General features: G+C 39.4%; 196 protein-coding genes, 8 pseudogenes, 1 riboswitch and 2 other annotated features. Of the genes and pseudogenes, 163 read left to right on the top strand and 41 right to left on the bottom strand.

Features of this window, described 5'->3' with window-relative positions; translation table 11 throughout:
• Nucleotides 1-185 precede the first annotated feature (185 nt).
• Nucleotides 186-638: a universal stress protein gene (locus tag BAA9072_RS11250; protein ID WP_201714765.1), complete on the bottom strand. Its 453-nt coding sequence runs from the start codon at nucleotides 636-638 to the stop codon at nucleotides 186-188.
• A gap of 108 nt (nucleotides 639-746) precedes the next feature.
• Between BAA9072_RS11250 and BAA9072_RS11245 the strand changes: the two genes are divergently transcribed.
• On the top strand, nucleotides 747-899 hold the full coding sequence (locus tag BAA9072_RS11245) for a hypothetical protein (protein ID WP_201714764.1): 153 nt from the start codon (nucleotides 747-749) through the stop codon (nucleotides 897-899).
• 200 nt (nucleotides 900-1,099) lie between these two features.
• Nucleotides 1,100-2,068 (top strand): quinone oxidoreductase family protein, encoded by a 969-nt coding sequence (locus tag BAA9072_RS11240; RefSeq protein ID WP_330999285.1) that lies wholly within the window; start codon nucleotides 1,100-1,102, stop codon nucleotides 2,066-2,068.
• A 106-nt stretch (nucleotides 2,069-2,174) separates the two neighbouring features.
• On the opposite strand, the gene BAA9072_RS24680 is transcribed toward BAA9072_RS11240, so the two are convergent.
• Nucleotides 2,175-2,534, bottom strand: a complete 360-nt coding sequence (locus BAA9072_RS24680) for a CBO0543 family protein (protein WP_408015231.1) — start codon at nucleotides 2,532-2,534, stop codon at nucleotides 2,175-2,177.
• Nucleotides 2,452-2,724 (bottom strand): hypothetical protein, encoded by a 273-nt coding sequence (locus tag BAA9072_RS11235; RefSeq protein WP_201714763.1) that lies wholly within the window; start codon nucleotides 2,722-2,724, stop codon nucleotides 2,452-2,454. Before BAA9072_RS11235 ends, BAA9072_RS24680 begins: the two co-directional genes overlap by 83 nt.
• A 236-nt stretch (nucleotides 2,725-2,960) precedes the next feature.
• Here BAA9072_RS11235 and BAA9072_RS11230 point away from each other — a divergent pair, with 236 nt between their 5' ends.
• The 4 genes from BAA9072_RS11230 (at nucleotide 2,961) to pdxA (ending at nucleotide 8,121) form a co-directional block, all read left to right on the top strand.
• Entirely contained in the window at nucleotides 2,961-4,661 is a 1,701-nt protein-coding gene (locus BAA9072_RS11230; protein WP_201714762.1) for a sigma-54-dependent transcriptional regulator, read from the top strand.
• Between the two features lie 157 nt (nucleotides 4,662-4,818).
• Nucleotides 4,819-5,811 (top strand): 2-keto-3-deoxygluconate permease, encoded by a 993-nt coding sequence (locus tag BAA9072_RS11225; protein WP_201714761.1) that lies wholly within the window; start codon nucleotides 4,819-4,821, stop codon nucleotides 5,809-5,811.
• Nucleotides 5,812-5,824: 13 nt separating this feature from the next.
• Nucleotides 5,825-7,126, top strand: coding sequence for a four-carbon acid sugar kinase family protein (locus tag BAA9072_RS11220; RefSeq protein WP_201714760.1), 1,302 nt, complete (start codon nucleotides 5,825-5,827; stop codon nucleotides 7,124-7,126).
• Entirely contained in the window at nucleotides 7,123-8,121 is a 999-nt protein-coding gene (pdxA, locus tag BAA9072_RS11215; protein ID WP_201714759.1) for a 4-hydroxythreonine-4-phosphate dehydrogenase PdxA, read from the top strand. The genes BAA9072_RS11220 and pdxA overlap by 4 nt, the downstream gene beginning before the upstream one ends.
• 190 nt (nucleotides 8,122-8,311) lie before the next feature.
• On the opposite strand, the gene BAA9072_RS11210 is transcribed toward pdxA, so the two are convergent.
• Together BAA9072_RS11210 and BAA9072_RS11205 are read right to left on the bottom strand one after the other, a co-directional pair.
• A complete protein-coding gene (locus tag BAA9072_RS11210) occupies nucleotides 8,312-8,764 on the bottom strand; it encodes a hypothetical protein (protein WP_201714758.1) in 453 nt (150 codons plus the stop codon).
• A 62-nt stretch (nucleotides 8,765-8,826) separates the two neighbouring features.
• Nucleotides 8,827-9,882, bottom strand: coding sequence for a DUF3231 family protein (locus tag BAA9072_RS11205; RefSeq protein WP_201714757.1), 1,056 nt, complete (start codon nucleotides 9,880-9,882; stop codon nucleotides 8,827-8,829).
• A 406-nt stretch (nucleotides 9,883-10,288) separates the two neighbouring features.
• On the opposite strand from BAA9072_RS11205, the gene BAA9072_RS11200 reads away from it, so the two are divergent.
• The 19 genes from BAA9072_RS11200 to BAA9072_RS11110 all read left to right on the top strand — a co-directional run bounded on the left by BAA9072_RS11200 (nucleotide 10,289) and on the right by BAA9072_RS11110 (nucleotide 25,534).
• A complete protein-coding gene (locus BAA9072_RS11200; protein ID WP_201714756.1) occupies nucleotides 10,289-11,263 on the top strand; it encodes an SIS domain-containing protein in 975 nt (324 codons plus the stop codon).
• A 60-nt stretch (nucleotides 11,264-11,323) separates the two neighbouring features.
• Nucleotides 11,324-12,601: an ABC transporter substrate-binding protein gene (locus BAA9072_RS11195; protein ID WP_201714755.1), complete on the top strand. Its 1,278-nt coding sequence runs from the start codon at nucleotides 11,324-11,326 to the stop codon at nucleotides 12,599-12,601.
• 63 nt (nucleotides 12,602-12,664) lie between these two features.
• Entirely contained in the window at nucleotides 12,665-13,549 is an 885-nt protein-coding gene (locus tag BAA9072_RS11190) for a carbohydrate ABC transporter permease (protein ID WP_201714754.1), read from the top strand.
• Nucleotides 13,550-13,551: 2 nt separating this feature from the next.
• Nucleotides 13,552-14,439 (top strand): carbohydrate ABC transporter permease, encoded by an 888-nt coding sequence (locus tag BAA9072_RS11185; RefSeq protein WP_201714753.1) that lies wholly within the window; start codon nucleotides 13,552-13,554, stop codon nucleotides 14,437-14,439.
• 6 nt (nucleotides 14,440-14,445) lie between these two features.
• Entirely contained in the window at nucleotides 14,446-15,261 is an 816-nt protein-coding gene (locus BAA9072_RS11180; protein ID WP_201714752.1) for a PfkB family carbohydrate kinase, read from the top strand.
• 65 nt (nucleotides 15,262-15,326) lie between these two features.
• Complete coding sequence (locus tag BAA9072_RS11175) at nucleotides 15,327-16,067, top strand: GntR family transcriptional regulator (RefSeq protein ID WP_201714751.1); 741 nt, start codon at nucleotides 15,327-15,329, stop codon at nucleotides 16,065-16,067.
• An 18-nt stretch (nucleotides 16,068-16,085) separates the two neighbouring features.
• The gene (locus BAA9072_RS11170) at nucleotides 16,086-16,766 is read left to right on the top strand and encodes an HAD family hydrolase (RefSeq protein WP_201714750.1); all 681 of its coding nucleotides are present in this window, start codon (nucleotides 16,086-16,088) and stop codon (nucleotides 16,764-16,766) included.
• Between the two features lie 392 nt (nucleotides 16,767-17,158).
• A complete protein-coding gene (locus BAA9072_RS11165) occupies nucleotides 17,159-17,428 on the top strand; it encodes a CD3324 family protein (RefSeq protein WP_201714749.1) in 270 nt (89 codons plus the stop codon).
• A gap of 407 nt (nucleotides 17,429-17,835) precedes the next feature.
• Nucleotides 17,836-18,306 carry a GNAT family N-acetyltransferase gene (locus BAA9072_RS11160; RefSeq protein WP_201714748.1) on the top strand — a complete coding sequence of 157 codons (471 nt, stop codon included), beginning with the start codon at nucleotides 17,836-17,838 and terminating at the stop codon, nucleotides 18,304-18,306.
• Between the two features lie 120 nt (nucleotides 18,307-18,426).
• Nucleotides 18,427-18,774, top strand: coding sequence for a VOC family protein (locus tag BAA9072_RS11155; RefSeq protein ID WP_201714747.1), 348 nt, complete (start codon nucleotides 18,427-18,429; stop codon nucleotides 18,772-18,774).
• Between the two features lie 43 nt (nucleotides 18,775-18,817).
• Nucleotides 18,818-19,894, top strand: coding sequence for a DUF3626 domain-containing protein (locus tag BAA9072_RS11150; RefSeq protein ID WP_201714746.1), 1,077 nt, complete (start codon nucleotides 18,818-18,820; stop codon nucleotides 19,892-19,894).
• A 311-nt stretch (nucleotides 19,895-20,205) separates the two neighbouring features.
• Nucleotides 20,206-20,577, top strand: a complete 372-nt coding sequence (locus BAA9072_RS11145; RefSeq protein ID WP_201714745.1) for a VOC family protein — start codon at nucleotides 20,206-20,208, stop codon at nucleotides 20,575-20,577.
• Between the two features lie 197 nt (nucleotides 20,578-20,774).
• Nucleotides 20,775-21,470 carry a Type 1 glutamine amidotransferase-like domain-containing protein gene (locus BAA9072_RS11140; RefSeq protein WP_201714781.1) on the top strand — a complete coding sequence of 232 codons (696 nt, stop codon included), beginning with the start codon at nucleotides 20,775-20,777 and terminating at the stop codon, nucleotides 21,468-21,470.
• Nucleotides 21,471-21,954: 484 nt separating this feature from the next.
• Nucleotides 21,955-22,377 (top strand): SMI1/KNR4 family protein, encoded by a 423-nt coding sequence (locus tag BAA9072_RS11135; protein WP_201714744.1) that lies wholly within the window; start codon nucleotides 21,955-21,957, stop codon nucleotides 22,375-22,377.
• A 141-nt stretch (nucleotides 22,378-22,518) separates the two neighbouring features.
• A complete protein-coding gene (locus BAA9072_RS11130) occupies nucleotides 22,519-22,857 on the top strand; it encodes a PadR family transcriptional regulator (RefSeq protein ID WP_201714743.1) in 339 nt (112 codons plus the stop codon).
• A 1-nt stretch (nucleotide 22,858) separates the two neighbouring features.
• Nucleotides 22,859-23,203, top strand: coding sequence for a DUF1048 domain-containing protein (locus BAA9072_RS11125; RefSeq protein ID WP_201714742.1), 345 nt, complete (start codon nucleotides 22,859-22,861; stop codon nucleotides 23,201-23,203).
• Between the two features lie 142 nt (nucleotides 23,204-23,345).
• Nucleotides 23,346-24,119 (top strand): ABC transporter ATP-binding protein, encoded by a 774-nt coding sequence (locus tag BAA9072_RS11120; protein ID WP_201714741.1) that lies wholly within the window; start codon nucleotides 23,346-23,348, stop codon nucleotides 24,117-24,119.
• Nucleotides 24,109-24,858: an ABC transporter permease gene (locus BAA9072_RS11115; protein WP_201714740.1), complete on the top strand. Its 750-nt coding sequence runs from the start codon at nucleotides 24,109-24,111 to the stop codon at nucleotides 24,856-24,858. Before BAA9072_RS11120 ends, BAA9072_RS11115 begins: the two co-directional genes overlap by 11 nt.
• A 139-nt stretch (nucleotides 24,859-24,997) precedes the next feature.
• Nucleotides 24,998-25,534 carry a DinB family protein gene (locus BAA9072_RS11110; protein WP_201714739.1) on the top strand — a complete coding sequence of 179 codons (537 nt, stop codon included), beginning with the start codon at nucleotides 24,998-25,000 and terminating at the stop codon, nucleotides 25,532-25,534.
• A 356-nt stretch (nucleotides 25,535-25,890) separates the two neighbouring features.
• On the opposite strand, the gene BAA9072_RS11105 is transcribed toward BAA9072_RS11110, so the two are convergent.
• Complete coding sequence (locus BAA9072_RS11105) at nucleotides 25,891-26,043, bottom strand: hypothetical protein (RefSeq protein WP_201714738.1); 153 nt, start codon at nucleotides 26,041-26,043, stop codon at nucleotides 25,891-25,893.
• Between the two features lie 317 nt (nucleotides 26,044-26,360).
• Between BAA9072_RS11105 and BAA9072_RS24225 the strand changes: the two genes are divergently transcribed.
• The 4 genes from BAA9072_RS24225 (at nucleotide 26,361) to BAA9072_RS11090 (ending at nucleotide 31,376) form a co-directional block, all read left to right on the top strand.
• Nucleotides 26,361-26,450 carry a putative holin-like toxin gene (locus BAA9072_RS24225; RefSeq protein WP_230980830.1) on the top strand — a complete coding sequence of 30 codons (90 nt, stop codon included), beginning with the start codon at nucleotides 26,361-26,363 and terminating at the stop codon, nucleotides 26,448-26,450.
• A 281-nt stretch (nucleotides 26,451-26,731) separates the two neighbouring features.
• Nucleotides 26,732-26,985: a binding site (T-box leader), on the top strand.
• Nucleotides 26,986-27,034: 49 nt separating this feature from the next.
• Nucleotides 27,035-30,127, top strand: coding sequence for an isoleucine--tRNA ligase (ileS, locus tag BAA9072_RS11100; protein ID WP_201714737.1), 3,093 nt, complete (start codon nucleotides 27,035-27,037; stop codon nucleotides 30,125-30,127).
• A 109-nt stretch (nucleotides 30,128-30,236) separates the two neighbouring features.
• Nucleotides 30,237-30,920, top strand: coding sequence for an HAD family hydrolase (locus BAA9072_RS11095; protein ID WP_230980829.1), 684 nt, complete (start codon nucleotides 30,237-30,239; stop codon nucleotides 30,918-30,920).
• 15 nt (nucleotides 30,921-30,935) lie between these two features.
• Nucleotides 30,936-31,376: a GNAT family N-acetyltransferase gene (locus tag BAA9072_RS11090; RefSeq protein WP_230980828.1), complete on the top strand. Its 441-nt coding sequence runs from the start codon at nucleotides 30,936-30,938 to the stop codon at nucleotides 31,374-31,376.
• Nucleotides 31,377-31,589: 213 nt separating this feature from the next.
• Here the strand turns inward: BAA9072_RS11090 and BAA9072_RS11085 are convergent, their stop codons facing one another.
• Both BAA9072_RS11085 and BAA9072_RS11080 read right to left on the bottom strand, forming a co-directional pair.
• Complete coding sequence (locus BAA9072_RS11085) at nucleotides 31,590-31,949, bottom strand: GIY-YIG nuclease family protein (protein WP_201714736.1); 360 nt, start codon at nucleotides 31,947-31,949, stop codon at nucleotides 31,590-31,592.
• Between the two features lie 310 nt (nucleotides 31,950-32,259).
• Nucleotides 32,260-33,006 (bottom strand): DUF2087 domain-containing protein, encoded by a 747-nt coding sequence (locus BAA9072_RS11080; RefSeq protein ID WP_201714735.1) that lies wholly within the window; start codon nucleotides 33,004-33,006, stop codon nucleotides 32,260-32,262.
• Nucleotides 33,007-33,245: 239 nt separating this feature from the next.
• Between BAA9072_RS11080 and BAA9072_RS11075 the strand changes: the two genes are divergently transcribed.
• From BAA9072_RS11075 to BAA9072_RS11020, 13 genes and pseudogenes are all read left to right on the top strand, one after another.
• Nucleotides 33,246-34,256: an ATP-binding cassette domain-containing protein gene (locus BAA9072_RS11075; protein WP_201714734.1), complete on the top strand. Its 1,011-nt coding sequence runs from the start codon at nucleotides 33,246-33,248 to the stop codon at nucleotides 34,254-34,256.
• Complete coding sequence (locus tag BAA9072_RS11070; RefSeq protein WP_201714733.1) at nucleotides 34,253-35,068, top strand: ABC transporter permease; 816 nt, start codon at nucleotides 34,253-34,255, stop codon at nucleotides 35,066-35,068. The genes BAA9072_RS11075 and BAA9072_RS11070 overlap by 4 nt, the downstream gene beginning before the upstream one ends.
• 559 nt (nucleotides 35,069-35,627) lie before the next feature.
• The gene (locus BAA9072_RS11065; RefSeq protein WP_201714732.1) at nucleotides 35,628-36,308 is read left to right on the top strand and encodes a response regulator transcription factor; all 681 of its coding nucleotides are present in this window, start codon (nucleotides 35,628-35,630) and stop codon (nucleotides 36,306-36,308) included.
• On the top strand, nucleotides 36,305-37,378 hold the full coding sequence (locus BAA9072_RS11060) for a sensor histidine kinase (protein ID WP_201714731.1): 1,074 nt from the start codon (nucleotides 36,305-36,307) through the stop codon (nucleotides 37,376-37,378). Before BAA9072_RS11065 ends, BAA9072_RS11060 begins: the two co-directional genes overlap by 4 nt.
• A gap of 21 nt (nucleotides 37,379-37,399) precedes the next feature.
• Nucleotides 37,400-37,981, top strand: coding sequence for a GNAT family N-acetyltransferase (locus tag BAA9072_RS11055; protein WP_201714730.1), 582 nt, complete (start codon nucleotides 37,400-37,402; stop codon nucleotides 37,979-37,981).
• 116 nt (nucleotides 37,982-38,097) lie between these two features.
• Nucleotides 38,098-38,910 (top strand): nucleotidyltransferase domain-containing protein, encoded by an 813-nt coding sequence (locus BAA9072_RS11050; RefSeq protein ID WP_201714729.1) that lies wholly within the window; start codon nucleotides 38,098-38,100, stop codon nucleotides 38,908-38,910.
• Nucleotides 38,911-39,480: 570 nt separating this feature from the next.
• Nucleotides 39,481-40,701, top strand: coding sequence for a sensor histidine kinase (locus BAA9072_RS11045; RefSeq protein ID WP_201714728.1), 1,221 nt, complete (start codon nucleotides 39,481-39,483; stop codon nucleotides 40,699-40,701).
• Nucleotides 40,676-41,332 carry a response regulator gene (locus tag BAA9072_RS11040; RefSeq protein WP_201714727.1) on the top strand — a complete coding sequence of 219 codons (657 nt, stop codon included), beginning with the start codon at nucleotides 40,676-40,678 and terminating at the stop codon, nucleotides 41,330-41,332. Before BAA9072_RS11045 ends, BAA9072_RS11040 begins: the two co-directional genes overlap by 26 nt.
• A gap of 146 nt (nucleotides 41,333-41,478) precedes the next feature.
• Nucleotides 41,479-42,148: pseudogene (locus BAA9072_RS11035) on the top strand (ABC transporter ATP-binding protein); the annotation flags it as partial.
• A 278-nt stretch (nucleotides 42,149-42,426) separates the two neighbouring features.
• On the top strand, nucleotides 42,427-43,641 hold the full coding sequence (locus BAA9072_RS11030) for an ABC transporter permease (RefSeq protein WP_201714725.1): 1,215 nt from the start codon (nucleotides 42,427-42,429) through the stop codon (nucleotides 43,639-43,641).
• Nucleotides 43,642-43,654: 13 nt separating this feature from the next.
• Entirely contained in the window at nucleotides 43,655-44,812 is a 1,158-nt protein-coding gene (locus tag BAA9072_RS11025; RefSeq protein WP_408015230.1) for an ABC transporter permease, read from the top strand.
• Between the two features lie 3 nt (nucleotides 44,813-44,815).
• Nucleotides 44,816-45,269: pseudogene (locus BAA9072_RS24675) on the top strand (alpha/beta hydrolase family protein); the annotation flags it as partial.
• Nucleotides 45,270-45,882: 613 nt separating this feature from the next.
• Entirely contained in the window at nucleotides 45,883-46,416 is a 534-nt protein-coding gene (locus tag BAA9072_RS11020) for a hypothetical protein (protein ID WP_201714724.1), read from the top strand.
• 100 nt (nucleotides 46,417-46,516) lie between these two features.
• On the opposite strand, the gene BAA9072_RS11015 is transcribed toward BAA9072_RS11020, so the two are convergent.
• Nucleotides 46,517-47,443, bottom strand: coding sequence for a DMT family transporter (locus BAA9072_RS11015; RefSeq protein WP_201714723.1), 927 nt, complete (start codon nucleotides 47,441-47,443; stop codon nucleotides 46,517-46,519).
• Nucleotides 47,444-47,654: 211 nt separating this feature from the next.
• On the opposite strand from BAA9072_RS11015, the gene BAA9072_RS11010 reads away from it, so the two are divergent.
• The 8 genes from BAA9072_RS11010 (at nucleotide 47,655) to BAA9072_RS10975 (ending at nucleotide 54,536) form a co-directional block, all read left to right on the top strand.
• Nucleotides 47,655-48,134 carry an Lrp/AsnC family transcriptional regulator gene (locus tag BAA9072_RS11010; RefSeq protein ID WP_201714722.1) on the top strand — a complete coding sequence of 160 codons (480 nt, stop codon included), beginning with the start codon at nucleotides 47,655-47,657 and terminating at the stop codon, nucleotides 48,132-48,134.
• Nucleotides 48,135-48,358: 224 nt separating this feature from the next.
• Nucleotides 48,359-48,670, top strand: a complete 312-nt coding sequence (locus tag BAA9072_RS11005; protein WP_201714721.1) for a putative quinol monooxygenase — start codon at nucleotides 48,359-48,361, stop codon at nucleotides 48,668-48,670.
• A 264-nt stretch (nucleotides 48,671-48,934) separates the two neighbouring features.
• Nucleotides 48,935-49,450, top strand: coding sequence for an MgtC/SapB family protein (locus BAA9072_RS11000; RefSeq protein ID WP_201714720.1), 516 nt, complete (start codon nucleotides 48,935-48,937; stop codon nucleotides 49,448-49,450).
• 260 nt (nucleotides 49,451-49,710) lie between these two features.
• Nucleotides 49,711-50,985, top strand: coding sequence for an ABC transporter substrate-binding protein (locus BAA9072_RS10995; RefSeq protein ID WP_201714719.1), 1,275 nt, complete (start codon nucleotides 49,711-49,713; stop codon nucleotides 50,983-50,985).
• An 88-nt stretch (nucleotides 50,986-51,073) separates the two neighbouring features.
• Entirely contained in the window at nucleotides 51,074-51,964 is an 891-nt protein-coding gene (locus BAA9072_RS10990) for a carbohydrate ABC transporter permease (protein WP_201714718.1), read from the top strand.
• 15 nt (nucleotides 51,965-51,979) lie between these two features.
• Nucleotides 51,980-52,789, top strand: coding sequence for a carbohydrate ABC transporter permease (locus BAA9072_RS10985; protein ID WP_201714717.1), 810 nt, complete (start codon nucleotides 51,980-51,982; stop codon nucleotides 52,787-52,789).
• Nucleotides 52,790-52,800: 11 nt separating this feature from the next.
• On the top strand, nucleotides 52,801-53,541 hold the full coding sequence (locus tag BAA9072_RS10980; protein ID WP_201714716.1) for an MBL fold metallo-hydrolase: 741 nt from the start codon (nucleotides 52,801-52,803) through the stop codon (nucleotides 53,539-53,541).
• 41 nt (nucleotides 53,542-53,582) lie between these two features.
• Entirely contained in the window at nucleotides 53,583-54,536 is a 954-nt protein-coding gene (locus tag BAA9072_RS10975) for an HAD-IIA family hydrolase (RefSeq protein ID WP_330999284.1), read from the top strand.
• 652 nt (nucleotides 54,537-55,188) lie between these two features.
• Here BAA9072_RS10975 and BAA9072_RS10970 read toward each other — a convergent pair.
• Entirely contained in the window at nucleotides 55,189-55,353 is a 165-nt protein-coding gene (locus BAA9072_RS10970; protein WP_201714715.1) for a hypothetical protein, read from the bottom strand.
• 230 nt (nucleotides 55,354-55,583) lie between these two features.
• Here BAA9072_RS10970 and BAA9072_RS10965 point away from each other — a divergent pair, with 230 nt between their 5' ends.
• From BAA9072_RS10965 to BAA9072_RS10955, 3 genes are all read left to right on the top strand, one after another.
• Complete coding sequence (locus BAA9072_RS10965) at nucleotides 55,584-56,501, top strand: proline dehydrogenase family protein (protein WP_201714714.1); 918 nt, start codon at nucleotides 55,584-55,586, stop codon at nucleotides 56,499-56,501.
• A 39-nt stretch (nucleotides 56,502-56,540) separates the two neighbouring features.
• Complete coding sequence (pruA, locus tag BAA9072_RS10960; RefSeq protein WP_201714713.1) at nucleotides 56,541-58,172, top strand: L-glutamate gamma-semialdehyde dehydrogenase; 1,632 nt, start codon at nucleotides 56,541-56,543, stop codon at nucleotides 58,170-58,172.
• Between the two features lie 106 nt (nucleotides 58,173-58,278).
• Complete coding sequence (locus BAA9072_RS10955; protein ID WP_201714712.1) at nucleotides 58,279-59,550, top strand: PucR family transcriptional regulator; 1,272 nt, start codon at nucleotides 58,279-58,281, stop codon at nucleotides 59,548-59,550.
• A gap of 455 nt (nucleotides 59,551-60,005) precedes the next feature.
• Here the strand turns inward: BAA9072_RS10955 and BAA9072_RS10950 are convergent, their stop codons facing one another.
• Nucleotides 60,006-60,494, bottom strand: a complete 489-nt coding sequence (locus BAA9072_RS10950; protein WP_201714711.1) for a DinB family protein — start codon at nucleotides 60,492-60,494, stop codon at nucleotides 60,006-60,008.
• 605 nt (nucleotides 60,495-61,099) lie between these two features.
• On the opposite strand from BAA9072_RS10950, the gene BAA9072_RS10945 reads away from it, so the two are divergent.
• The 3 genes from BAA9072_RS10945 to BAA9072_RS10940 all read left to right on the top strand — a co-directional run bounded on the left by BAA9072_RS10945 (nucleotide 61,100) and on the right by BAA9072_RS10940 (nucleotide 62,861).
• Entirely contained in the window at nucleotides 61,100-61,492 is a 393-nt protein-coding gene (locus BAA9072_RS10945) for a DUF3139 domain-containing protein (protein ID WP_201714710.1), read from the top strand.
• A 430-nt stretch (nucleotides 61,493-61,922) separates the two neighbouring features.
• The gene (locus BAA9072_RS24220; RefSeq protein WP_230980827.1) at nucleotides 61,923-62,147 is read left to right on the top strand and encodes a hypothetical protein; all 225 of its coding nucleotides are present in this window, start codon (nucleotides 61,923-61,925) and stop codon (nucleotides 62,145-62,147) included.
• Between the two features lie 42 nt (nucleotides 62,148-62,189).
• Nucleotides 62,190-62,861, top strand: a complete 672-nt coding sequence (locus BAA9072_RS10940) for a 5'-methylthioadenosine/S-adenosylhomocysteine nucleosidase family protein (protein WP_201714709.1) — start codon at nucleotides 62,190-62,192, stop codon at nucleotides 62,859-62,861.
• 133 nt (nucleotides 62,862-62,994) lie between these two features.
• Here the strand turns inward: BAA9072_RS10940 and BAA9072_RS10935 are convergent, their stop codons facing one another.
• A complete protein-coding gene (locus BAA9072_RS10935) occupies nucleotides 62,995-66,105 on the bottom strand; it encodes a lamin tail domain-containing protein (protein ID WP_201714708.1) in 3,111 nt (1,036 codons plus the stop codon).
• 278 nt (nucleotides 66,106-66,383) lie between these two features.
• Between BAA9072_RS10935 and BAA9072_RS10930 the strand changes: the two genes are divergently transcribed.
• A complete protein-coding gene (locus tag BAA9072_RS10930) occupies nucleotides 66,384-66,908 on the top strand; it encodes an MgtC/SapB family protein (RefSeq protein WP_201714777.1) in 525 nt (174 codons plus the stop codon).
• Between the two features lie 94 nt (nucleotides 66,909-67,002).
• Here the strand turns inward: BAA9072_RS10930 and BAA9072_RS10925 are convergent, their stop codons facing one another.
• Nucleotides 67,003-67,470, bottom strand: coding sequence for a GNAT family N-acetyltransferase (locus tag BAA9072_RS10925; protein WP_201714707.1), 468 nt, complete (start codon nucleotides 67,468-67,470; stop codon nucleotides 67,003-67,005).
• A 34-nt stretch (nucleotides 67,471-67,504) separates the two neighbouring features.
• A complete protein-coding gene (locus tag BAA9072_RS10920) occupies nucleotides 67,505-68,074 on the bottom strand; it encodes a glycerol-3-phosphate responsive antiterminator (protein WP_201714706.1) in 570 nt (189 codons plus the stop codon).
• A 665-nt stretch (nucleotides 68,075-68,739) separates the two neighbouring features.
• On the opposite strand from BAA9072_RS10920, the gene BAA9072_RS10915 reads away from it, so the two are divergent.
• From BAA9072_RS10915 to BAA9072_RS10870, 10 genes are all read left to right on the top strand, one after another.
• Nucleotides 68,740-69,723 (top strand): substrate-binding domain-containing protein, encoded by a 984-nt coding sequence (locus tag BAA9072_RS10915; RefSeq protein ID WP_201714705.1) that lies wholly within the window; start codon nucleotides 68,740-68,742, stop codon nucleotides 69,721-69,723.
• Nucleotides 69,724-69,747: 24 nt separating this feature from the next.
• Nucleotides 69,748-71,565: a cache domain-containing sensor histidine kinase gene (locus BAA9072_RS10910; RefSeq protein ID WP_201714704.1), complete on the top strand. Its 1,818-nt coding sequence runs from the start codon at nucleotides 69,748-69,750 to the stop codon at nucleotides 71,563-71,565.
• Complete coding sequence (locus BAA9072_RS10905; RefSeq protein WP_201714703.1) at nucleotides 71,562-72,752, top strand: response regulator transcription factor; 1,191 nt, start codon at nucleotides 71,562-71,564, stop codon at nucleotides 72,750-72,752. The genes BAA9072_RS10910 and BAA9072_RS10905 overlap by 4 nt, the downstream gene beginning before the upstream one ends.
• 222 nt (nucleotides 72,753-72,974) lie before the next feature.
• Entirely contained in the window at nucleotides 72,975-74,060 is a 1,086-nt protein-coding gene (chvE, locus tag BAA9072_RS10900) for a multiple monosaccharide ABC transporter substrate-binding protein (protein ID WP_201714702.1), read from the top strand.
• A gap of 75 nt (nucleotides 74,061-74,135) precedes the next feature.
• A complete protein-coding gene (gene mmsA, locus BAA9072_RS10895) occupies nucleotides 74,136-75,695 on the top strand; it encodes a multiple monosaccharide ABC transporter ATP-binding protein (protein ID WP_201714701.1) in 1,560 nt (519 codons plus the stop codon).
• Nucleotides 75,670-76,833 (top strand): multiple monosaccharide ABC transporter permease, encoded by a 1,164-nt coding sequence (gene mmsB / locus BAA9072_RS10890; RefSeq protein ID WP_330999283.1) that lies wholly within the window; start codon nucleotides 75,670-75,672, stop codon nucleotides 76,831-76,833. Before mmsA ends, mmsB begins: the two co-directional genes overlap by 26 nt.
• A 60-nt stretch (nucleotides 76,834-76,893) precedes the next feature.
• Nucleotides 76,894-77,592, top strand: coding sequence for an L-ribulose-5-phosphate 4-epimerase (gene araD / locus BAA9072_RS10885; RefSeq protein WP_330999282.1), 699 nt, complete (start codon nucleotides 76,894-76,896; stop codon nucleotides 77,590-77,592).
• A gap of 50 nt (nucleotides 77,593-77,642) precedes the next feature.
• Nucleotides 77,643-79,136, top strand: a complete 1,494-nt coding sequence (gene araA / locus BAA9072_RS10880) for an L-arabinose isomerase (RefSeq protein WP_201714700.1) — start codon at nucleotides 77,643-77,645, stop codon at nucleotides 79,134-79,136.
• A gap of 154 nt (nucleotides 79,137-79,290) precedes the next feature.
• Nucleotides 79,291-80,889: a xylulokinase gene (locus BAA9072_RS10875; protein WP_201714699.1), complete on the top strand. Its 1,599-nt coding sequence runs from the start codon at nucleotides 79,291-79,293 to the stop codon at nucleotides 80,887-80,889.
• Between the two features lie 171 nt (nucleotides 80,890-81,060).
• On the top strand, nucleotides 81,061-82,242 hold the full coding sequence (locus BAA9072_RS10870; RefSeq protein ID WP_201714698.1) for an ROK family transcriptional regulator: 1,182 nt from the start codon (nucleotides 81,061-81,063) through the stop codon (nucleotides 82,240-82,242).
• Between the two features lie 116 nt (nucleotides 82,243-82,358).
• Here the strand turns inward: BAA9072_RS10870 and galT are convergent, their stop codons facing one another.
• The 3 genes from galT to BAA9072_RS10855 are packed head-to-tail and all read right to left on the bottom strand — an operon-like array spanning nucleotide 82,359 to nucleotide 86,022.
• On the bottom strand, nucleotides 82,359-83,840 hold the full coding sequence (gene galT / locus BAA9072_RS10865) for a UDP-glucose--hexose-1-phosphate uridylyltransferase (protein ID WP_201714697.1): 1,482 nt from the start codon (nucleotides 83,838-83,840) through the stop codon (nucleotides 82,359-82,361).
• A complete protein-coding gene (gene galE / locus BAA9072_RS10860; protein WP_201714696.1) occupies nucleotides 83,837-84,838 on the bottom strand; it encodes a UDP-glucose 4-epimerase GalE in 1,002 nt (333 codons plus the stop codon). Before galE ends, galT begins: the two co-directional genes overlap by 4 nt.
• Nucleotides 84,835-86,022, bottom strand: a complete 1,188-nt coding sequence (locus BAA9072_RS10855; protein ID WP_201714695.1) for a galactokinase — start codon at nucleotides 86,020-86,022, stop codon at nucleotides 84,835-84,837. Before BAA9072_RS10855 ends, galE begins: the two co-directional genes overlap by 4 nt.
• Nucleotides 86,023-86,340: 318 nt before the next feature.
• On the opposite strand from BAA9072_RS10855, the gene BAA9072_RS10850 reads away from it, so the two are divergent.
• From BAA9072_RS10850 to BAA9072_RS10795, 12 genes are all read left to right on the top strand, one after another.
• Entirely contained in the window at nucleotides 86,341-87,315 is a 975-nt protein-coding gene (locus BAA9072_RS10850; RefSeq protein ID WP_201714694.1) for an aldose 1-epimerase, read from the top strand.
• A gap of 236 nt (nucleotides 87,316-87,551) precedes the next feature.
• The gene (locus BAA9072_RS10845) at nucleotides 87,552-88,901 is read left to right on the top strand and encodes an acyclic terpene utilization AtuA family protein (protein ID WP_201714693.1); all 1,350 of its coding nucleotides are present in this window, start codon (nucleotides 87,552-87,554) and stop codon (nucleotides 88,899-88,901) included.
• An 8-nt stretch (nucleotides 88,902-88,909) separates the two neighbouring features.
• Nucleotides 88,910-89,221 (top strand): DUF4387 domain-containing protein, encoded by a 312-nt coding sequence (locus BAA9072_RS10840; protein WP_201714692.1) that lies wholly within the window; start codon nucleotides 88,910-88,912, stop codon nucleotides 89,219-89,221.
• A 13-nt stretch (nucleotides 89,222-89,234) separates the two neighbouring features.
• On the top strand, nucleotides 89,235-90,164 hold the full coding sequence (rbsK, locus tag BAA9072_RS10835) for a ribokinase (protein WP_201714691.1): 930 nt from the start codon (nucleotides 89,235-89,237) through the stop codon (nucleotides 90,162-90,164).
• The gene (locus BAA9072_RS10830) at nucleotides 90,133-91,035 is read left to right on the top strand and encodes an ABC transporter permease (RefSeq protein WP_201714690.1); all 903 of its coding nucleotides are present in this window, start codon (nucleotides 90,133-90,135) and stop codon (nucleotides 91,033-91,035) included. Before rbsK ends, BAA9072_RS10830 begins: the two co-directional genes overlap by 32 nt.
• Before the next feature lie 14 nt (nucleotides 91,036-91,049).
• Entirely contained in the window at nucleotides 91,050-91,928 is an 879-nt protein-coding gene (locus BAA9072_RS10825) for a carbohydrate ABC transporter permease (RefSeq protein ID WP_098439467.1), read from the top strand.
• Between the two features lie 59 nt (nucleotides 91,929-91,987).
• Nucleotides 91,988-93,448, top strand: a complete 1,461-nt coding sequence (locus BAA9072_RS10820) for an extracellular solute-binding protein (protein WP_201714689.1) — start codon at nucleotides 91,988-91,990, stop codon at nucleotides 93,446-93,448.
• Between the two features lie 12 nt (nucleotides 93,449-93,460).
• Nucleotides 93,461-94,621 carry an ADP-ribosylglycohydrolase family protein gene (locus BAA9072_RS10815; RefSeq protein WP_201714688.1) on the top strand — a complete coding sequence of 387 codons (1,161 nt, stop codon included), beginning with the start codon at nucleotides 93,461-93,463 and terminating at the stop codon, nucleotides 94,619-94,621.
• A 6-nt stretch (nucleotides 94,622-94,627) separates the two neighbouring features.
• On the top strand, nucleotides 94,628-96,739 hold the full coding sequence (locus tag BAA9072_RS10810; protein ID WP_408015227.1) for an ADP-ribosylglycohydrolase family protein: 2,112 nt from the start codon (nucleotides 94,628-94,630) through the stop codon (nucleotides 96,737-96,739).
• Nucleotides 96,740-96,854: 115 nt separating this feature from the next.
• Nucleotides 96,855-97,877, top strand: coding sequence for a LacI family DNA-binding transcriptional regulator (locus BAA9072_RS10805; RefSeq protein WP_201714686.1), 1,023 nt, complete (start codon nucleotides 96,855-96,857; stop codon nucleotides 97,875-97,877).
• 392 nt (nucleotides 97,878-98,269) lie between these two features.
• Nucleotides 98,270-99,124 (top strand): malate synthase, encoded by an 855-nt coding sequence (locus tag BAA9072_RS10800; RefSeq protein WP_201714685.1) that lies wholly within the window; start codon nucleotides 98,270-98,272, stop codon nucleotides 99,122-99,124.
• Between the two features lie 213 nt (nucleotides 99,125-99,337).
• A complete protein-coding gene (locus BAA9072_RS10795; protein WP_330999281.1) occupies nucleotides 99,338-99,676 on the top strand; it encodes a histidine phosphatase family protein in 339 nt (112 codons plus the stop codon).
• Between the two features lie 301 nt (nucleotides 99,677-99,977).
• Here BAA9072_RS10795 and BAA9072_RS10790 read toward each other — a convergent pair whose 3' ends face one another.
• Nucleotides 99,978-100,625: a DUF6338 family protein gene (locus BAA9072_RS10790; RefSeq protein WP_201714683.1), complete on the bottom strand. Its 648-nt coding sequence runs from the start codon at nucleotides 100,623-100,625 to the stop codon at nucleotides 99,978-99,980.
• 223 nt (nucleotides 100,626-100,848) lie between these two features.
• Between BAA9072_RS10790 and BAA9072_RS10785 the strand changes: the two genes are divergently transcribed.
• Both BAA9072_RS10785 and BAA9072_RS10780 read left to right on the top strand, forming a co-directional pair.
• Complete coding sequence (locus BAA9072_RS10785; protein ID WP_201714682.1) at nucleotides 100,849-101,235, top strand: TIR domain-containing protein; 387 nt, start codon at nucleotides 100,849-100,851, stop codon at nucleotides 101,233-101,235.
• A 15-nt stretch (nucleotides 101,236-101,250) separates the two neighbouring features.
• Nucleotides 101,251-102,219: a caspase family protein gene (locus BAA9072_RS10780; protein ID WP_201714681.1), complete on the top strand. Its 969-nt coding sequence runs from the start codon at nucleotides 101,251-101,253 to the stop codon at nucleotides 102,217-102,219.
• 196 nt (nucleotides 102,220-102,415) lie between these two features.
• On the opposite strand, the gene BAA9072_RS10775 is transcribed toward BAA9072_RS10780, so the two are convergent.
• Complete coding sequence (locus BAA9072_RS10775; protein WP_201714680.1) at nucleotides 102,416-104,248, bottom strand: DUF262 domain-containing protein; 1,833 nt, start codon at nucleotides 104,246-104,248, stop codon at nucleotides 102,416-102,418.
• Nucleotides 104,249-104,702: 454 nt separating this feature from the next.
• Here BAA9072_RS10775 and BAA9072_RS10770 point away from each other — a divergent pair, with 454 nt between their 5' ends.
• The 3 genes from BAA9072_RS10770 to BAA9072_RS10760 are packed head-to-tail and all read left to right on the top strand — an operon-like array spanning nucleotide 104,703 to nucleotide 106,773.
• Entirely contained in the window at nucleotides 104,703-105,527 is an 825-nt protein-coding gene (locus BAA9072_RS10770; protein ID WP_201714679.1) for a ParA family protein, read from the top strand.
• A gap of 20 nt (nucleotides 105,528-105,547) precedes the next feature.
• Nucleotides 105,548-105,973, top strand: coding sequence for a hypothetical protein (locus BAA9072_RS10765; RefSeq protein WP_201714678.1), 426 nt, complete (start codon nucleotides 105,548-105,550; stop codon nucleotides 105,971-105,973).
• Nucleotides 105,974-105,987: 14 nt separating this feature from the next.
• Nucleotides 105,988-106,773: a hypothetical protein gene (locus tag BAA9072_RS10760; RefSeq protein ID WP_201714677.1), complete on the top strand. Its 786-nt coding sequence runs from the start codon at nucleotides 105,988-105,990 to the stop codon at nucleotides 106,771-106,773.
• 152 nt (nucleotides 106,774-106,925) lie between these two features.
• On the opposite strand, the gene BAA9072_RS10755 is transcribed toward BAA9072_RS10760, so the two are convergent.
• Complete coding sequence (locus BAA9072_RS10755; protein ID WP_201714676.1) at nucleotides 106,926-108,254, bottom strand: purine-cytosine permease family protein; 1,329 nt, start codon at nucleotides 108,252-108,254, stop codon at nucleotides 106,926-106,928.
• Nucleotides 108,255-108,495: 241 nt separating this feature from the next.
• On the opposite strand from BAA9072_RS10755, the gene ald reads away from it, so the two are divergent.
• On the top strand, nucleotides 108,496-109,614 hold the full coding sequence (gene ald, locus BAA9072_RS10750) for an alanine dehydrogenase (protein ID WP_201714675.1): 1,119 nt from the start codon (nucleotides 108,496-108,498) through the stop codon (nucleotides 109,612-109,614).
• Nucleotides 109,615-109,921: 307 nt separating this feature from the next.
• Complete coding sequence (locus BAA9072_RS10745; protein WP_201714674.1) at nucleotides 109,922-110,602, top strand: metal-dependent hydrolase; 681 nt, start codon at nucleotides 109,922-109,924, stop codon at nucleotides 110,600-110,602.
• 797 nt (nucleotides 110,603-111,399) lie between these two features.
• On the opposite strand, the gene BAA9072_RS10740 is transcribed toward BAA9072_RS10745, so the two are convergent.
• The 3 genes from BAA9072_RS10740 to BAA9072_RS10730 all read right to left on the bottom strand — a co-directional run bounded on the left by BAA9072_RS10740 (nucleotide 111,400) and on the right by BAA9072_RS10730 (nucleotide 112,914).
• Nucleotides 111,400-111,840 (bottom strand): hypothetical protein, encoded by a 441-nt coding sequence (locus BAA9072_RS10740; RefSeq protein WP_201714673.1) that lies wholly within the window; start codon nucleotides 111,838-111,840, stop codon nucleotides 111,400-111,402.
• A gap of 107 nt (nucleotides 111,841-111,947) precedes the next feature.
• Nucleotides 111,948-112,511: a YcxB family protein gene (locus BAA9072_RS10735; protein WP_201714672.1), complete on the bottom strand. Its 564-nt coding sequence runs from the start codon at nucleotides 112,509-112,511 to the stop codon at nucleotides 111,948-111,950.
• A 157-nt stretch (nucleotides 112,512-112,668) separates the two neighbouring features.
• Complete coding sequence (locus BAA9072_RS10730; RefSeq protein WP_201714671.1) at nucleotides 112,669-112,914, bottom strand: hypothetical protein; 246 nt, start codon at nucleotides 112,912-112,914, stop codon at nucleotides 112,669-112,671.
• A 744-nt stretch (nucleotides 112,915-113,658) separates the two neighbouring features.
• On the opposite strand from BAA9072_RS10730, the gene BAA9072_RS10725 reads away from it, so the two are divergent.
• On the top strand, nucleotides 113,659-113,907 hold the full coding sequence (locus BAA9072_RS10725) for a hypothetical protein (RefSeq protein ID WP_201714670.1): 249 nt from the start codon (nucleotides 113,659-113,661) through the stop codon (nucleotides 113,905-113,907).
• Nucleotides 113,908-114,226: 319 nt separating this feature from the next.
• Nucleotides 114,227-115,546: a DRTGG domain-containing protein gene (locus BAA9072_RS10720; protein WP_201714669.1), complete on the top strand. Its 1,320-nt coding sequence runs from the start codon at nucleotides 114,227-114,229 to the stop codon at nucleotides 115,544-115,546.
• A 294-nt stretch (nucleotides 115,547-115,840) separates the two neighbouring features.
• Here BAA9072_RS10720 and BAA9072_RS10715 read toward each other — a convergent pair whose 3' ends face one another.
• The gene (locus BAA9072_RS10715; protein ID WP_201714668.1) at nucleotides 115,841-116,146 is read right to left on the bottom strand and encodes a YtpI family protein; all 306 of its coding nucleotides are present in this window, start codon (nucleotides 116,144-116,146) and stop codon (nucleotides 115,841-115,843) included.
• Nucleotides 116,147-116,239: 93 nt separating this feature from the next.
• Here BAA9072_RS10715 and BAA9072_RS10710 point away from each other — a divergent pair, with 93 nt between their 5' ends.
• The 18 genes from BAA9072_RS10710 to BAA9072_RS10625 all read left to right on the top strand — a co-directional run bounded on the left by BAA9072_RS10710 (nucleotide 116,240) and on the right by BAA9072_RS10625 (nucleotide 141,297).
• Nucleotides 116,240-117,181 carry a DHH family phosphoesterase gene (locus tag BAA9072_RS10710; protein ID WP_201714667.1) on the top strand — a complete coding sequence of 314 codons (942 nt, stop codon included), beginning with the start codon at nucleotides 116,240-116,242 and terminating at the stop codon, nucleotides 117,179-117,181.
• A gap of 330 nt (nucleotides 117,182-117,511) precedes the next feature.
• A complete protein-coding gene (locus tag BAA9072_RS10705) occupies nucleotides 117,512-117,781 on the top strand; it encodes a heterocycloanthracin/sonorensin family bacteriocin (RefSeq protein ID WP_408015226.1) in 270 nt (89 codons plus the stop codon).
• Nucleotides 117,782-117,917: 136 nt separating this feature from the next.
• The gene (locus BAA9072_RS10700; RefSeq protein ID WP_201714666.1) at nucleotides 117,918-119,828 is read left to right on the top strand and encodes a putative thiazole-containing bacteriocin maturation protein; all 1,911 of its coding nucleotides are present in this window, start codon (nucleotides 117,918-117,920) and stop codon (nucleotides 119,826-119,828) included.
• Nucleotides 119,825-121,768, top strand: a complete 1,944-nt coding sequence (locus tag BAA9072_RS10695) for a TOMM precursor leader peptide-binding protein (RefSeq protein ID WP_201714665.1) — start codon at nucleotides 119,825-119,827, stop codon at nucleotides 121,766-121,768. The genes BAA9072_RS10700 and BAA9072_RS10695 overlap by 4 nt, the downstream gene beginning before the upstream one ends.
• Nucleotides 121,769-121,788: 20 nt before the next feature.
• A complete protein-coding gene (locus BAA9072_RS10690; RefSeq protein ID WP_201714664.1) occupies nucleotides 121,789-123,363 on the top strand; it encodes a SagB family peptide dehydrogenase in 1,575 nt (524 codons plus the stop codon).
• 451 nt (nucleotides 123,364-123,814) lie between these two features.
• Nucleotides 123,815-124,714 (top strand): hypothetical protein, encoded by a 900-nt coding sequence (locus tag BAA9072_RS10685; protein WP_201714663.1) that lies wholly within the window; start codon nucleotides 123,815-123,817, stop codon nucleotides 124,712-124,714.
• Nucleotides 124,715-125,029: 315 nt separating this feature from the next.
• A complete protein-coding gene (locus BAA9072_RS10680) occupies nucleotides 125,030-125,380 on the top strand; it encodes a hypothetical protein (protein WP_201714662.1) in 351 nt (116 codons plus the stop codon).
• A gap of 340 nt (nucleotides 125,381-125,720) precedes the next feature.
• Nucleotides 125,721-126,209, top strand: a complete 489-nt coding sequence (locus BAA9072_RS10675) for an RNA polymerase sigma factor (protein WP_201714661.1) — start codon at nucleotides 125,721-125,723, stop codon at nucleotides 126,207-126,209.
• Entirely contained in the window at nucleotides 126,199-127,074 is an 876-nt protein-coding gene (locus tag BAA9072_RS10670; protein ID WP_201714660.1) for a zf-HC2 domain-containing protein, read from the top strand. The genes BAA9072_RS10675 and BAA9072_RS10670 overlap by 11 nt, the downstream gene beginning before the upstream one ends.
• A gap of 245 nt (nucleotides 127,075-127,319) precedes the next feature.
• A complete protein-coding gene (locus tag BAA9072_RS10665; RefSeq protein WP_201714659.1) occupies nucleotides 127,320-127,727 on the top strand; it encodes an NUDIX hydrolase in 408 nt (135 codons plus the stop codon).
• Between the two features lie 140 nt (nucleotides 127,728-127,867).
• The gene (locus tag BAA9072_RS10660; protein ID WP_201714658.1) at nucleotides 127,868-128,083 is read left to right on the top strand and encodes a hypothetical protein; all 216 of its coding nucleotides are present in this window, start codon (nucleotides 127,868-127,870) and stop codon (nucleotides 128,081-128,083) included.
• A gap of 130 nt (nucleotides 128,084-128,213) precedes the next feature.
• Nucleotides 128,214-128,834 carry a class I SAM-dependent methyltransferase gene (locus BAA9072_RS10655; protein WP_201714773.1) on the top strand — a complete coding sequence of 207 codons (621 nt, stop codon included), beginning with the start codon at nucleotides 128,214-128,216 and terminating at the stop codon, nucleotides 128,832-128,834.
• Between the two features lie 293 nt (nucleotides 128,835-129,127).
• Nucleotides 129,128-129,727, top strand: a complete 600-nt coding sequence (locus BAA9072_RS10650; protein ID WP_201714657.1) for a lysophospholipid acyltransferase family protein — start codon at nucleotides 129,128-129,130, stop codon at nucleotides 129,725-129,727.
• Nucleotides 129,728-130,164: 437 nt separating this feature from the next.
• Entirely contained in the window at nucleotides 130,165-130,413 is a 249-nt protein-coding gene (locus BAA9072_RS10645) for a tyrosine-type recombinase/integrase (protein ID WP_201714656.1), read from the top strand.
• Between the two features lie 351 nt (nucleotides 130,414-130,764).
• On the top strand, nucleotides 130,765-138,756 hold the full coding sequence (locus BAA9072_RS10640; protein WP_201714655.1) for a DNRLRE domain-containing protein: 7,992 nt from the start codon (nucleotides 130,765-130,767) through the stop codon (nucleotides 138,754-138,756).
• A gap of 290 nt (nucleotides 138,757-139,046) precedes the next feature.
• Nucleotides 139,047-139,295, top strand: coding sequence for a DUF2247 family protein (locus BAA9072_RS10635; protein WP_201714654.1), 249 nt, complete (start codon nucleotides 139,047-139,049; stop codon nucleotides 139,293-139,295).
• A gap of 796 nt (nucleotides 139,296-140,091) precedes the next feature.
• Entirely contained in the window at nucleotides 140,092-140,829 is a 738-nt protein-coding gene (locus BAA9072_RS24215) for a polymorphic toxin-type HINT domain-containing protein (RefSeq protein ID WP_230980824.1), read from the top strand.
• Nucleotides 140,830-140,841: 12 nt separating this feature from the next.
• Nucleotides 140,842-141,297: an SMI1/KNR4 family protein gene (locus BAA9072_RS10625; RefSeq protein WP_201714653.1), complete on the top strand. Its 456-nt coding sequence runs from the start codon at nucleotides 140,842-140,844 to the stop codon at nucleotides 141,295-141,297.
• Between the two features lie 347 nt (nucleotides 141,298-141,644).
• On the opposite strand, the pseudogene BAA9072_RS10620 reads toward BAA9072_RS10625, so the two are convergent.
• A pseudogene (locus tag BAA9072_RS10620) lies at nucleotides 141,645-142,288 on the bottom strand (IS110 family RNA-guided transposase); the annotation flags it as partial.
• A gap of 147 nt (nucleotides 142,289-142,435) precedes the next feature.
• On the opposite strand from BAA9072_RS10620, the gene BAA9072_RS10615 reads away from it, so the two are divergent.
• Nucleotides 142,436-143,020: a hypothetical protein gene (locus tag BAA9072_RS10615; RefSeq protein WP_201714652.1), complete on the top strand. Its 585-nt coding sequence runs from the start codon at nucleotides 142,436-142,438 to the stop codon at nucleotides 143,018-143,020.
• Between the two features lie 922 nt (nucleotides 143,021-143,942).
• Here BAA9072_RS10615 and BAA9072_RS10610 read toward each other — a convergent pair.
• Nucleotides 143,943-144,320, bottom strand: coding sequence for a hypothetical protein (locus tag BAA9072_RS10610; RefSeq protein ID WP_201714651.1), 378 nt, complete (start codon nucleotides 144,318-144,320; stop codon nucleotides 143,943-143,945).
• Between the two features lie 200 nt (nucleotides 144,321-144,520).
• Complete coding sequence (locus tag BAA9072_RS10605) at nucleotides 144,521-145,417, bottom strand: hypothetical protein (protein ID WP_201714650.1); 897 nt, start codon at nucleotides 145,415-145,417, stop codon at nucleotides 144,521-144,523.
• A 1,034-nt stretch (nucleotides 145,418-146,451) separates the two neighbouring features.
• On the opposite strand from BAA9072_RS10605, the gene BAA9072_RS10600 reads away from it, so the two are divergent.
• The 7 genes from BAA9072_RS10600 to BAA9072_RS10570 all read left to right on the top strand — a co-directional run bounded on the left by BAA9072_RS10600 (nucleotide 146,452) and on the right by BAA9072_RS10570 (nucleotide 153,661).
• A complete protein-coding gene (locus BAA9072_RS10600) occupies nucleotides 146,452-147,144 on the top strand; it encodes an ABC transporter ATP-binding protein (RefSeq protein WP_201714649.1) in 693 nt (230 codons plus the stop codon).
• 47 nt (nucleotides 147,145-147,191) lie between these two features.
• A complete protein-coding gene (locus tag BAA9072_RS10595) occupies nucleotides 147,192-150,353 on the top strand; it encodes an ABC transporter permease (RefSeq protein ID WP_230980823.1) in 3,162 nt (1,053 codons plus the stop codon).
• Nucleotides 150,354-150,747: 394 nt separating this feature from the next.
• The gene (locus tag BAA9072_RS10590; protein WP_201714647.1) at nucleotides 150,748-151,155 is read left to right on the top strand and encodes a hypothetical protein; all 408 of its coding nucleotides are present in this window, start codon (nucleotides 150,748-150,750) and stop codon (nucleotides 151,153-151,155) included.
• Nucleotides 151,156-151,270: 115 nt separating this feature from the next.
• Entirely contained in the window at nucleotides 151,271-151,444 is a 174-nt protein-coding gene (locus tag BAA9072_RS10585) for a hypothetical protein (RefSeq protein WP_201714646.1), read from the top strand.
• A gap of 151 nt (nucleotides 151,445-151,595) precedes the next feature.
• Nucleotides 151,596-152,384 carry a hypothetical protein gene (locus BAA9072_RS10580; RefSeq protein ID WP_201714772.1) on the top strand — a complete coding sequence of 263 codons (789 nt, stop codon included), beginning with the start codon at nucleotides 151,596-151,598 and terminating at the stop codon, nucleotides 152,382-152,384.
• A 2-nt stretch (nucleotides 152,385-152,386) separates the two neighbouring features.
• Nucleotides 152,387-152,851: a hypothetical protein gene (locus BAA9072_RS10575; RefSeq protein ID WP_201714771.1), complete on the top strand. Its 465-nt coding sequence runs from the start codon at nucleotides 152,387-152,389 to the stop codon at nucleotides 152,849-152,851.
• Nucleotides 152,852-153,151: 300 nt separating this feature from the next.
• Nucleotides 153,152-153,661: a GNAT family N-acetyltransferase gene (locus BAA9072_RS10570; protein ID WP_201714645.1), complete on the top strand. Its 510-nt coding sequence runs from the start codon at nucleotides 153,152-153,154 to the stop codon at nucleotides 153,659-153,661.
• 175 nt (nucleotides 153,662-153,836) lie between these two features.
• Here the strand turns inward: BAA9072_RS10570 and BAA9072_RS10565 are convergent, their stop codons facing one another.
• Nucleotides 153,837-154,631, bottom strand: a complete 795-nt coding sequence (locus tag BAA9072_RS10565; protein ID WP_201714644.1) for an SDR family NAD(P)-dependent oxidoreductase — start codon at nucleotides 154,629-154,631, stop codon at nucleotides 153,837-153,839.
• Nucleotides 154,632-154,709: 78 nt separating this feature from the next.
• Entirely contained in the window at nucleotides 154,710-155,732 is a 1,023-nt protein-coding gene (locus BAA9072_RS10560) for an AraC family transcriptional regulator (protein WP_201714643.1), read from the bottom strand.
• Between the two features lie 447 nt (nucleotides 155,733-156,179).
• On the opposite strand from BAA9072_RS10560, the gene BAA9072_RS10555 reads away from it, so the two are divergent.
• The 7 genes from BAA9072_RS10555 (at nucleotide 156,180) to BAA9072_RS10525 (ending at nucleotide 163,277) form a co-directional block, all read left to right on the top strand.
• Nucleotides 156,180-156,503: an ArsR/SmtB family transcription factor gene (locus tag BAA9072_RS10555; protein WP_201714642.1), complete on the top strand. Its 324-nt coding sequence runs from the start codon at nucleotides 156,180-156,182 to the stop codon at nucleotides 156,501-156,503.
• Nucleotides 156,504-156,506: 3 nt separating this feature from the next.
• Nucleotides 156,507-156,986 carry an SRPBCC family protein gene (locus BAA9072_RS10550; RefSeq protein ID WP_201714641.1) on the top strand — a complete coding sequence of 160 codons (480 nt, stop codon included), beginning with the start codon at nucleotides 156,507-156,509 and terminating at the stop codon, nucleotides 156,984-156,986.
• A 571-nt stretch (nucleotides 156,987-157,557) separates the two neighbouring features.
• Nucleotides 157,558-158,730 carry a cytochrome P450 gene (locus BAA9072_RS10545; RefSeq protein ID WP_201714640.1) on the top strand — a complete coding sequence of 391 codons (1,173 nt, stop codon included), beginning with the start codon at nucleotides 157,558-157,560 and terminating at the stop codon, nucleotides 158,728-158,730.
• 249 nt (nucleotides 158,731-158,979) lie between these two features.
• Nucleotides 158,980-159,330, top strand: a complete 351-nt coding sequence (locus BAA9072_RS10540; protein WP_201714639.1) for a VOC family protein — start codon at nucleotides 158,980-158,982, stop codon at nucleotides 159,328-159,330.
• 137 nt (nucleotides 159,331-159,467) lie between these two features.
• On the top strand, nucleotides 159,468-160,046 hold the full coding sequence (locus tag BAA9072_RS10535) for a histidine phosphatase family protein (RefSeq protein WP_201714638.1): 579 nt from the start codon (nucleotides 159,468-159,470) through the stop codon (nucleotides 160,044-160,046).
• An 875-nt stretch (nucleotides 160,047-160,921) separates the two neighbouring features.
• On the top strand, nucleotides 160,922-162,043 hold the full coding sequence (locus BAA9072_RS10530; protein WP_201714637.1) for an SEC-C domain-containing protein: 1,122 nt from the start codon (nucleotides 160,922-160,924) through the stop codon (nucleotides 162,041-162,043).
• A 388-nt stretch (nucleotides 162,044-162,431) separates the two neighbouring features.
• Entirely contained in the window at nucleotides 162,432-163,277 is an 846-nt protein-coding gene (locus BAA9072_RS10525; RefSeq protein WP_201714636.1) for an MBL fold metallo-hydrolase, read from the top strand.
• On the opposite strand, the pseudogene BAA9072_RS10520 reads toward BAA9072_RS10525, so the two are convergent.
• Nucleotides 163,272-163,400, bottom strand: a pseudogene (locus BAA9072_RS10520) (IS110 family transposase); the annotation flags it as partial. The gene BAA9072_RS10525 and the pseudogene BAA9072_RS10520 overlap by 6 nt on opposite strands.
• A gap of 401 nt (nucleotides 163,401-163,801) precedes the next feature.
• Here BAA9072_RS10520 and BAA9072_RS10515 point away from each other — a divergent pair.
• From BAA9072_RS10515 to BAA9072_RS10415, 22 genes and pseudogenes are all read left to right on the top strand, one after another.
• Nucleotides 163,802-164,257: a hypothetical protein gene (locus BAA9072_RS10515; protein ID WP_201714635.1), complete on the top strand. Its 456-nt coding sequence runs from the start codon at nucleotides 163,802-163,804 to the stop codon at nucleotides 164,255-164,257.
• 126 nt (nucleotides 164,258-164,383) lie between these two features.
• Nucleotides 164,384-164,602, top strand: a complete 219-nt coding sequence (locus BAA9072_RS10510; protein ID WP_201714634.1) for a hypothetical protein — start codon at nucleotides 164,384-164,386, stop codon at nucleotides 164,600-164,602.
• A 101-nt stretch (nucleotides 164,603-164,703) separates the two neighbouring features.
• Nucleotides 164,704-165,174, top strand: coding sequence for a DUF4367 domain-containing protein (locus BAA9072_RS10505; RefSeq protein WP_201714633.1), 471 nt, complete (start codon nucleotides 164,704-164,706; stop codon nucleotides 165,172-165,174).
• A gap of 139 nt (nucleotides 165,175-165,313) precedes the next feature.
• Nucleotides 165,314-165,658, top strand: coding sequence for a hypothetical protein (locus tag BAA9072_RS10500; RefSeq protein WP_201714632.1), 345 nt, complete (start codon nucleotides 165,314-165,316; stop codon nucleotides 165,656-165,658).
• Between the two features lie 181 nt (nucleotides 165,659-165,839).
• Nucleotides 165,840-166,390: pseudogene (locus tag BAA9072_RS10495) on the top strand (GNAT family N-acetyltransferase).
• A gap of 474 nt (nucleotides 166,391-166,864) precedes the next feature.
• On the top strand, nucleotides 166,865-168,541 hold the full coding sequence (locus BAA9072_RS10490; protein WP_201714631.1) for an amidohydrolase family protein: 1,677 nt from the start codon (nucleotides 166,865-166,867) through the stop codon (nucleotides 168,539-168,541).
• Nucleotides 168,542-168,555: 14 nt separating this feature from the next.
• Nucleotides 168,556-169,176, top strand: a complete 621-nt coding sequence (locus tag BAA9072_RS10485) for a TetR/AcrR family transcriptional regulator (protein ID WP_201714630.1) — start codon at nucleotides 168,556-168,558, stop codon at nucleotides 169,174-169,176.
• Between the two features lie 363 nt (nucleotides 169,177-169,539).
• Nucleotides 169,540-169,884 carry a VOC family protein gene (locus tag BAA9072_RS10480; RefSeq protein ID WP_201714629.1) on the top strand — a complete coding sequence of 115 codons (345 nt, stop codon included), beginning with the start codon at nucleotides 169,540-169,542 and terminating at the stop codon, nucleotides 169,882-169,884.
• Between the two features lie 140 nt (nucleotides 169,885-170,024).
• Nucleotides 170,025-170,552 (top strand): AAA family ATPase, encoded by a 528-nt coding sequence (locus BAA9072_RS10475; RefSeq protein ID WP_201714628.1) that lies wholly within the window; start codon nucleotides 170,025-170,027, stop codon nucleotides 170,550-170,552.
• A 218-nt stretch (nucleotides 170,553-170,770) separates the two neighbouring features.
• On the top strand, nucleotides 170,771-170,929 hold the full coding sequence (locus BAA9072_RS10470) for a DUF6366 family protein (RefSeq protein WP_201714627.1): 159 nt from the start codon (nucleotides 170,771-170,773) through the stop codon (nucleotides 170,927-170,929).
• Between the two features lie 52 nt (nucleotides 170,930-170,981).
• Entirely contained in the window at nucleotides 170,982-171,338 is a 357-nt protein-coding gene (locus BAA9072_RS10465; protein WP_201714626.1) for a hypothetical protein, read from the top strand.
• 608 nt (nucleotides 171,339-171,946) lie between these two features.
• Nucleotides 171,947-172,165, top strand: a binding site (T-box leader).
• Between the two features lie 115 nt (nucleotides 172,166-172,280).
• Nucleotides 172,281-172,670, top strand: coding sequence for an HIT family protein (locus BAA9072_RS10460; RefSeq protein WP_201714770.1), 390 nt, complete (start codon nucleotides 172,281-172,283; stop codon nucleotides 172,668-172,670).
• A 12-nt stretch (nucleotides 172,671-172,682) separates the two neighbouring features.
• Nucleotides 172,683-173,473, top strand: a pseudogene (locus tag BAA9072_RS10455) (protein phosphatase 2C domain-containing protein).
• A 690-nt stretch (nucleotides 173,474-174,163) separates the two neighbouring features.
• Nucleotides 174,164-174,700, top strand: a complete 537-nt coding sequence (locus BAA9072_RS10450) for a class I SAM-dependent methyltransferase (RefSeq protein WP_201714625.1) — start codon at nucleotides 174,164-174,166, stop codon at nucleotides 174,698-174,700.
• A 16-nt stretch (nucleotides 174,701-174,716) separates the two neighbouring features.
• A pseudogene (locus BAA9072_RS24210) lies at nucleotides 174,717-174,971 on the top strand (DUF2812 domain-containing protein); the annotation flags it as partial.
• Nucleotides 174,972-175,342: 371 nt separating this feature from the next.
• Nucleotides 175,343-175,639 (top strand): hypothetical protein, encoded by a 297-nt coding sequence (locus BAA9072_RS10445; protein ID WP_201714624.1) that lies wholly within the window; start codon nucleotides 175,343-175,345, stop codon nucleotides 175,637-175,639.
• 193 nt (nucleotides 175,640-175,832) lie between these two features.
• Complete coding sequence (locus BAA9072_RS10440) at nucleotides 175,833-176,339, top strand: hypothetical protein (RefSeq protein WP_201714623.1); 507 nt, start codon at nucleotides 175,833-175,835, stop codon at nucleotides 176,337-176,339.
• An 851-nt stretch (nucleotides 176,340-177,190) separates the two neighbouring features.
• Complete coding sequence (locus tag BAA9072_RS10435) at nucleotides 177,191-177,436, top strand: hypothetical protein (RefSeq protein ID WP_201714622.1); 246 nt, start codon at nucleotides 177,191-177,193, stop codon at nucleotides 177,434-177,436.
• A 223-nt stretch (nucleotides 177,437-177,659) separates the two neighbouring features.
• Nucleotides 177,660-177,860, top strand: coding sequence for a hypothetical protein (locus BAA9072_RS10430; protein ID WP_201714621.1), 201 nt, complete (start codon nucleotides 177,660-177,662; stop codon nucleotides 177,858-177,860).
• A 98-nt stretch (nucleotides 177,861-177,958) separates the two neighbouring features.
• A pseudogene (locus BAA9072_RS10425) lies at nucleotides 177,959-178,573 on the top strand (VanZ family protein).
• Nucleotides 178,574-178,750: 177 nt separating this feature from the next.
• Entirely contained in the window at nucleotides 178,751-179,302 is a 552-nt protein-coding gene (locus BAA9072_RS10420) for an RNA polymerase sigma factor (protein ID WP_201714620.1), read from the top strand.
• Complete coding sequence (locus tag BAA9072_RS10415) at nucleotides 179,295-179,984, top strand: DUF3600 domain-containing protein (RefSeq protein ID WP_230980822.1); 690 nt, start codon at nucleotides 179,295-179,297, stop codon at nucleotides 179,982-179,984. Before BAA9072_RS10420 ends, BAA9072_RS10415 begins: the two co-directional genes overlap by 8 nt.
• A 98-nt stretch (nucleotides 179,985-180,082) precedes the next feature.
• Here the strand turns inward: BAA9072_RS10415 and BAA9072_RS10410 are convergent, their stop codons facing one another.
• The gene (locus BAA9072_RS10410; RefSeq protein WP_201714619.1) at nucleotides 180,083-180,535 is read right to left on the bottom strand and encodes a hypothetical protein; all 453 of its coding nucleotides are present in this window, start codon (nucleotides 180,533-180,535) and stop codon (nucleotides 180,083-180,085) included.
• 605 nt (nucleotides 180,536-181,140) lie between these two features.
• On the opposite strand from BAA9072_RS10410, the gene BAA9072_RS10405 reads away from it, so the two are divergent.
• From BAA9072_RS10405 to BAA9072_RS10380, 6 genes are all read left to right on the top strand, one after another.
• Nucleotides 181,141-181,503: a YrdB family protein gene (locus BAA9072_RS10405; RefSeq protein ID WP_201714618.1), complete on the top strand. Its 363-nt coding sequence runs from the start codon at nucleotides 181,141-181,143 to the stop codon at nucleotides 181,501-181,503.
• A 434-nt stretch (nucleotides 181,504-181,937) separates the two neighbouring features.
• A complete protein-coding gene (locus BAA9072_RS10400; RefSeq protein ID WP_201714617.1) occupies nucleotides 181,938-182,534 on the top strand; it encodes a DUF1062 domain-containing protein in 597 nt (198 codons plus the stop codon).
• Nucleotides 182,535-182,768: 234 nt separating this feature from the next.
• The gene (locus BAA9072_RS10395; RefSeq protein WP_201714616.1) at nucleotides 182,769-183,461 is read left to right on the top strand and encodes a response regulator transcription factor; all 693 of its coding nucleotides are present in this window, start codon (nucleotides 182,769-182,771) and stop codon (nucleotides 183,459-183,461) included.
• A gap of 103 nt (nucleotides 183,462-183,564) precedes the next feature.
• On the top strand, nucleotides 183,565-184,488 hold the full coding sequence (locus BAA9072_RS10390) for an ATP-binding cassette domain-containing protein (protein ID WP_201714615.1): 924 nt from the start codon (nucleotides 183,565-183,567) through the stop codon (nucleotides 184,486-184,488).
• On the top strand, nucleotides 184,481-185,230 hold the full coding sequence (locus BAA9072_RS10385; RefSeq protein WP_201714614.1) for an ABC transporter permease: 750 nt from the start codon (nucleotides 184,481-184,483) through the stop codon (nucleotides 185,228-185,230). Before BAA9072_RS10390 ends, BAA9072_RS10385 begins: the two co-directional genes overlap by 8 nt.
• Before the next feature lie 20 nt (nucleotides 185,231-185,250).
• Entirely contained in the window at nucleotides 185,251-186,150 is a 900-nt protein-coding gene (locus BAA9072_RS10380; protein WP_230980821.1) for a sensor histidine kinase, read from the top strand.
• Nucleotides 186,151-186,753: 603 nt separating this feature from the next.
• Here BAA9072_RS10380 and BAA9072_RS10375 read toward each other — a convergent pair.
• A complete protein-coding gene (locus BAA9072_RS10375) occupies nucleotides 186,754-187,215 on the bottom strand; it encodes a carboxymuconolactone decarboxylase family protein (RefSeq protein WP_201714613.1) in 462 nt (153 codons plus the stop codon).
• A 106-nt stretch (nucleotides 187,216-187,321) separates the two neighbouring features.
• Nucleotides 187,322-188,194 (bottom strand): RNA polymerase sigma-70 factor, encoded by an 873-nt coding sequence (locus tag BAA9072_RS10370; RefSeq protein WP_201714612.1) that lies wholly within the window; start codon nucleotides 188,192-188,194, stop codon nucleotides 187,322-187,324.
• Between the two features lie 839 nt (nucleotides 188,195-189,033).
• Between BAA9072_RS10370 and BAA9072_RS10365 the strand changes: the two genes are divergently transcribed.
• Together BAA9072_RS10365 and BAA9072_RS10360 are read left to right on the top strand one after the other, a co-directional pair.
• Nucleotides 189,034-189,630, top strand: a complete 597-nt coding sequence (locus tag BAA9072_RS10365) for a class I SAM-dependent methyltransferase (protein WP_201714611.1) — start codon at nucleotides 189,034-189,036, stop codon at nucleotides 189,628-189,630.
• 220 nt (nucleotides 189,631-189,850) lie between these two features.
• The gene (locus BAA9072_RS10360; protein ID WP_201714610.1) at nucleotides 189,851-190,540 is read left to right on the top strand and encodes a DNA alkylation repair protein; all 690 of its coding nucleotides are present in this window, start codon (nucleotides 189,851-189,853) and stop codon (nucleotides 190,538-190,540) included.
• A gap of 631 nt (nucleotides 190,541-191,171) precedes the next feature.
• Here BAA9072_RS10360 and pbp4b read toward each other — a convergent pair.
• The 5 genes from pbp4b to BAA9072_RS10335 form a co-directional block, all read right to left on the bottom strand.
• Nucleotides 191,172-192,533 carry a penicillin binding protein PBP4B gene (gene pbp4b / locus BAA9072_RS10355; RefSeq protein ID WP_201714767.1) on the bottom strand — a complete coding sequence of 454 codons (1,362 nt, stop codon included), beginning with the start codon at nucleotides 192,531-192,533 and terminating at the stop codon, nucleotides 191,172-191,174.
• A gap of 359 nt (nucleotides 192,534-192,892) precedes the next feature.
• Entirely contained in the window at nucleotides 192,893-193,924 is a 1,032-nt protein-coding gene (locus BAA9072_RS10350; protein ID WP_201714609.1) for a C40 family peptidase, read from the bottom strand.
• Between the two features lie 30 nt (nucleotides 193,925-193,954).
• The gene (locus tag BAA9072_RS10345; protein WP_201714608.1) at nucleotides 193,955-195,040 is read right to left on the bottom strand and encodes a dipeptide epimerase; all 1,086 of its coding nucleotides are present in this window, start codon (nucleotides 195,038-195,040) and stop codon (nucleotides 193,955-193,957) included.
• A 15-nt stretch (nucleotides 195,041-195,055) separates the two neighbouring features.
• The gene (locus BAA9072_RS10340; RefSeq protein ID WP_201714607.1) at nucleotides 195,056-196,222 is read right to left on the bottom strand and encodes a DUF819 family protein; all 1,167 of its coding nucleotides are present in this window, start codon (nucleotides 196,220-196,222) and stop codon (nucleotides 195,056-195,058) included.
• 105 nt (nucleotides 196,223-196,327) lie between these two features.
• On the bottom strand, nucleotides 196,328-196,645 hold the full coding sequence (locus tag BAA9072_RS10335) for a DUF3870 domain-containing protein (RefSeq protein ID WP_201714606.1): 318 nt from the start codon (nucleotides 196,643-196,645) through the stop codon (nucleotides 196,328-196,330).
• 543 nt (nucleotides 196,646-197,188) lie between these two features.
• Nucleotides 197,189-197,293: riboswitch (SAM riboswitch) on the top strand.
• A gap of 120 nt (nucleotides 197,294-197,413) precedes the next feature.
• Here BAA9072_RS10335 and BAA9072_RS10330 point away from each other — a divergent pair.
• From BAA9072_RS10330 to BAA9072_RS10310, 5 genes are all read left to right on the top strand, one after another.
• The gene (locus BAA9072_RS10330; RefSeq protein ID WP_201714605.1) at nucleotides 197,414-198,439 is read left to right on the top strand and encodes a methionine ABC transporter ATP-binding protein; all 1,026 of its coding nucleotides are present in this window, start codon (nucleotides 197,414-197,416) and stop codon (nucleotides 198,437-198,439) included.
• Nucleotides 198,429-199,091 (top strand): methionine ABC transporter permease, encoded by a 663-nt coding sequence (locus BAA9072_RS10325; RefSeq protein WP_034756404.1) that lies wholly within the window; start codon nucleotides 198,429-198,431, stop codon nucleotides 199,089-199,091. The genes BAA9072_RS10330 and BAA9072_RS10325 overlap by 11 nt, the downstream gene beginning before the upstream one ends.
• Before the next feature lie 11 nt (nucleotides 199,092-199,102).
• The gene (locus tag BAA9072_RS10320; RefSeq protein ID WP_201714604.1) at nucleotides 199,103-199,939 is read left to right on the top strand and encodes a MetQ/NlpA family ABC transporter substrate-binding protein; all 837 of its coding nucleotides are present in this window, start codon (nucleotides 199,103-199,105) and stop codon (nucleotides 199,937-199,939) included.
• Between the two features lie 12 nt (nucleotides 199,940-199,951).
• Nucleotides 199,952-201,148 carry a M20 family metallopeptidase gene (locus tag BAA9072_RS10315; protein WP_201714603.1) on the top strand — a complete coding sequence of 399 codons (1,197 nt, stop codon included), beginning with the start codon at nucleotides 199,952-199,954 and terminating at the stop codon, nucleotides 201,146-201,148.
• Between the two features lie 150 nt (nucleotides 201,149-201,298).
• Complete coding sequence (locus BAA9072_RS10310; RefSeq protein WP_201714602.1) at nucleotides 201,299-201,745, top strand: hypothetical protein; 447 nt, start codon at nucleotides 201,299-201,301, stop codon at nucleotides 201,743-201,745.
• 281 nt (nucleotides 201,746-202,026) lie between these two features.
• Here the strand turns inward: BAA9072_RS10310 and BAA9072_RS10305 are convergent, their stop codons facing one another.
• Complete coding sequence (locus BAA9072_RS10305) at nucleotides 202,027-202,494, bottom strand: DUF3291 domain-containing protein (protein ID WP_201714601.1); 468 nt, start codon at nucleotides 202,492-202,494, stop codon at nucleotides 202,027-202,029.
• Nucleotides 202,495-202,812: 318 nt separating this feature from the next.
• Here BAA9072_RS10305 and BAA9072_RS10300 point away from each other — a divergent pair, with 318 nt between their 5' ends.
• Nucleotides 202,813-203,505 carry an aspartate/glutamate racemase family protein gene (locus tag BAA9072_RS10300; protein ID WP_201714600.1) on the top strand — a complete coding sequence of 231 codons (693 nt, stop codon included), beginning with the start codon at nucleotides 202,813-202,815 and terminating at the stop codon, nucleotides 203,503-203,505.
• Nucleotides 203,506-203,715: 210 nt separating this feature from the next.
• Nucleotides 203,716-204,372: a Type 1 glutamine amidotransferase-like domain-containing protein gene (locus BAA9072_RS10295; protein WP_201714599.1), complete on the top strand. Its 657-nt coding sequence runs from the start codon at nucleotides 203,716-203,718 to the stop codon at nucleotides 204,370-204,372.
• 843 nt (nucleotides 204,373-205,215) lie between these two features.
• Here BAA9072_RS10295 and BAA9072_RS10290 read toward each other — a convergent pair.
• A complete protein-coding gene (locus BAA9072_RS10290) occupies nucleotides 205,216-206,442 on the bottom strand; it encodes an MFS transporter (protein ID WP_201714598.1) in 1,227 nt (408 codons plus the stop codon).
• A 4-nt stretch (nucleotides 206,443-206,446) separates the two neighbouring features.
• Nucleotides 206,447-207,481, bottom strand: a complete 1,035-nt coding sequence (locus BAA9072_RS10285) for an ArsR/SmtB family transcription factor (protein WP_201714597.1) — start codon at nucleotides 207,479-207,481, stop codon at nucleotides 206,447-206,449.
• A gap of 262 nt (nucleotides 207,482-207,743) precedes the next feature.
• On the opposite strand from BAA9072_RS10285, the gene BAA9072_RS10280 reads away from it, so the two are divergent.
• The 5 genes from BAA9072_RS10280 to BAA9072_RS10260 all read left to right on the top strand — a co-directional run bounded on the left by BAA9072_RS10280 (nucleotide 207,744) and on the right by BAA9072_RS10260 (nucleotide 210,936).
• Nucleotides 207,744-208,784, top strand: coding sequence for a serine hydrolase domain-containing protein (locus BAA9072_RS10280; protein WP_201714596.1), 1,041 nt, complete (start codon nucleotides 207,744-207,746; stop codon nucleotides 208,782-208,784).
• A 57-nt stretch (nucleotides 208,785-208,841) separates the two neighbouring features.
• A complete protein-coding gene (locus BAA9072_RS10275) occupies nucleotides 208,842-209,303 on the top strand; it encodes an NUDIX hydrolase (protein WP_201714595.1) in 462 nt (153 codons plus the stop codon).
• A 126-nt stretch (nucleotides 209,304-209,429) separates the two neighbouring features.
• Nucleotides 209,430-209,783 (top strand): Na(+)/H(+) antiporter subunit C, encoded by a 354-nt coding sequence (locus tag BAA9072_RS10270; protein WP_201714594.1) that lies wholly within the window; start codon nucleotides 209,430-209,432, stop codon nucleotides 209,781-209,783.
• A 246-nt stretch (nucleotides 209,784-210,029) separates the two neighbouring features.
• The gene (locus BAA9072_RS10265; RefSeq protein ID WP_201714766.1) at nucleotides 210,030-210,470 is read left to right on the top strand and encodes an NUDIX hydrolase; all 441 of its coding nucleotides are present in this window, start codon (nucleotides 210,030-210,032) and stop codon (nucleotides 210,468-210,470) included.
• A 121-nt stretch (nucleotides 210,471-210,591) separates the two neighbouring features.
• Entirely contained in the window at nucleotides 210,592-210,936 is a 345-nt protein-coding gene (locus tag BAA9072_RS10260) for a DUF3221 domain-containing protein (protein ID WP_201714593.1), read from the top strand.
• Nucleotides 210,937-211,154 lie beyond the last annotated feature (218 nt).

The raw sequence follows: 211,154 nt of genomic DNA, 5'->3' as shown, positions 1-211,154 counted from the left end.
ACGGCCCATTTCGTCTCACTTGAATATACGTTTTTGCCCATGCAAAAACACCTCCGTTTTCAGTACTTGTAATAAGTGTACCATTTCGGAGGTGTTTTATATTGTCCCATTTAATTATGTTAGTCTAGTGAAGCACTTTCCCTCAACCGCTTCTTTCTTTTATTGAATGGATTAAAGATAATAAATCACTCTTCCACTTCTTCCGTTCTTACTACCAGTACGTCACAGTGGGCAGCTCTTGTGATGTGCTCGGATACGCTTCCGATGAGGAACCGTTCGACGGCGTTGAGTCCGGTAGCGCCGCATATGACAAGATCTGCTTTGACGTTCTTGGTTGCTTCTCTTGGGATGATCACTTTCGGGGAACCGTACTCCACATAGGTTTTGACTTTGGTTAACCCGGCGTTTGCAGCTTCTGCTTTGTACTCATTTAACAATTCTTCAGCATACTTGATGGCTCTTTCTCCTACTGTGCGGTCATAGGATTCGATAGCCGCGAAAGAGCGGGTATCGATGACGTGGATCAAGGAAAGAATGGCATCATTCCGTTTAGCAATGGCAATCGCCTTTTTGAAGGCCCATTCTGCTTCTTTTGATCCATCTACAGCTACTAATATGTTCTGATATTTTAAACTCATAGTGATCCCCTCCTTACATTTATCATACTATATTTTCCCACTTATATCTGTAGCCAATTTTCGAACAATAAAAGGGAATAGACTACTTATTTTTTAGGGGGAAACGACATGAAGAAGAAAGATCCGAAAGAGCAATTCACGTATGATGAAAATGCAAACCAGCAGGTGAGCCAACAGATCATGGATTCGTATACGAGCGGAGTCATCGATACAGAGAATGGTCAGTACGGAACGGTTGAAAACGAGCAGTATGAAGAGTAGGTAGAGAATAGAGCTTGCAGATGCTATCAATGTGTCTGCAAGCTTATTTAATTTAGGTCAATCTTGAATAAAAAGCGGCCCCGACCCTCTGATCTTCCTCAACATAACCATTTATTATAACCTTCCTTTCAGTTTTTCAATTATTCAAATCTCCATGCCTTACAGTAAAATGAAAAGGAGAGGTTGAAAAAAGGGGGGCAATGATGAAAGCAGTGATCCAAAATGGATTTGGGGATCCAGGTGTACTGGTATTAGGGGATGTGGAGTGTCCGGAAATAAATGAGAATGAAGTGCTGATCAAAACGGCGTTTACGAGTGTGAATTATGCCGATATCAAGTCTCGGAAAGGCACCAAAGCGAGTGGGGATTTTCCTTTCACACTTGGGCTGGATGCAGCGGGTACCATTGTAGAAGCAGGGGAGTCTTCAGGCTTTGTTGTCGGGGACCGTGTCATTGCCTTTCCGATTGGCGGTTCATACGCCGAATATGTAAAAGCCAACAAACAATTGGCATTCAAAATCCCGGACAGCCTTTCTTTTGAACAGGCGGCGGCCATGCCGACTGTATCAATCCTGTCTTCTTTCCTCCTCCACGAAATCGGACAGGTGAAAAAAAGCGATACAATCGTCATTCATAGTGGAGCGGGAGGAGTCGGCACCATGCTCGTTCAATTAGCAAAGCTCGCCGGAGTTGAAACGGTCATCGCAACTGTTGGGAACTTGAGGAAGGAACAGTATGTGAAGAGTGCAGGAGCAGATCTGGTTTGTACATACGACTCGTTTGCAGAAGAAGTTCTTCAGTATACACATAACCAGGGGGCACATGTCATTTTCGACTCAGTTGCAGGTGAAATCACATCGAGGAGCCTGGAATGTTTAAGACTGTATGGCACCCTTGTTCAATTCGGGAACAGCAGTGGTAGAGCTGGTCACTTTAAAACGAGTGATGTACACTCTTCATGCCGAAATGTAAAAGGGTTCAGTTTGGGGACGACAAGGAAACATCGACCGGAATTATTGGGTCCTGCAGCAAATAAGGTCATAGATTTATTTTCAGCAGGGAAAGTCAAGCTCCCCATTGCAAGGATCTTTGATTTACGTCATGCCGGCAAGGCACATGAGTTGATTGAAAGTCGAGATTATGAGGGGAAAGTATTAATTAAAGTATAAAATTGCGGCCTCCGGATAACTATACCGGCAGGCTTCTTTATTTACTTCTCCCGACAAAAAGACTCGTCAATTGACGAGTCTTTCAAGCTTCTATTACTAGAGGTCTTTATCTATTCCTTTTGCTCATAAGTAAAACCTTTTCAAGGAAATACTTTATGACTATGGCTTTCAGTATATAGATGGGTACGGAATAGGTATATTTCCAATTTGTTAATTCATAAATATTGATTTTCACAAAGATAGGCTCGGCTATGTAGGAATTGAAAAGGGAGATCAGAATATTCGCCAGGATGAAGGGCTTCCACTTTGAAAAATATTGATAAATAAGCATATGCATCACAGGGATGACACTAATATCAACCGGATTTAGTCGTGGAACGATGTTAATTAGTTTTATCGGGTAATTCCATAAATTCAACTCGCTGCCTATATCGTCTAAATAAATGACAAGGATAGATAAATACACCAAAAAGCCAAATTTGTTTTATTCTTGATTTGTCTACTAAAATCCACCAGACGATCCAGGGGATGATTAATAGGGCTAATAACAACCACCATTGGGGACTTAAAAGGTCATCGTGAATGAAATTTTCCAATCTCAGTTCTGTTAAATGATTATCAACTTTGTTAATCTCTTCTTTAGTTGGGTAGCTCATATTTACCCCCTTTTTAACTATATTTCTATCCTTTTCAAAAAGGAGTAATTATATTTGCAAGGAGGTAAATAATTTGAAGAGGTTGTAACTTGAGACGGTTAGTAGTTGGGATTTGGACTTGAACGGGATAAGGCTTAAATATATCGACTATCTCTAACTTGGTTAATCCAATCAGAACCGTTAAAATGAACGTACTAGTACTTTTCATGCTAAATAAACAAAACAGGTGTGATTCAATGAAAATTAAAACACTTATCATTGCTCCCTATCCGGCAATGACTCATTTATTAGAAGAATGCCGTCTTGATTATAAAGAACTTGATATACATATTGAGGTTGCAAACCTGCAGGAGGCCATTCCCGTTGCCAAAGATGCAGAGGAACGGGGCTTCGATGTAATCATCAGTCGCGGTGGAACATCAAAGTTAATTGAAGAAGCGGTCCATATCCCCGTCATTGATATACAAGTATCTGGTTATGATATGTTGAGGGTCTTGACGTTAGGGAATGATTTTCCAGGAAAAAAGGCGATTGTGGGTTTCTCGAACATTACGCTTGGTGGAAAGGCGATCACGGACTTGCTTGACATTGAAATTGACGTGTTCACAGTGGAAGAGGCCAAAGAGGTAGATTCACTTGTGGAGAAGCTTAAGTTTGAGAGATATGAGCTTATTATGGGTGATGTTATTACTATGGATGCTGCGATGAAGCATGGTCTTGAAGGGATTCTCATTCAGTCTGGACGGGAAGCGATATTTGAAGCATTTCAAAAAGCAAAGTCTGTTTATCGCTTCCATCAAAGGCAGGAGGAGGAAATCAGTTTCCTTCGTTCTCTTTTAGAAGAAGCTTCATCAAACATGATGGTATTATCGCAGGATGGCAATATCATGTATCAGTGTTGGACCGACTTTGAAGCGTGTCCGCTGCCCATTAGTAGGCTTCATCAACAGATAGAGGAAAATGAATGTAAGAATGAAGTGAACTTGATCGAAACGGATGGGAATCAACGGATTAAACTAAGTACGAAGCAGAAAGAAATAAATAACCACACGTACTACTTGTTTTGGTTCTCTGAAGCATTTACCCAACAGGTACATCAGCAAGGATTTCATATTGAGACGATTTCCCAACAGCCAATGCTCATTTCAAACAGCCAGTTAATGAAAAGATGTGTCATTTTGATTGAAAAAAGCTTGAAGATCAACCAATGGCTGCTTTTAGGAGAACAAGGGACAGGAAAGAAATTGATCTCTCAGTATATTCACTACCGGAAAAATAACGGAAAAGGGTTGTATGCAAGTATTTCCGCATCTGATTTGTTAGCTATACGGGACGGAATTGATCCTGATGTTTACACTCTTTACATAAATGAGGTAGAAACTTTATCACTGAAAGAAGTACAAAAGCTTTTATCCGTTGTCCAAAAGCTACAAAGAAAGAATTTAACCATTGTGTTATCCCTGACTAATGAAGAGGAAGCTTACCATTCACTCGTTTATCATGAAGATAGTTTAAAGGTTCATCTTCCTTCGTTGAGAGAGAGGAAGGAAGATATTAAACCGTTGGCAACCTATTTCATCGCGGTTTTTCACGGGCAAATTGGCACTTCTGTCATCAAGATGAAGGAAGGTGCCTTCGATCTATTAGAACAGTATTCATGGCCGGGGAATGTCGCGCAGTTAAAGTCACTTCTTCATGCTGCCGTTCTTGGGGAAAAAGGCTATGTCATTGGGGAAAAGCTGATTCAACAACATTTAGATGAACAAAAGGACGCAGAAGGAATGAAGGAAGGTAATGAATTTCTTTCTGGTACATTAGAGGAAATAGAACAACGAATCATTAAGCATATTATGGAAGAGGAAAATTATAATCAAACAAGAGCCGCAGATCGATTAGGTATCAACCGTTCCACGTTATGGAGAAAGCTGAAACAGTAAAATGTTTCAGCTTATTTTTATGTAGTTGCAAAATACAACGTTTTTAAATTATTGTGTTGCAAAATATTATGTAAGCCATTACAATAATCATTGTAAACGATTACTTACTATATTAAGTGTTTAATATTGAAACAATATAAAAAGGAGTGTTACAATAATGAAGATTAAAGCAACTTTAGATCGAATTCCCGGAGGTATGATGGTTGTACCGTTGCTAATTGCAGCATTAATTAATACATTTTTCCCTGATCTTTTACGTATTGGTAACTTTACTCAAGCATTGTTCGTGGATGGTGCCGGTACACTAATCTCTCTATTCCTATTATGTACAGGTGCACAAATTAATGTGAAATCGTTTGGTGTCTCAGTTGGTAAGGGTGCAACTCTATTAGGAACAAAATGGGCAGTAGGTGCAGTGTTTGGATTAATCGCTTACATGTTGGCTGGTGACAATGGCTTATGGTTAGGATTAGCTCCAATTGCAGTTATCGCAGCAATGACAAACAGTAATGGTGGTTTGTTCGTGGCATTAGTCGGTCAATACGGAAGTAAAGAAGACCGGGCTGCTTATTCACTACTGGCGCTGAATGATGGTCCTTTCTTAACGATGATGGCGTTAACTATTTTCGGAGCAATGGGCTTTGTTGATGGTATGTTCTCATTAACTTCATTTATTTCTGTATTACTTCCAATCATTGTAGGTATGGTATTAGGAAACCTTGACGAAGATATGCGTTCGTTCTTAGATAAAGGAAGCTCTATGTTAATTCCATTCTTCGCATTTGCTCTCGGTATGGGAATTGATTTTGGCGCCATTCTTGAAGGTGGATTAGCAGGTATTATTCTGGGGTTATTAACGGTATTTGTTACAGGTACAGCCGGTTATTTCGTATTTAAAGCTTTGAAATGGAATCCGATTGTCGGCGCTGCGGAAGGTTCAACAGCCGGAAATGCGGTAGCAACACCGGCGGCAATTGCAGCTGCGAATGCAAGCTTTGCATCGGTTGTGGATATAGCTACTGTACAAGTTGCAGCATCGACCGTTACTACAGCCATTTTATTACCTATTTATATTGGATTCCTCGTAAAACGATTAGAGAAAAAAGGCTATAAATTTGAACAAGAAGACGTCAAAGAAGCAAACGTCTAAGGGTGTGATTAGAGTGGAGAATAGAATAGGCATTATATCGGATGATTTAACAGGTGCGAATGATTCAGGAGTACAATTAGCAAAGAAGAATCTCTCTTCAACCGTTGTGTTTGATTATGAGAATGCATCTGTACCAATAAAACCGGATGTATTGATTGTTGATACAGATAGTCGGGCACTGACGGAAGAAGAAGCACATAAAGCAGCCAGTCAAGCTGCATTATTCCTTCAAAGAGAAGGCTATCCTCATCTTTATAAAAAGGTTGATTCAACGTTGAGAGGAAATATAGCGGCAGAACTAACGGCTGTTGAACAGGTGTATCAACCTGAAATCGTTGTGATTGCACCGGCATTTCCAAAAATGAAACGTCAAACCATACAGGGGAATCATTTTGTAGATGGTGTGTTAATTACGGATACAGAGTTTTCCAAGGATCCGAAGACCCCGGTTACAGAGGCGTTTATTCCAGAATTGCTAAAGCAATATCAAGACAGGGAAATCGCGTTGGTTGATGAAGGCATGTTACATCAATCGGAAGAAGAGATCAACCAAACCATTTATACTTTCCTGGATCAAGGGGTAACCTGGTTTGTATGTGACAGTGAAACAGAAGAGGATCTGCAAAGGATTTGCAGCATATTTTCAAGCCTGCACAAAAAAACAGTCTGGGTAGGTTCGGCAGGTTTGATTGAATATTTACCAGAAGCTCTTAAACTAACAAATTCAACTAAGGCTTATCAGGAAGAAGTCAACATTGAAAAGACGTTGATTGTATCTGGAAGTTTATCTGAAGTAACGAGACAACAGCTTTGTAAGGTAGAATCTTTACAGGATTCCTTCTTTTTAGAAGTAGATCCGGTTACTTTAGTGAAAAATACTTTCAAGCTTGATCATTATCTTGCACAACTAAAACAGAATTCTCAGTATGCACACTATGTTTTATATGTGAAATCTTCTGAGGAAAAGCGATTATCCGCTAAAAAAGCTGGAGAAGAGCTTGGATTAACCTTAACAGAAATAAGTGAAGTAATATCGAAAGGTCTCGGACAGATGGCAAAAGGTTTTTTAGAAAACTTCCCTTCTATCCAAGGCTTGGTCCTTACAGGTGGAGATACAGCAAAGGCTGTCTGCTCAGAATTAAACATTTCCGAAATGGAGCTATACTCTGAAGTAGAGCCGGGTCTCCCATACGGTCGATTACGGAGTACAGACCGCAGCTATTGGGCAGTGACAAAAGCTGGTGGATTTGGACATGAGCAATCATTAGTAAACGCATCGAAATATATGACCAAAAAGAGAAAGGTGAGATCATGAGTCAACTAAAACCGATCATTGGCATTACCCTGGGTGACGCAGCAGGCGTTGGTCCTGAAATTATATTAAAAAGTTTAGAAAAAGAAGAAATGTATGAGATGAGTCGTCCGCTTGTAATAGGGGATAGCAAAATTCTTGAAAGAGCAAAGAGCTTTATAAACAGTGAGCTGATCATAGAAACTGTATCTGCTGAACGTTTTCAAGATCTTCCTTACAACTTCGGAACCGTCTACTGCTTAGATTTGAATCTATTAGATGAAAATCTACCTGTTGGCCAAGTGTCACCGGAAGCCGGTCATGCGGCATTCGAATATTTAGCAACAGCAATCGAGTTAGCAAAGGAAAACAAAATCGATGCAATATGTACCGCTCCTTTAAATAAAGAAGCCTTACACAAAGGTGGCCACAAATATCCCGGTCATACAGAAATATTGGCTGATTTAACAAATACTGAAGACTTCTCCATGATGTTATCAGCCCCTAATTTAAAGGTCATTCATGTAACAACACATGTAGGAATTATTGATTCAGTAAAAATGATTAACCCTGAGCGCGTATATCATGTTATTAAGCTTGCTCATGATACGCTGAAAAAATCAGGCATTCATTCTCCCAAAATAGCCGTTTGTGGGATTAACCCACATGCTGGAGAAAACGGACTGTTCGGATATGGAGAAGAAGAAGAAAAAGTCATCCCAGGTGTAGAAAAAGCACAAGGAGAAGGAATCGATGTAGTTGGTCCCCTGCCAGCAGACACATTATTCTTCCGTACTGTCCGTGGAGACTTTGATATCGTTGTAGCCATGTACCACGATCAAGGACATGGACCAGTGAAAGTCCTTGGCCTTGATGCAGGAGTAAATATTACCGTTGGCTTACCAATCATTCGTACAAGCGTAGACCACGGAACAGCATTTGATATTGCTGGTAAAGGGATTGCGGATGAAAAGAGTTTGATGGAAGCGATTCGACAAGCAGTGGAGTTCGCAGGGTGAAAAGTCTCTGAAAAAAATTTTAAAAAAGCCAGTGTGCTCTATTTGCAGCACGCTGGCTTTCGTTTTTTATTCTTTTCCAAAACCGTAAAGTGAAAAACTACCTTTATTATCGTTTTTTAAGCAAGGCACAGCATGACGGTCTGGTTGCTAATTAAGACTGAAAAACAATTCAGCATTCTTCTCTTATGAATCATTTGACTAATTTTTTTACAATTAGTCCTGTAATGATACCTGGAATTACACATAACATCGGTAAAAAAACGGGGCCTAAAAAAACATGAAAAATTGTCACTTCACTCGAATAAATCAAACCAACAGTGACAAAATATGCTGAAAAAACAAAGGGGAGAAATAAAAAGGGAGAACTTTTTACTCCTTCATTTGCATCCTTAATCGCATCCCACATTGAAAAAAAATATAAACATGGGTAAAACATAAGCCATTGGAAATCGATTTCATTGATAGAAGTGTGAGTATTTCCATTAAAGCTTGAAAGAATTGCTTCATTAAAATTGGATTGGAGGTTAACAATGATCTCGAGAACAATCAACAAGATCCCTTTTATATATTTTCGATTTAATAATTGGCCAAAACCAGGTAAGGCAATAGACCATAGTAATTTTTCTAATGCGTTCTTATTCACATTTTTACCTACCTACTTTTTATTGAAGTAATATAGTTAAATGACTTTAAAATAAAAAATTTTTATGCCTGACTCCTGTTTGATGATTTTGAAAGTGCTTTTCTGTCTGCAGCAGTAAAGGGCTCTTCAAACCAGCCATGTTCTATCATCATATTTAATCCATCATTATTATACTTCCCAATGACAGGGATGAACTTCATTAACTCTCCTGTTATGTCATGTCTAGTCATTTGTGAGAGAGCAGTACCCATGTTAGAGAGGGCAATGTTTCCTGCTACCGATCCGTGGTACAACATAAGTTTATCTGAAAAAGGAGAAGAGGTTGAGTCTGTTACAAGTGCATCAGTCAACTTAGGAGAGGGTAAGTCCTGATTTGTTAAATGAGTAGCGAAACTCATAATTTGTTTACCTGAAAGTTCTGCTCCTTCTCGAAAGTATTTTCTTATCTTCTCTGAAGAGGCAACCTGACTGAAGCCTAACATTAAGGATTTACCTAAAATATTGGTATTAATATTATATTGCAATTGCTTAATCTCATTAGCTGTAAGTGGACGGTCCCTTCCTGTGATAATAGAAATAAATGATTTTTTTTCTGCGAAATCAACCTTATTTGCATAAGGAATCGTTGGAGAACTTATATCCATTCCTTTTGAGAGTAATAAATGCTTCCCTCTTTCATAAGTTTCTGCTGATTCGCTTATAGCGTTTCTAAAATAATTCATTATGTCTTGACGAGTGGCAGTTGAAAAAGCACTTCCATAAATCATTAGCGAGGAACTCGCCATTTGAGTAATATAAAACACCATGAACATATCACTAAATAGACGGGGAGCTCCTTTTCGAATATCCTGTTCTCCAAACCCAACAGGTACAGGTATTTTTTCCATTCTGAAAATAGTGCTAATTTCCTCGATGTGTCTTCTGGAGAGTCCTAATGCAAACTCCACATAATCTTTAACTTCGTCATCCTGCACCACCTGAAGATAATGCTCAAACACACAACTAAACAAAGAATCTCCCATAAAATTACTAAATAAATCAGCTAATTCCGCTGCGGTTAACTGTTTATTTTGCTGATGCTCCTCAATCTCTTTTTTATTAAAAGAACTTTTATCCATGATGTCCTCCATTATTGTTTAATAACTATATTATCTACACACTTCTTAAAAATATTAGAGACACTTTAGGGACGGAAGCTTATGTTTAAGAAAAACTAATAAAATCAATTGCTGCAGAGTTCGAAGATAAGCTTAAGAATATTTTAAGTACTTCTCAGAATCATTCTTCTTTATATGCTTCGGGATCGTTCATTTGCTGATGACGAAGGCGAATGTGAAATCTGTCGTATTTTGTATATTAAAAATAGTAAGAAAATTTTAAATATACTGTTGACCTATAACGTCATATGACGTATTATAATTTACAATATGATGTTATGAGACATCATAAAATCTCGGAGGTGCTTTTATGACACATTCATTATCCCAATCAGCAATTAAAAATCATGGAAAGGAGGGAGCATTAATGAAGGAAGAACATGTTAATCAAATTCAACATGTAATGAACGCAATTGAGAAGAAAAATATTCAAAATGTTTTTTTCGTAGCTTGCGGCGGATCAATGGCATCATTATCCTTTGGTGATTATTTCGTTACAAAAGATACTGGAAAACCAAGCTTTGTGTATACTTCTAATGAATTTGTTCACTTGAATCCTAAAGCGTTGAATGAAAACAGTTTAGTTATTTTACGTTCTCACTCCGGAACAACACCAGAAACAGTGAAAGCAGCTACATATGCCCGAAACATAGGTGCTCTCACTGTTGCCATCTCTATGGATGTAGAATCTCCCCTATGCAAAGAAGCAGAACATGTCCTTCATTACAATTATAAAGATGGATCCAATGCCATTGATGGTGAAATCGGAATTTATTACACATTCATTTTCAAGCTGTTGAAAACCTTCACAGGTGATGAAAAATATGAGAGAGGAATTGATCAGTTAAGCAATCTTGGAGAATTAATCGAAACGAATCAGGAGAAGCATAAAGAAGCAGCATTTGAATTTGGTAAACGGAATAAGAGAGAGAAAACCATTTATACGATGGCAAGCGGCGCTTATATCCATCATGCATACTCATTCACTAGCTGCCTTCTAATGGAAATGTTATGGATCAATTCAAATGCGATTCATTCAGGGGAATATTTCCACGGTCCTTTTGAAATCACAGACTATGATGTGCCTTTCCTTATGATTATTGGTGAAGGTCCAAGTAAGCCATTAGATCAACGTGCGCTGGATTTCGTCACTAAATACAGTGAGAAAGTAGAAGTAGTAGACGTGAGCAAATTTGATTACAGTGGTGTGGATGATGATTTGAAAGAGTATTTTGGTCCAGCCTTGGCCGGTCCTGTCATGAGACTATACGCGGATGGATTAGCAGAATATACAGGCCACCCGCTATCTGTAAGAAGATATATGTGGAAAATGGAGTATTAATTGTGAATGACTTGGTGTAAAATCTATTATTAAAAATAATGGTATGGATGAGGCGATAATATGAAAAAAATGTTCAGCTTTCTTCTAGTAGGCTTAACAGCGGCTAGTATTCTGGCAGGGTGTAACTCATCTGAATCAAGTTCCGCATCTAAAGAAGGTGAGGTCGTTATTGATTTCTTTCATCGTTGGCCGAATGAACCGAGAAAATCATTCTATGATGAGAAAATCAAAGAGTTTGAGAAATCTCATCCTGGAGTCACCATTAATGTCGATTCTGTTTTAAATGACTCTTATAAAGAAAAGGTAAGAGTTTTAGTATCAAATGATGGTCTGCCTGATATTTTCTCTTCATGGTCAGATTCTTTTGCTGAAAATCTAGTCAGCTCCGGTCGGATCAAAGAACTAGATGACATCATCAGTGAAGATAAAGAATGGAGTGGAAATATTCTTGAATCACAGTATCAAGGGTTTACGTTTGATGACGTAACATATGGTATTCCATTCACAGTAGATGGAAAAGCCTTCTTCTATAACAAACAAATCTTTGAGGAAAATAATATTAAAGTTCCAGAGACATACGATGAGATGATTGAAGCATTGGATCAATTAAAGTCGGCTGGATATGAAACCCCTCTTGTAGAAGGGTTAACAAATGCATGGGCTATTTCTCACTATATGGGTACGATCTTTGATCGTGTGGTGGATCCTGAAGTTCGCGAGGCAGACTATAAGTTGGAAAGTGCTTCTCCATATACAGATGAAGGATATATTAAAGGGTTGGAGATATTCCAGGATTTAACTGCATATATGGGAGATGTTTCTACCGCTATTGATCATGAAGCAGCCAGAAATATGTTTGCTGCAGGAGAAGTGCCAATACTGTATATGCAATTTGCTGAAGTAGGTTTGGTTCAGGACATTGGGGATGTCGAAATTGGTTTCTTCAACTTCCCTGAAGTAACGGACGGAGCAGGACGAGCTGATTCCCTGACCGGTGCTCCTGAAGGCTGGATGCTAAGCAAGGATGCGCCAAAAGAAGCGGTTGAATTTTTGAAATTCTTGACTTCTGAGGAAACTGCTCAGGAATTTACGAAAGCAGATGGTCAATTAAATGCTGTGAAAAATGGTGTCACAGAAGAGAATACCAGTCCTACCAGCTATGAAGCGTATCAAATTGTGTTAGATGCATCGAATACAGCACCATGGTTTGATAACGCCGTTGATATCACGATTGCCGATATCTTTATGCGAGGTGGCCAGGAACTGGCTACGAAACAAAAAACGCCAGAAGCGATTATGAAAGAAGTTCAAAAAGAAGCAGCCAAAATAAGTGAGTAAAAGGGAGGGCCCTGACATTCGGGTGTCGGGGCTTTCTCATTATAGTTGAAAGTGGGTGTTCGTATGAATTTGAAAAAAATGTCTTTGACGCCAATTTTATTCCTTTTACCAACCGTCCTATTTTTAGGCGTTTTCATTTACATACCACTGATTCAAAACTTCTATAACAGCTTCTTTGATTTCAGTGTATTTTCAGATTCAAAAAGCTTTGTTGGTCTAAGCAATATAAAAGAATTATTCCAGGATGAAGTGGTCGGAATCGCATTCTTAAACAATCTGAAATATGCAGCGATATCAGTGATCTTTCAGATATTTTTTGCCTTAATATTGGCAAGTATTCTCGAAGACAAGTTGTTTCGCAAAGTCGCTCCAGCACTCCGGGTCATTTATTTTATCCCGGTGATGATTTCCATCTCAGTCATCGCACTTTTGTTTGGCTTTGTTTATAATCCGCAAATCGGTTTGTTAAACAGCTTTATGGATTTAATCGGACTTGGTGATCTGGCAAAACCATGGCTTGGTCATTCAACGACTGCTATTTATAGTGTCATTGCCATGTCCCAATGGCAAAGTATTGGCTTAATAACGATGCTGTTCATTGTCGCTATCCAAAAGATTCCTCATGAATTATATGAAGCTTCCCACATAGATGGAGCAGGGAAGGTCCGTCAGTTCTTTCATATCACTCTCCCTCAAGTGAAGGAAACGATGTTTGTTAACCTGTTGATTACAGTCACTGGTTCCATTTTGGTCTTTAATGAACCATACATTTTAACCAATGGAGGACCTGGCAACAGTTCGATGACACTAGCCGTCCATATGTATCAAAATGGATTTTTTAAGGACAATATGGGGTATGCTTCTTCGATCGCTACACTCATGTTTTTGTTGTCGGCTGTCTTTGCACTAGTCCAAATCAAAGTGTCTAAAACAGGAAAGGAAGATTGAGGATGAAAATAGAAACGGTTAAAACTGAAAAATCAATTTTCCCTGCTGCTCAAAGACAGTACATGCCTCTTAAAACACGTATTTCCAGAAATGTAATTTTTCTTGGATTATTGATTTTCGCCTTGATGATCTTATACCCACTTTTTTGGATGTTTATCTCTTCTTTTAAAAGTTATCAAGAAATTTATTCAAATGTTTGGGCACTACCCAGTGAATGGCACTTTGAAAATTACAAACTGGCATGGGAAAAAGGGATCCAAAACTACTTTGTGAATAGTGCGTATGTGACAGGATTTTCTATCCTTCTTACGGTAATGACCGGTACGATGGCTGCCTTTGTTCTGGCCCGATATCGGAATCGATGGATTGATGCGGCTCTTCTATTTATCATTGGCGGTTTGATGATGAATCCGGAGGTTGCTCTTATTCCATTGTTTGAGATTTTAACATTCTTTAACTTAATAGATACGAGATGGGCGTTAATCTTAACGTATGTTGCTTATAGACTTCCTCTTACGATTATCCTCATTCGCGCTTTTTTCATCACTGTGCCAAAAGAGCTATCAGAATCTGCCTTAATTGATGGATGCAGTGAGTTTGGGATCTATTGGAGAATTTACTTGCCTTTATCTATTCCAATCGTCATTACTTCTGTCATTATTAACGCATTTTATGCATGGAACGAGTTCTTATTTGCAACTGTATTCATCAATTCCAGTGAATTGAAAACGATTCCATCTGGCTTAATGGTCTTCAGGGATGCGTTAAGAACCGATTGGGGTGTCTTATTATCAGGAATGGTTATTGCTTCTGTACCGATGGTTATCTTATTGATTTTTCTACAAAAATATTTAGTGCGGGGCCTATCAGAAGGCTCGGTGAAAGGATAGTGACCTATGAAACTACTTGCAATTGGTGACAATGTTGTAGACTGTTATTTGGATCGTAACGAATATTTTCCAGGCGGGAATTGTGTGAATGTCGCTGTGAATGCTAAACGCAATGGCGCGAGCACTGTTGGCTACATTGGTATCTTTGCAACAGATGAACCGGCTGCTCATATAAAGGCGGCAATGCAGGAAGAGGGAATAGACTTCCACTTCTCAAGGGAGGCTCTTGGCATTACCGGCCAGCCAAAAGTGGCGCTTACAGAAGATAACGACAGGGTGTTTGTTGGCGGTCCTAAAGACACAGTTCAACATCGATTTAAAATTCAACTTATTCAGGAGGAGCTGGAATACCTTAAGCAATTCGATATATGCCATGTGAGCTGCTATTCTTCAATGGAAAGTGAACTTGATAAGATTGCGAAAGAGATAAAGGTGTCGTATGACTTTTCAAATCGAAAAGATCTGGAATATATCTCAACCGTTGCTCCATATGTGTCATATGCTTTCTTCTCGGCCGCAGAACTATCAGAAGCAGAACTAAATGGATTTATTGAAAGCCTCGCCCATTTCAACTTTGATATTATTGGTTTAACAAGGGGAGGAGAACCTGCAGTATTTGTTCATAACCAAAACATTTACAAACAAACGTTACGAAGTATTGATGTGGTCGATACAATGGGGGCAGGTGACAGTTTGATTGCCGGCTTTCTCACCGAATATGTGAAGAGCGGCGACATGGAAAAGGCAATTGAAAAAGGCACTGTTTCTGCTGAAAAGACATGTCAAGAGTATGGAGGGTTTGGCTACCCTGCAAAGATGTAATTCATTTTATTTCAGCTGAGGTTCATGTATAATTATTGTAAAATTGAGATATTGAGGCGTTGACAATGGAAAAAGACAATCTTAATCGAGACCAGCTTTACCTATATGAAGAAATCATGACCGGTCTGACACAATATATTGATAGCCATGGATTAAAAGAAGGTGATCGGATCCCTACTGAAAAAGAGCTGGGAGATTTGTTTAAGGCCAGCCGTATATCCATTCGACGGGCAATCAAGGAATTAGTAGAGGAAGGCACACTAAAAATTGTTAGAGGCAAAGGAACATTTGTAAGTGCTCCACGAAAGGAAATTCATTTGTTGGATTTACAAGGTTTTTCAGAAGGATTAACAACGGATAATGATACCATTACGAAGGATATCATTTCAATCCAGAGAGTGGACAGTAATAAGGATTTAGACCGGATCTTTGACAATCAATACGATGAGTATATAGAACTGGTAAGAAAAGTTTACCGCAATGATCAGGCACTAAGCTTGGACTATGCCTATTTACCGACTGCCCTTTATCCAGGCATCGAAAAAAAAATCACTCCTGAAAGTTCAACGTTCACCATTATTCATGATCATTATGGAGTGGAGTTTAAAAAAGTAAATAAAAACCTGGAGTTTGTTCATCCTGATGAAGAATTACAAGGACACTTAAAGGTAAATAGCTTAAATATGCTCATATTGGTGGATAAAGTCATTTACGGTGAAGATAATGCACCTGTTCATTATTCAAAATATTATTTAATAGCAGAACGGGTGAAATTAAGTTTGGAACATATCATTGACCAAAATTAAATAAAAAGGATGAAAGGGATGTATAAAGCAGTTATTTTTGATTTTGATGGGCTGATATTAGACACGGAAACCCTTCATGTGGAAATATATCAAGAAATGTTTAATGACCATGAGATTGAATTTCCCTATTTAGAATGGATTAAAAACATCGGTTCAAAAAGCAAATTCTCTATATTTGATTTGTTAGAAAGAGAACTTGTCTCAGAGAAGGTAGACCGGGATCTCTGGATAGTCCAGAACCAGCAAAAGTTTTCAGAACGGGTAAGCACACTCAAAGCACGTCCAGGGGTCATTGAATACTTGAATGCCGCGAAAGCGAAAGGGCTGAGAATTGGACTGGCATCCAGTTCTACCAACAAGTGGGTAACAAATCATTTATCGAACCTGCATTTAATCGATTATTTTGAAACGATTAGAACAGCTGATGACGTGGAATTCGTAAAGCCGGATCCCACTTTATACAAATTGGCTATAGAAGACCTGGGTGTCTTACCTTCTGAGTGCCTTGCGTTTGAAGATTCTGCAAACGGCGCATTGGCTGCAGTGGAGGCTGGTTTGACATGTATCATCGTCCCCAATCATACGACCAGGCATCTGGAGTTTCCAAGTGTGAAACAAAGATTGAACTCCATGAATGATGTATCTTTCCACCAATTGTTGGAAGTGATGAATTTACATCGAGATGAGGAAACTATTTAACTGGTTTTACTTTTGGACAATAACCCCCGTAAACTTCAATAAATGTAATGATAGGATCCACCCAATAACGTTATGCAGTCTACATGTGATTTGACATACGTGTAGACATGTAACCCCCCCTTTTTTGAGAAAATTCTTCTTGAGTAAGCTACTCGGTTTTGAAATAATTGGTATGAAGTTAACATGGCAATACCTGAAGGCAAGCTTCAGGTGCTGCTGCTGTTTTGTTTCTTTTTAATAGATTAATAGGAGGTGTTTATATGGGTAAATATCCCAACCTGAAATTGTTCTCCTGCTAGTGGCAAAGGCTGCTATTAAGAATGTAACAATATAAAACAATGAGCGGTCTTTGCGATTTCTTATGACTACATGATAAGAAAGCAGGGATACGTATGAAATATAAAAAAGCCGGCGATGTGTTACCGAAAGACCTGATACAGCTAATCCAGGACTACGTGGATGGAGATTATCTATATATACCAAGAAAGCGAGAGAATAAGCTTTCCTGGGGTGAAAAAAACGGGACAAGAAAAGCCCTTAATGACAGAGATCGGTGCATTTATCATAACTACCTGAATGGGGCTGCTAAGAGTCAACTAGCTGCAGAAAATCACCTTTCGATCAAGAGTATTGAAAGAATCATCTATAAGCAAAAAGAATAAGCTCTTCCAATCCTGAGGCTGGGACAAAAGTGCTTTAGTCTAAGAAAAATCCGAACGATCATTCGAAATCGTTCGGATTTTTATTATTTTTAATAAAGCATACTTGGTGTATATAGCTGGTTCTAGCTGTTGATTGGAGTGCAAGACGAAGACTCCTGCGGGAAAAGCGGAATAGGCTCGCCTTCCGCCCGAGGAAAGCGAAGTCTTGCACGGAAATCATCAGCGGTGTAACAAGTGATTCTAAAGACTATTTTTTTATGAATTGTTCGTCTTTAGATAGGATCGATTTAGTTTTGTCTCAGCTTATTTTTTCTGTCTCAAGATTACCACATAACCGTACATTAGGAAGCGTGATGATTCCCCCGGGTATAAAATGAATGGTAACCATGAAAAGGGGATGAACATATATGAGCTACACCATTAGGAAGAGAACAAAAGAAGATGTCTATGAGTTTACGACTTGGACGTATGATGGAGTGTATTCTTTTTACGATAATCATATACAAGAGGAAAAGATAAACGGATTTCTTCAAAGTGTGGATAAGGATCATTTCTATTCCGTCGTGGATGATCAAGGTGGATTAGTGGGCAATTGTGAATTCTTTCATGTGGGGGAAGCCCCTGAAAAGATTTTAGCTGTTGGGGTTCAAATGCGACCTTCTCTGACAGGGAACGGGAAGGGGCTAAGGTTTATACAAGCCATCATAGAACAAGGAAGAGCGCTGATTGGGTATGACCACTTAGAGCTGGCCGTTGCTGATTTTAATAAGCGGGCGATGAAAGTGTATGAACAGGCAGGCTTTAAAAGAAAGGGAGGTTTTCAAAACACGATAAGAGGGCAAGAATATCATTTCATCATCATGGAAAAGGATTGGTGAAATGATTCCTAAGGTAAGAAAGGTGTACGAATTCTTTATTTGCCGGTTTGGGTTAAAGAAGGATTATGTCTTAATATCTTGAACTTATACATAAGGGCAAAAATGAAAGGAAGCGATTTTTTGATAAAAGGAATCGGTGGTATATTTTGGAGGACGAACAACCTGGATGCTATGAAAAAGTGGTATAAAGAAGTGCTGAAGCTTGAAATGGAAGACTGGAATGGAACCATGATTAAACCCCAGTCAGAAACAGAAACGATCTTTTCTTTCTTTACAGAAGAGGATGCGTACTTTCCGGTTGAGCAGCAGGTAATGGTAAATTTTCAAGTGCATAATCTTAACGAAACGATTGAGCATCTAAATCAAATCGGTGTACCTCTTGCAAAGGAAAAAGAGGTTAGTGAATTTGGCAAGTTTATTTGGATTAAAGATCCAGAAGGCAGGCTGATTGAGTTATGGGAGAAATAACGGATGATCGTTATTTGGAATCAGTAAGGAGAGTCGTTTCTCTATGAAATTAACATCGTCACAGCAAGAGGCGTTACTTTATTTTACTAGATATGCAAAAGAGCACAAAGAGGAAGCCAGGGCTGCCATCAACCATATATTGAACATGTCCAATATTTCAGTTGATTTGTTTGAAGAAGCTATTCATCATATAAAGTCTTATGCACATATTGGCTTGCACTTTCATCCGGATCGACCGACCTCTACTATGAATACCGTCGCTGACTCCCTGCTTACACATGGGGAATATAAGAGTCAATTTGAAACATTGATATCAAATGGGAAGGTGTCTCCAGATTCAGGTGGTGACCGGGATTTGTGGGAAAAGAGCATTTTTGGAGGGGCTTATCAAATGGAAGGGGCATTAATGTGTGACCGCCCTAAATATGGGGCATTGAACCTCATGTTACATCCGGATGGACCGTCTCCGCGTTTTGGCTCATGCTATTTTTTGTTGTCGCCTAAAGTATCATCCCGTTCTACCTTTACATACTTGGACTCTCATCAAAACCCTTTGGAGAAGGGTACGTATCAAGCATTTGATATGATCATGGCTGCTCTCCTGGAAGAAGTATTTTTAAGAGATTTTGCACTTGGAGAGAAGAATGTGACTCCGGGGAATCTCATTCATCATTTATTGAATCATCTTAAACATGGTTTGAAAGGTAGAGTACCCTCACGAAACCTGAATCACTATATAGAATCCCAGATTCACGGGCCAATCTCTCTTAAAGAAGATGTAGATGTACTTGTTGCTGACCCTTCCTTCAAGAATACAAGTGTCGGCAGAACCCTGGAGCAACTGTGTGTGAAGTATTCCATCGATCTTACATGGCATATGGGTTTTATCCTTCATGTGGATGACGTTCCCGCTGACTTCAGAGGACCATCCATGCCTTCATTGGCAAACCGGATCGCACTGAAAAATGAAATAGATGCTCACACAATCGGGCTGGCGGTCATGGACTTGAAACAGAATCCAGACGCTTGGAGTGAACGGGGAACGTATGAGGAAGTCCTGCAGGAATTAAAGCTATTATGGCATGTCCTCGTTAGGTATGGAAGACCGATTGAGAATTGAATAAAACATAGAGGTAATATGTACCTCACGGTGTCGGAATTGCTATTATTCTTACACAGACTATGATTTACAAATGCTCTGTCATTGAGTGTGTGACGGAGGGTGAAGGGAACTGCTCTGCTTTCCACGGACGTTCGGTCGAGGCTCCTCAGCATTTTGCCCAAGGAAAGCGAGCACTTCTCGCTGTAATCAACCACTTACTCGCTTCGTCAAAAGCAACATTGTTTACGAAAACTGCCTTATTAAATGATGTTGCTCTTGAAAATGCAAAAGACGCTTGTACTATACATTAAATAAAGGGAGAGAAGGATATGGGTAAATCATTTATTGAACAAGTACATTATATTAGAATTCCTGTAAAAGATTTAGAACTGTCTGCACAATGGTATAGAGATGTATTAGGGCTTCAGTTCGTAAACATTACTGAGGAACGTGCGATTATAAAAGTAAATGAAGGACCTTTCCTACTAATCTTAGTTCCTACGGAAGATGAAACATTTGCACATTTTACCATTGATAATGAACAAGAATTTAGCATCGGCTTTACAAGTCCAGAATTATCTAAATTTCATCAACACTTAATGGATAATCAAGTAAAGGTCGAAGAGATAAAAGAAGAGAATGGCCATGCCTTTTTCCACTTTTATGACCCAAATGGCAATAAACTTCAAGTACACTGGTAAGATTATAATGAATTTCCATATTTCATTTCATGATCGGGTTAATGACCTTTTTGGTTGAATTTCTTATTGAACCAACAGGGCAGGTAAATGGAAGAATGAGCACCCAAACCAAAGGACTTAGGGTTGGTAAGTGATATACGTTAATAGGTAAATTCAAAGGATTGATATCCTAATGATACTTACAAGGAGATGAAATGATGAAATTTCTGCTTACATCCGCAGGTGTCAATAACAAAAGCATACACGAGGCATTGGTTACCATGCTGAATAAACCGATCGCCGATTCCACCGCCCTGTGCATCCCCACTGCCATGTACGGACACCTCTGGGTCGGTCCCGGCGTCAGGACATGGGAGTTCATCAGCGGGAATTCTGAGAATCCTATGGTCGATCTGGGATGGAAGTCCGTCGGAGTGCTGGAACTTACAGCGTTGCCAAGCATCGGTGAAGACCGCTGGGTGCCGCTTGTCAGGGAGACGGATGTCCTTTTGGTATCAGGTGGAGACGCTCTCTACTTGGCTCACTGGATGCGACAATCCGGCCTTGCAGATCTCTTGCCGTCGCTTAACGCAGTTTATGTGGGCATGAGTGCAGGGAGTATGGTGATGTCGCCAAATATCGGGGAAGCCTTTGTTGGCTGGAATCCTCCAACAGGTGGGGATGAAACACTGGGGATGGTTGATTTTTCAATATTTCCCCATCTGGATCATGAGATGCTGCCGGAAAACACCATGGCAGATGCAGAGAGATGGGCAGCAGGGATACATGGACCGTCGTATGCGATTGATGATCAGACTGCCATCATAGTGATCGATGGAGAAGTAGAAGTGGTTTCCGAGGGGAATTGGAGACTGTTTTCCAATGGCTCTTATCGTAAAGATTGTTGCTTTTGAACAATTTGTTGCCTGAGTTCTGTTAACCGGTGTTGGATAGATGGTGAGAGGCGATCAAAAGAGCTGGGCGTTGATCACTCAACACTTAGAAAGAGGCTAGAGTTAGAACGTAAGGTATTTATATATGTCTATTTCAGACACACACGCTTTGAAAGTTGATTGGAACGGAAAGTGCTCGACTCCTGAGGGAATAGCGGGAAAGGCAGAAAAGCGGAGGCGGCTCGTTCAGTCTCGACAAGCATAAGCTAAATGGACTAAGAAGGCGTTCTTTGCCTTCTTAGTCCATTTAGCTTATGACCTCGAGGGGCTAGCCGCCGGAGCTGGACAAGTTGAGACCCTACAGGGCAAAAGCCCGAGGGAGGCTCAACTCACGCCCCGCGGAAAGTGATCACCTCTCGCTGTAATCAACCACTACTCGCTCCATCAAAAAGCAACAATGTTTAAGAAAACACCATTTAATAAAAATCTCAGGAGGTAAAGAATAATGAAATGGAGGGATTATTTCAGCAGTATATCGAAGGAGTGTCAGTTCAAAGCACCCGCAACTGAATCAGAGATGTCTGCAATGAAAGATACATTAAAGCTTGAACTGCCGGGGACGCTGGCTGAATTATACAACGAAACAAATGGGGTCTCTGGCAACTATGGGATATCATTCATTTGGTCAACCGAACAGCTGGTCAGGGAAAATGTATTTTGTAGGACGGTCCATCAACATGATAAGAATTCTTTGTTGTTTTTTTCTGACGCAGGCAATGGTGATTTATTTGGTTATCTGATCGTAAATTGCAGAATACAATCTGAAGATATTTACATATGGAATCACGAAGATGGGAGTCAAAGGGTAGTGGCATCTTCACTAGAAAAGTTTATTGAGGGATGGGTTACTGGAGAAATGACTGTTTAAATAAACACAGGCAAAGCTGAAGATCGAATCTTTCATCTTCAGCTTTTATTAATTGGGTTGACAAAACTCACTACTTTGTCATACTATATAGTGGTAGTTAGTAATACTGAGTACAAGAGGATAAATACAGGGGGTGAATGTTTGGAAAACTTCACAGAAATGCTGAAAGGGGTGCTTGAAGGTTGTGTGCTTGAGATCATCAGCCGTGGGGAAACGTATGGCTATGAGATCACGCAGCAGCTGAGAGAACTTGGTTTCACGGATGTGGTGGAAGGCACAGTATACACCATTACCATGCGCCTTGAGAAAAACAATCTGGTGAATATTGAGAAGAAGAAAAGCACTGTAGGGCCGCCAAGGAAATTTTACACCCTGAATGAAGCGGGTCAAGAGAAGCTCGAGATATTTTGGGGGAAATGGGAATTCATTTCAAGCAAAATGAACGAACTCAAAACAAAAGAAATCATAAGGAGAGGATAAGATGAAATTTATTGAAAAGATTACTGGAAGTATGGCCGACAAGCGTGAATGGAGAGCGATGGAAGCCCGTGCGAAGACACTGCCAAGTGAGTACCACAATGCCTACAAAGCGATTCAGAAATATATGTGGACAGCCGGAGGTCTTACAGACTGGAAAGACACGAGCCGAATCTTTAATGGCATTCTGGATCTGTTTGAAGTTGGGGCAGCGGAAGGCAGGGAAGTCACTGACCTCACTGGTGAAGACGTAGCCGCTTTCTGTGATGAACTGGTGAAAGACTCTGAAACATGGAGTGACAAGCACCGGACGAAGTTGAATGATACGATCGGTCGTGGAAAAAAGTGAATCCAATCGGGTATACCGACTGAATAGTCAGCTGGTGATAAAGGCTGAACCAAGACTATTCAGTTGTTTTTTTACCTTAGTAGTAAGTGATACTGATTACCAGTCGCACTTAGTAGTGTTGAATATAAAAGGAGGAAAATACATGAGTAATCCAGCGATTTCAGTAAAAGGATTAAAAAAATCCTTCAAAGACAAGGAAGTCTTAAGGGGTGTGGATTTTGAGGTGCAGCCTGGGGAGATATTCGCGCTTCTCGGTTCAAATGGAGCGGGTAAGACAACGATCGTCAATATCCTCTCGACGCTATTGAAGGCGGATAGCGGTAAAGGGAGTGTTTGCAGCTTTGATGTTCAGCATCAACAGGATCAGGTCCGCCAGAGCATCAGCCTGACAGGACAGTTTGCTGCCCTGGACGGTATCCAGACAGGAAGGGAAAATCTGGGTATGATTGCCAGGTTGCGGGGAGTATCCAATCCGTCCCGCATCGCAGATGACCTTTTAACAAGATTCAGTCTGACGGAAGCGGCCGACAGGCGTGCAGATACGTACTCTGGCGGAATGAAGCGTCGGCTTGACATCGCCATGAGCCTGATCGGGGCACCACCTGTGATCTTTCTCGATGAGCCGACGACAGGGTTGGACCCGGAAGCAAGGATGGAAGTCTGGGAAACCGTTAAGGAGCTTGCGGGGGGTGGAACGACTATCTTACTGACGACCCAGTACCTGGAGGAAGCTGAGCAGCTGGCAGACCGCATCGCCATTCTTCATGGGGGGGAAATTATTACGACAGGTACCCTTAATGAACTGAAGGAAATGTTCCCGCCTGCGAAAGTGGAGTACATCGAGAAGCAGCCGACGCTAGAGGAAATCTTCCTCTCGATCATTGGCAAAAAAGGAGGAAATAAAAATGAACAGTAACACAGGGGTATTGTTTGGCCGATTGATGCGCGGTATTTTACGGAGTCCTGATACGATTATCACAGTTGCCGTTACTCCGATTATGATGCTGTTGTTGTTCGTCTATGTATTTGGGGGTGCCATCGAGACAGGGACGGACAGCTACGTGAATTACTTGTTACCCGGAATTCTGTTGATTACGATTGCGTCAGGTGTCGCTTATACATCACACCGGCTCTTTACGGATACGAAGAGCGGACTGATGGCGCGTTTTATTACGATGCCGATCAAACGCTCCTCGATATTATGGGCACACGTCCTGACTTCACTTGTATCGAATCTGCTTGCCGTTATGGTGGTCATTCTCGTTGCGCTGTTGATGGGCTTTCGTTCTGGTGCTGATATCTTGGAGTGGCTAGGGGTAGCAGGAGTGCTAGTACTGTTTACATTGGCTCTGACATGGCTTGCTGTTATTCCGGGATTGACGGCAGACTCTATGGAAGGGGCGACGGCATATTCATATCCGTTGATCTTCCTGCCATTTATCAGCTCGGCTTTTGTTCCTACGGAAACGATGCCAACCATTGTACGGGTGTTCGCAGAGAACCAGCCCGTGACTGCCATCGTGAATGCCATTCGTGCCCTTTTGAATGGGGGAACGGTCGGAAACGATATCTGGACGTCGCTTGCCTGGTGCATCGGCATCATGGTCATCGCTTTCTTTATTTCCAGTAAGGTATTTAAACGCCAGTTAGGGTAGAAACACATGACAACCCTTTGCACTGGAGTTGATAAAATCCGGGGGTTCGTAGATAATGATGACAAAACTTTCATTATTCTGAAAACAGTCGTTGCGTTTTGGTAACACTGTTTAATCCGAACCCGAGGTGAGATAGCAGATGAAAATGGGACTGATAGATGCTTTTCGCATGGAATTTGATTTTTGCTGGGATACGGAAACCTGGTTTTTGCCACTGGAAAGGACTCTTGAGGGTGTAGGTTCCAGAGAAGCAAGCTGGGAACCACCTGGAGGAGGAAATACAATTTGGCAAACGGTAAAGCATCTTAATGTTTACAATGCCCTACTTATCAGGCAAATGAATGATGCAACGTCCGGCAAAGGATTATCTGTTGAAAATGCTTCATTTGGAGATATCGGTGGTCCGGTAGATCCTAAATGGAAGTCAACCTTTGAGATGGATACGTTTGGGGATAGCGGAGATCCGACAGATTCAGAAAAATGGAAAGAAGTAGTGACAGAGACGCATCTGATTTGTGAAAATGTGCGTAAATCTTTGGCAAAGGTTGATGAAAGTCATATGCAGGAGGAGCTTGCAGGGATTCTCGCTCGTCAGATTTTGCATAACGCATACCATATAGGACAAATAGTATTCATTCGCAAACAGCAGGGATCCTGGCCGAAAGAGAGAGAATAATGGATAAGAAGCAGATGGAAGGTTCTCTTACCCTCAATGCAAGAGAATCTTCATCAAGCTGGAAGTGCCACGGTATGTAAAAGGCCAATTATTTGGACAGTTTATTTGGATGCAAGCTAAAGAGAGATCCGGGAGAAATAAGGGGGATGCATGTAGGGAAAGGGTCGATAATTTTGGCCCCAATCTGAAAAATACATTCGTGTCTGGAATGAGGTTAAATTTAGTTATTTTTTGTTTCCTATTAAATGCTTCCTCTCTTTCCTTAAATGTTCTCAGTCCCGGCTGAACAAAGTGCACTGAGATGGATCGTCTCCGTAAGTATCACGTTCTTTCGGTCTATTCCTATACGTTCATTCTCATTTAGCTCGTACCAACCTGATTTCTTCCGCTTTGGCTAACACACATTTCTTCTCATCCGAACTCAATTCCACATATTCAGAATCATAGATCCAGAATATGGTGTACAATTCATCTTCATATTCTACGATATCGCCGAGATTATATTTCATTTTCTCTCCTTGATGAAGATCGATCCATTCTCAGTGAACGGTGTATATTTTACCACTACTTTAGAACTAAAATTGTTTCGTTTGTCTCAATGAGAGGCAGTGAAGAGGAGGTTTCTCCACGAAATCGCAGATGTACGCCAAAATTCACTTAAAATTATTCTTCTAAGAATGTATGGAGTTTACCGTACCAAATTTTCAGAGTGGTCCATTCTAAAGGGAGTATCTAACAGGTGCCTGTGATATAATGGAAATACACAACATAATACGGAAGATGGGGTAGCGGCTCACACTCCCGAAAGAAGGGAGGTGATACGCTAATGATTGCTGTAGGAGATGTATTACAAATTATGATCGGATTTGGAACATTGATTGTAGCAATTGTCGCGGTTACACAAAAAAAGAAGTAACCATCGTCCCCACCGCTCATGAGGATCATTGATGATTACTTCGTTTCGATTGACTCTGAGTGAGCCGCTGCACTTTCGATGCAGTTTATGTTGTGGAAGGGGTCCTGATTGCCGTCAGGACTCCTTTTTTTAGTGTGCTTTACTATATTTATTATATACATAACTTGAGTTGTTAGTAAAGAATAGTGAATGGATAGATGTAGCACTGTCTATAATAAAATAAATATATTGACAAATTCAACCCGTATCATTTACATTTGTTCTAACATATATTGGATCACTTACATTCCATGACGAGAACGAGTAGGTATGGAGTCTGTTCTACAGAGAGTTGACAGTTGGTGAAAGTCAACGTTCAGATCATATTGAATATCCTCTCCGAGAAGCAAAGCTGAAGGTATTTTAAGCTTTGACGGGTTTCCGCCGTTACAAGGAACGCGTATGATTGTACGTTGCATGAGCGCTGTCAACTAAACTGAGAAATAGTTTATGGACAGAATCAGGGTGGTATCGCGGGTTAAAACTCGTCCCTAACTTTTGTTAGGGGCGGGTTTTTTTATTTATATAAAAGAAGGTGTGATGACATGGAAAAGGTGAATGTAACCGAAAAGTCAGTGGAGAGGGAGCAGCGAATCCAGGAGCTCTGGAATTCGAATCATATTTTTGAAAAATCAGTAGCAAACCGGGAAGGCCAGAAGTCATTTGTGTTCTATGAAGGACCGCCGACTGCCAACGGGCTTCCCCATGCAGGGCATGTCCTCGGACGTGTGATAAAAGATTTTGTTGCAAGGTACCAAACCATGCGTGGATATCAAGTCAAACGGAAGGCAGGCTGGGACACGCACGGTTTGCCGGTGGAATTGGGCGTCGAAAAGAAAATCGGCGTGTCCGGTAAACAAGAAATCGAGGAGTACGGTGTTGAAAGATTTATTGAAGAATGTAAAAAAAGCGTATTCGATTATGAGAAGCAGTGGCGTACGTTTACCGAGGCCATCGGATATTGGGTCGATATGGATGATCCCTATGTAACCCTTCAAAATGATTACATCGAAAGTGTGTGGCACATTCTTTCCAAGATCCATGAGAAAGGTTTACTCTATCAAGGGCACCGGGTCACTCCTTATTGCCCGAGCTGCCAAACCTCCCTCAGCTCCCATGAGGTAGCCCAAGGATATAAGGATGTAAAAGATCTTTCCGCGACCGCTAAATTCAAGGTGGAAGGAAAAGAGCATGAATACTTTCTTGGCTGGACGACGACACCTTGGACGCTTCCGTCAAATGTGGCCCTCGCCGTCCATGAAGAAGTAGATTACGTGAAAGCTAAACGTGGAGAAGAGACGTATATTCTGGCAAAAAGCCTTGTGAACGATGTGCTTGATGACGATTTTGAAGTAGTCAGTGAGCATAAAGGCCGCGAATTGGTTGGGGTTTCGTATCAGCCTCCTTTCAACAACCTCACCCTTGACCACGGACATGAAGTGATCTCGGCGGAGTTTGTGACCGATGACAGCGGAACCGGGGTTGTTCATTTGGCACCTGCACATGGGGAAGACGATTACAATGCCATCAAAGAAAGCGGATTGGATTTCGTCAATATTGTGGATGAAAAAGGCTGTTATACCAATGATTTCGAGCCTCTTGCAGGGGAATTTACAAAGGACAGCGATGTGAAGATCATCAAGATGCTGGCGGACAAGAATCTTCTCTTTTCCAAGGAGAAGTACGAACACAGCTATCCGCACTGTTGGCGCTGTGACTCACCACTCATCTACTACGCAATGGAAGGCTGGTTCATCAAGACAACCGCTATAAAAGACACGATCATCAAGAACAACCAATCCGTCGAGTGGTATCCGGATCATATGAAAGAGGGCCGCTTCGGGAAATTCCTCGAAAATATGGTGGATTGGAACCTGGGCAGGAACCGTTACTGGGGAACACCGTTGAACGTCTGGGTTTGCGGGGACTGTGACCATCAGTTCGTCCCCGGAAGCGTTCAGGAGCTGAAAGAACATGTAAAAAGCGGTTGGAGTGACGATCTTGAGCTACACAAACCGTATGTTGATGAAGTGATCGTGGAATGTCCGTCCTGTTCTCATGAGATGAAACGGACGAAAGAAGTGATAGATGTCTGGTTTGACAGCGGTTCGATGCCGTTTGCGCAGTACCACTATCCATTTGAGAATGAAGAGTTATTTCATCAACAGTTCCCGGCAGATGTGATCGCAGAAGGCGTCGATCAGACGAGGGGATGGTTCTACAGCCTGTTGACGGTTTCATCACTTTTCACCGGGAAAGCGCCCTATAAACGAGTATTATCACTCGGGCACATACTCGATGAAGACGGTCGTAAAATGTCTAAAAGTAAAGGGAATGTCATCAATCCAATGGATCTCGTTGAAAAGTTCGGTGCCGATGCTCTCAGATGGGCATTACTCGCAGACAGTGCCCCTTGGAATAATAAACGCTTCTCAGAAAACGTCGTAAGCCAGGCAAAATCAAAGCTGGTCGACACACTGAATAACGTTCATTCCTTTTACACCCTGTATGCCGTGATCGATGGATTCGATCCAGAAAAATACGAAACCGGAACTCCTTCACTACTTGATCAGTGGGTGTTATCGCGATTAAATACGGTGATCACAAACGTAACGGATCATTTAGACCAATATGACTTTACCGCAGGGGCCAGAGAGTTAACCGTCCTGGTAGATCAGGTGAGCAACTGGTATATCCGGAGGTCACGGGAACGCTTCTGGAGCGAAGGGCTGAATGAAGATAAACTGGCGGCGTATCACACTTTACATCGAATACTAGTCAATGTAAGCCGGTTGCTGGCACCGTTCACGCCGTTCATCGCAGAAGATATCCATATGAACTTAACGGGTGAAAGCGTGCATCTGGCTGATTTTCCTAAAGCCAACCAAGATGAGATCAACAAAGCGCTTGAAATGGAAATGGATCATGTGCTACAAGTCGTGGAGCTTGCCCGGTCAGCGCGAAATATGACAAGCATAAAAACGAAACAGCCCCTATCAGAGCTTACGGTGGTTGGTTCAAAACAAGATACAGAACAACTTCAGAAGTATGAATACATCATAAAAGATGAAATCAATGTGAAGAAGGTTCAATTGCAGGACAATGCAGGGGATTCCGTGCAGTATGAACTGAAGCTGAACTTCCCGACTGCCGGTCCGAAACTCGGGAAGCTGGTAGGTGTAGCACAGAAGCACTTACAAACCTTATCACCTGAGGAAGCGAAGAAGGTTGTAGAGCAAGGGTATGTTGAATGTCAGTCTCCAACCGGTGAATTGGTTTCTGTGGAGAAAGATGATCTCATCGTTCATCAAAAGACTCATCAAGGGTTGGAAATGGCTTCAAATCAAACGTTCAGCGTCTTCCTCGATACAACGATCACAGAGGATCTCCGGAAAGAAGGGAAAGCCCGTGAGCTCGTTCGTGCCGTTCAGCAGTATCGAAAAGAATTGAACCTGCCGGTGGAACAGCGAGTGGACCTCGTGTTGGATGTGGATGATTCGATGAAAGAGGTAGTGGAGCAGTTTGAAGATTTACTGCAAGGCAGTCTCCTGATCAAAAGCATGACGTTTGAGAAACGAGAAAGCATGAAGGCCGTCGACATGGATGGAGATCGTTTAGGAATATATGTAGAAGTTTAATGAAAATAAGGGCTTACCCAAAAGTGGGTAAGTCCTTTTCTGAGAAGATTTATCTTGAGTAAGTGAATATAATTTGAAATAATTGGTAGTAAGAAGGGTGTGATTAGGTATGAGGAAGTACAAAGCCATGCTATTTGATTTAGACGATACCTTACTCGATCGAAATCAGGCAGTGGATAACATATTCCATATCATGTTGGAAAAATGTTATGGGAATGTAGATAATGCAATGAAAATGGAAATGCTGCGTGCGTTCAAGAAATATGACAAGAGAGGCTATGGCGTCAGTGATAAAACAGTTGTATTCGGATCGTTTTTTGATGAATTTCCACCGGTATATCAGTTGACACAGATTCAGGATTTCTGGAATCTTCATTTTCCTCAATGTTTTTCAATCAGTGAGCATACCGTCCATCTTATGAAGGCGATCAAGGAACATATGGATATAGCGATTATTACAAACGGTACTACACATAGACAAAAAGCGAAAATCATGAATACCCGTTTACATGAGTGTTTTGAAACCATCGTGATTTCCGAGGAAGCGGAATTGGTGAAACCCGATAAACGCATATTCCAATTGACGCTGAATAAGCTTCAAGTACAACCGGGAGACGCATTATTCGTCGGGGATGACCTGGAGAAGGATATTGGTGGGAGTCAAGATGCAGGTCTCAAGGGTATATGGTTCAATCCAAGTGGAATGGAAAACGATTCTGATATAAAGCCAGATGACGAGATTCAATCGTTGGATGAACTGTTACATTATCTTACTCCTAAACTATTAACTTGATGAGGAGGCAACGACTTGAGTATTCATTACAATCAGTTTCTCTCGTTACCCGAAGCCCATATCGTGAATGGAATGGTGACATTACATCAATCCGTATTTGAAAGTTCGGAGGACCTGATCACTAAAATGGCCAATAAGCCTGAAGTATTAATAGATATAGCGATGGACGATTCCAGAGTCATTGGATATAAAATAGGCTATGAACTGGCCAACAACACCTTTTACAGCTGGTTGGGCGGCGTGGATCCGGAATATCGAAAACAGGGAATTGCGGCAGAATTGATGAAACGGCAGCATCAAACCTTGAAAGAAATTGGTTATACGGTGGTGCAAACCAAAACAATGAATAAATGGCGCAGTATGCTGATTCTCAATATAAAGAATGGTTTTGATGTCATCAATACGTATACAAATGAAAAAGGCATACATAAGATCATTCTGGAAAAAAAGTTATAAAAGAGTGGAGGGAATACCCTTGCAAAATAGCTTGTCCACAAATGAACCGATTGCTGTGAAGGAAGAAGGATCGGCCATTAAATTAAAAACCCTATGTATCTATTTGCTTCTATTGGCGGTTCCAGGTTTTTAGCCATAAAAACACCCCCGAAAGTTAGATTTTTCACTCTAACTTTCGGGGGTCGGTACCTTATTCTGAGCGTTTTTGTGTGATCATCTTATCTGCTTCTGATTATATCCCAGTTCCCCATAAGGCTGCATTTTCTCCAGCCACTTTTCTTCCAACTCAGCCAATGCTTCTTTTTCAGTAATAAAAGGATCATCATTCTTTTTCAATTTTTCCAGAAGTTCAAAAGTAAAAGCGTCTTTCCCAAACTGGTTCCATTCGGTTTGTAATGCTTTGCTGGTGGTGAATCCGTTGTTTTCAAGCATGAACTTAATCCCGTTCAAGGTTTTCAGGTTTTTCGTGCTCCCGATGAAGATTTTATTGTTTTGTTGATTCATGATTTGAAAGATACCTGCTTCAACGGGTGTCTCTTTATACTGTTGTTTCAATTCTCTTTTTCGATCCATGGTATAGCCCTCCTGTATATCTTTATTTTTGGCTCTTTTCACAAAGATTGTGGTTATGATTACAAATACATTATTTGCACATGTTCTGATATGGAGTGTGTGCTGCAGGGTGAGGGGGACTGTTCCGCTTTCCAGGGACGTTCGGCCGAACCTCTCACTTTGCTCCCGGGGTCTCGGCACGCCCGTTTTTCCGTAGGAGTCTACGCAGTTCCCCTCCCCCTCTAAAGAAGCATTTGGTGGCAGAGTTAAATCGTCCTTATTTACTATTTGCTAAGAAATCCACCACTACATGCTTCTTCAAAAGCAAGCCTTATTTTTTTAACCAGTACTTGCTTCCATCGGGTTTGCGGTCTACAAAACCGTATTCGATGAGATATCTTCTAATGAGTACATAGTCGGTATAAATGCCTTTCAATAATTGATTTAATTCTTTTTCATCGTAGAAATCGTCTTCATTCAATTGTTTTGAAATTTCCCGAAGGATGATCAGCCTTTGCTTTTCCTTAGGAGGAAATGTAGTCAATGTCCCTTCAGAGAAGTATTTATTCAGTATGTGATCCTGTTCGTCCTGAGTGATGTTGTACCGCTCGTCTACCATAGTGGCTGTTTTATGAACGGGCACAAACGTCGGGGCGTTTTCATCTTTTTCTTTCAGTAATTCCATCATGGTCAGGAAGGTCTTGGCCTGACGCTCCTTTTCTTTTAAAGCAAACCGGTGATGACGGATGGTGGAGGCACTCCCAATATCCAATTCTTCCTGGACTTCTTTATCATTTTTCCCTTGATAAAATAGGGACAACAAACGTTTTTGATGATCCGTAAGCCCTGTAAGCTTTTTATCCATACTAATTAGATAATCGAATACCGATGTGTGCGAGTGCTCAATATGAACACGCATATATTTTTCAGGCAGATAAAATTTGTCTTTATAAGGGTAAACCATCCCTTTTTCAATGTTCTCTCCGCACATGAGACAGATAAATGAATCTTTTTCTTCAACAAACCCTCTTTTCAGTTCTTCCAAAGAGGCACTCCAAAATAGATTGGAAAGCTCCATTATTTTACACATCCTATTCTTATATTACATGTTATATAAACTTTAGTTAAATTTGTTTACCAATTTATAAACATAATATATTTTTGTTTGGTTTTTGTCAACGGAGTTTGAGGTTTTATCTATTCCTGCCAAGTTCATATTCAGTTCATATAAATCATTTATACTTCCGTTTAGGAACGAAACGCCCCTGCCGGAAATGAACAGTTCTTTTCGACGGGGTTCAAATAAGGAGGAAATCAATGATGAACGATTTTTCGATAGGAAACAGTGAATGGGCCTTGGAAGCGAAGGGGCTGGTTAAGTCCTTTGGCGATAACCGGGCTGTTGATGGAGTGGATCTATATGTGAAGCCGGGGACGATTTATGGAGTACTGGGTCCGAATGGAGCAGGAAAGACGACCACGATTCGAATGATTGCGACGCTTCTTAAGGCAGATGCCGGGACGGCACGCATATTCGGTCATGATGTCGTGAAGGAACCACAGATTGTAAGGCAATTGATTGGTGTGACGGGGCAATACGCATCGGTCGATGAATCCTTGAGTGCGACAGAAAATTTAATGATTTTTTCCCGGTTGTTAGGACTGAGCAGAAGCGAGGCAAAGCGTAAATCAGCAGATTTACTTGAAGAGTTCGGTTTGACAGATGCGGCGAAACGGCCATTGAAGAATTTCTCGGGTGGAATGCGCCGCCGTCTGGACCTTGCGGCGAGCTTGATTGCACGCCCGCCACTCCTCTTTCTCGATGAACCAACTACTGGACTTGATCCCCGCACACGAAATCAGATGTGGGACACGATCCGGAAGCTTGTGAAATCCGGTTCCACCGTCCTTTTGACCACGCAGTATCTCCAGGAAGCAGATGAATTGGCGGATCGGGTTGCTGTCATCGATCATGGTAAAGTGGTGGCAGAGGGGACTGTTGACGAATTAAAAGGGTCAATCGGCACTTCATCGTTACATGTCAGTATCCAGGATGCTCGACATCTCCAGCATGCCCGTCAATTAGTGGAACGAATCCTGGATGTCCGGTCGGCCGTATCGGCAGAAGGGGGCAAAATCACGGCGCCCCTGGGGAATATCAACCTTGTAACGGATCTTTTGATGGCATTGAGAGAGTCCGGTATCGGGCTTGCGGGGATGAGTGTCCAGAAGCCATCTCTTGACGAAGTCTTCCTGACCCTTACTGATTCCGGGAAGAAAGATGTAACGACCAACCAGTGGGAAACGAAAAAGGAGGCACTAGGATGAAACAATCTGCTATTACCCAGCCTTCCCGGGCAAGGTTGAGCAACCGGGCAAGCTTAAGACAAACAATAAAGAATTCATTAACCATGGCTTTTAGAGGATTATTAAAGATACGACGTACACCTGAGCAGTTATTTGATGTGACGCTGCAGCCGATTATCTTCACTCTGATGTTTACGTATATGTTTGGCGGCGCGATCTCTGGAAATGTGCAGAGCTATTTACCGGTCATCATTCCGGGTATACTTGTCCAAACGGTCATCACGACTTCCATTGTCACGGGCGTCCAGCTGAGGGAGGACATGGATAAAGGAGTCTTCGACCGGTTCAAGTCACTTCCGATTGCACGGATCGCTCCGTTGGCCGGAGCACTGCTGGCCGATACGATCCGGTATACCATCGCAACGCTTCTGACGTTCACGATGGGGTATATCATGGGCTATCGACCTGAGGCTGGGATTGGCTTTGTGATTCTTGCAGGACTTCTGGTCATTGTCTGTTCCTGGGCTGTCAGCTGGATCTTTGCCTTCTTTGGGGTCATCTCGAGAACCGCATCGAGTGTTCAGGGGATCTCCATGATTGTCTTATTTCCACTCACGTTTCTTTCCAATGCCTTTGTGCCTGCGGAAACACTGCCTAACTGGCTGCAGTGGTTTGTCAAATTCAATCCGATTTCCCATCTCGTCACAGCTGTCCGGGATCTAACAAACGCTGGAACAGTCGGATGGGATCTCACCATTTCCCTGCTTGGTGCAGTGGTGATTGTAGCCGTCTTTGCTCCTATTACGGTAAAAGCGTATATGAAACGGACGTAAAAATATAGTAAAATGTGAGTAACCAAAATCAGCATAAGATCGTAACAGGCCAACTCTATAATAGGAATTGTACAGGATCGTCATTCATATAGGCTCTTTTTGCAAGGATTGGGGTGAGGATTACAAATACACTATTTGCACATGCTCTGACATTGAGTGTGTGCTACAGGGTGAGGGGGAACTACTCCGCTTTTTCACGGACGTTCGGCCGATCCTCCTAAAGCTTTGCTTCCGGGATCTCGGCACGTCCTTTTTCCGTAGGAGTCTACCCAGTTCCCTCACCCTCTAAAGAAGCATTTGGAGTCAGAGCTAAATGGTCCATATTTACTGTTAGCCAAGAAAGCAATCCTGACAATTTTGTTACGGTGAAAAACGTAGCCTGGACAGTTGATTGGAGCGGAAGGTGCTCGACTCCTGCAAGAAGTGCTGGACAGTCCGAAAAGCGGAAGCGGCTTGCTCAGCCCCACGGAAAGCGAGCACCTGGAGCGGAAATCAACCACTACACGCTTCTTCAAAGCAACAAGGTTTACGGAAACAGCCTAATAAAGGAATGAGAAATATGGCGAAAATATTAATTGTAGATGATGACTCACATATCAGGGAATTAGTTCGTGTCCTCCTTTCGAAAGAGGGGATCGCCATTGAAGAGGCGTCAGATGGGGAAGAGGCGCTTGCTATCCTTGGCTCAACGAAAATGGATTTAATCATCCTGGATATTATGATGCCGAATATGGATGGCTGGACGTTCTGTAAAGAGGTCAGATCCTATTATTCGGATACACTGCCCATCTTGATGCTGACGGCAAAAGGGGAGACGGCCCAGAAAGTGAAGGGGTTTGACCTCGGGACAGATGATTATATGGTCAAGCCGTTCGCACCGGCTGAGCTGGCCGCCCGGGTAAAATCCCTCCTCAAGCGATCCCAGGTTTCAATCGCGAACCGGATAGAACTAGACGGAGTGGTGATTGACCGTGAATCCTATAAAGTGTTGATCAGGGAGCGGGATATCACCTTACCTTTAAAGGAGTTTGAACTGTTATTTAAACTGGCTCTCAATCAGGGAAAGACATTTTCAAGAGAGCAATTGATTGAAGATATTTGGGGATTCGATTATGAAGGGGATGAACGGACCGTTGACGTTCACATCAAACGACTTCGCAAGCGGTTTGCCGAGGTCCACTGCCCGTTCAAAATCACCACAATCCGCGGTCTCGGATACCGGTTGGAGGTTTCGGAATGAAGATGCCTGAATACATGAAGCGGATACTTGGGATGTTGGCCGTTTCGTCGGCTTTGATTGTCATGTGGTCCTTTTCCTATTGGATCACCGATAGTCTATATGCCACCATTCATACCCGTCCTCATGAATTGGCAAGACTTCTCATCAACTCCATTCTCGGGTTCTTCCTTTTTGGATGCAGTATGTACTTTATTACACAAATCAAGTGGGTGAAAAATCGCCAGGATAAATTCCTGCATCCGATGATTCAGGCGATGAAGATGATGGCGGAAGGAAACTTCAATATTGATCTTTCCTATTATCGAAATCAGTTTAATGATCGGGGGGATCATCCGTATTACAAAATCATCGACAGCATAACCCATATGGCAGAACGATTGGGAGAGATGGAAGAAATGCGCCAGGAATTCATTTCAAATGTTTCCCATGAAATTCAGTCCCCCCTTACATCAATCAGCGGCTTTGCCCATGCATTGAAGAACGACAGCCTCAAACCTGAGGAAAGAGAACGTTATCTTCATATTATCGAAATGGAAAGTCTACGATTGTCTAAATTGAGTGATAATCTCTTAAAACTGACTTCCCTGGAGGCAGACCATTTCATGCTGGACAAAGCAGATTACCGGTTGGATCATCAGCTCCGTCGGATCATTCTTGCCAATGAGCCACAATGGACCGAGAAAAAGATTAACATGGATATTGACCTTGAACATGTATCCATCCATGCCGATGAGGATCTGATGGATCAAGTATGGACGAATCTCATCCATAACAGCATCAAGTTCACACCGAATGAGGGGACCATCAGTATTTCTGCCACAAAACAATCCGGTGACATGCCGAGGGTGACCATTAAGGATACGGGAATTGGAATGGACCATAATAGCCGGATGCATATCTTTGAGAGGTTTTACAAAGCAGATCAGTCCAGAAATCGTCATTTAGGAGGAAGCGGCCTGGGCTTATCCATCGTGAAAAAGATCATCGATTTGCACGATGGAGAAATACAGGTTGAAAGTGAATGGGGAAAAGGCACGACCATGATCGTATCGTGGAATGCACATGCATAAAGATGTATGGAGGGGAAAAGGGTGAACAACGTTCAAAAGATCAAAAATGAAAACATAACAGAAGAGATCATTCAAGAATACCAAAAAAAGGGGTATGAGTTGGTCTTCCAGGAATATGTGATGGAACACTCCTTAACAGACATCCCTCAAATCGAAATATCCTTTCCTTTGGTTTTCAGGAGTTGGTCACCGTCGTTTAAAGAGCAATTTTACAAAGTGTATGATGCCTCTTTTAAGGACCGTCCGGGATTTCCAGGGTGGTCCATGGAGAAATGGGTGGAGTGGATATCGTCAGGTCCAGATTTTCTACCGGATCGGTCCTATATCGCCACTGTCAATGACATGGCCGTAGGGTGCATTGCCACCGATCAGGACACTGATTCAATCGGGTACATCATTCAGGTGGGGGTGATCCCGGAGTGGAGGGGGAAGGGCATCGCTGCCGTATTGACGTGCAAGTGCTTAGAAGACCTCAGACGTGATGGGATGAAATCCGTCACCCTCCACGTGAACCAAAACAATCCTGGAGCAATAGATCTATATGAACGATTAGGATTCGAGACTGTCCGGAAAAGAGGCACGTTTGAAATAATAGAGAAATAACAGCTTAGCGTATCCGGAATAGAGAAGGATACGCTTTTTTTGCAGGAGATTGAATAATAGGAATAGAATCTAAGTGTACAAGAATGTATCCTGATTCATCTATTGGGGGTCCGAACATGAAAGAACATATCACGGAAGTCATCAAACAAATCGAACTGGACAACGATATAAAAATATTATTTGCCTGCGAATCCGGCAGCAGGGCGTGGGGATTCCCTTCTAAGGACAGCGACTATGATGTCCGGTTTATTTATATCCACAAACCAAACTGGTATTTATCCATCGATCAGAAAAGGGATGTGATCGAAATACCTGCCAGGGATTCCATCTCGATTCCCATCGATCCCTTGTTAGATATGAGCGGGTGGGAGCTGACAAAAGCACTGAGATTATTCAGGAAATCAAATCCACCTCTTCTGGAATGGCTTAAATCTAGTATTGTCTATTACCAGTCGTATTCCACTATCGATCAGATGAGGGAACTCGATCAGAGGGTGTTTTCCCCCATTTCCTGTCTGTATCATTACTTGAACATGGCAAAGGGCAGCTTCCGTGATTATCTTCAAGGGGAGGAAGTCCGGATCAAAAAGTATTTCTATGTGCTCCGTCCTGTCCTGGCAGCCAAATGGATAGAAAAATATCAATCGATCCCTCCAATGGAATTTCAAGAACTGGTTGAAGACCTGCTGCCAGCAGGTGAATTAAAAGACTCGATAGCAACCTTGTTAAAAAGGAAAAAAGCAGGAGAAGAGTTAAACCTTGAACCGAGGCTCGATATCATACATGAGTACCTTCATAAAGAAATCGAGCATTTAGAAGCGTATGTAAAATCGATAAACATCCATATCCCTGATCCAACGGCAGAATTGGACATGCTGTTCAGGAATGCATTGAATGAAGTCTGGTGCGGAGAATCGCACGATTTCTGAAAACGGAGATGGTGAGAGAACCCTCTTGGAATATGGAATGCCCCATATCCGGATGGGGCTTTGATGGTTTTAACTGATAGTGATTCGATTAGGGACTGAGTGTTGTTTTCGTTAACGAAAAAGTTATAAAAAACTTAAAACATGATTGAAATGTCTCGGAATGACGTTCAGATCATAGAGTTTTCAACCTTCTCATGGGGTGGAGCTCTTTTTTATCGGCTTTGTATAGGAAGAGAGAATGGGTCGAAGATTAATTGCGTCATTTTCGAGCTTGATTGCGTCATTTTTAAATTAATTGCGTCATTTTTAAATTTATTGCGTCTTTTTCCAAATAATACCTCTAGGACTAATCAGACCCATGCCCTATTGGCTTCGCAAACTAATTTAGTCCCGCCCCCTTGTCATTGCCTATAGTTAGCTGATACATATTCTCCGATATCGTCTACAAATAATTTCACGTTCGGGTCTACGTTAAGCCAACATACTAACATTCTTTTCTTATCAAACTATCAAATTACGCTTATAATGGGAATATCTTCTACCTGAATATCCACAGCAAAGGGGGATCATATGAAACTGACATTCTTAAGCAGTCTTCGTCTGGTTATGTTCATCATGATCAGTTATATCTACTATTCTTCTGTAGAAGCACCTACCACCGCCCAAATCACCTATGTCATCATAGGGGTAACCGGGTTCATCCTGAATCATTTTTTACTTGTATCCGCTCGTGAACATACATATTATCCTCTTCCTCTTGCCCTGGATTTCATCCTGATTACCGGGTTTGTGGTTGTTTACCCGGCATCATCCCTGTATTTAATTCTGTTCGGTGTAAATGCAGTGACACTGTTCTTATTTACTGAAGACAGACGTGTCCTTTGGGGCTTCACCATTGCCTTTTTCATCATTTGGGCCGGCTCTATGTACTATATTTTTCAGACTACAGGCACGTTTTCCCTCATAGAGAATCTCATTAATTTCAGCTTAATTGTGTTTGAAGCCGTCGTCGGACGCCTCATTCATAAACTTCTCCATGCAAGGGCAAAAATTGAAACCCAGTACGGGGAATTGCAAGAGACCCATACGCAGTTAACCTCCGCTCATGAGCAATTGCATCATTACTCCAAGCAAGTGGAGGAGTTGACGCTGATCCGAGAACGGAACCGGATTTCAGGAGAAATCCATGATACAGTCGGTCATAAGATGACGGCCCTTCTCGTTCAGCTTCAGGTAGCGAAAGAATTGATGGATTCCCGACCTGAAACGAGCAAGCAGAAGATGGAGCTCTGTGAGGACTTGGCGAGGGAGACCCTTCAGGAAATACGCCTGTCTGTCAGGACCTTGAAGGATCACGATCAGCCGCAATCCTTCGTCACGACGGTACGAAAGCTCTTGGAAGATTATCAGGTAATGACAGGTCTTGCCTCAAGCTTCACGGTCAAAGGAGATGTGTCATCCATTCCGATTTCTGTCCAACTGGACCTGACCCGGGTCATACAGGAATCCATCACTAATGCTGTCCGGCACGGCGGGGCGATGGAATCGAGCGTCGTGCTCGAAGTCTCGGAATCTATGGTAGAAATCAGTATTAAGGATGACGGACAAGGAGCAGCGGAAATCAATCCCGGCTTCGGCCTGAAGCATATGAGGGACAGAATCCATGAACATGGAGGGACCACCGTATTCGAAAACACGAAAGAAGGATTTATTGTGAAAGCAACGGTACCGCTTATCGAAATGAAATGGCAAATGGGGGAACATAATGGTCAGAATATTAATCGTCGATGATCAGGAATTAATGAGGGACGGACTTGCCACGATTCTGGATCTCAGACAGGAAATTGATGTGGCAGGAGTCGCGTCCAATGGTCAGGAGGCGTACGTGAAGGCAGGGGAACTCCGTCCGGACATCGTATTGATGGATATCCGCATGCCTGTCGCAAGCGGGGTAGAAGGAACAAAACTCATCACGTCCACTTATCCCGACATCAAAGTGCTCATGCTCACGACCTTCAATGATAGTGAACTCATCTTTGAAGCCTTGGAGGAAGGGGCGAGTGGATACTTATTGAAGGATATGCCGACGGATGCCATCGTTCAGGCCATCATGACGGTTCAATCCGGCGGCATGGTCCTCCCGAAAGAGCTGACGGCAGATATCGTCAAGGAAATGAGACGGAATCAGCCCACAGAACAACTCAACACAGTACCTGAAATCGTGAAGGACCTGACAGAACGGGAGCTGGAGGTTTTGAATAAACTCGGTCTCGGATTGAACAATAAAGAGATAGCAGGAGAACTGTTTATTTCTGAAGGAACCGTAAAGAATCATGTCTCCAACCTCATCAGTAAACTCCAGTTAAGGGACCGTACCCAGGCGGCGATCTTTGCCGTCCGATATCATATCACGCATTATTGATACATGACTTTTAGCATAGTACCCCTATGAGATACAGCTATCAAAGCTGTATTTTTTTATGTTCAATTTCTATCGCTGGAGGGATTTGGAAAGAGAGAAACCCCGCTATACTTTAAGTACAGTCAAAGAAAAAAGGGTGTGGAGATATGTTAGAGGTGAAAGAGCTGAAGAAAAGCTATGGAAAAAAAGAGGTCGTGAAAAATGTATCTTTTACGATTGAAAAGGGTGAGTCGTTCGGATTGCTTGGGCCGAACGGAGCGGGAAAATCAACGACGATTTCCATGATTTGCGGACTTGTACCCTACGACCATGGGGAGGTGCTGGTGACCAGTAAATCGGTAAAACAATTTCCGGTGCTCATCAAAAAGAAAATCGGAGTGGTTCCTCAGGAAATCGCTCTATATCCAACGATGTCTGCAAGGGATAATCTGTTGTTCTGGGGGAAGATGTACGGTTTGAACGGATCTCAGGCAAAAAGACGAGTAGAAGAAGTACTCGAAATCGTCGGACTGAAGGAGCGGGGAAAAGACCGCATTGAAACCTTCTCAGGCGGCATGAAACGGAGAATCAACATCGGAGCCGCCTTGATGCACGAACCGGAACTGTTGATCATGGATGAACCGACAGTGGGAATCGATCCACAGTCAAGGAACCATATACTCGAAACGGTCAAAGGTCTGAATGAAAAAGGTATGACCATCATCTACACGAGTCATTACATGGAGGAAGTCGAGTTCCTTTGTAACCGTGTCGGCATCATCGATCACGGAGAAGTGATCGCCCTTGGGACGAAGGCGGAACTGTGTAGCCGCCTTACGGGAAGCAGTTTCATCCAGATGAAAGTTGAAAGTTTATCAGATGAGGCAAGACAAGTGTTGGAAAATACAAAGGAAACGACGCAAATCACTTTTCAACAAGAAGACGGCATCATCGAAGTGGTTGCACCGAACCCGCAGGAAACCGTCGCAACCATCATCACATCTGCCGTCCAGGCTGGATTGATAATCGAATCCGTTGAAATCAAAGAATCAAATCTTGAGACACTTTTCCTGCAGCTGACAGGACGAACGTTACGTGATTAGGAGGGGAAAGAAATGAGCATGTTCACCATTGCATGGAAAGATATCAAGATCCGCCTCAAGGATCGGAAATCCTTTATCACACTATTACTCATGCCAATCATCCTGACAGCCATTCTTGGATCGGCTTTGAGCGGTGTGTTCAGTGAAAACGGATCGCTTCCTGACTTGACTGCGGGTGTCGTTGCAACGTCACAAGATGAACTGACAGACCAATTTCTTCAAGGCACCCTGCAGGGAGAAGAATTGAAGGATAGCATCACCTTAAAGAATTTTAATACGGACGCAGAATTACGGAATGCCATCGAAGAGGGGAAGGTGGACGCCGGTCTCGTATTCCCAAAGGCTTGGGGAGAAGGATTGTTGAAAGGGGAAAGCCGGCCGGTCAAAATGCTCAAAGATCCTGCAAAAGATATTCAGTTTTCCATCCTTTCCGCCATCACCGAATCCTTCACCAATCGGGTGACGACCGTATCGGCGGCTTCTAGGACAGTAGGGGGAGGACTCACCTCGGCTTTGTTGGTTTCTAATCAGAATCTCGACCGTTCCGGTACCATGAAGGATCTTTCAGTAAAACTTACTGAGATTGCCGATTCCAAGGTAAGCGGAGTCGTCTCTGAAAAAGACGGTAAAGAACCTCTTTCTGGCATGCAGTACTACGCCGCTGCCATGGGGGCTATGTTCATCCTGTTCAACACGACCATGGGGGCCAAAACGATCATTCAGGAGAGGAATACCGATACATTGGCAAGACTCATGATTAGTCCCATCCGTCACTCATCCATTATAGGGGGGAAGTTCCTTGGCACCTTTTCGTTCACCATCCTTCAGTTCACGGTGTTCGTCCTCGTAACCCACTTTTTATTTGGAGTCAGCTGGGGCAGTAATATAATGCAGCTCGTTCTGTTGGGCATCGCTTACTCCATTTCGGTTTCGGGATTTGCGATGATGCTTGCCGGTTTTATAACCGAAGAAAAGGCGGTCGATTCCATCGGTGGAATCGGTGTTCAGGTTCTAGCACTACTGGGTGGTTCAATGATTCCACTGGCATCGTTTCCCGACGCTTTACAGCAATTCGCGGGCATCGCCCCAAATAAATGGGCCCTCGGCGGGTTACTCGACATTATGAACGGAAATTCCTGGGAGGCACTCACCCTGCCTGTCATCATACTCGTACTGAGCGGTCTTGCCTCATTGTGGATCGGTTCACTGAAATTAAAGCTTAGATAAGGAGAGAAATAGAATGAGGAAAATCATCAGCATCGCCCGCTTTGAAATCAAACGACTTTTTCAACACCGCCGGACACTCCTGCTTCTGTTCGGAATGCCCTTATTATTTACCTTCATCTTTGGTGGGGCAGTAACCGGAAATGGGGAATATAAACCGGAGATATTGGTGGTCGACGAAGACCGGACGGGATTATCACAGGAATTGATTAACGAATTGAAAGGAACCGATGCCTTCAGTTTTAAAAAGGGAAATGCAAAATCCGTTGCAGAAAAATTTGATAAACAGGAAATCACAGGATATATTCGAGTAGAAAATGGATTTGAAGATAAATGGAAAAACCAGGAAACACCTAAAGTCGTTTTCGTTTCCGCTCCTTCCTTCGAGGGGGCCGCCCTTGTCGAGCAACTCATCAATGACAGGCTTACGAAGCTAAAGATAAGTACGACAGCTGCACGATATTATCAAGATATCACAGGAGAGAATCCAACTGCCATCCAGGAGAAAATCTCAGACGATCTAAAATCAGTACCGGCACCAGTTGAAATCGTATCGGTCACCAAAAATGAAAACCTCAAAACGATGAACAATCTGACGGCACGCTCTGCTGGTTTCACGATCATGTTCGTCATGATTGCCATGCTATCCAGTACCGGGATCCTTCTAGAAGCGAGACAAAACGGCGTCTGGTACCGAATGATGTCCACACCTGCCACAAAGTTCGAACTACTGGGTGGATACATGCTGGCATTCTTCCTCATCGGCTGGATCCAGTTCGGGATCTTGATGACACTGTCACAAATGATCTTTCATATAGAATGGGGCAATACATTCGCTAACGTGATCCTCGTTTCAAGCCTGCTTCTCTGCATCATCGGACTCGGCCTTTTCATCGCCGGATTCGTCAAAACATCAGAACAGCAATCGGTCTTCGGGAACCTGATCATCATCTCCTCCTGCATGCTTGCAGGGGTCTACTGGCCGGTTGATATTATGCCAGACGTTATTCAAGAGATTGCAAGATTTCTTCCCCAGTACTGGGGAATGGAGGGATTTGCTGAATTGACGGTAAGAGGAGGAGGAGTTGCGGATATTCTTGCACCAGTTGGCATCCTGCTTGGGTTTGCGGTTGTGTTTCTGATGGTGGGGTTGAGGAGGGTTCGATTTGAATGAAAGGGAGGGTTTATATCAGCTTTCTGCTCTACCTAAAGTGATCGATTTAAGGTGGCCTCAGTCGGAGGTGGGATGACGAATTGGAGAAACCATTACGTGAATACGGATATACCTTACTTTATTAGGATGCATCTAGGAAATACGCCGTGGAGTGACCCAGAAGAATATGCTAAAACCTCACCCATGACATATATTCAATCAGCTTGTACTCCCACCTTAATCCAACATGGCGAATTGGGCTAGAGTACCTATTTCCAATGTATTTGAGCTCTATCAAGGGTTGATGGATATGAAAGTGGAGTCAGAATTCATTATCTTTAAAGGGATGGCCTATCGTTCTGATCAGCCGGGAATGTATGCAGCGATTATGAAACAGAATTTGATGTGGTTTTCCCACTATATTATTGGAGAAAATATGAAGGATTTTATGATCATTCCGCACCAGGATACATCATGATGATTTTAGGGGTGAGCACACCGGAGCGTTTGTACCGGGGGATTCAGCCCTATTTCTAGTTACTCTTCTCACTTTTTTAGCAAAACGATAAAAAGCCCAAATGTGGGCAGTCTAATACGAAAAGGGGTGAACCGGGAGATGCTATTGATCGTTACGGCTTTGTTCTCACTTATATTGCTCTTTTCTATAAAAGGATTATTAAAAAGATTCAAGGGAGTGGAGATATTAGTACTCGGTTTGTTTAATTCCTTTTTATGTCAACACATCAATTTCAAAATCTTTTCTGCATATGATCGGCTTTCTGTGAATGTAGAGGTCATTCCGAGAGTGATAAGCTACCTTCATTATGGCTTATTCCTCCCTCTTTTATTAATGTGGGTATTGTATTCCTTTCGATCAAAAATACCAGCGTTTTATCAATGGATGATGGCCTTGTTGTGGATTGGGATCGATGTTGTATCAAAATACATTTTATTACAAACAGAGGTATTAATATCTAAGACCCCTGGATGGTATCCGATAATAGATGTATGTATCACAGCGGGCATTCTTCTTTTATCTTTTGTTTTTATGCTTCGATTTTCCTTGATTATGAAAAAGGAGCTTGTTTTTATTGACTAAGTTAACAAAAATTCTAGAACCCCTCACACCTAAAACCTTCGATAAAAATGAACTATTTGTACTTGCCATAGTTGTAGTATGTGTGGGTGTTTTCATATTGATCCGTTCTCTGGAACCCCAATTATTGCAAACGGAAATCATTGCCTTAGTTGTTTTCAACTTAGTATTTGCCACAACGGGAGATCGAATGCTGGCAGAACCACCACTTGATTTTTATGACACACTGGATTATGGTCATGGGGAATTATTCGATGCCATACTGCAAATAGTCGTTTACCCCATCCCGATTGTCCTTTTCATTCACATTTATCGAAAATGTAAGCCCAACAAGATTTTCTATATTTTAGTGTACGCCTTCTTCCTTGCTGTGCTCGAATGGGTTTCAGCGGAATACTTTGACGTCTTTCATTATAAAGCCTGGAAGATATCCTACTCCTATGGTTTCTATTGCTTTGCTTTAACCGTAAATCTGATTTTTACTGAACAGTTGAAGAAATATTTAAGCAGGTCATATAGTAAAAAGTGATTCACCCCTGATCGACGACCCTATGTGCACTGCTTCATAAAGGGAGACTATTATTCGGTATGAAAAGAAGCAGTGCCCAATTAATTGGCACTGCTCCTTTTCATGACGTTTTTACAGATTCACTTGATAACATCTTTGAAGGGATTTTTTTGAAGATGAGGGACTTGGTCTTGAATAAAGAAAACAAGACACACCCTGCTAGTACAATCAAACTTCCGATAGCTTGAAGCCCATTCATTTTTTCTCCAAGGAAGGCGAAGGCCAATAAGGCAGTGAATACGGGATTGAAGTTCAAGAACAATCCTGACGCACTCGGTCCCAATTTATTCACTCCGACATTCCACAGTACCATGCAGACAACAGTGGAGATCACGCCTGTATATAAGATGGACTGCACGAAAGATGCATCCACATTGGACACCTTGAAATCATGAAGATTAAAAGGAAGCAGGATGAGAAGGCCGAAAATCCCTGAATATAAAATAGACATCATCGGTGTGACGGTTTTCATCGCCCACTTACTGCAAACGGAATAGAAACCCCACATCACAACCGCAGCCAGCATATACAGATCCCCTTTATTAAATTGCAGGGAATAGATCATCTCTACGTTTCCTTTTGATAGGACGAGCAACACGCCAAAAAGGGATAAAAACATAGAAAGAAGTTGAAATGCGTTCATCTTTTCCTTTAGAAAAATAAAAGAGATTCCGGCAATGGAAAACATATTTAACGTGGAAATCAGTCCAACATTAGTGGCAGAGGTTTCTTCCAATGCCATGAATTGGAGTGCCTGAAAGAGGGCCACCCCAGTCAGTCCCATTAAGCATAATGGGAGAACCGATCGTATGGGTGGAACGAGCTTTTTTTCTTTCCCCCAGACAATCGGGAACAGGCAGACGATGGCGATGGCCCACCTCAATATCGTCAACGTTCCCGGGGATGCATGTTCCACAAGGGTTTTCCCCACAATGAAATTGCCTCCCCAGAGAAGACTGGTCAGTAACAATAGATAATAATATTTCACGTCATTTAGCCCCTTTTCGAAGAGCCACTGTGCACAATGACATTTACTATAAGAATAATTTTAACATTTTCTAAGAATTTCAAAAGAACATATTGTATAATGAGGTTAATTCGAAATAATTAAAAGTATGATAGAATGTTAGGTTATAAAAATTCATTTATACATCGTTTTATTGCTGGATTTTGGAACAATTGAAAAGGGTGGATGAATCATGGAATCGATTGTAAGCAGGGTGCTGGACCAAATGGATCTCAAGCTATTGGATTTGCTGCAAAAGGACGGACAACTAAGCAATCTTGAACTATCAAAGCGGGTCAATTTATCGGCACCGGCCGTCCACGCACGAATTAAGCGGCTGGAAACCGAAGGCTACATCAAGAAGCAGGTAGCCATTCTAAATCATGAAAAACTGGGATTTGACCTGCTATGCTTTGTGTTCATGAGCACGAATGAACATCAGACAGAAAAGTTGAAAGCAGTGGAGGAGACACTGGAATCCATGGAAGAAGTCCTGGAATGTCATTGTTTGACCGGGGAATATGACTATCTCCTGAAAGTCGCCTGCAAGGATCGAAAGGGACTGGAACTCTTTATCAGAAGGCTGAATGAGATGGGGATTACGAAGATTCAGACGAGCTTGGCGTTGAGGGAGATTAAGGATTCTACAGTGTTGCCGATATTGGGGGATTGATTGAGTACAATGATGTAATCAGCTTGCTTATCGATTGGCTGGCTGGTTTGAGGAGAGAGGGGAGTGGACGGTTCCTTCGACCTTCATTTTTCGAACAAGGGATTAAATTGCGCACGGACACTTCTATCTATAAGAATAGGAAAGGATGTAGTTTTTCAAACTAATAGGAGAATAGTAAAGAGGTGTAGAAATCATTATCAGATGACAAAATTAAGGGGGACGATATGAGCAAATTCAGCTTGTTTGGGAAGTTTATTATACAAGAAGGCGAACGGGATACAATGGTGGATCTTTTGCTGGAAGCGGCAGATTCAATGAAGAATCTGGATGAATGTGAGATTTATTTAGTGAATATTTCCGAGAGCGAGCCAAATGCTGTTTATGTTTATGAAGTGTGGAGGAATGAAAATGCCCACCAGGCATCACTAACTCTTGAAACGACACAAACATTAATAAGACGTGCAAAACCAATCATTGCTGGAATGGAGAGAGTCAGTACCTTGGAAGCGATGGGTGGGAAAGGGATATCATCTTAAGCCAACTAGCACTCACTCATTAAAAAGCAACAAGGTTTGCGAAAACAGCCTTTTATTTTAAGTGGACCGCCATCTACATTTTAAATTGCCTTAACTATAACGTTGAAATCAAGAAATAGTTGGTGTACGATAAAATGAATATTTTCACGAACGAATCCGGGTAGAAGGTATAGAAGGGACACTTACAAAGCGAACGGCATGATTTTTCATAATAGGCAGATTCGTTTTGGTAGGGGTCCCTTTTTGTTTAAGGAGGATGGCAGCATGACGCATTACATAAATGGCTTAACGGACTTTTTCTGGCAGCATGATATTTATTTCCGGATTGTGGTGAGTGCGGTGCTGGGGTTCATCATTGGATGGGACCGGTCATCAAAAAATAAGCCGGCCGGATTAAAAACCTATACGTACGTATCGGTGGCGTGTACGTTGATCACCATCGTCTCGATCGAAGGTGCCGATATGCTCAGTCAACCGGATAGCGGGAAAATGATGGATCCCCTCCGTCTCGCTGCCCAGATCGTATCGGGGCTCGGGTTCTTGGGTGCAGGCGTGATCCTGAAAGACGGACTGCGGGTGAAAGGGCTCACTTCCGCTGCGATGATCTTCTATGTGGGGGGAATCGGAATCGGCATTGGAGCAGGGTTTTATTCTATTGTCATCTTCGCGACCATCGTCACTTTCATCATGACGAGGATCGGGAACTTCTTCGAAGAACGGGAGATCAAAGGCATGAGCCTGCCGAAGCTTCGGAAGAAAAATGAGGAGAAAGAGGATTAAATGAAGGGTGGTAAGTGATCTTGCTCAAGATCACTTACCCCTTTTTATTTTGTAAAAGATTCGTCCATACCAAGAATTTCATTGCCAACTTTCAGTTAATGTTGTATTATTGTGAATAATCAGACATATATATTAGACAGGTTATAGTCTAAGGGTAGAGATGCGGAGAATCCCTGTGACCAATAAAATGCATGCCACATTTTTGTGCTGCAGTTTATTGTTCATGGGTTTTTTTATGAAAAAAAAGGGGAGGAAATGACATGAAGATCAGGCTTTTATCATTCGTTTTAGTGTTGATGGTACTACTGTCCGCATGTGGCAGTAAAGCAGGAGTGGAAGAAAAGACTGAGATTGACTTCTGGTTTCCGGTTGCGGTTGGCGGGGATGTAGCGAAGATCGTGGATGGGTTTGTGGCAGATTTCGAGAAAGAGAATCCTGACATCAAGGTGAATGCGAAATACGGTGGCAGTTATGCTGAAACGATGACACAGGTAATGGCATCTGCACAGGGAGGAAATTCACCTGAACTTGCTGTCTTATTCTCCATCGACCTGTTTACATTACTTGAGAATGACCTGATTGAGGAATTGACGCCATTGTTTGATCAAACGTATTTGGATGATTTCTATGATGGATTCATGGCGAACTCTTCGATAGGCGATAAAGTGTACAGCTTGCCGTTCCAACGCAGTACCATCGTCCTTTACTACAACAAGGACGCGTTCAAAGAGGCTGGACTGGATCCGGAAGCTCCACCTGAAAACTGGGATCAGCTGGTGGAATACGGGAAGAAGCTGACGAAAAATGGCGGTAAGGATCAGTGGGGGCTTGAAATTCCGAGTACCGGCTACCAGTACTGGATGTTCCAGGCTTTAGCGCTTCAGACAGGAGAAAACATTATGTCTGAAGATGGAAAAGAAGTACATTTTAATGCACCATACTCAAAAGAAGCCATGGAATTTTGGCTATCCCTTGGAAAGGAACATAAAATCATGCCGGAAGGTGTCATCGAATGGGCGACGGTTCCTTCTGACTTCCTGAGTGGGAAAACGGCGATGATGTACCATACGACAGGGAACCTGACGAATGTGAAGAACAATGCGGACTTCGATTTCGGTGTATCGTTCCTTCCGGCGAATAATCAATATGGTTCTCCTACCGGAGGAGGTAATATCTACTTGTTCAAAGATCTGCCAAAAGCAAACAAGGAAGCGGCCATTAAGTTCATGAAGTTCCTTACAGAACCGGAACGTGTAGCTCAGTGGTCCATCGATACTGGATATGTAGCCACCAGTGAATCTGCTTATGAGACGGACTTATTGAAGAAGTATGTAGAGGAGTTCCCTCCTGCACTGGTTGCCCGGGAACAGTTGGAATATGCCGAAAGTGAACTTGCAACCTATCAAAACGGAGAGGTACAGAAAATCTTCAATGATCATATTCAATCAATTTTAACGGGGCAGAGCCAGGTTGATGAAGGGCTGGACAACGCACAGAAGAAAGCCGAAAAAGTGTTGGAACCGTTTCAGGAATAAGATGGTGGCGAAGGGTTGAATGGAGTGGAGCTCAAGTGGGCATTGTGCTGACCTTGGGCTCTTACTACAAGAAAGGTGGGACTGATAAATGACAACAAAGCAAAGAAAACTCAGTTCCGGGGCAAGGAATAATCTGTTCGCCTACGGGTTACTGTTACCTTCTTTCATCTTTTTAACATTGTTTACGTTTTATCCGACGCTCAAGTCGATTCAGTTAAGCTTCTACAGCGGTCCTATGACGAGGTTGCAATTTTCCGGGCTGGAACAGTACAAAGGAGTGTTGGAAGATGAAATATTCAGGAAGGTCATCCTGAATAACATCCTCTTCATGATTGGGACTGTGCCTACTAGTTTGTTTCTGGCGATGTATCTTGCCATCTGGTTGAATAAGAAAATGGCCGGAAGCTCTTTGCTCCGTACATCCTTTTTCTACCCGACGATCGTCCCTTTGATTGCAGTAGCAAATATTTGGCTATTCATCTACACCCCTCAGTATGGATTGCTCGATAATTTTCTCCATATGTTCGGCCGTGGCGATACGAACTGGCTGGGGGATCCAAGTACCGTCATGGTCGCGATGATCGTCATGATTATTTGGAAAGATGCGGGTTTCTTTATGATCTTTTATCTGGCAGGTTTGCAGAATTTACCGAGAGATGTTTACGAAGCGGCTGAAATGGAAGGGGCAAAGCCATTCCAGATGTTCCGTCATATCACGTTCCCCCTGCTGATGCCGACGACGTTGTTCGTCATGATCGTGGCGATTACGAACTCATTCAAAAACGTCGACCACCTGTACATAATGACCAAAGGTGGACCGGATAATGCGAGCAATCTATTACTCTATCACATCTATGAAGCCGCATTCACGAACTGGGACCTTGGTAAAGCCGCTGTGCTGACCGTGATCCTGATTGTCATCATGCTCGGTATCACCGCATTCAACTATCTGTACCTTGATCGGAAAATCCATTATTAAGGAGGGGAATCGTATATGAAAAAATTGAACTATGCCATCATCATAGTGTTAGGAATCATTTCATTTATCCCCCTGCTTTGGGTGATCATCACGTCCTTCTCTCCAGGGAATCAAGTGATTAATGGAGGTTTTCCGTTCTGGGTCTCGAATCCGACCTTCGAAAACTATGTCAAAGCATGGGAGACAGCACCTTTTCTACAATACTATTTCAATACGTTTGTCATTGTCTTTGGTGTATTGATCGTTCAGTTGGTCACCGTTACCCTCGCCGCCTATGCCTTTGCACGGGTGAACTTCAGAGGAAAGAATGTGCTGTTCATACTGTTCCTTCTGCAGCTCATGATTCAGCCTGAAATCCTGCTGTTCCCGAACTATCAGGTGATCAGTCAGCTTGGCCTCGTCAATACAAAGCTTGCTGTTATGATGCCATATTGGGCTTCGGCATTCGGGGTTTTCCTGATGCGCCAAACGTTCAAACAGGTCCCCTTCGATCTTGATGAGGCTTCAAGAATGGACGGATGTAAATGGTATCAAACCTTATGGCATGTCTACATTCCATCTGCGAAACCGACCTATATAGCATTTGCCCTTGTATCGGTGAGCCACCATTGGAGCAACTTCATGTGGCCGTTGATCATCACGGATTCCGTGGAGTCACGTCCGTTGACCGTCGGGCTTGCCTTATTTGCACAATCCTATGAAACAGGAGCACAGTGGGGAATGGTCGCCGCAGGAACGGTAATGGTCATCATGCCGTTAGTCATTGCCTTTTTCCTTTTTCAAAAACAGTTCGTATCAAGCTTCATGCACTCAGGAATTAAATAGGAGGGGATCTGATGGACATTCATTTTTTAGGAACGGGGAGTGCGTATCCCGGTTCAGAACGAGACAATACATCCATCTGCTTCTCGAATGATGGTTATCATGTGCTGGTGGATGTCAGTGGGAATCCATGCAGGAAGCTGAAGCAGTTTCAGGTGGAACTGGTGGAACTCGATGCAGTGGTGTTCACCCATTTTCATATTGATCACATTTATGGATTGCCGTCATTGCTATGGGGGATGTGGCTTGAGGACAGGAGAAAGCCTCTAAAGATTTATTGTGATCACCGCAATGAGAAGAAGCTTCAGGAATGGCTTTCGACGATGGAAGCCCATCAGTGGCCGATTGCCTTTTCAATCGACGTTGAGACATTTGATGGCGACCGGGATATGGAACTGCTGTCTGGAGGTGGAATGACGTTTTCCTGCTTTAAGGCCCTTCATTCTGTTCCTACTGCGGGGCTTGAAGTGAGGTGTGACGACCGTATCACCGTGTATTCGGGGGATACGGAAATCAACGCACGGATTGGTGAGTATGCCCATATAGATATGTTAATCCATGAAGCGACGTCTGCCCGAAGAGTGGCAGGGAACCACAGCAGTCTCGTGGAAATTATGGAAAAGTATGACGTGGAAAGAATCGGGAAAATCGTTCTCGTCCACTTATCCGACCAGGAACCATATGAAGAAGAGGTGGAGAAACTCGTGACTTCAAAGGTCATCATCGGCGAAGATTTGATGACACAAAAAGTATAAATGAAGAGGTACAAGGATAGAGATGAGGAGATTCCTTGGGTATGGCGACATCCAATTATTCAATTGGAGAAATCGTCATGCCCAAGGAATTTTTTATTGTAATAAGTAAGAATAACGTGAATTTGAGATCGAGACATATCGATAAGACAAAGAACGCTCTCGGGGCTGAACAAGGTGCTTACGTATTTCTTATTGAATGGAGGGTACAGATGAAGAATCTAAAGGGGTATATTTTTGACTTGGATGGGACCGTGTATCTTGGTAAGCAATTGATAGAGGGAGCAGACACCACGATCAATGCACTTCTAAATGAAGGAAAAAAGGTGCTGTTCCTGACCAATAAGACCATTGAGTCACGTCAGAGCTATGTGAAAAAGTTGCATGGATTCAATATTCAGGCTAACCTTGAGAACATTTTGAATCCCACGGTTACGCTGATTGACTATTTAAAGGAACATCATCCTCACGCGACGTTGTATGTGATTGGTGAGCAGCCCATCAAGGATGAGCTGACACTTGCGGGATTCAGGGAAGGAATGGCGCCTGCCGAGGTTGATATCGTTGTTCTGTCATGGGACCGCGATTTTCATTATGACCATTTGAATTTTGCCTATCAGTCGATCAAGCTCGGTGCAAAGATGATTGCGACCAATCCTGATAGAACCTGTCCAGTAGAGATGGGCGATGTGCCGGACTGTGCGGGGATGATCGGAGCGGTGGAAGCCGTGGTCGGGAGAAAGATTGATGTACAGATTGGAAAGCCATCTATCTTGACCATTAAAGCAGCACTGAAACTATTACAACTGAAGCCGGAAGAATGCGTCATGATCGGTGATCGAGTGGAGACGGACATCCGGATGGGGATTGAAGCGGGGATGAGAACGGCCCTTGTGCTGAGCGGGATCACAACGGAGGAGGATTTAAGGGGGACGGTTTGGACGCCGGATTATGTGTTGGACTCGGTTAAGGGATTGATGTCAGAAGAGAAGTTATAACCAGCGAATCGGGGATGGTTCTTACTTTACTTTTGGGGGAAATGGTAGAGTCGGAATCGTCCCCTATCTGTCCTTGGGGTCGGTGGGGGAGGTTGTCTTGGGTGAGTGAGAGACTTGATAAAGAAGGCTGATGAAAAGGAATGGACCGTTTGACGGCATTTTTATTTGGTAATAGAGTGCAGGATGTCATTGGGTTTGTTGGGGATTGCATTTCGGTTGATAAATTGGAAAAACGGTTTAAAAAATTCTAAAACGTAAGTACTGAGAATGTGACGGTTGAAGAAATAGTCAAAAACATGAGGGAAAGGTAAGCAGCTGAACATCAACTGCCATCCTTATCATAGATACTACCTATGTTTCTCCTATAATCATATTTGGTAGGATTTCATTGTACTTCATTGCGTCATTATCCAAATAATTGCGTCATTTTCTGGATAATTGCGTCGTTTTTTTATTTATTGCGTCATTTTCCAGCATAATTGCGTATTTTGGTAAATACTGGGTAATATTCCGGCTCTACTTTTCGACTACTCTCTGGGAGGAGTTCACAAGAAAAAGGTTGAGTGATCTTCCTCTTTAATTTTGAGATTATTAAATTGGCTTTGCGCATATGTAGGAGAAAGTAATTTTTCCTTTTTCCTACATTGAGCATCTAATTCTTATCTATATTGACTGGATACCCCTCGTCCGTGAATCCGTCTTTCATTCCCTCAAGAAAGGATTCTCCATTCAAAATAAAGAAGGTCAATGCCAGAATAGACAATAAAATAATAGAACCGAAGATGATGGAAGGAATCATGCCCTTTTTACTTTCCATTTTAACGCTCCTTTGCTTATGTTTATTAATTAGACGGAAACCGATAACAGAAAGTTTCAATTAATTCACTCCCCTTTTGTGCTTCCACCATAACTCAACCCACAAATATTTGTGTCCCGAGCACGTTGTTTCAAAGCCACTATTCCCGGTATAATTTTCTTAAGATTTACATTCTTCGTTTAATCACCCAATACTTGAGGTAACAGTCACTATAAGGAGGTGTTGTAATCTTGGAAGCAATAAGTAAGCGTTTTTTCTTGTTTCTTTCCCACAATAAGGCGTTGGATAAAATGGCCAAACGGTGGGGATCAATATTTGGCGCTAACAAGCTTGTGGGTGGAGAAACCTTTTCACAAGCGATTCCATTGATTACGCAATTGAACGAGGAGGGATTCCAGGTCACAGTCGATCATCTTGGTGAGTTCGTCGATTCCACAGAGGTGGCGGCCGAGCATGTCCAGCGGTGTATTCAGAGTATCAGTGCCATTGCCTATCATGGGCTGGACACTGAAGTTTCTGTTAAACTGACTTCCCTGGGATTGGATATCAGTCAAGATCTTGTCATGGAAAACATGGAGTTGATTCTGTCCAAGGCAAAAGAAAGCGGAATCACGGTGACACTCGATATGGAGGATTCCTCGAGGTGCCATGCTATCCTTGACATTTACAAAAAGCTCCGTCAGAAGTACGACAATGTGGGAACGGTGATTCAATCCTATCTCTATGAATCAGAGAAGGAGGTAGATGATCTCCATCCGTACTCCCCTTATTTGAGGCTTGTGAAGGGTGCATATAATGAATCGAGTAAAGTGGCGTTCCCGGATAAGAAAAGGGTGGATGAGAATCTCAAGCATCTCATTAAGAAGCAACTGTTGAACGGGCATTATACAGCAGTCGCAAGCCATGATGAAGCGATCATCGATTATACCATCGAATTAGTGAAAGAACACAATATCCCGAATGACCGCTTCGAGTTTCAAATGCTGTATGGCATGAGGAACCAATTGCAGTCCGACTTAGTGAAAAAAGGATATACCGTTCGCATTTATCTGCCATATGGCGAGGACTGGTATGGGTATTTCATGAGACGGCTGGCGGAAAGGCCGGCAAACATTGCATTTGCATTAAAGGGAATCTTCAGCAAGTAACATCCAGACAGAATGTAATCAGAAAGGAATGTGAAGAAAATGAGTAACGGAGTTTATAACATCCCAACACCTACAAATGAGCCTGGTAATACATATGTCCCAGGTACGAAAGAAAGAGAAACGTTAAAAGCTGAATTAAAACGCCAATCTGGTATCGAGGTTGAAATCCCGGTCATCATCAATGGCGAAAAGATTAAGACAGATACAGTGAAGCAAGTCGTGATGCCACATGATCACAAACACGTGCTGGCTAACTTCTCACAAGCTGGAGAAAAAGAGCTTCGCGATGCTGTAGAAGCGGCAATGGCTGCGAAGGAATCTTGGTCCAATATGCCATGGCAGCACAGAGCGTCCATCTTCTTGAAAGCGGCTGATTTAATCTCTGGACCATATCGTGACGTCATCAATGCAGCAACGATGTTAGGACAATCCAAAACAGCGTATCAAACGGAAATTGATGCTGCCCAAGAATTAGCCGATTTCTTACGCTTTGGCGTTGATTATGCGAATCAAATCTATCAAATGCAGCCCGACAGCATGAAGAACATCTGGAATCGCTTGGAATACCGTGCGTTGGATGGTTTCGTACTAGCAATCTCACCATTTAACTTCACAGCGATTGGTGGAAACCTTCCGTCAGCTCCTGCGATCATGGGGAACGTAGTTGTATGGAAACCGGCAACAACGGCTATCCTATCAAACTACTACTTCATGCGTATCCTGGAAGAAGCCGGACTGCCTAAGGGTGTTATCAACTTCGTTCCATCCCGTGGTTCACAAGTGTCAGAAGTTGTATTAACAGACCCACGCATGTCAGGATTCCACTTCACTGGATCAACAAGCGTGTTCCAGACGATTTGGAAGACAGTAGGGGAAAACATCACTAACTATAAATCATATCCTCGTCTAGTTGGGGAAACAGGCGGTAAAGACTTTGTCTTCGCTCACGAAACGGCACAAGCAGATAAAGTAGTCGCTGCACTTGTACGTGGTGCATTTGAATACCAAGGTCAAAAATGTTCAGCAGCTTCTCGTGCCTACATCCCTGCAAGCATGTGGGAAGAAGTGAAAAATGGTGTAGTGGAAGAAACGGCTAAGCTTAAAGTAGGGGATGTCCGTGACTTCAGGAACTTCATGGGTGCGGTCATTGATAAAGCTGCCTTTGATTCCATCACAAGCTACATCGACTATGCAGCTGATTCTGAAGAAGCTGAAATCATTGCCGGTGGTACGTATGATGATTCTGTTGGATACTTCGTTCAGCCGACCGTCATCGTGACAACGAATCCAAACTTCAAAACGATGACTGAAGAAATTTTTGGACCGGTATTAACGATTTATGTATATGAAAATGATACATTAGAAGATACCCTGACATCAGTGGATACAGCGTCTATGTATGCATTAACCGGTGCAATCTTTGCACAGGATCGTGAAGCCATCATGCACTTGGAACGACGTCTTTCCGGTGCAGCTGGAAACTTCTACATCAACGATAAACCAACTGGTGCCGTGATCAACCAACAACCATTCGGCGGTTCCCGCGGTTCTGGAACAAACGATAAAGCAGGCTCTATTTTCAACATGATTCGTTGGACCAGTCCTCGTATCATCAAAGAAAACTTTGCGCCAACAACAGACATTACCTATCCGTTTATGGATGAAGAATAAATCGAAGACGAAAGGCTCTCCCGACACGGGGGAGCTTTTCATTTTTTATTGGGGGATTTAACGCTATAATAGGAATCACAATCATTCGTGGAAAGGTAAGATTCCTATGGAAGCTATTGAGATCATCCTCCAAACAGAAGACATTCATAAAGCAACGGAATTGATCAGCTCAAAACTGGGCAATCCCGTTATCATCGAAAACAAAAATTTCGAACTGATTTCATACAGTTCCTCTTCTAATAAGTTCGATCAAACACAGCTAAAGACGATCCTCACGAAAAAATGTCCGGTCTTCATCATCGACCGACTGAAAAAAGAGGGCATCGTCCACCAGCTCGAAAAACATACGGATCCGATCCGGGTGCAGGCGATGGAAGAGCTCGGATTTCACCAGCGCGTCGTCATTGCCGCAAAATACCTGGGGAACACGATGGGATACATCTGGGTTCAGGAATCCAACCGCCTTCTCGAAAATGAAGAGCTCGCGTTCCTTGAAGAAATCTCCGCACATCTTGGAAACCTGATCAATGATATGTACGCAAAGGTCAATATCAAAAAGGACAGAAAAGAAGAAGTACTGTGGCATCTTCTGCAGCACGAGTACGGAAGTGAAAGCCAGCTCCGCCATGATGCATCCCTCGTCAAGCTGACCCTGCCGGAACGATTCACGGTAGCGGTGTACTCGATCGCATCGTCGGACTATAAGCCTATGCTCGACCAACTGGAGAAGCTCGTCCAGGAAACCAGCTTCAACACAAAGATTTATTCACTGCGAACAGAATACCAGGTCATCCTCGTTCTCTACGGCAAAGCAGACACACCGGCTTCTTCCCTGGAATTAGCAAGAAATCTCGTCGAAAAGGTGAAAGAACAAACAGGGGAAGAAGAATTCTACAACTTCCTCATCGGGATCGGGAAGGAATACACCACGTTATATCAAATGAGAAAAAGCTTCTTGGAAGCGTCAGAAGTTATTGAGACCGCTAACTTCATCAGTCCGCGTCCTGAATCCATGCCCCGGGAATTTGCTCAACTGGGTATTTACCGGTACTTGCCGACCCTATATGAGAAAAATACGTCAAAAGATTATTACAGTGATGATTTGTTGTCATTGATCCAAAATGATGTGAAGAAACAGACAGATCTCCTGAAGACACTTGAAGTGTATTTGGCGAATGATGGGAAGGGGAAACAGACTGCGAATGAACTGTTTATCCACCCGAATACGTTGAATTATCGGATTAAGAAGATACAGGAATTGACTGCGATTGATTTTAATGATTTTAATATGAAGGTGTATTTGTATACGGAGTTGTTGTTGTTGAATAATGTGGAGGCTTATTATCAGCGGTATAAGGATGCTTTGAAGGGGATTTAATCCAGGTGAAAGTTTGGTGCTTCAACAATAACTTCTTAAAAGAATAGGCTAAAGACGAACAATCAGGATAAAAGGTAGCATGTTAGAATTCCCTTTAACACCGCTGTTGATTTCCGTGCAAGACTTCGCTTTCCTCGGGCGGAAGGTAAGCCTCCTCGTCGCTGACGCTCCTGCGGGGTCTTACCTATTCCGCTTTTCCCGTAGGAGTCTTCGTCTTGCACTCCAATCAACAGCTAGAACCTGTAGAATACATTTTATGTGCTTTTAACAAACAATAATTAATCCGAACGAATTCGATTTTCATTAAAGAATTTTGAATCACCTTTCGGATTTTTCTTAGGCTAAAACCCTTTTGGGGTAGAGAGGGAACGGTTCTGTCTCTAACTTTTCCTTTCGACCATCTCTCCGAATTCACCACAAAAAGTAAAGTGAGAGCCGTCCCAGGGTTGCCAATTTTAAAAACTTCGTTGTGCTGCCCATACTCCTTGCATTTTACTGAGGAATACAATTTGTCCAATATGATAGGCGTCGTGCATGGCTAGACTCTTCAGTTCAATCATTAATGGATTGTCTTCAGGGATTTCTCTATATAAATCATCTAGTTCTGATGTTGCCAGGATTTTTTCTAGTTCACGATGAACAGTAAAGTATTCTTGTTTTGTTTTCTGCCAATTTTGAGATGTTTCAGTTGGTAATAGATAGGTAGCGTCATTATTTTCTGCCTGTGGTTCATTTACTGTTTCACCAAGAAATCGTAACAGAATTCGTTTTTCAAAGAAAAGCAAATGACACACTAATTCCCAAATGGAATGTGCCCCTTCAGCTGGTTTCCAAATGGCATGTTCTAAGGTGATATCCTCCAGAACTTTTTCAAGTGGGGGAAACCAGTCTTCTTGATCTAAGCAGCTTGCCCATTGCTGTAATAAAAACGTCCTTACATCCATTTTCTATTCCCTCCGATTTAATTCCTTTAATATACAATCCTTTGCGCAAACTTCATTTGGACGTGATGTATATCGCTCGTTAATGGAACAATGAGCGTTTGATTATTCTAAAAATTACAATAACATTTTATCATATGTTGTGTTAATGAAAAAGAACAACTGTTTTAAGATTGAGCTGCGGCGTAGAGTACCGTAAGAACCTTTTTTTGAAAATGATGGAATTAACTTATTGATAAAATCACCCCTATAAGTGTAAAATTACACTTATGGAGGAGAGGGATTATGGAGTTTTATCCACTTTTGATATTTCAAATTTTAATAATGCTGATATTGGTCATAGTTTTTGCGTTGATTTTCTACAAATTTTATAAGCGATTAAACATAACGTATCCGTTATTCGTTAGTGTATTAGCAGCAATAACATTTTGGCTCATATTTAATGTGGAAAATCTGTTGTCTGCAATTGCATTATCCTCTAATATTTTGTTTTCTATTATGGTGTATCTGGTTGCAATTAATCAGCGGAAAAATTTCAAGTGACTTTTCAACAATTGCTTAAGATCAATGATGGATTTAAGTGGCATTGGTGTTGAGGGGGTTGTATTTTGAAGAAATATATAAAGCCAATAATCATTGTGTTAATTTGTTTCGTAGTTGTTGGAGTCCCAATGATTATTTATGATGCATTACATGGAAACTTTATAAGAGATTATATAATGGAAAAACAAGTAAAAGAACACTTGCGGGGCAATGGGTATACAGAAGAAGATATTCTATCAATTGAAGCAGAATACAGTATGAAGTTAAATACCAATAGAATGAAAGGCACATTTGCTAATGTTGTTTTTAAAGATGAGCCTAACGAAAAATATGTGTATGTGCAATGGAGAGAGACAGGGAAAATTCAGCAAGAATGTAGTTATTACAGTGAAGATACAGGGGCGTATGAAGTGAAATATACCGAAGAAAGAAAACATATGATTAAAAGTTGTTATTAAGTCATAGTTATTTTACAACAAAAAGCGAGGTGCAAAATGACTTGACGATTCGCAACCTGTTCTTGGGGAGATAAGCCGCTTGTATAGAATTGTGTGATAAACTTGTAAATAATGGATATTAGGTTAACAGGCAGAATAATGGAATAAAAGTTCAATTTAATTTTTTATATTTTGGAGAAGAATACATTAGAACTAATTAAGGTCGGAAGTTTAGCGGTGATAGCAATTAGTTTGTCTATTATTGCTTGGCGAATGGGTGATGTAGTTAACTAGCTATACGATATAGCTCTGAAGTAAAAAGAAGTAAAACTCTTTTCTTGAAGGTGCGTATGCTGAACCACTAGCCGCCATTTGTTCAAGTAAAGGGAAGGATAATTGAACAAATAAGATTGTAAGAAAATTAATTCACAAACAAAATGAGGTATATCAAGTGCACTTATTACTCTGGATCACAATTGGTTTCATTATAAGCGGATTTATTGCCCTCACTTCTATGAAATCAAGTATGGAAAATAAGCTTGCTTATATAAAAGCAAATTCGGAAGCAGAGGAGAGTTCAACAAAAGCTAAGTCCATAATTTGGTGGGTAGTGAGTGCAACGGCTTGGGGAATTGCTAGTATGTTTCTTATTGTTTGGTGTTTTCATAGATTGTAATTGTACTTGAAAAAATTATATTTGTAGGATGATGATAAATCGATGATCGGAATAAGTATCGCAACGAAGTGGGAATATGAAGCGACATTGGAATATTTCGGCATAAAAGATAATGAACGTTTCGGTTATCCGTATGGCGAGTATTTCATGAGAACAATTAGTGATACTGAACTTGTTTTTTACAGTACCGGTGTCAGAAAGGTAAATGGTGTTGGTGGGAATCAGTATATGATTTCAATATTTAATTTAACGAAAGTAATCGTTGCTGGAACATGTGCAGGAATAGATGATCAGTACAGTAATTTGGATATTTTGGTACCCGATAAAGCCGTTCAATATGATTGCACAGTCAAAGAAATCGAGCCTCTTATTAAACCATCTTTTATAGTTGAGCTTGATCTATCAAGATATGGAGATGATTTTTACACCGGAACAATTGCCACTGCTGATAAAGCCGTAGTGATGTGGAAGGACTATTTAGAACTGAAAGAAAACAGAATAACAATAGCCGATACAGAAGCGGGTGCAATTGCGTATATCTGTAAGAAGAATGATGTTGAATGCATTATCATTAAAGGAATATCTGATTTTCCAACAGATGAAAGAAATGCTGATAAATTCGAATCGAACATCGAACAAATCAATGTGTATTTAGAAAATACACCCAAAGTGATGAACAAAATATTTGGCGAATATTTAAAAAGATTTATTTAAATAAATTTAATAAAGACAGGAAAGTTGGGGCGGAATACTTTTCTTGCAAAAAAAGTGGTGCGTTCGGGCCATAAGAAAATAGAAAAATGGCTTAGAGATGAAAATTCTCTAAGCCATTTTTGATGTGAAATTGCTATTCTATCCCCTTATCATCCTTCATCAACTTCTTCATATCAATCTTAAGCATCCGGTCCATCGGGTAGGTGGTAGTATACCGGTATTTATTGGCGCCGGATTCGAATACGACGTACAGCTCTTTTTGTATTTCCACTATTCCCTCAGGCATCGGGATGGCTTCGATGCTTTGGCGTGGTTTGGCCGTGTGACCATCGAGGAACCATAATGGAACTTGTTTTCCTTCTACAGTGGCATAGGCATGAGGATCTTCTTTTAAAGGGTATTCATATCGGTACAGTACACTGTCGTTTGCCCTGCCATAGGAAGTGCTGAGTGTGACGCCATTTCTTGCTGCTTTCTGCATGATGGCTCCCTGGACTTTTCCGGTTGTCGAGAGGACGTAATCCGGCACGGCGTTGACGTCAGGCGAGCCATTCCACTGCTCTTTACTTAGCATGTCGTTGTTTCGTTCTAGATCGTATCCGATCATCCAGGCGTAGTGCATGTCTCCGTCCCGGTTCTCGAAATGATGAGAGGGATCGGTCGGGTAGGAACTTGCCTCATAGAATTCCCCGACCCAGAGGATGCCTTCATCGTTAACGGTGTAAGCCGCTTCGACGGGGATAGGAATCTGTTTTGTGAATTGAATTTCCCCGTTGTTTTCTGCTTGTTCCAGGTCGCTTAAATCGAAGCTGAATAAGTGATTTTCGGAGGCGACCCAGCCGTGATCACGACTGACGGTCACGCCACCTGCATGACCGGTATATGGAGTGCCGTCCGTATTGTAGAGGACAATGGACTTCACTAGTTCTCCCGTTCTGCGGTCTGTAACGGTAATGGTACCCGGTCGGATCCCATCATCGACGTAGCCGATGGTAAGGAGCCAGTCTTTTTTCTTATAATAGGTCAATCCTTGAGGAACGAGCCCTTGTGATAGTCCGGCGATTACCGGGCCGTCGGTACTGATATCCCACAGGTCCTGGTAGGAGGGATCTTTCTCTTGCTGGGACCGTTCAACCTGGGTGATGAGCTGGTGATCCGGTGTGACGGTTACGGGATCTGATTTCTCCGATACATTTCCTGATGTATCCTCTGCGCTTACTTGTAATGTGTATGTTTGATGACCGACTAACGTATAAAGAGTAAAGTTGGTCTTGGATGGATCGACGGAATATTCAAGTTCTCCATCTTTGTAAATGTGATAACGGTACAGATCGGTTTCACTGGAATCGTCCCAGGTTAATACGGCTTCCCCGTTGCCGGCAGTGGCTTCCACGTTGGTCGGTGTTTGCGGTGCTTCCTCATCGGACGCCGGACGATCCGGTGCTTGATCTTCAATGACCCATCCAGGTGTCGGACTTTGACCCGCTGCCAATTTTTCCATCGTCCGGGTTTTATCCTTTGGATAGGAATAGGTGACGGTTTGTTTCAGGGAAACGTCCTCTCCTGAATAATCGGCCCTTACGACTTCGCGTCCATCAGGATCGTAAACGGTCAGGGTATTGCCGCCGTTGACGAGGCCGGCGATATCATCGAGTACAATCGGATCCTCTTCCTGAAGATACTTACTACTATACGAATAAAAATAGTTATAGTTGAATGCTTCAAGGGAGATAGGGTTGATACTTGCGTTCCGGGTCCAGATCACCACCGTATCCCAAGGTTTCACGATGTGAGTGCCCCCGATTTCTTCATCCCAGTTATAGGACGCAAACCGATATCCTTTCAAATCGATCGGGTCCGGGCTGTTGTTATAAAGCTCGAAGTATTCAAATGCATCATAGCCTGCGTAGTTATCTGTATTCGGAATCAATTCCGTGATCAGAAGATTGGGTGTCGGAACGTTTTCACTCGGTCCTGTGAGGAGTGGTTTTGTAGGTTCCGATTCGTTTCCGACTTGGTCGATTGCCGTTACTTTGAAAGAGTACTCCCTGTTCAATTCCAGAGGAGAGACGGTCATACTCTTTTGGTCAGGGGGGACGGTCCCGTAAAGCGTCCCGTTGATATAGACGCGGTATCCGGCAAGATCAATTTCTGTATTGGCACTCCAAAGCAACTTGACATGATCTTTACCTGGAGTTGCTTTCAATCCGGAAGGCGTGGCTGGGGCTTCATTGTCCACGACCTCCTGTGGGACAGCCCGGACTTCTTTTGTTGCCGGTGATTCATTTCCTTCTGCGTCAACGGATGTCACCCGGAATGTATATGCCTTCCCGTTCTCCAATCCGTTTATGGTTGATGTGGCCGCGTCCGTGGAAGTGGTCGATCCGTCGGATGGGTAGATTTGATAGGAAACGGCACCATCTGTCGCTTTCCAGTCAAGGGTAACCGACTGGTTGTCTGGAGTTGCGGTCAGGTTACCAGGTGTTGCCGGTCCTGCCACCTGTCCGCTCAGAACGACAGCGGGCGTCGGCTGTTCTCCGTTAGTAAGCTTTGTCATCGCAGCAGAGCTCGTTGCCTGGTATGTGATGCTTCGGTTTGTGATGCCGTCGACTTCCCCATCATTGATGAGGGCGGTACTGAGGATCGAGCCATCTGCGTCTGCAATCCCTACCTGACGCAGGCTGCTGTCATGCAAACCTTGACCCGTTGAGGTCAGCTTGATCTCGTATACATCATCGGGCGTGAGGTACATCTCATAGTTGGAGTTGAAGTCCCATAGGGGTACATCAGGATAGGCCAATTTCTTTAACCAGAGAACGAGGGATTCTTTCGGCTGGATGATTTTATCTTCGATGGGCCAGCGGTTGGCCGGGCTTGAGAAGTCGCTTGTGAAGTATTGAAGCTGATAGTCTTGCAAGTTGATGGCTTCTGAGGTGGTATTATAGATTTCGACGTACTCATAGGGCTGTCCGGACCCGGCGGATTTGGTGACGATCTCCGTAATAATGAGGGGCGGGTTGGTTTCTGTTGCCCTTGCGTTGTGAGCCTGAAGCAATAAAAGTCCAGTGATGGCTACAGCAAGAAGGATGGCTACCCTGCTGATTGATTGGTTTTTCAACATCATTTCCTCCTTTTTTCTCATGTTTATATGTAAAAACGAAAAGAACCCCATGGCAATGGAGTGCACGATGGTCGTACACACGATTGACACAGGGTTCTCCTCATCTCTACCCACAATATTCACTATGTAACTCCATCATACAATGTGCCCAGGCTTGAAGCAATGGTCATTTAGGTTTAATTTATTATATATTTAGAATTTTTAGATATATCGTTGAAATGAAGCAAAGATTGGTGTATGATGAAAGGAATATTATGAGAATGAAGCTTGGTAGGAAGAGTAGAAGAGATCACCTATGAAGCGAATGGCATGATTTTTTCCCAATGGGTGGAGGAATCAGGCATTCGTTTTGTGGCGCGGTCTCTTTTTCATTAGAGGAGGATGTTGGCATGACGCATTACATGAATGAAGTAACGAGATTCTTCTGGCAGCATGATATCTATTTCCGCATCGTAGTGAGTGCGATATTAGGATTCATCATCGGTTGGGACCGGACTTCAAAGAATAAACCTGCGGGATTAAAAACGTACACGTATGTATCGGTGGCTTGTACATTGATCACGATCGTATCAATTGAAGGGGCGGAGATGCTCAGTCAACCGGAAAGCGGAAAAATGATGGATCCCCTGCGTCTCGCAGCTCAGATTGTATCCGGCCTGGGGTTCCTTGGTGCAGGTGTAATCCTGAAAGACGGTCTGAGGGTGAAGGGCCTGACTTCAGCTGCGATGATTTTCTACGTGGGGGGAATCGGAATCGGTATTGGAGCCGGATTTTATTCCATCGTCATCTTCGCCACACTGGTCACCTTCATCATTACGAAAATAGGAAATATCTTTGAAGAACGGGATATCACGTCAGTACGCCTCCCATGGATTAGGAAAAAAAGGAAGACAGAAGACGATGTAGAAAAAAAGGTAGGAACGTGAAAGTGAGCCCGACACAGGTTCAGCTACAAAATTTGAATTCATAAAGGAAAAAGCACACGAATTCCCAAGTTCATTCGTGTGCCTTTTCTTATTGTTATATTTTTATGGAAAAAGTGGGTTCGTCACAGGTCAAAATAGGATTTTCTGAAAAACCAAACTTCAAATAAAATAATCTCCCTGCTTCATTTTCAGGATGTACCGTTAAATTCAGGCGATTACAAGAAGGATGAGTACTTTTTATATGTCTGATTAATGCATGTAATGTTTGTGAGCCCAATCCGTTTCGTTGAAATCTTTTATCTATGAAAAAATGAAACAACCAGTAGTCATCTTTACTGCCTGGTGTATAATGCAGATTGAAAAAGCCTGCCATCTTATTTTGATGGTAAATCCCGTATGGCTCTATCATTCTTCCATCTGGTCGAATATATGCTTTCGCAAGAGCAATAGCGGCAGGAGGATGAATAGACGCAACAAACTTCTGTTGTTCTTCATGGACGGAAAGTTCAAGTGCTTCCCGCCAATTGGCTGAAGTAATGAATTTTATACTAATATCTGACATACCACACCTCCGTATGTTCACTACTCTCTATTGGTTAAAAATCCAGATTCCAAAGCTTTGGATCTCCGGAAGAAATAGCGAGTGCACCGGCTCTCAGGCCATTCAAAATATCCTGCTTATTACTGATCAAGCCGCCAGCTATAATGGGCAGGGTAGTCATGGTTGTCAGCCTATCAATGACAGATGGCATCAGACCTGGGAGGATTTCAATCGCATCGGGCTTGCAGTTATGTGAGATTTCAATTCCCTTCTCAAGGGCATTGCGGTCGATAAGAAACAGGCGCTGAATCGTCATCAAGCCTTCTTCCTTCGCATACTTGATCAGATTGCTCCTCGTCGTAATGATGCCCGCCGGCTTCCAGATTTCTGCTATGTACTTGATGGCACTCTTCGTATTGGACAGTCCATCGATGAAATCAATATGTATAAACGTGGCTTTCCCGGCTTCCTTCAGTTTTTTCAGATAGCCATTCATTGTAATCAAATTGCCAGTAAGGATGAACACGATGTTGGCGTTTGACTGTATAGCCTTATCCAGGTCTTTTTCTTCCTTGATGGAAGCGATGACCTGGGATTGGACGATGTCGATAATGTTTGGTTTCATGTATTTGGCCCCTTTGAATAGTCTGAATATTGTTTTTCTTTTAGTATAGCATAGTTGTTTTGGGGGTTGAGAGATGTAACTTTACCTTTGTATTTTATTTCTTGAAAATTATTAATTTAGAGTATTATGATAATATATAACTAAAATATCTTAGGGTGTTTACCTTAAATTAGATCAAAAGTCATATGGTGTGTCCTCACTCAGAGTAATATTTGGTTCTCTCTCTTACTAGAAACAACAAGTGAACAATCGTTATACGAAGGAGTGAAATTAATACATTTAGGTAAACATGAGCAAGCAATTTATGATGTTGGTTATACAAAAATATGCTAGCACATACAAAAAACATGATCATTTGACGCGAATCAATTAATCAAATGGTTGAAAGTGATAGGGGAATTTTGTATCGTCACAACAATGTATTCATTAATTGATTGCAATTTTACATTAAAACAAACATTATTTAATTCAGGATGTTTTATAAAGACAATGGATAAAAATACGCTACGGACTTTTTAGATGATATATTTGGTTAGTTACATTCATTAACGTTGTGATTTATTATTAGAAATAAAGATAACTATTCTCCATTAGATGGTAAACATTATCCTAGCCACGTCAAGTGCGTTTCTAAGTTGTTCTGTATTTTGAAAGGGGTTTCAAGATTGAAAAAACTGCTTTTCATCTATTTATTGTTAACTAGTCTATTTGTCGTTTATGTATATCATTATCAAACAGACGATTCTTCAAAACGTGAATGGTCTGGAAATGCAATGAAAGGCAGTATTGATGAAACTTATGTAATGGTTACCTTCCAGATGGGAATTGACTATTGGAAAGGTGCCTTAAAAGGCTTTGAAGATGCGGCAAAAGCTTTGAATGTATCTGTGGAATATCGCGGTGCTACCCAATACGATGTAGGAGAGGAGATTACGGTACTAGAACAGGTTATTGCCAAGAATCCTGCTGGTATAGCTGTCTCAACGATTGATCCAGAAGCATTAAATACGGTGATTGATAAAGCCTTTGATGCTGGAATACCTGTCGTCATGTTTGATGCAGATGCGCCAGATAGTAAAGCATACTCTTTTATTGGAACAAATAGTTATAATGCTGGTGTAGAGGCTGCACATAAGATGGCAGAACTATTAAAGGAAAAAGGACAAGTCGGCATCATCACACAACCCCATCAATTAAATCAAATGGATCGTGCCCAAGGATTCCGGGATACAATTTTAAAGGAGTATCCCAACATGGAAGTAGTCTCTATTAAGGATGGCAGAGGAGACCAAATGCACTCTAAAGAAGCTGCGCAGGAAATGATGGAAGAATACCCGGATCTTACTGGAGTTTTCGTTACGGAAGCAGTTGGCGGGGTTGGGGTCGGAAGAGCAACCTTGTCTAATGATTCTGAAGATTCCATTAAAATAATTAGCTTCGACACCGATAAAGGGACTCTAGATATGATAAAAGATGGAACGATCTCAGCAACATTGGCACAGGAAACATGGCAGATGGGATATTGGGGACTGCAATTTTTATTTCATTTAAATCATGAACCCAATAAAAGGGCACCGCTTCCTCGCGTTGTTGATACTGGTGTTACGATAGTTACGAAAAAAAATGTGGATGCCTATTATCAACAATAAAACTAGGAATGGATGGGGAATAAATTGAAACACTGGATACAGATAAATAATTTACCCATTCGATATAAGTTAATTTCTCACTTTTTAATTATCAGTATCATTCCAATTATTTGTCTGGGTCTTTTGATTAATTGGACAGTTGAGCGTGTATTGGAGGAGCAAGTAAATGATAATACTTTGCAGCTTATCAGCAAAGTAAACAAGTCCCTTGAATTTTACATTAGCAATATGCAAAGTTTAACCTACTTTATCGGTTTTAATGAAAAAGTACAGCAGTTTTTAGCTGCAGAGGCAGCACCTAATCCAGCGAATGAATATGACATCCAGCGTTTTCTGCGTGATTTTACTACCCTTTCACCCGAAGTAGCAGGGATTTTGATCGTTAATAGTAACGGTGACTATATCAGTAATGAATTTTTTGCACCATCAACTAAAGATTTGACCGAAGAGAGTTGGTATAAAGAAGCGGTCGACAATAATGGTATATTTACAATTATTGGTCAGCCGAAAGATCGAGGTCTGTCTTCATTAGTTAATTACCAAAATGACGAAGTGGTTTCGGTTGTCCGGGCAGTAGTAGATCCATACGCTGATGAAGTTCTTGGGGTGATCCTGATTGATTTAAAACAACGGGTCATTAAGGAAACGTTAGTAGACGTTCGTTTGGGAAAAACGGGCTATCTTATGCTGGTGGATGATCAAGGACGAAACATTTATCAGCCCAATGACCCGTTAATTGAAACTATTCCAAATAAATGGATAACAGGACAGGATTCAGGAACTTTCTCAAAAGAAGTGAATTCACAACGACTCCAATTTATTCACCAAAAATCCCCGTTTACTAATTGGACGACGATAGGTGTGTTTCCAGCGGAAGAAACAATTTTTGAAATACGGGAGATCAGGTTTTATTTAGTCAGTTTTATTTTTCTGTTAATGATTTTTGGAATTCAAATATCTTATTTTTTATCTAATTCAATATCAAATCCGATTGCACAATTAATGCAATTTATGCGTAAAGCAGAGTCTGGAGAATTTGATGTTCGCTACAGGGAAAAACGAAATGATGAAATTGGGATGCTTGGACGCAGTTTTAATAAAATGCTAAGACAAATTAATCACTTGATGTCTTTAACGAAACTCCGAGAAAAGGAAAAAAGAGATGCGGAGTTTAGGAGCTTGCAAGCAAACATTAACCCGCATTTTTTATATAATACGCTGGATACTATCCAGTGGATGGCAAGAAAGCAAAAGGCAAGTGACATAGCCGAAGTTGTAGAGTCACTGGCGAAATTATTCCGTATCGGGCTAAGTAAAGGCAGAGACATCATTTCATTGGATGAAGAACTTGACCACATAAAGAATTATTTGCAAATACAGAAGACGAGGTATCGGGATAAGTTAAACTATCAAATTCATGTGGGAGAGAGTGTTCGTGATTTATATGTTATTAAGTTTATTCTACAGCCGATTATAGAAAATGCTATTTATCATGGGATTAAGGAACGAAGGGGTCCTGGCCATATCATTGTAACTGTGCAAGAAAAAGAAAGTAAGTTATCGATCACTATTGAAGATGACGGAGCTGGTATGACTGAATTACAGCTTCAAGAGATGCGGCAAGCACTAAATGAAGCTATTACTAGAACAGAGAACAAAGGGGAAACCAGGGATAAAAAAGGCTATGGCACTCTAAATGTGCAGGCCCGTATCCAGTTAGCGTTTGGAGAAGGCTATGGGATGCATATTCAGAGTGAGGAGAAATGGGGGACAACAGTCGAAATCATATTACCGATGTTGAAAGATGATACAGGGTTGTTAAAAGGGGATGCAACACAATGAATAAATGGAAAGTAATAATTGCAGATGATGAATATATTATTCGTGAGGGGATACGTTCTTCCGTCGACTGGGAAGAATTTGGTATGGAAGTTATCGGGGAAGCGGAAGACGGGGAGGAAGCAGTTGAATTAGCCTTAAAGCATCAGATTGATATATTATTGATCGATTTAAATATGCCAATAATGAATGGTCTCGATGCAATGAAGAACTTAAGGGACGAACTGCCCCATTGTAAGATGGTCGTTATCTCGGGTTATGATGAATTTCACTATGCTCAAGAGGCTATACGATTGCAAGTAGAAGACTACCTATTAAAACCTGTTAATCCGGACAAGCTAAAAAAGGTACTGATAGAGCTAAAACAGCAAATGGAAGTTGAAGTCCAACAGAAATCCTTTTTGAAACAAGCTGAAAACCAAATTAAGAAGAATCATGTACAACTGAAAGAGCGTTTTTTTCAAGAATGGATTGCAGGTCAATTAACAAGTAATGAAATTAAGGAGCAATTGCAATTTTTAGAATTATCAGTTGAGAGACCTGTGCAGTACCTTGTCATTAGACTGCCTGATTATCATACCAATCGAACATATCTGCAGGAAAATGATCGGCAAAATTACTTGTTCGCATTTGAAAATATAGTAACGAAATCTTTAGAGAAAATAAAAGCGGCAGTTTTTCGGGATAGATCGAATTTACTTAATGTTTGCCTGTGGGAATCTGTGACAACTGAGCAAATTGCAGAGGTTGAAGCGATGATTAAGAAAGACTTGAATGATAACGTCTATTGGCATCTGGAAGATGTAAACGAAGATTTGTCCGATTTATATCAGGTTTATGCCCGATGTAAAGAGGCAGTGGATAAGAAAACACGAATTTCACCAATTGTTAAACAGGCCCAGATCTTTGTTCAAAAACATTACCAGGACTCATCCCTTACATTAGAGAGAGTTGCTATGGAACTACATGTTACAACAGTCTATTTAAGCCGTATGATAAAACAGGAGTTAGGTATTTCTTATAGTGGTCTCTTGACGCAGATGCGTATAGACAAAGCGGTTAATTTATTGAAAACAACGGACATGTCAATTCGGGAGATAGCAGAAAAAGTTGGTTATGAATCGCAGCATTACTTTAGCACAATCTTTAAGAAACTGGTTGGTGTATCTCCGAAGCGATTTAAACAGTAAATAAAAGGAAAAACTCTCCATGCATTTGGAGGGTTTTTCTTTTTGGTTCCTTTTATAAACATTAAAGTACATATTATTGCAAGATTCATAACTATTTTTACATTCAGATTAATTTTTTATAAAAACAGTTTAAATTTATGTAAAGCCTTACATTGGAAATGTTGGTAATCTAAATTCAAGAAAGAGAAAAGCGATCACAAAAATTGAAAGGGGTTACAAAGGATGAAGAAGAAATCAGGATTATTTGCACTGCTCATTTGTTTTATGTTGCTTTTAGCTGCCTGTGGAGGAAACAAAACATCAGGAGGCTCTGAAGAAAAAGGCTTAATCGGTGTTGCGATGCCAACTAAATCGTCACAAAGATGGGTAGATGATGGTAATAACATGGTGAAACAATTAAAAGAACTCGGATATAAAACAGATTTACAATATGCAGAAGATGATGTTGATAAGCAAATCGAACAAATCGAGAACATGATTGTAAAAGGTGCAGAAATTTTAGTTGTGGCATCCATCGATGGTACAGCCTTAACAAATGTATTAGAAAAAGCGGCTGAGCAAGATATTCAAGTCATTGCATATGACCGTTTAATCATGGGAACTGAGAATGTTTCTTATTATGCAACCTTTGATAACTTCCAAGTAGGTGTGTTACAAGCAAATTATATTGAAGAGGCATTGAAACTATCAGAAGAAGCAGGACCATTTAACATCGAACTATTTGCAGGATCTCCTGATGATAATAACGCTAATTTCTTCTGGGACGGTGCGATATCTGTATTACAGCCACATATTGATAGCGGAAAATTAGTCATACAAAGTGGACAAACAAGTTTTGAGCAAGGTGCTACAATGCGCTGGGATGGAAACTTAGCAAAATCGCGTATGGAAAATATTTTAAGTAAATCGTATTCAAATGGCGAAACGGTTGATGCCGTATTGTCACCTTATGATGGAATAAGCCGTGGAGTTATTCAAGCATTAAAAGGGGTAGGTTATGGTTCTGGAGATCTGCCGCTTCCTATTATCACTGGTCAAGATGCAGAATCAGCTTCTGTTAAATCTATGATTGCAGGCGAACAGACACAAACAGTATTTAAAGATACTCGTGATTTAGCTGCCGTAGTAGTAGACATGATTCAATCAATTCAAAAGGGTGAAGAAGCGGAAGTGAATGATACAGAAACATATGACAATGGCAAGAAAGTTGTTCCTTCTTATCTTGTAGAACCCGTATCTGTAGATATCAACAATTACAAAGAGAAATTAATAGATAGTGAATATTATACTGAAGACGAATTAAAATAGCCAAACGGAATTCAGTGGTGACTGAGTCACCACTGAAACCATTATTACGTTATTTATAAAAAGGTGGTCAGGGCTATGTCAGATTATATTTTAGAGATGCGTAACATAACGAAAACGTTCCCTGGTGTTAAAGCGTTGGATAATGTGAATTTAAAAGTTGAAAAAGGCGAAATTCACTCTCTCGTGGGTGAGAATGGTGCCGGTAAGTCCACGTTGATGAAAGTATTAAGTGGTGTCTATCCAAGTGGTTCGTTTGATGGCGGTATTTATCTTGAAGGTCAAGAATGTCATTTTAAAGATATTAAGCAAAGTGAAGGTGTGGGTATTGTTATTATTCACCAGGAGCTTGCTTTAAGTCCATTTCTATCAATAGCTGAAAACATATTCTTAGGAAATGAAAGACAATCCCGTAACATAATTAAGTGGAAAGATACATTTAAGGAAGCTAAAACATTATTAGAACGAGTCGGTTTAAAAGAGTCACCTGAAACGGCTGTAATGGATATAGGCGTTGGAAAGCAACAGCTGGTTGAAATTGCGAAAGCGCTTTCGAAGAATGTAAAACTATTAATTCTGGATGAACCAACAGCAGCGTTAAATGAAACAGATAGTGAAAATCTATTAAAATTACTACTTGAACTTAAAAAACAAGGAATAACTTCTATTCTTATATCTCATAAATTAAATGAAGTATCTGCTATTTCTGATTCAATTACTATTTTACGAGATGGTCAAACAATTGAAACATTCTCGGCAAAAGAAGAAGAAGCATTAGAGGATCGAATCATCAAGGGGATGGTTGGACGTGAATTGACAAGTCGCTATCCTGACCGAGTTCCTTCTATTGGTGAAACTGTATTTGAAGTGAAAAATTGGAATGTGTATCACCCTCAACAGCGAGAACGAAAAGTAATTGATAATGTGAATTTTCATATTCGCCGAGGGGAAATTGTGGGGATAGCCGGTCTCATGGGTGCGGGCAGAACCGAACTGGCGATGAGTATTTTTGGTAAAACTTATGGAAAGAAAATAACGGGTTCCTTATACAAAAACGGAAAAGAAATTCATGCAAATACAGTAAGTGAGGCCATTAAGGATGGAATTGCTTATGTATCAGAAGACCGTAAAACATATGGATTAAATTTAATCGATGACATTAAACGGAATATCACGTTATCGAATCTTAAGCGGATTTCGAAGAACGCTGTCATCAATGAAAACAAAGAGATTGCCGAAGCGAAATTATTACGCGATAAATTAAATATTAAAACGCCATCGCTTGAACAACTTGCGGGTAACCTGAGTGGAGGAAACCAGCAAAAAATAGTGTTGAGTAAATGGATTTTTACCGAGCCTGACTTATTAATTTTGGATGAACCGACACGAGGTATAGATGTTGGTGCCAAATATGAAATATATTCTCAAATTAATGAATTGGCGGCTGAGGGATTGGCTGTATTAGTGATATCATCAGAGCTTCCAGAAGTACTTGGACTCTCAGACCGTTTATATGTAATGAATGAAGGACGTATAACAGGTGAACTAAATCGCTCAGAGGCGAATCAAGAAAATGTTATGCGTTACATGACCGGATCTGGAGGGGCTAATCGTGCAAACAGTAATGAACTTATTTAGAAACAATATACGTGAATATGGAATGATCATTGCACTTGTATTCATTACCGGACTGTTTTTGATATTAACAGATGGGATTACATTTAAACCGCTGAACCTAACCAACTTAATCCTGCAAAATGGATTTATTTTAGTATTAGCCGTTGGGATGGTTCTAGTCATTATTACCGGAAACATTGACCTTTCCGTTGGTTCTGTCGTTGCATTTGTCGGTGCTATCGCCGGGGTATTGATGATCAATAACAATGTACCGGTTTGGTTAGCAATTATTTTATCCATTCTTGTTGGTGCTTTGATTGGTGTCTGGCAGGGATTCTGGATTGCCTATGTAGGCATTCCATCCTTCATTGTAACATTAGCAGGGATGTTAATCTTCCGTGGATTGACTTTGTATTTATTGGATGGTAAGTCATTAGCTCCATTCCCTGATTCATTTGGAAAATTAAGCAGCGGCTTCCTGCCGAACATTGGGTCAGGAGACTTCCATATTCTATCGATCGTATTATCCGTGCTACTATCACTTGTTTTAATATATTTAGAGTATAGTAAGCGTAAAACACAATTGCAAAACAGCTTGGAAGTACTGCCACTCTGGATTACGGTAACAAAGTTAGCACTATTAGTCTTTGTTATTAATTGGTTTACTTATCAATTGGCACTAAACAAAGGTATTCCGATTGTACTGGTGATTGTATTCGCCCTTATCATTATTTACACGTTTATTATGAAAAATACAGTAATGGGCCGCTACGTATATGCAACCGGGGGTAACAAAAAAGCCGCTGATTTATCAGGTATAAAAACGAAACGCGTTGTATTCTGGGTATTTGTAAACAACGGTATCATTGCAGCCTTAGCTGGGTTGATGTTTGCGGCTCGCTTAAATTCAGCAACACCAGCGGCAGGTAACATGCTTGAGTTAGACGCAATTGCCGCTGTATTTATCGGTGGCGCTTCAATGGCCGGTGGTGTTGGGACGGTAATTGGTGCGATTGTCGGTGGTCTGGTAATGGGTGTGATGAACAATGGAATGTCATTAATCGGTATTGGTATTGATTGGCAGCAAGCCATTAAAGGTTTGGTACTCTTACTGGCAGTAGGTTTTGATGTGTTTAATAAAAATAGAGCTGGAAAATAGTGAAAAGCACCATGAGAGCTTCGATTCCCAAGGTGTTTTTAAAAAGGGGTGGCGCGGAACATGCTGGAGGATTTGAAGAAGCAAGTTTTAGAAGCAAATCAAGCTTTATCAAAGTATGACTTAGTGACATTTACTTGGGGAAATGTCAGTGCTATTGATCGTGAGACGAATTTAGTAGTAATTAAACCAAGTGGAGTCGACTATGAAGAATTGAAACTAGAAGATATCGTTGTTGTCGACTTAGAAGGTAATAGTGTGGAAGGTCATTTGAAGGCATCTTCTGATACACCAACACATGTCCATTTATATAAATCATTTCCAGAAATCGGAGGAATTGTCCATACTCATTCCCCGCAGGCAACAAGCTGGGCGCAAGCAGGAATAGGAATACCCGCACTTGGTACAACTCATGCTGATTACTTTCATGGTGAAATTCCATGTACCCGTCCCATGACCAAAGAAGAGATTCAAGGGGAATATGAGCATGAAACAGGGGTTGTCATTGTAGAAACATTTGAAAAAGAAAAACTGGATCCAGCACGAATACCAGGAGTTCTTGTTTACAACCATGCTCCTTTTACATGGGGAAAGGATGCGCATGAGGCAGTCCATAACGCAGTGGTTTTAGAGGAAGTGGCGAAAATGGCACTATGGACATATCAAGTAAATCCCGAAACGAAAACGATGGATCAAAACTTGCTGGATAAGCATTTCCTAAGAAAACATGGGGCAGCTGCCTATTATGGACAGGAAAAATAGTAAAAGAGAAATGTTCATATGACAAGCTTAATGAAAGGGAGGATAAAAGTATGTTGAAAATAAAGCCTGTTGAGTTCTGGTTTGTGACGGGAAGTCAGCATTTATATGGACCAGAGACGTTAGAGGAAGTAGCAAAACACTCTCAGGAAATGGCAAATGGTCTAAATCAAGGTGATGATGCACTTTCTAAAATAGTCTATAAGCCTGTTGTGAAAACGGCAGAAGAGATTCGAAAGATCATGATTGAGGCAAATGCGGATGATCATTGCGGGGGAATCATTACATGGATGCATACATTTTCACCTGCAAAAATGTGGATTGCTGGACTTTCTGAGTTAAAAAAGCCTTTACTGCATTTACATACACAATATAATCGTGACATTCCGTGGAATGAAATAAATATGGACTTCATGAACTTAAACCAAGCAGCACATGGTGATCGTGAGTATGGTTTTATTGGGGCTAGAATGGGAATTGCCCGGAAGGTTGTTGTTGGTCATTGGCGGGATAAGGAAACACTGTGCCGAATTGGAACTTGGATGAGAACAGCTGTTGCATTCAATGAGAGTAAACGTTTAAAAGTAGCTCGATTTGGTGACAACATGCGTCGGGTTGCAGTTACGGAAGGAGATAAGGTTGAAGCACAAATGAAATTTGGATGGACCGTTAATGGTTATGGAGTCGGTGATCTTGTTGCCAAGATGAATGAGTTCTCAGAAGGGGATGTTGATCGTTTAGTAGCAGAATATGAGGACAAGTATGATTTTGCGGCTGAGGGTAAAGAAGCTGGACCGGTTCGTGAATCAATTCGTTACCAAGCACGTATTGAGCTTGGGATGAGAGCATTCATGGAAGAAGGCGGCTATACTGCATTTACAACAACGTTTGAAGACTTACACGGCATGAAACAATTGCCGGGACTTGCAGTTCAGCGCCTGATGGAAGATGGTTATGGTTTTGCCGGCGAAGGGGACTGGAAGACAGCAGCTCTTTTACGTGTGATGAAAATTATGGCTAATAATCAAGGGACTTCGTTTATGGAGGATTACACTTATCATATGGAGCCTGGAAATGAAATGGTACTCGGCTCTCATATGTTAGAGATTTGCCCAACGATTGCAGAAACAAACCCAGTGATTGAAGTACACCCACTGGGAATCGGTGGTAAAGATGATCCGGCACGAATGGTATTTAACAGCCGTCCAGGAAAAGCTGTAAATTTCTCTGTTATCGACTTAGGTCATCGCTTTAGATTACTTGTAAATGAAGTAGAGGCTGTAAAAGTGGAAAAAGAGATGCCAAATCTACCTGTTGCAAGAGTATTGTGGAAGCCGCAACCATCACTAAGAGACTCTGCTGAAGCCTGGATTTTTGGCGGGGGGGCTCATCATACTGTTTTCTCATATGACATTACGTCCGAACAACTACAAGATTGGGCAGAGATGGCAGGTATTGAATGTGCGATTATTGAGGCAGATACAAAGCCGTATGTGTTCAGAAATGAGTTGCGTATTGCTGACCTGACTTGGAAGCTCTATCAATAGTTAAGAGTATAATAGGATGAAAATAGCAGGAAATAGATCTTCAAACTAACTCAGAAAAAATATGTTCCCCTTTAGGTAGACAGATTACTGGAAGGGGGATTTTTCTACTATTAGGAAATCAATTTAGAATAATAACACCTTGGGGGGGAAAAACATGAGTCTTGATGTGAAGGAAACTATTCATAGCGGCGAAACATCGCTTGGTATAGAACTTGGATCGACCCGTATTAAAGCAGTTCTGATTGGAAAAGACAATAGTCCGATCGCATCTGGCAGTCATGATTGGGAAAATAGCCATGGCAACACCATCTGGACTTATAGTGAGGAAGATATTTGGAAAGGTGTACAGGACAGCTATCGAAAAATGGCTGGTGATGTGAAACATAAATATGGAATAACATTACAAACAGTTGGATCAATCGGGATTAGTGCGATGATGCACGGTTATATGGCCTTCGACAAAGATGGAGAGCTGCTGGTCCCTTTTCGTACCTGGCGGAATAATATGACTGAACAGGCTTCTAAGGTATTGACAGAATTGTTTGACCATCAAATTCCGCAAAGATGGAGCATCGCCCATTTGTATCAAGCTATATTGAATCAGGAAGAACATATTTCTGACATCAACTTCCAGACAACTCTAGCTGGTTACATCCATTGGAAATTGACAGGGGAGAAGGTTTTAGGGGTTGGTGATGCCTCAGGCGTATTTCCGATTGATTTAAATACGAAACATTATAATCAATCAATGATCAAACAATTTAATGATTTAGTAGCACAGAACAACTTTCAATGGAGACTTGTTGATATTCTGCCTGAAGTCTTGGTAGCAGGTGAAAACGCGGGGGTCCTTACAGAGGAAGGAGCAAAGCTTCTGGATGTATCCGGGGACTTGAAGGCTGGTATTCCGCTATGTCCCCCGGAAGGTGATGCAGGAACCGGCATGGTTGCAACAAACAGTGTAGGGAAGCGTACGGGTAATGTTTCTGCCGGTACATCTGTATTTGCGATGGTGGTGCTGGAAAAGGAACTATCCAGAGTATATTCAGAGATCGATCTTGTGACCACACCTACTGGTAACCTGGTAGCAATGGCGCATTCTAACAACTGTTCTTCAGACATCAATGCCTGGGTTGGGTTGTTTGATGAATTTTCAAGAACAATGGGTATGGAAGTTGACGTGAATAAGTTGTACGGAACTCTTTATAACTTGGCACTTCAGGGAGATCCGGATGGCGGGGGTCTACTGGCTTACGGTTATCTTTCTGGTGAACACATTACTCATTTTGAGGAAGGCCGGCCATTGTTTGTTCGATCGTCGGATAGTAATTTCAATTTGGCTAATTTTATGCGTGTACATTTATTTTCAGCTTTAGGTGCCATGAGGCTTGGAATGGATATTCTCCTCAAAGAAGAAGAAGTGAAGCTGGATGAAATCTTAGGTCACGGCGGCTTTTTTAAGACAAAAGGAGTTGGTCAAAGCCTCATGGCAGCTGTCCTCGATACTCCTGTTTCTGTTATGGAAACTGCAGGTGAAGGCGGAGCATGGGGTATTGCTTTACTAGCATCATACATGATGAATAAAACAGATAATGAAACATTGGAAGAGTATTTAAGTCAGAAGGTATTTGTTGAAATAGCAGGTCAGAGAATGTCACCTGATCGTGCAGATGTAGAAGGCTTTGAGAAGTTTATGGAACGCTATAAAAATGGACTTGCGATTGAAAGAGCAGCAGTAGAAAATCTTATATAAGTAAACATCTATAAACGGCAGGAGCGTAGAGCACCCGCCGTTTTTTATTCTTATTAAGAAAATAGATTTACAGCTGGAAGGGTTTCGGGGTAGTTGCACACAACACTTAATAAAATGAACGAATGAATTATGGTACAATAATTCAATATAATGTCATTTGGGGGCTTTTCAATGCAGCGTGGTACGTTTCAATTAATGAAATCTGTAAATAAATCAATCATTCTGAATAAGATTCGGACTTCAGAATCTATATCCAGGGCACAGATTGCGAAAGAAACAAGTCTTACTCCTCCTACTGTCAGCAGTATTGTAAAAGAACTCATTGAGCAAGGATTAGTAAGAGAAAGTATGCTGGGCAGTTCTAGCGGGGGACGAAAACCCACAATGCTTCATATTAATAAAGATGCATATTATGTCATTGGTGTAGATGCAGGACCTGAAAGAGTGGAATGTATTCTGACAGATTTAGCGGGAGAGATTATTTACAGGACATCTGATTTGCTTCCACAACATTTAACAAATAAGAAATTCTTATTCATATTACAAGAATCTATATATAAGATTATAAGATCTTATCATGTGGAGCAAAGTAAAATTATTGGTATTGGGGTAGCCATGCACGGCGTCGTAGATGTTGAAGAGGGTACATCAATTGTGGCACCAATATTGAACTTAGGAAATATCCCGATCAAAGCAACACTGGAGAAAGAGTTTAACATGACGGTAAAAGTTGAAAATGATGCGCGAGCGATGGCGTTGGGTGAATCTTGGTTTGGCGGGCATGGCGATGTCGATAGCATGGTTGCCGTAAATATTGGACGGGGTGTCGGATCTGGTTTGGTGATTAATGGTAAATTGTATCATGGAGCAAAAGGGATTGCTGGCGAAATTGGACATATGACAATAGACATAAATGGTGAAATATGTGCATGTGGTAATCGGGGTTGTCTACAAACTTTAGTGAGTGGTGATGCCATTGCTGAAAAGGCAAGAAAAAAGTCCAATGAAGGCATAAGCTCTGACTCTTTATCAGGTAAGGATATATACGATATGGCTCAAAATGGGGATCAGTTCTGTATAAACCTGCTTAAAGAAACAGGGAACATCATTGGTATTGGTTTAACGAACGTAATACATTTAATCAATCCAAGCAAGATTGTTCTCGGTGGGGGAGTAATGAACAGTGAAAAATATATAATGCCAGGTCTGCTTGAAATGATTCAGCAGAAGGTACTGATAAAGGAGGCGGGACAAACGGAGATAGTGGTGACGCGATTAGGCCATGATGCGACATTATTAGGTGCTGTTTCCTTACTACTTGTTGAATTATTTGATCCAATTTTAATAGGTTAAGGGCCGATATCAAATAAAGGTAGGGCAAAGCAGAGTGAACATATAAAGCAAAAAAACCGAGGCTATAAAAACCTCGGATCACAGAAATTGCCGGGATCAGCGTTTCGTTGATACTCCTATTCTATTTTATTCAAAGAAGTTATGAACCTCTCAAAGTCGCCTCTATTTTTAAAAACGCCGGCATCTTGCAGACATTTCACAAATTTTTTCCCAAGCTCTTCTCGTAAAATGGTTTCTGCCTGCTCTTCATTAGATAATATACCGTATTCAAGTTTCAGTTGTTCTGCCCAGCCCTTATGATAGGAAGCTACTTGATCTGAGTTACCAAGTAAAAACTCTTTTATATCGACCAGCTCATCCTTTAACCGAGGTGGTAGTACAGCCAATCCCATCACTTCGATTAATCCGATGTTTTCTTTCTTAATATGGTGAACATCTTCATGTGGATGAAAAATACCCAGAGGATGCTCATCCGTAGTACGGTTATTTCTTAATACGAGATCGAGTTCTAAGACCCCATTTCGATTTCTTGCAATGGGGGTTATCGTGTTATGTGGTGTATCATCCGTGAAAGCTAATACATCTGCAAATACATCAGTATAATTTCTCCAAGCAAGCAAAATTTTATCTGCTGCATTGACGAGGGATACCGTACGTTTTGACCGTAAACGGATCACAGACATCGGCCAGTTCAGCACTGAAGCCTGTATTTCTGGATAGCCTTCTAAATTGAAGTGGAAAGCATCTTCAGCACGGGTCATGGCAAATTCATATCTTCCTCCCTGGTAGTGATCATGGCTTAATATGGAGCCGCCGACAATTGGTAAATCAGCATTTGAACCGATAAAGTAATGCGGAAACTTCTCTGCAAAGCTAAGTAATCGTTCAAATGATTCTCTATTTATTTTCATAGGCCGATGCTCTTCAGAAAGTAATATGCAGTGCTCGTTATAGTAAACATAAGGAGAGTATTGTAAATACCAATTTTCATTTAAAAGTGGTATTTTGATAATTCGATGATTGGCACGTGCGGGGTGACCTAATCTTCCTGCATATCCTTCGTTTTCTATGCACAACAGACATGTAGGGTAGCTAATCGTTTGTTTCATTTCCCGCTCCCGCTTAATCTGCTCCGGATCCTTTTCCGGCTTTGATAAATTGATGGTAATGTCAAACTGACCGTATGCTGTATCAGATTTATAAGAGATGTTTTTTTCGATCCGGTTTTTTTGGATATAATTATTGTTGATACTTAAATTATAAAAGTAATTCGTAGCTGCAGCTGGTGACTCTTGATAACTTTGGTTGAATAGGGCATTTACAATAGATGGTCTTGGAACAAAGCAATTCATTATATTAGCTGCTAAGACTTCTCTGTCATCAAAGAAATTATCGATCACTTTTTCTTCCACTGCATATGCAATGATTTTCTCTACAAGATTCGAAAGCGTATCATCACTTTCTTGCACGTCTTCAGGGTAGGCCTCCAGTCCGAGTAAGTTCATCACTTGATTTCGAATATAAATCTTATCTGCAGGTTCAATTAACTGCACATCCAACGCCTTCTGAATCAGCCCGGCAATATGTTGATAGATCATGTTAGCACATCCTTTTTATACCCTTCTGGATGGGAGGAGTGCCATTTCCAAGCATCCCCAATCATTTTTGAAACGGCGGTTCTACTAGGATTCCAACCTAGTACTTGTTTCGCTTTTTCCGAACTTGCTACTAAAACCCCTGGGTCTCCAGCACGGCGCGGACCAACTTCTGCTCGAATGGCCTTGCCTGTAACGTTTCTTGCTGCCTCAATCATTTCTTTCACAGAGAATCCTTGGCTGCTTCCCAAATTAAAAACATCACTTTTACCGTTAGATTGTAAATAGTTTAAGGCTAAAAGATGGGCAGTAATTAAATCTTCGATATGAACATAATCCCGAATACAAGATCCATCAGGTGTGTCATAATCATCTCCAAAGATTGTGATATGAGGTCGTTGTTCTAAAGCGGTCTGTAAGATGATAGGAATAAGATGGGTTTCGGGTTGATGATCCTCCCCGATTTCTGAAGTGACTCTTGCACCAGCTACATTAAAATAGCGTAGTGAAACATATCTTATCCCGTGTGCATGTTCCGTCCACTTCATCATTTTTTCCATGGTAAGTTTCGTCTCACCATATGTGTTCGTTGGGTTCGTTGGTGCCGATTCGGTAATAAGTGCCGTATCAGGCTCACCATATACTGCTGCAGTAGAAGAGAATACAATATGTTTTATTTTATATTCAAACATGACCTGGAGCAAAACCTGTGTCCCGTAAACATTATTATTATAATACTTGAGTGGATTTTTCATAGACTCGCCGACTAGCGAATTGGCTGCAAAATGCATGACAGCCGTAATCGGTTCTTCTTCAAATACTGAACGTAAGAACTCAATATTACGTATGTCGCCCTCATAGAATGCAGCCTTAGAATGTATGGCTTGTCTGTGTCCCGTTTCAAGGTTATCCACCACCACAACCTGTTCACCTTGATCAATTAATTGATAAACAGCATGTGAACCTATATACCCTGCACCGCCTAAAACTAATATACTCATAGTAAAGCCCCCTTAGAAATTTCTTTAGCACCGCTGCCGATCCCCGCTGTGTAGAATGTTGCATCATAACCGATTTTTTCTCTGTAGATAGTATGAATGTTTTTCTTGAAATCATTTACTTTATCCTTTGCCACAACTGCAATGGCACAACCGCCAAACCCAGCACCAGTCATACGTGCGCCAATTACTCCATCTTGTGCCCATGCAGCATGGACGAGGGTATCAAGCTCTTGACCAGTAACCTCATAATCGTCTCTCAGTGAGCGATGAGATTCATTCATTAATTGACCAAAACGTATAAGATTTCCCTGTTGCAGATTTTTTAGGGCTTCTAATGTGCGTGCATTTTCATATACAGCGTGTTTAGCTCGTTTTCGATTCACCTCATCTGTGATGAGTTCTTTATTCAGTTCAAATTCTTCTGGTGTTAATTCTCCTAAACTATGAATCGTTAGTTCACGTTGTAAGTCTTTAAGTGCTTGCTCACATTGCGTACGACGTTCGTTATATTTTGAACCGGCTAACGCACGTTGTTTATTTGTATTGATAATCATGATGACATATTGCCCCAATTCAAGAGGGGCATATTGATAGTCAAGAGTTTGACAATTTAAAAGGATGGCATGATCTTGTTTTCCCATTCCGATAGCAAATTGATCCATAATCCCGCTGTTGACACCGATATACTTATTTTCAACCATTTGACCAAATTGAATCATGGGCATTCGTTTCAATTTCAAATCGAAAAGTCCATTCAATAAAACGCCCGTTGCCATTTCTATGGACGCAGAAGAGGAAAGACCAGCCCCGTTGGGAATATTGCCATAAAATAAAATATCTGCCCCGTGGCGAACCTTATAACCAGCCTCCATTAAATAAAGAAACATCCCTTTAGGATAATTTGCCCATTGGTCAGATTCTTTAAAAGAAAGGTCAGATAAGTCACATTCTATGATTCCTGCTTCAGGAAAATTCATTGAGTAAAAACGTATCCTTTGGTCGTCCCGCTTTCTTCCCAATGCAGTGGTACCATAAGAAATAGACGCTGGAAAAACATGCCCACCATTATAGTCCGTATGCTCTCCGATTAGATTGATTCTTCCTGGAGCGAAGAAGATCCTAGGGGTATTGTGTGTATTAAAGATGGATTTAAACTCAGTTATTAAAGTAGTTGCCTTATTCATAAATACCTCCTATACTCTTGATGAGGCTGTTCATCAAAGTCAATCAGGTTCTGACTTCACTTCACTTAATTAATTAAATTAATTAAGTTAAAGTTAGCGTACTATAATTCAGTCGAAGATGCAATTGGAATCGAAGAGTTTATGGAGCTTTGGGCTATTGTTAGCAGAGAGGCAGCATCTTCAAAGATTGTGCCGTGGAGTTAGATATACCAAAAATATTTGAGAGTTATGAGGCACCTTTAATGATAAATAATAAATGCTGTTTATATTCTTCTAGAAACTTAGTAGCAACTTCACGAACGAAAGGGATTGTTCTGTATGAATGAATATGTAGAAAATATACGTTTTTTAGAAAAGGCAGCGATTAAAGCAGGTAATGATCATTTAGAATTTATTATAGTACCAGCTTGGGGATCTAACCTGATTTCACTTGTAGAGAAGAAGAAAAATAAGGAATTACTTCGTGTCCCCAGTTCAGCCAGTCAATTTTGGGAGACACCCGTTCTTTTTGGAACACCAATATTATTCCCCCCCAATCGCATTGAACAAGGAACCTATACTTTTAATGAACAAGTTTACCAGTTTGATAAAAATGAGATAGATAAGGACAATCACATACATGGTTTTGTCCATACTAGAGGATGGAATCTTACAAAAGCTGAGGTAATAGATAACAAAGTGATAATTAAAACAGAATTTAACTCTTCTAGGTATGAGGAAGTAATAAGGCAATTTCCACACCACTTTACTGTAATAATGACTTTTACATTAGATGGGGCTACGATACATAAGGATGCAACTATTATAAATAAAAGTGACCGGCTGTTCCCGTGGGGGCTGGGCTATCATACAACCTTTTTGTTTCCTGAAGATCATTCAATATTTTCAGTATCGGCTGAAAAGCGTTGGAAACTTAATGAACGTAACTTGCCGACTGGTGAGCTAGATGAAATTGAGTATAAGGAAAAATTGTGGAATGGAATGAGTTTGAAGAACCTTTCTCTTGATGATGTGTTTTTATCATCAGTCGAAAAGTCTGGCATCAATGAAGCAATTGTTGTAAATGAACCTACTGGAATTAAGGTTACATACAAAGCAGATAATAACTTTAAGTTTTGGGTTGTTTATAATCACGATGGAAATCAGCAGTTTGTATGTCCAGAACCATATACATGGGTGACGAATGCTCCTAATCTTGATTTAGATTACTCGGCTACTGGTCTTCAAATTATCGAACCAAACCAAGAAAAAACGGTTATGACAAAAATAATGGTATCTGTTAATGATCATTAAAGTAGAGGAATTGGGAAGTTGGGTCAGACCCTCGGTCGTGAATCGGGGGTCTGACCCCGATTCATATTTCTTAAAATTCAAATTAATTAAAAAGTGTATTGACTTATGGAAAAAATTCTATTATTCTTTAATCATAAATATGTAACCGGTTACATATATTTTTTTGTAACAATGTGTAACCGGTTACACAAATCGGTATAGCTAAGTGAAAAAATACAAATAAAAGAGGTTTTACAATGAATAAAGATATTCGAATACTGTCTCCTTGCGGCATGCTGGGATATGGGTTTCCGAAAGAATCTTTTCTGAATGGATTGAAAGAGGAAGTCCACGGGATCGTAGTGGATGCGGGATCTACAGATGCCGGCCCTCATAAGCTGGGTGCCGGAGTCTCCATTGTCAGCAGAAGGGCTGCGAAGAAGGATTTGGACATTATCATTCGAAACGGCATAAAACGGAAGATTCCCGTCATCATTGGTTCTGCCGGTGGTGCAGGGGCTGATGTCCATATCGAATGGACGATGAGTATAATCAATGAAATTTTGGATGAACATCAGTTGAACGCTAAGAAAGCGATCATTTGGGCAGACTTTACCCCTGAGGAAGTCATTGAGGCACTTCACACAGATAGAATCAAACCAATGGGAGCGAACATTCCCGAATTGACGGAAGAGACTATCAGGAAGAGTACATCGATTGTAGCTCAGATGGGGCATGAACCGATCGTAGAAGCATTGGAGGAGGGTGCTGACATTATTATTTGTGGAAGAGCGTACGATCCGTCTCCATTTGCAGCGATAGGCATATATCATGGCAAGGATCCCGGCCTTTCGTATCACCTGGGTAAGATTCTGGAGTGTGGTGCGTTATGCGCAGAACCGGGAACCACGAAGGATTCGATCCTCGGAACGATAAGTGATGAATCTTTTACCGTACAATCTTTAAACCCATTGAGACAGTGCAACCCCATAAGTGTGGCCGCCCATACATTCTATGAAAAAGAACATCCGTATCTTCTTCATGGTCCAGGGTTCAGTCTGGATTTAAGTGAATGCGAGTTTAAGGAAGAGGAACCTGGCATTGTGAGAGTTTCAGGCAGTAAATATATCCGCGATGAATCTCACTTTGTCAAATTGGAGGGTGCGAGTTTAGTAGCTTATAGAACGTTTGGAATAGCAGGTGTAAGAGATCCTCTCTTACTAAATAAATTGGAAGAGGTTCAGGAGAAAGTGAAGGAACAGGCGGGGTCCTATTATAACGAAATTTCCTCCGATGATTATCAGATTAACTTCTATAACTATGGCAAAAACGCTGTATTAGGAAGCAAAGAAACAGAACCGTTTCATCATCACGAAATCGGTGTGTTATATGAGGTTGTGGCAGAAACTCAGGAGATTGCAAGCAGCATCTGTTCGACTGTCAGGTCGACGTTATTGCATTACGGCTACGAGGGCCGGAAATCTACAGCAGGAAACCTTGCTTTTCCCTTTGCGCCAAGTGATGTCGAATTTGGACCTGTTTATGAGTTTTCCGTTTATCATCTTATGGAAATAGTAGAAAATCCTTTTCAGGTCGAGTTTGTATAGGAGGCAATATGGAACCTTTATTTGAATTAGCCAAGGTGTTACGCAGTAAGAATTCGGGCCCGTTCGAAATTACTCTCGATGTCCTGTTTGATTCAGTGGACAACTATAACAGAGTGAAAGATTCAGGTAAGATCACGAAGCAAACGATCAGCAAGCTTTACGGGATAGAGGAAGATAAGATTCATCACCTCGTATTTTTCGATCAGGCATTAGGGTTCAAGGTAACGATTGCGAGGGATATATCGTCAGGAACCGTCGGTGATCGGGATGTATACGGAGCGCAACAGCATGCTCCTTTAATGAAGATTATGATTGAATAGGAAGGTGAAAGAAGTGACGAGGATTGCTGTGATTGGAAGCATCAACATAGATTATGTAGTCGAAACCGATGTTCTCCCTAGTATGGGGGAAACCGTTTCCGGAAAAAATTACTTTCTTTCGCCAGGAGGTAAAGGAGCCAACCAGGCTGTGGCCGCATCGCGGTTAGGAGCGGAGGTAGCTCTTTATTGCTCGGTAGGGAAAGATGAAAATGGATCGATTCTCCTTAGAAAGATGGCGAAGGAGAATATCCAGTTAAACCATGTGAATCACGTTGAGGGTGTGGCAACAGGTGCTGCTTTCATAGAACTGTGTAAAGGTGAGAATCGGATTTTGATTGTGCCGGGGGCTAATGAGTTTACCAATTCAGCCTATATCCAGGATGTATTAACAGACCTGTATCAATGTGATGTATTTTTGTTTCAGTTAGAAACCCCGATGGAAATGCTGGAATTTATTATTCCGCTTCTTCATGAAAAAGGCAAGACGATTATTGTAAATCCGGCGCCAGCTTATAGACTCAGCGAAACGTTGGTAGAGAAGATCAGTTATCTGATTCCGAATGAACATGAATATAAAACCGTTCTCGGTACGAATCTACCGTATGAAGAAATCATTAAGAGCCATCCGAACAAACTGATTATAACAAGAGGAAAGGATGGGGTTACCTATTTCAATGGAAGGGAGCCTGTCCAAGTACAATCAGTAGCGGTTACCCCCGTCGATACGACTGGAGCGGGAGACACGTTCTCAGGTGCGTTTGCTGTCGCCATTGGTGAAGGGAAGAGCCTGAAGGAAAGTATCCGGTTTGGCAATATCGCTGCAGGACTTTCCATTTTGAAAAAAGGTGCCCAGAGCGGAATGCCGACAAAGGAAGAAATTGAAGAGTTCATGAATATAGGGGTGAGCAGCCATGAGAGTCAAGGCCTCTTTAAGTCGAATTAGAAAAGATTGGGTCATCTATGCCATGCTTTTCCCTGCGATTTTATACTTTAGTATCTTTCATGTCATTCCATTGATCGGGATGAAGCTTGCCTTCCAGGATTATCGGATCATTGGCGATAATGTATGGGTAGGATGGAAGCACTTTGAAGTGTTATTCAGCTCTCCTGCTTTTATGGATGTACTAAAGAATACCATTATCCTCAGTACGATGAAAATCATTTTCTTTTTCCCTGTACCGATCATCCTGTCATTATTGATCAATGAATTAAGAAATGGGAAGTTCCGAAAGTATATACAATCGATCGTATATTTACCTCACTTTTTATCCTGGGTAGTCATCGCAGGGATTTGGATCAGCATACTGGATCCTTCTGACGGTGGGGTCAATATCATCAGGAATTTCTTCCAGCTTCCATCCCTTGATTTTTTGACTAGTAAAGATCATATTCGATGGGTGCTCGTGTTCCAGGAAATCTGGAGGAGCTCTGGGTGGGATTCGATTATTTATCTTGCAGCTATTATGAAGATAAGCCCGTCCTTATATGAGGCAGCTAAGATAGACGGAGCGTCAAACCTCCAGCAGATGAGATATATTACATTGCCGGCCATGTTAAGTACAGTGGTAACCGTCTTTATTCTGAATCTCGGATTCTTTATGAACGCCGGGTTTGACCAGGTGTTCAATATGATGAACGATTCTGTTATAAGTGTGGTCGATATTTTAGATACGTATGTGTATAGAATCGGTATATTAAATGGTCAATATTCCTATGCTACCGCAGCCAGCTTATTCAAAGGAGTCATCGGGTTAATCCTGATCTTAAGTACTCATTTTATAGCGAAGCGGTTTTCAGGCAAGGGTGTTTGGTAAAGGAGGTTTTCTGAGTGAAAAAGTACAATCCGACAAGGATCATCATATCTATTACATTGTTTATCCTGACACTTACTGTGTTGATCCCGCTCTTGAATTTGCTGGCTATGTCTCTATCCGACCCATTGAAAGTGCATAAATTGGGAGGGTTGCAGATTTTTCCGGAGGGATTCTCGCTTATTAACTACAAAGTGTTACTCTCGAATCCTTTAGTGATGAAGAGTATATTTAATACTTTCTTCATTACGATTGTGGGTACATTTCTTAACCTGTTTCTAACGTCAATGGCAGCTTATGTGCTGGCCAAAACTCAGTTCGTCGGAAAAAGACTTGTTGTTCTTTTTCTTATCGTTATTATGGTGTTCGAACCGGGTTTGATACCGGAATACTTATTAGTTAAGGATTTAGGTCTATTAAACACTTATTCTTCCTTAATTCTGTATAAGACTATCAATATTTATTACCTCTTTATCCTGATGAGATTCTTTGAAGATGTACCGGATAGCATTCTGGAAGCGGCCCGGATCGATGGAGCAGGACATTTCCGGATTTATACGAAAATCATGCTTCCTTTATCCAAACCAGGATTAGCAACTATGGGATTATTCTATGGTGTGTACCATTGGAATGAATATTTCAGGGCGACCATTTACCTCACAGATCCGAATAAATGGCCACTTCAAGTCGTATTAAGACAGTTTGTCGTACAAAGGGACAATACAGCGATACTTGGTTCTCAAAATATCCTTTCATATGATCAAGTAGCAGCGCTTGACTTCGGTTCTTTACAAGCAGGAACCATCATCATTGCCATGGTGCCATTGCTGATTCTCTATCCTATGATTCTTAAGTATTATGCGAAAGGTGCTTTGGAAGGAGGGGTCAAGGACTGATTGAACTTTCAAAGTAGTGGCAAACTGATTATCCATTAAATTATTTAGGGGGAAATGGTATGAAAAAAGGGTTATTGCTGCTGGTAAGTATCATGTTAATGGCTGGATTGATTGCGTGCAGTTCAGAATCAAGTAAGGATTCAGAATCATCCGGTGATGGAAAGACCATTCGAGTGGTCTATAAAGATGAAACCAATTCAAATGAGGTGTCAGTTAAGTACTTCGATGAATTAGAAAAAGCCTTGAAGAAAGATAAAGATATAGACGTTAACTTTGAATTAGTAGATTTACCACAAGGAAACTATGCGGAAAAACTCAACTTGCTTTTATTTAGTGGGGAAATACCGGATTTGATTTATTTCCAAGGTGGGGATCAGCAGATTTCAGATCAGGACTTGCTGGAAGATTTACGTCCATATATCAAGAAGTCAGAGTATTTAAAGGACGCATTAGCTCCTTATAACAAGGAAAGATTAGAAAATTACCCTTACCTATTATGGATCAAACCGCTTTCTCCGAAAGTGCCTGTCATCAGAAAAGACTGGTTCGATAAGATGGAAACGTCAACTGCTCTCATGGAGGATCCCACAATCGATAACTATTATGCCTTTTTCAAAGAGCTGGTGGAATCGAAGCCGGGAGGCGATAAACCTTCTTATGCGATTACAACGGCTGGAGATATGGCTGAAATCAATTACACCTTTGATATGGCTTTCGGCTTAGACAAAACGTGGCTAAAGAAGAGCGACGGTTCATATGAATACGCGAAAGTATCCTCAAAAGAAAAAGAGAAACTGGCGTTCTACCATAAATTATATAAAGATGGATTACTGGATCCACAGTATATTACGAAACAATGGGATACAAAGGAAAAGGCTTTCTATGATGGGGAAGCAGCTATCATTCCCGGCACGGCTGGAAAGGTCATTGATATTTATAACGGAAAGATGATGCAGGTGAATGGGGAAGAGTCAGAACTAGTTGTTCTTCCACCTGCTAAAGGAGAAAGCCAAGGGTTTGGTGCGACTGATATCACGAAAGAATCACGCGGGCTTGGAATCTCATCTCAATCTGAAAACAAAGAACTGGTATTCGACATCCTTGATTACCTGGCAAGCCCTGAAGGTCAGAAGCTTGACCGTCTTGGATTTGAAGGGGAGCACTACAATGTGAAGGACGGAGAAATCGAACTGACAGATAAATACTATGGAGAATGGTATTCACGTTTCTGGGAGCCGACGGATATGGAACTGTATATGCCGGTTAAAACCCCGCTATTAAGTGAACCTGCGGCGAACTCTCAAGATTTAGCTACCAAGTATTATGCGGAAGACAATAATTTCATCTTACCTGAAGAGTATGTTTCCAGCTGGGATGCGATGGAGAACTTATACAAAGAGTTTTCGACAGACGTCATTACAGGGAAAAGACCAATCGATGATTTCGACAAGTTCGTAAAAGAATGGAACAATGCCGGTGGAGAGAAAATCACCGATTATGCGAACAAACAATTAAAATAAGGGGCTCGGAATATGACTTCATTTCAAGAACGAGTGAGAGGCGTCGTCCTATCGACCGCTTTAGGTGATGCATTAGGCGCGACGATTGAGAAATTAAGCTACGAACAAATTAAGGAACAATATAAACGGGTGGAATCATTAGAGACCAAATGGTATAAAGCGGATGCTCCGGTCGAAGTGAATCTGGGTAGACAACGGGGATATGGTACGGTAACGGATGATACTCTTATGACCATTGCCTTGATCAATGTCTACAATAAAGAAGGCAGACATTTAGATGCATATGACCTGGGTAATCAGTTCGTGAAGGAGATTGCTTACAATAAAACCTACATTCCTGAATTTGGTCGGGAAGCGATGATCATCGACCGCCTCTTCTATCCTGAGAAGTATATCTTTATGCGTCATGTGCTGGCGAACTGTGATCCGCGAGAAGGCGGAATTGGTAATATGGTCAATTGCGGAGCTGCCATGTATATTGCCCCAATCGGCATTGTGAATGCAGGAGATCCTAAAGCTGCCTATGATGAAGCGATTCTGTTCGCCATGGGGCATCAATGCAGCTACGGGCTAGAAGCTGCAGGTGTGTTGGCTGCCTGTGTGGCGAAAGCATTTGAACATGGAGTAAGTGTCGATGACATCATTGAAACCGCCATCAGTCTTGCGAAAGACGGAACGAAAATGGCGATTGAAGAGCTGACAACGGCAGCCCGGAGTCTCCGGGATGAGGGAGTAGAGATGGACCGGGTCATTGATACTTTCCAAACCATTATGAAGAAGTATTCCCCTATGGGTGACGACGTTCACAGAAAGGTGGAGAAAGTGGGGATCCCATCCAATCATTATACGCCAAGCCGTCTATTTTCCATTGAAGAACTTCCAATGGCCCTTGCCTTTATCGTGTTAAATGATGGAGATTTCTATCCATCCATTTATGATGGGATCAACTCTGGAAGGGACACAGATTCAATCGGTGTGATGATCGGGGTTATCCTTGGAGCGATGTATGGAGAAAAAGTAGTGAAAAAAGAAGATGTAGAACTTTTACAAGAAACGAATAAAATCAATTTAATCGAGGTTTCCGATCGATTCTGTGAAACCGCGAAGCACATAATGAAAAAGGACTTAACGATTCAAGAAAAGAGAATGTCGTACTTCAATGAATACTGCTAATGGGGAGTGGATGGTTTGATTCCAGAGAACTATTTAGAAAAAGTCTACGCAGGATTTTTAGGAATGAATGTCGGGATTCGACTGGGTGCCCCGGTTGAACCCCCTGTGTGGACGGATAAGCGTATAAAAGAGGTCTTTGGTGACATAAGGGGCTACACGAAAGAATACAAGACATTTGCGGCCGACGATGATGCCAACGGCCCTGTCTTCTTCATGAGGGCTTTATACGATGATGCCTCGAATAGAGAATTAACAGCGGAGGATGTAGGAAGAGCCTGGCTGAATTATTCCCGTGAAGGGATCGGGATGTTCTGGTGGGGAGGAGAAGGAATCAGTACGGAGCATACTGCGTATATGAATCTCTCCAGAGGGATCCCTGCCCCTCAATCGGGATCCATTGAAATGAACGGATTAATTGAGGCAGAACAAATTGGTGGTCAGATCTTCATTGATACCTGGGGACTGCTGTTTCCAGGAAGAATGGACAAGGCTGCGTCCTATGCAGAAAAAGCAGCAAGTGTATCTCATGATGGGAATGGCGTATATGGAGCGAAGTTTATGGCTGCATGTATTGCAAAAGCATTCGAAGCAACCTCGATGGAGGACATTCTGGATGCAGGACTCAGTGTCATCCCTGAGGATTCAACCTACTCAAGTGTAGTGAACGCTGTAAGGGCGTTTCATAAGGACCATCCAGATGACTTTAGGGCATGCCGTCAATACCTTGAAGATGAATGGGGTTACGATAAGTATACAGGTGTGTGTCATATCATTCCTAACGCCGGTGTTTGCATACTGTCATTGTTATACGGTGAAGGGGATTTTGCCAGAACGATTGAAATGGCTACCATGTGTGGATGGGATACGGATTGTAACGCTGGGAATGTAGGAACCATAGCTGGAGTCTTTCATGGCATTGAAGGAATTCCTTCTCATTATAGAAAGCCGATCAATGACTTTATATGTACTTCCAGCGTATCAGGTTACCTTAACGTACTGGATATCCCGACTTTTTCAAAAGAAGTGACATTATTAGGGTATAAACTGGCTGAACTTGAGGCACCTTCCAGGTTAGCAGAGAGCTTAAAGCCAGGGGACGTATATTTTGATTTCATGCTTCCTGGTTCGACGCACGGATTCAGAACGGATAACGGATTTAAATCCCTTCTTTACCCTAGCGATGAAATCGGTCTTGATGGAAGAGGCTCTTTGAAAGTCGTGATTGACCGGATGATTGAAAGCGATCAGAGTAAGATCTTCTACAAACCGTTTTACAGAAGAAATGAATTTAACGATGAAAAGTATAAACCGACCTTTGCTCCAACGGTTTATAGTGGACAAAAGGTCAGCATGAAAATCTTCCTTGATCAGTGGGAGGGAGAGGAGATCACCCTTACTCCTTATGTTAAGAATACGCATACGGGAGAAGAGCTTATCCAGGACGGTATTTCTTTACAGGATCAGGGCTGGAATGACCTTCAATTTATAGTGCCTGATACGGAAGGTGCATTAATCGATGAAGTAGGATTCATCATCCGGACGACTTCCCCACTAACAAACCGGGCTTTAGGCTGTTTATATATTGGGGAGTTCCATGTAAGTGGGAAGGCTTCCTATGGAATCGACTTCTCCAAACAGTATGTTGAATTCTTAAGCATTACTCCTTTCGCCCATCATCGAGGAGAGTGGAAGCTTGAAGAGAAGAAAATGAGATATATTTCACCTGATAACTGTTCTAGTTACACTGGAAATTACTATTCACGTGATTATGAAGTAGAAGTGAGTGTACAACCCGAATCAGGGGAAAGTCATTGCATGATTTTCCGTGCTAACGGAATAAAGCGTCATTATCTTGTTGGATTCGATGGAGTGGGAAAAGTGTCGCTCATTCGTCATGACTTTGGCTATACACGCTTAGAAACGGTTCCGTTTGATTGGAAACATGGAGAAACGTATCGATTTAATGTCCAATGTGAAGGTGAGAATCTAATGTTCTCAATTAATGGTGAAGCGATACTGAAAGTTCAGGATGACGCGTATTCACAAGGAATGTTCGGTTTTGGCTGCCTGGAAGAAGGGGAAGGGACCCTTACCGATTTCACCGTAAGTGAGAAGTAATTATTGAGTATAATAAGCATCAGAATCATGTTGGTTCTGATGCTTATTTCCCCTTTTTAATCCATCAATTGATATACTAGAAGGAAACGGCTGATAAAGAAAGAGGTACAATCTTGTGGAAAGAAAGTCAGTAACAATACGAGATGTGGCAAGAGAAGCAGGTGTGTCCGTAGCCACCGTCTCAAGGTACTTGAACAATAGTGGATACATAGGTAAAGCAAGTGAGGAAAAAATCAAGAAGGTCATGGAATTATTGGATTACAAACCCAATGAAATTGCAAGAGGGCTGGCGAAGAAGAAAACAAACTCGATTGCCCTCATTATTCCCGATATCAAAAACCCATTCTTCCCTGAATTGGTCGTCGCCATAGAAGATGTAGCCAAATCAAAAGGCTACAGTCTTATCCTCGTGAACGCCGAGCATGAAGAGCTTCAGAATAATACCTTTTGGAGAACATTCCAGAATCGGTATGTGGATGGCTTTATCATTGCTTCCTTTCAATTCAGCGATAAAATGAGGGATGAATTAAAAGGACTTAATATCCCATTCGTTAAGATCGACCGAGCGGCTGATGGGGACTCATATAACTCTATTGAAGTCGATAACTATATGGGGGCCAAGCTTGCCACGGAACATTTGATCGAAATCGGATGTAAAAAAATTGCCCATGTATCAGGCTTACCCATTTCCAAGCCGGTCATCGAACGGATGAATGGGTTTGTTGACACGATACGTGCCCATTCCCCTGATAAAGAAATCCTGACATACGAAGGAGACTTTTCTTTAGATAGCGGAATGAAAGTAACCAAACAAATCTTGGAGGAACATGAGGATGTAGATGGTATATTTCTAGGGAATGATCTGATGGCCCTCGGCTCCCTGAAACAACTCCAACTCTTAAAAAAGAAAGTACCGGAGGACATAGCCATCATAGGCTTTGACGGAATTCAATTGACCCAAATGGTCGAACCCGAAATAAGCACCATTCAGCAGCCTATTTATGAAATCGGTGTAAAGGCCACCACCAATCTGATTGATTTAATTGAAAATAAGTCGACGGAACTTATGAAAATGGTATTGGATGTTCAATTGGTGAAGCGGGGATCGACTGTCGGGTTCCGGGGGAATAGGGAATAATAGTGGATATATGCTCATTTATTTATATATTTAGGAAGCATTGGGATGAGGGTTCTCGTGCTTCTTTTTTTAATTGTAACCCTCCTCATTGGTGCACGTCCATCGTTACCGTACAGTCGGTCAATATGGGGATTTTGACGAGAAAAACCAAAAAAATCAGGGTTGTACCAATCATCAAGATTTAAACAAAACTACATTTTAACCCGCGATAAAATAGGTTGTCAACAATAAATTTGTATTTTCATCATAAAAATGCTATAATGACTACCTGGTAATTTTTTTATATTGAACGTTTAGTTAAAGATCTTATTTAACCGAAGGGAAATTCAAACAGTTTTTGTGAGCTTTTTAGGCAATAGTACCCGAGTTATTATACAAGGAGGACTAATATATTGAATTTAATCAATAAGAAAGTTACACATGAGCGGTTTGGTATGGGAAGTATCGTTCATCATAATGATACGGTAGTTGAAATACATTTCGCCTCGGAAAATAAAAAATTTGTTTACCCGGATGTATTTGGACAGCACTTGAAACTACATGATAAAAGTGCTGCCAATTCACTTGAAAAAATTTTACATGAGCAGGAAATAGAACTCAAAGAGAAAGAAATGCAGAAGGAAGAGGAAAAGGCAAGGCAAAGAAAAAACCAGGAGCTTCGAGTGGGTCATGAAAAACTTATGAAAAATCATAAACTTCATCCCGAATCGCAGATGGTTTACAGGTGTGATACAGAAGAACAGAGTAGCTCCTTTTCAGATTGGACGGTTTCCTCTGGTGAAATTAAAAGTGGTACTAATAAGGGCAAGCCAAACAAACCCAGTCGCTTACACCAAAACAGTGCGGTCCTGCTGACAGCGCTTGATCCCGGCATGCCTGAAAAAGACAGACGGATATTAGGTGTCTATATGGTAAAGGATCATTTCATCGGTAAACTTTGTGAAGATGGAAATATTCCTGCCCATTCCCATTACAGACTCCAACTTACAGACGAGGAATCGAAGCAGATGCCTTTCTGGAAGTACTATGCCAATGAAAAATCCCCTCAAAAAACGACTTGGAATACAGGCAAGTACCGTTATTTTGATAATTCGTGGATGGCTCAGATTTTGCGCGACATCGTTTCATTGAAAAGTGACACCGAGGAACAAGAACTGGCACAACAATTTCTGGACCACTTCTCTAAGATGAATCAAATAGTAGAGCAGGAGTTAAAAGAACCAAATGGAGCATTATTGCGTGCTTAAATAAGAAATGCGGGGGAACTGGCACATATATGGCGTGTTAGGTTCACTGCGAATAGTGTTAAAAAGGGACAAGGCGGCCGCCTTGTCCTTTTTAGTGGTTTTTGGAGACCTTACTGTTCCTTCGTCTCCCTTTTTACCTTAGTCCTCATTTTATGTTGGGTGAGTTTGAAACGACTATCCTAGTTTTAATGGTGAAATGTTACTTATACTCGATTGTTTAAGAAGCTGAATAGGTTGCTTAGACTTTTTGTTACAAGACACGGTGAAACTGTGTTGAATACCCAAAGGAAGTTACAGGGATGGAAAGACTCTGATTTAACTGAGAACGGAATGGAAAATGCGTTATCACTAGGGAACAGGTTAAAAGATGTGGAATTTCATTCTATTTATGCTAGTCCTAGCAACCGGACATTAATGACTGCTTCTCTAATCAAAGGCGATGATATTAGGGTCAGACCCTGGTACGGTGAAGTGTTAATGAGCTGGGGGTCTGACCCCGTTTTTCCCCGCCATATGTTCCATTTAGTATGCGGTATAAGCTTGGGGAAGTAATGTAAGGAAAATGATTTTTTTGATATACAAACCTAAGCTTATTTAGAAAGCTAGTATTTCGCATATTGGGGTCAGACCCGTTTTTTAAAGGGAGAAAACACTAAAATTATGGGGTCAGGCTCTTGGTATGGTGAAGCGTTAATGAGCCAGGGTCAGACCCGATTTTTTATTAATTATTTGTAGATGGAGGTTTTTGTGCTGGAGGAGCTGGTGGTCGAGGGGAAGATGGTTTGGGATTTAACCCCCCTTTTTTAATATAACCTTCGTTTAATTTTTTATTATCAGCCATTTAATGTACCTCCTATTCATTCTCAATGTGAGGGAATTCAATGATAATATTATTTAAGTCTCTTGTAATATAAAGTCCTTGCATAAAATATAGCTCTTCAGCAGTAGAGTTTCTATATACATTTACGTCCCTTAATAAAAGCTCATTAATCTCATGTGTATCTGAGAATGCCTCAATCCATCCCTGATACATAAGATCTTGGTCAAGATCTCTTACTATTATCCACCCTATGTCAGGAGAATCAAAAGTATAAGACCAGACATCTAACTGGCCAAACTTCTTGGTGATTTTTATTTTTTTTGCAATTCGGTGAAGAATCTTATAGTTTATCGCTGCGGAAATTAAAAGCCCTAGTAAAAATGATATCATTGTGGCAATCAAAACTTCTTTAATATCAATATTTGATTTTTTATCTATAAGTGAATTAAGAAATTTTACTTTCCAAGAAGGATCTAATCCTTTTAATTTAACAATCCAGTTATTTATTGATATTAAGATAAATAATATAAAATAAGAAGCAAGCCCTAGAATAAAAGCATTTAATAAAAACACTTTTAGCTCTCTTCCTCTATGTATTGTTAAATTATCAATAATAATTGCAGAGATAATACCTGGAAAAAAAATTAAGAGTAATCTAATAGTAAGCTCAGAAAATTGCATCAGGTCCCCCATTACAAAAAGTTTTTCGTCAATTTAGTATAATGTATTTGTTAAATTAAGTAAATATTTTAATGATTACATAAAATATTCAGTTCAGAAAATCCAGCTTAAAAATAGCAAATATGGAATTTTATTGTTATTTTTGATATATTTATACAAAACATACTATTATTCAACAAGAAATATCAAAAATATTTCAATAAAGAAAGAGAGTGAGAGATTCATGGCCAAAAAAAGAATTTTTATTAGTTTTGCTATGGAGGATAAAACATTAAGAGATTTTTTGGTAGGACAAGCTAAAAATCATAATTCTCCATTCGAATTTGTGGATATGTCAGTTAAAAAACCGTGGGATTCTTCTTGGAAAACTAATTGTCGTACGAGAATTAAAGGTTGTGATGGAGTAATTATCATAGTTACTAAGAATACTAAAAATGCTGATGGGCAGCTTTGGGAAATTAAATGTGCGAAGGAAGAAGGTATTCCATGTAGAGGCATTTGGGGTAGTCAAGAAAATCGTCCAGCTACTATTCCATCAGAACTAACTGGTATTAGAGTAGTTAAGTGGACATGGGATAACATAGCTAACTGGATAAATACTTTAAATTGAACAGGGGGATCTGAAATGAGGAAGGCATTAGTTGTAGGGATTAACAAATATCCAGCTTCCCCCCTTTCTGGATGTGAAAATGATGCTTCTGCATTAGCTAGTATTATAGAAAGTAATGGTGATGGTTCACCAAATTTCGACATTAAGCTAGTCACAAATGTTTCAACTAAATCTGAGCTGAAAGGGTTAATTGTAGATTTATTTAGTGGTGATAGTGATACATCATTATTCTACTTTTCTGGACATGGCTACGTAGACGATGTTGGTGGTTATATTTGTACACCAGACTATCAAGAACATGATCTAGGAGTCTCTATGGATGAAATTCTTACAATTGCGAATAGTTCAAATGCAAGAAATCGTATTATTATTCTTGATTGTTGTCATTCCGGTGCATTGGGTTCTCCTAAAGTTACTGGTGGAATAACTACACAAATTGTTGAAGGTGTTTCTATATTAACAGCTAGTAGGGATTTTGAACCTTCACTTGAATTTAATGGCCATGGCGTATTTACGAATTTATTACTAGATGCTTTACGGGGGGGAGCCGCTGATTTAAGGGGACATATAACTCCTGGTAGTGTTTATGCATACATTGACCAAGCTTTAGGACCATGGGATCAAAGGCCGGTTTTCAAAACAAACATTACCCGGTTTACAGCATTAAGGACAATTGAATCACAAGTTCCAACAAATATATTAAGAAAGCTTGTTGAATTTTTTCCTGCTCCACAGCATGAATTTAACTTGGATCCATCATACGAAGATACAAACACTGTCGATGTCGAACATAAAGTTATAGAACCGTTTGCAAATCAAGATAATGTAAATAAATTTAAGATTCTACAAAAACTCGAAGGAGTAGGGTTAATTGTACCGGTTAATGAGGATCATATGTATTTTGCAGCTATGAATTCAAAATCATGTAAACTAACTGCTTTAGGATATCATTATTGGAGGTTAGTTAAGGATAAAAGGATATAAATATAACAGTCCGTCAATTAAATGGACACAGATGAAGGCATCTGTGTTCTACTGGTTTGGAAAAGCTTATTAGTGAATAAACTCTAATTTTGGGGATTAATGGGGTCAGACACTCGGCACGGTGAAGCTTTAATGAGCCAGGAGTCTGATCCCGATATTAAATTTTTTGTGTTTAATTTTATCATTAAAATTTAGTTCAGTACATTTTTTCTACTAATTTTTCAATTATTGCATTACCTCTTTGGGTAATAAATGCGATAGTTGCTTCTGCTGTATTATGTTCAAGGCTAGATTCTATTGAATTTATTTCTTGTTCTGTAGGGTACAAAGCTATTTTTCTAAAATCTTCCTTAATATCCTCACCAGAGTTCAATAATTTATATAAGTGGAGATCTTTCTTACCTCTATTTATGCTACTATCCAAGAACATCATATTCCCTAAAGCGCCTCCTGGTATAATTAGCTCCTTATATCGATCTTTTAACTTCGCGCGAACAACTATATGTTCGTAATCATTGTTTCTTCCTTCTACTAATCCATTATCTTCAATTAAATTATAATACACAGTTAGAATAAGCTTCGATATATCATCAAACATTATGCTGTGATTCAATAGTCTATCTTTCCACCAGAATTTTAGCGTCTCTTCAAAATTTTCTTTTGATGGTTTTATTGAATAGGTCCTGCTTTTATCTAGGTAGTAACTATTGAGTCTGGAATCTCCCGCATTACCCCAGTTATTTAATGCTGCATCCTTTAAATAATAATATATTAAGTTATTTAAAGACTTAGAATATGTTCTGTCTTGCCCAGCAGAATTATCCCTTACCTCTCCATCTTTAGTAATTGTGAAATTATTGGACCATAGGTCAGCAAAATAAGATAAAAATTTGAAGTTACTGATCTTTTTATTTTCGTATGATTTTTCTTGTTTAAATTGTTTTAAATATTTTTCAAAGTGAGAATTGATATTTATATATATCTTTAATATTTTATTAATTAAAACTTCTAAAAGATCTGCATTTAATACTTCATCAATCTGCTTTTTTAGAGTGTGTAATTTTTTATTGTCAACACCAAATACTACTCCAATTGTTGAGTATCCTATTTCATCTGCAAGATCATCTAGTTGTTCAAGTTTCTTACTCGAATAAAAAGTTGGGGAAACCTCAAGTATAAGTTTTCCTATCCCGTAACATAGTTCCGATAAATTAATAGTATTTTGTTCTCGCATTTCTTCTGGTGAGAAATTTTCAATTTTAATATCTCTATTTTCATTAAGTTTAACATATCTATCTATTATAGCTTCTAAGAGCTTTTGATTATTTGTCTTATCATTTAAATTAATAATATCGTTATACCATTGTGCAGCGAAAACCTGATATTTGGTAAGCTTTATTCCACCTTTATTAAGGTTTTCAAAGACTTTTGCAAGTTCATCTTCGTCTCCTAAAAATTCAATCGTAGGAATCTCGATGTTGTCAACATCTAAGAAATTATGTTTTTTCTGTAATATCTCATGTTGTATTTGTATTATTTTTCTATCTATTGAACTATCTGTATATCTAGCTAAATCATCACTCGAGTTAATTTTATCTAAGAGGTAGAGGGGATCAGGACTATTAGCTCGCAATAAAGTTTTAAATAGTTCTTCAATTGTTCGAGATAACGCTTTTATTATATTTTCATTGCCCTTATCTTCTTCAGGTATCCAAAGTGTATCTATTAACTTTTGTGCCTCTAGGTTAAGTTCAATATATTGTTCAGGTGATTTTTCATAATCTTGAATAGTTGAAACACGCTGCAGTCCATCTATTAATGTAATCTCATTAGCTCCAGAATATTGGTAAACCAGAATTGAACCAAAAGGAAAACCTGAACTTAAAGTTTCAATAAATTCCTTTTTCTGCTTAATACTCCATACCAACCTTCTTTGAAAACTAGGTAATTTAAATTTACCTTTTAGATGTCCATATGTATATTGCTTGGATGAATATTTTCTGTTGTTATTATTAATTTCTGTGCTCATATTAACCCTCCTAAATAATTAAAAACATGTATAAGAACAATAGGGAATAGTTTGTCTTATTTGGGAATTTTTATATAAAAATTTTATCATAAAGGTAATTTTTTTAGAATAGGTAGTTATCGAAAAAATTATAATGAATTTCATGCAGTTTTATTAAAAGGAGGCTGGGACAAAAGGTTCAAATTTACTTGAATGGATTAAAGTTGTTCATTATTGTAATGATTATCATGGAGAATTGCATTCTAAGAATGTTCTAATTACAGAAGATTTAAGGTAGAAGTATATTTTCTGGAAGTAGAAAAATACTGAAGCAAGTTAATGAAGAGGAGCTTGATATAATATTAAAAACTCAAAATTCTAACATTTTTCTGTAGTAAATAAACGGTTACAATATTTTCTATTTGTTATAAAATAATAAATATAACTTTACTAGTTAATGGAGGCTATAATATTAATGGAGAACACAAAGATTATTTCATTTATTAATATGAAAGGTGGAGTCGGTAAGACTACTACTACTATTAATATTGCTGATACATTAGTAAGGCATTTTAATAAAAATGTTTTAGTAATTGATATGGATCCACAATTTAATGCAACCCAAGCTCTTTTTACAAAATTTAAAACCATAAGCGAATATGAAAAATTAAGAAAAGAAAGAAAAACTATAGCAAGTGTTGTTATGGAAAATCGGGGAAGCGGAGTAGCTATGGAAGCTCAATCTTATACACATGAAGACTTAGTTATTAAATTGCATAAGTCTGTTCATGAAAAACAACTATATTTAATTCCAGGTGATTTAGAACTTATTGATTATGAATCAAGTCGACGTGGGGCAGAAAAAATCCTTGCAAGTTTTATTGAGGAAAATGTTCTTGAGAATTATGATTTGGATTATATTTTAATAGATACCCCTGCGACATACTCAATATATTCACAAGCTGCTCTGTTAGCATCAAACTATTACTTAGTTCCAATTGCACCAGACGTTTTCTCGTCATTAGGATATTCATTATTACATAAAATAATGGGTAAAGACTATGCGTTGAGGGGGCATAATTTAAATAACATTGGAATAGTTTTCACCTTATGTAAGGAAGAGAGACACGGCAGAATAGCAATTCAAGAATCTTTTGAGGACGAACCGCACTTTGAAAGTAAACTATCAGAATATGAAAGAGTTAGAACGGGAAGATTATCCACGTTAATGTATGATATGGAATATTCTAGAGAAGAAATTATTCACTTATGTGATGAATTTATCAGAAAAGCACTTTGACATTAAAGAGAGGTGTCAATATGAATTATATTAAGGATTTTTTGGAAATAAATAGTGAAGAATTAAATGAGGAAATAATAGAAAGTTTACTTTTTTTAAGTGTTGCTGTATTAAGTGAGATTATACTGGAAAAGCTGCATTTTGAAAAAAATAAGGATTTAAAAGAGTTTACAACTGAGGTATTACTTGAAAGTTATAAGGACTATTTATTTGATTCCAGACCAACACTATATGCTCGAATTATTAAAGACCTTAGGTCCTATAAAAAGGAAAACAAAGCTCATTTTATGCAACTAGAAAGGAATATACAAAACTTCTTGTCAATAAAATATAAAAGAGATGTCAATCCACAAAATAAAAAAAGCATACGAAGCGATGAAGAAAAGAAGCTGAAGAGTGGTAATAAAGAAGTAATAGAGGGTTGGCGTTCAATAATTGAATCTTAAGTGAGTTGAAGACAATGTTTGAAGATATCAAACCAAATTGGCAGTTAGATTATGAACTTTATGAGAAACTCTTGAATGAAAGAGTATTTTTTACTAATACCGAGTTGAAAGATAGGCTCCTGATAATCTATAAGAAAATATATCTATATACAACCTTAACAAACTCTATCACTGAAGTAGATAGCCGTAGTAATATAGAAAATTTCTTTAATGAATGTAAGAATAATCTAATTATTAGCTACGATCTAACAAATATAAATTATATTAATGCTTCCAAACAAATATTGCGATCTGCTATAGAGTCATTCTTTAGGTTTTCGTTAGCAATTAGTAGATATATAGAATATAAAGAGAATAAGAAAAATAGGATATTCTCTGTAACAGAATCTTTGCGTGAATTAAAGAGTATGCAGGATACACATAAAGTGGGAAGACTTACAAGATTTGTACTTGATTATTATGAGTGTACCCCAGTGAAAAGTGTATACATGAATTTATACACTTTATACTCTGATTTTTCTAGTATTGTCCACGTCAATACAAAGGATAATTTTACACCACACAAGTATCTTTCTGATTACATATTATTAGATGAAGATATGATTCATGTACACTTATCTCATATAGAGGTGGTTATCAACAGTATCATTCAAGTTATTTTTTATTTTTCATTTTACTTGGACGACGAGAGAGTTGGAATTAAAAAACGTGATTTAATGGAATTTGAATCCACTTTAGGAGATGAACATTGCTTAGATTTGATTCAAAGTTATTTTGAAACCACAAGAGTACAAGGCTGAAAACCAGAAAATTCACAGTGATTTTTGTGTTGCTGCATCAACTCTAGTGCGGAATCAAATTTGCATTATATCTTTAAGTGATACTAGGTTAATTAGGAAGGAGAATATAATAAGTAAAGAGTGAACTTTGCTTACAGGTTCACTCTTTTACGTTAACCAAGCTTCTGAATAGCCTCTTGCTCTTCCATCCTCCTCCGCATTTTACTTAAAACATATATAATAGAAGTCATTATAAAACAACTAAACCCCGGCGAAAACGAATCCGGAATCACCAAATAAAACACCATCCCAACCCCTAACACAATCAACGCCTCACGATTAACATTCGACTCCCCACTCGCCAGCCTCACCAGCGCACTCTCAGAAATCCTCCCTCTCCGAATAACCAAATAATCAGCCACCACAATCGCCGATATCGGAATAACCAGGATCCCCAAATACGAAATATACTCCTGCGCATTATAAACCAGCTGGGGAAACGAACTTAAAATAATCCCGGCGACACTGAACAGCAGGGCACTTTGAATTCTCGATAGGGACGGCAGTGCATTCAACAAACTGTATCCCCCTGTATACGCATTACTAAGATTAATCGAAATCATCGATACCATCGCACAAGCCGTGATCACCAATAGAAGCAGGCTGGAGTCAGTGAGCTGACCCGCTGCCACGAATGGATTCAGATCCTGGAACAAGCTGGCACTCAATCCTCCAAGGAGCGCCGTCATCATGAATCCGACGACGTTTCCACCATACAGGCCCCAGAATCCGTGACGGTCGCTTTTGCTGTAGCGGGTGATGTCGGAGGATGCGCTGACGCCTGAGATGTATTGGACGAAGACGAGGCTTGAGTAGAATAGGAACGTTCCGCTGGAGAAGGGTTCCTGGCCTTGGTTCAGCGTTGTGAGGGAATCGGCTCCTTTTGTTAGGAACAGGTAGAGGATGATTCCCTGGCCGATCACGAGGATCGGGATGAATAGTTTGGTCGCTTTTTTGACGGCTTCGAAGCCGATGAGGGCCAGAAGGGTCATGATGATGGCGAGTCCGATGGCGACGGGTATGAATGGTATGGTGTACGGTGTTACTTTTTCCACCATGGAGATGATGACGAAGGTTCCTCCGATGGTTTGGACGCTGAACCAGTAGAGGGACGTCAGGGACCGGATGGGGGATGCGATGAGCATTGACAGCCGGGTTCCGATGATGGATCTCAGGACGTATTGTGCGGGCAGGCCGTAGCGGGAGCCCGGTAGTGACAAGAATGATACGAATAGGAAGGCGACGCTTGCTCCGAGTACGGTGGCAAGGAACGCTGCCTGGAAGGATAGTCCGCCTTCTAAAACGGCCAGTGCCGGGATGAGGAAGTTTCCTGCGTTCACGGAGAAGGCGAGCTGTATGATGAAGTATTCGATCCATGTGGTTGATTTTAATTGTGGTGGGACCTTTTCGAGTCCGAGCCGTTCGATCATGGGTTGTTTCATAAAAAAGTCTCCTTTGGGTATACTAAGATGCACCGTTTCTATTTTAAAGAATTTTTGCAAAAAAGCGAAGAAATAATCATTTTATTTTTTAAAGAAAAGTAGAGATATTTCCTTATTTATTTGTTAGAATGTAAGTGCTTACAGGGTGAGTAATTGCCCTTCGCTATTATATATGAATAGTGTTATATTTAGGAAGTAAATGCTCCAAGGAGCAATAGTGCATTTAGGAGGTAGGCTTAGTATGCGTATTGGTGTACCAATGGAAATTAAAAATAACGAAAATCGGGTTGCGATGACCCCGGCTGGTGTTGTGAATCTGGTTCTTTATGGACATGAGGTTTACATTGAATCAGGAGCTGGATTGGGCTCAGGATTCACAGACGAAGATTACAAAGCAGCAGGTGGACACATCGTCGATTCTGCAGCGGAAGCATGGTCCATGGATATGGTCATGAAGGTAAAAGAGCCGCTTCCAAGTGAGTACTCTTATTTCCGCGAGGGGCTTATCTTATTTACATATTTACATCTTGCTCCAGAACCGGAATTAACGAAAGCGTTAATTGATAATAAAGTGATCGGAATCGCGTACGAAACGGTTGAACTGAATCGTGCCCTTCCATTACTGACTCCGATGAGTGAAGTGGCTGGACGTATGGCGACTCAAATCGGTGCCCAGTTCTTAGAGAAGATCCACGGTGGGAAAGGTGTACTCCTTTCAGGTGTCCCTGGTGTTCGCCGCAGTAAAGTAACGATCATCGGTGGAGGAGTTGCCGGTACGAACGCAGCGAAAATGGCTGTCGGACTTGGTGCCAATGTCACGATCCTTGACCTTAACCCGGATCGCCTTCGTCAGCTTGATGATATCTTCGGTAGCGACGTAACAACGCTTATGTCCAACCCGTTAAATATCGAACAAGCTGTAAGAGAAGCAGACCTTGTCATCGGTGCTGTACTGATTCCAGGAGCGAAAGCACCTAAATTGGTAACAGAAGATATGATCAAAGCCATGACACCTGGTTCAGTTGTTGTCGATATCGCCATCGACCAAGGCGGAATCTTCGAAACGACAGACCGCATCACAACACATGACGATCCAACTTACGTCAAGCACGGCGTTGTGCACTATGCCGTTGCCAATATGCCTGGTGCCGTACCACGTACGTCTACCATCGCATTAACAAACGTAACCGTACCATACGCGGTTCAAATCGCAAACAAGGGCTACAAAAAAGCGTGCCTGGACAACGAAGCGCTACTTAAAGGTATCAACACATTAAACGGATATGTGACGTACCAGGCAGTTGCCGAAGCACATACTGTAGACTACTCAGATACTAGAACACAATTAGAGCAACAATAACACCACGAAGCCGACTGCATGGGAATGTTCAGTCGGCTTTTTTTGTGTAAATTAATTAGAGTTACTGAAGTGCACTGTGTTACGCTAGTCAGCTGAGTGAAGCGGAAGGTGCTCGAATCCACGGGAAAAGCGGGAAAGTTGAGACCCCGGAAGCGAAGCTGAGGAGGCTCAACTCACGCCCCGCGGAAAGCGAGCACCTGCAGCGGAAATCAGCCAGCACTCGCTTAATTTTATGAAATTCGGGTATAACATAAAATAGCATACGAGAGTAAGAAAAATAGATAAGTTTATTTGGAGGAGATGCATAATGAAGATTTCATTTCACGGACATTCAGTAGTCAAAATCGAAACAAACGGTAAAACGATCCTTATCGATCCATTCATCACCGGAAACGAACTGACGGATCTTAAATTGGAAGATGAAAAACCGGATGTCATCATTCTTACCCACGGTCACAACGACCATGTAGGTGACACAGTCGAACTCGCGAAGAAAAACGATTCACTCGTCATCGCCAATCACGAACTGGCAACTTACCTAAGCTGGCAACTAGTGAAAACCCATCCGATGCACGTAGGTGGAGCCTATGAATTCGACTTCGGTAAAGTGAAGCTGACTCAAGCCTTCCACGGATCGGGGCTCATCACAGACGGCAATGAAATCATCTACATGGGTATGCCAGCAGGCGTTCTTCTCATGATTGAAGGAAAAACCATCTTCCATGCAGGGGACACGGGATTATTCTCAGACATGAAACTGATTGGAGAACGTCATCCAATCGACCTTGCCTTCCTTCCAATCGGAGATAATTTCACAATGGGACCTGAAGATGCGGCAACAGGAGCAAGCTTCCTAAAAGCGAAGAAAGTCGTGCCGATACACTATGATACATTCCCGCCGATCAAACAGGATCCGCAGAAATTCATCGACATGCTCGAGGATTCTGAGGGGCAGGTTATGAAGGCTGGAGATGTGATTGAATATTAATAAGTGAGGGAGGTCCACATTAAGAAGTTTAATTAATGTGGAGAAAACTAAAATGCAGCCCAAATAGCATACGTTTTCGTTACCTAAATAAGAAGTGAGTTAACAATACAAATAACTCAACAAAAAGCTTGGGATATCCCAAGCTTTTTGTTATTGTTCTTATTCAATTAAAGCCCCCTATTATAGAATAACTTTTGTTTTGAATGACACATTATTTATCTTTGTTTCGTAATTCTTCAAGGATTTCAGAATTGGTTTTATTTAGCTTTCTTAATGAACCCTCAATTGATAGAAGAATAAGGAATAATATTATGATTCCAAAAATACCAACTAACTCCACTTGCTCTCCCTCCCATATAATAACCATCTATTTCTTATGGTTCGAAAATGAGCATTTTTCAAGCATCACCTATAGATGAAATTATCGCAATGCTCCACATTATCAGGGTAAATGATAGGGTTAGCAAGAAGGTATTCCTGACTGTAGGTTCTTCATTAAAAATCTTTTTTATTATGGAGACTAAATTTAAACAAAAAACTATACAAAGGATCGGCATAAAAAACCATCCAATATACGCAAAAAATATACTCATTATTACCACCTCTGTGTTTTTCTTATGTACATCCCCTTATTATCACAAAATATTCCAATACACTCAATCCCTTATGCAATTAAACTCCCTCTAACTTAATACCAATTATTTCAAACGAGCAGCTTACTCAAGAAAAATTTTAACCATAAAGGGGAGCTCATCCTTATTCCGGATAAGCTCCCGTTAGCATAATTAAGAGTTATTCTATTTTTGTACTTTTAAACCGCGAATCCCTCTTACTAGATCCCTGTAATAATCTGAACGAATTGAAAAACTTCCAAATTCTTCGTGTGTCGTACTGGAAAACCAGGCAAAATTATTTTTTATAAATGTTAAGTCTTCAGGTAAATTTGGAGCTACCCAATCATATAAATTATTCGCAAATTCTTGTAATAGTTTACACGTTTTTTTGTTTGGTTCAATTACATAAACCGTCGCTGCTGGACCTTTTGTTATTGTATTTGCCCACTTCTTTGTTTCATAACTTTCTATAATGTACGGTTTAAACTTTGCAATTACTTCTTGATTGTATTTCAGTTCTTTTCTTGTCACAAAATAGAACTTATCTGAGTTATCACATAGAACCTTTATTAGTCTCCTATAAACTCTTTCCGAAGGATTTTCAGCTAATTCCCAGTATTCCATACCATCAACCTCTCTCTAAAAAAGTAACGCTGTACGTTAATCCCATAAATTCAACAAAAAAGCATTAACCCCTTTTAAATAAACGCCCCCTTTAATGGAAGAAATCTCTAGGTAATGTTATTATTTTTTGATGGAACATTCTCGCTAATAATTTGTTTAAATAGCTTTAATTCTTCAATTGATTCAAAAAACCTTATCGGTATTACGATGGATTTATTTTTTGACACATATATAAGAAACATAGGAGGGTATTCTCGAACAAAAACAATTTCATTCCATTCAATATAATTTATCGATCTATCTCTATTTTGATTTATCCCTTCTTCACTAAATGTATAAATGAATTCTTTCTTTATCAATTGGTCACTCTTATATTCTCTTGTAGCTTTTATTCTAATAACTGCTTTGGCGTAAAGAAAAAATATTCCTGAAATAAAAACTGAAACCGTAGAACTCACAAATAAAATGGCTGCCATTTCTCCAAAAGAAAAAATGTCTCCAGGATTATAAAGAAAGTAAATACTTAAAGCAAAGAACAGTATAAATGTAGAAAGCGTAAACCATATAACCCATCTTCTACTATGAAAAGATGAGAACTTTTTATATTCTTTAAACGTTAATGTGCCACGCACAGTCAGAACTTCTTTAGAATCTATATCTGTGTTGCTCAATGGACACTCCTCCTTAAGTTCGAATTTTTCAACTCATAATTTAAAAACAATGTTACATAACCAATATATATTAACTTAAGCATCTTCCATTAAACTGACCTTTTCTTGAAGAAAGAATGGCTGTTTGTTCAACAGTCTCCCAAAGAATTGTATTAGGCTACTTCTTTTGTTTTATCTCTTCAAGTAGTTCAATAATTCTTTTATTCTGCTTAGATTGTTCTTTTAAAAAACCAACAATTGTCCCAACACCTATAACAATAAAAAGTAAAAAAATCCACATAAAATCCCCGCCTTCCAGAAAGGACCAAGCGAAATCCGGATTTCCCCTTGGTCCAACAAAACCTAATACAAAAAATATAAAACTCATTATGAACAAAATCACTATTCCTTTTCTTGTACTCATTGTAGTACCCCTGTTACTACATTAAATTCTTCCTCAATTTTACAAGAATGTTAATGATATTAAGTCTCGGCTAATACCATTAACCAGCACTATACTTGAACAAAGGACGGCTGGTGGTTCAGCAAACTCCCCTTAAACTAATTAATAGTTTCCTATTCCATTATCTGCCTATTTATTGAGCGCTCTTTTTTCTACATAACATTCCAAAATTGAGCTACAATCGCTATACATAAACTGATGAATAGAGTTATCAGCCAATCTACTTTATTTGTCATTTTCAAAAGAATGTTCAAGATTGAACCAATACAAATACATAGTATAAAGACAAATAAAAACATAATTAAAGATTCCAAAGCAAATCTCGCCTCCAAAAATATATTTAAAAACCTCTAATCATTTCTCCCTGTTTTAGGGACCAATATTAATCGACTTGAAAGTATACAGAAACCATAGTATGTAAGATTCCTAATATTCCGTTTGCCTGCTCGTTAATTGAAGAACAGGATTCTGATAATCATTAAGTTTATTTTACCACATAATGTTAAAAATCCTTGAGACATCAACAAAAACAATCATTTCATGTAATATGCTAAAAAGTATGCTCATTCACATGCCAATTAAAATGTTCCTCCATAAAAACTGAACTACTTTGATACACATGCATCACCCTTTTTCTCACGTTTACACAACTTCCTCCCCACACTCGCATATACATGATACAAGCCTAGAAAGGAGGAACCATACTTGAAACAACGATACATTCTCTGCTTACTCATCACCGGGGCCCTCATCTACTACGGAGCCCCCCGCATGTCCATATTCGCAGAAGGCCTACAAGGAACCTTCGCCATCACCTGGCTCATCCTCGCCACCTGCGTCCTAGCCGGCAACCTGGCAGCCGTGCTCTACACACCAAAAGGAACGGGTAAAGGGAAAGGAAAGAAATTCAAATCCAAGCCGGTGCGCAAAGTCAAATCACGGTCGTTTGGATGAGTTTTATGAAGAGAGTTGTGCTTTTTATAGGGAGAAGCTACAAACCCCATAAGTTGATTGAAGCGGAAGGGGCTCGACTCCTGCGGGATAGATGGACAGGTGAGACCCCGGAAGGCGAAGCCTGAGGAGGCTCACCGCCAGCCCCGCGGAAAGCGAGCCCCTGCAGCGAAAATCAACTAGCACTCTCTTCTCAAAACGAGTAATAGGAACTCACCCATTGGGGCTTTCACCACCGAAAGCCCCGATTAAATTGAAACACCAAGCTTTTCACATTATAATAAACATATAAAGTAGGACGTTACAAAGAAGGGTGAAAAGCTTGGCTACAAAACATGAACAAATACTAGAGTACATAGATACCTTGCCTGTCGGTGAAAAAATCTCAGTCCGCCAAATCGCAAAAGCACTGACCGTCAGCGAAGGAACGGCATACCGGGCGATCAAAGATGCCGAAACAAAAGGCTACGTCAGTACCATCGAACGCGTCGGAACGATCCGCATCGAACAAAAGAAGAAAGAAAACATCGAGAAGCTCACCTACGCAGAAGTGGTCAATATCATCGATGGACAAGTACTCGGTGGCCGGACCGGCCTGCATAAGATGCTCAACAAATTTGTCATTGGAGCCATGAAGCTTGAAGCCATGATGAGATACACGGAAGCCGGGAACCTGTTGATCATTGGAAACCGGACCCAGGCCCAGGAGCACGCATTACGGGCAGGGGCGGCTGTCCTGATCACCGGGGGCTTTGATGCAGATGAAGACGTCAAGAAACTGGCGGATGAACTTGAACTCCCGATTATCTCCACTTCCTATGACACCTTTACCGTGGCGACCATGATCAACCGGGCCATTTACGATCAGCTTATCAAGAAAGAAATCGTGTTAGTGGAAGACATTTTAACCAAAGTGGATGATACGATTTATCTGCACGTCGATGATACATTGGAAGAATGGTACGAAAAGAATCAATACACGTTCCACAGCCGTTTCCCTGTCGTAGACCACAATCTGAAAGTGCACGGCATGGTCACATCGAAAGACGTCATGGGCCAGGAAAAGTATGCGGGCATCGATAAGATCATGACGAAGCAGCCGATCACCGTCGGGCCGAATACAAGCGTGGCATCTGCTGCCCATATAATGATCTGGGAAGGGATTGAATTACTTCCCGTCGTCAATGAACAAAACAAGCTGCAGGGGATCATCAGCCGTCAGGACGTTCTCAAAGCTCTGCAAATGATTCAACGACAGCCCCAGGTCGGGGAAACGATTGATGACCTCATTTCAAACGGAGTGGAAGTAGTCGGTGAGAAGAAGGGTGACAAAGAAGTCTATCAGTTCGCCGTGACACCACAGATGACCACGGGAATCGGAACAATCTCGTATGGCGTATTCACGACCTTGATGACAGATGCGGCCAATCGTGCACTAAAGCCATACAAAAAAGGCGACCTTGTCATCGAAAACATGACCATCTACTTCATCAAACCGGTCCAGATGGAGAGCATGCTCGAAATCCATCCAAAAGTACTCGACGTTGGGAGAAAATTTGGTAAAGTGGATGTAGAAGTATATAGTGAAGGCGTGCTCATGGGGAAATCGTTAATGATTTGTCAGTTGATTGATCGTCATTAAGCGTTGGAGTTGTACTTGGGTATTCGTCAAATATCGACAAACGGCTCATATAACGGGGAAAGTGGCTCATATTCTTAAATTCCGGCTCATAAATTCCAAATCCGGCTCATAAGTACCGAGAACCTGCTCATAAACAAAATGGAGGGTGCAAATCCCACTTTTTGGGATGGGCTTGCACCCTCTTCAGACTATTATTAAGGCTTTTTTAATCCAAAACAACATTGTATACAATTAAAAAATAAACCAAAATCAAAAAAAAGACCGGATGAGCATCCAGTCCGCGGTTCTTGCTGATTATTGGTTATCCAGTTCCTTCGCTTCTCTCTGCGCAAAGGGGAGTACATGCTTGTACATTTTATATCCAGCCCAGCAGCTTCCCAGTCCAAGCAGGATGAAAAGCGCGCCGATGACATACGTCAGCGTACCAGGGAATAAAAACAGCTGATTGATCCCAAACAGGGCAACGAACAGCCCAAGGGCAATGCTGGCTTTAGCCGATAACCATTTCTTTTCCATCGGTCGTCGTGTTCTCACTTGTCTTATTTTGTAAAAGACATAGAACGTGAACGTGACGACAATCAGTAGTGCGAGAAAATACATAGTTTTGTCCTCCATCGTTGACATCTCTCGCTACTATTTTACAGATAACCGGGCAGAATGCCAAATAAAAATTCCACTACAAAGGAGATTCCCATGAAAGAACAAATCCTGAACCTCATCAAACAATATGAAACCATCATTGTACATAGACATGTCCGTCCCGATCCGGATGCATACGGATCCCAGGGTGGACTCGTGGAAATGCTGACAGCCTCCTTTCCGGAAAAGAACATCTACGCCGTCGGGCAAGAAGAGGAAACCCTTCATTACTTAAAACGTCTTGATGTCATCGAGGATTCTGTCTTTGAAGGAGCCTTGATCATCGTTTGTGATACGGCCAACGAAGAACGGATCTGTGACCGCCGCTATAAACTCGGGGATAAGCTTGTGAAAATCGATCATCACCCAAACGAGGATGCCTATGGGGATCACCTCTGGATCGATACAACGGCGAGCTCCGTCAGTGAAATGATCTATGAGTTTTACCAGTTCGGGAAAGATAAAGGATTGACCCTGCCTGATGCAGGAGCGAGACTTCTTTTTGCGGGGATTGTCGGCGATACAGGGAGGTTTCTGTATCCAAGTACGACCCAGAAGACCTTTGATATTGCGGGAGAGCTGATCCGCTATGATTTTGACCGGAATGAATTATTCAATAAAATGTATGAAGTCGATTCCAATGTCACGAAGCTTAACGGATATGTTCTTCAGAATTTCGAGATGGACCAGGATGGCTGCGGCATGATGGTGATGACGAAGGACATCCTCGAGGAGCACGCTGTCGTACCGTCAGAAGCGTCCCTTCTTGTCAGTACATTAGGGAACGTCAAAGGCATGAAAGCGTGGGTATTCTTTATCGAAGAACATGATCAGATCAGGGTCCGCCTCCGTTCAAAAGGCCCGGTCATTAACACCATCGCGAAAAAATACAACGGCGGCGGGCATCCCCTCGCAGCTGGCGCATCCATTTATTCATGGGAAGAGAAAGAAGAAGTGATGAAGGATTTACGAGAAGTGTGCAGAAATCACCAATAAGACTGAAGAAGAGCTGGCGGATGCCGGCTCTTTTCGTTGACCGTATCGTGCATATCGTTTGAAGGACTCTATACTCCGAATGTCCCCTGACCACTTCCGATCCATGAGCAATCAACTCCAGTCCATCGACAGGAGTATTTTTTTATGGTCTTCTTTACCTCATGTCTTTGGAAAATAGGCTTCTGTATCAGTAACAATACCCAGCAAGATAACATAAATTGTTGGGGATGATTCACATTTATAGTGTATTTGCCTAAATGACAGAATTTCTTCATAAGAAAGCTCCATTTATTTGTCCATAGAGCCATAGGGTACTTTTTTTGGGAGGTAATGAAGATGATGAATAATTTTCACCATGAACTTCAAAATTTGAATGTAGGTGATTTCCAGGCAACACAGCCTGTTTCTTGGGATCAAAACATGTATGATCCGAATGACGAACGACTTTTCCTTGGATTTGGAGGATGTTTTGGTTTTGGGTTCTCTTGCTTCTATAGCTGTTTCGGCTGCGGTGGATGCTTCCGTTGCGGAGGGTGCGGCAGATGCGGCGGATGTGGAAGGTGTGGCGGTGGCGGCAGGTGCGGACGCTGCGGTCGTTAACGAACGTTTAGGATATCGTTTTCAAATGGATCCCTGTATGAGAGTGCAGGGATCTTATTTTATTCCTTACCTATACATAAGGGACAAAGTAAGTTTCATACGATGGTAATGATAGTCACAAATCAGGAGGAGCGCTATGGACAAATTGGACCCTTCTATGTGTTTAAAAGTGAAGAGGGATACGTTTTACCTCCCTGAACCAGACAGGGGTGTGTATTTCAGGAATAACCTATGCTCTTTCCGTATGGAAGGAAACGGAATTGATCAGTGGGTTGAGAAGCTGCTGCCGATGTTCAATGGGGAGTACTCCCTTATGTATTTGACGAACGGACTGCCCGAGCCTTATAAAAACAGGGTCATGGAAATAGCAGAAGTGTTGCATGAAAATGGATTTGTTCGGGACGTAAGCAGGGACCTGCCACATCAGCTGCCTGAACATGCAGTGAAAAAATTCGCATCACAAATCGAATACATCGATAGTTTGGCAGATTCGGGAGCGTCAAGATTTGAAACCTTCCGCCGGGCCAATGTCCTGGCAGTGGGGTCCGGTCCTCTTCTGTCTTCATTGGTTTCATCTTTGATTGAATCCGGAATGGCCAAGGTACAGGTGCTCATGACCGATGAGATGCCCCCCAATAGAAGTCGACTGATGGAGCTTGTGGACCATGCCCGTAAAACGGATCCCGAGTTAGAGCTCCAGGAAGTGTCATTCCGTAAAGGCGGATGGCGGGAGACACTTGAGGCATTCGATTCGGTATTGTATGTGACTCAACAAGAAAACCTTGGGGAATTGGACGTTCTTCAATCTATTTGCAAGGCAGATAAGAAGCTGTTCATTCCCGCGATTTGTCTCAGGGAGAAAGGGATCGCAGGACCCATCATCCATCCGGATTCTGAGGCGGACTGGGCTTCTGCATGGAGGCGCATCCACACGACAGCCTTATTAAAAGAAGATCCGTTTCCTGTTGAATCGCCAATCCCTGGAGCGATGCTTGCGAACATGATCGTCTTTGAATTATTGAAAGAGATAACAGGCGTGACAAAACCCGAACAGCGAAATAGGATTTTTCTGTTGGATACAGAAACGCTTGAAGGAAGCTGGCATTCCTTCTTACCCCATCCCCTTGAAACCGGACGTTTAGCAGCTGAAGCTGTTCAGACTGTGGAAACCCGCCTTGAAAAGGGGTCAAAAAGGTCTGACCCTGAAAAAATGCTGTATTTCTTCAGTCGGCTGTCGTCTAAAGAAACGGGGATATTTCATGTATGGGAGGAAGGGAATACGAAGCAGCTTCCATTAGCCCAATGCCGTATACAGCCGGTCGACGGGCTGTCTGACGGGCCGGCAGAACGCCTGGATGAAGTGATCTGCAGCGGCTTGACCCATGAAGAAGCGCGACGGGAAGCGGGGTTAACCGGAATAGAGATATACGCTTCAAGATTGGGACGCTTGGTCGTTCCTCATCAGTCAGGTGACTATATGGCCCCGGGGGCTGGAGCGACGTTTGCAGAATGCGTTGGTCGCGGTCTGCAAAAGTGTTTGACGGATCAGTTGAGAAAAAGAGAAACGGTTCAAAGAAGCACGGTTACCCGCCTTGAATTGGAGGGGATCGAGGATGAAACATGCCGGTTTTATATAAAGGCTTTATCCACCATGCAGGAAGAACCGGAAATCGGGTTAGGGGAAGATTTGTCTGGATTTCCTGTCATCTATGTTCATGGAAAGAATGGCTGGTATGGAAATACCGGTTTCACGATCACCATGGCGCTGAGGAACTCTCTGCAGCAGGCACTTTTTCACGCTCAAAACGATAAGGATGCGTTCGATGCAAACCCTGTTGGCGTTACTTTAGAGGAACAGAATGTGCAAAGTATAATCATTCCGGCCAATGAAGACAGGCTCCAGCCTGAAAATCTGAAAGAAGCAATCGACACCTTAAAGGGGAACCAGAAGCAGGTGGTGGTGTATGAACTGGATATTGAACCCGTTTTTAAACAGGAGCTGGAAGGCGTATTTGGAGTGCTGCTGCGAGAGGAGGAAGGACAATGAGTTCTTTCGTAGTCATTGTGGGGGAGGGAATGCTTGCGGACCGTGTATGTGCGCAAATTTCAGCCCGGTATCCCGTATTCAGGCAAAAACATGTTGAAAGATTCCCAGCCAATACCGAGTTGGTCCTGACATTGGATGATACATGGAATCCGGCTGTTCACCAAATGGCAGAAGAAGTGATGAGGGGGACTCAGGTTCCATGGCTGAGAGGCTTCGTTTCATTTGGAGAAGGAATCATCGGACCACTGGTTCAGCCCAATTCACCAGGATGCTCACAATGTGCCGATGTGAGACGCCTCCTTGGAGGAAAGGAGCGAACTGAAATGCGGGAGGTGCAAAGACACCTCTCGGAAATCGGTGGAATGACGAAAGACCCGTGGGCGTCGGGAACCGGAGTCCTGCATTTGGCTCACATCATCACAGCAGAAGCAGTCAGGGTCCTTGAAGGCGCAAAGCCACATTCCCAAGGACGGGTATGTTTGACGGACTTGAAAACGTTGAACAGCTCCTGGCACTCCTTCGTTCCCGACTCGTTATGCCCAATGTGCAGCCAGATTCCTGACGATTCGCCCGAATTAGCCCGTGTTTCCCTCAAGCCCAGCCCGAAGGTCCATGCCGGCAGTTTCCGCTGCACCCCCCTGGATGAGATGAAAGAAGTGTTGAAAAATGACTATCTGGATAACCGGACGGGACTCTTTAACAGTAAAATGTATGACCTGGTGACACCATTTGCAGATGCGAGTGTCAATATGCCGATGTTCGAAGGGGATGAAGGGACGGCGGGAAGGACACAAGTATACTCAGACAGCGAGCTGACAGCCATTCTTGAAGGGTTGGAGCGTCATTGCGGTTTAGAGCCCCGGGGGAAACGGACCGTCACCCATGACAGCTACCGAAACGTAAAGGAACATGCTCTTGATCCCCTAAAGGTCGGCGTACACACTGATGATCAGTACACCATGCCGGGTTTCCCATTTGAAAAGTTCGACCCTGACCGGGCGATTGACTGGGTGTGGGGGTATTCACTCATGGAAGAGCGGCCGATTCTCGTCCCTGAGCTTCTTGCCTATTATAGTCTGGGCTGCGGCTCATCCGGTTTTGTTTATGAAACGTCCAATGGCTGTGCCCTTGGCGGCAGCAGGGAGGAAGCGATTTTCTACGGAATCATGGAGGTAGTCGAACGGGATTCATTCCTATTGACCTGGTATGCAGAACTCAACCTGTCACGTCTTGACCCTCTAACAGCAGAGGACGAGGAGCTTGAGTTAATGATTGAACGGATGCAGGCAGTTGCAGGGTATGATCTATACTTATATAACTCGACCATGGAGCACGGAATCCCAAGCGTCTTTGCAATGGCCAAAAACCGGAAGGATAAAGGACTGAATCTGATCCTTGCGGCAGGTGCCCACCTTGACCCGGTAAGAGCAGCAAAAAGCGCCATCCAGGAGCTCGCCGGGATGATGCTGAACCTGGATGACAAATTGGAGAAGAACAAGACGGCATATGAAAAAATGCTTGATGATGATTCCCTCGTCAAGCAGATGGATGATCATGGCATGCTCTATGGACTTCCCGAGGCAGAAGAACGTTTCAAATTTTTGCAGGATGAAAGCAGACCTATGCGAAGGTTCCAGGAGGAGTTCAATTGGAAGTCTGATCACACGGATCTGACGGATGACCTGAAAGATATTCTAGCAAGATTTCATAGCCGGAACCTAGATGTTATTGTCGTTGACCAAACCGCTCCAGAACTGAAAAAGAACGGATTATACTGCGTAAAAGTCTTGATTCCCGGCATGCTTCCCATGACATTCGGGCACCATCTTACCCGACTGAAAGGCCTGGAAAGAGTTCTTAACGTGCCCGCGGAACTTGGATATGCCGACGGGCCATTGACCTTTGAGCAGCTCAATCAAAAACCGCATCCGTTTCCTTAAGGACTAAGGAGGTAAGGAGGATGAGTCTGGAACAATTTCTGTACAATCTGCAATTTGATATCAACCGGGCCAATCAGCCAAACTGGGAAGTGGACTGGGAGGATGCGCCCCTTCCGTATAAGCTATACCGGGGACTGCCGACAGTCCCATTGTCTACAGATGTACCGGTGTCACTCACTGAGAGTCAGCCGCCGTTACCACCCACGTTAGAACGAATCGGTCATTTCCTCTGGTACGTCTATGGCATCACCGGGGTAAGCCAGTCGGTGGACCCTGATGATTCCGAGGAAGAATCTTACCCCGTCCACTCATGTCGGCGGTTTGCTCCATCGGGAGGGGCGCTGTACCCGAATGAACTCTATCTCTATTTAAAGTTGGATGATTTGCCGGATGGAATCTATCATTATGATGTCGCCCACCATTGCCTTGTCCTACTCCGGGAAGGGAATGTCGATTCATTCTTGGAACGGTCACTCGGCAATCGCAGTGACATCTCAACGTGTTTTGCCACGGTCTTGGTCACAACAAGATTCTGGAAAAACTTCTTTAAATACAACAACTTTTCCTATCGGCTGCAGGCACTGGATGCAGGTGTCCTCATGGGACAGCTGCTGGAAACGGCCAAACGATTTGGATTCGAGTCAGGGGTGTATGTTCAATTTCTCGATTCTGCGATTAACCGTTTGCTCGGACTTACCGAGGAAGAAGAAAGCGTCTATTCCGTCATCCCCCTTTCCGTTTCTGTAACGAGTTGGACTGGAACCGGGAGGGGAATGGAGCGGCCATTCACCACTGAAGAATTATGCCGGGAGCTGCCGGCTATATCTTCAGAACTTTACGAGCGGTCTAAAAGAATGAGAGAGTTTCCCCGGTTACTGGAGATGAATGAAGCTTCCAAAATGGAATCGACAGGCGATTTTCAGAAACCTGGAAAACCACCAATTTTTAGAACGGGAGAAAAAGAGATCCCTTTGCCGGGAATCGAATCCTTATCCTATGATTTCGCTGAAGCATGCCAAAAACGCTATTCACCGGAAATGGATTTTGTCATGGGGAAGGTCAGCCAGCAGAGACTTTCGGCATTATTGAAAAGAGCAACACATTCCTATTCTTATAGAAGTGACCTAGACAACGCATTTGACGGCCGAGTACCTGGCGTATCTATTTTCGCCTGTTTGTATAATGTAGAAGGAATACCTAATGGAGCATACGCATATGACAGCCTCCGCCATTCCTTGCGGGAAATCGATACAGGGGATTATCGTCTCCGACTCCAATCAGGTCTGTCACTTGATAACGTCAATTTACTTCAGGTACCGGTGTGCCTTCATATTATCGGAAACAAAAACTACTACAAAGACACCCTGGGGTACAGAGGCTACAGAATCATGCAAATGGAAGCCGGAATGCTCGTCCAGCGCCTGCTTTTATCCACGTCTGCCGCCGGCTTTGGCGGCCACCCCCTCCTTGGGTTTGATACAACGTTGACGGATAGGATCTACAAACTGGATTCTGAGAACCGAACGACCTTGATCCAACTACCAATCGGACCATTTCGGGAGCGGGCTTGGATGAGGGGGAGCTTGCTGAGTTGAAGATAAAGGACCTGTCCCCGTGGTGCTTTCAGTCCTCACAGATAAAGAAAATTCGACACTGCGGCATGATGATCCAATATCTCGCATGATTTCATCTGAAACCCGCACGATTCTTACGAAAGCCGCATGATCATTCCAATTCCCGCACGTTAATTGTAAATCTCGCATGAATCTGCTCTATACCCCTTTTCAATGGTATGAGATGAGAGGAAAAACGTCCCCGATGCTGACCACGGGACGTTTTTTTGATGAAAATGGAGACATTACCCCGTCAACCACGTATATCTCCAACATATTTGAATTGCTCTGGGGGGATGTTGACCCTGTGATTTTGGCTAATTATGTTAAAATATACATAAGATTATGAATCTTACATACATCAGCTAACCTAATATGAAAGCATGGGGTTAGTCCTTCAAGAAATTACTCCAGACTATAGAGGTGAGTGTAGTTGAAAAGAAAGATCCAACCAACATTTGATATTTTGAAAGAGTGGATAAAGACATTTGTCCCTGATAAAGACCTGTTTTTCCTTCCTGAGAATAAACTTGCCAGCTTTAAAGAATATTTACATAATGCTTTGGTCATTCCTCACGAGGAGTTCAATAATCATTCTTCTTACAAACAAATACAACTTGTGAACAGCTACGAGTACTGGAATATATCAAAGGACGTAAACTATGTTCTTGTGACACCTTCGGGCTGGGTTAATCAGCTTCCTGCTAAAAAGAAAATAGACATTTTTCAGATTCAAAAAGAAGTGGGCAGGGGATTGATTCATCCAATCTCTGACTTCTCTGTAGACATTTCATTCCTCAGTCAAAATATGATTGAAGTGAAGGGAGAGAAGTATGTAGTCTTTCATAAATCGATGTGGGAAGAACTCTCTTATACTAGTAAGAAAGATCTCATGAAAGATATCGCGCAACAATGGGAGGATTGGACTTGCTACGACTATCCGACCAACACACCTCCACACATAATGAAGTTTGCAAACACCTTTCCTTCCACCACAGGTAGTAATTGCTTATCGGCAACACTGTTCGCCATCACTCAACAAGAATGGATGATAGAGGAATGGGTACATCCGAAAACGTTTATTCAAAGTCTAGAAAATGAGCATTATCACGCCATCACTTCTCAAGATAGTAGAGCAGGTGACGTGGTTACTTGGGAAAACTCAGACGGAATCATTCAACACGCATCCTTTTGCATTGACGATCATTTATTCTTTAACAAACGCGGACAAACCTTCTTTAACGCTTGGAGTATTGTACATCTCACTGATCTAAAAGAAGATTGGGGCCGTTATAGTATGAAGATCTTTCGGAAGGCAGTTTCGAATAAGTAAGGTGAGGATTTTTATAAATATAGGGGGAGTGGTCCTTGAATACATTCAAAGAACTTACCTCAAGTTTTTTACTCATCATCAGCTGGTTTCTATTTGCCATAAGTACATATCTACTTTACTGGACCATTATTATGCCTGGACTTACAATCATACCATTCCTCATTTTTATAGCTATGGGTTTATTATGCTTACATTGTTCCAGGCAGCTTAATGTTAGAAAAGAAGACAATAAGTAAAATGGCAGGTCATTTAAAGAAAAAGGAGGGGAATAACAATTAAAAGCCAATCTTAAGTCTATCAATCCTTGTGTTTATAATGAGTGGTTGTTCCGATGGTGAACAAGTTATTGAAATAGAGAATAAAGAAAAAGCGGGATCATTATTTATTCAAAAAGTAGAAAACGATTCATCTTCTGAAGAATTGACAAAGGTAGTGAATGATAAGCAACAAATAGAACAGATATTGACTATGGCAGAAGGACTTGAAGTCAAAAAAATCCGCACGGAAGAAACAATGGAAAAGATGAAAGAAACTGACACGTATATGTTTGTATTTTCAGAAGGTAAGGAAATCCAATCAGGTAAAAAAGCACCGTTTGCTTTTTATGCCTTGGAAAATGGAACCTTCATTTTCCCGTACAGTGATTTTAACAAAAGGGATTATTAGATGAAATGAAGCAGTTGTTTGAGATTCCATTTTAGATTTTTATTAAAAAAACCAGGACTGTTCGTTGAATTTATAACAAACCCTTATTCCGTTAAAGGGCCATTTAATGGAATAAGGTTTCTGAAAAAATATTGGATATTTATGCTAAAATTAGACAAGGTTGCAAAAGGACGGACTCTCCAGGCAGAACTAGTTTAAAGTTAGGTTACTTTTTAAATTATATAATTTATATACTAATCGCCGCCATTTAATTCGGCGGTTTTCTAATGCCAATAAAAAATAGTTTTTTTTGTAACGAAATTGACTTGAATCGGATATATAGACGAAAGGAGGAAAAGGCTTGGGAGAACTTGATGAAATATATAGCAATTATGCTGAAGAAGTATTCAAATATTTAATGTGTCTTTGTCACGACGCAGATTTATCAGAAGAACTAACACAAGAAACCTTCTATCAAGCTGTAAAATCCATTGATAGATATAATGGCAAATGTAAAATGTCAGTCTGGCTTTGTCAAATAGCGAAGCACTCTTATTATAAGCACCTTGAACAAAATAAGAAACAGCAAAGACATAAGTTTCAAGATAACGTATTACATACTTCTCCTGAAGCTGAATTTATTTATTCGGAAGACAAAATTGCCCTTTACCGAATTATTCACTTCCTTGAAGAACCATATAAAGAGGTGTTGCTTTTGAGGATCTTAGGGGGTCTTAGTTTCAAAGAGATAGGAGAAATTCAATTGAAAAATGAAAACTGGGCGAGAGTTACTTTTTATAGGGCTAAAATGAAATTAAGGGAAAGGGGTAAGGATAACAATGGACAATAAATGCAATATAGTAAGAGATTTACTCCCTTCTTATATTGATCATTTGTGCAGCCAAGATAGTATTCATTTTATTGAAGAACATTTGAATTCGTGTAAAAATTGTAGAGAAGTATTAGAAAGTATGAAAAATAATGTTGATTTATCTAATAACATGGATGAAGTATATAAAGTGGAAGTTAAGAGACCATTTCAAAAAGTATCCAGGTTCTTCAATGCTCAAAAGAAGCTGACGAATTATTTACTTATAGCTACACTTTTCTCCTTGCTGATTGGATTCGTTTTTCTAATTCAATCAAATAAAAAATTTAGTGAATATAAAGAAGAAGTAACTAATCTAGAAGTTGTAGACCAAGAAAAAGAAGCTATTATGGATGATGTATTTCAAATTCTTGGAGCCTCAACAGAAGTGACTGAAAAAGAAGAAAAACAACTTCTTACCATTTTTAAAAAGTATAATGAAAAACTGAATTTGTTAGCTGTTTTTCCAGCAGCAAATTTAAAAGATCGGTTACAGGAAAATCCTTCTGTAAAACAGGAACCTACAACGATCTATCCTATTGAGTACAGTAAAGCCGCGATTGTCATTGGAGACGAGGGTGTTTTGGGGAAGAGAGAGACAATTATTCCTAGTGGTTATGACTTAGGAACCGTAATGATGGCGAATAAACAATGGGGTATTCAATACGAATATAAGAGTTCTTATGAAAAAACTATTGAGAGACATCACCAATTAACCTATTACGGACCAAGCACTTGGAGCTTTTTTCAGGCACCTATACTAATGTTTATTATTTTTAGTATTCTTTTTGTAGTTTGGTTGTTTTTAAAGAGACAAAATAACCATCTGAAAGATGTAATGGGATAATATTTTTTCAAGTTAGTATGAGCTAAAAGCATTAAGGGCTTAAATCTAGAAAAAGAACTAACATTCGAACATAAACTTAACTTTCGGGGCTTATCCAGCATCAGGTAAGCTCTTTTATTATGAATATTTTTCTTGAGTATGAAGTTAGAATTTGAAATAATTGGTATTAAGTTAAAGGAGCAGGTTTGTTGAATAAGGGGGAATAAAAGAGCAAACATTACATCTCAAATAAAGGTGGTTTTTGTATGACTATGCCAAGACACTCACTTTCGGCAGGTGCTGTGGTTCTTAATGATGAAGGAAAAATCTTGCTTATTAAAGGTCCACGAAGAGGCTGGGAGTTTCCTGGCGGTGTAATAGAATTAGGTGAAACCATTGAGGATGGGATCATAAGAGAAGTGAAAGAAGAATCAGGAATTGACATTGAAGTCATTAGATTTTGTGGTATTTATCAAAATATACAGGCTAATGTTTGCGCTACTTGTTGGCTTGCAAAAGCGACAGGTGGTAAACCGCAGACAAGTAGTGAAAGTTTAGATGTTGGATTTTTCACTTTGGAAGAAGTATTAAATATGGTTACTTGGTCAAATTTCAGAGAAAGAATTGTTAAGATATTAAATGAAGAAGAACAGCCCTTTTATGTTCCATTTTAATAATCTTATTCAAAAAGGGGGCATATGCTGAAATAGTAGCCGACCTTTGTTCAAGTATAGGGCAGTTATATTGAAGAATGTATAATGGATTTTTATGGTGAAAACGGGATGTGAGGTTTTCGAAAAAAGGGGGAGTGATTTTGATAAAGTTCTTATCATTAGTTGTCTTAGCGTTATCTACCCAAATCATTGGGATAATAATGTGGGGAGAGTATGTCTGGTTATATAGGTTTGCAAATGGTGGTGTCGGTGGAACTCCATTAGAAAAAATCCAACCTATTTTGTGGGTTATTATTGTTGTTGAGGTAACATTTTTCACCTTATTAGGATTATATTTTAAAAAGAAAGAAGAATAATCCGTTTGCATAACAGCAATCCTTTTGTTCAACTAAAGGGCAGAATAATTTAATAAGAACATAAGAAATTTATGATTAAAAAATAAGGTTTTTAATTAATATAATTACTATTGTATGGGAGTGTAGGGGTCTGAATAATTCTTGGAATAAATTCATATATAAAATCGGTTCTCCATTTTATGATAAATTTTTTAATTCAGGTGTCTTCTTAAATGCCCGAAAACAAATTATCCAATTAATACCCTTTAATAGAGAACAAAAAATCTTGTTTGTTGGCATAGGAACGGGAGCTGATTTAGAGTTAATCAATTACTCTGACTTAGATATCACAGCCATTGATTATTCACCTGATATGCTTGAAAAGGCACAAACAAAGTTCAAAGATTCCACGATTAAATTTTTAGAGATGGATGCTCAAAATATGGTTTTTGAAGATGAATCTTTTGACTATGTAGTAGCAAATCTAATACTTTCCGTTGTACCAGATACTAATAAATGTTTTCAAGAAATCACGAGAGTTTTAAAGAACGAAGGAAAAATAATTATTTTTGATAAATTCGCCCCTAAAAATAAAAAGCTTTCATTACCAAAAGTGCTTATAAGACCAATTATTAGCGTATTAGGAACTGATATTGGTCGAAGTTTTGAAGAAATAATTCCAAAAAATAATAATAGTTTAAAGGTAGAAGAAGATTCACCAGTTATGATGAATGGGATGTATAGGAAAATAATAATTTCCAAAATTTATTGATTATTGTTATTCAGCTAACGGGGGCAATAACTGAAGATCAGCCAGGTAATTGCATTCTTCCATTATCGAGCAGTTTAGTTGAAGAAGGAATCTGGATACTTCAAGGAAATACGTAAATAAAATAAAAGTTAAATTTGCATCGTTATGAGTGCCTTACTTCAATATGGAGTAGGGCTATTTCGATTTTATCACTAAAGTAAGTGACAAATTTAGTACCAACTATCAATAGTAAGTGTTAAAATGAATGAGCGTGGATTATATTACCAATTGCTAAATTGAAGGAAGGGATCGATTTGTATTATTTTATTGCTTATATACTAAAAATTTTCTTACGGGTATTTGGAAAAATAGATGTTTACAATATAAAAACCTTACCTACTAATGGCCCTTATGTTATAGCGTGTACACATACAGGCTGGGTTGATGTTATTTACCTGGGTACTATCTTATTACCCTCTAAAATACATTATATGGCGAAAAAACAACTTTTTTATAATGGGATATTATCTTGGTTATTAAAAAAGTTAAATGCTTTTCCCGTAGATAGAAATAATCCTGGGCCAAGTGTTCTAAAAATACCCAAACGGCTTCTATCAAAAGGAGAAATAATTGGAATCTTCCCAAGTGGAACAAGAACTAATGAACAAATAGCTTTGAAACAAGGTGCCATTACAATTGCACAGCATTCTAATGTCCCAATTATCCCTGTAGCTTATCAAGGTCCAGACAACTTAAAAGAACTGTTTTTAAGAAAAAAACCTTATCTTATATTTGGCGAACCTATCTATATAACTTCAAAAGATAAAGAAAGAAGAACACATTTTACAAATATCTTAGAACAGAATTTAAATGAATTGGAGAGGAAAATTTCAAAAAATAAAGAAGTAGGTTAGTTAATTCATTCTAATGGTTACTAATTTAAATAAATAATCTTAGCTAAAAACGAGTAAACAATTAATTAGGGAAATAGAAATATTAAATTCGGAAGAAGTAAATAAAAAATCCACTCCTGACAAATGGAGTATCATTAAATCATATATTTCAAAGGGGATGCGTACTCAATTTTGTTGGAATTTGAGAAGAGTTACATTTAAGTTAACTGGGGCGTTAATTGAAGATCAGGCAACTGACACAAAATTAACGTCTGGACTTTTGTGTCAGTTTAATCTGTATTTTTGTGTCACTCTTCAGAACAAAGGGGAGGTTATCTATAATAATAGATATCTACCAATCTATGCGTGAAATCGTAATTAACGCAACTAACTAAATAAATGAAAAACGCCAAGGAGCCCTTAAAGAAAGTGATCCTTGGCGTTTTTCGTTATTACACATGTTACCCAGTAAATTCCCATTAACGACATGCCGAATCAGAAGAAGTTTGAGGACTATGAAAAATATATTATGGCTTCGACTTACTCCACAGACTTTACGATATACATGCGCTGCACATTTAGCACGGAAAGGTATGCCGCTTGGATGTATTCAAGTTCTTTTAGGACATACTAGTCCCCATCAGACTCAACTATATGCTAGGCTCTATAGTCTTGCTTGGAAACTGTTGTACGATGAGTGGAGGTAAGAAACAACACCAAAAGTTTAATTAAATATTCTACTAAAACAGATATTTAAAACCTAAAGCTTTAGCTTTGGGCTTTTTTATGGAATGTTAATTTTCTAAAGGTTATAGAGTGAGTAAATAGAAAATCTTCAGTTTCTTAAAAATATGGAACTATTATTTCTGAAGAATTTTAATTGTGATAATCAGCTCATTGTACTTCAATAAATTTCCATGGTATTTAAATAAATTTTTGTTGTATTTTGTAAAAATATAGCTAAAATATTCTTGAAGAGAGGAGTGTAATTACTAGATTGAAAGATACGAATCTGGTTATTGAAATCATTTTATATAATAGACCGGAGGAAAAAGAATTTGGAACGTAAAAAGGGGTTTTTGGGTAAGTTTGTATTGTCGTTAGTAGCATTTGTGTTGTTATTTTCGTCTATCCCTTTAAGTAATGTATTTGCTCATGGTGGAAGTCACAATGAGGAAACACAGAAAGAAGAGAAAAAAGAAAAAAATAAAACAGCAAAGCCAAAAAAAGTTTCAACTGAAGAATCACTACTTGAAAATGTGGAAAAGGTTGAAGAAGTAAAGAATCGAAGAACGATAAATGGTAAAACCTATAAGAATAGTGATTTAAGTTATACAACGGATGTCCATACCGGTGCGGTTCACTACAAAGATAGTGAGGGTATGTTACAGCCGATTGAAAATGAAGTTAAAGAAATAAAGGGAAGTAAAGGACAAGAATTTAAATTAAAGTCTGAAAAAAATAAATTTTCAGTTGATTTTGCGGAGAAAGTAAAGAAAAATAAAGAACTGGTTTCAATCACTCTTGGGAAAGAACGAGTGGGGTTCATATTACAAAATGCTCAAAAAGAAGCCGGGGTATTACTAGAAGAGAATAAAGTTGAATATCACAATGTATTTAAAGATACGGATATCAAATACACTCTTTTACCAGAGGGGTTAAAAGAGGATATTATTCTAAACACAAAAGAAGGTCAAACAGAATATATTTTCTCCATAACTGGGTCCTTAACAGCTATACAACGAGGTCGAAATATTGAGTTTTATAATAAAGAAAACAAGCTAGTCTGGCTCATGACACCTCCTTATATGGAGGATGCAAAAGGAGTATTTTCACACGCAATTGGTTACTCATTAATAGAGAATGGAAACAAGCAATCTATTCACTTGAAAGTGAATAAAGAATACGTCCAAGATCCTGAGAGAGCTTTTCCAATCATTATTGATCCAACTGTCAATTTAGGTGGCAGTTCTTCTAACACTCTAGACACGTACGTAATGCAAGATTATCCTTCTTATAATTATTACAATAGCGTTGATTTAAGGACCGGGTATGCAGATTCTACTGGAATTACCCGTTCATATATGAATTTTTCTAACAGCCTTCCAGCATTAAATGGTGGTCTATTGGTCAAAGCAGAATTAAAAGCATATAAATTTAGCAATGGATACAATACCATTAATACAAATTTATACGCCCAAAGGGTATCTTCCGCTTGGTCTGTCAATTCGGTTACTTGGAATAGTCAACCAAGTATTGACACGACTAAGTCCTATGGTAGCACACCAGTTAATGGTGGAGATGGATGGGCGACCTTAAATGTAACTGATTTAGTCAACAAATGGTATGACGGTACTGCTAAGAATGGGCTAGTATTACGATCTACATCTGAAGGTACTCTAGGAACCTATAGAAAATTCAATTCAGCAGATGCCTCCTCATCAAGACCGTACTTAGCTGTCACCTACACGGGAGTTCCTACGGCCCCTTCTGGTACTTATGCTGGAAATGGGTCAGGTTCAGGAACAGGTCATGTTGATTTGACTTGGACACCTGTCACGGGGGCAACTGGATATAAAGTATTAATTTATAATGGGAAAAGCTATGAGGAATTTAATGTTGGTAATGTAACAAACTGGTCTACAAAAGGAAAAAAATTATGGCCAACCGCTACTCAAATCCAACAAGGGTCCTATGCGCTACGGTTAGATGGATCAGGTACTGAATTGGCTGATGACCCTAGTCCGGTATATAAAAATTCAGGTGGTACTTATCCTACCAATAAAAATTACTGGTTTAGAATTAAAGCATATAATGCTTATGGTGAAACGTCACAGTCAGGTGCATATATGCCTACTCTCCCTGATCAGACTAAGCCTAGCAAGCCAGGGGTACCAACCGCCTCTAATAAATTGAATTCCAATTTCACTTTTACTTGGGGCAAATCATCTGATAGTAATTCTGGGCTGAAAGGCTATAACGTATACGTTGGTACAAGTCCTGGAGCTAAGGACGTTGCATCAGCTTTCGTTACCACGAATTCTTATACGATTCCTAATGCTGTAGCACGTGCCAAATACTACATGTACGTTACTGCGGTAGACAATCAAGGGAATATTTCAACGAATTCGGATAACGGAAGTGATGTCGCCAGGAAGCAATTGGACGCAACGATATCAAACTACTCATTCCCTGCCCAAATGGAGGCAAGTGGAAATTACAATGTCATTATAACTGTAAAAAACGAAGGTCTCCAAACATGGACCTCTTCAGATGGTATCTATCTTGGTTCTAAAGAAGAAACGGACCCGCTGACAAAGGATACAAGGTTGCCTTTAAGTTCAAGTGACTCAATAGGTACAACGCAAGAGAAAACGTTTAATCTCACATTTGTAGGAAACAAAAATCCAGGTGACTATATTAGTGAATGGCAAATGTTGAAATTAAATGTTGGACGATTTGGGGACTCAATCACCAAAAATATTAAAGTAGTAGACACTACCCCGCCAACAGGAAATATCGTCATCAATAATGGTGAGGCGTTAACAAACTCACCTAATGTCAATCTGCAACTCTCACTGGATGATAATGCAAATGGACCTTATTATCAGAAGTTTAAGAACGAGAGCAACTCATGGTCAACTTATGAAAACTACTCGTCTTCCAAGCAATGGACACTGTCCAATTCAAATGGTGAAAAGACAGTTTCGGTTAACTATAAAGATGCAAGTGGAAATGAATCGATTGCTTATTCGGATAAAATTACTCTAGATACTTCTTTCCCGACAGCAAAGATTGATTCTCCTAATAGTTTAGACTATGTAAATGGAAAGAAAGTTATTAATGGATCAGCGACGGATAATGATTTGAAAGACTATACACTAAGTTATGGAGTGGGAGAAACTCCAAGTAATTGGACTGTGGTCTCAACCAAAAATAGTGTTATTAGTCAAGGTGAACTGGGTGTATGGGATACTACAGGTTTACAAGCTGGATTATATACCCTGAAGCTAACGGTTACAGACCAGGCTGGTAATACCTCAGTTGCTTCGAAAATAGTGTGGGTTGACCCCCTTGTTTCAATGCTGGGGGAAGAAGACTACTGGGCTTATGAAGATATCCAATCGGGATATGGATCATCCAAAGTAAACCTAGCCAATGGAAACCTTTATGCTTTATTTACAGATAGTAGTTTAAACGGTAGAGGGTTAGATACTTCCATTTTACGCGTGTACAATAGTCAGGATGACTCTGACGTATCGCTAGGAAAGGGCTGGCGTTTCAATCATGATATGTCTATTTCCGAGCAAGTAAATGGTGATATTTTACTTACTGATGAAGATGGAACAAGACATCTGTTTAGTAAGAATTCTGATGCTACTTATACATCTCCTTTGGGAGTATTCAGAAATTTAACAAAACTCAGTGATGGGAAATACACTTTAGAAGATTTAGATGAATCAAGTTTAAAGTATTCTTTCAATAGTAATGGGCAGCTGATCTCATACGAAGATCGGAATGGGAATAAGATTCAAATTCGATACGATGCGGATGGCGTGAAGGAAATAGAAGATTCGACAGGACGAATCATTTCGTTCACCTATCAAGGTAATAAACTTTCAGACTTAACAACGTTTGCTGGGACAAGAATTCATTATTCCTATACAAACGACTTGTTGTCTAAAGTGGAATACTTTGATCAGGATACCAAACTCTATCGATCGATGAGTTATTCGTATAATGCTGATGGGAAATTGAAGGAGTATACAAATCCAAATCAAAACAAGGTAATTTATGACTATAACGGTCACAGAATTGTCAACGTAAAAAGTTCGTTAACTTCTTACAATGCTGCAACTGGTGCAAAGAATGAAGCATTCTCTTTGGATGAATCATTTAATTACGATTTGATAAAAAAATCAACAAGAGTAACGGAAACTGGACCAACCAAGTCCAACATTTCAGACTATGAGATAAACGAGTATGGTAATTTAGTTAAAAGTATTGATGATCCGAGTGGAATTAAGATTGAAGAAAGAAACATATATGAAAATAATAAGCTTAAAGAATCCTTTGATGGAAAAGGGTATAAAACTTCATATACTTATGATGGAAGAGGAAATGTCTTAACTAAAACGGAGCCGCAAACAACAGATATTGACGGCAATGTTTATACACCAGTTACACAATTTGAATATAAGTCTGGAACGAGTTTAATAAGCAAAGAGATAGACCCATTAAATAGAATTACAACATATGATTATGATACAAAGGGTAATCGTAAGTGGACGATGGATGTTGATGGTTTTAAAGAGAGTTATACCTATGATTCTTATGGGAATGTTCTTGAAACCAAATATGAACGCGGACCCATTTATGGTTTTATTCCGAACTATAGTTTCGAATCAGGAGAAGGTTCATCTGTTCCTAACTGGACTGTGAATGGAGCTACTTCGTATCAATCAACTGATAAGCGCAGTGGCAGTAGAAGCCTATCGGTTAGTGGGAATGTTGAATCAGAATTAATTCCGGTGAAAAAAGGGAATCTTCCGATTAGAGCTTTGGTATGGATGAAAGGAACTGGAGCGACTGTTTCTGTTCAATTCCTCAATCAGGACAAAGGCCTGATAAGTACACAGACGAGTGCCCCATCTAGCTCAACGGCTTGGAGTTTACAGCATGTTGTTTCTGACATTCCAACAGGTGCTTCTTTTGTGAAAGTAAAAGTGAATGCTGGGACATCTCCTGTACTGATGGACGATGTACGTATTGAAGAGACAAATTATATATCTACAAATAAATATTCAGATAACGGTTTAAACTTGATAGAATCGTATGATCCTTATGGTAAAAAAGCAACATTTGAATATGATGTTTTTGGAAACAAGAAAAAAGAGATTAATGAGTTAGGACAAATCGCTCAATTTAACTATAATGCTGATGGTCAATTACTTGAAGAAACGGATCGTCGTGGGAAAATGACTAAGTACGAATATGATCCAATTGGTAATTTAATTAAAGAAACGGATGCATTAGCTCAAGTAGTTGAATATGAATATGATGAACAAAATCACCAGGTGTTGATACGGAATCCCAAAGTAACCAGAACATTCTATGATTCTCAGATTCCAAGAGAGTCAGAGGTTATCTCTATTACAGAGATAGACGAGTATAACGCACTTGGGGAAAAAGTTGCTGAGAAAGATGGAAATGGGTCCATCTTTCGGTATGAGTATGATGCTCTGGGAAGACAGACAAAGAGTATCGATCCCTTACGCAATGAATTGCGTTTTACGTATGATTCAAATGATAATAAAGTAACAGAAGAAAATTTTGCCTGGGATGAAGTGACCTCCACTTTATATCCAAAAGGAAAAACCTATTATCGATACGATGAATTAAATCGAATGACGGGGTACTCAGATCCAACTAAGGATCAAAATACGCTTGTTGAACAGACAAAGTATGATTCTGTTGGGAATGTCATAAAAACGATTGATGGAGCAGGGAATTGGACGGAATTTCAGTATGATAAGAATAATAACGCCATCTATAGTAAAGACTCCTCAACTCCACCTGTAGAGACTTGGACACTTTATGATGGGCTAGGCAATGAAGCCATTGCTCATGATAAGTTAGGTGCGACCACTTATATATATGAAGCAAATGGACAGTTAAAAGAGGTTGTAGATGCAGAGGGTAAAAAAACCACATACACATACAATGCTGCTGGGGATAAAACCAAGCTAGTGGATGCAACTGGCTCTGTAACAGATTGGACGTATGATGAAGAAGGTCAGCTTAAGACAGAGACAAATGAAGTTGCAGATCCGACTACAGGAGAAACCACTTTACAGGTTACTTCTTATGAATACGATTCAATAGGACAAGTAAAGAAAAAAAGTATTGCAGAAACGAAAGGTACTAATTCTACCACTTCTAAAGAAAATACGTATGTCTATGATGAATTAGGGCGATTAGTTAAAGAAGCTGGCGTTAACCTTGAAGATGGTAAGAAGACAGAGAGTAGATACTATCATGATAGGAATGGAAATGTCACCAATACATGGATTTATGATGAAACAAATCCTGTTCCTTTACCTGTAGATCCAGATGGCGATGGCTATTTCAATAGTGAGACAATATCGGTCTATGATAAAAACAACCGATTGTTATCTGAGTCCATTAGTCATACAGGCACGACGACAACCAATACATTTAATGATAAAAATAACGAAGAGACGTTGAAAAACGCTTTGGGTGATACCGTTATCACGTACGACGATAATGATCGTACTAAAAAGATTGTGACACCAAACTTCGACACTTTTAATTATGAATATTTGGTTGATGGTTCGTTATCAAAGATCCTTAGCCCAGGGGTCGAAACCTCTATTTCATACAATGGAGGATCCAAAGTAAAATCTTTAAAAGCGACAAATCGGAATAACCAGACTACAATTTCAGATTTACAGTATACACATTCTGATACTGAACAAATCGTACAGATTGCAGATAAGGGAACTGTAAAGAAAAAGTACACATATACAGCGTCAGGTCAACTTGAAACAGTTGAATCAAATGGGAAAAAACTTAAGTACTTCTATGATGCGAATTCCAATATAGTAAAAGTTCAAAACCTTACAACTGGAAAAGTTGTAGAAGAATATTCGTATCTTGCAGAAAATCGAATTCGTCAAAAAAAGGTGTACAATGAGACGACAGGTAGCCTGATTCGAACCTATGACTATGAACATAACGCCACTGGGACCCTTTCCAAAATCACCATTAAAGAAGGGGCAAATGTAACCGTCACAAACTATGATTACAATAGTGATGATCAGTTGATGAAGGTCAATAAAACGGTTAACGGGCAAAAACAACCTGAAATACTCTATGAATATGACACAGATGGGAATAGAATCGCTAAGAACGTAAATGATGGGACTAAAAACACTCACTATCATTATCACTTAGATACGAACGGCGGTTTGTTCTTAGAAACAATCGAAGGCCCATCACAACAACAACGAGTCAAATATTATCGAGACGCAGATGGGAACCTACTGAGTTTTAGTTTAGATGAAGTGGTTTATTACTATCAGTTCAATGCAAGAGGCGATGTCATTGCCATTACGGATGCTGCTGGTAATGTTAAAGCAACCTATGATTATGATGAGTGGGGAAATGTAACCTCTATTACAGGGGACCAAAACCTTGCCAAAGCTAATGTGTATCGTTATGTTGGAAAATATGGTGTATTGTATGATGCCGATACAAACCTTTACTTGATGGGATGGAGAGACTACGACCCAACTACTGGACGTTTTATTGTTCCTGATGAATATGAAGGTACGGAAGAGGATCCTACATCATTAAACCGTTATTTATATGCTGATGCCGATCCGGTAAATAATATTGATCCAGATGGCCATGCGCCTAAGTGGCTGCAAAAAGGATGGAAAGCAACGAAGAAGTATTCCAAAAAAGGGTACAACTACTACATTGGAAACGACATCAAAACGCTCAGAAGTAAAAAGTCTAAATGGTACCATAAAGCCGGTGCCACAGCTTCTATTGCCAGTAACTTTATTCCAGGTGCTGGGCAAGCGAAATGGGCTGTAAAAGCAGCTAAAACAGGTATTAAATACGGGAAAAAGGCGAAAAAGGCGAAGAAGTTCACCGCTTCATCTTTGAAAAAGTCTAGATCAAATAGGAATGTGTCTGTAAGCAAAAAATCTCCTGCTAAAATTAAAAAAGGACAGCTTCGTGTTAACTTACAATATTTCTCTTCTTCAAAGAAGAATGGAAAAAGTAGTTTACCTTTACACGGACCAAAGAATGGTTCAAAAACAATCTATAATAAGAATGGCACTGCTAAGCAGAAAAGATATTATGATAATAAAGGACGTGCAAAGAAAGATATGGATTATGATGATCATGGTCAACCAAAGTACCACCCTTGGGGACCGCATAGGCACAAATGGAAATGGGAAAAAAACAAACCTAAAAGAGGAAAGGGCGAACCAATGTGGAAAGGCCGACGATAAATGAAATTGTAATGCTTCTCAATATTGGTCATGACATTGAATTCTATTACAAAGAAGACAAGTTTACAATAATTAATACAGGGGAGCTCTTTAGCTTATCAAAATATCATAGTCAAAATTACCAAGAATTCTGCACTACAGAAGAACTATTTTTAAATGCTAAAGTCGATGGGCATAAACTAATTGAAATTTGGCACGAGTTAAAAATTAACTATATATTTTAGTTTTCTGAATATCCCCCTTCGAAAATTGAGATCTTGAGAAATACCTAAGTAGAAAGAAGGGATGAAATGGATTCTTTTAAATTGATAGAAAATTGGATTAAAACCTATTGCGATGGTGAATGGGAGCATAGTAATCCAATTAACCAGGGACCCTTTCCCAAATCACCATTAAAGAAGGGGCAAATTGAGCAAATATATGCCGACTTTGAGTACCCTGAAAGCATTTCTAAACTTGTTAGGTACATGCCTATGGATGGTCCTGATTATGGGAGTTTAGAGTTAACTGAAAAGCGTTTGTATAAATATTGGGAATAATACTTAGATGAGAAAAGAAAAATATTTTCAATATACTCTAATGAGTATCCGGATCCAATGAACATATTTTTGGAGAAATCTGATTAAGGGTTAAAGGATTGAAAAAATAGTTAAAGGGAGGATTCCGTTATTGGGGTCTTCCTTATATACCCAAACGTTATAGATTTTATAAGAAAGTTTTATAATGAATTCCTTATGAATAGAGACAAAAAACCATTCTAATTTATTGAATTTAATTCCATATGTCAAAAGGATGTATTCTTAATCTATTTAGAAGTAATGTTTTCTATACTTCTTGTTCTCAAAGATAGAGATTACATCAATAAGAAAATCAAAAAGATTGATTTTTAAATTTTACCACATAACTAGATAAGAGGTTTCTTGAACTAAACTTTATAATTTAATTCAAGAAAAATTAATCCTTCAAGAATCGTTAATAAAAGTTACAGTGAGACGACAGGTAGCATGATTCGAACCTATGACTATGAACATAACGGCACTGGGACCCTTTCCAAAATAGTGGCTGCAAAAAGTATGGAAAGCAACGAAGAAGTATTCCAAAAAAGGGTACAACTACTACATTGGAAACGACATTAAAACGCTCAGAAGTAAAAAATCTAAATGGTACCATAAAGCCGGTGCCACAGCTTCGATTGCCAGTAACTTTATTCCAGGTGCTGGGCAAGCGAAATGGGCTGTAAAGGCGGCTAAAACGGGTATTAAATACGGAAAAAAGGCGAAAAAAACCAAGAAGTTCACCGCTTCATCTTTGAAGAAATCTAGGTCGAAAAGAAATGTGAATGCCAGCAAGAACTGTAACTGTTTCACTTTAGGTACTAAGGTTAAAACCATCGACGGTGAAAAGCCTATTGAAGAAATACAGGTAGGAGACCAAGTTCTTGCCAAAGATGAAAATACAGGTGATCAAGATTACAAAGAAGTCGAATGGTTATATGAAAGAGAAGTAGATGAAATATACGAATTGACCATCGACGGTGAGAAAATAGAAACCACTGATGAACATCCGTTTTGGGTTGACGGAGAAGGTTGGGTTAAGGCTAAGGATTTAAGGACAGGAGATCAGTTAGTCACTGATAATAATTTAACCCTACCCATTACTAATATCAAAATTATAAAGAAGCATGTGACTGTTTACAACTTCAAGGTTAAAGACTATCATTCATATTATGTAAGCAATATTGGAATCTGGACACATAACTCTTGCAAATGGTCACCTAAGAAATCAGGAGGTAAGAAAGTATACCAAAGAAATTATATCGATTGGAACAAAAAAGATGCTAGAGGTAGAACGAATTCTCAAAGGGCCCAAAAAGGATTAGCTCCTTTAGGTAAAGATGGAAAGCCAATAAACCTCCATCATATTGGACAAAAAGAAAAAGGCTCTATAGTAGAAGTAACCGCAAGTATTCACCAAAAATACAGTAAAGTCCTACACAAAAGAAAAGGTAGAAGTGAAATCGATAGGAAATCATTTAATAAATGGAGAAAAGAGTATTGGAAAAATAGAAAATAAGGAGGACTTAAGATGAAATCGATATTTAAAGCGTTTGAGTTGATAGAGGAATATGAAGATGATTGCGACTTACTAGGAACTGTGAGTGAAGAAGAAGTAAGGAAAGCTGAAAACCGTTTAGGACTAGTTTTTCCAGATTCATTTAGATTATTTGTTCTTAAATATGGATTAGGCGATATTTTTAGTGAAGAAATTTATGGTGTAGGGATTGAGCCGAGTGGAATACCGAGCACAATTTGGATTACAGAATTACTAAGAAAAGAAATGGAACTAGCAAGTAATCTCTTGGTTATCTACAATCTAGGATATAATAACCAGTATTATGCAATTGATTGTGATGAAGGGGATAGCCATGGTGAAGTATACTCATTCGTCGAAGGAATTCCATATGAAAAACAAGAATTAAAACTAGAGTTCGATTCTTTTGCAGATTTCCTTCTGAATCTTTTAGAGGAAAATACTAATTAATAACTCTGAATGATAATGAAAATTACACCTAATATTAACAAAATTCTTATTGAATAATTTATGAGGTCTGCCTCCACTATTTCTAATGTGGAGGTGGGCTCTTTTTGGATAAGAAAACCTTTATAATTATAAGATATTTATAATAAAGCATTAGTCAAAGGAGCCTTGGCGTATTTCATTATTCCACACGTTGTCCAACAATCCCTTTATTCCATTAAACCAGATTTGGTTTGCATAAATTTAGTATAGCATGAGATATTTTAAGTTTTTATTGAAAATGTTGACAAACTATTACTTCCGAATTTCGATGTTTGGAAAGTTTCGGGCTGTCTGGTTATACTTTTAAACTAGGCTAGATCTTGGAAAGCCGATTTGTTTTTTAAAAGTGCATAAATCCAATGTAAGAGTTTATTAGCACATGCTATCACTGCTACTTTAAAGGGTTTTCCTTCTTCGCGTTTCTTATCGTAAAACTTTCGTAATCGCTTGTTGCGGGGAATAATTTCATCTGTCGTTTTCTGCTTGCGACAATCTCGAATGGCACATTTAACGGCCATATACAGGGCCTGTCTTAGTCTGCTAGAACCTCGTTTGGTAATTCGATTTAAAGTGCCTTTGAATGTACCAGATTCAAAGATACTCGGATCGATTCCGGCAAATGCTACTAGTTTCTTAGGATGATTAAACCGATCAATTTCCCCAATCTCTGAAATAATCATGGCAGCGATTTTTTCACCGATTCCAGGGATGGAACGGATAATCTTACACTCTTCAATATGCTTTGCCAAAGCATCTATCTCGTCTTCAAGCGTGGATAGATGTTTTTTGTATTCAAGAAGCATGTTAATATACATATGCAAATTTAAAGAAAGGCTATGATATAAGGCTTTCTGAAATGGTTTTGAGCTGCGGCAGCCATTAGTTTTTCTGCCTGACTATTTGCCCATTGTTGGGAACGACTTTTACAGAACTCTTTTATTTTGTTAGCGATGAAAAGGGTGTCAGTATAAGGACACTCACTTTTATTCAAGTAAAGGGCCATTTAATGGAAGAAGAGTATTGCTCTAAGTTAGAAATTTTGAAATAATTGGTAGTGATGTAATTCTTTTTTTTACCTATAAAAATAGTAGGAGGAAACATGAAAAACACACTAAATATTATATTGGGATTGGGTTTATTAGGAGCATTACTTTATGGAGTTTTTAAAACATTAGGTTGGCTGTATAGTCATATCTTAGCAGTTGATCCCAGGATATCTGCAGCATTGATTACTGGATTAATAGCAATTATTGCAACATCTTTAACAATAACAATCCCCAAATACTTAGAAAAGAAGATGGAGATTGAGGAACATTTAAGAGAGAAAAAATCTGAAACTTACAAGGAATTAGTTGAACTTCTTTTCAAAGTTCTAATGGGAAGTAAAACAGGTAATTCTTTAACTGAAAAAGAGTTAATTCAGTCTATGTCTAAATTTACAGAGAACTTAATTCTATGGGGCTCTGAAGATGTTATTAAATCCTATAAATCATATAGAGACTACTTTATAAATCGAACATCTGGTCAAGAGTTATCTCTGGAGTCAATTCAAATAATGGAAAATTTGTTGTTGTCAATAAGGAGAGATATGGGCCATAAGAATAAAAACCTGGAAAAAGGTGATATCTTGTCTCTGTTTATTAATGACTTAGATAAAGTTCTAGAACGGTTAAAAGTAAGTTAGTGAATAAATGGTAATATATAACATAATGAAAACAAACAGCAAATTCTAATTTTTTCAAATTATGGGGGTAATTTGAAGGCTAGCTAATTGATCTCCGGCTATTGGCCACCTTCAATTAATAGGGCAGATTAATTGAATATGAAAATGAACATTGAAATTTTTTACTATTCGTCTACACAAATACGCAAAATTAAATAAGTAAGAGGGAGGAATTTATGAAAACATTTCTGCTATATTTGTATCCTTATTAACAATTTTCTCTTTGGTAGGTTGCGGAAATAATGAGACAGAAGAAATAAAAAAGGAACAAGTTGAAGAAATTGCTCTGGAGGAGTTGGAGAAACACTTAGCTGAATTCAATGAAGAGAGCAATGAGGATTTACCTATTGAGGATTTAGAATTGATATCTATTGAGACACATTTGGAGCAACACTTCAAAAGCCTGGGAAGTGACCCTTAACTTGAAGGATGGCTTAACTAACCCTGGGAAAGCTACAAGTTCGATTTCTGATTATTCATTACTCTAAGGGAGAAATTAAGGTCAAGTCAAACTCGTTTACGTTCATTCGAAATTAAAGTTTGTAAAACGTTGTTTCATTATAAGGGACTTTTATTTCAACTGCGTACAGATTATGTCAGTTATCGTATTTTACTTTTAGGCGATACCGATACACTGAGCAGGTGTTTACGTGTCCTTTCCTGCAAGAGTATTTGCATAAGTTTTAACACCCTCATTCACTGGAGTATGTGAGCCCGTCTTTCTGTTGTGAATGAGGGTGCGAATTCTAATGTGAATTAATGTAAAACAAATACGAGACTGTTTTATCAACAAAAAGTTTGTACTCTAATCTAAAAACGAAACCGTTAATAAGATTGATTAATTTTAGATGAATCTATAGTATAAACTAACAAAATGTCTGGATTAATCTAAAGGAATCTTTTCTTTAAATTGTTTGCCATTTTCATCTTCCCATTGGACGTTTAGAGTAATATCCTTGGCGAATTTTTCGATATTATTATTTGATGCCTCACGAGTACCTCCACCTCGGGGTATCTTAATTTCTTTGCCCTCTGAGGTTCCGTTTCCTTCACCGGACGGATATGATAAATAATATTTTACTGAAGGAGGAGAATATTCTTTTTTAAATTTGAGATTACCACCAATAAAATACTTTTCTTTATCCCCAGAATTAGAAAATGTTACCTCGATATTAGAAGCCCATGAGGCTGACTCTCCGCTCAATGAATATTTTTCATCCTTTTCATTTTGACAACCGGAAACCATCAGTGCAACTAACAATAAAATTACAAACCATAGTTTTCTAATAGGACCACTCCTTTGTTTAAGGCTAAAAAATAAGGTAACTATAAGTAGCTCCCTTCTAACTTAATTAGCCTTCTATGTTGCTATAAAGATATGCTAACATAATATCTTGTTATAAATAACCATCAGAAGTTTCATTTCATTGATGCGTTTTTAGTTTTTAGTAGTCCTGTATTTTATGGAGATGGTACACTTGCACTAGTCATTTTAATTTCAGTTCTTACGTCATTGTAAATACGTGTTTGATATTGATAAAAATCAGCTTGAGCATAGCCTACCTGTGTATGAATAGAGCTATTTTCATCTGTATATCCACAAGAGGCTGGAATACCATAATCATAGCTTCGATTATAACTTTGCCAAGAACTTATCGTGCCAACAGTGTAGTAGTCATCCCAACTACCTGTACGCCATTGACAAATTGCAGCACCTTCAGCATCTTTAATAGCATAATTTGTTGAAGCTCTCTCCCAATGAAACTCTACATATTCAAGACTAACGGTAGTACCGCTCCGATCATACTCTACATATACATATTGTCTAATATCTCCTCCAAAGCGAGTATCAGCTCCTTCTTTACCTTCTGTAAAAGCGTATGCTTTCTTACCAACAAAAAATTCTTTTACCTTGGTAAAGAGATTTTTGTCACTTTTGTTATGGAATGAAGTTATGTAATTATCCTCATTTTCGAAATTACCTTTACTATTAAACTTTAACTTCGTTTTTCCATCTTTAATTTCTAACCCATCACTCTTCATTTCAAAACTTAACCCTACCAAAGATGCGTAAGTGTTTTTTCCATTTCTTTTCAACTTCATCGTTGCAGCATGGGGGTTACTTATTTTTTTTGTCTTATTATTAATTTCAATGACTAGGTTAGCATCACTTGGTAAAGCAGCATCGGTTTTTCCTGCCTTCATCATTTTCTTTAATTTTTTTACATTTTCTTTACGTTCCATTTTTAAGACTTTGTTTTCTTGAGCTTTTGCTGATACTTCATTAGGTTTTTCTACTTTAAATGAAAGACCCACTAATAAGCTCAAACATATGAATAGTTGTAATACTTTTTTCAAAAATATTACCTCCTTGTTAAGATTTGTAATAACTGTAACATTAAACTTTGAAGTGGTTTAACCCTTTTACTATGAGTGATAATATGTTAATGAGGAGAGTTTTTCGGGTGTAAATACCTATCAATGTCGATGGTTTTTGTGGTATAAAGTCACACGCATATGATAAATAAATGATTTAATTAAGAATTGATACACGAAGAGAGAAGGAAAAAATGTATTTCGCGAATATTATATATAATCCTCCATATCACTACAATTAATATAAAGAACAACACACAATTCAATAAGCAAAATGATATTATAGACTTTTTGATCATGAGATATTTTAGAAGTTAAAAGGAAGTGGTAAAAAAATTAAATGAAACACTTTCAAAGGAAATGAGCGAAAAAACAAAAAATGTACTAAATATACTGCAACAATCAAATTATGATTCATTAGGAATTGGAAGAAGGTAAATCCCTTTTCACCCTGTGGTTTGAAAGCGAATTAACTGGGAAAAAGAGTATCCAAACAAACCCATACATTCTACAGTGAAAATTGAGATCACCGGAACAGGTATCATTAGATGATAATTGAGGAGTAGAATTAGTTTTCCATAAAGTATGTATTCGAAAAAGAAAGTGAAATTGTCACAATAACACATACAGGGGAAGATTCAGAGTGTGTGTGGAATTTTACTGATGCTCTAAGGAAGGAACAGGAAAAGGAAAAGGTGATCACTTTTATTACTCATCTATTAAAGGGGGCGATAGCTTAAAATCAGCAAGCTGGTCCTAAGCTTTCCTTATTCAGTTAAACGGGCAGGTTAACGGAATAATAAATACAATTTAAATTAACAACTCAGGTCATTTAAAGATCTGGGTTTTTCATTGTTTAAAGGTACGCTATATATTTTTTCAATTTGAGTTCCGAGTAGATGCCTTATTTCCTTAAAGTGCCAAAATATAATACTTTCCTGATTTTGTACAACAAACTTGGAATATTTTGTTATAATTTAATTAGACAGAATAAACAGAAAAAAAGGGTGGTTATTATGGATTTTTCAATTGCCTGTAATTCAATTTCGAAAGAATTTAAAGGGGATGATGTTAGTACGCTTGCTCTAAATGATATTAATGTGGAGTTTCAAAAAGGAGAATTTGTCTCTATTGTAGGAACTTCTGGTTCTGGAAAATCAACATTATTAAGCCTACTTGGTACCCTCGACGCTCCTTCTAAGGGGGAAATACTATATATGGGGGAGAATATTAAGGATTTAAAAGCAAATCAATTAGCTGACTTTCGATTTGAAAACATTGGATTTATTTTTCAGCAGTTTCACTTACTTCCTACTTTAACTTCATTAGAAAACGTGATGGCCCCTCTGTTTTCAAGGAAAGTCCAATATGACAAGAAGCAAAAAGCTGAGGAAGTATTAGAAAAAGTCGGGTTAAAAGATAAATTGAACTCTTTGCCCTCTCAATTATCAGGGGGACAACAACAGCGGGTTGCTATCGCAAGAGCAATTATCCATGAACCCCATTGGTTATTGGCAGATGAACCTACCGGAAATCTCGATAGTGACACAGGAGAATTGATATTTGAACTTCTTTCTTCTCTTAACAGAGAAAAGGGATGCGGAGTTATTTTCGTTACGCATGATCCCGTTTTAGCGAAGAAAGCTGGTCGAATCATTGAAATGAAGGATGGATGTATCCTTTCAGATAAGGCAAGTATATTTGGATGATTCGATTTATTTGGAATAACTGGTGGAGGAATAAGGGTAGGTTCATTTTGCTTTTAGTTGGTGCTCTTATCGTAAGTACCGGTTTAAGCTACCTCGTCGGAGTCACACAGTCTAATAGTGGCACTATTGTTGACGAACTTCAGAACAGATGGAAATCTTCTTATCATATTGTGGTTCGACCTCCTGATACAAGAAGTGTTACAGAAGACTTGAATCTCCTTGAACCTAATTATCAGAGTGGATTATCGGGAGGAATTTCACTTGAACAATATAATCAGATAAAGGAAATGAGTGATATCGATATTGCTGCTCCTATTGCTATGATAGGATTTGTAAATAACGACATGGTCGTAAACAAGGTTGCAGTGCGTGAACCTGGTGTGTATAGACTAAATATTAAAGACGAGTCCAATACTGGGGCGGGGATAGATACCGAAAACGGATCATTATACTTTACGGTTGGAGGATGGGAACCGGACGGTGTGGGTAGAGAGTACGGTACGATAAGATATAATGGCGAGTTGCCTTTATCTTATGGATCTGAAGTCATGCTTGCTGGTATCGATCCTGATGCTGAAAGTAAATTGGTGGGTTTATCTGATGCAATGGTCGAGGATTCACACAGTGAATACTTTGATAATAACGATAAATCCGAAAAAGTTAAAATTGATACAGATATTACCGAAACAGCAATACCAGTTATCATAAGTAATAAGGAGTTTGTTGAGAGCAAGCGCACATTTACAATTTCAAAACTTGACCTGCCATTTTCATCAGATGAACAAGCATCAACAATGGAAAAAGTAAAAGAAAATGGTGGAGAAGCCTACTTGGAAAAACAAGAAGGAACGAAAGTAGATTCATTCACGTATACCACCAAGGAGGTCCATAAAAATTTAATTAATGAGATATTATCACCAAGCGAAAACCAAATGGACATTGACCTTCAAAAAATTATAGGATTTAAGGCATCCCCAGTCGAATATAAACCGGTTACCAGCCCTTTCTCCGAACGATGGCCATTTGCTTATGAAGTTAAACCTTACTCAATACCAGAGGATGTTTCCATTGCGGAAACGGAAGCTTACCGTCCAGTAACGATGTTTGGAGATGAATTTAAAGATTTTCCTAGAGTGAAGTTAAATATTAAGGGTGTATTTAATCCAGGAAAATTGAATTTATCAAAGGATCCATTAACAGAATTGCCTATGGAAACGTATTTTCCATCCAAATCCAATTGGGTGTTGGATAAAAATGAAAATCCTGTTAATCCACCAAAGGAAATGAAACCACTAAATAATCCTTATGGTTTTCTAACGAAACCACCACTCATGTTAACAACATTAGACGCAGCTGCTGATGTTATGGGGGAAAAACCCATTTCATCTATCCGCATTAAAGTGAAAGGGGTAGATCAACTAAATGATGCAAGTGAAAAACGTTTAAATGAAGTAGCAAGTGCAATAGAAAGTCAAACAGGTCTCATTACAGATGTGACCCTCGGATCTTCTCCGCAGCCGGCGTTAACTCATATTCCAGGATTAAAGGGGAAGGAATCGTTGGGATGGGTAGAGCAGCCATGGATTAAACTGGGCTCATCCATGTCTATCTTTAAAGAAGCAAAAGTAGGACTAAGTGGAGTTATCGCAAGTGTTATTCTTGTGGCCATTGTGTATGTATTCTCGTCAAACCTCATTATGATGTTTACTCGTCAAAAAGAATTTGCTGTATTATTGTCAATTGGTTGGAGACCTAACCAATTATCGAAACTTTTGTTCCTTGAAGCGACCTTACTGGGGGTATTTGTATCTCTCATTAGTTGGACTATATTAGGGTACTTCTATTTCACAAGTGAAATCACTACATCACTCACAAGGTTTTTCCTAATTGGTTTATTCGGTTTATTGATTTACCTAATCGGCACAATCATTCCTGCATATCTTGTAAGGAAAATAAAACCGTATGAAACCATGAAATCAGGAGAAATCGCTCATTCAGGGAAAAGGTGGATTCCTTCGAGGACGATATGGTCCATGAGTTTTAATTCTTTCATAAGTAAATGGAAAAGAAGTATCTTATCGGTTATCTCCATCGCTCTGCCAACCAGTCTGTTTGTTGTCTACCTATTTATCACCTTCAGACTAAAAGGTGTTATGTATGCAACATGGCTGGGGGAATATGTTGCCATGGAAGTTAGTTCACTGCATTATATCGCTATGGGAGTGGCTCTGTTGATAGCCATTTTAACAACCACGGAAATCATATGGCAAAATGTTTCTGAAAGGCAGCCTGAAATAGCCCTTTTGAAATCAATTGGCTGGCATAATCGGATTATTAGACACCTTGTTTTACTCGAAGGGGCATTCAGCGGGTTATTTGCCGGAATCATCGGTGTTTTATTGGCTTTTGTATTTGTATGGAAAACCTATGACCAACTTCCAACAGACCAACTTCCTTTCTTTCTAGTTTCAATTGTTATACCAGTTGTTACCGGAATGATTGGTGCGCTGTTCCCAGCACATAGAGCAGTGAAAACTTTACCCTACCAAGCTTTAGGTGGTTCTGCTGAACATTCAAAAAAGACGGAGAAGCGATTAAAAGTTGCATTAGGTACTTTAGGGATTGGTTTATTCATAGGTCTGCTTTCAATACTAGGGCATGCTGTTCCTGAAGTGAAAAAAGCAACGAGCGACATAGAAGAGCCTCAAAATATAGAGGGCACTGATGGGGAAACGACAGAAGTGTTTAAAACGGCCACTCGGAATGAGAAAGATTCTAAAAAAAATCCTATACAAAATTCATTACAAAAGAAAATGGAATCTGCGTGGAAAGTAATTGAAATTGATGAAGAGTTAAATGAACTTGTTACTCTTTCTTATACGTTAGGGGAGAGCAAAGAGGAATCTAATGCATCAACGGAAGAAATAAAAGTTAATTCTAAAATGATATATCCTGAAGGGTCAGCTAATGATGGCAGTATTCTAGCTAAGTTGAATGGTTACACATTACTAGATGAAGAAGGGTATGAATATCAACCAGTCGAAACTATAGTAACCCAGAAAAAGGAATGGAATGGTGTCTACTTAAAGCCTGGGGGAGAGATTAACTTTTCATTGATATTTGATATACCAAAAAATAAAGAAAAGCTGATACTTCAGGGAGTTCATTCATTCCTACCTGGAAATTTATTAGTCGAAATTAAAAAATAGCAACCTTCATTTCTCTACGAAAGTTGTGGTTGCTAAACAAGTAGCATTTCTTTGTTCAATGGTCTGGATTTTGAAATAAACCACAAATTTTGTTTCATTCGATATATCTTCTTTTATTGGGCTTTTAATTCTTATTATTAGTTAGATATATCATTAAATAATCGTGATGTACCACTACAAATAGTTATTTGATAAAAGGGGGCAAAAACTGAGGGTGATCCGGCTATTGCCCTTCTTCAATTATAGGGCAGGTTAATGGAATATGACGGTAGGTAGAAATTGATATTCATTACCCTTAAAAAACATCAATTTGATTAATTAAAGAAGAGAAAATGTATAGTGATTGCACAAATACATATTCTAAATTGTAATGTTCAATATTGGAGGTAACCCAATGAGGCAATTTAGAGTTTTCATTTGTCTTCTTCTACTAATGTCATTTGGATGCACGGTATTTGCATCAGAAAGAGGGACCATAATTGTTTATAAGGGTGAAAGCGAGAATTGGTCAATCATTTCAAACGTTTATATTGTTGGAAATGAGGTTGAATATGAATATACAGTAAAATACAAAGGGGAAAACATTGATTCCATCGGCAGAGTAACATATCGCCTTGATTCAATTGCAGGTTCCTTAGGAGGTACTTCTGAATTAGATGCTGCTTCTAACAATTCGAGACCTGGCAAAATAATTGGTCGGAGCGGTGGAGGTAATCTTGATTTAGTAAGCAAAGCCACTACAATTATTGCCAGAGTAGAATGGAACAACACCCTGGAGATTTTTGAGCTGAAAAAGCAATAAATATTGGTTGTTCCATTAAAGGGGGCTATAGCTGAAGATCAATAGGGCAGCAGATCTTCAGTGTTTTTTCTATGTTCAGTTAAAGGGCAGGTTAATTGAATAAAGGGGGAGTAAAGTGCTTGCAAAGATATTAACTTCTATAATGATGTTGATTAACGTAATCTTTATTGCGTTTTTAGTAAAAAATTTAATTGTTTCTTTAACTTTCTTGGTATTATCAAGTCTATCTATCTTTTATTTATTTTATGAGAAGGATGATGAGGAAGAGCAAGATAATCTTAAACAATAATTCACTCTCTTCAACAAACGGGGGCGTTTATTAAAGAACGCATCTTTTTCCTGTATCGATCTATTAAATAGAATAAATATTAACATTCATAATAAATTTTTAAAAGTATGGAAAAATAAGGACATCTATTAATAATTGAGGATGGATTCTTATTGATAATTATTCGAACGATAACACTGCAAGAAGATACAAGGCTAATGTTAGTATTCTTGGCACTACCCAGATTCATTTAAGAAATCCATATATTATTGCATGGTGGTCAGTATCTTTTCCCGGTTTTGGCCATTTATTACTTTCTAAATATATAAGGGGGTACCTTTTATTAACGTGGGAAGTGGTGATCAATTTAAAGGCTCATGTGAACTTGGCCATGATTTATTCATTTCAGGGAAACATCCCAATGGCAAAAGAGGTATTGGATACTCGATGGCTCTTGATATACATACCAGTCTACATCTTTGCAATCTGGGATAGTTATCGCACGACCGTTGATTTGAATAACGTTTATATACTCACTGAACGAGAAGACCATAAAATAAATTCCTTTAGTATTGGGGCATTAGAAATCAATTATTTGGATAAAAGGAATCCGTTCTTAGCAGCATTATGGTCATTATTCATGCCTGGCCTTGGGCAGCTCTATATTCATCGGATCGTTACAGCGTTTGTCGTAATCATTTGGAGTATTGTATTCTTTTATTACTCTCACATGTTAGAAGGAGTATCTTTGCTTTTTTTAGGTGAAATAGAAAGGGCGACTAACGTACTGAATCCGGAGTGGTTACTTATGTTTCCTTCCCTTTATGGTTTCGCTATCGTTGATGCCTATATGAATACAGTAGAAAATAATAAGCTTTACGAGAAAGAGCAGAGGCGGTTTCTTAAAGAACAGTATCAAGGAAGGACATTTCGCATTCTGAAAGGAAAAAAGCTTCTATGAATATGCAAATATTTTCGACTTATGAAAATCATATATACTTAGAAATCGCCATATCAAATTTAGAGAAAGTGGGTATAAAAAAGGAAAATATATACGCTGTCCCACTTGATAATCGAGAAGAAAGCAGAAAAATATTTGATACGCTGCATCGATCAGATGGAATATCCCTTATCGATATTGCCATGCCTTTAGCCACTGCATCTGCGGTCATCACGGCTAGCGTCGGTTTTGAACTTAAGTGGGGACCGATCTATTGGGGGTTAATCGGTGCGGTTGGTGGATTTATTATTGGACTACTGATTCGGTTGTTTATGGTCTTATTAAGCAATAAAAAACAGCATAGGTTAAAGGGGAAACAATCCGAAGTCATTCTCATTGTTGAGTGTGACGAAACAAGGGGAGAGGTCGTTGAAAAAATACTATGGGAGCATTTTGCGTTAGGATTAGCTAAAGTAATTAAAAGTTAAAAGATTAAATGAAATTCCATTAAGTTTATTCAAATTTAGCCTTTCCTGTTGTTTATTCAAGAAAAGGGGCTTATCCGGAACAGGATGAGCCTCTTTTTAGTTTCAACTTTTTCTTGAGAACGCTGCTTGATTTTGAAATAATTGGTATTAAGTTTAAAGGAGCAGGTTACTTGAAGAAGGAATCCAAATAATCGGTATCGAATTATATTATAAATTTCATAAGGAAATAACAAACGATGAAGTTCAATACCGTTCCCATCGATAGATTATTTATAGATGTACGAAAGGCTGGATTAAATCATGGCACAAAAAGAAGCACCAAAAATTCAAACAGAACGATTGGTTTTACGTCCGAGAGCGGAAAAAGACATTCCCAATATGCTTAAAATGTTTAACAATGATGAAGTAAGAGAATTTCTTGGAATGAATCCCCCTCGTGATGAACACTCAATGGTAGAAATGGTTAGGAATCGTACTGAAACAAAATGGACTGTCGCATTAAAAGATACGGATGAATTCATCGGTGATGTAATGATTCCAGAAATAGCAGAAGGTTATCTTGGCGAAATTGGTTATCGCTTCATGAGGGAGCATTGGGGAGCCGGTTTTGCGTATGAAGCGGTTTCCGCGGTCATTGAGCATAGTAAAAGCACCTTACACCTTAAACGCCTATGCGCTACTATAGATCATAAAAATAAGAACTCCAAAAAGTTAATTGAAAAACTCGGATTTACTTTGGTAGCGGTGCTGCCCGAATCGCATTTACACGGCAGAGTTGCCGATGTAGCATACTATTCTCGTATCATATAAGCATCCTTACGCTGTCCTGAGAAAAATGAACACATAGGTGAGTGTTTAAATGGGGGGGCGTTTATTGGAGAACGCGTCTTTTTCCTGTATCAGACCAGATTGTTGATCGTTTAACGAAGATTTGTTTTTTGAAAGAATCCTTACTCACCTTGAAAGGTGAGTAAGGGAAAAAGTGCTAGAAAATAGTCGGTACCATGCCTCCATCCATACGAATCGGAGAACCTTTAAAAGCGGAAGCATAAGGGCTGCATATAAAGGTAGTTAATCTACCTATTTCAGCGGGCTTGATAAATCGTTGAAGTTCAGAATGAGGTAGATTTTGGGTCATAAATTCTTTCTCTTTTACTGAAAAAGTCATATCTTCATTTGGATACATTCCCTCAATTATATGATGCACATTTTCAGAGAGCGATGGTCCTGGCAAGATGGTATTGATTGTAACTTCTTTTCCTATTGTTAATTTAGATAGGCTTTTTGATAATGATAATAGCATTGATTTTGTTATACAATATTGAGGCATTTGTCCTGATGGCATAACGGCTTCTTCACTCGCAATAAAGATCATTCGGCCAAAATTATTATTTATCATTTTAGGTAAGTAAAATTTGGATAGTCCATTTGCTGCAAGAACATTAGTACGGATATACTTTTCCCATACTTCATCGTCAACGTCCTCATACTTCATCATTTCATAAATCCCCACATTGTTAACTAAAATATCAATTTGGGGATGTTTTTTAAATAATGCTTCCCTTTGTTGTTTATCTACAATATCTGCAGTCGCATTTTGAGGGAAGCTATCAGGGAACTCTAACTCTATTTCATTTACAGTTCGTTCTACCTCTTCGTCATTTCGTCCATTAATTAGTACATGAACACCTTCTTTTGCAAGTTCAATGGCAATTGCTTTACCGATACCTCTTGTTGAACCAGTGACTAAAGCTGTTTTGTTTTTTAAGTCCATATCCATAGTACATTGCTCCTTTTTGAATGAAGGGTATTCCTTTTTTTTTGTAGTTCTTATTAAGTTAGTCGAAAAGTAAACTAGTCAATTTATCAAGTTTGCACCGAGTTGTTCAGTACGCCATTGTAAAGGGGTCGCACCTTCCCATCTGTGAAAGGCGCGGTAGAATGAGTTTTGGTCTTCATACCCAATTAAAAAGGCAACCTCTTTAATATCCAACGACGGGTCTGCCAGGTATTCTCTTGCTTCCTCATGTCGAACGTTTACTAACATATGCTTGAAGCTTGTGCCTTCTTCAGTAAGTCGCCGTTGCAAGGTACGATCACTTATCCCTAACTCGTTCGCAATAGTCTGAATGTCAGGGCGACCTCCTGCTAAGCTACGTTTCATGATCCACTTGACCGTCTCGGTAATGGAAGGGCTGCGTGGCTGCTCATTCAACGACTGTTCCAGTACCGGAGTCAGTATCTCTAGCAATTCTGCATTGTACGAGACAAAGGGACGATCCAGATCTGCTCGATGTATAGTCAACCTGTTACAATTTGTACCGGTCTGAATTCGGCAGCCGAAGTAGTCTTCAAGTATCTGCTTGTCGCCAATTGAATGGGTAGACAATTCTACTAACTTTGCTGTCAATGGTTGACCTGTGCCCCGGCGCCCAAGTTCGAGAAGAAATGCCAAAGTAATGCCAATTAATATGGACAGACCGGGTTGTTCACTATGAGATGTTTTTATTTCAATGGTACAGTGTTCACCTTCCTCGGTGATATGTAAGCTTTCAGGTGGGCAAAGTTGTTTGTACTTGGCCATTCGCTTTAAAGCATCACGGTAGTCACGAGCGTGGTAAGTTGCTAAGACAGTCGGAGGGAAATGATCTGTTTCAAAGGATGTCGCAAGCTTGATGATTCCTTTGGAGGTGTCATCAATGAGGTCGGAAAAAGCCTGCCAAATCGCAAAATATTGGGCTGTGGTGACAAATGGATCAGAAACAATGGAGATTGGCAGTTGTGCTTTTCGAACTACCTCGCTGGCGACTATTCCCAATTGACGTAATCCTGTCCAAAATCCTGCAGGGATCTTTATACGATCAGAGGTATGGAACGTCATACATATGAGCCTCCTTTATCTATTTTCATGAGTAGATTAAGCGTGTCCTTCTTTGCTAATAGTACAATTTAATAGTAACTCTCCAACGATGCTTTGTAACTAGCGAATGGCGACAAAACACTTGCTAACTACGCCAAATTATATTAAAAACGAAGGCTCTATACTAAGTTGGTCAGTTTTTCAAGCTCTATCTTATTTTCCACTATTCAGCAGACAAAACGCGATTGTTGAATAAGTAAGATGAGAAATCCGAGGATGAAGCGTTAGAAATCTCTACTCTTCAAGATAAAGGCGCGTTATTTAAGAACGAGTCTTATTTGTATAAAGGCCCAGATTATTTAATAACTGGATCAATCCATTTAATGTGAATAATTTCATTTGACTTTTATATTTCCGATTGGTAATATAACCACATGGTTATAGATTGACTATAGGAATGTGATAAATATGGGTGAGAGAAAATACACCACAACGTTGTTTGAAGTTATAGCTGAGGAAAACCGTAGAAAAATTATAGACCTTCTTAGAGCAAGACCGAGGTCTGTAGGAGAATTAGTTGTGTGTACACAATTAAGCCAGCCGGGTGTTTCTAAACACCTTCGAAAATTACGGGATGCAGGGTTAGTCATTATCAATAAGGATTCCCAGAAACATATTTATCATTTGAATGCGGAACCCCTGGCAGAAATTGATAACTGGTTAGAACCTTACCGAAAATACTGGTCAGATAAGTTAGATACTCTAGAACAATTATTAGATGAGGAGGAGTAATGTATGCTAGCAGTAGTAGAACAGAAAGAGGATGGCTATATAGCCACATACAATCGACCACTAAATCATTCAGTAGAAAAGGTTTGGGCTACATTAACACAAAATGATAAATTGCAAAAATGGATGCCAAACTTAGAAATTGTAGATCTTCGAAAAGGAGGAACAATTAAGTTCAATATGAATGATGGTACAGGTAATTCTTTTGATATTTCAATCTTAGAATTCGAAAAACAATCTTTCTTGCAGTATGAATGGGGAGAAGGATGGGTTCGATTCGAGTTATCTCCTAAAGATAATGGTTGTTTATTAGTATTAAAAGAATATATCCCTACCCTCAGTGATCATACTCCAAAAGATTTATCTGGATGGCATGTATGTCTAATTATGTTTAGTGCTGTACTGGAGGGTCAATATATGGAGTTTCCAAAAGGGGAATGGGAAAAATGGTACGAGGAGTATATAAGGGTAATCAACCAATTATAGTTGCTTCCACATTTTTCAACAAAAGGACGCAATTCAAGAATATTGGATTGCGTTCTTTGTTCCGTTAAAGGGCACGCGCGACAAGTTCTGCTATACGCACTATCAAGTGTGAAAAGCAGGAGAGTTTCAATTGAAATTCTAATTTTACAACTGAGGATGGGAATGACGGTTCCATGTTACCCAATGTGGATTTGAAATAAAGTATCACCGTTTACCTCTTTGTATAGGTTTCAAAAGGGGTGTTTTTATAGTAAAAAGTAAAAAATATCTGAATTGGAAAAGTGGATTAAGGGACTGTTGAGTGTGAATAGAGTTATTCCGCATTAAGGCCAATATCTGGAATAAGATTCCGAACAAAATTGGATATTCATGTTATTATTGATGATATTGGAAACGAATGTACTAAATCTAACGAGAGTTTAATAAGGATTTTCGTGAAATATAGAAATTTCGTTATTATTTACAGAATATTTAGTAATTAATAAAGTAACTTCGGATGAAAATAATTTAGCATATACATGCTGTAGAGAGAAGCTTCAATTGAGAATTTTGAAAAATAGGGGGGAAACGTATGAACTATGGACTATTAGTGCGCCCAAGAGGATTGGTTGAAGCAGACTCACCCCATGATTGGTTCAAAAAAATGCGAAAAAATGCTCCGATTTCTTTTGACCCGGAACGGAATTGTTGGGACGTATTCTGTTATGAGGATGTCCAAATGGTCTTACAAAATTTCAAGCTTTTCAGTTCAAAAAGAAATGGAAATGTTCAAACGTTGCTAGATTTGGATCCGCCAACCCATCGACGGTACCGCAACCTTATAAGCAAGGCATTTATACCAAGAACGATTCAAGAACTGGAACCTAGAATTACGGCTATTACACACGAATTATTAGCACCCCAACAAGGAAAACGAAAAATAGATATTGTTGCGGAAATCGCTAATCCTCTTCCTGTAACCGTGATTTCTGAAATGCTCGGAGTACCGAGTGATGACAGAAAGATTCTTAAAGAATGGTCTGATATTCTAGTTGGGGGAACACAAAACGTATCGCCTAATGTAATGTACAAGTTATTTGCGAAACAAGAAAAAGCGATGGTCGACCTGCAAAGATATTTTAAGCGTAAAATTACAAAACGTCATATTAACGAAACAAACAATATCATATCCACATTAATGCAGGCAGAAGTTGATGGAGATAAATTATCCATGGATGAGTTATTAAGTTTCTGTTTCCTTCTTCTTGTGGCAGGGAATGAAACAACTACACATCTCATTTCCAATACAATGCTCACTCTGTTTGAGCAGCCAGATATACTCAACCTATTATATAGTGATCATTCCCTTATACCTGCAGCCATTGATGAAGTACTAAGATATCGTTCTCCATTTCAAGGTATGAATCGATTCGTCACTGAAGATATGGAATTAAAAGGCATGAATCTGAAAAAAGGGCAGGAAGTAATGGCCTGGATTGGATCTGCCAATCGGGATGAAAACGTATTTGACAAACCGGATGTGTTTGACATCAACCGCTCTCCAAACCATTCTCTATCATTTGGAGCAGGGGTTCACTATTGTCTGGGATCGCAGCTTGCCAAATTAGAAGCGAAAATATGCATTGCCGAAATGCTTAAGGCGTTACCGAATATGAAATTGGACACTTCTAAACAGCTTCGGATGATATCTAGTACGTTTGTGTATGGATATAAAGAGCTTCCTGTTATTCTAGGATCAGAATAAAATCCTTCGGGAAATCAACCAAAGAAAAAAATAATTGAGTATTAAACATTAATCTTTTAATAAACGGTGTGTGATTCTTAAAGAGGGAGATTCCTATTTTTATTCCAACAACAAGATTGTCCCATAATGCACTTAAACTACTAAGCGCTTTTCTTCATGAAAGGGCCATTTAAAGGATTATTACATTCAAGGGAAATGAGATATTTAAGAGTGATTAGAGAAATTAATAGTAACTGGGAGGTGGTAAGAATGAAGGTTAAACGAATTATTGCCAATGTGGAAACACAGGATATTACCAAAGCAAGGTACTTCTACGAGGATATACTTGGACTTGATCAATTAATGAATTTGGATTTCATTGCAACCTACGGCTCACATGAAAAAATGGATACTCAAATTAGTTTCCTTTCAGAAGGTGGCTCGGGGACACCGGTACCTGATTTGTCAATTGAAGTTGATGATCTTGATCATGCACTAGCCCGCATAAAAGAAGCAGGTATTCCAATTGAATATGGACCAGTCAAGGAGCCATGGGGTGTGCGGCGTTTTTACGTTAGAGATCCTTTTGGGAAACTTGTCAATATTTTAATTCATTTATAAATGAAGGCGTTGACAGGAGTATTTTCAAGATCTTACTCAAACGGGCGCTTTTCCGTAAAAAGGAGAAGCGTCCATCTTACATATAAGGTTAGCGGAACAACCTAAATTGAATATAGTTATAGATAGAGGGTGGGAGAATGACCACAATAGGACTAATTAGACACGGAATTACTGAATGGAATACTTTAGGCAAAGCCCAAGGAGTATCTGATATTCCTTTAAATGAGATTGGCAGAAAGCAAGCATCTGATATGGGAGATAGACTATCTCAAGAAGAAAAATGGGACATGATTATTACAAGTGACTTATCGAGGGCGATTGAAACGGCAAAAATTATTGGAAGTAAAATAGATTTACCTATTAGTCATACTGATGAAAGGGTTCGAGAAATAAATTGTGGGGAAATTGAAGGAACAACAGAGGAAGAAAGGGTCAAACTATGGGGAGGTAAGTGGCATCATTTAGAACTTGGAATGGAAAAATTTGAAGACGTATCTAACAGAGGAAGAGATTTTTTAGAGGATATAGTTTGTACATATAAAGGGAAACGAATATTGGTAGTCAGCCACGGTGCTTTAATCGGATTAACATTACAGCAATTACTTCCACAGAAATTCCAAAAGACATATATCAATAATACATCTATTACTATTTTAAATAATACAGAAGAAAAGTGGGATTGTATTTTGTATAACTGTACTAAACATTTAAAGTAACTTTTCTTTTCTAAAGCTAACGGTGCATAGTTGAAAATTAGGCAGCTAATCTCCAGCTATACTTTATTTCATAAAGGGAAGTATGAACTATTTTGATTATTATGGTGTTGGAGGTACTATTATTGTTTTTATTGTTTTTGATCATTGCAGCAAGTTTACTAGGATATCTATTAATTCCTTTAGATGAAATTGGTTTTGTTCTTGCTTTTGGAATTATTCTGGGATGTCTTGTGAGAGTACTTTATCTGTTAAACGCGATTTACCAGGAACTACTAAGAAATAGGTGATTTTGTACTTGTTCTATAATTGGACAGGCTAACTTAATAAAACGAAACTTACATAATTGATTTTTCGTCCGATTACTAATGCTATTCCAATAGGGAAGTAGTATTGAGGAACTGGTTTACTTTATTAACAATTAGGAGGTAATTAGATTTTGCAGCATTGCAGGAACTGTAATACTAAATTCAAATGGAAAAAGGTATATCGTTAATTATGGGGACATTTATTCCAACCGCTCCGTTGTGACACCTGCAGCAAAGAACACTTTGTAACTATACCTGGGAGATTAACAATTACTGTTTTGACTATTTTTCCTATGTTAATCTTTGCTCAATTCCTTTCACCTTTTCATACTATTTTTTTATCAATAGGAATTGGAATTGTTCTTGGACTTATTGGCTCTCTACTTACCCCATATTTAGTTAATTTTGAAATTGACGATAAATCTTCAAGTTATGGTGATGATTTTTAGTATTTAAGACACCCTTTAGCTTATTAAAGTAAAGAGCCATTTAATGGAAGAAGAGATTGATAAATATTCAGTGATTTGAAATAATTGGTAGTGATTAATAAATTTTTGGAGTGGATAAAGTATGCCGTTTAATAAATTTGAGAGAATGGATAAATTTGATCCATATGAGGAATGCCCTTGCGGTTCGAGAAAAAAGTTTAAATTTTGCTGTTTTCAATCAGCAAAAGATGATGAAAAAACTTCTGCAGAAAAATTCAAAGGTTATTCCGATAAAAGGATTCAACACGAAGCGAATAAGAAGTGGGAAGACACAGATTTTAAAATTTGTTTAGGATTTACTAAAAATGAGTGTAGGCCTTTAATCAAAAGTGCCCATGCCCTTCAAAATAATAGAATTCTAAATAGAATCAGTGAACAGGGACATGTTTTTAATATATCATCCAATATTTCTAAAAAGGGAATTGATGCTGACTTCAAAAAAATAAGCAAAAATAAAGCTAGTACATTTTTTGGGTTTTGTGACTTTCACGATAATAAACTTTTTAAACCCATTGAACAAAAGGAATACAAAAATGAAGAAATCCAAAATTTCTTATTTGGTTTTAGAGGGTTCTGTTTAGAATATCATCGAAAGATTAGAAAATTAAACACTTTAAGGAATAATTTTAAAGCGAGTCCAGGTTTTATGTTATCCCCTATAGCTGTTCAACTATACCGTAATTCAGAATTTGATATTGCCGACTCGCAGACTGAATATGAAACTTTTAGAAAAGATTACTTTAATAAGGACTTTAATAAATTAAGAACAATACATAGAAGACTAAAAAAGGAAGTTGAGTTTGCGGTAAGTTCATCCTTTGCAGTAAAAGACGATCTTCATGGAAATGTGATAAATGATATCTACAGTGTGAATTCTGAAATTGTACCAAATATTCATGTGAACATATTTCCTCGGGATGGAGAAACAGTAATTATTCTTTCATATCATAACAATTACGATAGTATTTATAGTAAATATTTTGATGAACTTAAAGAGTTATCAGATGAAGATTTAGAAAAGCATTTGAATTTTTTAGTAATTAATTATACGGAGAATATCTTTTTTAGCCCAAGATTGTTAAAAAAATTAAGTGATGAACAAAAGCGCTCTTTGCTAGTGAGTTTTCAATCGTCAATGGATGCTCAAAAGACGTATGAGCTAAATAAGGATGGGCAATTTTTTAATTTTAATTTATTTTCTTGACAAGTAGTTAAAGTATGAAAGGGTGAAGAAACCTGTTGGTAGATTAAAAAGGGATGTATCCGTTACTGGCAATGAATTTCCTTTATTGGTCTGATTTAGATAATAACTTTTTTGATATGTCCTTATATGCAGCTGAAGGAAATATTAGTCATATGATAGAGCAAGCGAAATTGGCTGAAGATAGCCTATTCTCTGATGAAGTCTGCCTTGTAGAAAATGATTTTTGAGATTAACTAAATGGTCCCGATTACTGACTTTATTCAATTCAAGGGCAGTTTAACCGAAGATAAGTTTTTTTCTGTATCGAGAACGAAGAGGGGGAGAACCTTGGAAAAATTCATTAAAGGATCTGAATCTTTTAATTTGTACTCTTTATGTGCCGGAGTATATGCTGCAATTTCAAAACCTGGTCAAAGCATTGTTAATTTTCGATTCCTTTACTACTCCTTCTGCTGGATATGAGTTAAGAAGGCAAGCTGAGGATATTACAGGAAAAAAAGTAAAGTATCTAATAAACAGTCATTACCACGGGGATCACGTTTTTGGGAATCAGGCATTTTTTGATTCAACGATTATCTCTACCCCTTTGACCAAGCAATGGATAAAAGAAAAAAATAAAATTGGTGATTTAGAGAAAGAAAAAGTAGAGATGGAAGAGTATTTAATGAGCTTAAAAAAACAAATTGAGGCGAATCAAGATAAAATTGTGAGAGCTAGTCTAGAAAATCAGTTTAATGAAATGACAAAAGTGCTGAATGACTTACCTATTATGAAAATTGTTTTACCAAAGGTTTTATTTGAAGAAAAGCTGATTATTGAAGGTACAAAAAGAAAGGTAGAGCTATACTGTTTAGGTGGAGGGCATACTCCAAGCGACACATTTATGTATTTACCTTTTGAGAAAATTGGGTTTATGGGTGATTTACTTACAGAAAATTTACATTTACCTATTTATAATCCTGAAGAATTTCGATTCATTTTGGAAAAAGTGAAAAAAATGGATATTAAAACATTTATACCTGGTCATGGGAACGTAGGGAGTGAAGAAATGTTACTTAAGTTTGCTGATTATCTATCGTTTTTAATTGATAAGTCACAAGAAGCACTTAAAAATAAGATCCCCTTGGAAATCTTTGTTTCAAATATAGAAACGCCAACCAAGTATATAGAATGGAAAGGTGTAAAAGGCATCAAAGGCAACCTTTCTACAGTGTATACTTTCTATGCTAAGTAACCTTCCTAGACCATTAAGATCATGCTTAATACTAAAACTTTTACCGTAAGGTTTGCCCTTATCTAAAAAGGCCTGAACCTCACTTTCTCCTTTTGAAACATCCAGACCTATGACTGGATTCATCCTCAATCTCCTCCTCAACTTCAACTTGCCAGTAGCCCCTATTTCCTCCTAGTAGTATCATAGCTTCGCTTGTTATACAAGATCGTTGTCCCAACCAGCCTCAAACATGTTTCTACCAGTAGGGGGTGAACGGTTTAACTGACGGGATCTAAGTCCCACGGGCAGGGACGTTCTACCCTGGCTACTGTTATAATAAGACCAAATAGAAAAAGTCTAGAATTCTGGTTAACCTTATAATACGAACGGGGGCTTATCCGGAACAGGGTGAGCTTTTTTTTGTTGGGAATTTTCTTGAGTATGCTGCTCTATTTTGAAATAATTGGTATTAAGTTAAAGGGCAGGATAATGGAATAAGTTTACAATAATCATTTATATAATCAGTAAATGAAACGAGGTGGACTATGAAAAAGTACAATAAAATGTTAATTGCGATTAAGGATGCAAATTTGAATTGTTATGCAAAAAAAGGGGATTGGCTATACATAGCAAATAGCAACGATACCAAAAAACGACTTTTTAGATTACCTAATTATATACATTATTTTGTTTCAATAAATGAAGAGCGGATGCCTTCTGAAATTGGAGTAGTTAAAAAGATAAATGGTTTTATTACAGCCGCTGAACTAGCAGAACTCGACTATAAAAGCAGGAACAAGGACCTCAAACTTTTAACTGAAGAAATAGTTAAAGTATATGAATGGTTCTTGGAGAAAGTGAACCTTCAACCTGAGCATACACCAATGGCAGTAACTTGGTTGGAAAAGACATTCCCTAAAAAAGAGAAGAAATTAAGAGTGCACAAAAAGTTTTTTACCGGATTATCTAAAGAAGAGAAAAAGGAATTGTTTGAAAACTAAATACCCTTTATCTTTCCGCTAAAGGTGGCGTTTGCTCAATAAGCAGCTGACATTGTTCAAGTAAAGGGCAGGTTAACTGAATATCGTAATTAGTGAATTTCCATTCTGGGAACAGGAGTGATGCTAATGTACCCTAACAAACAAAATAAAAGTCAAAAGCTCAAAAAAGTTCAAGGCATATACAGAATAAAGAGACGCGAAACAAAAGCAGAAGTTAAAGAATATAAGGTTGGAACCATAGGAAGTATCGTTGTAACCATTTGTCTTATTTTGTTCCTCTTCTTTTTAATAATGAGTGTGTTGTTTGATATGGGTGTGTCGGTACCAGAAATATTCGGGAGATAAATTTAGGGTGAATCCCCTTCAACTTTTAGTAAAGGACAAGATAGAGGAAACTTTTTCAAACCTAATACGTAAATGAAAATAATAAGGGGGAGATTTTTTTGATGAAGAGAATAATCTTTTTACTATTGGCTTTACCATTGTTTTTAATGGGTTGTAATCAAGGTTCTTCGAATTTAGAAGAATACAATCAAAGTGAATTGAAAGAAAAAGTAAGTAAGCAGAATCTCCAACCTAAGCTCCCAACAAAATTGCCTTTTGAGTTAGTCGAGTCATCCTTTGATGCAGGCCCTTCTGGGAAGGAAAGCAAAAAAATAATAATTGATTTCTATGGAGAAAAAAATGAGCATTTAGGTTTCGTAGCTTCAAGTAAAGTCAATTTAAGTTCTGATTTAGAACAAGAAAATGTAGATATCGGTGAAGTAAAAGGGAAATATGCCGAAAATGAAAATGGAGTAAAATATTTAATGTGGAAAGATGGAGAAATAAATTATACGTTACAATATTTTTCACAGGCTTCTGAAACAAAAATCGAAAAACAGGAGCTTATTGATACTGCAAAGTCCTTTAATTAGGTTCTTCCATTAAAGGAGGCGTTGATCTAAGAAGGATTAACGCTTTTTTTGTTGAAGATATTGAATTAAAGGGCAGCAGTTTAGTTGAACAAGAAATAATTAAAATTAAATAGTCCTTCTCAGAGGAGTGATTGGTTATATGCGTTGTTTTTGTGAGCAAAAAGATACCTACGAAATAAAAGTTGAAGGTGATGTTGGGACAGATCCTATATGGTGTAATCAATGTGGTTTTAACTTTGATTTAGAAGATCTCCCGATTTCTAATGAGCTAAAAAGCGAATTAATGGAATGGGTAACTAAGTACGGTGAATGGATTGATTGGGATAGTGATAAATTAATTCCAAACGGTATTAAAAGGGAAGAAGAACATAATAAACAAGGTGAAATAATAACGGAAAAAGTAAAGAATGAACTTAGAGGAAAATACAGTTTAAAATTCTCCACTTCAACAATGGCAAGGAGTTATGCAAATAAAAAATTCTAACGATTTTTCAAGTAACGGGGGCTTATCCAGAACAGAATGAGCTCCCTTTTTATTTGAAATATTTCTTGAGTAAATTGCTATATTTTGAAATAATTGGTATTAAGTTAAAGGACAGTTTAACAGAATAAGAAAATAATGGTAAAGTTACTGCATAGATAAATTAAAGGGAGAGTTTTTAACTATGATTGAGCTTACTGGTGACAGAGTTGTTTTAATAGAAGCAACAACAGAAGATATTGAGAAATTATATTATTGGAAGTTTGAAGAAAAAGAACAGGAAGCAAAAAAGTGGAATGGACCCTATATTCCGGAAGAAAAGGTATCTAAAGAAGAGTACCGCACCGAGTGGGAGCAAGAAATTTTCACTGATGTTCCTGCTGCTCTTGTTATCAAATGCGAGGGAGAAGCCGTTGGTTACGTCGGTCCTATTGGATAGATAGAAACACCAACTGGCTGGAAACAGGAATCGTTATTTATGACAGTAATTATTGGAACGGCGGTTATGGTTCAGAAGCATATAAGCTATGGGTTGATTATCTTTTTAGATCTACTGAACTTCACAGACTAGGAATGTCAACTTGGTCAGGAAACGCAAGAATGGTAAAGGTAGCAGAAAAATTAGGGATGAAAGAAGAAGCAAGAATCAGAGATGCGAGAATAGTTAACCACGAATACTTTGATGCCATTAAGATGGGAATCTTGAGAACAGAGTGTGCACTAACTAGGGATTGATGTCCTGTTTTGAAGAAGAGACGCTTGTTGAGCAAGTAACAGCCCTTTGTTCCGAAAGGGAGGTTAGTTGAAGACTCAGTTTCGAGATATTGACCCAAAAGAGATTTCTAATAAAAGGATGACCTCCCAGCTTCTAATGAAAATTCATCCTCTATTTCCCGATTAATCAATCGGTCTGGTTTATTGAATAATGGGAGACAAGTATAAGCACCAAAACACATGGAATGATAGCCATAAAAGAATATTAAAATTTGAATAACATTTAACGGAATGTATTGGATGGATTAAGCATTACCTTTTAGGAAAAGCGCAGGATAAGTATGTATCCTGCGCTTTTCTGTTTTCTCATCAGTTAGGATTTATAAAATTTCCGAGTTTATAATACTTGACAAAAAAATCGAAAAGTATAATATAGTTAATAAACCGACCGCGGTTTATTAACTATATTACTTTGAATAGAAAGGGAGGGTTACTATGAAAGGGGCAAAATATTATAAATGGGATGTGCATCATCATATCGTACCAGACTTTTACGTTAACGAGATGAAAGATATGGGCATTTCAGTGGCGAGAATAAAATGGCCAAAATGGGATGCGAACGCTTCTATCAAAATGATGAACAGTTTTCATATTAAAAAAGCATTTGTGTCTTTGTCTACGCCCGGGGTTTTTTTCAAAAATTTGGATTACAGTCAGAAACTTAACCGCCAGTGCAACGAATACATTGCAAAAATGATTGAGGAGTACCCTGACCGTTTCGGTGGTTTTGGCTCGGTCACTTTGCCTGATGTAACAAGTGCTTTACAGGAAGCTGAGTACGCACTCGACACTTTGAATCTCGATGGCATTGCACTGATGTCTAACGTAAACGGACATTACTTGGGTGACGAGGCTTACAAGCCGTTCTATGAAGAAATGAACCGCAGGGAGACAATCATCTATGTTCATCCCAACGAGGTACCAGGCAAAACCGATCACCGGTTTTTGAATCCATTGTATTTGTGGCAAAATGATACCACAAAAACCATCATTGATTTTATTTACAGCGGCTATCACAGGAAATACCCAAATATTCGCTGGATATTTTCTCATGGCGGCGGTATCATTGCGCCACTGTTCCCTTTACTCGTAGAAGAGCTCAGTAAGGAAAACCCCAACATTGCTGAAGAATTAAAAGTGTGGAAAAAGCAAGTCTTTTTGGACACTGCTTCAAAGGCTTATGATGATCAGATTCCGTATTTACTGGAGTTTTCAGATCCGCAGCATGTTCTTTTCGGCAGTGACATCGGATGGGGTAATAAAACGGCAGTTTCTGAAATTGAAAAAAGTTATGCTGCTCTGGATGATAAGGTAGGATTGACGGAGCAGCAAATAGAGGACATCTTTATGGGCAATGCCAAAAGGTTGTTTTCGAGGGAAAGCGTTCCTGTACAAAAAGATACAAAAGCACCTTATTCTAAACCGCCCTTCGGAGTTGGCCAACAAAGGGTTCAGTACCACTGTCACTCGGAGGAAGAAGCGGTGTCGTTGATTGCATCAGGAGATTACGATAGAGTCCTGTTGTCCTTTGATAGACCTGAAGTTTGGCGGTTTGAGGTAAAGGATAAGCAAGCGGCTTTACGGGAGTATAACGACACTGTCGCGAAATTTCGTTCCGAAAACCCGCAAAAGTTAGGGGCATTTTGCGTGATAGACCCCACCAGTCCTTCATGGAGTATAGCTGAAATCGATCGTGCGATAAACGAACTGAATTTAGACGGAGTGTCCCTTACGATCGACATTTTCAACACATCGTTTACGAAATTGATGGACGAGCAGTTGATACAGAAAATCGGATCTATCGACAAGCCGGTACTCATCCATCCTAGAATCAGCAGTGGGATACCACTGATTTCTGAAAATCAGCTCGAGACCTTGTATTTCATCGCTAAGGCTTTTTATCTCGATATTTATAAGAAATACTGGTTGAACACACCATTTATTCTCACGCATACTGGAGGGGCATTGCAATATCTCGCGCAACCGTTCAACATATTGTATTATCTTTCACCAAAGATTTCAGCGCCTAGCATGTTAGCATTTATGTGGGATTCTTACGTTATTCATAAGCCTAAGGGTTATATGCTTTTGAATAATACGATCTCAGAATAGGAAGGAGTATATTGATGGCCAGACCTGCAGATAACTATCCTGCTAAAAGGAAAGAACTTCTTACCATCGCCGAAAGTATATTCTTAAAAAAAGGGTATGAGCAAACGAGTATTAATGACATTTTGAATGCTTCAGGCATCTCAAAAGGCGCATTTTATCATTACTTTAAATCAAAGGATGAAGTTTTAGCCGCCAGCATAGACAACTTACTTGATGAGGCAGTTGCTTTCTTGCTGCCGACAGTAGATGACCCGAATTTAGGCGCAATGGATAAATTCAATAAGTTTATGGAGCAAAAGTCAAAGTTTCAAACCGCAAAGATGGAATATGCCACTTTGCTTGGGAAACTTATGAATTCGGGTGTATTTCAGCAGAAATATATGTTTGCGATGTCACATAAAATGGTGCCGCTGTTTGCTAAAATTATCCAGCAAGGTAAAGATGAGGGTATATTCCAAATTGAGTACCCATATGAAACAGCAGATATTCTTATCAGATCTATCGTAGGTGTACCCAATAGCTACGCCTATAAGGAATATATGAGCGATGATGAAAAGCGAAAGAGATACCTTTTATCGCTTCGAGGAATAATTGCGGGTGCATTGGGTATCGAAAAACATGGATTTTCATTATAGGATGAGTGAAATATAGTGGACTCCAATTATAACTATTTATAATTCTTTCGGAGTACCAATAGGTAGTAATATTTCGAGTATACAGCACTATATCGATTTCAGAATACAACATTTTACTAAGATAACGGGTAATTACTCGAAGATATCTCTAATTCGAGTTTTACGCTAACGGGGGCAAATCCGTAACAAAGTGATTTGCTCCCTTTTAATTATGCAGAGACAGTAACATTGAAGCGTCCCGACTTCGTTACCACCGTATGAGCAATCACATATTCTTACATGTAAGCGAAGGAATTTTAAGTCATTTAATAGAAAGTATAGTTTGGCATGTTTTTTAAAATTAGGGGAAGGAGAGGAAGTAGGATGAATACTGGTGTAACATTTCAGGTGAGAATCTCGGATTATGAAGAAGGAATGCTTTGGTATGAAAAGCTTTTTAAAAGGAAGCCTGACTTTATACCGCATGAGGACTTTGCAGAGTGGGAAATAACCAAAGGAGCATGGCTTCAGGTAGCTAAAGGGATACCTACAAATGGTAATGGTCCTCTTAGATTAGGAGTAAAAGATATTAAAAATGAGAGAAAACGTTTGATTGATGAGCTAAACATAGCAATAGAAGATGTAAATACTAGGGAAGGCGTTCCGGCTGCTTGGTGTACGTTTGAGGATCCTTATGGTAACAGAATTGGATTATATCAAGACCTATAAATATCTCGAATTTGAGTTTTCAATAATAGGGGGCGTTTGCTGAACAAGCAGCCGTCCTCTGTTCAAGTAAAGGGGCAGGATAATTTAATAAGCAATTATGTTACAATACTAGAAATTCGAAATTTTAAAGGGTGTTTAAGATGAAAGTAAATTTAAAGGACATATTAAACCAAAAAACTTTAAACCCATTAATTATAATGATGTGTGGAGTAGCAGGTTCAGGAAAGACTACATTAGCACAACAGTTGGAAAAAGAAGAAGGGTTTGTACGCCTTTCAATTGATGAAGAGGTTTGGAAGGTTAATGGACGTTATGGAATAGACTATCCCGTTGAGAAATATGGCGATTATCAAGTTGAAGCTGAAAGAAGACTTCGTAATCAATTGATACGTCTTATTAAGGATAAACGAAAGGTTGTTATTGATTTAAGCTTTTGGCAAAAATCCATACGAGATGGATACAAACAGCTAATTGAAGAAGCTGGTGGTGAGTGGAAACTAATTTATTTGAACATTAGTCCTGAAATTATTCGCAAACGGTTGGATGTACGGAGTAAAAGATTTGATGCAAATGCAGCCTTTCCAATTACCGAAAATACTTTAACATCTTACCTAAACGGATTCGAAGTACCTTCACACGAAGGGGAAATAGTAATAGAGTCTACATAAAAAGTAATCTTTTTTAGTTAAAGAAACATAGTCAGTAAAGAGATATGTTATTGAACTAATGGGTGCGTTAGTTGAAAATCTGCTTTAATATCTCGAAATCAAGTCTTCCGTTATAGGGGGCAATAACTGAAGATCATTTAACTGATCCAGCTATTGCCCTTATTCAATTATTGGGCCAGGATTGTTGAATAGTTACTTCTTAAATAAGGGGGATGAAGGTGGAGAATAACAAGGGAAATCCCGAACATAAGAGAGAGAAATTAAGTCAGGAAGAATTCAAAAAGAACCCAATGGGTGATATGAATAATCACAGTAATCTGGCTGAGCATATAATACGAAAGGGGGCGATTGCTAAACAAAGTGTCGTCTCTTTTTAATGAGGCAAAGTACCTGACTGCAACTGGAACATTAATATTAAGGAGTAGAACTATGAAAAAGATGATTTTTGGAAGTTTGATGTTATTAATTTTATCAATGCTATTAGCGTGCACAAGTGAAAAAGACGATTTCGCTCGAGTTCATCCGAATCTTTTACCCAGCGAAGGTCACCAGTATTCTCTACAATCTGTTGGAAAAGAAATCACATTTGATTTACTACAGGAGAACAACATAACCAATGTTGGACCTATTACAAATACATCCTCATTTGAGTCATTGAATGAGCAATATCCTAAACTAGATTTAAAAAAAGAACCTGCATTTATTGTATTTGATGAAAATGGTTTGGCTTTAAAGACTTATGAATATGAAGAAATGATTGAATACCTACAGAATCCAGATAAATGACTCTAATCTTCAACAATCGGGGGCGTTTGCTGAACAAGCAGCCGCCTTTGTTCAACTATTGGGCAGGTTTGTTCAACAAAGGAAAACTGTAATTTTATGGTTAAATGAAGTAAAAGGGGAGGAATTCTGATAATGAAAAATGATGTTTTTACTAAAGTGATTTTAAGTGGAATATTAGTTTGTAATTAAATACCAACCAGAATGTTCAACAACCAACACCGAATGTAGAGGTTAATAACCAAGGTGGGCGAGTTGTTCAGTTAGCACCTAACAGATTTGGAGTAATTGATACTGGTCATAGTAGTGGTTAGGAACAACTTGTTGTTTTTGAACATAATCCTAAAACAAAAGATTTTGAAGTTGTTAGCTCATTAACATATGAAGACTACTTTAATCATCCTGAAGAGTACGGTATTCCTGTTAGAAGTGTTAATATGGAAATTGAGTTATTCAACAAACATTGGCGTTTGTTGAACAAGCAACCACCCTTCTTTCGGTAAGTTAGCATCCTCGCTAATGAACAAGCTAATGGAATAATTAGTAAATGAATGATTGACAAATGATGTGGAAATATATAGAATTTTTAGAAAGTAGTATACGCGCATATTCCAAACGCTTTGATTAGGAGTATTAAGGATCGGTTATTGTTTAGAGAGCTGTCGGGAGGTGGAAGACAGTCAATAGCGTCCCCAACTCGCCTAGGAGTGGATAGATTGAGATGTAGATCTATACGGTTAACTTCCGTAAAAGAGTTCTGAGATGTTTCGATCCCAAAAGATTTGAAACAAGAAGAGTGGTACCACGATAATAATCCTATCGTCTCTTTAATGAGACAGTAGGATTTTTTAATTTTTAAAAATTATTTTTTAAGGGGGAATTAGTTTGAGTGAAAATTGTTTTATCTGTCATAAGCATGATGGCTCTATCGAAACTTCAGGGGGAATGATTTATGAAGACGATTATGTATATGTTGGTCATATTGATAGAAAGGGCAGGCAAAACTATTTAGGTCATATAATGATTGATTTAAAGAGGCATACTCCCTCACTTGCCGATATGACGGTAGAAGAAGCAGGAGCATTTGGTGTAATGATGGCAAGAGTAAGTAGGGCACTGAAGGAATCAGAAAACGCCGAGCATATATATTCTCTTGTTTCAGGAAACTCTGTTCCGCATCTTCATATGCACATCGTGGCCCGGTATCCAAATACTCCAGAAGAACACTGGGGTCCAATGGAAGTTTATGATTGGCGGGATGCTCCAATGGGAGACAACGATCAAGTTGTGGAACTATGCAATCGGATAAGGATACACTTGGAGAATAACTCATAGATGGCGACTTCTATGAGTGAGTTTAGCTGGGTTGGGAGTGAAAACAATCTTGTAGACCAACTACACATCCATACTATCAACCACATAACTTTGGGAAGATTTGGTGGGAATTCTATTGCAGGACAGTATAAGAACGAAGATGGTTCCTTAATATGGGTTGATGATAAACAAGATTGGGAGTTTGTAGTTCTTTTAGATGCTCATAACTCTGCTGAAAGTGCCGAATTAGTTATTAACCAATTCTTAATTTCTAAAGAAGAAATACAAAATAGTTTATTGCTAAACTATGAACAAACTTTTAAAAGTCTTGAAAAAACAATACTTAACATGTTTCAAGATGAAGAATTTATAAATGCTTGCCGAAAAGTTAAAGGCGAAACAGCTTGTTTAATCGTTTTAAGAAAAGATAAATATTTATGGTGGCTCTCAATAGGAGATTGTATTTCATACTTATTCCATCCGGAGCTTGCAAAGCTCGGTCAGTATAGTAAACCAAAGACAATTTTACGAATGGGTTGGACAAGTCAACACGTTCGATAATCCCTTGTTATAGTAGTGGAAGAAGAGAACTAAGGAAAGGAGTGAATCGTATTTTGTTAACAACGGATGGATTAGTTGAATGTCCCAACGAACCCTATTCTGATCCTAAAGAGATATATAACGATTTGAAAGATCACCAGCTTAACGAGGGAATAATGAACTTACTAAATACCATTAAAGAAAATGAGGTAAGAGACAGTACAACGATCATCTCTTGGGACGTGAATGTATCAATGGAAGTGACAAATCCAAGTGATGGATAAAGTATAGTCGGTATTCTAAAGGGGGCTTATCCGGAACAGGATGAGTTTCTTCAGTTTTAAATAGTTATTAGAAATATAAATGAAAAGGGAGGATTTTAAATGAAGCAATTAACATTCCATGAGTTATTGTAACACCTTCAAAAGTAAAAATGCTTATTCGAAAACCGGTTAATAAGGTGTGTGAGGCTTTTATCGATCCTGATATCACTACGAAATTTTTCACTAAAAGTAGCGAAAGATTAGAGCAGGAAAAGCGAATCCGTTGGGACTGGGAGATGTATGGTGTTGGTTCCGTTCTTAATGTAAAAGCGATTTAGGAAAACAAACAGTGGATTTTACACCTCGTTCATAGAACGAAACGTTTGTTACAATTACTAATACAGGATTTCAGGGGAGAACGGGAAGAGATTGTAAAGCAAATCATTGATTCCACAGAAGGATTTACAATTTGTACTTAGTGAATTGTAAGCGCTTTTAGAACACGGTATTGTTTTGAATCTAGCGGCTGACAAGTACCAGATGATAACATCAAACAGTAATATTCGCTTTATCGCCATTTCGAAACCCTTAGGTTCAACTGCTTTTTTGGGGGGAGATATTTGTCTACAACTAGATTTGATCCATGACTTCTTGTCATTCCAGCGAGGGCGCAATCCTAAGTGAAAATCGGCTATTAAGGAGTGGAAAAAAATGAGTAGAATAGTTGATAGGATTCCGAATAAAAAAATGAAGGTTTTAGAAGTAGGTGTTGGTGGAGGAAGAATTGCCATTGAGCTTGCTAAAAAAAATAGTTTGAATGAGGTTATCGGAGTTGATGTATCGAAAGCTAAGGTTGCTAAAACTCGAAATAAGATCAATCGTAAAGGACTTAAAAATATTCACATTTATGCAATGGATGGTACTAGACTGGATTTCGATGAGGGAGAATTCGATGTAGTGTATGTTTCACACATGCTGCATGAGGTTCCGTTTGAAGAAATGATAAAGGTTATACAAAACATTAAGAACGCGTTGAAAAAGGGTGGACTCTTTTTAATTCATGATTATGCTAATAACGATACAGCTCGTAAAGAAAGTCTATTCCTAAAACTAACTAGACTATATGAGCCTGAGCATATAAAGGAGTTTATATATTATGATTGGTTATTGATATTGGACAATGCAGGATTTCAGCCAAGCGCTTTAGATAAGTATAAAGATTCTGTCTTAGTTTCTGCTTTAAGATAGGGATCACATATGGGCTCATTATTATAAAAGAATAATGGGTTATTCCTTTTGGTTGGGTATGATGTTTCTAGCTTATTCTTTTATGTACTACAGGGATTCGACATTATATCATGAAGGTCTTTGGAGTATGGAAAATGCATTATTCTGGAAAGCACTTTTATTTGAAACTCCATTTGTTTTTTTGAAATTGTTTCCTGCATTTATGGTTGTTTTTTTAGGTGGAAGTTACTATCAAGCTTATCGGAAGTATTCCATATTAAAAGAAGAATAGTCCCTTAGAAAAATTGAGAACAATGCAACTACCACAATTAGGGTGCTGTAAATTACTGTACTTAAGGAAAGGGAGCTTATCTAAAACAGGGTGGGCAAACTTTTATCTAAGTTTTTCTTGAGTAAGTGGCGTGAATTTGAAATAATTGGTAGTAAGTTGAAGGCAGGTTAACGCAAGATTGGAACCTTAATACTTGGATTTTGTCTTATTCTATAGGGGGCGTCTTTATCAAGTATTGTTTTTCTATAATCATTGTTGCTCTTAGTCTCGTTGGATGTTCTTTCAGTAATAATGACTCTCCCATTTTTGAGGAGTTAGGAGTTTCAAAAAGTGAGGCTGTTCCAGATTTCACTCTTTTAAGCAGAGAAGAGATGGACAATAAAAAAATGCGTTACACTGAAGTGGAGATTGAAGAAGTCGGTGAACAAGCAGCAAGGGTATTTGTGGCGGATAGTTTTGCAGGGCTGAATGACCACTTTTCTTCAGGATTGGTAGACGTTATTGACCAAGAAGGTAATAAGTATCGTGCTATTTATATCGGGGAGTATTATAAAGAAAATTTCAGTGCGAAAAACGAGTATGAAAAAGAAATTTTAGAGTTGTATCAGTCAAGAGATAAGGAAAATGAAGAAGGAATGCCCTACATCAAGTTTACAGTAATCGAATAGAGTTTACGTTCTTCCATAAAAGAAGCTTATCCGGTATAAGGATAAGCTTCTTTTAAGTTTAAAATTTTACTTGAGTAAGTGAATCGATTTTGAAATAATTGGTATTAAGTTAACGGAGCAGACTACCTTGAATAAAAATTCTTAAGGTAAAATCAGAAAATGAATTTTCCTGTCTAATGGAGAGGAGGATAATATGAAGAAAATTCGCATGGTATTATTTGTTTTAATGATTGGGGCTTGTTCCAATCATAGTGCATGTGAATTACCAGTAAAAGAATATCCTCAATCGTTCCACCAAGAAGTCAGCAAGTTGCCACAAGATATTCAAGATAAGTTAAAAGTTCCAACAGAGTTTCCTTTTGATGTCGAGTTTTTTAGATTTTCGACTACGCCTAATGTAGAGAACATTGTATACACATCGGTGGAGTATGAACCTTTGGATGGTGAACTCAGTAATAAGGTCAATTTAAGCTTTACTACATATTATAATGACAAAATTGATTCCCCGGATAGCTATAAATCTATCCAGTTAAATAATGGAGCAAAAGCAATTCTAAAAAAAGATGAAGAAGAATTAAAAGTCTTAGAATGGACTGACAACGATGGAGATGTCCAACAATTGGCTGTAATGTTCAGGGATACCGAACTAACGAATGAAGACCTTAAAATGATGGCGGATTCATTGCATTCAGTAAAATAAATGTTGTTCCTTTAAAGGGGTCGATTACTGAAGGAAGCAGCCGCCTTTAATTCGATTATTAAAGAGCAGGATTATTGGATGTCTCTGGATTAACCGCCTGATGAAAGGACTGAAACTGTGCAGACCAAAAAAAATGATAGAAATCAAAGACAAAGATTTGTGCAAGGCTTATACAGAAAGAAGAAGCATAAAAATGTAAGAAGAAATGAAGATAGCAAGATATGGACAATGATTTTTTGGATTTCTGTGTTGATTGCGTTTGTCGTACTTATTATATGTGAGGTGTTCTTCATTGACCGTGGGGTGCCGCTACCTGGTTTTCTTTCGAAGCTGGCCGCAGCGTTTCAGCGAGTTTTCTGATCGATTTTTCAAACGTCAAGCCAGTTCGCCTCGTCCTTATAGGGGGAGAGTTGTTGAAAAAACAGCTGCCCCTTTGTTCAAGTAAAGGGGCAGGTTAATGTGATAACCATAAAAGTTGGAAACTTTCCCCCGTTACCAATCGTCAAATGTTCATAAGAAGCATTTTAATGAACGAGGAGTAAGTTCCAAAGACCATTATAACAGTGAGGTGGAAGATGGATATAATCATTAAATTATTAGCTTATGTAGTATTTGTTCTGGGTTCACTATATTTTTATTTCGGAGGGACTCGAAAAACGAAAAACAAAGGAAGTTTCAATTTAATTATGATAGCCAGTGTATTATTACTAAGTTACTATTACTGGTTTAGAATTTAATTCATCCTTTGTTAACGCCAGGGGTTGCTGAATAAGCGGCGGTCCTTTGCTCAAGTGAAAAATATGTATATATTACGTGATAGAACTCACCAAAGAATTAGGGGGTATTTATTTATGGGAGAGACTTTTAAGAAGAAAGATGGTAAGAAAATACTGTTAATAATAAGTTGGATTTCGGCATTTTTTCCTTATCTATTTAGTCCAATTGTATTTGGACCCATTGCTTTTTTTCTGGGTTTAGTTCTTAAAAGAGATTATGAAGTAGGAAACCAAGGAAAGATAATTATGGTCTTGGGAGTCGTTAATACAATAGGCGGAATTATATTTACAAATTGGGTAGTAAGCAATCTTGGATTTTAAGAGTTTATTGCTTTCATCTTCAAGAAAAGGAACAATAACTGAAGATCAGCCGATTATCTTGACTATTGCCTTCTTCAACCATGGGAGCAGTTAAACAGTATAGCTCTCGCAAGACGTAACCCGAAAAGATTACGTCTTGCTTTTTAATAGGATTGTTGAACATTCAGGAGTTTGAAATAATAAAATAACAGTTTTTTCTATATTTTTATAAGAGGTGTTATTGGTGGAGAGACTATTTGGAGCATTAATTATATCGTTAGTTTTGCTAACATCTGCCTTGGTTTCCATAATTCTATCGGAAGAAGGATTTGTTTTTTCTGTGTTATGTATAGGACTAGCAGCTTTGATTGGCATTATGCTATTGACTAACCAAGAAGAAAAATCAAGAATACTAGAAAGTAATGAAGAAATAGAAAGGGGCTAATTGATCGGGCTATTGGCCAGCTTCAATTATTGGGCAAGTAATTCAATGTGTCTGGTGAAAAAAGGTATTATCAATAAAGAACAAGACGAGGTTAATGAATGTTTCTGATTAATGGAAGTTTAATTATCTTATTGACAATAATGTCTTATGTTGTGGTGCGAGGTATTTTAGTTGGTAAAAAATATAGAAACAATATTCAAGTTCACTGGCAAACAGAAACAGCTAAGTTCCTTTTTGTCATATACATAGTTTGGTTATTTCTGTCACTTTGTTTCCTTTACCAATAGGGTTTCATTATGAATACGATAATCTATTCCGATCTATAAATATCATTCCATTTGTAACGATTATTAATAATTTCAGTCAAGTTGGTACTGCATATGACGGAGATGTGTTTTTTTATGATCTCACTCATTGTTAGAAACGTAGGAGGAAATATTTTATTATTGATGCCCTTAGGTTTTCTTGTACCACTTATATGGAATAAAGCTAAAGATTTCAAAAAAGTTACTTTAATAGGTTCTGCTGTGTCCATAGCTATTGAGCTTTTACAACTTATAGAATCTCTTGGTGGTGGATGGGATCGAGTCACCGATATTGATGATGTTATTTGTAATGTAGCAGGTACTATTATTGGGTACCTTATTTATGTTCTTATAACTAAATCAGGTGTTAAGTATATAATGAGATTTAATAACAACTTAAGTAAATAGATTCTTATTCAACTAAAAGGGCAATAATGGGAGAGATCAGCTAAGTGATCTGGCTATTGCTCTTCTTCAATCATTGGGCATGTTAATGGAACAGCCCCAGGTAAACAGAGATTCATTTATCTCTGTTTTTTTAGTTTTTTAAAATATTTAAAGCCAAATACTCTTTTGAGTTGTCTAATGGTTGTAAGAATAAAAAAAGGGGTGAAGAACATCAGCAGGTTAGTAAAGAAAGCTCAAAAGGGCGATAATAAGGCATTTTTAAAACTGTTTCAATACTATGAAGAGGATATATACAGAATGGCGTATGTATATGTCAGAAATGAAAATGATGCTTTGGATGTGGTTCAAGAGGTGGCCTATCGAGCTTTTAAAAATATTGAAACATTAAAAAATCCAGCTTATTTTAAAACCTGGTTAACAAAAATGGCTATTACTACTTCATTAAATGTATTAAAGAAAAATAAAAAGGTTGTTCAACTCAAACCAGAGTATGAGGAATTCATCGGTTTAGAAGATCAGGATACTCTGCTTACTATTACTCTTCAAGAGTTGATCGAGCAATTATCAGAAGACGAGAAGAGTATCGTTACCCTTAGGTTTTATGAAGGGTATTCATTCAAAGAGATTGCCGAAATACTTGAAATTCCCCTTGGAACTGCAAAAACGATTTTATATCGTGCTTTAAGTAAACTACGGAAGCATTTTAAGGAGGCTGATACTTGTGAATAATATAAAGCAGGAAATAAACAAAATTGTCATTCCATCCACTTTGCACGAACGGTCAAAGATGGGGGTGCAAAAAGCACATATTGAAAAAGGTGGCCGAGTTAAAAGGTTTATCAGAAGAAATATGGTGTCAGCTATCCTTGCTGCTTCTTTAATCATTCCTACTGGTGCAATTGCATATCAGACCAATTTAGCTGACGAAATCTATGGAACATTTGAAAATGTTAAGGCTCATATATCCAGTGCCACAATGGAAGGCTATCTGCTTTTGGATGCAAAGTTGAACCAAGCACAAGGTGATATGGAAAAAGGAGAGTATAAGCATTTTAAAGAACTGTTAAAAGTGATCACTTATAGTAAGGTAGCGTATGGGGATAAATACGGCAACATAGATTATACCCAAGTCCCGGATGAACACATGGATGAACTGAAGAAAACCTTGTTTGAGATTCAACCGTACTTTGATAAATTAAATGGTCAAAAATCAAGCAAAGAATTACTGACTTCTAACGAATATGAAGAATATATAGAGGCCATTATGATATATGAACAAATAATGGCTCAAAGTGGAATTAAAGAATCAGATGAGTTCGACAAAATTCCTTTAGATCTACGAGACGATTTTTTGGAGGCTCAAAGAATATTGATAAAAGTAAATGAAGAACAATTACAACATCTAAATTAAAAATTTTCTTGTCCCATTATTAGGGGGCTTATTTGAAACAAGGGTAAGCTCATTCTATAGAAAAAAAGAGAAGAAAACCATTCTTCTCTGCTAAATGATTATTGTTGAAATATGAACTCTTCTCTATATTTTCTATTTGTATGATCATCTTCTTTTGTCCATGTGACAACGACTTTAAGATATGAAGACTTTTTAGATAAACCAAAATTTTGAAAATGAAAATTATTGGACGAGTATTTTTCTTTATTTAGTTCAGCTGTAAAAAGTTCATACTCGGTATTTAATTTAGGCTCTTCTCTATAAGCCTCAACCTTTACCAATTTGATTTTTTCATCCCTAACGTGTTTTATGTCCAGACTAAAAATATTATACAAATCAGGATTTGTCGATTTATTTAACTTGGGATTATTAGTATCTGGTTCTCCAACTACAACCTTCCAATTCTTTGTGGTCTCAGCTGAGGGTAAGTTTTCTAATGTGGCAGCTGAAGAATTAACAGGTACCAGGAAGAATAATACTGACATGAATACAAGGGGCGAAATCATCTTCATTTAATCACATCCTACTTTTCATGTTAGTTTAACTTTTAACATTAAATATATACAAGTTTTATTAAAGAAATTATGTTGCAATTGCTTAGAAAACTTGTAGGAAAACTATTTGGTTATAATTAATGGGTCGTTTGCTGAACAAGCAACTGCCCATTGTTTGTTCATAAAGAAATATAATTCACTAACTCGATACCCCTAACTTAAAATGGGGAAGAGTTAAAAAAAACGGGTTGTCAATTAAAGAAATTGGCGAGTGGTTGGTTCATAATGAGGAATGAAATCAAAGTTTTTGAAAACTCCTTTATGTTATTCAATTATTCAACAATCCGTCGCGATTGTAGATAGATATACACGACTTTATATTTTTAGGTGCAGTGAAGTAGTCTTCAATAAAACGGGGGCAATAACTGAAGATCACCTACTTGATATCCGGCTATTGCTCCTCTTCAATTATCAGATGAACCGGATTCTGAAGTTATTCCACATAAGGGCCATTATCTGGATAAAGCGATTCCTCAAGTCACGCAGGATTTTAGATAAGGACGAAACATATTGTATAAATGTACATTCGTTATTTAATTATATTGATTTGGAGGAAGAGTTGGATGGAAATAAAATGGATAGGTGTTTCCGTCCTCACCGGATTCTTTCTACTGGAGCTTGGTGCAATAGCTGCGTTCAGTTACTGGGGTTATCATATCCATTCAGGGGCAGCGGTCAAAATTATTCTCGCTGTGGCCACGCCGCTCGTCATAGCTACTCTATGGAGTAAGTTTCTCTCCCCAAAGGCGTCACTGCCTATCTTCTCCTTCCCGACACGAACTACGCTTAAGCTGGTTGTGTTCATTGTGGCTTCCATCGCTTTGTACGCAAGTGGACTAAGCGCCATCGCGGTTACATTTCTGACGGTGTCCCTTCTTCTCGTGGCAGCAGTCTTCATCTTGAAGCTTCATAAAGTAAATATGTGAAGTGGATTAGTCTAAAAACCGAACTTCAATAATCGGGGGGATAATTAATTCAAAACCCTACTCCACCATCATGAGGGAATGAGCAAGAAAACCACCTAAAGCCGAAAATAATACTCTTGAATGATCATAAAAACAATGGAAATAATTGATAAAATGATGGTATACTAATGATATAGGAGAAATTTGGAAGGTGGAATTGGGTTTGCCAACATACTTGTAATGGTTTAGTAACTTAATAGTACATTTCTTTTTGAACATTCGTGTTCAATGACGGGAGAGGTGTGCCTATTTTTAACCATTACAGGGAACGCAGGATAGTCAGTTGTTTTCATTCCAGCGGGATACCTATATGGTATTCCGCTTTTTTCATGGGAAACCTTTCTCCATTCAACCGTTTTTTTGCGTTCCTCTGAATAAATAGGAGGAACTGGTGTATGAGTTTAAATAATTTAGTAACGTATGAGATCATTGCTCAGGAAACACCTTATATAAAACGAAACTGTAGTAAATGTAAAACGAACACAGCATTTTATTGTAGTGAGAAATTCAGGGTTAATGCGAATCAAAAAATAGTGGATAGTTGGCTAATTTATAACTGTATACATTGTGAGGGAACTTGGAATTACCCCATTTTATCCAGAGTAAATATTAATAAAATTGACTCAATACTCATTCAAAAGTTAATGAATAATGATAAAGAGACCATTTGGTACTATGCTTTTCAAATCAACAAATTAAGAAAACTATGTAGTGATGTAATGACAGATATACGATACGAGTTAAGAAAGGAAAAGCTCGATTCACTATCTGACGAGGTTACGATTCGACTTTGCTATAAATATGATTTTGGTCTCAGAATAGATAAACTTATAGCAGAAATTCTGGGCATTTCACGGTCAAGAGTAAACAAATTGGCCCAGAATGGATGTATTTTATTAAATCCAACCATTACTATGAAGAGCAAAGTGATAGATGATTTACAAATTACCATCAAAGGTGATTGGTGCAATTTTGATGCTTTGACATCATGATCTATTAACATGGTTAAGCTTATACTCTAAGGGTGCATGTTGAAAATCGGACAGCCGATTTCAGCTGTACCCTTATTCTTTTATTGGAGCAGTGTAACAGGTTCTTATAGTTTACTGATACAAGATAAGAATACAGGTCGGACATCCTCCTCAATTTTTTTACGTATAGAAGATTACTTGACATTCCCCTGATTTCAATGAATGATAATGGTAATAATTGTGAGGGTGATGTAGTTGAAGGATGAAGTGGATATTCTAATAATTGAAGATGACGAGGATATTAATCGCCTGCTGTGCGGGATTGTCAGAAAGAGCGGTTATTCCCCGAAGCCTGCTTATTCAGGTACGGAAGCAGAGATCTACCTGGACAGCCGAAAGTGGGACATGGTAATAATTGATCTGATGCTCCCGGGTTTATCCGGTGAAGATCTATTAAAAAAGGTAACAAAAGAAAGCAATGTTCCGGTTATTATTATTTCGGCAAAGCTTGAAACACAGACGAAGATCAATTCGTTGAGAGCGGGTGCGGATGACTATATTACAAAGCCTTTCGATGTGGATGAGGTATCGGCCAGAATTGATTCATGCCTTAGACGATATCGTGATCTATCAGATGCTCCACTATCAAATCAAATGATGTATAAAGATATTGTATTGGACACGGATGCAAAAAGAGTGACAGTGAATGGGAAGGAACTCAAATTAACGGCGCGGGAATATGAGATTCTGCTTCTCATGATGACCTCCCCTAAAAAGGTTTTTTCCAAGTCCAATTTGTTTGAAAGTGTGTGGAAGGAGAAATTTTACGGGGACGACAATACCATCAATGTTCATGTAAGTAATATCAGAAGTAAGCTTGCGAAAGCGAATCAGCATGAAGAGTATATTGAAACGATCTGGGGGATGGGCTATAAACTCAAAACTTAAGGTTTTCTTAAGATTTCACTTAAGACTTTCTTACGTTTTCCTTCTTATACTGTAAGAGTGTTCATGGAGCAGGCCATTGAACAAGTGATAAAGGAGGAAATTTATGAACGACTATGTGTTAAAAACCAGCCAATTGTCAAAAAAATATCAAAATAAAATGGCGCTTAATAAAGTGAGTGTCATGATCAAAAAAGGGTCTATTTATGGATTTATCGGCCAGAACGGTGCAGGGAAATCAACGTTGATTCGTCTAATAACCGGCCTTGCGTATCCGACGGCAGGTACGTTTGAATTGTTTGGAGAGAACAATGAGGCAGCGATTATTGAAGCCAGAAAAAGAATTGGGACGATCATTGAGGGTCCAGCTCTTTATCCGCAAATGACCGCCGCTGAGAATCTGGAGGCACACCGACTGCTGAAAGGAATACCGGGAAAAGACTGTATTCATAAAACCCTGAAGTTAGTCGGTTTGCAGAATACAGGAAAAAAGAAAGCGAAGAATTTTTCTTTAGGGATGAAGCAGCGTCTGGGTCTTGGTATCGCATTATTAGGGGATCCTGAATTCTTGATTCTCGATGAACCGATTAATGGACTGGATCCGATGGGAGTTGTCGAAGTCCGGGAACTACTGAAAAAGCTGAATCAAGAATATGGAATTACCATCTTAATCTCCAGTCATATATTAAGTGAACTGCATTTACTGGCTACTCATTATGGGATTATTCATGAGGGAGAATTGCTGGAACAACTTTCTGCAAAAGAACTGAATGATAAATGTCAGCAGTATTTGCATATTAAAGTCGATGATCCAAACAAAGCTGCCACGGTAATCGAAACCCATTTTTCCACACAAGAGTTTGAAGTGATGTCTGATGGAACGATAAGACTGTTTGCCTATGTTGATGTACCGGGGGAAGTTTCCAAAATCTTAACCAATGAAGGATTGGTCATAGAACAATTCATGCCAATGGGAGAAGATTTGGAAACGTACTTTAGTCATCGTATCGGAGGTGTACAACATGGGTAATCTCTTAAAAACAGAGTGGTATAAATTAAAGAAGGACCGGTCATTTCGCTTCCTTACCTGGATGTTAGTCGCGGCTGCAGTGTTGTTTCCACTAATAGAATTCGATAATGGGGCTTCAGGATTGCCCACCGTAAAGGATTACTATCGGGAAAGTATTCTCGGTCCTCATGCGAATATAGTGAAGCTTATTCCAAGTATTTTGGCAGGCTTCTTTATTACGAGTGAATACTCCATGGGAACGATGAAAAGTATCGTATCTTCAGGGAATAGCAGGTTTCGAATTTACTCTGCAAAGCTTATCGTCTTTTCAATTGGAGCCATTATCATATCATTAGTATTACCGATCATGATGACGGGGACCAGTGCCCTCTATTTTGGATTCGCTGATATGCCTGAATGGACTTATTACTTGCAAACGCTGGGACTGATTATCCTATACGGAGGAGCATTCGCTTCCATCATGGCCATCTTTTCCATTCTGTTTACAGACAGTGGGAAAACGATAGGGTTTCTGCTCCTGTTCTTTGTATTTGCTGATTGGCCCCTGCAAATGTTAGCAGCGAAAGTGTCCTTGTTTGAAACCATATTAAATCATTCCATCTTTAAGTTGATTTACGACATTATGATGGTGAATAGTTTGAAGAGCGGGGATGTTTTAATCATGACAGTGGTACCCATTCTGACGTTTCTGTTATTTGGTGCCTTAGGGAGCTTTATCTTTCAAAGAAAAGAAATTAAGTAAATGAAAGGGGGTGAGGTCAAATGATACTCTACTTATTGATAACCGTCCTGGTAGCATTCGCATATGTCCTCACCCGTTTTTATCTGTTGAAAAAGGAAATCAAAAGTACAACCCTGCAACTACAGCAATTACATCAACATGACTCAGGGAAAAAAATGACGATTGGCTTTTATGATCGTGATTTCGAAGGATTAGCGCAGGAAATAAATAACCAGATTGATTTAACGAAACAGGCTGAGGCAGTCAAACGCTCCACTGAAAATGAATTAAGGCAGGCCATATCTCATATTTCTCATGATATTCGCACACCAATGACATCCATCTTGGGATATATTCAATTTCTGGAATCAGACGAAATAAGTGATGAGACCAGGAAGAAATACATTGAAACAATCAAAAATAGTGCAGGTAGGTTAAAAGTGTTACTTGAAGATTTCTTCGAGCTGTCGATTATTGAACAGGCCGATTATCCGTTGAAAATGGAAGAGGTCAGTTGTAATTCTTTGATTATTGAGTCACTATTAGGTTTTTATGAAGAATTTAATAAACGAGACATCGATCCGGACATCCAAATCCCCGAGCAGGAAATGATCATAATGGCCGACCCCTCTCTCGTTAAACGAGTGATCGAAAATTTAGCCGTGAATGCCATTCGATACTCTACAGGACATGTAACCATTCAGCTTAAAGAAACGGATACAGCCGTTCAGCTGAAAATTTCAAACTCTGTTGGACTTAGGAGTGAGCTGAATGTACATCAAATGTTCGACCGTTTTTATAAAGCAGATCAAACAAGAACAGGAAAAGGTACAGGGCTTGGGTTGCCGATTGCCAAAAGCTTGATGGAAAAAATGAACGGAAGTATTTATGCAGAATTAGAGGAGAATCATCTAACCATGATTTGTGAATGGGAACGCTGACTTTCAAACCCCCCGAGCAAGTTACGTCACGTGTAATGAGGGTCAGGCACTGTTTTTCATACATTGCGTGGAAAAACAATGTATTGGGAGTCGAGTATAAGACCATAAAGATTTCATATTCGCTTTTTGACCGAAAACAATTACATACGATTAAAACGAAAAATAATGGAGACATCTTATTCAGCTAATTGCTTGATTGCATCCCTGCATCTCCGGCATGAGATCTTATTTATATTTAAAAATTTTACATTCCTCTTTACTGTAGTCAGTGTTTCGAAAAATTCCGGAAACAAAATACCACATTCTGTTCTTTTAATATTTTTGATAGCATGGATTTTATCATTAATGGGTCCTTTTATAGTGGGAAATATCACTAAAAATCCCTCCCAGACAATTTCTTTTATCATAATCTTATTACAATTGATGTACTTGAAAAAGTGGAAAATAATGAAAATACGGAGATTCTCTAAGATAGTGGGCCTTTTCTGGTTGAATAATGATAGCTATCTCCTACTTCCATGAAAGGGCCATCTTGGGGAAGAAAAGCTAAGGGAAAATCCCTTGTATCTATTCTGAATACAAGGGATTTTATGTGGGCAAAAATTACTTTTCTGTTGCAGGTTTGTAGTGTCCAGGTATGCTCTTTGCTGAAATGGCCAATCGGTTCCACCCGTTGATCGTGATAATTATAGCAACGAGATCGATATATTGTTTTTCATCAAAATGAAGGCGGACCCTTTCATACAGATTATCTGGTACACCGTTTGCCGAAATGGTTGTGACTGCTTCCGTTAATTCCAGCGCTACCCTTTCCTCATCAAGGTAGAATGGTGACTCCCGCCATGCGTTCAAACAGTAAATTCTTTGTTCGGTTTCGCCATTTGCCCGGGCATCCTTAGTATGCATATCCAGGCAGAACGCACATCCATTTATTTGAGACGCACGAATTTTAATCAATTCGATTAATTTGTTATCAATTCCCGTAGTTTTATTGTACTCCTCCATTTGAAACATTAATTTGAAAACTTCCTGATTTGTCCGCATGTAGTTAACACGTTGCTCCATGTCTATCTCCTCCATTAATTTGTTTTAGGGGTTCACTAATAAGACAAAACAGAGGAGTGATTTGTGACATGAAAATAGAGAGCTACATTGAGCTCTCTATTTATCGTTAGTAAGGAACTGGAATATGAGTTAATTTATCCGGATTTGAAACAATAAAGATTTTCTGGATAGTCATCTGTTTTGAATCTAATTCAAAGCAGATGACTTTGTTAATGTGCCCATCTTTTACATGCAAGATCCCTTTTTGACCATTGACCACCACTGGAAGAAGTTCTCCTATGAAACTTCCTTTAGAGGTAATCCCATTAAGAAAGGCAGATACACGCTGTTTGTTTACAATTGGGTTTAATGCAGCATGTACCTTTCCTCCTCCATCGGTAATAAGGACAACATCTTCTGTTAGAAGTTCAATAAATTCCTCGAAATTCCCGGTCGTCGATGCAATTATGAATGTTTTGGCAAGGAGATGAACATGGTCAGTATTCTCCAGAGGAAATGGCTTATCATTCTTTAATTTCCGTTTAGCGCGGCTGTATATTTTTCTGCAATTCACTTCCGTTTTTTTCAGCATCCCGGCGATATCCCCATAGTCATAAGCAAATGCTTCTCTAAGAACGAACACAGCTCTCTCAATAGGTGACAGTTGATCCAGCATAACGAGAAAGGCATAGGAAATTGTTTCGTCTGTTACAATCTTATCTAATGGTTGCTTTGTTTCCTGTACCTGTGGTTCAGCCAGCCAGGGACCAGTGTATATTTCTCTTCTCTTACGGGCTGAATTTAAAAAGTTTAGACAGCGATTCGTCGTCACTTTCGCAAGGTATGCCTTCACGTCCTCAACTTGATCGGTATCAAGCTTAAGCTTCAAGAAGATATCATGAACGATATCTTCTGCGTCGGTAACTGATCCAAGCATACGATACGCAATGGAAAAAAGAAACGGTTGATATCTCTTATATAAACTATCCAACTCATTCACGTACTTCACCTATTTTCTATTACATTTTCTCTTCTAGTATATAGGATTCGTAGATTGAGAACCATTTATAGAATTAGGTTCTACGGAGGAGGTGAGGAGACACAAGAAAAGTTCACATAGAAAAATACCAGTTACCAAAAGTAGTGGGAGGTATAATATAGTTTGTCAATGGAATGTAACTTATAGGCAGAAAACTGAGAACTTAAATATATTTGAACCTGCCTCCTTTGGTAAGGTAACATAGACAAACCCTCTCCTGTTAATGCAGTTATCTGTTCAGACCTATCAAGTGGGGTTTCATCTATGTATTATAAGCATGTACCGAACCTGATTTTCAGCTTTTTTGGAATAGGTTTACGATAGTGGTTAATTACGTTTATCATCAATAGAAAAATTAATCTTTATTAATGAATTTATTGCATCTTCACCCCAGGTTTCGAAGTCGAAAATCCTTTGTGTAATTTTAAGCAAGTTATCAAGAGGTATCCTAAAAAACGAAAGAGGAACCGGACATGTTATCCGATTCCGATATGAGGTGAATGTAGAAAGGAAAATTCTTCAGGATCCCTTTATTATCCTATGAATTAAAATGAATTACTGCCTGGGTGTTTGCGGATATGAATAACCCATCAATAAATATAAGAAAGAGTAAATTCGAAGGTAGGCTTTTAACTCTAGACAAGTCTTCCGGAGATAGGTTGGTCTACAGGGATCTATAAGTCTTTTTCCTAAAGGGGTTATTGACTCTTCAATGAAAGGGATTTTTGAAGAAAATATTTATGCCCCGTACGGACTTTTGATATAATGAAAGCAAAGAATCCAACACAGGAGTGTGACCAATGGAACAGAACGTCTTTGAAGAAATGGCTAAACGATACGATACCGAAGAGCGAATGGAACTGGCCCAAATCGTCGCAGAGGAAGTGAAAAAAGAACTGCAGGACAGTACATCCCAAACTCTCATCGATTATGGAAGCGGCACAGGGCTTGTTAGTTTAGCGCTGACAGATATGGTCGAATCGACTCTGTTAATCGATTCATCCGAGCAGATGGTAGAAGTGGCCAAATCTAAAATTACTCAAAGAGGGATCGACAACGCAACTGTCCTCTATTCCGATTTTACCCAGGGGAGTCCCGAAGTGAAGGCCGACATCGTGCTCATGTCACTCGTCCTTCTACACATTCCGGATACCAAGCAGATCTTACAAGAGTTGAACAGTATCCTCCATAACGGAGGCAAGCTTATCATTGTCGACTTCGACAAAAACGAAACGATCAGCCATCCAAAGGTTCATAATGGCTTTGTTCATGAAGAGCTGAAAGAACAATTATCGGAAGCGGGCTTTACATCCACTGAAATCAGAACATTTTATCATGGGGAACGTATTTTTATGAAAAAAGATGCCTCGATGTTTATTGCGGTTAGTATGAAATGATGCAGCGGTAATCCTATAAGAAACAGAGTCTAAATGAGATATGACTTGGTTTTTTTTGTTTTTGCAAAATAAATGGAGAGATGGCATCGTGTGGGGATTTTGTTGTTTAGTTATAGGGCCAGATTGTTATGGTACAATTGTACGCAATAAGATTTATTACGAAATATAGTTATTGATATATTCCAATGACTAACAGTGCTTTAATAAGGAGTTGTGTCAAATGAATGAAAATAAAAGCACGGAAACAAAACGCTCATCAAAAGCAGAAAACATTCTTCCTCAGATCAATAGTAAAACAAAGCTGGGCGACTTACGAAAAATCGCGAAGGACATTAAAAAAGATCACGAACTAGCTATGGAACTTTGGTCAACCGGAGAGTTTTTGCCAAGACTATTGGCAATCTTAATTATGGACAAAAAACTTCTTTCACAAGATGTACTAAATACGCTTGATCAGGATATGCAGACTCACACATATGATGAGCGAAATTACTTAATGGATTGGTTAATGGCTAATCAGCTCACCAAAGACAAGAAGAACATTGCATTGATGGAGTCATGGGAAAATAGCCCTTCTGCTCTTCAAAGGCGAGCTTTCTGGTATTATCAAGGGCGATTGAGATGGACGGGACAAACACCGCCTGATAACACGGCAGACTTACTATCTGCAATTGAAGCTACTATTACGCAGGAAGAACCGGAAGTTCAATGGGCTATGAATTTCACTACAGGCTGGATAGGCGTTTATGATGAAAAGTATCGAGCACGTTGTATGAAACTTGGTGAGAAAACGGGTCTTTACAAAGATGAAAAGGTATCAAAAGGATGTACTCCTAATTATTTGCCGGAGTTCATTACAATTGAAGTTAACAAACGAAATAATCATTCGTTACCACTGAAAAATTCATAAGGTTTTGATGTGAAAAATAAAGGAATTCAAAACCTCTATCTGGACAGGATCTGAAAGTAAGCTTCCAGATCCTTTTTGCTTGGAGGAGAAGAAAAAGGACTTACTTTTCAATTTTTTTGGTTATTAACTGACGAAAAAATTAAGCTTAGTAAGAGGGCAACAAGATTATTATTAATAGCTAATTTCAATAAATGAAATATTGTAATATTTTTTCATTCCACAATACGTCCAGATTGTTGAAAAAGATGATTGAATTAACTGTCTTTCTTGAAAAAGTGGTGTTATTAAGTGCGGAATGATGGATCATTATGGATGTGTTTTGAGCTTTACTTTTAGGAAGTAATCGAGGGCGATTCTTGAGTCATAAAAAGCCAAATTTCTCCCTGAGAAATTTGGCTTTTTATATTGGGATTTCCTTAACATTGTAACCGCCACGATAGTGACTAATAATGCTTTAGAGAAGAAGTGTAGGCAAGGAGTTCCCCGAAAGATCATCTCACTTGAGTGAGAGTTCTGAAAACCTTCCGATCAGGTTTCGAAAAGCCTTCTAAATAAAAAATCTGTAAAAGGCACGGTAATCCGCACGCCCTACATCTTACGGTATAATGAATGGGATCCTTGTCTTGTCTTATTATTTATTTGATTCTAACGCTTCATAAATAGCTGATACAACACTTCCGTATCGTCCTGTTTCGAAAAGGTCACCGAAAAATTGATTAGAGTTATCAGCAGGGTTCACAAGGGGCGAATGCTTTTTATTAGTGAGCAGGACGATTCCTAAGTCATATTCAGGATCAATAATTGTTACTGTTCCTGTCCAGCCTGTATGGCCGTATGCACTTTCGCTTGCATATTTGCTGAACATCCAGTCCATGCTGTCATCGCCGTTTAATCTCCAACCGAGACCGTAAGTGGAGTTCATCTCAGAAGGGGCAACGAATTCTTCTATCGTTTCATTATCAAAGAGTGATTCATTACCATACCCGCCACCGTTCAGCATGACTTGCAATAGAACAGCGAGATCACTAGTTGTCGAGAATAAGCCGGCATGTCCTGAAACACCTTCCATTGAATAAAATGCTTTCTCATCATGCACTTCTCCTTGAAGCGTGTACGTTCGGATGTTCGGGAAGTTAATAACTCCATCTCGTGTGTTACCTAAAAGCTCGGTTGCCGCAATGTCTTTTGACTTGAAACCTTTTTGCAGTGGATTAAATACTGTATCTTTTAACTTTAAAGGCTTGTACAACTCATTTTCAACGTATTCATCAAGTTTTTGGCCGGTGATTTTTTCCACAATGGTGCCAAGTAGCATATAGTCAACATCACTGTAGACATTTTTTGTCCCAGGCTCATATGAAAGAGGGGTTTTATTTATGTTTTTAATCGTTGTTTCGCGATCCTGCGAATAAAGTTCTTTTGACACGGCAGGATTATGGTATTGCGGGTCTGGAGTAAATCCAGCTGTGTGATGAAGCACATCAATGATCCGCATCTTATCTTTGCCTTTAATAACATCTTCTTCTGTGTCTTTGAAATCAGGTATATAATCCTGAACTTTGGCGTAAATATCAAGCTTTCCCTCGCTCGCAAGTTTCTGAAGGGCAAAATTCACTGCATACATCTTAGTATTTGATGCAAGATCAAACAAGGTGTCGTTTTCCATTTTCAAAAACTTCTTAAGCGGTGTATGACCGTCAAACTTTTGCTTATAGCCATAACTTTCATTCTTCACGATTTTCCCGTCTTTTATGACAATCAGGGCTGCTCCAGGAAAACCGGCGGCCACATCTTTTTCAATTAACTGATCCACTTTTTCAAGTTTTTCAGAGGAAAATCCGACTTCCTCCGGCTTTTTTGCTTTTGTTAAAATAGGAAATTCACCGTGTGCTTGAGGTGATGCTTTTTCATTTGGTTCTGCAAAAGAAGCGGAAGGTCCAATCAGCGAGATAGCCAGAACAGAAATTAGAGCATAGCTTGTCCATTTTTTCATCATGGTTCTCCTTTGAAATTATATTTTATAGCTTATTCATTTAACAACCAATTTGTTGACCAGGCAGTGTAAGCTTAAGTAGCTAAGATGGGATCCTGGAATTTTTTTTTACTGCGTTTATTCCGACTAAGATTTCAAGGTAAGAAAACAGACCAGATCGTACAACAGTTTATATAATAGCTAATTATGAATCTGCTACAATCTAGTCTGCTTAAACAATCGTTTTTGTAATACCGGTTATAACCCCTGATGCTACAAGGGCAGGAATCTTTGGAATGAAGGTGCTTTCGATTCTTTATTAATCTCGCATTATAATATGTTTTCCGAGTCGTGTTGGCTAGAATCCCCGGTTTTCTCTATTAATCTTCCCAGTAGCGACGTGCACCTGAGAATTCTTCAATATATCCGGGAGTGTTCAACGGGATAATCTCAACGTTCTTAGATGCGTTAGGAGCATGAATCATGAGGCCGTCACCAATATACATGGAGACGTGATGAATGGATCCAGTTCCGTTGTTGCTTGCAAAGAATAGTAGATCGCCTGCTTGAATTTCATCCTTGTTGACTTCTTTCCCATTCTTAAATTGTTGAGAAGAATCCCGTGGAAGCGTGATTCCAAAAGCCTTGTGAATCGAGTAGGTGAATCCTGAGCAATCGAATCCGAAACCGGATACACCTGCCCACAAATAGCGTAGTCCAAGGAATTTCTTCGCTGTTTTAACTAAACCTTCTGGTGTTGCCTTTGGGATATCGGCTTCTGATTGATAAATCGAAACATCCTCTTTCTTCATAAATTTGTTTCCATCATTAGGAGTTGCGACCATGACGACATCTCCAAACTCTTTCAGCACAGGCAGGCGGGTATTAAAGCTAATTTCCATAAATGAATTTTTTAGCTCTTTCCCGTCATATAACAAGGCTGTAGGACTGGTTACCATCATAAACGGTGAATTGGTGAAATGGTCTAAGCGCTTTTCCAATGTCAATTGTTCCTTCGGCATCCAGCCTGGATAACCTAAAGGATTGCGTGGAGTAGGCTGACCGTCTATCGCCACTTGCACCCAGTCATCGTCCTCTTGCAAGATTGTGACTTTCGTTCCATAAACGGCTTGTGTTTCAAGCTTCCCTGTCAGCCAGCGCCGAACCTCGCTGTCCTCCATATTGGCTGACCATTGCCACGGATCAACCGGATTGCTTAAAGAAGGGGCATCAATATCCCTGACAAGGTGCCTTCCACTCGTTGTCCATTGGGTCGATACGGATACATCGACGTAGGCGGTTTTACCTGCTTTAAATGTTTCAGGGGCTTTTGCGGATACTTGAAATGCCAGTGTTGTTAATAGTAGCGTGGCCGCAATAATACCCAGCACCCATCTTCTTGTCTTTTTCATGATAAAACTCCTCTCTTATTATTGTTATTTTCACGAAGACACATTAAGTGATCTTCGGTGAAGCCCGAGGCCAGGCAGGGATGTTAAATGGACTTCATCCCCGATAAATTCAATTCCATCAAAATCCTGGTTAGCTAACCAGAGCGGTGCATCCAAGTCGATTTTTTGAATGTTTGGATGAGCTGTCGCAATATGTGCAGCCGCAATGACGGAAGTGGCAGATTCCATCATGCTGCCGATCATGCAAGGGATATTCGCCGCTTCAGCCATATCAGCAATTTGAATGGCTCTTCTGATGCCGCCCGTTTTCATCAGCTTAATATTCAGAAAGTCAACGGCATCCTCTTTCATCAGACGCCAGGCATCTTGTGGAGAAAATAGACTTTCATCTGCCATTATCGGAGTATTCACATGCTGTTTGACAAATTTCAATCCATCAATATCACTGGCATGGACCGGCTGTTCAATTAGTTCCAATCTAGTATCGGCCTGTTCTAAAGCTTGAATGATGGGGACAGCCTGCCTTGGCGTCCAGCCTTGATTAGCATCTACACGAATGGAAACATCGTTTCCCACTTCTTCGCGGATGGCCTTGATCCGTTCTATGTCCTGGACCCAGTCTTTCCCGACTTTAATTTTCAAGATGGAAAAACCATCCTTGATGATTTGACACGCATCCGTACGCATTTCTTCTATCGTTCCAACACTGACGGTCATATCGTTTGTTAACCGATTCGTCCTTCCTCCAAGTAATTGATAGAGTGGAAGATTAAGATGCTGGCATAAGGCATCATATAGAGCAATCTCCATTGCGGCTTTCGCGCTTGTATTACCCACGCAAGAGCGGTGGATGATAAGTGAAAGATGATGGATATTTCGAATGTCCTGTCCCAATAAAAGCGGGGTCAGAACGGTCTTCAGGATGGTTTCAATGCTTTCTTTCGATTCTCCTGTAATAGCCAGTGTAGGTGCAGCAGCTCCAACTCCGAGGAGTCCATCCTCCAATTGGACAGAGACAAAGATGTTCTCAACTTCCGTGGCCGTTCTAAGTGCTGTTTTAAATGGCTTCTTTAATGGCAAAGTTTCTGATTGTACGTGGATTGATTGAATATGCATCGTGTTACTCCTTTCTTATAAGGCAGATAAAATGCTGCCTGCCAAAATACCGAAATAGGTCCCTAGTAAACTTCCTAATACCCCCATCAAAATACCAACCGGTATGAGTGAACGATGGAAGGTGCCTGCAAGGATGGGAGCAGATGCGACGCCACCGATATTCGCTAGAGATGCGACTCCCATCGTAAAGAGATCAAGCTTAAATACTTTCGCCAAAATGACCATGATTAAGCCATGGAAAAACAGAATCATAAAGCCCGAAATGATATATATCGGTGCTTGGAATAACTGAGAGAAATCTGCATGAGAGGCAATCAGCGCAATGACAATATAGAGCATCACTTTTGAAAGTTCAAAAGAGCCGGGAACTCGTCCAATTTTTGTTATCGCTAAAATTAACCCAACAGCTGATGCGATGAGGATTGTCCATGTGGTAGCATTAACTGCCGTTCCTAACTCAGGTAGCATGCCGCCTGCCTTTGTTGCTAACGCGGAAGTGAATAAGCCTAAACCTAAGAAAGAGAGTAATTCGACAAATCCAAAACCTTTTTCATCACTTTCCTCTGAGGTGGCTGCCAGTTCCGTTGCAATCTCCATGAAGTCGCTCGTATTGGTTTTCGTCCATTTATTGAAGACGGATGCAAATGGAACGAGCCAGAACATGAACATCACCCAGAACGAGTAGTTCACGGTATCCATAATGAGAGCATAGCCGAAAATATTTTCCGGAACGTCCAGGATACCTTGCAAGATCACCATATTCGCGGATCCGCCTGTCCAGCTTGCATTTAAAGCCGCAAAAGCTTTCCATGTTCCTTCTGCGTAGTAACCCTGTAATAAGGCATAAGTTATTGCGAACCCTGCAACGATACTTAAGCTTGCTGCTAAGAACGTAAAAATTATTTTCGGCCCTAAGCGCATGATTTTCCGCAAATCACATTGCAGAAGCATTAACATCAGCATCGCCGGTAAGAGCAGCCCTCTGACAGTACTGTATGTTGTATCGACAGACTCACTTGCCGAAAAGACACCAAATGTTTTTAATAGAGCACAGCCAATATAAATCAGCACAATGCCAGGTACATATTTGAAGAATTTGCCCCCAATATGTTTTTCTGCTAGAGCAATAATGGCAACAAATGCGATTAACAAGCTAATATAAATCACGCCATCTTGAATCATGTTGTTTCCTCCTTTAGTGTTGTTAAAAAATAAAAAATCCAGCTATTAGCAAGGGTATACCTTGCTAATAGCTGGATTTTTTCTACGAAAATAGAAAAAGCAGCATTATGGTTTAATAATTTTCATGTATTTTATATGTGCATTTTTGAAGGCAATGGACAACGCTTTCTGAGATGCACCAAAATAGCGTGATTCAATTTCCTGTATGACACTATCTAAATTTATTATTGATTGACCCACGAGTAAATGCTTCACAAAGGATGCAGTCAAAGAAATAGTACTGGAACAATCGGCATCCACGATTAAATGGGTCGTTTTGTCGATGACCAATCCGACAAAAAAAACATTATATTGCTGCATAATGGGGTTATTGGCTGCGGTCCTTGCGTCCCCAATAATATAAATCGTATCCTTACTATTCACTTTATTTCCTCCTGCGAAACCAAGTATTCCAAACGATATTCAATCCGAAAAGGAAGGAATGAGAAATGGCATATGTTTTCGCTTACAATTTATCATACAGCATGAATATATTTTTAACAATATTTTTTTTGAATATTTCGTGAGTATTCTTGTTATGAAGGTTGATATAATAAGAGCCAGCAAAACTAAAATGGGGATTAGATGGATAACAATTTAAATAGTAAAGGATCTAATTTTCGTCAGGAAAATCTGTGCTTTCCGTCTGTTTTTCTCTAGAGTTGTGTCTAACAAGGCTAAGCATATTCTAAGGACTAAATAATAGTTAAATAATTTTGGAAGAGTCCTATAGATGTGTCAATCGTCAATATGCTTCCCATTGAAAATCGCGTAAAATAGTGCAATTAGACCGGTCAAAGTGACCAAGTTGATTATGTCCACCGCAATACAATTTATTCAAAAACAGGATTGACAAACCAATTAAAATCCTATAATATTACCCTAATACTTAAACGCATCATAACTTTAACTTAATAAAGTGATATCTTCTTATCCAGAGAGGTGGAGGGACTGGCCCTGCGATACCTCGGCAACGGGTTCTTATGAATACCGTGCCAATTCCATCAAGTCATATGACTTGAAAGATGAGAAGAGCGGGACATATACATATTTGTGCCTCTCTTCTTATGAAGGGGGGCACTTTTTATTTTCAGCCATGTCCTCCTAACACAGGCTTCAAGAAGAATACATAGCGAAAGGAGCAAGTCCTGTATGATCAGAGTTCAGAATATTATAAAAGTATTTGAGACGAAAGATGGCCCATTCACCGCTTTGAAGGATGTTTCCTTCGAAGTGAAGAAGGGAGAAATCTATGGCGTAATCGGATTCAGCGGAGCAGGAAAAAGCACGCTTGTCCGCTGTCTTAATTTTTTAGAGAAACCATCATCGGGTGATATTTTCATAGAGGGTCGCAGCTTGAAAGATCAGTCGGCAATCAATCTGAGGAAAGAGCGGCACCGCATCGGGATGATTTTTCAGCACTTCAATCTGTTTCAATCCCGGACGGTGGCAGGGAATATCGCCTATCCTCTGAAACTTGCAAAATGGCCGAAAGAAAAAATCAGCGAAAGAGTAAAGGAATTGCTCGCGTTTGTCGGACTTGAAGAGAAAGCGAAGCATTATCCCGATGAACTGTCAGGAGGGCAGAAGCAAAGGGTGGGGATAGCAAGAGCACTGGCGACATCGCCTTCGATTCTTCTCTGCGATGAAGCAACATCCGCCCTTGATCCCCAGACGACGGAATCGATTCTGAACTTATTAAAGAGAATCAACGCTGAGTATGGCATTACGATTGTGATGATCACCCACGAAATGGGGGTCATCCGGGAAATCTGTGACAAGGTCGCGGTGATGGAAAATGGAGAAATCGTGGAAGAGGGAAGCGTCTTCGATATCTTCTCCAACCCAGAGACCTCAACGACGAGAAACTTTGTGAAGAGTGTCATGAACGATCAGCTGCCGGGATCGGTTCTCGACAAACTGAGTGACAGCAAAGAAGGACGCATCTGCCGTCTCATTTTCAAGGGGGATTCGACGGGCACGCCGATCCTTTCCGAAACGGCAAAGAAATTCAATGCCCATATCAATGTGTTATTCGGCCAGATCACTGAACTCCAGGGTAAGCCGTTCGGGAATCTCATCGTGCAGATCATCGGCAGCAAGAATGAAACGGAAGAGATCCTGGAATATTGGAAGAACAGATTATTCGTAAGCGAGGTGGAGAAGCGTGCAAGTTAACTGGGAATTATTCTGGCCAAGAATTATAGAAGCGACATGGGATACAGTGGCGATGGTGTCATTCTCCCTCCTGTTTGCAACGTTGATTGGGCTTCCCCTCGGGATTATCGTCGTGGTGACGCGGAAAGGGCACTTACTTGAACATAAAGCCGTCTTTTCCGTATTGAGCAGCATCATCAACGTGTTCCGTTCAATCCCGTTCATCATCTTGATGGTGGCCATCATCCCCTTTACAAGATTGGTCGTGGGGACGTCGATCGGAACGGCGGCAGCCGTCGTTCCCCTTGTCGTATTTGCGGCCCCATATATTGCGAGACTGGTAGAGAGCTCGCTCCTTGAAGTGGAACCGGGGGTCATAGAAGCGGCGGAATCCATGGGCGCCGGACCGTGGCAGATCATCTTCGGAATCCTCATCCCCGAAGCATTGAGTACACTGGTACTCAATATCACGATCGCCACCATCGGCCTTGTCGGAGCATCAGCCATGGCCGGGGCAGTCGGAGGCGGTGGCCTCGGGGATCTGGCCATCGCTTATGGTTATCAGCGATTTGAAACATCCGTCATGATTGTGACTGTCATCATTTTAGTCGTGATGGTGCAGGGACTTCAGACAGCAGGAAATACATTATCAAAAATCATCAGGAGACGTTAGGAGAGAGGAATATGAAAAAATCAATAAGCCTGGCAAGTATCGCCATTCTATTATTCACCCTTCTATTGAGCGGGTGCTCGGGAAACAGTGCATCCGGCTCAGGTGAAAAAGAAGTCGTTAAAGTCGGAGTGAATGGATCCGGGGTTCCGATCTGGGAGTATATGAAAGAGAAAGCCGCGAAGGAAGGGATCGAAATCGAGATGGTGGAGTTTGCCGATTACGTGAGACCGAACCAGGCGCTGGCCGATGGGGATATCGACCTGAACGCCTTCCAAACGATTTCGTATTTTGATTCTTTCGTTGAAGAACATAATCTCGACCTTGTACCGATCGGCTCGACCATCATCGCGCCTATGGGAATCTATTCGGAAAAATATAAATCGGTAGAAGATTTACCGAAAGGAAGCAAAGTAGCCGTTCCTCAAGAGGCGACGAACCTTGGCCGTGCCCTTCTCCTACTGGAGGAAGCAGAATTGATCAAACTGAAAGAAGGATTTGATCAGTCACAGGGTCTCGAAGCCATAAAAGAAAATCCGAAAAACCTTGAGTTCACACCGGTCGTTGCTGCCCAGACACCGAGGGTACTGCCGGATGTTGCGGCATCGATCATCAATAATGGTGTGGCTGTTGAAGCAGGGTTGGTACCGGTTGATGACAGTATCTATATCGAAGGAGCGGAATCCAAGCCGTTCATCAATATCATTGCCGCGCAGGAAAAAGATAAAGACAATAAGACCTATAAAAAGATCGTGGAGCTCTATCAGGAAGATGACGTAGCGGAACATATCAAGAAAACATACAAAGATTCCCTGATCCCGACATTCGTGCCGGTCAGTGAATTGCATTAGGAGGGAAAACAGATGAGTCAACCAGCAGCGATTACCGATCGTAAAAACAACATCGTCTCGGCAGTGGACCAATTGGCTGTGAAACTCGTGTCGACCAGCCATCAGATCCACGACAAACCTGAAATCGGAAACGAAGAGTTCTTTGCTTCAGAGACCTTGACCACCCTCCTTGCAGCCAACGGGTTCTCCATTGAACGAGGAGTGGCGGGTCATGAAACTTCCTTTGTGGCACGCAAACATTCAGAAAAAGAAGGGCCGGTCATCGGCTACCTGGCTGAATATGACGCCCTGCCTGGACTCGGTCACGCCTGTGGTCACAATATCATCGGAACGGCAAGCTGCGGTGCGGCCATTGCCCTGTCGTCCGTACTCGATGAAACAGGAGGGGAAGTGGTGGTGTTCGGGACTCCTGCCGAGGAAGGCGGCCCGAACGGCAGTGCGAAGGGCAGTTTTGTCAAGGCAGGCTTGTTCGAAGGAGTGGATGCCTGCATGATGGTCCATCCGTTCAACAGGACAACGCAAACAGGGAAAACCCTTGCGGTGGACCCGCTTGATTTCGAATTTAAAGGAAGGGCTGCCCATGCGGCAGCGTCCCCTGAAGACGGCATCAATGCCCTCGATGGTGTGATCCAGCTGTTCAACGGCATTAACGCCCTTCGCCAGCACGTGACCGATGATGTACGGATCCACGGCATCATCACCCACGGTGGGGACGCGCCCAACATCGTCCCTGACTATGCAAAAGCCCGCTTCTATATACGCGCTGCAACGAGGGAAGCGTGCAATGAAGTCACGAAGAAAGTAAAAGCGATTGCTGAGGGATCGGCCCTTGCCACCGGGACGAAACTGAATGTCATCAAAATCCAAAATGAAGTTGATCACTTTCAGCTCAACAGCCGGTTTGACAAAGTATTCCAGCGCTCCATCGAGTCACTAGGGGAGTACTTCGACGATACGGAACGAAAAGGACTCGGCTCCTCCGATGCCGGAAACGTCAGCAGGGTGGTCCCGACCATCCACCCCTACATCAAAATCGGCCCCGAATCCCTCGTCGTCCACACGAACGAATTCAGGGAAGCGGCTAAATCCACCGAGGGTGACCGTGCCCTTGTGATCGGGGCAAAGGCACTTGCGCTGACGGGGTATGATCTGTTGACGGATAAGCCGCTTTTGGAGGAAATATGGAAAGAGTTCAGTTCAAGTAAATAAGGATGAAAAGGCAGCCAAATCAGGGCTGTCTTTTTTGTGGTAAAGAGATGCGATGCTAAATAGAGAATGTTCCAATGTTTAACAAAAACACGAAAAGGATAATGAATAAATGAGAGATTGTATCGTAGAAACCAAAGAAAGGAGAATGACATGAAAAAATTACTGATAGCAGGAAATCTTTTTTTCGCACTCTCCATACTGGGAGCATGCGGTTCAGAAGAGGCTGAACCGGAAGATACTACCTCAAACGATACGGCAGAAATGAATGACCAACAGGAATCCCAGGATATGGACGAGGCGTCAGCCGAACTGCTCGACAGTGAGAAGCTGCAGGAACGAGTCCGAAAAGGGATGGATCTCGATTCCTATTCTGCTGAATTAACAGCAATGGAGGAAAAAGGAGAAACGACCGTCGTCAAAAAATATAATTTGTCAGGGAATGAAGAAATAAAAGCACAAATCCTCCAATCCTCAGACGGGTTTGTCGCAGTCGAAACCGACGGACTTGAAGTTACAGACGTCTCAAACTTCAAAACCATGAAAGAAGTCGAGGACCATCTGAACGAAAAGGATATGGAAGAAGATATGAGTGGATAAACGTTTTGTATTACAAAAAATCCCCAATTGAAATCCGAACTAATTTACCTTCAGGTAGTCAAATTAGTTCGGATTTTTTAATCGTTTATCCAAACGAAGTAAAGTGCGATCCTTTTCTTCTAGAAAGGGGCTTATTCCTATAAAGACAAATTAATGGAATAAGAATCTTAAATAAAACTGGGTATTCATGTGATTGTGAAGAAATCCACTTATACGAAAATGGCAGGTTTGTTCAAAAAGGAGATTCTGCTTCTTATACAGAGCAGGTGAAATTCACAGAGCTATTTAAGTAAGACTCTCTCCCCCAATTCATCAAATACGTGCTTTAAGTCAAATGCAAAAGGATCTGGTCCATGTTGAATATAAAAGTCGTATCTCTTGAAAGCCTCCTTCCATGAAACATCCGTTACCTTCTCAGTCCACCACACCACATAATTAGGTTGTCTCTCTTGAAGAGATCCAAACCACTTGTTCCTGTCCCTTAAAGCTTGCATATGTTGACCTGAATAGGTAAAACGATATAAAGATTGAAGGTTTTTCCATACTGTTAGTGTGAGAATAGGGGTACCCTCTCCTTTGTTCACTTTCTCAGGGAAACGTACTCTATTAGGTGAAAATTCTTTTATTAGATGCCCCGTTTTAGCAGCCTGTCGAATTACTTCATCTCCCACTTCAAAAAACTCACGAGAGGCAGGATGTTCACTTGGATGTTTTAACCTACCAACTGTATAAATCGCAACAAAAGCCAAATTAATCCCTCCATTTATCCTTTTCACCTACATATATTCTAGAATGAATGGACGTATTCCTAGTTGAACTTTATCACTTTTTAAGTAAGGTGAGAGAATCAGATGCACTTCTTTGTTGAACCTTTATTTAGTAGACTTTTTAAACACTAGATTAAAAAATGAAGTATAAAAATGGATTATTATAAAGAACTTAGAAAAATTGAGGCCTGCATAGGGATTATCAGTCAGTTTATTGAATATTTTAGAAGATGTATTTTTTTCCATAGGCACGTTGATTTGAATTAAAATAAAAATAGAGGCTATGGTGGGGATTTTAACATGAAGGTTATTGGTCTTATTGGTGGAATGAGCTGGGAATCATCTGCTGAATATTATCGGATTATTAACGAAGAAGTGAAAAGGAGATTAGGGGGGTTCCATTCTGCAAGATGCCTTTTATACAGCGTTGACTTTGAAGAGATTGAGCATTATCAGTCAGAGGGCGACTGGAAAAAGGCTGGTGAAACATTGGGTGAAGTTGCACACTCTCTTGAAAAAGCTGGTGCAGACTTTATCGTCATATGTACCAATACCATGCACAAGGTTATTGGTGATATACAGGAAAAAATAAACATACCTGTTTTGCATATTGCAGATGCAACAGCTCATCAAATTAAAGAGCAGGGAATTAGTTCAGTAGGATTACTCGGCACAAAATATACAATGGAGCAAGATTTTTACAAATTACGGTTAGAGTCTAATGGTATAAAGGTTATGATACCAAGTGATAAGGAAAGAGAGATTGTAAATAAGGTTATTTATGAAGAGTTATGTTTAGGTAAGATTCAACAAACATCTAGAGATTATTATAAAAAAGTTATCCAAGGTTTAATCGAAACTGGAGCTAAAGGTATTGTATTAGGCTGTACAGAAATTGGATTATTGATAAAACAGGAGGACTCCGATGTTCCTCTGTTTGACACTACTCATATACACGCTCTTGAAGCAGTAAATATGTCCATAAAGAAGTAGCGATTTTTGCAGCTCTTTCACATTTATTGATAGTAAACAAACGAGGGCACTAACTGAAGATCATGTCTCGAGCCGGCTATTGCCCGGGTTCAATTATTGGACAGGTTAGTTAAAGAGAGCTTTGTTTCAATAATCGGGCCATATGGAGAGTATTTTGTTTGAAGTAAAAGGAGGAATAAATGTTTTTTACATTTTTCTATGGGGGTACTTATGAAAACACATTATTATTTAGGTTGGTTTAACCATTTTTTTCCGGAGAATCTGGCCAGGGTGTTACAGGGGGATATAACTGATAGAAAATCGCTTGCTATGATTAGCTCGAATCCTTCTATTTATGAAGATAACGGTGCTACTGAGCGCTCATGGTTTGACCAGGCTGGTATTATGTTTGACGAATATCACTTGATTAATTATCGCGTACAGAAGAAAGAGGCCCAAACGACCATTCAACATGCTTCAGTCATTTTCTTGTTGGGAGGGGATATTCTTAAACTAAATAGTTTTTTGAAGGAATATGAATTATCGGATGTGATAAAAAATAGCAGCGCCGTTGTGATGGGAGCAAGCGCTGGTGCAATCAATATGTCCGCTAAATGGTTATGCTCGAAAAGCTTTGGAGATAAAGTTGAAACGAACTCTGTTTATGACGGTATCGGTCTTGACAATATTTCTGTCCTGTCACATTTTGATCTTGAGAATAACATGGAGCTGGTTCAAAGTGAACTATCTTTCCTATCGGAAGAAATAGACATTTATGCATCGAACAAAGATTGTGCATTACGTGTAAAGGGTGACAAAATCGACGTTATCGGAAATGTTTATTTGCTTTCCCATTCAAAGATTCAGAAATTGGATGAGACGCTCTAGTTTTAGTGAATGGCTATGGCTAAATTGAATTATTTTCTTTATTCACGGCCTCTATCAGTGTTTCGTATAATAGCTATTTTTTTTTATTGGGGGCTGTGTTAGGAGGAACCCTGAATTTACTTTATGGCAGCATAGGAGTAAATGTGGGCAATACAAATGGAGGTTCGTTAGCAGGGATTGCAATTTTTATATTTCTCTTGGTATTGTATAGAAATAAACTCCAATTTTCTGGATTATATAAGGGAGAAAATAAGTGAAACTTCCTAGGAAGATAAGTGTTTCTCTTATTTTTTGTTCAATTTTGATGCTTATTATTGCTCCTATCTTCCGCTAAAGGGGACAATAATCGAAGAACAAGTGAGAAAATTTTAATCAGTTAGGCCACAAGAGGAAATGAAAATAGAATTGTTGCAAAAAAATTTCAAAATAATAGAATTGATAGAATGACTGAAAGGAAGAGAGGATTTGAAAAAAGTTATTTCGAAAGGCCCTTTACTTTTGTTTCTATATTTATCCTTTGCATTTATTATGACGACTTGGGAATTAATAAATAATCCCAATTTACTTCATTACATATACTTCTTCTTATCACTGGTAGCTGTAATCTCTGCAACCTTATTCTTATTGGTTATTAATAAGGAAAAGAACCTCAACAAGGAAAGAACGTGAGAATCCATTTAACATTAGTAAGCAAGTACACTTCTCAAGAGGGCATCGTCCAATTATAGGAGGCAAGAACTGAAAATCAGTAGTTGATTCTGTTATTGTCTTTTTCAACTATTGAGCATTCTAATAATAAGCGTCTGTTACAGCAAAAAATGCTTGTGTAACAGACGTTTTTTGTTAGCTAATCTTTTGTTTTTCTTGAGTAAGTAAACGAGAATCTGGCCGAAAAAAAGAAGTGACGAAATAATATAATCCCGGTAATACTATCACCGCACCAACTATCAAATATGTGTGACGTGTACTGAGATCAACTATCGAAGAAGAGGCAAATAAGATTCCTAAAGGCATAGTAACCCTAATGAAAAGTAATCTAACTGCACTTAGCTGTGTTAGACGATTTCTTGGAGCCTCTCTCTGAAAAATAGCGGCATTCTGCGCATTGAATAGAGGAAATAGTATGCCACCAAATAATTCACATATCCATGCAAATGGGATTGATTGTACAAAATACAAGAAGACGAATGAAAGACCGCCGCCAATTAAACCAAAGTACATCGTTTGAAAGTTTTTTTGTAACCTGGTTAATAAAATCATTCCAAGGGCATAACCAACAGGAAAAGCACCAGAAAATAGACCATATTGCCAAGGCTCACCATTCAGATCGCCACATATAAAAGGGACACCTATCACCAATGTTGCTCCTACTGCAAACTGAACAGTAGATGAGAGAATAGTAAGCCGTAGAAGGTGAGGGTAACTAAAGAATGTTTTGTATCCTTCTTTCATTTCTGTCCACCAAATTTTCTTTGTCCATGCTGCCACCTTTTTCGTACTGGTTTTAGGAATTTGTGAGAGTGCAAAATAGCTGGCAAGGAACATGATGAAGGATAAGCCATAAATGAAATGCATAGGACTAACTACAAGTAATAATGAAGTTGCTCCCGGAGCCAGAAAACTCATAAGCCTAATGGTCCCATCCAGTAATCCATTTGCATCTGCCAGCTTTTCTTCATCACATATATCAGGCAATAAAGAAAAGGATAGACTGGCGTAAATGGGTTGCATCAATCCCAAGAGACATTGCAGTAGGATTAACCCGAATATAGTCGCAAAAGTGGAGCCAATCAAATAACCAACCAAAGGAAGCAGATAAGCAAATGCACGGATTAATTGTATATTCTTCAGCATCTTTTCTTTAACAACATGGTTAAGAAAAGGAGCGCTCATTCCTTGTAAGACCAAAGAAGGAATGAAGTAAATAAGCCAGAGCATTCCCATCCATTCCTTTGAACCCGTTAATTCAAATAACAACAATCCGTTAATGATACCCCCGGCTGCTCCGCCAAATTCCGAAATGACTTCTCCTGCCCAAAGCGCTTTGAAAGATGTGGAGAACTTATTCATACCGTCACACCAAAAATTGATTCAGCTTTTCTGAAAAAGAACTAATCTGATGTTGGTTCACTGAATATATTCCTTTTTCGACGACAACAAATTTTGCTGCTTTTAACAAAGAAAGCTGATGATGCAGCGAAGTCTTAGATGTATTAAACTGAACGCTTAATTCTTGTAGTGAAAGTGGTCCTTTCATAAGATGATATAGCAATTTCAATCGAATTTCGTCACCTAATGCTTTGTGTCCTCGAATTAGTTCAGTAGAAGGTGAACCGGGTGATACAAGGTACTCATCCCCCAAAGGATAGAAAAATAGTTTAGTATCCGGAGTCCGTTTTTCTAATATCCATGGTCGGTAGGCAACATGAGGAATGAGTTTGACGTTCCAGACAGTAGGTTCTGGGAGGTATTGCACTCCATCTGTAACTCTTTCAATTTCTTCTACCGGTTTATTTTCATCAAGTGAGCTATTATGTTTTTGTTCATACTCTAAAGCTTTGTTCCACTTTTCCCAACTTTCGTTTTGACTTATCCAGTCGAACCATTCACCAATAACATTAATCAGCAGATTCCTTAATTGTTGAAAGGGATATTGACCAAGATTACGTATATATCCCTCTAAGAATTCGTGACCTTTAAAATATGTAGAGTAATGCTCGAACGATTCAATATGCAAGTACTGGTCAGCTAATTCTATTCTAATTGGCTCAAGATCTCTGCTCTTATACGGCAACATGGTTTCATAAAAAGTAGAAATGGGAAGCTCATTTAGTTTGTTCGAAAATTCTTGAACGGTCGTGGCGGAAAAGGCATTTTGAAGCATAATAAGCCCGTACCAGAAGTTCGTCTCTTCAATCTCATTTAAGTCATTTATCAAGGATTTCGGCATGGTGTGGGAGGTCAGAGACCATTTCTTATCCATATCAAATGTATGTCTAAGTTCCCTGTGGGTATACCCTGAAATGCCAAGGATGACTTCCCAAATAGGTGTCCACTCCACTTCCAAAGATATGGATTCAACTTCATCTGACTGCAATAAATGTTTCAAATTTATTTGCCCCCTTTAAACTTGTTAATATAATTCTAAAATATTCGAATTTATAATTCAATATAATTTTAATTTTGAGATGTAATCATCATTGATTGGTTCCTTCAATACAAACAGAGCACTGGTCGAAGTGTAATATGGTAAAATATAGTTGAATTTCATTATTCAGCTAGTGCGCACTCATGTTGAACGAGGTTGATTCCAAAACGTGCGCATATAGTATAAAACCGCACAAAATTACATTGAAGGGAAGTATACGTTCTTGATTCTGAGTCATAAAGTAAATCCATTTTTCGTACCGGTAGTAGATCACGTTAAAGCAACTTTTAATAATGTAATCTGTTCAGGAGCATCTTCTCTTATCATTCATAAAGATTCAATCGTGTTAGAACAGTACATGGGGGAACAGTCAGGGGAAGAAGAGGCTAGAACAGTTCAAGCTGATACTCAGTTTCACGTAGCTTCAGTTAGGAAAAGTTATATTGGTTTTGCAGTTTCATATGCAATATTTTATGGCTATATCAACAACATAGATGATTTGGTTGTATCCTATTTGCCTGAACTTGATAAGAACAGCTGGAAAGATACAACTATAAGACATTTACTTACTCATACACACGGATTAAAGCAAGAGGGAAATAAAGTCATTCGAGAGTTTTCTCCTGGATCAAACTGGTCTTATAAACAAATTGGGATTGAGGCACTAACTCAAATTATAAAGCGAACAACAGAAAAATCAGTTGCAGAAATTATTCATGAAAGTGTCTTCACCCCGCTAGGTTTTAATGAATCCAATTGGTATTCAAATAAACACAATAAGCTAGTTGATGTAATGCTCCGTTATGAAGGGGATGAAGACTGGAAGACTAGTGAAAGCACTGAGGGCGATAAAATGAATATGTATGTATCAACCAGAGAGTTAGCTTATTGGGGTTATCTTCATTTGAGGAAAGGAATGATAAATGGGAGGCAAATTGTTCCCAGAGAAATCATTGATTTGGCCACTTCTCTTCAAAGCCCATCGACCCTTCATAAAGACTTACCTCAAAATGGTTTCTTGTGGTTTGTTAAAGAATTACCTTCGAAAAAGACAGAGATAGGTCATCAAGTCCCTAAAGGTTCCTATCAAATACTTGGATTTACAAATGTAACCTTATTAGTTATTCCTGAAGAAGATATTGTGGCTGTTCGTATGTTTAATAGCTTTGGATCACCAGAAGGTTATGATTATTTATCTGACGTAAGATCGTTTGGCGATACGGTTATGAAGTGTGTAAAGAACGAATCCAAAGTAAGTTTATAGTGGATATCTCGAATCAGAGTAATCCGTTATGGGGCAGGGAAAAAGGAGTGGGGAAATTTGGGATACATAGAAGAACTAAGAGAAATAGTTGGTCATAGACCTTTAATATTTGTAGGATCCGTCACTGTTATTGTTGATGATAAGGGTAGGTTACTCCTTCAACAACGAAAGTTTCCGAATGGCGTTTGGGGAATTCCGGGCGGACTGATGGAACTTGGAGAATCTACTGAAGAAGTTGCGAGAAGAGAAGTATATGAGGAAACTGGATTAAAAGTAGAGAAATTACATTTAATCAGTGTTTATTCAGGTCCACAAAACTATATAAAGGCTGAAAATGGTGATGAGTTTTATGTCGTAACTGTTGCCTACTATTCGGAGGGCTATGAAGGAGAATTAAACATAGATGAATCTGAATCCATTACATTTGAGTTCTTTTATCCTGATAAACTACCAAGCGATATTGTTAAAAGCCATAAAGTTATATTGGATGAATTTTTGTCTAAACATTATAAAGAATAGTGGAAAAGAATTATATGGAAGTTAATATACAAATGGAGACATTAGCTGAAGATTGTGCACTTAATTTTCAGCTTTATCTATTGTTCGAGTAACTGGCGGAATGACAGCAGAGCAGGAGGGTTTTGAATGGAAGTATTAATGTCCATAGTAATCGGAATTACCATTATGTGTGCGGTTTATCTAATACTTTCTAAAAGTCTACTTAGAATTATTATCGGCACAGGACTTCTCAGTCACGGGGTTCACCTTTTGCTTATAACAATGGGGGGATTACCAAAGGGAGAAGAAGCACCTCCCCTACTGGGTGAACATTCTGTTAAGGGATATATAGATCCTCTCCCTCAGGCGTTGATTTTAACTGCGATTGTAATCCGTTTTGGAATAACTGCCTTTTTCTTAGTGTTAGCGTACAGAACTTATCAGGAGCTCGGAACCGATGATATGGAGAGAATGAGAGAAAACGAGGATCATTTTACGTAAACAGAACAGAGTTATTCTTTTTACGTAAAATGGTGTGGGGTGAAAAAGTAAATGATAAAGTTTAAATTTATTAGGGTGATAGGTGAAGATCTAGCTGTCCGTCTTTGGCTATTTCTTTATTGTATTAAAGGGCCATTTAATTGAACAAGAGTATTGCTCAGAATCATGAAATTTGAAATAATTGGTATTATGTTAAAGAGAAGAAATGTTGAAGAAGAAACTAAATTAATGGAGGTAAATTACCTTATGAAGCGAGTAGATGTTACATATATGCTTCTATTTGATAATCTGGGTGAGAATGTATTAATGGTAAAAAATAAAGGGAAAAACGGTTCTTATTATACACTTCCTGGAGGTGCAGTAGAGCCTGGAGAAACGCTTAGAGAAGCTGCAATTAGAGAAGTGAAGGAAGAGACGGGTTTAGATGTTGAAATATGTGATGTTTTTTCTGTAAGTGAGGCGTTTTTTGAGGATAGAGGACACCACGCAGTTTTCTTTACTTTTAGAGGGAAGATAACCGGTGGAGAGATTACTATATCTATGCCTGAAGAAATAGAAGAGATTACTTGGATGAAACTTCAAAATGCAGAGGACTACATTCATATAACAAAAGATACAAAAGGACTGATAAAACGTAACGCGTCAGCGCCATATTTACTTAGAAAAAGAAGTGATTTTACTTCCTAAGTAAGAGAGGAACTATAGTTTTTTCTTTTGCTATCGAGCAGGTTTTTACAAGAAAGGAGTTAAAGATAAGAGTTGATGTATTTACAATAGTTGAATTATAGGGAGTGATAAAGGGATAAGTATGAAAAGAATAGTGTTTCTTATCTTAATTCTATGTGCAATTGTTTTTCTTGGTGATATCGTCAATAAAATTGGAGCAGATGATAAGTTGACGATAGAAGGGTACTTCCTTAATAAAGAAGGAGCATTATATTTGATAACAGATGAGGATTTTGATGTCAAAACCGCTAAAGAACTATCAAATCAAGAATTCATCAAAAGCTATGGAGAAATTTATAAATTAGATGACATTCCAATTTCTTTTTCTAGATATAATGATGGTCAAAAAATTACCGTTTGGTACGATAAAATTTTGGAATCACATCCTGCTAAAATAAAGGTTCTGAAAGCCGAGAGGATAAATTAGTGAAAGTGATTAAAAAATGTTTCTTGTTCAACTTATGGGGGCGTTGATCTAAGAAGAATTAACGCTTTTTTCTTGAAGATATTGGATTAACGGGCAGAATAATTTAATAAGAACATAAGAAATTTATGATTAAAAAATAAGGTTTTTAATTAATATAATTACTATTGTATGGGAGTGTAGGGGTCTGAATAATTCTTGGAATAAATTCATATATAAAA

Source organism: Rossellomorea arthrocnemi (assembly GCF_904424705.1).
In the GTDB taxonomy this organism is placed as follows: domain Bacteria; phylum Bacillota; class Bacilli; order Bacillales; family Bacillaceae_B; genus Rossellomorea; species Rossellomorea arthrocnemi.
Note: the sequence above shows the minus strand (reverse complement) of the source record. Positions and strands in the feature narration are given on the sequence as shown.

What these genes read in the sequence shown, in the direction of transcription:
- BAA9072_RS11040 (WP_201714727.1), top strand. Translation starts at nt 40,676, where the DNA reads ATGGTCAGAATATTAATCGTCGATGATCAGGAATTAATGAGGGACGGA.
- BAA9072_RS11245 (WP_201714764.1), top strand. Translation starts at nt 747, where the DNA reads ATGAAGAAGAAAGATCCGAAAGAGCAATTCACGTATGATGAAAATGCA.
- BAA9072_RS11230 (WP_201714762.1), top strand. Translation starts at nt 2,961, where the DNA reads ATGAAAATTAAAACACTTATCATTGCTCCCTATCCGGCAATGACTCAT.
- BAA9072_RS10555 (WP_201714642.1), top strand. Translation starts at nt 156,180, where the DNA reads ATGGGTGAGAGAAAATACACCACAACGTTGTTTGAAGTTATAGCTGAG.
- BAA9072_RS10315 (WP_201714603.1), top strand. Translation starts at nt 199,952, where the DNA reads ATGAGTCAACCAGCAGCGATTACCGATCGTAAAAACAACATCGTCTCG.
- BAA9072_RS10845 (WP_201714693.1), top strand. Translation starts at nt 87,552, where the DNA reads ATGAATAAAGATATTCGAATACTGTCTCCTTGCGGCATGCTGGGATAT.
- BAA9072_RS10475 (WP_201714628.1), top strand. Translation starts at nt 170,025, where the DNA reads ATGAAAGTAAATTTAAAGGACATATTAAACCAAAAAACTTTAAACCCA.
- BAA9072_RS10975 (WP_330999284.1), top strand. Translation starts at nt 53,583, where the DNA reads ATGGCGACATCCAATTATTCAATTGGAGAAATCGTCATGCCCAAGGAA.
- BAA9072_RS11150 (WP_201714746.1), top strand. Translation starts at nt 18,818, where the DNA reads ATGAAATTAACATCGTCACAGCAAGAGGCGTTACTTTATTTTACTAGA.
- BAA9072_RS10380 (WP_230980821.1), top strand. Translation starts at nt 185,251, where the DNA reads ATGATACTCTACTTATTGATAACCGTCCTGGTAGCATTCGCATATGTC.
- BAA9072_RS11200 (WP_201714756.1), top strand. Translation starts at nt 10,289, where the DNA reads ATGAAGGAAGAACATGTTAATCAAATTCAACATGTAATGAACGCAATT.
- BAA9072_RS10465 (WP_201714626.1), top strand. Translation starts at nt 170,982, where the DNA reads ATGAAAAAGATGATTTTTGGAAGTTTGATGTTATTAATTTTATCAATG.
- BAA9072_RS10775 (WP_201714680.1), bottom strand. Translation starts at nt 104,248, where the DNA reads ATGAGCACAGAAATTAATAATAACAACAGAAAATATTCATCCAAGCAA.
- BAA9072_RS10955 (WP_201714712.1), top strand. Translation starts at nt 58,279, where the DNA reads ATGGAAGCTATTGAGATCATCCTCCAAACAGAAGACATTCATAAAGCA.
- BAA9072_RS10535 (WP_201714638.1), top strand. Translation starts at nt 159,468, where the DNA reads ATGACCACAATAGGACTAATTAGACACGGAATTACTGAATGGAATACT.
- BAA9072_RS11235 (WP_201714763.1), bottom strand. Translation starts at nt 2,724, where the DNA reads ATGAGCTACCCAACTAAAGAAGAGATTAACAAAGTTGATAATCATTTA.
- BAA9072_RS10270 (WP_201714594.1), top strand. Translation starts at nt 209,430, where the DNA reads ATGGAAGTATTAATGTCCATAGTAATCGGAATTACCATTATGTGTGCG.
- BAA9072_RS10625 (WP_201714653.1), top strand. Translation starts at nt 140,842, where the DNA reads ATGAAATCGATATTTAAAGCGTTTGAGTTGATAGAGGAATATGAAGAT.
- BAA9072_RS10695 (WP_201714665.1), top strand. Translation starts at nt 119,825, where the DNA reads ATGAGTTCTTTCGTAGTCATTGTGGGGGAGGGAATGCTTGCGGACCGT.
- BAA9072_RS10310 (WP_201714602.1), top strand. Translation starts at nt 201,299, where the DNA reads ATGAAAAAATTACTGATAGCAGGAAATCTTTTTTTCGCACTCTCCATA.
- BAA9072_RS10645 (WP_201714656.1), top strand. Translation starts at nt 130,165, where the DNA reads ATGTTACCCAGTAAATTCCCATTAACGACATGCCGAATCAGAAGAAGT.
- BAA9072_RS11205 (WP_201714757.1), bottom strand. Translation starts at nt 9,882, where the DNA reads ATGGATAAAAGTTCTTTTAATAAAAAAGAGATTGAGGAGCATCAGCAA.
- BAA9072_RS10445 (WP_201714624.1), top strand. Translation starts at nt 175,343, where the DNA reads ATGGACAATAAAAAAATGCGTTACACTGAAGTGGAGATTGAAGAAGTC.
- BAA9072_RS10770 (WP_201714679.1), top strand. Translation starts at nt 104,703, where the DNA reads ATGGAGAACACAAAGATTATTTCATTTATTAATATGAAAGGTGGAGTC.
- BAA9072_RS11135 (WP_201714744.1), top strand. Translation starts at nt 21,955, where the DNA reads ATGAAATGGAGGGATTATTTCAGCAGTATATCGAAGGAGTGTCAGTTC.
- BAA9072_RS11045 (WP_201714728.1), top strand. Translation starts at nt 39,481, where the DNA reads ATGAAACTGACATTCTTAAGCAGTCTTCGTCTGGTTATGTTCATCATG.
- BAA9072_RS10485 (WP_201714630.1), top strand. Translation starts at nt 168,556, where the DNA reads ATGGCCAGACCTGCAGATAACTATCCTGCTAAAAGGAAAGAACTTCTT.
- BAA9072_RS10905 (WP_201714703.1), top strand. Translation starts at nt 71,562, where the DNA reads ATGAATAAATGGAAAGTAATAATTGCAGATGATGAATATATTATTCGT.
- BAA9072_RS10390 (WP_201714615.1), top strand. Translation starts at nt 183,565, where the DNA reads ATGAACGACTATGTGTTAAAAACCAGCCAATTGTCAAAAAAATATCAA.
- BAA9072_RS10340 (WP_201714607.1), bottom strand. Translation starts at nt 196,222, where the DNA reads ATGATTCAAGATGGCGTGATTTATATTAGCTTGTTAATCGCATTTGTT.
- BAA9072_RS10990 (WP_201714718.1), top strand. Translation starts at nt 51,074, where the DNA reads ATGACAACAAAGCAAAGAAAACTCAGTTCCGGGGCAAGGAATAATCTG.
- galT (WP_201714697.1), bottom strand. Translation starts at nt 83,840, where the DNA reads ATGATCTATCAACATATTGCCGGGCTGATTCAGAAGGCGTTGGATGTG.
- BAA9072_RS10560 (WP_201714643.1), bottom strand. Translation starts at nt 155,732, where the DNA reads ATGACGTTCCATACCTCTGATCGTATAAAGATCCCTGCAGGATTTTGG.
- BAA9072_RS10710 (WP_201714667.1), top strand. Translation starts at nt 116,240, where the DNA reads ATGAAAGAACAAATCCTGAACCTCATCAAACAATATGAAACCATCATT.
- BAA9072_RS10545 (WP_201714640.1), top strand. Translation starts at nt 157,558, where the DNA reads ATGAACTATGGACTATTAGTGCGCCCAAGAGGATTGGTTGAAGCAGAC.
- ald (WP_201714675.1), top strand. Translation starts at nt 108,496, where the DNA reads ATGCGTATTGGTGTACCAATGGAAATTAAAAATAACGAAAATCGGGTT.
- BAA9072_RS10460 (WP_201714770.1), top strand. Translation starts at nt 172,281, where the DNA reads ATGATTTATGAAGACGATTATGTATATGTTGGTCATATTGATAGAAAG.
- BAA9072_RS11050 (WP_201714729.1), top strand. Translation starts at nt 38,098, where the DNA reads ATGAAAGAACATATCACGGAAGTCATCAAACAAATCGAACTGGACAAC.
- BAA9072_RS11195 (WP_201714755.1), top strand. Translation starts at nt 11,324, where the DNA reads ATGAAAAAAATGTTCAGCTTTCTTCTAGTAGGCTTAACAGCGGCTAGT.
- BAA9072_RS10855 (WP_201714695.1), bottom strand. Translation starts at nt 86,022, where the DNA reads ATGAATAAGGCAACTACTTTAATAACTGAGTTTAAATCCATCTTTAAT.
- BAA9072_RS10480 (WP_201714629.1), top strand. Translation starts at nt 169,540, where the DNA reads ATGAATACTGGTGTAACATTTCAGGTGAGAATCTCGGATTATGAAGAA.
- BAA9072_RS10665 (WP_201714659.1), top strand. Translation starts at nt 127,320, where the DNA reads ATGACTATGCCAAGACACTCACTTTCGGCAGGTGCTGTGGTTCTTAAT.
- BAA9072_RS10550 (WP_201714641.1), top strand. Translation starts at nt 156,507, where the DNA reads ATGCTAGCAGTAGTAGAACAGAAAGAGGATGGCTATATAGCCACATAC.
- BAA9072_RS10995 (WP_201714719.1), top strand. Translation starts at nt 49,711, where the DNA reads ATGAAGATCAGGCTTTTATCATTCGTTTTAGTGTTGATGGTACTACTG.
- BAA9072_RS11075 (WP_201714734.1), top strand. Translation starts at nt 33,246, where the DNA reads ATGATGAACGATTTTTCGATAGGAAACAGTGAATGGGCCTTGGAAGCG.
- BAA9072_RS10320 (WP_201714604.1), top strand. Translation starts at nt 199,103, where the DNA reads ATGAAAAAATCAATAAGCCTGGCAAGTATCGCCATTCTATTATTCACC.
- BAA9072_RS11110 (WP_201714739.1), top strand. Translation starts at nt 24,998, where the DNA reads ATGAAAATGGGACTGATAGATGCTTTTCGCATGGAATTTGATTTTTGC.
- BAA9072_RS10435 (WP_201714622.1), top strand. Translation starts at nt 177,191, where the DNA reads ATGGGAGAGACTTTTAAGAAGAAAGATGGTAAGAAAATACTGTTAATA.
- BAA9072_RS10410 (WP_201714619.1), bottom strand. Translation starts at nt 180,535, where the DNA reads ATGAAGATGATTTCGCCCCTTGTATTCATGTCAGTATTATTCTTCCTG.
- BAA9072_RS11025 (WP_408015230.1), top strand. Translation starts at nt 43,655, where the DNA reads ATGAGGAAAATCATCAGCATCGCCCGCTTTGAAATCAAACGACTTTTT.
- BAA9072_RS10940 (WP_201714709.1), top strand. Translation starts at nt 62,190, where the DNA reads ATGATCGGAATAAGTATCGCAACGAAGTGGGAATATGAAGCGACATTG.
- BAA9072_RS10265 (WP_201714766.1), top strand. Translation starts at nt 210,030, where the DNA reads ATGAAGCGAGTAGATGTTACATATATGCTTCTATTTGATAATCTGGGT.
- BAA9072_RS11185 (WP_201714753.1), top strand. Translation starts at nt 13,552, where the DNA reads ATGAAAATAGAAACGGTTAAAACTGAAAAATCAATTTTCCCTGCTGCT.
- BAA9072_RS10875 (WP_201714699.1), top strand. Translation starts at nt 79,291, where the DNA reads ATGAGTCTTGATGTGAAGGAAACTATTCATAGCGGCGAAACATCGCTT.
- araD (WP_330999282.1), top strand. Translation starts at nt 76,894, where the DNA reads ATGCTGGAGGATTTGAAGAAGCAAGTTTTAGAAGCAAATCAAGCTTTA.
- araA (WP_201714700.1), top strand. Translation starts at nt 77,643, where the DNA reads ATGTTGAAAATAAAGCCTGTTGAGTTCTGGTTTGTGACGGGAAGTCAG.
- BAA9072_RS10980 (WP_201714716.1), top strand. Translation starts at nt 52,801, where the DNA reads ATGGACATTCATTTTTTAGGAACGGGGAGTGCGTATCCCGGTTCAGAA.
- BAA9072_RS10765 (WP_201714678.1), top strand. Translation starts at nt 105,548, where the DNA reads ATGAATTATATTAAGGATTTTTTGGAAATAAATAGTGAAGAATTAAAT.
- BAA9072_RS11000 (WP_201714720.1), top strand. Translation starts at nt 48,935, where the DNA reads ATGACGCATTACATAAATGGCTTAACGGACTTTTTCTGGCAGCATGAT.
- BAA9072_RS11125 (WP_201714742.1), top strand. Translation starts at nt 22,859, where the DNA reads ATGAAATTTATTGAAAAGATTACTGGAAGTATGGCCGACAAGCGTGAA.
- BAA9072_RS10575 (WP_201714771.1), top strand. Translation starts at nt 152,387, where the DNA reads ATGCAAATATTTTCGACTTATGAAAATCATATATACTTAGAAATCGCC.
- BAA9072_RS10500 (WP_201714632.1), top strand. Translation starts at nt 165,314, where the DNA reads ATGCGTTGTTTTTGTGAGCAAAAAGATACCTACGAAATAAAAGTTGAA.
- pruA (WP_201714713.1), top strand. Translation starts at nt 56,541, where the DNA reads ATGAGTAACGGAGTTTATAACATCCCAACACCTACAAATGAGCCTGGT.
- BAA9072_RS10840 (WP_201714692.1), top strand. Translation starts at nt 88,910, where the DNA reads ATGGAACCTTTATTTGAATTAGCCAAGGTGTTACGCAGTAAGAATTCG.
- BAA9072_RS10600 (WP_201714649.1), top strand. Translation starts at nt 146,452, where the DNA reads ATGGATTTTTCAATTGCCTGTAATTCAATTTCGAAAGAATTTAAAGGG.
- BAA9072_RS10510 (WP_201714634.1), top strand. Translation starts at nt 164,384, where the DNA reads ATGTACCCTAACAAACAAAATAAAAGTCAAAAGCTCAAAAAAGTTCAA.
- BAA9072_RS10870 (WP_201714698.1), top strand. Translation starts at nt 81,061, where the DNA reads ATGCAGCGTGGTACGTTTCAATTAATGAAATCTGTAAATAAATCAATC.
- BAA9072_RS10780 (WP_201714681.1), top strand. Translation starts at nt 101,251, where the DNA reads ATGAGGAAGGCATTAGTTGTAGGGATTAACAAATATCCAGCTTCCCCC.
- BAA9072_RS10360 (WP_201714610.1), top strand. Translation starts at nt 189,851, where the DNA reads ATGAATGAAAATAAAAGCACGGAAACAAAACGCTCATCAAAAGCAGAA.
- BAA9072_RS10385 (WP_201714614.1), top strand. Translation starts at nt 184,481, where the DNA reads ATGGGTAATCTCTTAAAAACAGAGTGGTATAAATTAAAGAAGGACCGG.
- BAA9072_RS10375 (WP_201714613.1), bottom strand. Translation starts at nt 187,215, where the DNA reads ATGGAGCAACGTGTTAACTACATGCGGACAAATCAGGAAGTTTTCAAA.
- BAA9072_RS11105 (WP_201714738.1), bottom strand. Translation starts at nt 26,043, where the DNA reads ATGAAATATAATCTCGGCGATATCGTAGAATATGAAGATGAATTGTAC.
- BAA9072_RS11225 (WP_201714761.1), top strand. Translation starts at nt 4,819, where the DNA reads ATGAAGATTAAAGCAACTTTAGATCGAATTCCCGGAGGTATGATGGTT.
- BAA9072_RS11170 (WP_201714750.1), top strand. Translation starts at nt 16,086, where the DNA reads ATGTATAAAGCAGTTATTTTTGATTTTGATGGGCTGATATTAGACACG.
- BAA9072_RS10850 (WP_201714694.1), top strand. Translation starts at nt 86,341, where the DNA reads ATGAATGAATATGTAGAAAATATACGTTTTTTAGAAAAGGCAGCGATT.
- BAA9072_RS10400 (WP_201714617.1), top strand. Translation starts at nt 181,938, where the DNA reads ATGAGTTTAAATAATTTAGTAACGTATGAGATCATTGCTCAGGAAACA.
- BAA9072_RS10680 (WP_201714662.1), top strand. Translation starts at nt 125,030, where the DNA reads ATGAGTGGTTGTTCCGATGGTGAACAAGTTATTGAAATAGAGAATAAA.
- BAA9072_RS10405 (WP_201714618.1), top strand. Translation starts at nt 181,141, where the DNA reads ATGGAAATAAAATGGATAGGTGTTTCCGTCCTCACCGGATTCTTTCTA.
- BAA9072_RS10740 (WP_201714673.1), bottom strand. Translation starts at nt 111,840, where the DNA reads ATGGAATACTGGGAATTAGCTGAAAATCCTTCGGAAAGAGTTTATAGG.
- BAA9072_RS10345 (WP_201714608.1), bottom strand. Translation starts at nt 195,040, where the DNA reads ATGCATATTCAATCAATCCACGTACAATCAGAAACTTTGCCATTAAAG.
- BAA9072_RS24225 (WP_230980830.1), top strand. Translation starts at nt 26,361, where the DNA reads ATGATTGCTGTAGGAGATGTATTACAAATTATGATCGGATTTGGAACA.
- BAA9072_RS10760 (WP_201714677.1), top strand. Translation starts at nt 105,988, where the DNA reads ATGTTTGAAGATATCAAACCAAATTGGCAGTTAGATTATGAACTTTAT.
- BAA9072_RS10565 (WP_201714644.1), bottom strand. Translation starts at nt 154,631, where the DNA reads ATGGATATGGACTTAAAAAACAAAACAGCTTTAGTCACTGGTTCAACA.
- BAA9072_RS10925 (WP_201714707.1), bottom strand. Translation starts at nt 67,470, where the DNA reads ATGTCAGATATTAGTATAAAATTCATTACTTCAGCCAATTGGCGGGAA.
- BAA9072_RS10615 (WP_201714652.1), top strand. Translation starts at nt 142,436, where the DNA reads ATGAAAAACACACTAAATATTATATTGGGATTGGGTTTATTAGGAGCA.
- BAA9072_RS11160 (WP_201714748.1), top strand. Translation starts at nt 17,836, where the DNA reads ATGAGCTACACCATTAGGAAGAGAACAAAAGAAGATGTCTATGAGTTT.
- BAA9072_RS10930 (WP_201714777.1), top strand. Translation starts at nt 66,384, where the DNA reads ATGAATGAAGTAACGAGATTCTTCTGGCAGCATGATATCTATTTCCGC.
- BAA9072_RS10755 (WP_201714676.1), bottom strand. Translation starts at nt 108,254, where the DNA reads ATGAAACAACCCATGATCGAACGGCTCGGACTCGAAAAGGTCCCACCA.
- BAA9072_RS11095 (WP_230980829.1), top strand. Translation starts at nt 30,237, where the DNA reads ATGAGGAAGTACAAAGCCATGCTATTTGATTTAGACGATACCTTACTC.
- BAA9072_RS10730 (WP_201714671.1), bottom strand. Translation starts at nt 112,914, where the DNA reads ATGAGTACAAGAAAAGGAATAGTGATTTTGTTCATAATGAGTTTTATA.
- BAA9072_RS10300 (WP_201714600.1), top strand. Translation starts at nt 202,813, where the DNA reads ATGAAGGTTATTGGTCTTATTGGTGGAATGAGCTGGGAATCATCTGCT.
- BAA9072_RS10815 (WP_201714688.1), top strand. Translation starts at nt 93,461, where the DNA reads ATGACTTCATTTCAAGAACGAGTGAGAGGCGTCGTCCTATCGACCGCT.
- BAA9072_RS10985 (WP_201714717.1), top strand. Translation starts at nt 51,980, where the DNA reads ATGAAAAAATTGAACTATGCCATCATCATAGTGTTAGGAATCATTTCA.
- BAA9072_RS10635 (WP_201714654.1), top strand. Translation starts at nt 139,047, where the DNA reads ATGGATTCTTTTAAATTGATAGAAAATTGGATTAAAACCTATTGCGAT.
- BAA9072_RS10705 (WP_408015226.1), top strand. Translation starts at nt 117,512, where the DNA reads ATGAAGATGATGAATAATTTTCACCATGAACTTCAAAATTTGAATGTA.
- BAA9072_RS10670 (WP_201714660.1), top strand. Translation starts at nt 126,199, where the DNA reads ATGGACAATAAATGCAATATAGTAAGAGATTTACTCCCTTCTTATATT.
- galE (WP_201714696.1), bottom strand. Translation starts at nt 84,838, where the DNA reads ATGAGTATATTAGTTTTAGGCGGTGCAGGGTATATAGGTTCACATGCT.
- BAA9072_RS11140 (WP_201714781.1), top strand. Translation starts at nt 20,775, where the DNA reads ATGAAATTTCTGCTTACATCCGCAGGTGTCAATAACAAAAGCATACAC.
- BAA9072_RS10420 (WP_201714620.1), top strand. Translation starts at nt 178,751, where the DNA reads ATGGTTGTAAGAATAAAAAAAGGGGTGAAGAACATCAGCAGGTTAGTA.
- BAA9072_RS11060 (WP_201714731.1), top strand. Translation starts at nt 36,305, where the DNA reads ATGAAGATGCCTGAATACATGAAGCGGATACTTGGGATGTTGGCCGTT.
- BAA9072_RS10950 (WP_201714711.1), bottom strand. Translation starts at nt 60,494, where the DNA reads ATGGATGTAAGGACGTTTTTATTACAGCAATGGGCAAGCTGCTTAGAT.
- BAA9072_RS10505 (WP_201714633.1), top strand. Translation starts at nt 164,704, where the DNA reads ATGAAGAGAATAATCTTTTTACTATTGGCTTTACCATTGTTTTTAATG.
- BAA9072_RS10290 (WP_201714598.1), bottom strand. Translation starts at nt 206,442, where the DNA reads ATGAATAAGTTCTCCACATCTTTCAAAGCGCTTTGGGCAGGAGAAGTC.
- BAA9072_RS11070 (WP_201714733.1), top strand. Translation starts at nt 34,253, where the DNA reads ATGAAACAATCTGCTATTACCCAGCCTTCCCGGGCAAGGTTGAGCAAC.
- BAA9072_RS10295 (WP_201714599.1), top strand. Translation starts at nt 203,716, where the DNA reads ATGAAAACACATTATTATTTAGGTTGGTTTAACCATTTTTTTCCGGAG.
- BAA9072_RS11240 (WP_330999285.1), top strand. Translation starts at nt 1,100, where the DNA reads ATGATGAAAGCAGTGATCCAAAATGGATTTGGGGATCCAGGTGTACTG.
- BAA9072_RS10820 (WP_201714689.1), top strand. Translation starts at nt 91,988, where the DNA reads ATGAAAAAAGGGTTATTGCTGCTGGTAAGTATCATGTTAATGGCTGGA.
- BAA9072_RS10920 (WP_201714706.1), bottom strand. Translation starts at nt 68,074, where the DNA reads ATGAAACCAAACATTATCGACATCGTCCAATCCCAGGTCATCGCTTCC.
- pbp4b (WP_201714767.1), bottom strand. Translation starts at nt 192,533, where the DNA reads ATGAAAAAATGGACAAGCTATGCTCTAATTTCTGTTCTGGCTATCTCG.
- BAA9072_RS10690 (WP_201714664.1), top strand. Translation starts at nt 121,789, where the DNA reads ATGAGTCTGGAACAATTTCTGTACAATCTGCAATTTGATATCAACCGG.
- BAA9072_RS10260 (WP_201714593.1), top strand. Translation starts at nt 210,592, where the DNA reads ATGAAAAGAATAGTGTTTCTTATCTTAATTCTATGTGCAATTGTTTTT.
- BAA9072_RS11065 (WP_201714732.1), top strand. Translation starts at nt 35,628, where the DNA reads ATGGCGAAAATATTAATTGTAGATGATGACTCACATATCAGGGAATTA.
- BAA9072_RS10715 (WP_201714668.1), bottom strand. Translation starts at nt 116,146, where the DNA reads ATGTATTTTCTCGCACTACTGATTGTCGTCACGTTCACGTTCTATGTC.
- BAA9072_RS10515 (WP_201714635.1), top strand. Translation starts at nt 163,802, where the DNA reads ATGAAAAAGTACAATAAAATGTTAATTGCGATTAAGGATGCAAATTTG.
- BAA9072_RS10745 (WP_201714674.1), top strand. Translation starts at nt 109,922, where the DNA reads ATGAAGATTTCATTTCACGGACATTCAGTAGTCAAAATCGAAACAAAC.
- chvE (WP_201714702.1), top strand. Translation starts at nt 72,975, where the DNA reads ATGAAGAAGAAATCAGGATTATTTGCACTGCTCATTTGTTTTATGTTG.
- BAA9072_RS10450 (WP_201714625.1), top strand. Translation starts at nt 174,164, where the DNA reads ATGAGTAGAATAGTTGATAGGATTCCGAATAAAAAAATGAAGGTTTTA.
- BAA9072_RS10365 (WP_201714611.1), top strand. Translation starts at nt 189,034, where the DNA reads ATGGAACAGAACGTCTTTGAAGAAATGGCTAAACGATACGATACCGAA.
- BAA9072_RS10785 (WP_201714682.1), top strand. Translation starts at nt 100,849, where the DNA reads ATGGCCAAAAAAAGAATTTTTATTAGTTTTGCTATGGAGGATAAAACA.
- BAA9072_RS11180 (WP_201714752.1), top strand. Translation starts at nt 14,446, where the DNA reads ATGAAACTACTTGCAATTGGTGACAATGTTGTAGACTGTTATTTGGAT.
- BAA9072_RS11120 (WP_201714741.1), top strand. Translation starts at nt 23,346, where the DNA reads ATGAGTAATCCAGCGATTTCAGTAAAAGGATTAAAAAAATCCTTCAAA.
- BAA9072_RS10490 (WP_201714631.1), top strand. Translation starts at nt 166,865, where the DNA reads ATGAAAGGGGCAAAATATTATAAATGGGATGTGCATCATCATATCGTA.
- BAA9072_RS10790 (WP_201714683.1), bottom strand. Translation starts at nt 100,625, where the DNA reads ATGCAATTTTCTGAGCTTACTATTAGATTACTCTTAATTTTTTTTCCA.
- BAA9072_RS11250 (WP_201714765.1), bottom strand. Translation starts at nt 638, where the DNA reads ATGAGTTTAAAATATCAGAACATATTAGTAGCTGTAGATGGATCAAAA.
- BAA9072_RS11085 (WP_201714736.1), bottom strand. Translation starts at nt 31,949, where the DNA reads ATGGATCGAAAAAGAGAATTGAAACAACAGTATAAAGAGACACCCGTT.
- BAA9072_RS10570 (WP_201714645.1), top strand. Translation starts at nt 153,152, where the DNA reads ATGGCACAAAAAGAAGCACCAAAAATTCAAACAGAACGATTGGTTTTA.
- BAA9072_RS11010 (WP_201714722.1), top strand. Translation starts at nt 47,655, where the DNA reads ATGGAATCGATTGTAAGCAGGGTGCTGGACCAAATGGATCTCAAGCTA.
- BAA9072_RS10830 (WP_201714690.1), top strand. Translation starts at nt 90,133, where the DNA reads ATGAGAGTCAAGGCCTCTTTAAGTCGAATTAGAAAAGATTGGGTCATC.
- BAA9072_RS11005 (WP_201714721.1), top strand. Translation starts at nt 48,359, where the DNA reads ATGAGCAAATTCAGCTTGTTTGGGAAGTTTATTATACAAGAAGGCGAA.
- mmsA (WP_201714701.1), top strand. Translation starts at nt 74,136, where the DNA reads ATGTCAGATTATATTTTAGAGATGCGTAACATAACGAAAACGTTCCCT.
- BAA9072_RS11190 (WP_201714754.1), top strand. Translation starts at nt 12,665, where the DNA reads ATGAATTTGAAAAAAATGTCTTTGACGCCAATTTTATTCCTTTTACCA.
- pdxA (WP_201714759.1), top strand. Translation starts at nt 7,123, where the DNA reads ATGAGTCAACTAAAACCGATCATTGGCATTACCCTGGGTGACGCAGCA.
- BAA9072_RS10330 (WP_201714605.1), top strand. Translation starts at nt 197,414, where the DNA reads ATGATCAGAGTTCAGAATATTATAAAAGTATTTGAGACGAAAGATGGC.
- BAA9072_RS11145 (WP_201714745.1), top strand. Translation starts at nt 20,206, where the DNA reads ATGGGTAAATCATTTATTGAACAAGTACATTATATTAGAATTCCTGTA.
- BAA9072_RS10525 (WP_201714636.1), top strand. Translation starts at nt 162,432, where the DNA reads ATGCTGCAATTTCAAAACCTGGTCAAAGCATTGTTAATTTTCGATTCC.
- BAA9072_RS11175 (WP_201714751.1), top strand. Translation starts at nt 15,327, where the DNA reads ATGGAAAAAGACAATCTTAATCGAGACCAGCTTTACCTATATGAAGAA.
- BAA9072_RS10350 (WP_201714609.1), bottom strand. Translation starts at nt 193,924, where the DNA reads ATGAAAAAGACAAGAAGATGGGTGCTGGGTATTATTGCGGCCACGCTA.
- BAA9072_RS10590 (WP_201714647.1), top strand. Translation starts at nt 150,748, where the DNA reads ATGAGGCAATTTAGAGTTTTCATTTGTCTTCTTCTACTAATGTCATTT.
- BAA9072_RS10700 (WP_201714666.1), top strand. Translation starts at nt 117,918, where the DNA reads ATGGACAAATTGGACCCTTCTATGTGTTTAAAAGTGAAGAGGGATACG.
- BAA9072_RS10970 (WP_201714715.1), bottom strand. Translation starts at nt 55,353, where the DNA reads ATGGAAAGTAAAAAGGGCATGATTCCTTCCATCATCTTCGGTTCTATT.
- BAA9072_RS11165 (WP_201714749.1), top strand. Translation starts at nt 17,159, where the DNA reads ATGAAATATAAAAAAGCCGGCGATGTGTTACCGAAAGACCTGATACAG.
- BAA9072_RS10540 (WP_201714639.1), top strand. Translation starts at nt 158,980, where the DNA reads ATGAAGGTTAAACGAATTATTGCCAATGTGGAAACACAGGATATTACC.
- ileS (WP_201714737.1), top strand. Translation starts at nt 27,035, where the DNA reads ATGGAAAAGGTGAATGTAACCGAAAAGTCAGTGGAGAGGGAGCAGCGA.
- BAA9072_RS10530 (WP_201714637.1), top strand. Translation starts at nt 160,922, where the DNA reads ATGCCGTTTAATAAATTTGAGAGAATGGATAAATTTGATCCATATGAG.
- BAA9072_RS11080 (WP_201714735.1), bottom strand. Translation starts at nt 33,006, where the DNA reads ATGGAGCTTTCCAATCTATTTTGGAGTGCCTCTTTGGAAGAACTGAAA.
- BAA9072_RS11030 (WP_201714725.1), top strand. Translation starts at nt 42,427, where the DNA reads ATGAGCATGTTCACCATTGCATGGAAAGATATCAAGATCCGCCTCAAG.
- BAA9072_RS11115 (WP_201714740.1), top strand. Translation starts at nt 24,109, where the DNA reads ATGAACAGTAACACAGGGGTATTGTTTGGCCGATTGATGCGCGGTATT.
- BAA9072_RS10440 (WP_201714623.1), top strand. Translation starts at nt 175,833, where the DNA reads ATGAAGAAAATTCGCATGGTATTATTTGTTTTAATGATTGGGGCTTGT.